Genomic DNA, 230,686 nt, shown 5'->3' with positions numbered 1-230,686 from the left:
ACCTTGCGAACCTCATCAAAACAGAGAAGCAGCAGGAACAACCATAAAAAAATCGGTCTGAAAATTTTCAGACCGATTTTTGTTTTTATTTGATTGCCTTTTTAATTTCTGCACCCAGCTTCTTTCCTGTTACTTCATATGCTGCTGCAATTCTTCCATACTCCCAGGAAAAATCTTTATTCATCTTCTTACCTTGAATTTTGTCAGCATGTAATTTCATAACCACCTTTGAAGGGTTTTCGGTTTCCACGAAAGTAAGATCTGAAGTTAATTTCGCTTCCTGTGATCCGATCATTCCACCGTACCAGCCCGCATAGATCCATTTTGCATCAATAATTAAAGTGTATTTTGCCTTTACATCATTTTTAAAAGTTATTTTTTTTGATTTGCTGTTGATTCCTTTAAAGAAATAACCCAAATACTCCGAAGCTTTAAATTTTCCCCATTGAAAAATCCAGTTTTTCCAAACGGCTTCATTTTTTTTAGCGACAATATCTTTTTCTCTGTTTTCAAGGTACTGTGCTTCGGTAAAATTTTTCTCCTGATACACTGCATTATCGAACTTTAATTGAACATTGACTTCGGTCTGGTCTCTTAAGAAATCGAAGTTTCCTGATTCGACGTTAATTTGATTCTGAGCAAAAGCTGTTGTTGTAATAGCTACAAATAATAGAAATAATAGTTTTTTCATCATTATATTTTCTTAAAAAATTGAAGTTTCAAATATATTATAAAAAGCAATTCTCCTGAACCGCTCTTTCATTTTTCTTTTGTAGTGAGAAGTTATCTCAAATCTATAAATGTAATCGGCTTTCTACTGTTCGGATTAAACACAGTTTTCGACAGAACATCAAAATCTACGATCTCGATTTTAGGACTTACCCTCAGTTTCGCACGGAAGTGGTCACGGACTTCATTTACAAAAGTTTTCTGATCCTGGTCTGTACTTAATCTGATGATAATCTCATCAAGGCCAATTTCATTAGACTGAATCACAATCTGATAGCATAGAATTCTATTGAAATCATTTAAAATATCCGTCATCGCGGGTGGATACAATGTTGTTCCTTTGTATTTGATCATCTGCTGCTTTCTCCCGACAACAGGACCGAGCCTCATCGTCGTTCTTCCGCAGCCGCAGGGCTCGTAATGCGCTTTTACGATATCTCCGGTTTTAAAACGCAGCAAAGGAATAGCCTCAACTCCAAGCGTGGTAATCGTCAGCTCCCCATTCTCTCCTTCCTGCACAGGGTTCTCATTATCATCAAGAATTTCCGCGATAATCAGTTCCGGGTGATGATGCCCTCCAATCTGAAATTCACATTCCGTAAAGGCCGTACTCATTTCTGTAGAGGCATAAGTTGAAAATAACTTAATATCCCATTTTTCTTTGATTTTCTGCGAAAGAATATTATCTGTGAAATCCTGATTTTTGATGCTTTCACCAATGCATACGGCTCCATAAATACTGGAATTTTTGTAATCTACACCGTGTTTTTCTGCATAATCAATCATCTTTAAAAGAAAAGACGGAACAGTAATCAGGTATTTGGGTTTATATCTGAAGATAGAATCCCACTGCAGTTCGGGAATGCCCGGACCCATTCTCACCACACTGGCTCCCATTTTCCTCAAACCTAAAAAATAGGCAAGGCCTGCCATAAATCTTTTATCGATGGTGGTGATCATCTGTACTACATCTCCTTTCTGAATTCCTGCACAGGCAAAAGAAATGGCTTCGTTATAAGCCAGCCTTTCGAGATCACTGTCTGACAATCCGAAGGTTACCGGGTCTCCCAAAGTTCCGGAAGTTGTGCTGTAGTCCACAATTTTGTCCGGTGAAATACAGAAAAAATCATGATTGAACTCCTGCAGGTCATTCTTTGTAGTGGTAGGAATCTTCTGCAGGTCATCCAATGTCTGGATATCCGAGATATTGATCCTGTTCTCTTTGAACAGTTTTTGATAAAAAGGCGAATGGGCTTCAAGATAAGTTAAAAGTTCCTGAAGCTTATGTTCCTGAAACTTTTTGATGTCCTGAAGGTCTGATGTCTCGATAGCCGGATGGAATTCCAATGATTTTAATTTTAAGGAACAAATTTATTTAATTAAAATTAAAAGATTGAATGATTAAAAAATTAAAAAATTCGAGCCCGCAATAATTTTAACGTTGAAAGGTAAAGGTTTGTGTATTGGTATTCCCGGCCGTATTGGTTGTGGTTACCTTTAAAGTATGTAAGCCGGAGCCTTTGGGGCATTTTTCATCAAAGACATAAACAAAGTCATCTTTTATGCGGGCAAAACGAAGCCATTTCCCATCCATTTCTGCACGGAATGATATGATGTCTCCAACTTCAGTTCTTCCTTTCAGTCGTAAAGCAGTGCTTTTTATAAGATCCCCGTCCTTCCAACCTGAAGTGACAGATGGTAAACTTTGATCCAACAGGAGGGTTGCTGTTCCCAATCTGTTAAACTCCGCTTCTACTTTACCGCCGCTCCACTTTCCCTTTACAACATCTGTATCACTTCCATAATCGAACAGAACAACTATTTTTTCTTTTTCTTCATCTGATAATTTTCTGTTGGGCTTTATTTTCAAAGTATAATTATCGTGAACCGGAATGTATGGACTGTGTAGAATAACAGTCTCTGAAACGGCATATGCACGAGCACTTGCTTTTTCAGACATTTGAAAATTCACAGCATCATACAATGCATTTTTACTGAGATTGATTTCAGCATTTTCCGTACTTACTGTTTTTTCTCCATCCGGTTTCACAAATCTATCCGAAGGAGTAACTTGCTGCGAATTTCCCGCATAACGAACTTTTGTGATCAGCTTACTTGTGTTTCCGCTGACGTCCTTTAAAACAATTTCAATATTGTGAACACTGTCATCCTCTAGGTGAATAATTCCCGTTTTACCAGACAAATTGTAATTCTTCAGTTTCATTCCCTGCAATTCAGATAAATGCTGAATGCTCATTTTATCTTTTACAAACTTGGCGTAGTCTATGCAGCCATTCATATAGCGGGTATCATCATAACTTACCTGATCAATGGAAAAACCGTAAACCAACTGGCCATCCATCCGTAGTTCTGCATGATAAATTCCAAGATTAAATCCCTGATTGGCTTTGTCGACCGCTTTAATGGCAAAGCTTATTTCCGGTGAGCTGACCTGTATGACATCGGTTGTATAATTACTTCCATTCTTTTTCACTGTAATTCCGTTCGCTCCGGGCTCATAAGTACTGAACCGTCTGTCGTACCAATAAAGCCCACTGATAATGGGTGAAATACCATCCGGAATCTTAAAACCAAACAGCAAAGGATTGATACATTCTTCTGTTTTTGTATCTCTGATCTCAAAATGTAAATGTGGCCCCGCTGAGCCTCCGGTATTTCCACTTAAAGCAATAAGCTGCCCTTTGGTTACAGGAAACTGTCCTGGAGAAAAAGTGATATCCTGCTCCCACTGTTCATCCTTGTACTGTCTGTCCTTTACATATTCATCCAGTTTATCGAAATACTTGTTTAAATGGGCGTACACAGTTGTAAAACCATTGGGATGCGTAATATACACCGCGTTTCCAAAGCCATATCGTTCCACTTTTATTCTGCTTACATAGCCATCTGCGGCGGCAACAACTGTTAAATTTTCCTGACTGTTAGTCCGGAGATCCAAGCCCATATGAAAATGGTTGGCCCGGATTGCTCCAAAGTTGGCAGCCAGTTGCATGGGAATATTCAGTGGATTCCGGAAATAATTTTGCGGATAATTATTTTGCCCCAATATTGAGATTGCACTGATAAAAAAAGTAATGAGTAGCAGTTTACGGAGAAGATTCATATGTCAATTGTGTTTGAGGTTTATTTAAAATTACGAAATTTTATATAAGGAAAGGGTAAGAATTTAATTAAATTTTGGCTAAAGCCAGAGGATTGAATCTATATTTTTAAGCGGGCTAAAGCCCGCCCCTATTGAATGAAGCAGCTCAATATATGTACAGACTAAATAAATGACTGAAAAGGTTATAAATCAACAGGAAAAATTGCCATATTCACCATTCACCATTCACTTTTTATCCTTTGCCTTATTTATATTTCTGAAATTGAACTTTTTAATAGATACAAGCTAAATAAAACATATCTTATAAACCGACAAAAATCACTAAATTTGCAGACTTAATTAATCAACGATATTGAGATATTTACAATGAGCCAATTTAAAGAATACAAAAACCTCAACCTTATTGACGTAGCCGAGAATGTAGCGGAATTTTGGAAACAGAATAAAACGTTCAGTAAAAGCGTTGAGATTCGTGAGGGTAATCCCGAGTTTGTTTTTTATGAAGGTCCGCCTTCAGCAAACGGTATGCCCGGAATTCACCACGTTATGGCCAGAGCATTAAAGGATATTTTCTGTCGTTTCCAGACTCAGAACGGGAAACAGGTTTTCCGTAAAGCAGGCTGGGATACACACGGACTTCCTGTGGAGCTGGGCGTAGAAAAGGAATTAGGAATTACGAAAGAAGATATTGGCAAAAAAATCTCTATTGAAGACTACAACAAGGCCTGCCGTGAAGCGGTAATGCGATATACAGACGTTTGGAATGACCTTACGGAAAAAATCGGATACTGGGTAGACCTTGATGATCCTTATATCACTTACAAGTCAAAATATATGGAGACGGTTTGGTGGTTGCTGAAGCAGTTGTACAGTAAAGAATTATTGTACAAAGGCTACACGATCCAGCCCTATTCTCCGAAAGCAGGAACAGGACTTTCTTCTGCGGAATTAAATATGCCAGGAACTTATCACGATGTTTCTGATACTACCGTTGTAGCCCAGTTCAAAGTAAAGAAAGAATCTTCTGAATTATTTAGTGATGTGGAAGGAGATGTAAGCATTCTTGCCTGGACAACAACTCCATGGACTTTACCATCCAACACTGCATTGGCTGTAGGAAGAGATATTGAATATGTTTTGATTAAAACGTTCAACCAATATACATTTGAACCGATAACTATTGTTTTATCCAGAGTTCTTTTACCTAAAGTATTCGGTAAAAAATATGCAGAAGGATCCGATGAAGATTTCGCTGGTTATACTGCAGAAAACAAAGTGATTCCTTTCAAAGTAGTAAAAGAATTTACAGGAGAAAGGCTTGCCGGAACTCATTATGAGCAGCTGATCCCTTGGTTTACCCCTAATGATTCTCCTGAAAAAGCTTTCAGAGTAATCACCGGAGATTTTGTAACCACTGAGGACGGAACCGGTATTGTTCACATCGCTCCTACTTTTGGTGCGGATGATGCAAGAGTGGCAAAAGAAGCAGGCATTCCGCCAATGCTGATAAAAGACGAAAATGATAATCTGGTTCCACTGGTAGATTTACAGGGAAGATTTATCAGGGGAAAAAATGTTCCTGAATTATTCTCGGGAAAATATATCAAGAACGAATATTACGACGATGGAACCGCGCCTGAAAAATCATGGGATGTAGAACTGGCGATCGTTTTGAAGACTGAAAACAAAGCTTTCAAAGTAGAGAAATACGTTCACAGCTATCCGCACTGCTGGAGAACTGACAAGCCTGTATTATACTATCCGCTGGATTCATGGTTTGTAAAAATGACCGCCGTGAAAGACAGATTGGTAGATTTAAATAAAGAAATCAACTGGAAACCTAAATCAACGGGAGAAGGACGTTTTGCGAACTGGATTGAAAATGTAAACGACTGGAACCTTTCGCGTTCAAGATATTGGGGAATTCCATTACCGATCTGGAGAACTGAAGATCTTAAAGAAGAAAAGATCATCGGATCTGTAGAAGAACTGTACAATGAAATCGAAAAATCGGTTGAGGCAGGATTGATGAGCGAAAACCCATTCAAAGGTTTTGTGATCGGAAATATGTCTGAGCAGAACTATGAATTGGTGGATCTTCATAAAAATGTGGTAGACAAAATCATTTTGGTTTCAGATTCAGGAAGAGCCATGAAGCGTGAAAGTGACTTAATCGACGTTTGGTTCGATTCAGGTTCGATGCCTTACGCTCAGTTGCATTATCCTTTTGAGAATAAAGAATTAATTGACAATAATAAAGCGTTCCCGGCAGATTTTATCGCGGAAGGAGTTGACCAGACTCGTGGTTGGTTCTATACACTTCACGCGATCGGAACCGCAGTTTTTGATTCAGTTGCCTATAAAAATGTCATGAGTAACGGGCTTGTTCTGGATAAAAATGGACTGAAAATGTCAAAATCCAAAGGAAATGGAGTTGATCCGTTTGAAACATTAGCAGTTTATGGACCAGATGCTACGAGATGGTATATGATCTCGAATGCAAATCCTTGGGAAAACCTGAAGTTTGACATTGAAGGTATTGACGAAGTGAGAAGAAAGTTCTTTGGAACCCTTTATAATACGTATTCATTCTTTGCATTATATGCGAATGTAGACGGCTTTAATTATACGGAGAAAGAAGTGGAAAACCGTCCGGAAATTGACCGATGGATCCTTTCTGAACTGAATCTTTTAATCAAAGAAGTAAAAGCGTTCTACGAAGATTACGAGCCAACGAGAGTAGCAAGGGCAATCAGCACATTTGTGAATGATAACCTGAGCAACTGGTACGTAAGACTGTGCAGAAGACGTTTCTGGAAAGGAGATTATTCTGATGATAAAATCTCTGCTTACCAGACTTTGTATACGTGTCTTGAAACGGTGGCGAAATTATCCGCACCTATTGCTCCGTTCTTTATGGATCAATTGTATCAGGATTTAAATAAAGTAACAGGAAAAGAAAACTGTGAATCTGTACACTTAACGGATTTCCCTGTAGCTGATGAAAGTCTGATCGATCAGGATCTGGTAGAAAAAACGCATCTGGCACAGAATATTACGAGTATGGTTTTCTCTCTGAGAAAGAAAGAGAATGTAAAAGTTCGCCAGCCATTACAGAAAGTATTGGTTCCGGTTCTGGATGCTAAAACGGAAGCACAGATTTTAGCCGTTGCAGACCTTATCAAACAGGAAGTTAACGTAAAAGAATTACAGCTCATCAATGCAGAAGAAGCTTCTCATTTAATTGTAAAGCAAATCAAGCCGAATTTCAAAGCGTTGGGTCCTAAATTAGGGAAAGACATGAAAACGGTAGGCGGAGAAATCGCCAATCTTAACACAGAGCAGATCGCCAGCCTTGAAAAAGAAGGAAAAATAGACATTCAGGGGTATGAAATCACCCTTGATGATGTGGAAATCTCTACCAAAGACATCCCGGGATGGACGGTAACTTCCGACGGGAAAACAACTGTGGCATTAGATTTGACGTTAACAGAAGAATTAAAATCTGAGGGTATCGCAAGAGAGTTCATCAACAGAATTCAGAACCTGCGAAAAGAGAAGGACTTTGAACTGACGGACAGAATTAAAATCTCCATTGAAGAAAACTCACCTTTCATTGAAGATGTTAAGAAAAATGAGGAATATATTTCATCTGAGGTCTTGTCAAATAAAATAGAAATTGTATCTTCACTTTCAAATTTTAACGAAATCGAAATAGATGAGGTTAATTTTAAGATAAATGTCGAAAAAAATTAACATATAGTTATTGTTTTTTAAATTCCATTTCATAATTTTATTAAAAAAGAGAAAAGAACATGTCAGACGAAAGAGTAAGATATAATGATTCTGATTTACAAGAGTTTAAAGCGATCATTAAAGAAAAAATAGAAAAAGCAGAAAGAGATCTTCAGCTGATCAGAGAAAGCTTCATCAACGACCAGAATAATGGTACAGACGATACTTCTCCTACATTCAAAGCTTTTGAAGAAGGAGCAGAAACATTAAGTAAGGAGCAAAACTCTATATTAGCAGGACGTCAGGAAAAATTCGTGCGTGATCTTAAAAATGCTTTAATCCGAATCGAAAATAAAACCTACGGAGTATGCAGAGTGACAGGAAAGCTGATTCCTAAGGAAAGACTTTTAGCCGTTCCTCATGCTACACTGAGCATTGAAGCGAAAAATATGCAGAAATAAACCTTTAAGGTTTGTAAAATATTATTGGGTTTATATCGTATTCGCGGATACTTTATAAACCTAATTTTTAATGTATACCCATGAGCGAAGTATTAATTTTAGCAATTATTGTTGCTGCAGTTTTACTGTTTTTCAATAGAGAATGGATCAGAAGCAGATTCTTTCCCGACCGGCAGAAAAACTACACCATCGATGATCAGTTTAATTCTGATAAACGCGAGAGGGAAAAAGAAATCGACAGAATTTTGAGTAAGATGGGCAAAAACGGGCTTAGTGACCTGTCTGCAAAAGACCGGAAAAGACTCGATGAGCTGTCCAAAATGTAACATTTAAAAAAGAAAAGAAAATGGAATCTATCATAGTACATCCTAAAAATCCTATGGAACTGAGTGCACTGAAAAGTGTTTTAAAAGATATGAACATCAGATACGAGCGTGCCCAGACCAAAAATACGTTCCATACAGAAAAGGTAGCCAAGAAAATTTTTGACAAGAAAAATTCTGAGAAACCTTCTAAACCAAAAGGACAATAATGAAAAAGATCTTAGCTATAACATTTTTAGTATTGTTAATTGATCAGGCTTCAAAAATTTATATCAAAACCCACTTCAATCTGGATGACAGCGTTACTGTCCTTCCAGGCTTTAAACTGACTTTCGTAGAAAATCCGGGAATGGCTTACGGGCTTCATTTCGGAGGTATTATCGGGAAATATTTCCTGGTAATCCTTAGACTTTTCTTAATTGGTGGAATGGTTTATATGTTCAAAAAATGGCTGAAGCAGGGAGCTTCCAATTACCTTCTGGTTCCTATGGCTATTATTTTTGCCGGTGCTATCGGAAATATCATTGACGGAATGTTCTACGGACTTATATTCGACAGCGGAACGGTTTACGATCCAAGTATCGACCGATGGATAGGATATGGAGGAATTTCAAAGTTTGTTCCTTTCGGACAAGGGTATTCTGCATTTATGAAAGGCTGTGTGGTGGATATGCTTCACTTTCCTCTGGTAGACTGGTATGTTCCTGATAATATCCCTTTGATTGGTGGAAAACACCTTGAGTTTTTCAAATATATTTTCAATGTGGCCGACTCTGCCATTACGGTAGGAGCCGCTCTGCTACTAATATTCAGAAAAAAAGCTTTTCCTAACGGACTTGAGTTTTAAAACAGTATTCCGGATGAAAAAAGTAATTAAAAATATTTTTAAATTTTTCCTGCTGCTTGTTGTAGCGGGAATTATTTTTATAGCCTGGGCCAACTACAGCATTAGAAAAGAAAGCAGCGCATTTGTTTCTTACAATATCTCTGATGTTCCTGAAACCAAAGTGGCCTTACTGCTCGGAACCGGGAAGAATCTGAACAATGGTATGCCCAACGCTTATTTCTACAACAGAATACAGGCCGCCATAGATCTGTATAAAAGCGGAAAAATCAAATACATTATTGTAAGCGGTGACAACGGTACCAAAGATTACAATGAACCGGAAGACATGCAGCTTACTTTAATGAAATACGGCATTCCAAAGGACAGGATTGTGATGGATCACGCCGGGTTTAGAACCCTGGATTCCGTTGTCAGGGCTAAGGAGATATTTGGTCAAAATAAACTGGTGATCATTTCGCAGAAATTCCACAATGAGAGGGCTGTTTTCCTGGCAAAAAAGAACGGAATGGAAGCTTTCGGATACAATGCCAATGATGTGAATAAGTATGCAGGGCTAAAAACGAACCTGAGAGAATATCTTGCGAAAACAAAAGTTTACTGGGACCTGCTTTTCGGAGTTCAGCCGAAATTCGGAGGACAAAAGATTATCATTCCTTAATTTTTCCTCTTACTGATTTTTTTAACGCAAAGTTTTAATCTAATAATAATTAATCTCAAGTAAGCAAAGAAGAATCAACAAGTTGATTTGAAAAAGCTCTGTTTTCAAGCTTAGCGCAGCCAATTTATTTACCTCTGTTTTCCTTAAATAATAGGTTTGAAATAAAATCTTTGCGTTTAGACTAATTTTAAAAAAGGATAAAACACAATCATCTGTGAAAATCCGTGCAATCAGTGGGAAAATAATTAAATTTGCAATTCATTAATTTTATAAACAATTTAAACAAATGTCAAGAATTCTTACCGGCATTCAAGCCACCGGAACACCCCATCTTGGAAATCTCCTTGGGGCGATTATTCCTGCTATTGAACTTTCCAAGCAGGAAGGAAATGAATCATTTTTATTCATTGCGAATCTTCATTCTCTTACCCAGATTAAAGATGCGCAGGTTCTAAAACAGAATACCTACGAGATTGCTGCGGCTTGGCTTGCTTGTGGGCTGGATACAGAAAAAACATATTTTTACAGGCAGAGTGACATCCCTGAGACCTGTGAACTTTCTTGGCATTTATCATGTTTTTTTCCTTACCAGAGACTAACGCTTGCGCATTCATTTAAGGATAAAGCAGACAGGCTCCAGGACGTTAATGCCGGACTGTTTACCTATCCTATTCTGATGGCTGCAGATATTTTACTGTATGATGCAGAAATCGTTCCTGTAGGGAAAGATCAGCTTCAGCATCTTGAAATTGCCCGTGATGTAGCATCAAGGTTCAATAATCAGATGGGTGAAGTTTTGGTTTTACCTCAAGCTGAACTTCAGGAAGATACAAAATATGTTCCCGGAACAGATGGCCGTAAAATGTCTAAATCCATGGGAAACATCATTAATATTTTCTTACCTGAAAAGGAACTGAAAAAACAGGTAATGAGTATAGAAACCGATTCTAAAGCTCTGGAAGAACCAAAAGACCCGGAAACAGATAAGGTTTTTGCAATTTATGAACTGATTGCCACTCCTGAGCAGACGGAAGAATTAAGAGCTAAGTACTTAGCCGGAAATTTCGGTTACGGACATGCTAAATTAGAGCTGTTAAATCTGATCTTAACCCGTTTTGCAAAAGAAAGAGAAATGTTCGCTTATTATATGAACAATCTGGATGAGCTGGAAGCAAAACTTCAGGAAGGTGCAGCAAAAACAAGAGTTGTTGCTACCGAAACCATTAAAAGAGTAAGAGCAAGCTTAGGAATTTAAGCATTAAAATACCAAAGCATTGTTTTTAGAAAGAATAAAGCAATGCATTCCATCTTCAAACTCATAGACAATATCCCAACCGGGATATTGTTTTGTTATAGTCCTGATGATAGACAGTCCCAAACCGGTAGAACTTTGATCTGAACTTTGTTTATAAAAGCGGTTGAAGATCTGCTCTTTGTCTAGTGGTACCCCACTGCTACTATTTTGGAAAATCAGTCTGTTGCCTTCTATAATAATATTGACAACCCCTTCTTGCTCATTGTACTTAACTGCATTTTTCAGCAGATTGGAGAGCAGGATATCCGCCAGATCAGGATTAAAATCTGCCCCAAAGAATCCTTTTTCAACAATGCTGACATGAACTTTTTTAAATTCAATAAAATCCTGATAGTTTTTAACCAGTTCAGCAATCATTTCATTAAAATCCACTTTTGACGTTTTACTAAATTGGCTGTTTTCTATTTTCGAAAGCATGAGCAGGGATTTATTCAGACCTGCCATTCTTCTCAGGTCTCCCTTTACTTCGGTAAGGAAATTCATATTCTTCTTGTCAAGATCATCATTCTGGATCGCCAGGTCGATTTTATTGATCACAATAGCCAGTGGTGTCTGAAGTTCGTGAGATGCATTTTCAATGAACTGTTTCTGCTGGTGGAAAACAAGTTCATTACGTTCAATCATTTCCTCTATTTCCACATGAAGCTCTTCAAATTCTTTAATAGAATAATTCTGAGGTTCCTGTGGTGAAGAAGCTCCAAACTGATATTTCTTAAGCCTCTCCAGAATGATATAAAAAGGACGCATCGCTTTGTTCAGCATATAACCGTTGACAGCAATAATACTGATCACAAGCAGAATATACAGCACAATTAAAGCTGTGGTGAGGTCATACACCAATTCATCCTGCTCCACCGTAGAGGTCCGTATTTCAAGTCTCTGACGTTTCCCGAACTGATCTATAAAATCTGTCTCAAGCACACGGTAAGGTTGGTCCTTATCGTCATATTCCATATAGAACATCTTATTATAGAGCCGGTTTTTATCTTTATATTCAGATTCTGAAATAGGCTTGATTTTAAATTCGTTAAATCCGAAATCTTTACTGTCCAACAGTTCAGGGTCGTGATACACCGCTTTAATGATCTGTATCTTCCTGTCCTTCAGTCCGTCATCTACATTATCATAAACTTCGTCCAGGATATAGGCATAAAATAATGCCGCCCAGACTGCAATGATAAGCAGCAGAATGCCGATCATGTATTTGATGGTGTAATATTTTAACGAAACTTTCATCTAAACAAATTTATAACCTATTCCGTAAACGGCCTGGAAATCAGCATCTGCATTGAGGCTTTTCAATTTTTTGCGGAGATTTTTAATTTGGGAGTAAATAAAATCTAGACTGTCTGCCTGATCAATATAATCGCCCCAGATTGCTTCGGCTAAAGTCGTTTTCTGCAGCGTTTTTTCCGGATGGATCACAAAATAGTACAGAAGATCATATTCCTTACGGTTGAGGATCAGATCTTCACTGCCCACTTTAACCGTTCTGTTTTCCGGATCAATGCTGATATTTTTATACGTAATTGTATTTTCCCCATCCTGATTCTTTCTTCTGATCACAGACCGGATTCTCGCCATCAGCTCAGCAAGATGGAAAGGTTTTGCCAGATAATCGTCGGCGCCTATTTCCAACCCTGCGACCTTATCATCAACAGAATCTTTAGCTGATAGAATGATCACGGGATCTTTTTTATGAAGTTTTTTAATCTCTTTCAGCAACTCGATGCCATTTCCGTCCGGCAGCATAATATCAAGAAGGATACAGTCATATTCATACGAAATGATCTTTTCCAGCCCTGCATTGTACGTAAGGGCAAATTCTACAATAAAATGCTCTGCCTCCAGGAAAGTCTGTACGGTGTCTTTCAGCTCCGGCTCATCTTCTATGATTAATATCTTCATTCTGCAGTATTGGCTTATCAAATATATGAAATAGAATGAAGATGGAAGCTCGAAGCTGTTTTCAAGCGGCAGACATCTGACTGCCATTTTAACAATAGTAATTGAATACTCTCAATTGATACTGTTGCTTAAAAACTTCCATCTTCTAGCTTCCATCTTCCTTCAGCTATATTTTTTCGATTGAATTAATCATCAATTCTTTTGAAATTTCCTTTTCTGTCAAATTCAAGATCCAGCCCATTGGAAAGTTCTGCTTTATAAGACCATCTTTCTTTTTCTAGCTTAACAATATGGGTGTTTGGGAAGTTTTTAGCTGCGTAGTTCCTGATGGATACCGGAATAAATCCGTAAGGCAGTTTCTGGTGTTTCCCGTCTACTTCTTTCCAGTTTCCGCTGCTGTCAAATTCTACTTTCATACCGTTTGCCAGATACACCTGGTATTCATCCACGCCATAGATTTCTCTGTCTTCAATAGCCGATCCTACAGCAACTCCTTTAAAATGGGAAGCCAGGAAATTTTTAGCTGTTTTAGGCAGCTGATTGGCATTGATTGCTTTGTCCTGCGCAAATATAAATCCGCCTGCAAGTAAGAAAATTAAAACAAATGCTCCGGTGATTTTTCTAAAACTTTTCATAATGCTAAATTTTTTCTGTTTTTATTATGAAGCAAAGTTCAGAATCAATTTAGGAAAGAATTAGGAAAAACGAAAAGTGGAGAATGAATAATGAAAAATATTTGAACCATTAAGATCAGATAAGTGTTTAAGAAAATTAAGAAAGCTACTGCTTAAAAAAGCAAATGATTTTTTCTTAATTAAATTTAAAACCTTCAATCATCTTAATGGTTAAAGAAATGAATTTTACAGCTATTGAAACTGTATATTTTATAAGTATTCCTTGATCTGCAACAGATGCGTAATGGCTTTCAGTCCTTCTTCCTGCTTATTTTCTTTATAAACATCAAAGAAAATCACATCGATCCCATAATTCCGGGAACCTACAACATCTGCGATCCAGTCGTCACCAATCAGGATGCTTTCCTCTTTACCGGCTTCTGCAAGTCCGAGAGAATATTCAAAGATCTTGGGATTGGGCTTTCTCACGCCTACAGAATCTGCACTGGTAATGGTCTTGAAAAATTTATCTATCCCTGATAAAATGCATTTCCTTTCCGTCACTTCCTGGAATCCATTGGAAATAACATGCATCGTATAATGTCTGGACTTTAGATATTCCAGAATATAGGCCGCTCCTTCTACCAGCTCGTTGTGGTTAAGGATCTTATCCAGGAAATGTTCTTCAAAATATTGAGCAAGCACTTCATCATCCACTCCGAAATGCCTGAAGGTATCATAAAAACGGTGTTTTCTCAGATATTCTTTACCGATGATCCCATCCCGGATCTTTTCCCAAAGACTTTCATTGATCTCGTGATAGACAGAATGAAAGCTTTCAAAGTCGATATTATAATGTAATGTGATTTCCTGTTTTTCAAAAAGGTCTTTGATGGTAAGGTAAGCGTTCTTACGGTGATCCCAGAGCGTATTGTCCAGGTCAAAAAAAATGTGCTGAATTTTCATACAGCACAAAATTACTCATTTTAATTTTTGGAAATCGGGAAATTCTTGCTTTTGGTTTGTACCAATTCAAGACTTTTTGAGTAACTCAGTAAAAAATCAATTGTTTGTTTCTTAGGTTTCAAAGTTTTCACTTTTAAGGAATCATTTTTTTTCATAGGCGAAAGTATGTTTTCCTTTAAACGTGAATTTTCTGAAATTATTATCCTAACGTGTCAATACGATATTATTTTCGTCCATGATTTTTCTCAGGTTAATGAGTGCATATCGTACTCTTCCCAACGTGGTATTGATGCTCATATTGGTATGATCTGCAATTTCTTTGAAGCTTAAGCCATCGAAAAATCTTAATTTAATGACTTCCTGCTGGTTTTGTGGCAGAAACTGAAGCATCCTCAAGAGGTCCTCCTGGATCTGCAGCGATACAAGCTGCTCTTCAATATTTTCTGAAGGCTCCCGGATCAGATCGAAAATAGAATACTCGTCTGTTTCAAAAGTAGTTTCCGAAACTTTAACATTTTTCGCTTTCAGTCTGAAATGATCAATAATAAGGTTGTGTGCAATTCTTTTTGCCCAAAGAATAAATTTTCCTTCTTCGTTATACCGTCCTTCTTTCAACATCAGGATGACCTTCATGAATGTATCCTGAAAAACATCATTAGCCAGGTCTTCATCATTAATTTTGTAAAAAATGAATGTAAACAGTTCTCTCTGATGACGATGAATAAGGGCTGATAGGGCTTCTTCGTCTCCTTTCTGGTAAAGGGAAATTAGTAGGCTGTCCGTTTTTGATTTCATAACTCTTCTCAATAATAAAAAATTTGCAGACCAGCAATTCTCCAGATATTTTATCTGGCCCTAGCTGTAAATACAAAACAGTTTTTTAGAGTAAAGTAAAATCAATAGGCAGTACAATTATTATATGGTGTAAATATAATAATTTTTTAATAACTGTTAACCTATTATTAAATTTTTACGGGAAAATTTAAAAAAAATCACTTAAACATATCATGAATAAAGACTGTAGGAATATTTAATGTTAAATTAACATTTAAACCTTTCAGCTCTTTTCCGTTCAAACGGGCCTCTCCAATCGGGAAAGCATAGCCTCCGGCAAGGTCCAACAGGCCGAAAAGAGTAACGCCTATTTTCGGTGCGATATATTTATTGGTTCCTTCCGCCCCGATTAAAAGATAATATGAGTGGTAGAAATCCACATTTTTCTCAAAATTAAGAAGAACATCGGCCTGCAGTTTCGGCATGATCGCAAATTTAGAACCTGCGGAGCCCATCAGAGCAGACGCGCCCAGCCTGTATATCACATCATCATTCTTAAGAAAGAGCAGCTTCCCTCCCAATTCCCCAAAACTTTGATTCTGGTAGGTATATCCCACCGTGACCATTTTATGCATGGTATACTGTGCCTTTGTCACTATGCCCAGGAAAAATATAAAAAGTACGGTAACTGCTGATCTAAAATTCATCATCTCTAATTATTTAAGGTGTAAAATTAAAAAAAACTGCCTTACCCAAAGATAAAGCAGTCCTATTTATTATTTCTGAAGATAAATTAAATACCGAAAGCGGCTTTAATCTCGTCTACTTTGTCAAGTTTTTCCCAGGTAAAGAACTCAAGACCTGTAAGGGTAATTTCATTTTTCTGACCTTTATTGAATGTTTTGTCAGCTATATAATGTTCTTTCCCCATGTGCCCGTAAGAAGCCGTTTCCTGATAGATAGGGTTTCTTAATTTTAAGTTCTGTTCAATCGCGTAAGGTCTTAAATCAAAAATCGAAGACACTTTTTTAGCAATATCACCATCGTGAAGATCTACTTTTGCAGTTCCGTAAGTGTTGATGTATAAACCGCAAGGCTCAGCAACACCGATTGCATAGGAAACCTGTACCAAAACTTCGTCAGCTACTCCTGCAGCCACTAAGTTTTTAGCAATATGTCTTGTAGCGTACGCAGCACTTCTGTCTACTTTTGAAGGGTCTTTTCCAGAGAAAGCACCACCACCGTGAGCTCCTTTTCCTCCGTAGGTATCCACAATAATCTTTCTTCCTGTAAGACCTGTATCTCCGTGAGGACCTCCGATCACAAATTTCCCTGTAGGGTTGATGTGATATTTGATCTGATCGTTGAACAATGCTTTGATCTCTTCAGTCTGTTGAGCAACTACTCTTGGAACCAGGATGCTTTTGATGTCTTCACGGATCTTGTTAAGCATCTCTTCTTCAGTTCCGAAGTCATCATGCTGTGTGGAAACCACAATAGAATCAATTCTTACCGGCTTGTGATCGTCAGAATACTCAATAGTTACCTGGCTTTTTGCATCCGGACGAAGGTAAGCGATTTCGTTTCCTTCTCTTCTCAATACAGAAAGCTCTTTAAGAATAGTATGGGCAAGATCCAGAGCAAGCGGCATATAATTAGCCGTTTCGTTGGTTGCATAACCAAACATCATCCCCTGGTCACCAGCTCCCTGTGCGTTAGCTTTAGCTTCAAAAGATTCATCGTTTACCGCTCTGTCTACTCCCTGGTTGATATCCGGAGACTGTTCGTGAATCGCTGAAATTACTCCGCACGAATCTCCGTTGAACATATATTCCCCTTTAGTGTATCCAATTCCGTTAATAACATCTCTTGCAATAGTTTGAACATCAAGATATGCATCGGACTTCACTTCTCCGGCCAGCACAACCTGTCCTGTTGTTACAAGGGTTTCACATGCTACCTTAGAGCTTTTATCATATGCTAAAAAGTGATCGATTAATGCATCGGAGATCTGATCGGCAATTTTATCCGGATGTCCTTCTGAAACTGATTCAGATGTAAATAGATAAGACATATTATTCTTTGTTTTTTAGATTAAAATATATGAAGAAAAATAAGAATAAATTGCCTAGAAAGAATACTGTTTTAGCATATTTTTAGAGAGGTTGCAATCAGGTCAAATTTTTCCTCGTTTATAAACGTTCGCAAATTTAAGTACTATTTTTTTAATACTAAAGGTTTTTGCTGATTAATTATAATTTTCTTAAAATTAATGATTTATATCATTTTGCGGTCTTCTTAGTTCATTGCGGCTTGATGCTCACAAATTCCTTCGGGTTTATATGATAATTCAGTTTAAGCTCAAGAGAATTTTTGATAGACAGCGACAGCTCATCAATAATTTTCTGTTTAAAAGTCGGCTTATAGTAAATAATGCTGATTTCTCTGTAAGGAAAAGGTTTTTTGAACCTGAAAACATTCTCTTTCTGATCATCAGAAAGCTGACTCAACGCCAACTCCGGCAAAATACTGATCCCTCCTACTTTATCCACCATATGAACCAAAGTCTGAATATTGGACGCCAGGAAATCTAAATTCTTAGGCTTCAGCGTATTTTCTTTTAAATGGCAGATATTCTCGAACTGGTTTCTCAGGCAGTTTCCTTCTTCCAGAAGCCAAACTTTTTCTACATTCAGCTCTTCAGGTATGATATAAGAGTTCTTTTTATTCGCTTCCGTATTGGAGCTATAGATCATCAGCTCTTCATTGAAAAGGAAATCCTGATAAAATTCATCGGCAGAATCATAAGGCGTGGAAATAATTCCGGCATCCAGCTCACCTGCTTTTAAAGCTTTGACAATATTATCAGTGGTCATTTCTTTTACATTCATCTGGATTTTCGGGTTATCTTCCAAAAATTTAAAGATCTCTGTCGGCAAAATGAAGGAAGAAACAGTAGGAATAATTCCTAAATTGATCGTTCCGCCCAAAATATTATTCAAAAGATTGGCTTTATTTTTCAGCTCATTGACAGATTCTATAATTACCTTAGCCTGATCAATGATCTGGAGCCCTACATCTGTAGTACGAATGGGGTGTGTTGTTCTGTCGAATACCTTCACATCCAGTTCATCCTCAAATTTTTGTATCATCGCACTTAGTGTAGGCTGTGTAATAAAGCATGCCTGGGCTGCCTTACCAAAATGTTTGTACTTATCTACAGCGATAAGATACTCCAGTTGCTGAATGTTCATCTGATTAATATTATCTATGACAAAGATAAAATGTTTTTGCCATTTGTAATCAAAAATTCAAGTAAATTTGATATTTAATACGTCTGCATAAGACAGTTTACAAGGGAAATCAACCATACAAATCATAACTATATGGATTCTAAAAAATTAACGCTAAGCAATGGCGCACCTTATTTTGAACATCAGGACTCACAGACCGTAGGTCCCAGAGGGCCTGTCCTGCTGCAGGATTTCATTCTTCAGGAAAACCTTGCACACTTTGTAAGGGAAAGAATCCCTGAGAGAATTGTGCATGCTAAAGGAACCGGAGCCTACGGAACATTTACTGTAACACACGACATCAGTCAGTATACAAAAGCTAAATTATTTTCAAAAATCGGCAACTCATGCAGAATGTTTGCCCGATTTTCTACCGTAGGGGGTGAAAAAGGGAGTGCAGATACAGCAAGGGACCCGAGAGGTTTTGCTTTAAAATTTTATACGGAAGACGGAAACTGGGATCTGGTAGGAAATAATACACCGGTATTCTTTATTAAGGATGCCAAAAAATTCCCGGATTTTATCCATACCCAGAAAAGAGTTCCTAAAACCAATTTAAAGAGTGCCACAATGATGTGGGATTTCTGGAGTCATAATCCTGAATCGCTTCACCAGGTTCTTATTTTAATGTCAGACAGGGGAACACCTTATGGCTACAGACATATGCATGGGTTCGGATCCCATACTTTTTCGATGATCAATGCTCAAAATGAAAGAGTCTGGGTAAAATTCCATTTTATAACAAAGCAGGGAATCAAAAACTTCACTGATGCAGAGGCCGTAAAGATGGCTGGAGAAAACCCTGATTTTGCACAGGAGGATCTTTGCAACGCCATTGAGAACGGAGACTTTCCGAAGTGGACCATGTATATCCAGGTGATGACGGAAGAGCAGGCAAAAGATTTCAGATGGAACCCTTTTGATATTACCAAAGTATGGTTCCACGATGATTTCCCAATGATTGAAGTAGGTGAAATGGAACTGAATGAAGTTCCGGTTAATTATTTTGCTCATGTGGAACAGTCGGCGTTTTCACCGAGCAGCCTTATTAACGGAATCAGTTTTTCTCCAGACAAAATGCTTCAGGGAAGGCTATTCTCTTATCCTGATGCCCACAGATACAGGGTTGGAGTAAATGCCCACCAGCTGGAAGTAAACCGATGCCCTTTTGCAGGCAACAACTATCAGAGAGACGGTTTTATGGCAGATTCCAGTCAATATCAGGACAAACCCAATTATTTCCCGAACAGCTTTGATGAGATTAAACCGGATCCGGCCTATAAGAATTATGAATACGAGCTGGACAGCGCCCATGTTGCCAATTATAACAGGAATGAAAATGATGATGATCATTACACTCAACCCGGATTATTGTATACAAAAGCTATGACTGCTGAAGATAGAGAGCACCTAATCAGCAACATCGTAGGAAGTATGAGAGGAATTACCGGACCGAAAAAAGATGAGATCATCAACCGTCAATTATGTCACTTTTTCAGGACTAATATAGAACTTGGCATGAAAGTGGCATCTCAGCTAAATATCAATATTGATGCGAATATGATGAATCACTCGAAATAGTATTTTGAAGGATTCATCAAGTAAAAGGAAAAAAAACTAATATTTTTTCCTTTTTTTTGTAAAAAATTCATAATTTGCAAAAAATAATATTTTATAGTGGAAAAATGAGTTACGAAAATATATTATTAGAAAAGGAAGACAGATTAGCTGTTGTCACCATAAACAGACCTCAAAGCTTAAATGCTTTAAACGCAAAAACGATTCAAGAGATAAGCTCAGCAATGGATGAACTTAACGCTGACCAGTCCTGTAGGGTAATCATCATCACAGGAAGCGGTGAAAAGTCATTTGTAGCGGGAGCCGATATAAAAGAATTCAGTGATTTTGGACAGGAAAAAGCCGAAGAACTGGCCAGAAACGGGCATAATACCCTGTTCAACAAAATTGAAAATACGTCTAAACCTGTTATTGCAGCCGTGAACGGTTTCGCATTAGGAGGAGGTTTAGAGCTAGCTATGGCGTGCCACATCAGATATGCATCAGAGAATGCAAGACTGGGGCTTCCGGAAGTAACTCTCGGATTAATTCCGGGGTACGGAGGAACTCAAAGACTTCCTAAACTGGTAGGAAAAGGTATCGCCAACGAAATGATCTTCTCTGCTAAAATGATTCCGGCTCAAAAAGCCAAGGAAATCGGATTGGTGAATGAAGTATACCCTATTGAAGAATTATTAACCAAAACAAAAGAGTTAGCGAGTATTATAGCCAATAATTCACCAATGGCTATATCAAAGGCCATCCAAGCCGTTAACTTGTCTGATACGGATAAAGGTTTTGAATCTGAAATCAAGTATTTCGGGGAACTTTTTGAAATGAACGACAAGAAAGAAGGGGTTACTGCTTTTTTAGAGAAAAGAAAGCCTAACTTCTAAGATTTTTAATCCAAATTATTTCGAAAAAACTAATGCTGCGGTATGAATAAGTTTGATAAAGCTTATCTAAAAATGGCCCAGGAGTGGGCAAAACTATCCTACTGTAAGAGAAAACAGGTAGGAGCTCTTATCGTAAAAGATAGGATGATTATTTCAGACGGTTACAACGGAACTCCTTCGGGATTTGAAAACTGCTGTGAAGATGGAGAGGGAAAAACACACTGGTATGTACTTCATGCGGAAGCCAATGCTATCTTAAAGCTGGCCGCTTCCACTCAGTCTGCAAAAGGTGCAACGTTATATCTAACGCTTTCGCCATGCAAAGAATGCAGTAAGCTGATTCTGCAGGCTGGAATTACAAGACTTGTGTATATTAATGAGTATTCAGACGACGATGGGATTGCATTCCTGAGGAACCATAACATTGAAATAGAACAAATATCGGACTGTGAACTAAAAAAATAAGCACAAATGACCTGGGATGAAAAGATCAAAGATTTTGAAATATTTCTTCGTTTCGAAAGAAATTTTTCAGAAAACACTCTCGATGCCTATATTCGAGACATCAAAAAATTAAAAGATTATGCCGAAGTGGATCTGGAAAACGTCGGTCCAGACTCTATCGGTTACGAAAACTTACAGGAATATATCTTCAATCTTTCCAAACAGAAGTTCAGCGAAAGATCACAAGCAAGATGGATTTCTTCTATAAAAGCTTTCTTCAAGTTTCTGCTTGAGGACGAGTGCAGAGAAGACAATCCCGCATCACTGCTTGAAGGTCCAAAACTGGGATTGTATCTTCCTGACACCTTAAGCCTGCCTGATATCAATAAGATTATTGCAGCCATTGAGTCCAATTCTGATCTCGGAAAGAGAAATCATTGTATCATTGAAGTTCTTTACGGATGCGGATTACGTGTCTCGGAACTTATTGACCTTAAAATTTCGAACATCAATTTTAAAGAACAGTACATTAAAGTAAACGGAAAGGGTAACAAAACACGTTTTGTTCCTTTGGCGGATTATACTGCTGAACTTTTGGAAACTTACATTAAAGAAGTACGTTCGAAAAGTAAGATCAATAAAAAATATGAGGATACGCTGTTTCTTAACAGCCGTGGAACATCTATGTCCAGAGTAATCGTATTTCTGATCATTAAAGAACTTACAGACAAAGCCGGAGTAAGCAAAAAAATATCTCCACATACTTTCAGACATTCTTTTGCGACACACCTTTTACAGAATGGGGCAGACCTTCGTTATATTCAGGAAATGCTGGGACACTCCAGTATTACCACTACGGAGATCTATACTCATCTGAAAACAGAAGAGCTTCGTGATGTGATTTTAACTTATCACCCGAGAAATATTAATATTGCTCAATAAACGAAGTTCCATCTGACTTTTGAAAAAATATTGTTAACAGATGAAATTATTGAAATACTGCCCAAGCTGTGGCAAAGAAACCCTGCATTGGGACGGCGAAAAGAAATGGAGCTGTCCCGAATGCGGTTTTACCCTCTACAATAACGTTGCCGGTGCGGTAGCTGTTGTTATCCGATGTGGTGATGAAATCTACCTTACCAGAAGAAACAGGGACCCTAAAAAAGGAAAACTCGATCTGGCCGGAGGTTTCGTGGATCCAAAGGAAAGCGCAGAAGAAACGTGCAAAAGAGAACTTTTTGAAGAGCTTCAGCTTGATGTGGATATTTCAATCCTTAAATATCTTACCAGTCTTCCGAATATCTATCAGTATAAAGAAATTGATTACAATACAATCGATCTTTTTTACGAGTACCGTGTTCAGGAAAAATTTGAAGTAAGTCTTGAGCTTTCTGAAATATCAGAAGCGATATGGATTCCTTTGAATGCTCTGAACCTTGATGATATTGCTTTTGAGTCTCAGCAGAGATTTTTTAAGGAATACCTGAAAACTAACCGGTAAGTTATTATAAAAAGAAATTTACTCCCGCAGATTACAATGTGTGGGAGTTATTTTATTGGATATCAGTAAGATTTTGATTTCAGCATGTTTTCAAAATACTGAACCAGTAATGTTCTCTCAGCATCTGTAAGATTAGCTTCTTTGTGATAGACAATATAGCCCGGCATAGGCATCGCTTTGCTTTGAATCGTCTGAACGGATTTGCTCAGCATGCTTTCCTTCAGTTCCTTGTTATATGTACCCCAAACAGAAAAATTGAGATGCTCCCGGCCTTCATTAACATGGCTTTTTACAGACCATGAAATAGGTGCCACATAAGCATATTTGGGATATACCGTTTCATTGGAGTGACAATCGTAGCAGGCTCCTTTTATCAGACTTCTAATCTTTTCCGGAGTCTTTTTAGTATCGACGAAGTTCACCGCTTTATTGACCGGCTTATTTACTTTATCGATGGAAATAAACTGCATCAATGCAAAAATTACCAGCGTCCAGAATAACACTTTCTTTAATGTATTCATAGCTTTATTTTACCGGTGTCAAAACTGCATTTCCGGATTCGGATTTCATTTCTTTATTCAATTCCTTCTGTACGGTGTCTTTCGGTGTTTCCGCAGGAACATCTGCAGGCTTAGTGGTATTTCCTTTAGGATTATCCAGCGTTCTGGTATCTTTCAGGTCCCAGTCTTCCTTGGTTTCCCATAATGGCCGTACAATAGCTTTTTTGTAGAAGACATAGGAATCTTCGGCAAAAGTTTCATTTTCAAAATCTGCTTCGTCCCAGAACTTATTTCCGTTATTATCAACCAATATCCTTACAATATATTCATTAGGTTTCAGTATATCAAATTTCACACTGTTTCCTTTGGTATATCTTGAATAAATAACTTTGTCCGAAGCATCCAAAAGCTGAATCCAATAGCTGGCTTCCGGTGCATTCTGAATGTTAAATGCAAGACTTCCGAATTGATCTACCTTTTCTACTTCAAAGTCAAAACGTTTGGACTGTACATTTTTAGTGTAATAGGACGATACTGTTTCTTTTGGAATTGTAAGCTGATATTTTTTGCCGTTCACAAAATCTGAGTGAATCTGAATCTGGTAAGGATCTGTTTCAGAGATTTTTGCAGTAAATTCCTGATTTGTTAAGCTGTCACTTTTCAGAGTCCATTTTTCAGGACTGATTTTATCGATGATATAGCCGGATCTTATATTAAAGTCAGAATTCGGAGCCAGTAAAGGTCCTCCGTTGTCGTTTTCGAGATCCATCGCATTTTTCTTGTTGTATTTATAGAATACGGAAACAGTATCCTGCTTGCTGCCGGTATCATAGCTGAATTTAAGATTTTCAGTAACCGTCTGCCCTACATCACTTTTTACAGCATCAAACCAGATCTTTACGGTATCTGATTTCGGACGATGGGTAACTTTAATATCCTGAAGCTTTTCATTTACAGAAGCTACTTTCACATTCTCCGGATTTCCTTCAAAAGTCATGATAACCCCTCCCGGACTTTCTTTCATTTCAAGATATTTCAAAGGCTTTTTGGAAGGATATATTTTCAAATTTAATCCTGAAACAGATTTTTCAACATTTACAGCTTCTTTCTGAAATCCTATTTTTTCTTTTCCCGGATCGTAAATAGAATTGCTGTTTTCATCCTCAAAAGCGATGATCTTATATTTTCCCGGGGTAAGATAGTTAAGCTCATAATACCCGTCTTCATCCACTTTGGTGATGTAGTAGGGTTTCTGTCTGTAATTCATGGTATCTTTCACCTGATAAAGCCCTACAACAAGCTTATTTTCGCCTTCTTTCTTTTTAAGTGCTACCGCATCCGAAATTTCACCACTGATATAAAGATCATCCAACTTATCTCCCGTGGAAAAAGCAAAATTGAAATAACGAAGAATATTAGCCTCATTATTATCAGCAATTGAGTTTCCAAAGTTGAAGTTATAAGTCGTATTGGCCTGAAGAGTATCTTCCCACTGGATCATCACGAACTTATTGGCAATATTGGAAGGAAGAATCCGCTTTATATTTTTGATAGGCGGAGAAATGATCAGGTTTTTGTTGATATCTTTTAAGGTTATATATTCGTCGAAATCCAGCCTGAGCTCATGGATGTCTCTTTTTACATTAACTCTTGTAGTGTCGATATTTGAGCTTAAAAATTTTGGAGCCAGGGTATCCTTCGGACCTCCCACGGGAGAACCTACTCTTGCACATGAGTGTACAAGAAAACAGATAACGAATAATAGAAGAAGTCTTTTCATATATGTTTAAGCAAAATTAAACATTATTCTCCAAAAACTTCATGTCCGGCATTCAAAGTATCTTTATTGTCGTTCATTACACTGTGCAGCTTATCTTTCTGAGCTGGAAAATCCTCAAATAATCCCGATAAAGCCAATGCTGTATATACTTTCCCTGAATATTTGTTCCCAATAGCTACGATCGTCACTTTTGACTTCAGCAGATGGGCAAATACGGAATTGGTTCCATGCCACCATCCGTTATGATAGGTAAGTTTCTCGCCGTTATCGAAAATCTTCATCCTGAACCCGAGACCGTAATTATTCATTCCTGCTTTCTCGTTGCTGTAAGGTGTGAAAACCATCTGCATCAGATCAGGCTTTAAGAAATCTTTTGAAAACATGGCTTTTGAGAAGTTATAAAGATCTCTTGGTGTTGTATACACATTTTTATCACCATAAATAAGATCAAGCCTGTCTAACGGATACAGCCTGTTTCCGCCATAATAAAATGACTGTGCGGCTGTAGGAATATCTTTTTCCTGGAAAATATAAGTATGTTCCATTTTCAACGGCTGAAAAACCATTTCTTTCATAGCCTGCGGAAAAGGAGTTTTGGTGATCTTCTCGATCAGTAAAGCCAACATCGCAAAATTGGTATTGCAGTACATAAAACCTGTGTCCGTATCTCTTGCCAGTTCAGGTTTATATTTGATGATCATATTCAGAATATCCTGGTTGGTAATAAAAGCCTTTGAAAGCTCTGCTGGGGCCGGCTGTATTTTGGCGATAAAATATTCGTATTTCGGAAGACCGCTTCTCTGATCCAGCAAGGTCTGTACAGTGACATTCGGATATGGAAACCCTGGAAAATATTGAGTAAGATGATCGGTAAGTTTAATTTTCCCCGCTTCTACCAATTTCAGCATGGCCATCGCAGTCAAAGTCTTTGAAACAGAAGCTACGTGCAGCGGCGTATTTTTATCGATTGGCATCTGATTTCCTTCTCTGCCGAAACCCCTGTAGTTTTCGTATAGAATTTCGTCTCCTTTTGCGACGAGTATCCCTCCGCTCAAGTCTCCACCTTCCCAGATCTTTTTGTAATACTGGTCGATGTATCCTGTGAGTATCCCCTTATCTCCAAGCTGGCTGTCTTCTTTGGTAAAGACATTACCCAGATCTACATTTCCGTAGTTTGGAAGATTGGTCGTGTTTTCAGCTGAAGTCTGCTTAGATTCAGAATTTTTTTTACAGGAAATAAAGGTTAAAAAAACAGCTACAATAAGTAAAAAATTACGCTTCGTCATGAGTATCAAAAAATGAGCAGCAATTTAATAAAACTCAAAATAAATTCTCAGTCCGGAACATACATTATGAATTATTTAACATAAAAGGCGAAACTTGCGAAAGGGGTAAAGCCGAAAGCAATAAGTAAATTTTGTTTTTTTACAGTACATTTCCTAACAATAGGAAGCGATGATCTTATCCACGATCACCTGTGCCAGCTTTTCTTTACTTTGATGAGTCCATCCGGCGATATGAGGTGTTACAATTGTTTTTTCAGACTCCAGGAGATATTTAAGATTTTCATTTTCTGTTTCCAGATTTTCAAAGGATGCTTTTTCATATTCAAGGACATCAAGGCAGGCTCCTTTTACTTTCCCTGATTTCAAAGCATCAACTAAATATTTAGTTTCTACATTTTTCCCCCTTGCTGTATTGATGAAATAGAAGTTTTTTTTCATTTCCGAAATAAACTTTTCATCAATAAGATAGTGGGTTTCAGAAGTCAGAGGAATGTGCAGGCTTAGGATATCTGCAGACTGTTTCAGTTCTTCTAAGCTTACCTGTGAAGCAAATTCATCGGAAAGCCCGGGAAGAATATCATGAAAAATAACTTTACACCCGAATCCTGAGAATCTTTTTGCGGTAGCTTTTCCCATGTTTCCGTATCCTATAAGACCTACAGTTTTTCCGAGAAGTTCATCTCCCCTGTTTTCCTCACGAAGCCAGATTCCGTTTTTCACTTCCTGTGAAGCAATAAAAAGATGGTTCATCAAAATCAACAGCATTCCTACAACATGCTCTGCTACAGAATCTCTGTTGCCTTCCGGAGAATTAATCAACTGAATTCCCAGTTTCTCTGCAACAGGAATATCTATATTTTCCATTCCGGCTCCTACCCTGGCAATAAATTTCAGGTTTTTCCCCTTTTCCAAAAAGTTTTTGTCCAGAGGAATTCTGCTCCTGATGATAATACCGTCATAGTTTTCAATTTTATGACAAACTTCATCGTAGGAGGAGGTAAAGTCCTCTTCAAGCACAAAATTTCTTGCTAAAAGCTGTTCTGTGATAAGAGGATGGTTTTTATCTAAAAGGAGAATTTTCATTTTTTAAACACGAATAATTTAAACACTAATGACACTAATTATTTCACAAATGACACAAATGTGAATTTCATAGCGTACCATTGATTACTCTTTTTACCCCATTTTTAAATTGAAGGGTATTAAAATTGATCAGCATTCCAAGCTTACAGTTGCTTAAACGGAGATAAGTCAGAATTTGAGCCAGATGTACGTCATTCAGGGACTCTACCGACTTAATTTCTAAGACAAATTTACTTTCGATCAGGAAATCCAGCCTGTAGCCTACATCCAACTTTACTTCATCATAAACCAAAGGCATTGGCTTTTGCTTTTCTACCAAAAGTTCATGCTTATTAAGTTCATAGAACATACATTCTTCATAAGCACTTTCCAAAAGTCCTGGACCTAAGGTTTTATGAACACGATATCCTGCTTCATACACCATTCTTGATATATCGTTTTCTGAAATATCTGATGCTATCATTTTTTTCCATTTACTCTGCACAATTCATTTGTGAAAATCTGTGCAGATATTTGTGTTATTTGTGTTTAAGTCTTATAAAGGCAGAATTTACTTCTTATCCTTCTTTGATTCTTTTACTTCCTCCGGTTCCTGGAACAATTTCTTAAGTTCAACAGATTCCAGCGGTTTCATTCTTCCGGAAAGGATTAGTGACAGCTCTTTTCTTCTGAAAGCAGCAGCATGTCTCAGCTTTTCCACTTCTGTTTCGGGAATCATATCCGGGATAGGAATAGGACGGTTGAATTCATCTACTGCAACGAAAGTATAAATTCCTTCATTGGTATGCACTTTCTTCTGATTGATCGGATCATCCAACCAAACATCCACATATACCTCCATTGAAGTGGAAAAAGCTCTTGAAACTTTAGATTCCAGAACCACGACCCCACCTTCAGGGATAGGATGATTGAAAGAAACGTGATTTACGGATGCCGTTACCACTCTTCTTTCACAATGCCGGGCTGCAGAAATAGAAGCACAACGGTCCATTTTTGCAAGAAGCTCCCCTCCGAAAAGGTTTCTTAAAGAGTTGGTTTCGTTCGGAAGAACAATATTGGTCATGATCGTCAGAGATTCTGACGCTTTTTTTACTTTTGCCATTGAGTCTTAGTGTTGTTTTGAACTGCCGGCGCTAGTTTTATACCTTTTCCGGCTGGTTTTGCTAATGAATCTTTTTTCAGGGAATCTGAAACAGCTGCTTCCGGACCTTGTGCCGTTACTTTTACGGTGTCTTTTACAATTCTGTGTGTAGAAGTCTGGAGAGAAACTTTATCAAAAGATTTTTTTCCGAAAAGAAGCTCTCTTTGGGCGAATGCCAGATACAGAATTGCTAAAACAGGGATTACAAGCAGAAAAATCCAAAGGATAGATTTTTTAAATGCATAATCTTTCTCTCTGTTTTCTTGAGTACTTATTTTTTCACCGTTATTGATATCCGAAAGCCTGATTTCTTCAAGCCCGTAAAAGTCCGGATGTCCCGATTCTATTCTTTTGCCCTTGAAACGGGTTTTATCATCTTCAATATGGATAACTCCGAGATTCTGAATTTCCAGAAACTGATCTGCCTGAAGTTTTTTCTTCCAGAAGTCAGTCTGAATTTTCAGGTCACTTCTCGAAGCTTCTAAAGACATCTGTTTTTCTCCGGCTATAAAGGCAGCCAGCTCGTCAGACTGTATTTCATAGTCCACCGCAAAAACGATCTCGCTTGCAGGCGGAAGAATGCTTCCGTTCTCAGAATTAATAATTGCCTTGGAGTTTTTAAGCGAAAACGTACCGAATCCCGGAACCATCACAGTCCCAAATTGTTTCAGATATTCTAAAATGTAAGCTGAAATATTCATTTGACAGCAAATTTATAATTTTTTCGTGACTTTCTGAAGAGATTTATAGGATATAAAAAAAGACTGCCGAAACAATCTTTTGATAAATATGTATAAAATTGAATGTATTAAACCCTCTTCGGTAAATTATCATCCGTATTATTGAATTTTCCAGCTGATCCCGAACATAAAATTAGTTCCTGCCTGTGAAAAATAATATGGATCTCCACCATAAACTGCTCCGTTGTTGACATACTTTCTATTAAAGAGATTATTCACCAATAATTTTAAAGCAATATCATTATGGGCTATCGTAAACTGGTACTGAGCATTGAAATCTGTCAGGAAATAATCTTTGAGTTCCAGGTTTTTGTCTCCGGTATTATCCAGATACTGTTTTCCTACATATTGGTTCGTTAAAGCAAACAGAAAGCTCCTGGAAGGATTGAACTTCAGGCCAAGATTGGCTATCACATTCGGGGAAAATGAGATGTCGGTATCTCCCAGATTCTGAAGAGCTCCATTGTTTTTAATCTTAAAATCAAGGTTTCTGTTCTGACTCAAACTGACATTTCCGGTTACTTCCCATTGCTTTGAAAGTTTAGCCAATGCTCCGATCTCAATACCTCTTCTGTAGCTTTTTCCTGAATTGGTTCTGATAAATGCTCCTACATTATTCAATTGTCCGTTCAGCACTAACTGATTGACATAGTACATATAATATAAGTTGGCCGTTAATGATAAGATTCCAAACTGTTTTTCAATACCTGCTTCAAAATCGTGAAGTTTTTCAGCCTTCACTTCATTATCACTCATCAGGTCATCCCTGTTTGGTTCGCGGTGGGCATGCGCGTATGAAAGGAAAACTTTTCCGTTTCCTATTTTATAATTTAACCCTGCCTTTGGGTTAAAGAAAAGCCAGTTCTTATCAAGATTTCCGCCTTCTCCGTCTCCGGCAGCCAGGATTTTGGTGTCATAGTCAATATTTCTGATCTGGAGGTCTCCGAAGAATTCAAAGTGATCTCCGGCTCTCCATAAAGCTTTTGCAAAGCCCGCCAGCTCAGTTTTTACCGAACGGTTTCTATAGTATTCATATTCATTGATCTGTGGAAAATAAACGCCCGTAACGTTTCCAAAATGTCTTCCGTAGTACTGGTTCGCTACCACACCGAAGTTAAGGTCTACACGATCCAACTTTCCGTAAAGTGTGGATACAGCCCCGTAAAAATCATTATCCAGCCATTTTTTCCTGATAAAATCTGTTATTTCCACCGGAGATCCATTTACTATAGGTACAGGCAGATTGTAATTAGAATAATGCGTAGCCTCTGCGTCTGTTTCATCAACCCTCTTATAGTTTTCATAATAGCCTCTCCCTTTGGTATAATGAAGTGTTGTTTCCAGGTTCCAGTTATCATTGAATTTCTGTTCCCACAAAAGCTGATAATGGTTCTGTCTGTAATTATCCGTCTCGTTATCATAGAATTTCTCTTCTCCGGTGAAAAGATCCGTATATTGTCCTGAATAATTGAATTTCGGATTGGTTTCCCAAGTTGGCCGGTCGATTCCGTTCCAGGCCTGGTAGGTCTTTTCTTTTCCTCCAAAAGCCATCAGGCGAATTCTTGTGTTTCCCTCTTCAAACAATGCTGTGAAGTTATAAGAATCCAGCTTTGAAGATGCCCTGTCAATATATCCGTCGGAATGAATACGCGTATACCTTCCCATCACCGAAAGCCTGTTTTTCCAGAACTTTCCGGAACCCGCTTCCGCTGAATATTTATAGGTATTAAATGAGCCGTAGCTATCATCAGTCTTAAAATACATTTTCTCATCCGGATCTTTAGAGATCACATTGATGCTTGCTCCAAAAGCTGAAACTCCGTTATTAGAAGTCCCTACTCCTCTCTGGATCACGATCTGCGAGGCAGAACTGGTAAGATCCGGAACATTGACAAAAAATGTTCCCTGGCTTTCAGAATCGTTATACGGAACGCCGTTCATCATCACGTTAATCCCTTTTCCTTCTACTCCACGAATTCTGAATCCTGTATATCCAATCCCGTTTCCGGCATCAGAAGTTGAGATAATAGACGTTTGATTTTTTAAGAGAATCGGAAGATCCTGACCCAGGTTCCTGCTGTCCACATCTTTCTGTACATTGATGATTTCCTTGGCAACAGGCAGCCTTTTGGTAAAGTTGACAGCTTCAATTTCCCTGACCTTCAGGGAATCCTTATTTTGCGCCTGGATAAAGGCTACAGAGCCTGCAGTAAGCCCTAAAAAAAATAATCCTTTCATTCTATAAATTTTTAAAATTTAATGAATAAAAGGGGTAGATTATGATGAGTTATCAGTAATTGGTAATAAGTAATATTTTGAGAATTACTCATCTCTCATTACCTATTGCTCATTTTTAATTTCCCTAAACAGCATTATCTGTTCCAGGTTCATTGGGTATAATCTCAGCTTGTTAAAGCACCCCTTTATTTCAGCCGCAAAATTACGAAAAAAATGTGACATGGGGATTTTAGGTTTAGAGGTACGCGGTACTTAGTTGCGGGTTGTTAAAAATTTTTATAACGATTAATCTAAATAGACCTTTCTTAATGTAGTTACAGCAGTTTTAAAAACCTCACCATTAAGTTTCAAGCTTACTGCTTATAGCCTACAGCCTTTAATAAGTTTTATTTCTGGCGTCAATATAATAATAGTTCTTTCCGTCTTTCGTCACATCAAACATCTTCCCCATTTTCCAGCTGAAATTCCTTTTTATATTGGAATATTCGAAAGGAATGATCACCTTGTTGTTTACATCAATTACCCCAAATCTGTCGTTGTGGGAAGCCACGATCATTGGATCTGAGGTATCATCACCTTCCAGTATGTATAAATACTGATACTGGGGATAGATCTGGTAATCCCTGTAATCTGCCGCGTTCACAAATCTGGCTTTTTCAATGATTCCGTAAAAACCGTTTAAAACGTATGCCTGATAAAGCTGCTGCTTATAATCCTCTAACTTACATTTTCCAAGATCTGAATCTTTGAACTGATAGACCCTTTTTCCTGCTTTATTCACACGGTAAGAAATCATATCTTTTTCTACGGTAGCATATTCATTGGTCCCGAATTTTCTTATTTTTTGGTTGGGAGAATTCAAAAGATTGCAATCTTCATAAAAAAATACAGCAATATGATATTCAGGCTTGATAATAAATTTCCCGTTCTGATTAATATAACCGAATTTTCCATCCTCTTTTTTAGGAATCAAAACCGGAAGATCCGGATTAATGATCACCAGATCAGGTTTTGGCTTAGCCACTGCAGAGGCTTTCTTTACTACAGTTTTCGTTACATTTTTAACCGGTAGTTTCTTCACTGATTTCGTCTGTGAAAAAACGAAAACCGAAATAAATACACACCAAAAATTGAGGATATTCTTCATATTCATCATTTGCCTGCAAAATTACGGCCAAAAATAGAAATTATCAAATTCATATTTATAAAGAATCTAAATAATTTCATTCTGATAAAATACTAAAAAATTCGTAAATTTGGAAGCACTTTTTAAGTGTTTGATAATCTAAAAACGTTTTGGAGATATAATTTTGATAGGAATGCTATCAAAAAAGTGTATAAATCTTACCCAAAGAGAGTTTTTCAGCAAGACAAATCGCAGGTAAATTACTTACATTCTGTTAAGATCAAATATTTCACTTTGAAACGGAACATTATTTTACATTTTTAAAGGCGTAGATTGAGTTGTTAATCAACTACTATACTTATTTTTACAGGGCCTTGAATAGAATTTATCTCATTGTAACCTGTTAATGAAGAATAATAGTACTGATAACTATTGTAAATCTACTTTTAAAATTTAAAGACTTCTATTATTATGAATATGTATCAGGATTACATCCAAGAGATTGAAGAAAGAAAAAACCAGGGGCTAAATCCGAAACCAATTGACGGTGCCGGATTATTAAGCGAAATCATTGCACAAATTAAAGACCCAGGTAACGAATATCGATCGGATTCTCTTAAATTTTTCATTTACAACACCTTACCAGGAACAACAAGTGCTGCGGGCGTAAAAGCTAAGTTTTTAAAAGAAATCATTTTGGGCGAATCCATAGTAGAAGAAATATCTCCGGCCTTTGCCTTTGAATTATTATCTCACATGAAGGGAGGCCCTTCTATCGAGGTATTGCTTGATCTGGCTCTGGGTAATGATATCTCTGTTGCCAAGGAAGCAGCCAACATTCTTAAAACACAGGTTTTCCTTTATGAGGCGGATACCAACCGTCTGAAGGAAGCATTCAACAGCGGTAACGAAATCGCTAAAGAAATTATTGAAAGCTATGCAAAAGCAGAGTTCTTCACTAAACTTCCGGAAGTTGCCGAAGAAATTAAGGTTGTTACATTCATCGCCGGTGAAGGTGACATCTCAACGGACTTACTCTCTCCGGGTAACCAGGCTCACTCAAGATCAGACCGCGAACTTCATGGTAAATGTATGATCACTCCCCAGGCACAGGAGGAAATTAAAGCTTTACAGGCGCAACACCCTGACAAAAGCGTAATGCTGATCGCTGAAAAAGGCACAATGGGTGTAGGTTCATCCAGAATGTCCGGAGTGAACAACGTGGCCTTATGGACGGGTAAACAGGCCAGCCCGTACATCCCATTCGTGAATATTGCTCCAATCGTTGGAGGAACAAACGGTATTTCTCCGATTTTCCTTACCACTGTTGACGTTACAGGAGGTATTGGTATTGACCTTAAAAACTGGGTGAAAAAATTGGATGAGAATGGAGAGCCGATTCGTAACGAAGCAGGAGAACCAATTCTTGAGGAAGCTTATTCTGTAGCAACAGGAACCGTTCTTACCATCAATACAAAAACAAAAAAATTATATAACGGCGACCAGGAACTGATTGACATTTCTAAGGCATTCACTCCTCAGAAAATGGAATTCATCAAGGCTGGCGGATCATATGCAATTGTTTTCGGTAAAAAGCTGCAGACATTTGCTGCAAAACTTTTAGGAATAGAAACTCCTCTTGTTTTTGCCCCGTCAAAAGAAATCTCTCATGAAGGACAGGGTTTGACTGCAGTTGAAAAAATCTTCAACAGAAACGCAGTGGGAACAACTCCGGGAAAAGTTTTACATGCCGGTTCAGACGTTCGTGTACAGGTTAATATTGTTGGTTCTCAGGATACAACAGGTCTGATGACTGCACAGGAACTTGAATCGATGGCCGCAACAGTGATTTCTCCCATTGTTGACGGTGCTTACCAATCCGGATGTCATACCGCTTCTGTATGGGATAAAAAAGCGCAGGCCAACATTCCGAAACTAATGAAATTCATGAACGAATTCGGATTGATCACAGCACGTGACCCGAAAGGTGAATACCACGCCATGACTGATGTAATTCACAAGGTTCTTAATGATATAACGATAGACGAGTGGGCGATCATCATTGGTGGTGACTCTCACACAAGAATGTCTAAAGGAGTCGCTTTTGGTGCAGACTCAGGAACAGTTGCCCTTGCTTTGGCTACAGGTGAAGCGTCTATGCCAATCCCTGAATCCGTGAAGGTAACATTTAAAGGGAATATGAAAGAGCACATGGATTTCCGTGATGTCGTTCATGCAACACAGGCTCAGATGCTTAAGCAGTTTGGCGGGGAAAACGTATTCCAAGGCAGAATCATTGAGGTTCACATCGGAACACTTCCTGCAGACCAGGCATTTACATTTACAGACTGGACCGCAGAGATGAAGGCAAAAGCTTCCATCAATATTTCTGAGGACGAAACCCTCATTGAATCACTGGAAATTGCAAAAGGCAGAATCCAGATCATGATTGATAAGGGTATGGACAATCATAACCACGTTCTTCAGGGACTAATTAACAAAGCTGATAAGAGAATCGCTGAAATCAGATCTGGTGAGAAACCAGCTCTGACACCGGATGCGAATGCTAAATATTATGCTGAAGTTGTTGTTGACCTTGACGTGATCGTAGAACCTATGATTGCAGATCCTGACGTAAACAACGATGATGTTTCTAAACGATATACCCACGATACGATCAGAGCACTTTCTTTTTATGGAGGCGAGAAAAAAGTAGACCTTGGTTTTGTAGGATCTTGTATGGTTCACAAAGGCGATTTGAAAATCGTTTCTCAAATGCTTAAAAACATTGAAAAACAACAAGGTAAAGTTGAGTTTAACGCACCGCTTGTTGTAGCTGCTCCAACGTATAACATTATTGATGAGTTAAAAGCAGAAGGAGACTGGGAATTTTTAGAAAAATATTCAGGGTTCGAATTTGATGATAATGCTCCTAAAGGTGAAGCACGTGTTGAATACAAAAACATGATGTACCTTGAGCGTCCCGGCTGTAACCTTTGTATGGGTAACCAGGAAAAAGCCGCTAAAGGAGATACAGTACTGGCAACTTCCACCCGTCTTTTCCAGGGAAGAGTAGTTGAGGATTCCGAGCGTAAAAAAGGAGAATCTTTATTGGCTTCAACTCCGGTAGTTGTCCTTTCTGCTATCATTGGAAGAATTCCTAATATTGATGAATATAAAGCAGCAGTTGAAGGTATCGACCTGACTAAATTTGCTCCGCCTATTAAAGAGTTGGTCCAGGTTGGTCATAGTATAGCTTAACGTTAAGTCGTAGGACTGTTTTAAAAATTATATAATTGAAAGATTTGGTCCTTTGGGATTTAAAATCTTTCAATTTTTGTTTAGAACCTTTCTATTTAAGACTGCTTTAGAATTATTTAAAATAAAAATATAGAAAGAAATTCCATTTTTTTCTTAACTTGATAGAAATATAACATCCTCATTATTTATCATAATTATCCGTTTTATCATTGGAAGGAACAGATTTTGATGAACTGAATAACAAAAGATCTTTCCCGTTTCTAAATATAATTAATGAACGGAAAAGCTTATTAATAGAAAGAAAAATTAAAATTAAGATATGACTTTTGATATTGATATGATCAAAAAAGTATATGAGCGTTATCCTGAGAGAATTGCTGCGGCAAGACAAATCGTGGGAAAACCTCTTACACTTTCAGAAAAAATCCTTTACACCCATCTTTGGGAAGGTAATTCTACATCAGCACATGAAAGAGGAAACTCGTATGTAGACTTTGCACCGGACAGAGTAGCCATGCAGGATGCAACTGCGCAGATGGCGCTTTTACAATTTATGCAGGCAGGAAAAGCTAAAGTAGCAGTTCCCTCAACAGCTCATGCGGATCACCTGATCCAGGCAAGAGTAGGTGCTGAATCAGATTTACAGGAAGGAATCAACAAAAACTCTGAAGTTTTCAACTTCCTGAGCTCTGTATGTGATAAATATGGAATCGGTTTCTGGAAACCCGGCGCGGGTATCATTCACCAGGTTGTACTGGAGAACTATGCATTCCCGGGAGGTATGATGATCGGTACAGATTCTCACACGGTAAATGCAGGAGGTCTGGGAATGGTGGCCATTGGTGTAGGAGGTGCTGACGCAGTAGACGTAATGGCCGGAATGGCCTGGGAACTGAAAATGCCAAAACTTATCGGGGTAAAATTAACCGGTAAAATGAGCGGATGGACTTCTGCAAAAGACGTCATCCTTAAAGTGGCAGGAATCCTTACCGTAAAAGGCGGAACAGGATGTATCGTGGAATATTTCGGTGAAGGAGCGGAATCTCTTTCAGCGACAGGTAAAGGAACCATCTGTAACATGGGTGCTGAAATCGGAGCAACAACCTCTACTTTCGGATATGATGATTCTATGAGAAGATATCTGTCAGCAACAGGAAGACAGGACGTAGTAGATGCCGCTGATAAAATAGCAGAACACCTGACAGGGGATGCTGAAGTGTATGCCAACCCTGAGCAATATTTTGATCAATTAATAGAAATCAACCTTTCTGAACTGACCCCTCACTTAAACGGACCTTTCACTCCGGATTTGGCTACTCCTGTAGCAGAATTCAGAGCTAAAGCTGAAGCTAACGGATGGCCGATAGAAGTGGAATGGGCTCTTATTGGCTCTTGTACCAACTCTTCTTATGAAGATCTTTCAAGAGCAGCTTCTATCGTGGAAGACGCTGTAGCAAAAGGAGTTAAGCCTAAAGCAATCCTGGGAATTAACCCTGGTTCCGAGCAGGTAAAATTCACAGCAGAAAGAGACGGTTTCCTGAATTCTTTCAGAAAATTTGAAAACGCAAGGATTTTCACCAATGCCTGTGGACCTTGTATCGGACAATGGGACAGAGAAGGAGCTGATAAAGGAGAGAAAAACTCTATCATTCACTCTTTCAACAGAAACTTTGCCAAGAGAGCTGACGGTAACCCGAACACACACGCATTCGTAGCATCTCCGGAAATGGTAGCTGCAGTAGCAATTTCAGGACGATTAGATTTCAATCCGATTACAGATACTTTAACTGCCGAAAACGGCGAGCAGGTAAAACTTGATGAGCCTAAAGGTTCGGAATTACCGGCCAGAGGATTCGCAGTTGATGATAATGGATACCAGGCACCATCTGAGGACGGTTCTTCTGTTGTTGTGAAGGTAAGCCCTACTTCGGACAGACTTCAGTTACTGGAAGAATTCCCTGCCTGGGACGGTAAAAACATTGAAGCCGCCAGAGTATTGATCAAAGCTTTCGGAAAATGTACTACCGACCATATTTCTATGGCTGGACCATGGCTGAAATACAGAGGTCATCTTGACAACATTTCAAACAACATGCTGATTGGAGCTGTCAATGCCTACAACATGGAAACCAACCGTGTTAAAAATGAATTAACGGGTGAATATGGAGAAGTTCCGGCTGTACAGAGAGCTTACAAAGCTGCAGGAATCCCTACTATCGTTGTTGGAGACCAGAACTACGGTGAAGGTTCTTCAAGAGAGCATGCAGCCATGGAGCCAAGACATTTAGGTGTAAAAGCTGTATTGGTAAAATCATTTGCGAGAATCCATGAAACAAACCTTAAAAAACAAGGAATGCTTGGAATCACTTTCGCTAATGAAGCTGATTATGATAAAATCCAGGAAGATGATGTAGTTAACTTCTTAGATCTTGATCAGTTTGCTCCAGGAAAGCAGCTGACTTTAGAATTCATTCATACTGACGGAACTAAAGACATCATCATGGCTAACCATACTTACAACGATCAGCAGATCGATTGGTTTAAGGCTGGTTCTGCCCTTAACCTGATTAAGAAACAAGAAAATTAATTGTTAGAATAATTAATCATAGAAAAGCGGCTTCCTTCGGAAGCCGCTTTTATTTTAACCTGTTTTTAAAATTTAAATTCTACTCTTGCGAAAACGAAGCGTCCACCAATACCATATTGAGAAACCTGTCTTGAGTACACAAACTGGTTATCAGCCGTTAATGAACTGATATTGGGGCTTTTCGAAGGGAGAATATTGAAGATATTATTACTTCCTATTGTTACTGAGATATTTTTATTAAAATCATAACCTACGGAAAGATCGGTTACAAAACGTTCATTCAGAACGAAATGTTCTCTGCTTTCGGTAATTCCGTCAAAATTAGCATCCAAAACATCCGCATCCGTCACTTTTCCAAAGTAAGAATTTCTAAGCGCAACAGTAAGTGCAGAGAATTTCAGTGTATTGGCAAGAGTTGCCTTGATATGCGGTACGGCTTCTTCAAAATACACCCTGTTAGGTTCAGAAAAATAGTTATTGATCTGGCTTACCAGTTTCGGCGAGGCATGAATATCACCAATTCTCCTGGTCTGATTAAAATTAAGCCCCAGGTTATTTTCCAGAGATATCCCTTCTGAGATTCTTGTATTCTGGGAAACTGTAATATCCAGTCCTTTTGTCTGGGAGTCTACCGCATTGGCAAAGAAATTCGCGGCACTGGCTCTTGCCAGATCGAACGCTCCCTGCAGCACAGCCTGGTCCGAACCCGATGCAAAACTTCCTTCCGGACGGTAGAATAAATCGGTAAGCACTACTCTATCTTTAATTTTTATAAGATAGGCATCTGCTGTAAATACAAGACTTAGCGCCGGAATCTTCCAAGTAATTCCTGTGCTGTACGATTGTGAGGTTTCCTGTTTCAGTTTTGGAATTCCTAATGCCTGGGCTGCTTCAGAATTATTCCTGAAAGTTCCGACCTGCGTTGTCTGTCCCTGCTGAATCAGTGTAGAGGTTGAGCTATAGTAGATCTGCGCTAAAGAAGGTGCCCTGAATCCGGTGGAAACCGCTCCTCTCCAGTTGAAATTCTTAGCCAGTTTTACATTGGTCGCCAATTTATAATTGAACGTGGAACCGAAGTCTGAATAATTTTCAAAACGGACAGCACCTTCCAATAGCCACCAATCCGTTGGTTCAATTTCAACATCGGCGTATGCTGCTACACTGTTTCGGCTTCCTGAAATGGCATTATCCGGGCTGAATCCCGGAAAAACCTGGGAACCGGCAGGTCTTGTAACTCCAAAAAAATCGGTTACCTTTTCATTATCCGGGGTAGCAGCAATCACTACACGTCCATATATATCATAGGAAACATAAGAATTTTCATTTCCTGCATTCACTTTATAATTTTCATAGCGATACTCTCCTCCGAAGGCTACATTTAAGCCGTGAAGGACATCATATTTTTTGGAAAAATCCAGATTCAGGGTATTTTGTAAGAATTCTGATCCTCCTGCCTCAAAAGTTCTTGGTGATCTGTCTCCAAGAGAGGCATTAAATGTATTAACTACACCGAAATTAAAAGCATTTTTACCGAAAGTATTACTCAGATCTACATTCCAGCCATTCCATTTTCCTTTGATCCCTCCGGCTAAAGAATAGTCATTGACACTTGCTTCAATCTGTGGCAGATATCCATTCGGGGTAACGGCATTTATATTTCTTTCGGTGTTCGGCAGACGATAAAATCCGCCGGCATTTCCTAAACGGTAGCTGTACCCACCAAAGGAATACACTTTCCAGTCTTCACTGACCGGAATTTCAGAATTGAAAAAGAGCTGTGCCGACTGTAGTTTAGACTGTCCCGCTCTCAGACTGAAATCTTTTCTTTCCAGACCTCTGTAACTCAGTTCCTGATCGGTAAAATCTTTCCCTAGCAGTCCTTGTAATGCTGCAATGCTGTTGGCTCCCGATATCTGATTTTTAAAATCCTGTGAAAAGTAATCAACCTGTGCTGCATATTGCTTAACCGTATTGATGATCTGCTGAGTGTTGGAAGTATTGGTAATGTTTTTATATAATCCATCGATATTCACTCCGTTCTGCAATGCCCTGTAATTAATTGCATTATAGGCATTAAAAATATTCCCCTGACGTACGCCCGCTCTTGAATACGGATCACGATACTGTACGGAACCTGTTACATTAATAAATCCTTTTTCACCAATTTTTGCTCCGTAGTTCAGATCCGCTGAGATGGTCTGCCCATCTATTCCTCCGGAAAAATTATTGGCAACGGGTGAAGCATATCCTCCCAGGAAAACCTGTCCCGATAATCCCAACCGTCTTTTAAGCCCTAAATTCACGACTCCCGCAATGGCATCAGAACCGTATTGAGCAGAAGCCCCGTCTCTCAGCACTTCAATCTTATCCAGGGCAAAAGCAGGAATAGCATTAAGGTCTGTTCCCACAGAACCTCTTCCCGGTGTTAGCGTAACATTGATAAGAGAAGATTGGTATCTTCTTTTTCCGTTAAGCAAAACCAAAACCTGATCAGGGCCAAGTCCTCTGAGGAGAGCAGGGTCTACGAAATCTGTTCCATCATTTACAGTATGGGAAGTGGAAGAAAATGAAGGCACCACATAGTTGAGAGCCTGGCTTATATTGTTAACAGGACTCTGTCTTAAGATCTTTGAGATATTGATGATGTCTACCGGTACCGGGGTTTCTGTAAGGGATCTTCCGGATCCTCTTGATCCCAGGATCACTACATCATCGATCTTTTTGGATGATGCAGAATCCGTCTGTCCGAAGTAAAATGCTGAAATAAGAGCAGCTGAAGCCGTGATTATTTTTTTATCGAAATTACGCATGTGTTTTCTATATTTTTTATTACTGATTGTGGGTTAATTTTTGGCAATAGAATTCCTGCAACCTTTATTTTAAGGTTACGGTCAAAAGCCTGAATGATTGAATTATTTTTTAAAGAAGTCTAGAAACAACAACACATGCACATGTGAGAATGGCATGAAAACAGGTCAGAATAATGAAGGGATACTTCATGATCTGAGAAACGAAAATTTAAATTGGTCTTGTGGTTTCCCTTGTCTTTAAACATTGATTTTATTTTTAAAACAAAAATGTCAAGATGGGAGAAAATAGAGAATAAACATTTTTTCCGGGCATACCGGCTTATCTATTTCAGCACCTTGCTTGTTTTTGCAGGTTGCTATCCCATCTATGAGATTCTTGATAATTACGTGGCAAAGATATAATTATTTCGGAAATAAAAAAATAATTGCCCAAAAATTTAACTTTTCGGAAATTTCACCGTAACAAATTGCTCTTTTTTACGTCTAACTGAACAGTAGTAAAAAAAGCATTATGAGAAAAACTATACTTACGCTATCTCTGTTAGGGTCTGTTTTTGTCTTTTCACAGGAGAAGAACAGCAACAGTACAGAGAAAGAAAAGCAAATTGAAGGCGTAGTTATCACCAAAACTAAAAAAGCCGTTGAACAGAAAGCAGACCGTACTATTTTTGATTTTTCTGAACAGCCGCAGCTGAATAACGGGAATGTGCTGGAAGGTATCAAAAAACTTCCGGGATTGGTTTCTACCGATATCGCAGGAATGATGTACCAGGGAAAAATCCTGGATGTTTACCTGAACGGAAGGCCTTTAAATATCACTTCAAATGAACTGAATTCTTTTCTTGAAGGGATGCCTGCCAACTCGGTAGACAGAATAGAAGTGATCACCCAGCCGGGAGCAGAGTACCCGGCTACCTCAGGAGGTGCCATCATGAATATCATTACAAATAAGAATGCCAATAAGTATTTAACAGCAACCTATTCTGGAAATTACTCGTTTACCAATTACGATAAATTCAGAAGCAGAACCACTAATTCTTTAAATCTGAATGCAAGAAATAAACTTTTCGGATGGCAGCTGAATGTAGGCCAGAATTACCGTGAAAGTATGTTAAATGGCGATCAGGATGTACTTCTGCATAACAATACAGACAGAATAGGACGCGGATATTTTGCAAAATCAGGATTGACTTTTGATCTTGGACAGGACAGATTATTGCTGAACTACGATATTTACCACAACAATAATGACAACTATACTGCCAGTAGAGGACTTGCCGATATTCCCATAAGCTTTGATCCTGTCAAATACAGAGAAGCTGATTATGAAGCATCCGATGTCGCTCATACCAATAACCTGAGGCAGGAAGCTGTTGTAACGTATCAGAAGCGTTTCAGCGACAAGTCTCAAAAACTGGATTTCCAGTTCGGATATACCAAAGCTACTTCTAAATTCTCCCAAGACAATTTCTTCCAGAGAGGCTTTTATACGGATCCCTGGGAGCCTTTCCTGAATGTAGGCGGAGAAAATGTACTTGACAATAAGTCGGATATGCGGGTAGCCAACTTCAAGATAGATTATTCACAGCCGATCAAGCTTCTGGACGGTGGAAAAGTAAGTTTAGGCGGTTTGTATGAAAGACAGGATTATGATACGGAAAGTAAAGGCCTTACCAATCTGGAATATCAGAGACAGACGGCTTCTACCTACCTTGAATTTCAGGCAAAACTGAAAAAGTTTGACTTTACCTTAGGAGCAAGAGCAGAAAACTATGATATTTCCGGAATTACAAGAACCATAAAGGATAATGCTGTTCTGGAAAGAGATTTAACTCCTTTCAATAAATTCAAGCTTTTTCCGAATGCAAGTGTTCAGTATAGCGTAATGAATCAGGTGTACATTGCTGCGAACTACAACAAAAAGATTACTCTGCCAAGCATTTCTGCCCTGAACCCGAACAACGTTATCTTTGCCAGCCCGAATACGGAAGTTACCGGTAATCCGGATCTTCAGCCTACGATTTTTGATAATTATGAATTGAAAGTTTCAGCCTTTGATTATGCCTTCATTGGATACAGTGTAAGTTCTGCCAAGGATCAGGTAGCGCAGATCATCATGAAAAACGGCAAGAACCTTTACAATAAGCAGGTGAATATCTCAAATATGAAAATTCACAACTTTAATGTAGGTCTTCCTATACCGTTTATGATTTTCAGCAAACCGATGAGCGAGATCATGAAGTTTAATTTTAATCCTGACAAGATTAATTTCATGTATCTGTATGCAGGTTACCAGAAACATGATATTGACAATTTAAATAATAAAGGCTTCTGGATCTTTAATATCATGACCCAGTTGCTTCTACCGAAAGATATCAAACTGACAGCCAATTACAGCTATTTAACACCAAAGGCCGGATATTTCTATTTTACAGCAGATAAACCATTTAATAACAATCTGGATATTACACTGACGAAAAAATTCATGAATAATCGTTTGACCGTTTCTGTTTTTGCGAATGATATTTTCAACGGACAGGTGATGCAGGTGTATTCCAATCCGCCTGAAGGACAGCCTGTAATGATCAGAAGTAAGTATGACACGAGAAATTTCGGAATTTCAATCAACTACAAAATTCCTACGAAGAATAAACTGGCCAAGGAAGATCCAAACATCCTGAACCAGACTAAGAAAGAAGACACCGGCGTTATGCAGCAGGCACAGTAATTTTTTAGAATCAAAAATCATAAAATAAGGCAGTAAAGAAATTTTACTGCCTTATTTATTTAAAAACAATATAATCTAAAAATCTATAATCTGGAATCTCCAGTCCAGGGTATCAATAAGAGTAAGCTGATTTGCCTGTACAGGAAGTTTTGTGATGATCTTTAAAACCTGTAGAGCCATCATGCTTCCTACGATACCCGGCAGTGCTCCCAAAACTCCGAGACTGTCACAGTCCGGGATATCTTCATCAAAAGGTGGTTCCGCAAAGAGGTCTCTGAGATTTTTACTGCCTTTATAATTGAATACAGCAGTTTGTCCCGAAAAACCCAGGATACTTCCGTAAACCAAAGGCTTTCCAAGCTTCACACAGCTATCATTGATTAAATATCTGGAGGTGAAATTATCAGACCCGTCTACTATAATGTCATACTGTGAAAGGATTTCTTCTGCATTTAAGCTGTCGATTTTTATATCAATTCCAATAAACTTTACCTGATGATTAAGCTTATCGGAAAATGCTTCCGCACTTTTAACCTTTGAAACCCCAATTGTATTTTCGTTGTGAATGACCTGGCGGTTCAGGTTGTGAAGTTCCACCTCATCAAAATCTGCAACGCCTAAAGTTCCCACTCCGGCGGCCGCGAGGTATTGAATAACCGGACTTCCCAAACCTCCTGCTCCTATGACAAGCACTTTGGATGACATTATTTTTTTCTGACCCTCCAACCCTATTTCTTCTATAAATATCTGCCGGCTGTATCTTGCAAAAATATCTTCACTCATTTCTAATTATTTTGAACCATTAAGGTTTTTTTAAGATGTTAAGAGGATTAAGGCAAGTTTTGCTTTAAGATTTAAAATCTATTGATTTTTCTTAACCAACCTTAATAACTTCAATATTCTTAATGGCTTTAATTTTTAAATTCCTCCGTATGCAGAGTCCCAATCTTTCATAACCGGGTCGTAGCCTGCTTTTCTGATGCTGGCTTTCACTTCTTCCATACTGCGTTCATCGCTGGTTTCAAACTGTTCCAGGGATTCTACATCAACGGCATACCCTCCGGGATTTGTTTTTGATGCAGCGCTCATGGATGTTGCTCCGAGTGAGATGATATTGTCCCTGAATTTTTCGTTTTCTCTGGTCGATATGGATATTTCCAGGTCCTCGTTCCATATTCTGTAGGCACAGATCAGTTGCAGCAGATCTTTATCTTCCATAATAAAATTAGGTTCAATGATTCCTTCTGCAGGTCTTAATCTTGGAAATGAAACTGAAAAACGACTTTTCCAGTATTGCTTCTGCAAATAATCAATATGAAGAGCATTGAAAAAACTGTCTACACGCCAGTCTTCAAGCCCGAGCAAAACACCCAGCCCAATCTTATGTATTCCTGCTCTTCCTATTCTGTCCGGCGTATCCAGCCTGAAATGGAAGTTTGATTTTTTTCCTTTGGGATGATATTCTTTATAAACCTCCTGATGATAAGTCTCCTGGTAAACCAACACCGAATAAACCCCTTCCTGATGCAACTGCAGATATTCTTCTTCGGATAAAGGCTGTACTTCGATCGAGATATTGGCAAAATGAGGTCTCAGCAGACGGACCGCATTCAGAAAGTAAGAAACCCCAACTGTCTTATTGGCTTCCCCACTTACCAAAAGGACATGGCTGACTCCCATGGATTTCAGAACGGAAGCTTCTATCATCAACTCTGTATCGGAAAGGGTTTTTCTTTTTACGTCATTATCCAGACTGAAACCACAATACGTGCAGATATTCTGACATTCATTGCTGAGATACATGGGAGCATACAGCTGAATTGTCTTTCCAAACCGTTTCTGGGTAAGCTGGCGGGTCATTTTGGCCATCAGCTCCAATTCCTGTGCGGCGGCGGGAGAAAGCAGATTCAGAAAATCTTCTAAGGTTTTATGTTTCTTGTGAAGGCTGTTCAAAACATCGGAATGGGTTGTTTTTCCGAGCCTGGTTTTTACCTCATCCCAATGATAATGTGCAAAAACATCTTTAAAGCTGTTCATTTTGCTGTATTATTCAAATAAAAAAGAGGTCAAAGGGCTTGATGCTTCAGCATGATCAGCAATTGCCCCTAAACCGGATTCAAAGGCTCTTCTTCCTGCAATAACTCCTTCTTTAAAGGCCAAAGCCATATTCACAGGATTTCTTGCCACAGCAATTGCGGTATTGACAAGAACGGCATCAGCTCCCATTTCCATTGCTTTTGCTGCATCGGAAGGCGCTCCTATTCCTGCATCTACCACAACGGGAACATTGCTCTGGCTGATGATGATCTCCAGAAAATCCAATGTTCTCAATCCTTTATTGGTTCCGATTGGAGCTCCTAAAGGCATTACCACAGCGGTTCCGGCATCTTCCAGGCGTTTACACAAAACAGGGTCGGCATGAATGTAGGGCATTACGATAAATCCTAGCTTAGCCAGCTCTTCTGTTGCATACAGGGTTTCGATAGGATCCGGAAGAAGGTATTTCGGATCAGGATGGATTTCCAATTTCACCCAGTTCGTTTCCAGGGCTTCTCTTGCCAGCTGAGCGGCCAACACGGCTTCTTTTGCCGTTCTGGCGCCTGAGGTATTGGGAAGGAGATGAACATTGGTCTCTTTTAATGAGTCCAATAATCCGTCTTCTGCTGCGCCGGAATCTATTCTTTTCAGAGCCATGGTGACCATGTCTGTTCCTGAAGCGATTACAGAGGCCGCCATTTCCTGAAGGTTTCCGAATTTTCCGGTTCCCAGAAACAGCCTTGAATCAAATATTCTGTCTGCTATTATTAATTTCTGATTATTCATATCATTGCTTTTTTAAATTCACTGATCACAGATGGGCGGCTGGTAATCTGCCCCGAAACTGCGGCACCATATATTCCCACATGCTGAAGGAGTTCTATATCCTGAAGCGTAACTCCTCCAATGGCGTAGATCTTTGGAATGCTTATCGATTTGTCTCTTAAATTTTTAATAATATCCTGATAGCCTTCAAATCCGAGGATCGGACTTAATTTTTCTTTTGTAGCCGTAAATCTCAGAGGTCCTAAACCGATATAATCACATGGCTCATTGATCCTCTGGAGGACATCTGAAAAGGTATTGGCTGTTCCCCCGATCATTTTATTTTCCCCCAGAATGTGTCTCGCTATTTCAATGGACATATCTTTTAAACCCAAATGGACACCGTCTGCATCAATATCTTTTGCCAATTGAACATGGTCATTAATGATACAAACTGAATGGTATTCTGAGCAAAGCTTTTTTGACATTTCACAAAGCTGAAAAAAATCATTTTCATCAGCATTTTTCCAACGGACCTGTACCCACTGTATGCCATGGTCCAAAGCTTTACGAATGTTATTTTCCTGTTCTTCTTTGGTGTGTCCCTGTGATATGTATTGTAATTTTTCCATGATTAAACTGAATGAAAACCCAATAAAGAAGGGTTAGTCTTTAAAAATTTTTCAATATATAATTTTCCTTTCCTGCAGGCATTTTCCAGGCTTTCTCCTTTTGCCAGCCAACCTGCAATTGCTGAAGACATCACACAGCCTGAGCCATGTTTCGGATAATAATCAGCCGGATCACCTATACCAGGCTCCAATGAAATTTCTTTTCCGTTCCGGATCAGAATATCAGTTCCTGTTTTATCATTTCTGTGACCGCCTTTGACCAGTACAGCACATGAGTTCAGGTTTTGATTTAAAAGACTGTGCTCCTGTAAAATCCTGTATTCATTATAATTGGGTGTGATAAGATCTATTTTTTTTAAAACACTGGTCAAATGAGGTAAGGTTTCCAGGTCAAAAAAAGAAAACTCTGAGGTACTTTTTAATACAGGATCCCAGATGATCTTTACTCTGTCATTATGGGACCGTACAGTTTCTGTAATCTTTTCCAGAAATACGGCATCTTTTACCACCCCGATTTTTATAACCGGAATATTATATTCTTGCATTAAAACATTTATTGACGAAGCTATCTGCCCCAAAGACCGCCAGTCAATACTTAAGCATTGAGATTCAGTTTGGACAGTCATTGCCGTACACACTCCCAATCCCATGACTTCAAGCTGCTCAAATGTCTTTATGTCTGCTAAAAGACCGGCGCCACCTGAGGGATCAAATCCCGCAATACTCATCACAAAAGGACGTTCTGTCTGCATCTTTTGAATGTATTTAATGGCTGATCACTTTCCCAAACTGCACCTAATAATGCTGCTCCATCTGCTCCGTTTTCAAATACTGTACAGATGTTGTTTTCGTCAATCCCTCCTAATGCAATTAATCTTACGTTAGGATTTTTTCTATGTTTAATATCCTTCATAACATTTGAATGCTCACCATATCCTTTCTTAGAAATACTCGGAAAAACAGGACTTATAAATGCATATTCCCACTCTCTTCCCAGTACATTATAGGTTTCAATATCATGAACAGAAGTAGAAAGAGTACTTTGCCCTGTATAAGATTTATAAACTTCACCGCTCCGGTCAGCTTCTCTGAAATGAAACCGGGAAATATGATGATCCTTCCCCAAATCATAATATCCGTGCAGTACCAATTGAGGATAAAATTCTTCATCGATACCATACAGGAAACTGGTTATTTCTTCCCGGCTCATCAGAGGCTTTCTTATATGCAGCAGATCCAGTCCCTCCTGAAACATCTGGTTGATGATCTCCGTCTCATTTTTAACTATTATTTCGGGAGTGATAACCAGGATCATATATAAATCTCTTTTCCTTTTTCAATAAATTCCTGAGATTTATCCAGCATCCCTTTTTCTGCAGAATCCCGGATCTCCTGAGTAATTTTCATAGAACAGAATTTCGGGCCACACATGGAACAGAAATGGGCTATTTTAGCTCCTTCTGCCGGCAGCGTTTCATCGTGGTAAGCTCTTGCCGTATCGGGATCCAGTGAAAGATTGAACTGGTCTTCCCATCTGAATTCAAATCTTGCCTTGCTTAACGCATTATCTCTGTATTGTGCTCCGGGATGACCTTTCGCCAGATCTGCAGCATGGGCAGCTAATTTGTAAGTGATGACTCCCACTTTTACATCTTCTTTATTTGGAAGACCTAAATGTTCTTTCGGGGTTACATAGCACAGCATCGCACAGCCGAACCAGCCGATCATAGCCGCTCCGATTCCCGAAGTGATATGGTCGTAACCCGGTGCAATATCTGTCGTTAAAGGTCCTAAAGTATAAAATGGAGCTTCATGGCATTCTTTCAATTGCTTCTCCATATTTTCTTTGATCATGTGCATGGGTACATGTCCCGGCCCTTCCACCATCACTTGTACGTTGTGTTTCCATGCGATCTTGGTCAGTTCACCTAAAGTTTCAAGTTCTGCAAACTGGGCAGCATCATTAGCATCCGCAATGGACCCCGGACGGAGGCCATCTCCTAGGGAAAAAGCCACATCGTATTTCTTCATGATCTCACAGATCTCTTCGAAATGGGTGTACAGAAAGTTTTCTTTATGATGGTACAGACACCATTTTGCCATGATGGAACCACCTCTTGAAACTATTCCGGTTACTCTTTTTGCTGTAAGATGGATGTATCTTAATAAAACTCCGGCATGAATGGTAAAATAAGATACACCTTGTTCTGCCTGTTCAATTAAAGTGTCTTTAAAAACTTCCCACGTAAGATCTTCCGGAACACCTTTTACCTTTTCCAGCGCCTGATATATAGGAACAGTACCAATAGGAACCGGGCTGTTTCTGATAATCCATTCTCTTGTTTCATGGATATTTTTTCCTGTTGAAAGATCCATAATGGTGTCTGCTCCCCAACGGCATGCCCAGACCGCTTTCTCTACTTCTTCTTCAATGGTCGAGGAAACGGCACTGTTGCCGATGTTAGCATTAATTTTCACTAAAAAATTACGTCCAATGATCATGGGCTCACTCTCCGGATGATTGATATTATTCGGAATGATTGCTCTTCCTGCAGCAATTTCATCTCTTACAAATTCGGGAGTTATTTTGCCTTTCGGAGTATGGGCTCCAAAACTGTTTCCTGGATGCTGAAATGCCATGTCTTGGGAAACCGTATCCAGCTGCTCAATCCGTTGATTTTCCCTGATGGCTACATATTCCATTTCGGGGGTAATAATCCCCTGTTTTGCATAGTAAAGCTGCGTGAGTTCCTGTCCTTCTTTAGCTACTTTCGGCTTGTGATCGTAAGCAAAACGCAACTCATCAAGGCGTGGGTCTGCCAGACGGGCTTTTCCATATTCTGAAGTGATACCGTTCAGGATGTCCACATCTTTTCTGTCCAGTATCCATTGTTCCCTGATTCGCGGAAGCCCTTTCGTGATATCAATAGATGCATTTTCATCGGTATAGGGACCCGAGGTATCATAAATAGTAACCGGGGAATTATTTTCCAAAGTTCCGTTGCTAAGCTTGGTGGGACTTAGGTGAATTTCACGCATTGCTACGCTAATAGGATGTATTTTTCCTTCAATGTAAATTTTTCTGGCGTTCGGAAATGGCGAACAGGTGATTGAATGAGCCATAAGTTTTCTGTATTATTAGGTGAGTTAACCGCCCTGAGTGGCAGTAATGATTAAAACTGAATCTTTATCTTTAAGGATTGTTTCTGCCCAGTCGGACAATGGAATAATACGGTTGTTGAGAGCCACGGCTATACCCTTTTTCTTTCCGGGGATTTCCATAGCCATCAATGCTTCCAGATTATCCGGAAGTACTTCAAATGTTTTCGTTGTGTGGTTGATTGTAAGTTCCATTCCTAATTATTTTATTTATACTTTAGGAATGGCCGCTATTGTACATTAGAATGTACAGTAAAAGTCATTTACTTTTCCCTACGCTGGTATAATCCAGATCAGGTTCAAAGGGTAAAGTCTCAGTCTGTATGTCTACAGACACCCCTAAAGTTGTGACGAAGGTAGTTATTTTTTCAGAACGGGCAAAATTGAATTTGCTTAAAAATGAAATGACCATCTCAATATTGAAATGGCCTTGATTTTAGCTTTTTGCTTAATGCTTACCTGAAAAAATGAAAGATTACAAATATTTTATTCCTCACAGGCTCTCCAAATAGCATCATTCTGGGGAACAGGAGCTGTAATTTCTATTTCTTCTTTGGTAACAGGATGAATAAATTCCAGTTTTCTTGCATGAAGATTAATACCGCCGTCAGGATTCGATCGGGGCGCCCCGTATTTCAGGTCTCCTTTTATAGGGATCCCGGTTTTCGACAGCTGAGCACGGATCTGGTGATGCCTTCCGGTTTCAAGATCAATTTCAAGAAGCATATAATTATCAAGTGTTTTAATCACATGGTAAGTCAGGATGGCTTCTTTTGCCCCTTCTGTTGCTTTTTGAAAAACAATGGCTTTATTGTTCTTTTCATTCTTCTTCAGGTAGTGAACAAGCCTCTGGCTCTGAGGAATCATTTCTTTTCCTACGACAGCCCAGTATGTTTTTTTAACCTCCCTGTTCTTGACCATCTGGGTGAGACGGGAAAGTGCTTTGGAAGTTTTGGCATAGATAACTAAGCCTGAAGTTGGACGGTCTATACGGTGAACTAAGCCGAGAAAAACATTTCCCGGCTTAGCATCCCTTTTCTTTATAAAATTCTTGATGGATTCCAGCAACGATTCATCGCCGGTTTTATCACCCTGAACAAGCTGTCCTACTTTTTTGTTAACTACCAGAAGGTGGTTATCTTCATATACAATCTGCTCTTCCATACATTACGAACGCCTTGGTCTGTTAGTAAAAGAAATAATAATGCCTGCAAGAAGGCCTATTGTTTTAAGCATTGAAAGTTTAGAGTCTGCCGGCAAAAACGCTCCGATCACACAAATCGCCGCTGCCGCATACATACCATACATAAAATTTTTATTGGGCAGTGTAGGCGCCTGAACGAAGAAACTCGCTCCTATCAATACATAAAAGACTTTTCTGGAAAGAAGTTCATTGATTTCCGGTGAGAATAAATTAAACCAGCCTACCGCCATACATATGATTGCTGCAATTGATAAAATTCCCTGAAGAGATTGTTGTTGGTTCATCATCAATTAGTAGCTTTCATTTTCATTAGGAAATTCAACACTTTTCACATCTTTCACGTACTGGGCAACCGCACCTGTTATTTCTGTATACAGATCAAGGTATCTTCTCAAGAACTTCGGGCTGAAACCTTTGTTCATCCCAACCATATCGTGGTATACAAGAACCTGCCCGTCACAGTCTGCTCCAGCTCCAATCCCGATGGTAGGAATAGAAATACTTTCTGATACTTTTTTGGCTAAATCAGCAGGAATTTTCTCCAAAACGATTGAGAAGCACCCCAGTTCTTCCAGAAGCTGTGCGTCACTGATCAGTTTTTCAGCTTCGGCTTCTTCCTTAGCTCTTACTTTATAGGTTCCGAATTTGTAGATAGACTGCGGTGTCAACCCCAAATGCCCCATGACAGGAATTCCGGCATTGATAATTTTTTTTATAGATTTTGAAATTTCTTTCCCACCTTCAATTTTCACAGCATGAGCACCTCCTTCCTTCATCATTCTTACAGCAGATTCCAGTGCTTTCTCAGGATTACTCTGGTAGGTCCCGAATGGAAGGTCCGCCACCACAAGAGCTCTGTCTACTCCACGAACAACGCTTTGGGCATGATAAATCATCTGATCCAGCGTGATCGGTAAAGTCGTTTCGAAACCAGCCATTACATTGGCTGCAGAGTCTCCTATCAAAATAGCATCAACACCTCCGGCATCCACCATTTTTGCAGTGGTAAAGTCGTAAGCGGTAAGCATTGTTATTTTTTCCTTGTCGAATTTCATTTTACGCAAGGTTTCAGTCGTAACTTTTTTAATTTCAGAGTGAACAGACATAATTATCTATTTTTAAAAGTTAAAAAGTCGGCTTTCGCCGACTTAAGTTTTTGTATGATTGTTATAAAACTACGTGACCTAGTTTCATCAGTTTGTCGTGGTTCAGGATTTTGATATTTCTTCCGTCTACTTCTATGAGACTGTCCTGCTTGAATTCAGAGATTAAACGGATGGCACTTTCTGTAGCGGTACCGATGATGTTGGCAATTTCTTCTCTGGTGAGCGAGATTTTGATAAACCCTTCAGGATCTACCCCTAGTTTTTGCTCCAGGAGTATCAGAATTTCTGCCAGTCTTTCTCTTACCGTTTTCTGTGCAAGGAAAGTAATGGTATTGGACGATTCTCCCAGTTCATAAGAGATTTTCTGAAGCATTGCAAAAGAAAGCTGCGGATCTACTTCCAGAAGATACATAAAGACATCTGCCGGAAGGAAAATGCACTCAATGTCTGTCATAGCCTCAGCCTTTGCCTGGAAATTTTCCCCGCAAAGTAATGAACGATAGCCGATGATATCCCCCTCTTTGATAAATCTTAAAATCTGGTCTTTTCCAAAAGCTCCGGACTTGGAAAGCTTAGCGGCCCCTTTTTCTAAAACGTATACGCCTTTTGGTGTTTCTCCGTCCTCGAAAATGGTGTCGTGTTTTTGAAAACTTAATTTTTTCTTGCTGTTAATATATTTTTCAAAATCAGTGCTAGAAAGTCTTTCCTTAAATGATTTATCATTAAAAACTCTGGCGAACCTCTCTTCAATTGCAATCTGTTGTTCCTGCGACATTTTATATGACATTTATCACAAAAATAGAACTTTTTAACGCGATAAACAAAAAAAATTGTTATAATTTTGTAGTTCAATATATTATGGTGGTGAGCGAGAACTGTTTTCATTGTGGTCAAGGTATAGAAAAGGAGCGAATTTTATTTGATGAAAAGACTTTCTGCTGCAATGGCTGCAAGTCTGTTTATGAAATTCTGAATCTCAATGATTTAACCAATTTCTACGAACTTAATAAAAGAGCCGGGATCCGCCCTGATGAGAGCTCTTCCCAATTTGAATATCTTGACACCCCTGAAATCTTCGAAAAAATTACTGATTTCTCGGAAGGAAAGACAAGTCTTGTTACTTTTAAAATCCCTGTAATTCACTGCTCTTCATGCATCTGGCTTTTAGAAAGCCTCCACACCCTGAATGAGCATATCAATTATTCACAGGTCAATTTCACCAGAAAGACCTTACAGATTTCATTCAACCATAACGATCTTAAATTAAGCGAATTAGCTAATTTCTTAACCAATCTGGGGTACAAACCCGTTATCAGCCTTGAAACCGCCGATAAAAATGTAGATCACCTTGACAAATCGCTTCTTATCAAATTTGCCATTGCCGGGTTTGCATTCGGAAACGGGATGTTCCTTGCCTTTCCTGAATATGTAGGGGGTGAAGACTACTGGATGGAACATTATAAAGGGCTGTTCAGAACACTGATGTTCCTTTTGGCCTGTCCTGTTGTATTTTATTCTGCTTCGGATTACTATAAATCTGCCTGGTATGGTTTAAAAAACAAGATCGTGAATATTGACGTTCCGATCGTTTTGGGAATTTTTGTCCTTTTCGGACGAAGCATTTATGAGGTGGTTACAGATTACGGACCCGGATACTTTGACACTCTTTGCGGTTTATTGTTCTTTATGCTGATGGGAAAAATTTTCCAGAAAAGAACTTACAGCGCCTTATCCTACGACAGAGATTATAAATCATTTTATCCTATTGCGGTTACCAAAGTAGATTTTGAAGGAAAACAGGACAATATTCTTCTTTCCGAGATTAAGGTGGGAGACAGGATTCTGGTAAGAAACCAGGAAATTATTCCTGTTGATGCCATCCTGATCAACGGTGAAGGAAATATAGACAACAGCTTTATCACGGGAGAGAGTGAAAGCATCAGCAAACAGCCTGGTGATAAAATTTTTGCAGGAGGAAAGCAGATCGGCTCCTCATTAGAACTGGAGGTCATCAAAGATGTGGACCAGAGTTATCTGACCCAGCTTTGGAATAAGGAAGCTTTTAAGAAGCATGAAACAGGTCTTGATACACTGACCAATAACGTCAGCAAGTATTTCACATTCATTATTTTAGGCATTGCGTTAATCTCAGGAATTTACTGGGCATTTATTGACCTTAACATTATGTTCCAGGTTATTTCAGCCATTCTTATCATCGCCTGCCCTTGTGCATTGGCCTTGTCTGCACCGTTTACGTTCGGACACATTATGAGAATACTGGGCCGTAATAAGTTTTACGTGAAAGATACTTTAACGATTGAGAAGATTGCCAAACTGGATACGATTGTCTTTGACAAAACGGGAACTATTACGCATAGAAAAAAATCTAATATCAGGTATGAAGGCCACGAGATAAATGAATTTGACGAACTGAACATCAAAACATTATTAAAAAACTCCAACCATCCGCTTTCCAAATCGCTATATGAATTTATAGAAGTCAATGATGACTATTTTCCTGTTGAAAATTTCCGGGAGATTTCCGGAAAAGGATATGAAGCCAGTGTAAGAGGAAATATTTATAAAATTGGTTCCGCACGTTATAATGAACAGGAACCTAAAAATCTTGAAACTGCCGTATATATCAGCAAAAACAGTGAGTTTTTAGGTAAATTCATCTTCAAAAATGAATACCGTCCGAAATTAAGAGAACTGTTCACAAAGCTGACCAGCTATAAAATTTTTATCCTGAGCGGCGATAATTCTTCAGAGGAAAGCCAGCTTAAGGAACTTATCCCTAAATATCAGGGAATGGCTTTCAACCAGAGCCCGGAAGACAAGCTTAATTACATCAAAAATCTTCAGGATCAGAATATGAAAGTCGCTATGCTTGGAGATGGCCTGAATGATGCCGGAGCACTGAAGCAAAGCAATGTGGGAATCGCCATTGCAGATGATACAAACAGCTTCACCCCTTCTTCCGACGTAATCATGAACGGCGATAAAGTAGTCATACTGGACAAATACCTGAATGTCTGCAAAGGATCAATTACTATTGTAAAAATGACATTCATAATTAGTTTTCTTTACAACATCGTTGGTTTAAGTTACGCAGTTACAGGTCAAATGCATCCGCTCTTTGCAGCAATCATCATGCCAATCAGTTCCATCACTGTGGTTACATTCACTACTCTTTCCACCTGGATTTTGGGCCGCAAATATTTCAAAAAACAGGCGTAGAAGCCCTTATTTAGACTGATTTTAAATTAGCTGAAATCCGCATTTCGTGATGAATGTCATTATTTTTCACTAAATTTGAACCCCGAAAATAGGTTAATTTTGTTGTCCAATGGATATTCTATATTTAATGATCCTCTACAGTGTTTCTTTGGCTGCGATTTTCTTGGTCGTATTTATAGTGTATGCCCGAAAAGGACAGTTTGAAGATGATGAATCTCCGGCTGTCAGAATCCTTTTTGATAATGGAGAAATCAAGGAAAAGGATGAAAAAGGCGACAAAGATAAAGACGAGAAAAAAATAGGAGAGAATAATAAAATTGAAGAAAAAAGTGAATAGTTGATATGGAAACACAAAAGTTTAGTTATGACAACAGTATTGTCCGTGCGTTCCTCTATGCGACCTTAGTTTTCGGTCTTATAGGATTTACGTTCGGGCTTACGGCGGCATTAATGCTTTTCTACCCGGAATTGCCGGAATTTTTATTCGGTACAGATGATACAACCATCAAAAGTCTTGCATCAGGCAATATTCAAGGGTTAATAAACACTCATGGTGCATTTGGTTTTGGTAGAATCAGAATGCTTCATACCAATACTGTAATTTGGGCATTTGTATGTAATATCGTTTATACCGGTATTTATTACTCATTACAGAGATTATTAAAAACAAGAATGTACAGTGATACATTATCCTGGTTACATTTCTGGACCTGGCAGTTTATGATTGTTGCTACGTTCATTACATTCTTTATGGGGATCAATACTTCAAAAGAATATGCTGAACATGAATGGCCGATCGACATATTGATTGCATTCTCCTGGATTGTTTTCGGGATCAACATGTTCCTTACCATTTCAAAAAGAAGAGTAAGACACCTTTATGTAGCTATCTGGTTCTATATCGGTACATGGATTGCCGTTGCCATGCTTCACATTTTCAACAACCTTGAAGTTCCATTATCTTTCTCCGGCTGGAAATCTTACTCAGCATATGCAGGGGTAAAAGATGCTATTGTACAGTGGTGGTACGGTCACAATGCCGTAGCATTCGTACTGACAACTCCGGTTCTTGGTTTAATGTATTACTTCCTTCCGAAGGCAGCAGACAGACCGGTTTTCTCTTACAAACTGTCTATTATTCACTTCTGGTCATTAATTTTCGTATATATCTGGGCTGGTCCTCACCACCTTCAGTATACCGCTCTTCCTGCATGGGCACAGGCTGTGGGAACAGGTTTCTCTATCATGCTTATCGCACCGTCATGGGGAGGGATGCTAAATGGACTTCTTACCTTAAGAGGTGCTTGGGATAAAGTAAGGGAAAACCCTATCCTTAAGTTCTTCGTGGTAGCTGTTACATGCTACGGTATGGCAACATTTGAAGGTCCGCTTTTGGCAACTAAAAATATCAACAAAATTGGTCACTTTACAGACTGGGTTATCGGTCACGTACACTTAGGAGCTCTTGGATGGAATGGTTTCATGGCATTCGGGGTTATCTATTACCTGGTACCCATTATGTGGAGAACAAAAATTTGGTCTGTAAAATTAGCTAACTGGCACTTCTGGTTAGGGACATTAGGAATCATCTTCTATGCAGTACCAATGTATATTTCAGGATTCACACAGGGATTAATGTGGAAACAGTTCAACCCGGATGGTACTTTGATGTACAAAAACTGGCTGGATACGGTAACTGCAATCATTCCTTATTTCAAAATGAGATTCTTAGGAGGAGCATTCTATATTTCAGGAGCTATTTTAATGATTGTTAACGTAATCGCTACTGTAAGAAAAGGTTCATTCCAGAAAGAAGTTCCTGCTGAAGCACCTGCGCTGGCAAACATCGGAAACAAACGTAAAGAAGGTGAAGGAACTCACTTATGGCTTGAAAGAATGCCCGTATTACTAGGTATTTTATCTTTCTTCACGATTTCCATCGGTAGTTCAATTGAAATTATCCCTACACTATCTCTTAAGAAAAGTGTACCTACAATATCAGCAGTAAAACCATATTCACCACTTGAATTGGAAGGTAGAGATATTTATATCCGTGAAGGATGTAATGCCTGTCACTCTCAGATGATCAGACCTTTCAGGGATGAGATCACAAGATTCAACGGTAAAAACGGACAGTATTCTAAAGCAGGGGAATTTGTATACGACAGACCATTCCTTTGGGGTTCTAAGAGAACAGGACCAGATTTACACAGAGAAGGAGGTAAAAACCCAAGTTCTTGGCATTACAAGCACATGTATAACCCAAGATCTACTTCTGCGGGCTCTATCATGCCTCGTTACCCTTGGCTGATTGCTACCAACCTGGACCGATCTAAGATGGTAGACAAAATGAAGCTGATGAAGAATACTTTTGAAGTTCCTTATACGAAAGCTGAAATAGATTCTGCAAACAAATGGGCAGACAACCAGGCAACAAAAATCGTAAAAGACATCTTCTCTGAAGCGAATGACCTTAAGGTAGCTTATGCCAAGAGACCTCAGGGAGAATTGGAGAAAAAAGAAATCGTAGCTCTTATTTCTTATCTTCAGAGATTAGGAACAGATATTAAGACTACAGAAATAAAAACAGCAAGTACTAACTAACATTAAAAGGTTCACATGATTCCTCAGAACTTTAAAGATATATTATCCAATACAGAAAACGCTGGTCTCTACCAGACGCTGGCTCTGATTTTCTTTATGCTGTTCTTCGTAGCTCTGGTAATCTATGTTTTTAGCAGGCCTAAAAAATATTACAAAGAGGAAGAAGAAGCTCCACTTGGGGATGATGAGGATGACGATTTTAATTTAAAAAATTAAACTATTTATTATGAAACAAAGAACACCTGTTGTTGTAAACATTTTAATAATAACTGGACTTTTAATAGTTTTTTATTATTTGTTTGTACAGAGCTACTCGTTCCTAGCTTCACCTTACTTTTGGGGAACTGTTGTGATCAGTGCTATTTTGGCATACATCCACAGTGCTATCGGAGATTTGATTGAAAATAATAAGTTCAAAAAACTATCTCCGGAAGAAAAAGCAGCATATCTGGCAGAAAAGAAAGTGCCTTTCTTAAGAAGGATGTACGACAGTGCATTCAAAAAACAGTCTGCTACAGAAGAGAAAGATATCCTTATCGACCATGGTTTCGATGGGATCATGGAATTAGATAACCAGCTACCTAAATGGTGGGTAGGATTATTCTATTTTGGGACTGCTTTTTGTATTGTATATATTGCAGCATATTCTTTCACAGATTTCGCACACCCGCTAAGCGAATACGAACAGGAATATAAGGAGCAGATGGCAAGTATTGCAAAATACGAAGCTGAACAGCCTCCTGTAACGATAGAAACAGCGAAATACTCTGCCGACAATATTGCAGAAGGTAAAGAACTATTCAAAACCAACTGTGCATCTTGTCACAAAGAAGACGGTAGTGGTGGTATCGGTCCAAACCTTACGGATAACTACTGGATCAACCAGCCGGAGAAAACTTTATTTAAAAATGTTTTCCATATGGACTGGAATGGTTCTCCTACCAACCCTGCGATGAGAGCGTTCGGTAAGAACGGAGAAGTTTCAGGTGCAGAGATTGAAAAGATTGCAGCTTATGTATATCACATTAATCAGGAACAACCGCCAGTGACGCAGGCTCAGGGAGGAGCAGCTCCTCAGGGAACCGAAGCGCATTGGGAAAAAGAATAATTTTAAAAAATTAGAAACATATGAAAAAACATAATTTGTTATTAGATTAAAATAGTAACGAATTATGTTTTTTCTTTTTTAAAACAATATTACAAATGTCAGACATAGAAGAAATAGAAGTACGAGGTGGACAGGGCCAGGTTCTGGATCCTGAAACTTACAGAGATTCTATCGGGACAATGGAGCAATCCGGTAAGAGAAAATGGGTATTTCCAAGAAAACCAAAAGGAAAATATACCAATTATAGAAATATTGTAAGTTATGCTTTATTAATTATTTATTTTACAGTACCATTTCTCAAAATCAATGGTAATCCATTCTTTTTGTTTAATGTTATCGATAGGGAGTTTTTCATTTTCGGACAGCCTTTCTATCCACAGGACTTTTTTATCCTTACTTTAGGTGCTATCGCATCCTTAATATTTATCATCATTTTTACGATTGCGTTCGGAAGAATTTTCTGCGGGTGGATATGTCCTCAGACAATTTTTATGGAATCTATCTTCCGTAAAATTGAATATCTTATTGAAGGGGACCGAAACAAGCAGATGAAGCTGGACAGACAGGAGTGGAACAGTGAAAAGATATGGAAACGAAGCCTGAAATGGTCGGTTTATGTGATCATCTCCCTGATTATTACCCATTTTATGCTGATGTATATCGTTGGGTATAAAGAAATCTTCAGAATTATATCAGAAGGTCCGTTTGCTCACCCTACCAATTTTATTGTAATGGTTCTGTTTTCAGCAGCATTTTACTTTGTATTTGCATGGTTCAGGGAACAGGTTTGTACTTTGGTTTGCCCGTACGGCAGACTTCAGGGTGTTTTAATTGATAAAGACACCATTAATGTTTTCTACGATTTTAAAAGAGGAGAAAACAGATCGAAATGGAGAAAAGGCGAAGACCGTAAGGCTGCAGGAAAAGGAGACTGTATAGACTGCCATCAGTGTGTGGTGGTTTGCCCTACAGGAATCGACATCAGGGACGGACAACAGCTGGAATGTGTAAATTGTACCGCATGTATCGACGCATGTGATGAAGTAATGGAAAAGGTAGGTCTTCCGAAAGGGCTTATCCGATATGCATCGGAAAATGAAATTGAAAACCAGACTGAATTCAAATTCACGGGAAGAATGAAAGGTTTTGCGGTGGTTCTTGTTTTATTGGTTGGATTCTTAGGATTTCTTCTTTACAACAGAGGAGAAATGGAGGCGAAATTCATTAAACCGGCGGGAAGTACATTCTTTGTAAGAGACGGTAAGATCACCAATACGTACAATTATACATTCCTTAACAAAACCAATGATAAGAAAATCGTAACAATAAAAGTTCTTGAACCGGCTCACGGCGAGATCATCTACAGTGCATCCAGCAAGATCCAGGTGGATAGGGATAAAATTTCGAAAGGAACGATCAATATCAGCTTCCCGGAAAATGACATGAAACTTTCCAAACAAAATATAACCATCGGTGTATATGATATGAAAGGAAAGCTTATAGATTCTTATCAGACATATTTCGAGGGGCCATTCAAATTACAATTTTAATCAAAAAAGCCTCAATCATGAGGATCCAAAACAGATAAAAAACCGGAAGAAATGAAAAACTTTAGTTGGGGACACGGTGTAGTTATTGCATTATTTGCATTCATTGTTTTTATATTATCCATGCTGTTTCTTTTCCCGAACGGGCAGAAGAACTCTGAAATGGTAACCGATAATTATTACGAAGAGGAACTTAAGTATCAGGACGTAATCGATGCTAAGAAAAGAGCTGACGACCTGCAGGAAAAGCCTGTATACAGCCAGGAAAAGAATGGAATTAAAATTACTTTTCCAAAAGAATACGACAATACCAATACTACGGTAAAATTTGTTTTAAACAGAACCGACGACCAGAATTTAGACATAAAAAAATCTGTACAGCTTGATGCCGCTCATTCTATTTTTATACCGGGACAGGTATTAAAAGTGGGAAACTATACTTTGAGACTGATGTGGACAAAAGACAAAGCAGACTATAGAATGGATTATGATGTGATATGGAAATAGGACTTATTTTATCGGCAATTGCTTTGGGATTTGCTTCCGGTTTTCACTGTATCGGAATGTGCGGACCTATTGCCTTATCGATGGGATTGACTAAAAAACAGGCCACCAATTTCTATCTTCAGAATTTAACCTATCAGTTCGGCAGGATTTTCACGTACTCTTTATTAGGTGCCATACTGGGAATTGTAGGGGAAGGTTTTGAAATGGCAGGCTTCCAGCAGTATCTTACGATCGTTGCAGGGATCCTCCTGATTATTATGGCTTTGTTTTCGTTTGGCGGAAAAGATTTTGCCTCTAAAATTCCTTTTCTTTCTAAATTTCTCTTTTCAGTAAAGTCAAATTTAGGAAGACTTCTGCAGAAAGCAGATTACCGCTCACGCTTTACAACCGGACTTCTTAATGGCTTTCTTCCGTGTGGAATGGTTTACATGGCTCTTACAGCCAGCCTGGCAGCCGGAGGAATATGGCAGGGAGCCTCATATATGGCTTTATTCGGACTTGGTACACTTCCATTCATGTTTGCAGTAGTTCTCGCCGGGAATCTCATGAATCAGGCTTTTAGAATTAAAATTTTGAAAGCAGTCCCTGTGATTATGATTATTTTAGGGGGATTATTCATCCTGAGAGGCCTTGAACTGGGAATTCCTTATATTTCACCGAGAGCTGAGGCCATGACAATTTCTAAAGATCATAACGGTAACTGCCACATTGAAGGACACGATCACAGCTCGACCAACTGTCATTAATACAATTTACTGAAAATTTCAAATCTTAAAAACATTTGAGAATCCCCGAAAGGTAAAATTTCAAAAGACAAAATTGAATAGGTAGGGAATAATTACAATATTTTTCAAAAGTATAGCCTCAAGACTGTGTACAACAAGAAAGCCGGACTAATAAATTCAGGCAAAATTTCACCAACGGGATTATCCTAGAACTATTTTATAGAAAGATTTAGTTATACTGAATAGTATTTAAATAGATTATTCATATATTTTTTGATAACACTCTTTTATGAGGAAGGTAGCTTAGATTATAAAAAGGTTAAAATACTGCTATTAAAAGTCAGTTTCCAATAACAGCCTATGTTGATAATAGTCTTACTTTTATAATAAACATTTTTATGAAATAGCAGGAATAAAATTGAAAAAAATATGATAAGTCTGGACCTTCCACCACGATCAGCCATCATTTAAAACTATTAAAAAGCTTTTTGTTTAAAATTCGTTTTACTATTTACACTAATTACCTCATGTCTTTATTATCCCATGCCCAAAGTATTGATTCGGCCACACGCCAGACAACCATGAATACCCTTGGGCTTATTGGCGGTACTTCATGGCATTCAACAGTTGAATATTATAGTTACATCAATCAGACGGTAAATACCCGTTTTGACAACAATACCAATCCACCTCTGGTATTGATTAACCTTGATCAGCATCATATCCATCAGTTGCAACAATTGGGCAGATGGGATTCAATAGCAAACATTCTAACCGATGCATGCAGACGTTTGGAGAAAGCCGGTTCCAAAGCAGTACTTTTTTGTGCCAATACGCCTCATAAAGTATATGATGAAGTACAAATGCACAGTGCAATTCCCATACTGCATATTGCTGATGCCACTGGAGTTGCCGTTAAACAAAAGAATTTACATAAAGTTGGGCTGATTGGAACAATATTTACCATGGAAGAGCCTTTTATTGCTAAGATTCTTAAAGACAAATACCATATAGAGGTTATTGTACCGGATAAGAAAGAAGATAGAACTCAACTTCATGCCATGATACAAAATGAATTATCGCTAGGCATCTTAAACTCTGAAACAAAGAGATATATTCTAAATCAGATAGCCCTATTGAAAGCCAGAGGATCCGAAGGCATAATATTGGGCTGCACTGAGTTCCCTCTCATCATAGGAGAAAAAGATTTAGATATCCCCGTATTTAATACCACTTTACTTCATGCTCAAATGGGAGTAGATTTTATTTTGCCACTACCTCAATAAATACATCCTTGTCTCCAAACATATAATTATATACAATTTTAGAATACATCGCTAAAAAATACGGTAAACTCAAATTTCATATAAATAATTAACAATCAATGATTTATGAATTTTTGAATAAATTCATATTTGATTGATTATCAGCATATTAAAAAAACATTAACAAACACATTAAAATACTCATGAAAAAGAATACCCAATTCCTCTCCATCTTTTACGTCATGCTATTTGTTGTCATCACCTCATGTATGGCCAAGAAATCAACGCCCCAAAATATGAAGCAGGCTAATTTATTAGTCAGTTATAAGACATTAAGAATAAAACCTAGCGAAGCCGACCCACGAGTACATGCTTGGGATAGCGTGCATGTGGTGTATTATGATTCGAAAATAAAAAACAACAAAATATTATTGTGGCTCACCGGCACGAATGGTTCGACAAAAAATGTTCCAGCTAAATTTTTTAAAACCGCGCTTGACCAGGGCTATAGGGTTGTTGCACTTTCTTTTATGAGTACTCCTGGCGTATCACAATTATGCGTAGGCAACAGATTAAAAGATGATGCAGACTGCACAGCTCAGTTTCGTAGAAAACGCACTTATGGAGATAACAACTTCTCGGGCATTCCAGATCAGCCACAAGATGCCATTATCCCACGCTTGGTAAAGCTATTGCAGTATTTATCAAAAAATGATAAAGAAGGCCATTGGTCACAATATTTGGACGATCAGGCAGGTAAACCTGCTTGGAATAGAATCGCCATAGCAGGTCAATCACAGGGTGGTGGAATGGCTGAATATATTGCGCAAAATGAGAAGGTATCACGAATAATCAGTTTTTCCGGAGGCTGGGATTACAGTGATTCGAAAAATAAAAAGATTGCCGGTTGGTATGCTCAGAAATTCACTACTCCATTAGAAAATCTATATGCAACGTATCATACCAAGGAAGCTGCAGCTAAAGAATTAGCAGAAATATGCCAAACAATTCATATCCCCAAAGATCATTCATTCGCGTTAGATCAACCCCTTTTAACAGAAAAGAACAATGGTTCAAATCCTTATCATGTAGAAGGAATTAAAAATCCTGTCTATAAGCCTGTATGGATTAAAATGCTCGGCTCTGGGCTTTAAATAAAATTTAAAATTACAATAAAAATATTATGAAGAAAATCATAAGTGTATTGTTTGTTTTATCTATTGCTCTTTCAAGTTATGGACAACAGGTTACCTGGCAAAAGACACTACAAGTAACTAAAACAGATACAACGAACACAGAAATAACACTGGACGATATTTTTGTAAATAAGAAGTATGTACCAGCCTCGTATAAAACACCTGAATGGATTGGGAAAGGACATAACTATCTTGAGATCAGAACTTCGTCTAAATATCCTGGCCATCCGGGTGTAAAGGAGCTATGGCTTATTGATCCTATCAAAGGTAAAGAACAATTGCTTGTTCCGGCTGATAAACTTATTCCCAAAGGCGAAAGCTTACCCTTAGTTTTTAAAACTGCTAAATTAACCGACGATATGAAAGCCGTAGTGCTTAATGGAGCAGCCGTTGGTAAAGATGCACAAAGAAGTGAATCCTGGTTTTTAGATCTTAGCAGCTGGCATTTAGCCAAGATAACATTTGGCGGAAAGGCCAATGGAGTACGAAATATTTTGGTTTCACCCGATCTGAAGAAAATTGCCTTTTGCAGGGATAACAATATCTATGTTGAAGATATGGGAACCGGCCTTTGTAAGCAACTTACAACAGATGGATCAAAAACTGTCATTAATGCAAATTCATCGACAGATTTTGCACCCGTACTTAATGTCCAAGGTTTTAAATGGAGTGAAGACAGTAAGTTTATTGCGTATACTCAATTTAATGTTGAAGGTGTAAAAGATCTCATCATCATCAATAATACCGATTCGCTATATCCTTCTATAACAAAACAACAGTATGTGAAACCAGGAGAAGAACTTCCGGCGTGTAAGGTTGGCGTTTTAGAGATTGAAAGCAGCCACACAAATTGGTTTGAAATTCCCGGAGATACAAGAAACAATTACATTACCTATTTTGATTGGAAGCCATCTTCGAACAAGCTTTTTATCCAACAATTAAACCGGAAACAAAATACCGTAAAGCTATATGCGGGAGAGATAAGCGGAAAAACTGAGCTGATTTATCAAGATGCTGATAGCGCCTTTTTAACGCCTGGTGAAATGTATTGGATCGATGAGGGAAAGAGTTTTTTGTGGACCAGCGAGAAAAGTGGCTGGCGACATATTTACAAAATAAGCGCTGATGGCAAGAATGAAGTTGATTTAACCAAACAGCCTTTTGATGTTGATGAAATAACCGGACTGGACTTAAAAGATAAAATCGTTTATTTCCTTGCCTCACCTACCAATGCAATTTACAGGTACTTATATAGTATGAATACAGATGGAAAGGGTAATCCTAAAAAGCTTAGCCCCGATCAGTCTGTGGGTGTGAACAACTACCAGATTTCAAATGATGGAAAGTATGCTTTTCACAATTTTTCCAATATTAATACACCTTCGGTAATCAGCTTAGTCAGTCTGCCTGATCATCGTCAGCTAAAAATACTAGAAGATAATAGTAAGCTAAAAACAGCATTAGCCAATGTTCACTGCAGTCAGGCTAAGTTCCTAAAGATTGATATTGGCAACGGAGTTATACTGGATGCCTGGCAGATTTTGCCTCCTAATTTTGATCCGACAAAAAAATATCCTTTGATTTTCCACGAGTATAGTATGCCGGGCAACCAGACAGTACAAGACAAATGGTTAAATGCAAATAATTACATGTGGTATCAAATGATGGCCCAGAAGGGCTTTATCGTTATGAATATAGATGCCAGAGGTACACCATCATTGTATGGCAGGGAGTGGCGGAAAGTTATTTATGGTAAGCATGGTATTCTTCCGTCAGATGATTTGGCCAAAGCGACAAAGAAGCTTATTGCCGATTTTGGTTATATCGACAAAGACAATATAGGCATTTTTGGTTGGAGCGGAGGAGGAATGATCAGTTTGCTTCAAATACTGAGATATCCTGATATTTATAAGGTTGCTATTCCGGGAGCCTATTTAAGCAGCAGCCGGCTGTATAATGCCGGATTTACGGAACGCTTTTTAGGTTTGCCACAGGATAATCCAAAAGCTTATGATACCACGGCTGCCCTCAGCTATGTAGATGGTCTTAAAGGCGATCTGCTCTTAATGCATGGAACTGGTGATGATAATGTAAACTATCAGAGTACCGAAGTATTGATAAATAAATTGATCGCAGCCGGCAAAAAATTCTATGTTATACCTTATCCGAACAGAAATCATGGTATGACAGAGGGCGTAAATACCAAATATCATCAATATAGTATGTACACCTGGTTTTTTACGGATCACTTAAAGCATAAAAATTAACAATCTGTCTTAAATTTAAATAAAAAGCCGGCATCAGACCGTTGAAAATTCTGATGTCGGTTATGATCGTGATATAGTAAATTTCAGTTTCTTTTTGGTTGGTATCTGTTTTGTAATATATAAGAAACACTAAAAAATTTCAGCAATGATTAAACAGATAAATTTTTTATGGGCCGCCATTCTTTTTATGGTTCTGCAGTCCTGCTCTATCAATACAGAAACCACTTATTATAAAGACGCTGCAACCAGTATGAAGTCTAATATCCTGATGGATAAAAATGTAATGGGAATGATGAGCATGATGGGGTCAGATCCAAAGAAACTGAGCGACCTCGATAAGCTGCCTACTGACTGGACAAGTCTTTATAATGTTCAGAAACATGGAAAAGTAACTCTTAATGAAGATTCGGCAAAAGTGTTGAAAAAAGTTTACATGAAAGTGGATAAAGACAAGAACGAAATTATTGGCCTTTCCCTTAAATATGATAAACTTATGCCTTCAGAAATCACCCAGCTTTTAGCCAGCGACAAGCGTCTGAAGAAAATACCTTTACAGGACATTGCAGTCTGGGATGGTAAATCTCTGACTATTAATACTGATAAATTTAATTCTGATGGCATTCTCAAAATGCTGGAAGAAAAAGAATCAGAAGAAAAAACAGTTCCTAAAACCAAAAGCGATTCTATAGAAGCCTACGGAAAACAGATGGCTTCAGGAATGGCGGGAATGCTCAGAATGTTCAACCTTACCTTTACCAATACCCTGAAATTCCAGAAACCGATCAAAAGTATTGAGGGAAAGCATGATTTTGTAAAGCAGGTTGATAATAAGACAGTAGAGATTATGGTAAGATCCAATGATCTTGTAGACGGCAAAAATCTGGTGAATAAAGATAAAAAAGTGATTATCACTACTGAATAATTCAAGTTTTTTAATAATCAAGAATAATCCCCTTCCAAGACTGAAAGGGGATTATTTATTGTATAGAAATTTATTCTAGTTAATCAGATCGAATCTTGCATATTCTGCAATTTTCTTAGGAATTCTGATTCCTTCTTCTGTCTGGTTATTCTCCAGCAATGCAGCCATAATTCTTGGAAGAGCCATTGCAGAACCATTCAGAGTATGCACCAGCTGAGACTTCCCGTCTGTTTTGAATCTGCATTTCAGTCGGTTCGCCTGGAAAGTTTCAAAATTAGAAACAGAGCTTACTTCCAGCCACATTTCCTGGGCCGCGCTCCATACTTCAAAATCATAGGTCATCGCAGAAGTGAAGCCCATATCTCCACCGCAAAGTCTCAATACTCTAAACGGAAGCTCAAGATCTGTAAGGATCTCCTTGATATGCTCTACCATTTCTTCCAGTGCAGCATAAGAGTTTTCAGGCTTTTCAAGTCTTACAATCTCTACTTTTTCGAATTGGTGAAGACGGTTCAGACCTCTTACATGAGCTCCGTAGCTTCCCGCTTCTCTTCTGTAACACTGAGAGAAAGCCGTATTCTTGATAGGCAGATCTTTTTCCTCCAGCAATACATCACGATAAAGATTGGTTACAGGAACTTCTGCCGTTGGAATCAGGTACAGATCATCCAGGCCAATGTGATACATCTGCCCTTCTTTATCAGGAAGCTGCCCTGTTCCATATCCTGAAGCTTCGTTTACAACGTGAGGGGGATTGACCTCCATGTAGCCTTTTTCAACGTTTTTATCCAAGAAATACTGAACAAGAGCTCTCTGAAGTCTTGCTCCTTTTCCTAAATAAACAGGGAATCCGGCACCGGCAATCTTCACCCCAAGCTCAAAATCTATCAGGTTATATTTTTTGGCAAGTTCCCAGTGAGGGATTGCTCCTTCTCCAAGTCCTTCTACATCATGAGATTGAAAAATATTCTCATTGTCTTCTGCAGACGCTCCGCTTTTCACTAATTCAAACGGAACATTAGGAATCTGATATAAAATATCCAGTAAAGCTTTTTCTGTTGCATCTAATTGGGACTGCAGTTCTTTACTCGACTCTTTGAATTGTGCTGTTTTAGATTTTGCAGATTCCGCTTCTTCTCTCTTTCCTTCTTTCATCAAAAGTCCAATTTCTTTGGAAATTTTGTTGACCTCGGAAAGCTGGGAATCTAATTCAAACTGGATTCTTTTTCTTTCGTCGTCAGCAGCGACAGCATCGTCTACCAACCCAAGATTCTTGAATTGTCTTTTTTTAAGACCTTCTAAAACGCGTTCTCTATTATCGCGCAAAAAATTGACTTGTAACATTTTATTGAGATGTTAAATATTAGATGTTAAACTTAAAAGCTAAGCTAACAGTTTTGCAAATTTAAATTATTTTATGATAGTAATGGTATTTATAGCATTGGGTGCATCTGCAGCTTTGGTAAATACAGTCTGATTATTGTAACGCACCTCCGAAACCTGGAATACCGAAGGTGTCCAGCGGTATTTGATCTCCATAGAATCAATGGTTGTTATCACCACATTATTCTCAGTTCTTCTTAAGGCAAATGCAAGTTTGGAGTGATAAGTTCTGTTATCGGGACTTATTGAATCCAATGTTCTTCTTTTTGCTCCCCTCAAATATTCAAAGTAATATAGGGAATCTGTGGTCACTTTAAGGGGCACGGATACCGGAGCCACATCCGCAACACCAAAAACATCATTCACGGCATAAGAAGAATAGGATCCGGTCTTTTTAGCATTCAACAGATCCTGTCCTGCACTGTTTTTTATATAGATGTTCAGGACCTGATCAATTCTCTGTAAAGAATCGTCATCGCTTCCGCAGCTAACGAATGCAAAAAGCACAAATAATAATCGAAAAACCGAATTCTTCATAAGACAAAGGTAATAAAGATTTGTAATTAAGGAAGTTTCTTCAGATACAAAAAGAAAAAAATAAGGTAAAATAATCCTGATATCAGTATTGTTGATGTCATGGCAATACCCATTCCTAAAGTGCCATATACTGGTATCAATACATACGCAGCAACTGCAAGGAAAATAAGAGAAGCTATACCCACCCAGGTATTAATCTCCACTTTCCCGACTGCCGGAAGAAGATTTCCATAAAGATTTCTGGTTAACATTCCTAAATTGAATCCTATTAACAAAACCATCAGTAACTCCGAATTATCAACATATGCAGTTCCGAAAAAATATTTTAAAATATAGCGATCAAAAAGCATAAAGAAAATAAATATACCGATACAAACAGGTATAAATACTTTGTGAAAATTAATTACATAAGATTTTAAAAATGCTTTATTCTGATAGTTTTTAGAGAGCAACGGTAAATCACTTTGTAAAAAACTGATGGCTAAAAAGGTGATATTGGATGGTATCAGAATGGCAACACGGTAATTGGCAACAGCGCTTTCATTCATTAAAAACCCGAGCAAAAGAATGTCTAGGGAGAACAATGTGTCAGAAATAAGGGATGTTGCGGCTGTAAATGCACCATATTTCCACATTTCCCTGTAATTCTTAGGAATAAATTGATGAAATGAGTATATTTCTTTGTTAAGCCAAAATAATGAAAGATAGGGTGTGATGGCAATGGCGACCAGGTAGCCGTAAAACTTAAAGAAATAGGTGAGAATAAGAATTAAAATTAATCCTCCGATGTTAACCACATTATTAACTTTTGCAAATATCCTGTTCTTACCCGTAATCCGGTAAAAAACCTGAATATGGCTCACAAAATAAAATCCCCCCAATCTTACCACACAAAAACAAAAAATGATAAAGATATTTTCATATTTTTCGTAATAAAAAAGAGAAACACATAAAAATAAAATGATCAACAAGATTTCAAAGAACAGCCCTTTGAAAAAAAAGTAGGAAGAGATTTTCCGCTTTTCAGTTTCGTCAGGTGAAATTGATCCGAACCGCATTAAACTCTGTCCGCTTCCAAAGCCTGTAAACGGCATAAAAATAGTAAGTACCGAGAGGGCAATACTTAATACTCCGAATTCATTTTCAGAAAGCAGTCTGATCACCAATAAATTTCCAGCAAATCCACAAATTTTAGCAATCAGGAAGGATAAAAAAACGTAATGCCCGTGATTATTAAAAAAGCTTCTCAAAAAATCTTTCAAGCTTTTCATGAAACTAATTTTTTACAAATATTTTCATAAACTTCAGAAAACTTCTGTCCAATAATTTCTTCTGAAAAAGTATCTTTTGCATATTGAGCCAGTAAAGAAACATTTTCATTTTCAGCTTCTTCTAAAATTGTACTCATTGCAGAAAACAACTGCTCTTCATCTACTTTTGGAAGCAAAATACCTGCATTTTCAGGAAAAAATTCGCTGATTCCACCCACATTTGTTGATATCACTTTGAGACCGCAGGCAAATGCCTCTGCAATGACACAAGGCTGATTTTCGTCATCACTAAAAAGAATGAAACAATCGGATTTTTGCATTCGTTCAGCGACCTGGGCTATGGTTTGCATTCCAAAAATTTCTATGCTGTCTTCAGCTTTTGCACTTCTTACTTCCTCTTTTAATTGATCAATATTCCCATCTCCTCCCAACTGCAGCTTAAACTGATATCCTTTAGACAAGAGCTTTAATGCAACTTTTACTATTTTATCTGAGTTCTTTCTGGGGATCAAATTGGATACATGGATAAATGTAAACCCCAAACCGGATTTCACGATCGGCTTAAAAAGATTAGTATCAACCACATTGGGAATAACTTTCATTTCAGTGGTTATACCAATTTTCTTTAGTCCTTTTTCTAAATCACTGCTCACAGGCAGAATCTTCTCTGCCGAGTTCCCAATGATTTTTGCAATACATTTTGTAATAAAAGGAGTACGATGACGATTGACTTCTCTCAACGCTGTCCAGTGTTCAGTAATAACAAACGGAATTTTAAACTTTTTCTTCAGATAAACAGCAAAAAGCATAGAATTGTGCATCACGTTGGCATGTACCAAATCTGGTTTCTGCATTTTATGATAGCCTTTTTTATAGGCCTGCATTCTCCGTAAAAAATTCTGAACAGGATTTCCTGAGTTTTTATAATAAATAATACAGGTTCTGATACCGTTTATTACCTGATCATCCTCCAGAAACTTTTGTTGTTGATTAAAATCGCCAATGGCATGAACTATTTCAACATCATGTATTTTTGCCACAGCCTCAGCGTGGCGCTGAACAAAATTTCCATTCGTAGGCTCTATTTTATTGGGAAACCATGAGGAGATAAACAGTATTTTTTTCCTTTCCAAAATTTTATCTAAATGTATATTCTCATAAAGTCATTAACCGACCTTCAAATAATGCTTAAAATTAGTGAATTCCTATCTTTAATCCGAATAATTCTCAAAAATCTGTATATAATTAAAGAAGTAGCGTACGTCTAAAATACTTTTCGCAGGAGTAAATTCTGTGATTTATTTAGGTTCACAAACTGAGGATAATGTGATAATAGCAGCCGGTCCTATTGTTGCCAGAGATATTCCGTCCAATCTCAATTGTAATGGGAAATCCTCTAAAGTCATCAAACAAAAAAGAACCTTAGATTGAAGACTTTACAAAGACTGTTTTCAAAAGAAAACTCCCTGAAACTTCAATCTAAAATTCTGATCGATTGATATTTATATTCGTTTAAGCGATACCTGCCGCCCAGCTTTTTTCCAATGGCAGTAAAAAGTGGCTTAAAAAGTCCAGGTATGTATTTTTAGAAAAGTCAAAAACCCGGATGTCTTTTGGCAGTTCTCCGCTTCTCAGCTGGGATTTAAAATCCTGAAGTTTCAGCGTCTTTACTTCTCCGTCCTGTACAAAGCTGGCTTTCATTCTGTCGAAAAGTCCAAGCTGATATTCTTCATCAATTTCGCGCATGATCTTCCCTAAGGCATCAATACTGCAACCTGAAGCCATTTCTTTCTCTTCATCCACACACACCACGATAAATTGATTTTTTTCAATTTTAAAGGACGAGGAAAGCGGTTTTCCGTGTGCTGCCCAGGACGCCAGGAAATCAAAAAGTTTTTCAGTGATGGCTTTAGCTTCTTTGGTTTCAAAAGGCCTTGATGCCGGGTATATAATAACTCTGTAGTCGCTGGTTTCTACTATGCTGGATTCTTCAATTTTCATATCCTGTCAATTTTAAAGTATAAAATTAAGAAATATTCCTGATTTTATGATAAAGAAAAACCCAGACATGAGCCTGAGTTTTTACCTATCTTTTATGTAGTCTTACAGATCTTCAGCTTCTGCAAGAAGTTCTACAATATCTTTTACGGCTACTTCTGTATTTTTGTTAAAATGTTTTACACCGTCTGTCATCATTGTATTACAGAAAGGACATCCTGTAGCAATAACTTTCGGCTCGAAAGACAATGCTTCTTCCGTTCTTTCGATATTGATGTCTTTATTCCCTTTTTCAGGCTCTTTGAACATCTGTGCGCCTCCTGCTCCACAACATAGACCGTTGGTTTTGCAGCGCTTCATTTCTACAAGTTCTGCATCCAGCTTCTCAAGAAGGATTCTTGGTGCCTCATATTCGTTATTAGCTCTTCCAAGATAGCAAGGATCATGGAAAGTGATCTTTTTTCCTTTAAAAGCACCTCCTTCTATCTTCAGCCTTCCTTCTTCCATTAATGTCTTAAGGAACTGGGTATGATGTACTACGTCAAAATGACCTCCTAAGCTCGGATATTCATTTTTAAGGGTATTGAAGCAATGAGGGCATGCTGTAACGATCTTTTTTACTTCATAAGCATTCAGGACCTCAATATTAGTAAGGGCCATCATCTGAAAAACAAATTCATTCCCTGCTCTTTTTGCGGGATCTCCGGTACAGCTTTCTTCCTGTCCCAGAACTGCAAATTCAACTCCTATTTTGTTTAAGATTTTGCAAAATGCTTTTGTGATTTTTTTGGCGCGGTCGTCAAAACTTCCGGCGCATCCCACCCAAAATAAAACTTCCGGGGATTTTCCTTCGGCAGCATATTCTGCCATTGTTTTTATATTGAAATCCATTCTTTTCAATTTGAAAATGTGAGAATTTGGAAATTTGAAAATGAATTAAAAGTATAAATTTTCAAATTCTCAAATTGATTAATTAACTAATTTTCATTGGCCCAGTTCAGACGGTCTGCCTGGTTATACTGCCAAGGAGCGGCATTGTTTTCTACATTCGTCATCATCAGATTCAGTTCCTGGGGTGCAGCAGACTGCTCCATGACAAGGAATCTTCTCATTTCGAAAATAATAGAAAGCGGATCCAGCAGTACCGGACATGCTTCTGTACAGGCGTTACATGTGGTACACGCCCAAAGCTCTTCTTTTGTTATATAATCATTCAGAAGCTTCTTACCGTCGTCTTCGAATTTTCCGTTCTTGTCTATATTTCTTCCTACTTCTTCGAGTCTGTCTCTTGTTTTCATTAGGATCAGTCTCGGAGAAAGTTTTTTACCCGTGATATTAGCCGGACATACGGAAGTACATCTTCCACATTCTGTACATGAATAGGCGTTGAGCAGCTGGACCTGATTAAGGTCAAATACATCTTCCGCTCCAAACTTAGAAGGAACATCTGCAGCTTCTCCTTCAGCAGGAGCTGCATAAGGGTCAGCATTAGGATCCATCATCAGTTTGATCTCTTTGGTGACAGATTCAAGATTATTGAATTTTCCTTTTTTATCAAGATTCGCATACCAGGTACTTGGAAATGCCAGAATGATATGAAGGTGTTTTGAGTAATAAAGATAGTTCATGAAGAAAAGGATCCCCACAAAGTGAAACCACCATGCACTTCTTTCAACAAAAACCAAAAAGCCATTGTCAAAACTAAATACTTCCAAGAATGGAACAAACAGCATTTGACTAATCGGGAAAGAGCCTATATGATGAAAACCTTCTGCATTTCTTGCCTGTAAAACAGATTCCGAAGCATTCATGCTGAAGAAGGCTACCATTAGAGCAAACTCTATAATTAGGATCCAGTTGGCGTCGTTTTTAGGCCAGCCAAAAAGTTCTTTCATATTAAGCCTTTTAACTCCATAGAAATTCCTTCTGATAAAGAAAATAACGACTCCAATGATTACTAAAAGAGCCAACACTTCCAATGTCGCTGTAAAGAAGCTGTAGAAACTATTTCCGAAAACGGATGCCAAAAACCGGTGGGTCCCAAAGATCCCGTCAACAATAATTTCTATCAATTCAATATTGATGATCACAAAACCAACATATACAAAAAGGTGGAGAATACCGGCTACAGGACGTTTAACCATTTTACTCTGGCCCATTGCCACTCTGGCCATGGTTTCCCAGCGTTCAGCCTTTCTGTCGCTTCTATTGATTTCTCTTCCTAACCTGATATTTCTGTAAATCTTTTGCAGGCTTTTTGCAAACAGCCCGAATCCCGCAATTAATAAGATCAGAAAAATAATGTTATCAATGTACTGCATAAGGTGATTAGTCTTTATTATTCTTACCGAAAACCGAGAAATTGATGTATCTCTTAGGGTTTGCTTTCATGTCTTCAATCAATGAATTCAGGTTAGTGGAAGCAGAGTTCAGATTATTGTACAGCTGTTCATCCTTCATGAGTTTTCCTAAGCTTCCCTGTCCGTTGTCAACTCCTGCTATTACCTGATTAAGTTTTCCCACAGTAGCATCTAAACTGGCAATGGTTGCATTCAGTTTTTTAGTATCAATGCTTTCCGCAAGGTTCCCATATTTATCTAACGTTACCTTCCCGCTCTGCATGGTAAGGCTTGCATCATCAAGTACTTTCTGAAGTTTAGGATCGTTATGTCCTACAAGAGTATTCACACTGCCTGCTGTAGTTTGTAAAGCACCTACCGTCTTGTTAAGATTGGCAAGCAGGGCTCTGATCTCTTCTCTGTTTTGAGCATTAACCACCTGGTTTGCATTCGCCATTAAAGAGTCCACTCTGTACAGAACAGTCTGTAACTGGTCTTTAACAGGACCTACCTGAGAAGTAAGGCTTCCCAAAGTACCCAGTTTGAATGTCCCCTGTAGTGTATCTCCGTCTTTTGCAGTCTGACCGCCATACATAAGATTCACTCTCATTTCTTTTCCTGACATCAGACCGGGCTCAAAGATTTCAAGGGTTGAATTTTTGGAGAACTCGAATTTGTCATCCACCGTAATTTTCACTACAAAACTGATCTTTCCATCTTTTGCTGTCCTAGGAATAATCTTATCAACCTGACCTACTTTCAGACCATTGATGGAAACTGCGGATGACTGTGCCAGCCCTTCCACATTATCGTATTTTGCGTAAAATATATTATCGGTAGTAAAAAGACTTCTGCCTTTCATGAATTGAAACAATAACACAAAGCCTACAATAGCTATAAGTGCAATCACACCAGCTTTTAATTCTTTACTGAACTTCACTTGCTAAATTTTTTCTAATGAGCAAATATAACACATTTTAAATTAATCTTTTTCTTTATTGTTCTGCGTTAAATACAAAAAGCGGCAGAAAATTCTGCCGCTTTTATATCTGTAAAATTAATTTCTTATTGCTGCTGGTTTCCCAGTTTGTTCCAGATTTCAATTCTGTAATCTTTGATATCTGCATTATCCTGAAGGCTCTTCATCCAGGCCTGTCCGAACATACTTGCACTTCTCTGGGTAATAGATTCTGTAAACTGCTTAAGGTCACCCGGCTGCTTATTCACTGTTTCTGATTTTTTGATCAATACATAAACTCCTGTTCCTCCTTCAATAGGGTTGGAAAGTTTACCTTTTGCAACACCGAAAGCAGCACCTGCAACTTTAGGTTCCATAGCGCCGGCTACAGAAGGGTTAAGCATATTCACCTGAGCAGATTGTTTTGTTGAAGCAAACAGTTTTGCGATCTGGTCTAAGCCTGAAGCTTTAGCTCCGGCAATTTTATCAGAGATCTGTTTAGCTGCCAATTTATTTTTAACAATCACCTCGATCTGATCTCTCACAGATTCAGGATCTGCAAGACCTGCTTCCTGTTTACCGTTAAGGTAAGCTACAATTTTATCTCCTGTACCTTCTACAGTAAAGAATTCCGTATCTCCTTTAGCTCTTTTCTTATCGAATGCCCAAGCCAGGATTTCTCCGTCTTTATCTGTACCAAGTCCCTGAAGCTGTCCGTCAAATCTTTTAGCTGATTTTGGATTGAAGAACTGATAGTTCCCTTTTTTAGCAATATTCACGAAATCGTTGAAAGATTTCCCCTGAACCTGTTGAATAAATCTTCTTGCTTTCTTATCAGATTCAGCTTCCGTAGCATCTGAAGCCTTCACTTCTTTGACAAGGTTGGCTACTTTATAGCTCATTGCCCCTGCTTTTTTATCTTCAATATTGATGATGTGGTATCCGAACTGTGTTTCTACAACACCTGTAGCTCCTTTAGGATTATTAGCCAAATAAGTAAGGAATTCCGGAACAAAAGGAGTTTCCGGGGTAGTCCATCCTAAGCTTCCCCCCTGTGCTGCAGAGTTTGGATCGTTAGACATCTTGATAAATTCTGTAAATCTCGCAGGCGTTGCTTTCACAATAGCTCCGATAGAGTCTGCCAATTTCTTAGCCTGCTCTTTAGATCTTGTTACGCCTTGTCCTGCAGGGCTTCCTTTAAATGCGATAAGGATGTGTCTGGACAATGTAGAATCTGAAGTCTTTTTATCCAAAAGTTTCGACACTACATAGAAATTCTGCTCTTTGTAAGGACCAAAAGTCTGCCCGATAGCTGCAGTTGCAATCTGACCCTGGATTGCCTGAGGCAATTGGGCAGGTGCTGAATACTGATTATTGAAAGGCATATCAGAATTAGCCATCACGAACATAGAGTCGTTCTTTGTGTTCTGGAAATTCTCTGTTCCTCCGCTTGCATCCGTACCTCCTGAGAAAAGCTTATTGATTTCCTTCTGGGCCGCTGCATCATCTGCCGGGCTAGGTTTAGAAGGGAAATAAACGATTCCGATGTTTCTGCTAGGCTCTGCTTTAAACATTACAGGATGTTGCTTGATATAGTTTTCAAGGTCTGCCGTAGTAACGTTAATTTTTGTTTTCTGAAGGTAAGCAGCATAGTCGATCTTTACAAAATCGATGTCAGCCAGCTGATCTCTCTGCTTCATAAGCTCTTCAGCTTCTTTTTTACCAGTAGTGATTCCTGCAGAAATATTAGTAAACACCTGTCTTGCCATCAATCTGTATTCCACAGTTTTTCTGGTTTTCAGCCATTGGTTGTAGCCTTCAGGGTTGGTGTTTTTTAATGTTTCAATCTCTTTTTTAAGCTCTTGAGTTTTAAAATTACCTTTCTCATCAAAGAACTGTTGGTTTTGGGCAAACATCTGATCGTACTGGATCTGATTCCAGAAATAATCATCAGTCATTTCAAAGCCCAATTTCTCAAACTGCTGCTTGATAAGTTTGGATTGTACAAGTAACTGCCAAGCCTGCTCATCAAGACCCGTTTTTGGACGGCCCTGTTGCTCAGCCTGCTGCTGCAGTACGAAAAGCTGGTCATTGAACTCTTCGCGGGTGATTTTCTCACCGTTTACTTTTCCTAAAACATCAGGATTTTTTCCAAAAACCTTGTCGATACTGTCGGGATTTACCAGAAACGCTAAAAGCGCCAATGCGATCACTCCCATCAAAAGCCAAGGCTTACTCCTAATCTGTCCTAAAATTGCCATTTTATATATTATAGTTTTTTATCAGTTTGCGAAAATACACATTTTTAAGAAATTAGAGAAGCAGAACTCCTTTATTTTAATTTTTAAAATGAAAGATTATTAAAAAAAGGAAATTTTGACCATATTTTTTAGCAAAAAACAAATGGCATAGGTATTGTGCAATTTAGAGAACTATAATACGCTGCACGTTTTCAGCGCATATTGTAAAATATCATTTTAACGATTTAAAACGAAGATGACAATTTGTCATTTGATTAACTATGACAGAATTTGAAGATATTAGTTTAGAGGAAATGATCAGCGATGGGTTTGACATTGTAGCCGAAGAGATCAATCTTTCAGACTTTTCGGAAACTGATAAAAATTCCGAACAGAGAATATTCCCTATACTTCCCGTAAGAAATATGGTCATGTTTCCGAATGTGGTAATTCCTATTACTGCAGGAAGAAAAACATCGATACAGCTTCTTGAAGAAGCACAGAAAAATGGTGAGTTCATTGGAATCGTGAGCCAGAAAAACTCAGATTTGGAGCAGCCAGCCGAGAAAGATATGTACCAGACCGGCACATTGGCAAAGATCATCAAGATCATCAAACTTCCTGAAGGCAATATTACAGCTATTACCAAAGGTTTCCACAGATTTAAAATAAAAAAAATCGTAGAAAGCCAGCCTTATTTCAAAGCTGAAATTACAAAGCTGAAGGATTCCCGGCCAAAAAATAAGGAAGAATATGAAGCTTTGCTTGAGAATATCAAAGATTTGGCCTTGAAAATAATCGAGCTGGATCCTAATATTCCGAATGCGGCCAATTTTGCCATCAAAAACATCAATAACAATGATGATCTTCTGAATTTCATCTGCACCAATGCAAGCTTTCCTTCTGCGGAAAAACAAAAGCTTCTTGAGGAGAAAAGCCTCATGGAAAGGGCTAACAAGTGCTATGAAATGATGCATGAGGATTACAGAAAACTGGAACTGAGAAACCAGATTCATCAGAAAACATCAAAGGATCTTGACAAACAGCAGAGGGAATATTTTCTGAATCAGCAGATCAGAACTATTCAGGATGAGCTGGGAGGCGGCCCTGAAAGTGATGTCGAGGATCTCATCAATAAGGCAAGAAGAAAAAAGTGGAATCAGGAAGTGGAAGATCATTTCCAGAAGGAGATCAACAGGCTGCAGCGCCAGAACCCTAATTCTCCGGATTATAACGTTCAGAGAAATTATCTTGATTTCTTCACGGATCTTCCGTGGGAAACTTATACAAAGGATGTTTTTGATATTGCCAAAGCTGAAAAAACTTTGGATAAAGCTCACTTCGGACTGGAAGACATTAAGAAAAGAATTCTGGAGCACATGGCTGTTTTAAAGCTAAAAAACAATATGAAATCCCCTATTCTATTACTTGTAGGGCCTCCGGGAGTAGGTAAAACGTCTTTAGGAAAATCTGTTGCTGACGCTTTGGGAAGAAAATATGTAAGGTTATCTCTGGGCGGGCTTCATGACGAAAGCGAGATCCGTGGACACAGAAAAACATATATTGGAGCTATGGCAGGGAGAATCCTGCAATCTATCAAAAAAGCAGGCACTTCCAACCCGGTAATTGTTCTTGATGAGATTGATAAAATAGCGCAGGGCCTTCACGGTGATCCAAGCTCTGCCCTTTTGGAAGTCCTTGATCCTGAACAGAATAAATCTTTCTATGATAATTTTCTGGAAATGGGTTACGATTTGTCTAAAGTGATGTTTATTGCTACGGCAAATTCACTTTCTACGATCCAGACACCATTATTAGACAGAACGGAGATCATTCAGATCGCTGGTTATACGATGGAGGAAAAAACAGAGATAGCGAAGAGACATTTGATCAAAAAACAGCAGGAAGAAAACGGTCTGGATGCAAAATCATTCAAACTTGGAAATCCTGAGCTTAAACATATCATTGAAGCACATACATCAGAAAGTGGTGTAAGAACGCTGGAAAAAAGGATTGCCTCTATTGCGAGATGGGTTGCCCTTCAGACTGCTTTAATGAAAGAATACGATCCAAAGATCACTGTCGAAAAAATAGATGAGATCCTTGGTGTTCCAAGACCGAAAAGCCTGTCTGAAATCACTGGTGTACCGGGGGTTGTAACAGGTTTAGCATGGACCAGTGTGGGTGGAGATATTTTATACATTGAAAGTATTTTAAGCAACGGAAAAGGAAGTCTTACCATGACCGGAAACCTGGGTACTGTCATGAAAGAATCTGCAACCATCGCTTTGGAGTACATTAAAGCCAGACATGATGACCTGGGAATCGCGCAGGAAGATCTGGATAAGAAGAACATCCATGTTCACGTTCCGGAAGGGGCAACTCCGAAAGACGGACCATCTGCAGGTATCGCGATGCTAACTTCCATGGTTTCTTCATTTAAGAACAAGAAAGTAAAACCTCATCTTGCTATGACGGGAGAAATAACATTAAGAGGAAAAGTACTTCCTGTAGGCGGAATCAAAGAAAAGCTTCTGGCTGCAACAAGAGCAGGCATTAAAGAGGTGATCCTTTGTGAAGCCAACAGAAAAGATGTGGAAGAGATCAAAAAAGATTATCTGAAAAACCTGACTGTACATTATGTGAACAGAATGGAAGAAGTAGTTGATTTTGCGATCGAAAAATAATTAATAACATATCAACTCTCATAAGGAAACGCATTTCAGATTATTCTGGGGTGCGTTTTTTGTTATTAAGTCTGGCTACAAAAGTACAAAATAAGTAGGGATCAACTTTAAAGAAAACGCATACCACACGGCGCTATCATATGCCCTCTCTTTTAAAAAGAATTATGTTAATTAAACCAAAACCCACCTTTAATTAGACGGGTTTTCTTATTTTTATGCAACAGATTTGAAAAATTATGAATTTTCTTAGACTCCCTTTTCTTGTTAATCTTACACTTGTAGTTATTTCCATCATTGGCCTGGGTTACCTGTTGGCACTCGGACAGAGCATATTAGCCCCTTTCTTCTTAGCTTTTTTAATGGCTATGCTTTTTCTTCCTGCTGCCACTTTTATGGAAAGAAGATTAAGATTTCCAAGATCCATATCAACAATGACGTCGGTTTTTGTGATGCTGGCTATTTTATCCGGACTTATTTATTTTTTCGGATCCCAGCTTTCCGATTTCAGTAAAGATCTTCCTCATCTAAGGGAACAGGTGACGACCGTTTTCAGCAATCTGCAGCACTGGATTTCAAAAACATTCAATGTAAAGATAGATGAGCAGCTGGATTACATTAACCAGGGCTTGAATAAACTGCTTTCTTCCTCTGGAGTGATTCTTGGTTTTACATTTGGGATATTTTCAAGCGGTTTTGGCTTTATTGTATTTTTCACTCTGTTCTTTATTTTTATTTTGAATTACAGAAGGGTTCTTAATACGTTCATCGTAACCGTTTTTAACGAAAAACATAAAGCAAGCGTTCAGGAAGTAGTTAATGAGATCAGAATCATGACGAAGAAATATATTTTTGGGCTTTGTCTGCAGGTTCTGATTGTATCAGTTCTTTGCTCCATCCTCCTTACCATTCTTGGGGTAAAATATGCTATACTACTGGCTGTTCTTACAGGTTTGCTCAATGTAATTCCTTATCTGGGAATCTGTATTTCTCTTCTGATATCATGTTTCATTGCCTTTGCAACCGGTACGCCTTCCACCTGCATATATGTAGCTATCGGCTATATTGCCATACATATCATTGATGGAAATATTGTACTTCCGTTCGTTGTAGGTTCAAAAGTAAAGATCAATGCTCTGTTTTCTTTCATCGGAATTATTTTAGGCGAACATCTGTGGGGGATCGCAGGAATGTTCCTCTGCATTCCGGCTATTGCGATCATTAAAATTATTTTTGAAAGAGTAGACGGCTTAAAGCCATGGGGCAAACTGCTCGGGGAAGAAGAAAAGCCTAATAAAAAGAAAAAGAGTTATAAGATTTCTAAGAATATCACACTGAAGGAAATGGACTGATTATTGACAATGAGCAATTGGTAATGAGTAATGAATGATAATGTTTTAGTCATCATTTATTACTTACTGGCCTAATAAAAAAGCTGCCTCAAGTGAGACAGCTCCTATAGTTGATTTTATAGTGCGCACAATGGGCTCATTCCGCTTGGACACGTCTGGTTACACGGAATATATGCATGGCTATCAGGGCAATATCCCACATCTTCGCCACCACCACCTCCGCCTCCTAAGCAAGGATCTCCCGGTGGAATGATACACGGACAGCCTTCCGGTCCTATATCACAGACAGGAGGTTTTCCTCCGCCATGAACTTTCTTTAGACTCTCACGATTTAATTTTTGAAGTTTTTTCAGCATAATACGATTGTTTAGTTTTGATTTGTATAACAAATATATTAAATGAAATTACAAATTATTCCAAACATGGAGATAAATATGAAACATTAACAAATTTTAATAAAAATAGACTTACGAATAGCATTTTTGTTTTACATTTGATATAAAATCAACAATTATGAAAATCGTAAAATTTATCTTTGCCCTTCTTTTCGGGCTTATGTTTATCAATGCCGGATTAAACAAATTCTTTAATTATATGCCAATGGAAAAGCCAACGCCTGAGCAAATGAAACTTTTTGCAGCATTTGGAGAAATTCATTGGCTGATGCCTCTGGTGGGAATTGTAGAAGTTGTCGGCGGGCTATTATTTATTTTCCCAAAAACAAGAGCATTAGGAGCCATTGTCATTTTACCCGTAATGGTGGGAATTGTAGTTCACGTGTTTACAATGGACAAATCCACCATGGGAATGTCCATCGCAGGAGCTCTGTTCCTGATTAATCTTTGGATGATTATTGATAACAGGGAGAAATATAAGGCTTTGATTAGTTAGGAAGTTATTTATGAATGGTGAATAGTCAATTAGCTTCGGTGTCAATTTATATCCTGCGATATTCACCACTGACGATTCACCATTCACATTGAAGGATTATACAAATGCACTGAATCCTGTAATGGATCTTCCTACAATCAGTGAATTGATCTCTTTCGTTCCTTCATAGGAGTAGATGGCTTCGGCATCTGCCACGAACCTTGCTACATCGTATTCAAGAAGAATTCCGTTGCCTCCCATTACTTCTCTCGCTCTGGAAACAATATCCCTTGTTCTCAAAGTACAGAAAACTTTGGCCAGTGATGCATGCTCATCCTTTAAAATTCCCTCATCCTGCATCTCCGAAAGCCGGAAGACCATCGTCTGCATGGCAGTAAGATTGGAAAGCATTTCTACCAAATGCCCCTGGATCATCTGAAATGAAGCAATAGGCTTCCCGAACTGTTCCCTGGTTCTGGTATATTGCAATGCACTCTCGTAGGCTCCTCTTGCACAGCCTGTAGCCATCCATGCCACTCCTGCTCTGGTCATACGCAGAACTTTCCCGGTATCTTTAAATGAATTTGCATTCTGGAGACGGTTTTCTTCGGTCACCAGACAGTCTTTTAAAGTAATCAGTCCGTTCTGAACAATTCTTAATGCCATTTTCCCCTTAATCTTCTCTACGGAATAGCCCGGATTGTCTTTTTCCACAATGAAGCCTTTCACTTCACCACTGTCCAGGTCTCTTGCCCAGATAATGACCAGATCAGCAAATGTTGCATTTCCTATCCATTTTTTCTGCCCATTAAGAATCCAGCCTTCCTCTGTTTTTTTACAGGTAACGGTAAGACCGCCGGCCGCTCCTGAACCTACCTCAGGTTCTGTAAGGCCGAAAGCACCTATTTTCTCGAATTTCTGCATCTGCGGAAGCCACTTTTGCTTCTGCTCTTCTGATCCGCAGATATAAATAGATCCCATCGCCAGACCGGACTGCACGCCGAAGAATGTAGCAATAGAAGCATCAATTCTCGCCATTTCCATAGCAATAACACCTTCCATCAGAAAAGGCATTCCCGGACAGCCATATCCTTCATAGGTGACCCCACAGATATCCAGTTTCTGAAACTTTGGGATCAGTTCAAAAGGAAATTCGTCTCTAAGCCAGTAGTGATTTACGAGAGGCTTCACTTCTTTTTCCATGAACGCTCTTACTTTAAGCTGAATTTCGCGCTGTTCTGGGGTAAGTGTATGGTAAATATCATAAAAGTCACCATCAACAGGAGGAAGTTCTCGTTTTTCCTTATCAGGATCGAGCATTTTCATCATTCCGTTCAGCTGCTTATCATCCAATTTGGAAAAATTCTGCATCAGCCTGGGCAGATCAACTTTTTGAGAAATATCACTCAGCTGGTCAAAATCTATGGATCTGAATAATTCTATCGCGTTTCTTATTTTGGAAAAGGTATTTGACATAGTAATGTTTTGTGGGATTGATTTGTAAAAGTTAAGCAAAAACTGCTCCGAAAACAAGTCATTACAAGATGCTGTATTTTACAAAACATTCATTTACAATAAATTAAACAGAAATATTTATTTACAAACTTTTTGCAGCTGATTTTCAAATATTACAAAAGATCCTGACAGAACTTTGATCTGAGAAAACCCACAAAAATCAACGCTATGAAAACGACTTACATTAAATTATCATTATCCGCAGTACTTTTATTAGGTGTTTATTCATGTAAAAAAGGAGAAGCAACGGTGTCTTCTAACGAACTGGCAGACTATGCTGTGGCAGATTCGGCAGCAGCCACGTCAGACAGTATTTCATCCGCTGCAACCATGACTGTAAAAGATAAACAGTTCATCAAAACGGCAGACGTGAATATGGAAGTGAAAGATGTATATGAAGCAACAATTTTTATTGAAAAATCCGTTCAGGATCTTGGAGGATTTGTCACCCACAGCAATCTTCACAGTAATGTAATATCCGAGGACTCGTACAATACTTCCGCCAATGATGCCATGCTGGTCAAGAAATATCAAACGGAAAATGCCATGCAGGTACGTGTACCTACAGAAAAACTGAGCGAGCTTCTTGTGATGATCAATGATAAAAAGCTGTTCCTGAACTCCAGAATTATCAATGCTGAAGATGTAACATCCAACATCAGGTATGCAGAGATGGAAGGAAAAAGAATTAAAAAGACAGGTGAAAACATTGAACAATTAAAAACCAATAAAGACAAAGTAAAGCTGGACAACGACAATATGGCGGAAGGAAACTTGCAACAGCTTGCTAACATGGATACTACCGACAACATTAAATACAGCACGATAGACATTTTCATCAAGGAACCTAAACTCCGCATTGCAGAAATTGCCGTAACCAATACCAGGAATATTGATAATAAATATAAGTTCAACTTCATATACGACGCTAAAAATGCTTTTGTAGAAGGATTTTACCTGATTCAAAAGATTGCGGTGGGACTTATCACCATATGGCCGCTTTTATTGATCTTAACCACAGCTGTATACTTTTTGAGAAAAAGAAAACCGGCAAAACCGGAACATGCAAAAATTTCAGAATAGCAAAAATTCCTAACCAATTGGTTATCATCATAATTTTAGATTTTACAGACCTCCTTTTCCGGGAGGTTTTTATTTTTTCCAAAAAACTGTAACGATCTTGATGGGAACAGTAGTCATTGTAATCAGTACTGTTCTATGGACTAAATATCTTTATGGATGCCATGCAAAACGTCTGGAAATATACTTAATGAAACGGACGAATAATTTCCTGACCTGTTTTCTGCAAGCAATAACGATGAAACCTCAGAGCTGTTCCGGGGTTTCATTTTTAAAAAATTGTTATTTATCGCGTTCAAATTTATCTGAGGTTTTATTTTTCCTTAAATTTGCAGATCAGAAATAAAATGATATGGATTTTAAATATTTGATCCTCCCTTTTACTTTCTGAATCTATATAATTTCTAAAATATGCTATCAAAAATAAATCCTATACAAACCACCAGCTGGAAAGCCCTTGATGAACATTTTGCAGGAAATGACTTTGATCTGAGAAGCCTTTTCCAGTACAATCCTGACCGTTTTAAAGAATTCTCTCTACAGCAAGATAATTTCCTTTTTGATTATTCTAAAAACCTGATCGATGCTAGAACGAAAGAACTTTTACTGCAACTGGCCAATGAATGTCAGCTGAAAGATGCCATTTCTAAAATGTTTGCAGGTGACAAAATCAATGAAACAGAAGGAAGAGCAGTTCTGCATACAGCATTAAGGGATTTCTCGGATAAAGAGATTATTGTTGACGGTGAAAATATCAAACCTCAGATCAGAAGAGTTCTTGACCATATGAAAGCGTTCTCTGAGAAGATTATTTCAGGGGAACACAAAGGCTTCAGCGGAAAAGAAATTACCGATGTTGTGAATATCGGAATCGGAGGTTCAGACCTTGGCCCGGTGATGGTTTGTTCAGCTTTAAAGCATTTTAAAACAAGATTAAACGTTCATTTCGTTTCTAACGTAGACGGTAATCACATTGCTGAAACCGTTAAAACCCTGAACCCTGAAACCACATTGTTCATTATTGCTTCCAAGACTTTCACCACTCAGGAAACAATGACGAATGCCAATTCTGCAAAAGACTGGTTCCTGAAAGCAGGAAAAGAAGAAGATGTTGCTAAACACTTTGTGGCATTATCCACTAATGTTGAAGCAGTCAAAAAGTTCGGAATTGCAGAAGAAAATATTTTCGAATTCTGGGACTGGGTAGGCGGAAGATATTCTCTCTGGAGCGCTATCGGCCTGAGCATTGTTCTGGCAGTTGGCTATGACAATTTTGAGCAGCTTTTAAAAGGCGCAAACAATACAGATCAGCATTTCCAGACTGCAGATTTCTCTGAAAACATTCCGGTTTTAATGGGACTTTTAGGGATCTGGTACCGTAATTTCTATGCAGCGACAAGCTATGCAATCCTTCCCTATTCACAATATCTGGACAGGTTTGCAGCTTATCTTCAGCAGGGAGATATGGAAAGTAACGGAAAATGTGTAGACAGAAACGGAGAATTTGTAGAATATGAAACCGGACCTATCATCTGGGGTGAGCCCGGAACAAATGGCCAGCATGCCTTCTACCAGCTTATTCACCAGGGAACTGAGCTTATTCCCGCAGATTTTATCGCTTATGTGAAAAGCAGCAATGCAGTTTCCGATCATCAGCCAAAACTTTTAGCTAACTTTTTTGCACAGACTGAAGCACTTGCTTTCGGGAAATCTGAAGAGGAAGTAGAAGAAGAATTAAGAAGCGCAGGAAAATCCGATGAAGAAATTGATAAATTGTTAAACTACAAGGTCTTCCACGGAAACACACCAACTAACTCTATATTATTCAACGAATTAACTCCTTTTTCACTAGGCCAATTAATTGCCATGTACGAGCACAAAATCTTCGTTCAGGGTGTGATCTGGAATATTTTCAGCTTCGATCAGTTCGGGGTGGAATTAGGAAAAGTTCTGGCCAACAAGATCCTTCCTGAGCTTGAAAACAATGAGGCGATCAGCTCTCACGACAGCTCTACGAATGGATTGATCAATTATTATAAAGGAAATAAATAGCAGATGTCTGCATTAAGGTCATATTATTATAAACTTCCTCCCGGTCTCAGGCTTTTGGGACGGAAAATTTATTATTTCCCCATAGATCTCTATGAAGGGCTTACCGGAAAGAGATCGAAAAATGAACCCAAGAAAGGAGATATTTATGTAGGTGGCAGTGACTTTATCCCTCACGGGATCCGTCAGGTGAATGCGCTTAAAAAATATATCGGCTTACAAAATACAGATCATGTACTGGATGTGGGATGCGGGATCGGAAGGACTGCAGTAGCTCTTACAGAGACTATCACGGAAGGAACATATGACGGATTTGATGCCGTTGAAAAGGGAATCAGCTGGTGTAACAAGCATATCGGAAAAAAACATCCGAATTTTACATTCAAGTTTACACCGATTTATAACGACCTGTATAATACTTTTAGCCAGAAAGCGGAGAATTTTACATTTCCTTATCATGATGCCCGATTTGACAAAGTATTCCTGTTCTCGGTTTTCACACATATGCAGATACCGGAGATCAAAAGGTATCTTAATGAAATCAGCAGAGTGCTGAAGAGTGACGGGCAATGTCTGGCCACATTTTTCCTGTATGATGAGTCTAAAACGGAATTCGGCACTATGCCGTTCCCTCATCAGTATGAAGGCTACAGGCTTATGGATGATAAAGTGACCGCAGCCAATATTGCAGTAAGCATTCCCTTGCTGAATGAGATGGCTTCAGAAGCAGGATTAAAAGTAACCACCATAAAAGGAGGATTCTGGAGAACCGATGTAGAAAAGGAAGGAGCCGATGAATTCCAGGATATTGTTGTATTCAATAAAATCTAAATAAAAGTAAAAAAAGTAAAAATGGCAGAAATTCTTGACGGACTTAAAGTGTCCAAAGAAATAAAGGCAGAAATCAAGGTTGAAGTGGAAAAGATCCTTGAAGGCAAGAAGAGAGCACCCCATTTGGTAGCTATTCTTGTAGGAAACAACGGGGCAAGCAAGGCCTATGTAAACAGTAAAGTAAAAGACTGTGAGGAAGTAGGATTCCGCTCTTCGCTCTTAAAGTTCCCGAGCACCGTTTCCGAATCTGAATTGCTGGAGAAAATTGATGAATTAAATAAATCTAAGGAGGTAGACGGCTTTATTGTACAGCTCCCTTTACCGGACCAGATTGATCAGGAAAAGATTATTCTTGCGATTGATCCAAGAAAAGATGTAGATGGCTTCCACCCTGAAAATTTCGGGAAAATGGCATTGGAAATGGACACTTTCCTTCCTGCTACCCCTTTTGGGATCCTGACACTATTGGAAAGATATAATATTGAAACCAAAGGAAAAGACTGTGTAATTATCGGGAGAAGCAAGATCGTAGGAAGACCTATGAGCATCCTGATGGGAAGAAAAGACTTCCCGGGTAACTCTACCGTAACTTTAACACACTCTTACACAAAAGATATCGAAGAATATACAAAAAAGGCAGACATCGTTATTACCGCACTGGGTGATCCTCATTTCTTAAAAGGAGATATGATCAAGGATGGTGCAGTAATCGTGGATGTGGGTATTACAAGAGTTGACGATGACTCTCCAAAAGGATACTATCTTGCGGGTGACGTAGATTTTGACAGCTGTGCAGCCAAAGCAAGCTGGATCACACCGGTACCGGGAGGAGTAGGTCCTATGACCAGAGCCATGTTGATGAAAAATACCATCATCGCTTACAAAACGTCGGTCTATAACGACTAATTTTAAAATGAACAAAGAAGAAGATATTTTATTAAAAGAAGGTAAAATGCTCCCTGTAATGGAGCATTTTTACACTTTACAGGGAGAAGGGGCACACACCGGAAAGGCATCCTATTTTATCAGATTGGGAGGCTGCGACGTCGGGTGCCATTGGTGTGACGTAAAGGAAAGCTGGGATCCTAAACTCCATCCATTAATGAATGCAGAAGAAATTGCAGAAACTGCTGCAAAGCATTGTAAAACAATTGTTTTAACCGGCGGTGAACCGTTGATGTGGAATTTAGATATCTTAACTTCCAAATTAAAAGAATTGGGATGTACCATCCATATTGAGACCTCAGGAGCCTATCCGTTGAGCGGACAGATCGACTGGATTACCCTTTCGCCTAAGAAAACAGGACTTCCGAAAGAAGAAATCTATGAAAAAGCCAGTGAGCTTAAAGTGATTATCTTCAATCAGCATGATTTTACATTTGCCCAGGAACAGGCCGCAAAGGTTTCTGAAAGCTGCAGATTGTATATGCAGAGCGAATGGAGCAAACGTGATGAGATGTATCCAAAGATCACCGATTTTATTTTGGCCCACCCGGAATGGCAGGCCTCGGTTCAGACCCATAAATACCTGAATATCCCGTAAAAAATATGTACATTAGCTCTTCGTATCCGCTATAAATACCGATAGATGCAGAGAATTCGATACTCTAGATACCTGAAATCGATCATTATTTTGCTTGACCTTTTGGTTATTGCATCTATCTTCATATTCTTTTTCATAAGCAGGAACGAAAGTTTAAGATATCATAAAGAAACCTGGTATCAGAATATTTTTTCCCTGGTATTGCTTTTTTTGTTCTGGATGCTTTTAAGCGGCAGGACAAAAATTTATAATATTCAGAGAAATCTTACCTATACCCTGTTTCTGGAACGCCTCCTTATCCATTTTCTGTTTTTTATACTCGGCGTTCTGCTCATTGGAAAAGTAAGCAAAAATGTATTTTTCAATTCAGATATTTACTGGCTTTCCTTCTATCTTTTTTTCTTTATTTTTCTTGCGAAATCGATTATTTATTTTATTATAAAATACTTCCGCTCGCTAGGGATCAATTATAGAAATGTGATGTTTTTAGGGGAAACGAGTTCTACAGAAATTCTGAAGAATATATTTCAGGACAGAAAAGATTACGGATATAAAATATTTGAGTACGGAACTTCTGATATAAAACCAAGTGAGCTCGTTGAGTTTTGGAAAAAAAACGGGATCCATACCCTGTTTTTATCTACAGAAAACCATTTCACCGAAAGTCTTGAAACTGAAATCTTCAAACTGGCGGAAGACCATAAAGTTCACGTCTCATTAATCCCGAGCATTACACAGAGCGATTTTTTCCTGTATGATCTTGGATATATTCAGACGCAGCCTATTCTCAGCCAGGCAAAATATCCTTTGGATTATTACTCGAACTTCCTGGTTAAAAGAGTTTTTGACATTTCTTTTTCCATCCTTATATTGGTTTTATTAGGTTCCTGGTTATTTCCGGTTATTGCAATTCTCATCAAAATAACATCTAAAGGACCTGTCTTTTTTATTCAGCAAAGATATGGTTTCCATGAAGAAGTATTCTCCTGTCTCAAATTCAGAACCATGATCGTTAATGATGAATCAGCAACGAAAACTACCGAAGAAAATGATGTCAGGATCACAAAAATAGGTCGTTTTCTCAGGAAGACCAGCCTTGACGAGCTTCCGCAGTTTATCAATGTACTGAAAGGGGAAATGTCTATTGTGGGACCACGTCCGCATATGCTTGCTGTTGATAATTTTTACAAACCCAAGATAGGAAGATACAGTTTAAGAAGCATGGTATCGCCTGGTATCACTGGCCTTGCCCAGGTAAGCGGGCTGCGCGGAGATTATGGAGATGTGGAGGTGGAAATGAAAAAAAGGATTCTTGCAGACACGTTCTATGTAAGAAACTGGAGCTTTGTTTTGGATCTGATCATTATTTTGAAGACCGTTTTACTGGTGATTGGTGGCGACAAAAACGCAAAATAAGTTAAACAAAAGGTTAAGACTGAAATTGAGGAATCATATTTGCTTCTAAGGTTTAATAAAGCTCTGTTGAGCATCTGAGGTCTAACCTTAATTAAATAAAAAAAGTCTAATTTAGCAGCATGTTAAAAAAGTTTTTTACAGCAGTAGGAGAATACATTATCCTTCTAGGTAAATCCTTGCAGAAGCCCCAGAAAATGAGGGTTTTCTGGAAGCTGTTCATGAGAGAAATCAATGATCTCGGCGTCAATTCCTTTGGGCTTGTGATCTTCACTTCTATATTTGTGGGGGCCGTAGTGGCTATCCAGATGTTCAATAATTTTGATTCGTCTTCTTTTCCTATTCCGCCTTCATTCGTGGGATATGCCACAAAGGCTGTTTTGGTATTGGAATTTTCACCGACCATCATCAGTCTTATCCTGGCAGGTAAAGTAGGATCATATATTGCATCAAGTATAGGAACCATGAGGGTTTCCGAACAGATCGACGCACTGGACATCATGGGGGTAAACTCTCCGAATTTCCTGATATTGCCCAAAATTTTTGCCTGTGTCATTTTCAATCCCCTGCTTATTGCCATCAGTATCGTATTTGGTATCGGCGGCGGTTATCTGGCAGGTATCCTTACCGGAAACTGGACAGAAAATGATTATATAGTGGGGATCCAGATGTATATGCCCACTTTATTTGTGTACTATGCTTTTGTAAAAACCACAGTATTTGCTTTTATTATTGCTACGGTGCCTTCTTACTTCGGATATAATGTTAAAGGAGGATCGCTGGAAGTAGGTAGAGCCAGTACACAGGCTGTAGTATGGACCATGGTATTCATTATCATTTCGGAATTAATTTTAACCCAATTAATATTAAGCTGATGATTGAGGTAAAAGATCTTAAGAAGAGTTTTGACGAGGTTGAAGTACTTAAGGGAATTTCAACTTCTTTTGACAAAGGAAAGGTGAACCTGATCATCGGGCAGAGTGGTTCCGGAAAGACCGTTTTCCTGAAAAGCTTACTGAATGTTTATCAGCCATCATCAGGAGAAATCCTTTTTGACGGCAGGGATATCAATGTCATGACACGTGAGGAAAAACAACATCTGCGTTCAGAGATCGGAACGGTATTCCAGGGCAGTGCACTTTTTGACTCTCTGACGGTGGAAGAGAATATTATGTTTCCACTGGACATGTTTACCAACCTTACTTTCAGAGAAAAAAAGAAAAGAGTATTTGAAGTAATCGGCAGAGTGCATCTTGATAAGGCAGGGAGAAAATTTCCTTCTGAGATTTCCGGGGGAATGCAGAAACGTGTTGCTATCGCAAGAGCAATCGTTAACAATCCGAAATATCTTTTCTGTGATGAGCCGAACTCCGGCCTTGACCCTTATACTTCCAATGTTATTGATGATCTTCTTCTTGAAATCACCAAGGAATATAATACAACGACCATCATCAATACGCACGATATGAATTCCGTGATGACGATTGGGGAGAAAATTGTGTACCTGAGACTGGGGATCAAAGAATGGGAAGGAAACAAAGATATTCTTATTACTGCAGGCAATAAAAATCTTATTGACTTCGTTTATTCTTCAGAACTGTTTAAAGAGCTGAGAGAATATTTACTTGAAAATAATAAAACGATTGAAAATACAATCTCTAAAATAGATGATAATGAAAAAGGTACTTAGTATAGCGTTAATCGGGTTTTCAATGTTAGCTTCTGCACAGATTTCCCTGGCAGGAAAAGCCAACTTAATATTCCCGACAGGCTCTCCATCCTGGAAAAACATTAAAGGAACGGTGAATGAAGCCATTGAAGGAACAGGAAAGAACAATGCAGGTTTCAACGTAGGACTTTCTTTAAAAATAGGGCTTCCGACTGCACTTTATGTAATGCCGGAATTATACTACACTCATTTTAAAAATGAATTCACAGCAGAGAATACTACTTTTGATGTAAAAAGCAACCGTATCGATATGCCTGTTCTTTTAGGGTATAATCTTTTAGGAAATATGCTTGGGGTTTTTGTAGGGCCGGTAGCAAGCTATAATTTAAGCAAGGATAATACCTACAATGATTTTAAAGAAAATGTTAAAAACAATTTCACGGTAGGGTACCAGTTTGGTGCACAGCTTGAAATTAAAAAGCTGATCATCAATGCACGATATGAAGGAGCATTCAGCAAAGATGAAAGAAATTTCATCAATAAAGTCTCCGGATCGGAAATCAGGTATGACAACAGACCGAACCTGTTCTTAGTAGGCGTAGGTTATAAGTTTAAGTAATTTGAAAATAACACTATATAAAACCCTCAAATATTAAACTTGAGGGTTTTTATTTTGCTGAAGTTCCGCTTCTCGTCTGGCAATATCTGCCGCCTGTTTTTCCAGATCTTCTTTTTCTTGCTGCAGTCTCTTGAATTCTCTTTTTTTCTCTTCAGCCTTTATGGCGCTACCTTTACTTACATATCCTACCATTCCGCCAATAATAAGGCCAATTCCTACTCCAGCCATTACACCCATCATGTGGGAGATGGTAATTCCACCTACGGTAAAATCAGTGGTCAGATAAAAAAGCAGAGCCGATACGGCAAGCAGTATAAGCCCGGTAATTGATAAACTTTTCATAAATATTGTGTTTAGTGGTTTATATTGAAAAAGCCTTACCCAATTTAGTGAAAAATTCAATAAGGCTTTATACAAGATTAAATTCTGAATAATTATATTTTCCCTCCGGCTGCTTTATAGTATTCCAAAGCTTTTGGAAGGTTTTTATTGATATCTGAAATCCTTGTCTCAGGATTCGGGTGGGTAGATAAGAATTCCGGCTGTCTTGAACCCGATGCTGCCGCTTCCATTCTGTTCCAGAAAGGAATTGCCTCTCTCGGGTCATATCCTGCCATAGACATCAGATACAGTCCCATCTGATCTGCTTCTGATTCCTGATTTCTACCGTATTTCAAGAGGGCTACCTGAGATCCGATAGGATATACTTTTTCAAAAATTCCTGCCCATTGTGAATTGGAAATTGTTCCACCCAGAATAGAGCCTCCATACTGTGCAACCATAGCTTGGGAAATTCTTTCATTACCATGGCCTGCTAATGCATGTGAAACTTCGTGTCCCATTACTACTGCCAGTCCATTGTCATTTTTTGTAACAGGAAGAATTCCTGTATAAACGGCAACTTTTCCACCAGGCATACACCAGGCATTCAGCTCATTGCTTTGTATAAGATTGAACTCCCAGTTATAATTAGCAAGATCGGCAGATCTTCCTATGCTCTGGTAATATCTTTCTGCTGCACTTTTTATTCTGCTTCCTACACTCGTTATTCTTTTTGCATCTGCAGTTCCTGTGATAATCTTAGATTTAGACAATGTCGTTTTATATTCCTGAGCAGACATTGTTAATATTTCCGAATTATTTGCAATCTGTAATGAAGACCTGCCCGTAATTGGATTAGTTGTACATGCTACAGTTGACAAGGCAACTGCTCCTATTCCTAATAGATGTGTAAATTTCATAGTTGTTTGAGTGTTAATAATTCAACATTTACAATTTTTATTCCAAAATGATTCAGAAGGAATATATTTGCATACAATTTGCTATCTAAATTTACAATTAATACGGTTATGAAAAAGTATATTTCATTTATATTTATTTTTGGATTCCTTTTTTTCTTTCAAAGTTGCTCCTCACAGGCTTCATTGGATTCCAAAACAGTTGATGCGCTTGTAGATTCCCAGGAATTTACTTTTCATGCACAGAGGGCCAATCCTATGAATTATGATGTTATCAACGTTATGAATTCAATGCCAAATTCTACTTCAATGAGGATCTTAGAACTTAATGGAGATAACTACAGCATTATAATCAATAAAAACAATTTGGAGGTGGTACTTCCTTATTTTGGAAGAGTATTTAATCCTGCTTTCGGAGATAGAGATAAAAACAGCTACCGTTTTACATCCAAGGACTTCACTGTCAATAAGTCTCAGAATAAAAAAGGAAACTGGACCTTAAAGATTAAGCCTAATGATACAAGAAATGTTGATGAGATTAATATAGAAATTTTTAAAAGCGGTAAGGCATTTGTTTCTATGAGAAGTAATGACAGACAGCCGATAACCTATGACGGTTATGTTTCCAAGAATGAGGAAACGCCAAAAGAAAAGGAAAAGCTTTAGTCTTTTGATAAAAATTTTTCAACAAATATTTTTGCTTCAGTGCTGGGATTAGAAACCATTTCTGAAGCATTTTTTTTGTGCTGTACATAAGCAGCCTCTACAGAATCGCTTCTTTTCATCATAGCCAGGATATATTCCTGAACCCAATATTCAAAACGCTTTTCAGCCTGCCTGGTACGGACTTCCTTAAAGCGTCCGGTTTTCTTTTTCAAATCTATAAATTCACCTATACTACCATATACTTCCTCTAAACCTTCATTGTAAAGAGCAGACCCTAATAATACCGGGATTTTCCAGCCTTTTTCTTTGGGAGGGATAAAGTCCAGCGCACGTTTGAGTTCCAGCCTTGTATTTTTTGCTTTCTGCAGATTATCCTGGTCCACTTTATTGATAAAGATAAGATCTACCATTTCCATGATACCTCTTTTGATCCCCTGAAGCTCATCTCCCCCGCCAATGATTTTCAGAAATAAGAATACGTCTGTGATATCGGCTACAAGAACTTCGGACTGCCCCACTCCAACTGTTTCGATCAAAATATAATCATATCCTGCCGCTTCGCAGATCATCATAGTCTCAAAGGTGGTATTGGCAACACCGCCAAGAAATCCGGAACTCGGGGAAGGGCGGATAAAGGCATTTTCTTCTTTCGCCAATTCTTCCATTCGGGTTTTATCTCCCAAAATACTTCCTTTATTAATGGAAGAGCTGGGATCGATGGCAAGAACAGCAACTTTTTTACCGTTAGCAATAGCAAGCCTTCCGAAATTTTCAATAAATGTGGACTTTCCTGCACCGGGAACTCCGGTGATTCCCACTCTCACTGAATTACCCGTGAAGGGCATTATTTTCTTCAGAAGCTCTTCTGCCTGGGTCCTGTGCTCGGCTTTTTTGCTTTCGACCAATGTAATAGCTTTTGCGATCAGGCGTTTATTTCCTGACTGTATTCCTTCCATTAGTTCTTCTGTAGAAAATTTCATTGATTCAAAAATATAAAAATAACCTTCAAACTCCCATACAAACGGGCATTAATTTTATTTCTTCTAAATTAAAACTAGATACTGCCTTACCAACAGGAAGTGGAAATTCCTACATTTGTTACTCATCAAAATCAAGAAAAATGAAAAAAATATCCGCTGCTGCATTATTTACCGCCTTATTAATGGCTTCCTGTACACCAAAAGCTTCTACAGCCGGACCTATAGGACCTGCCGTTTCTACTGCGGAACAAATAGCGCAGGGAAAAACAATCTTCGAAAATTCCTGCGGAAGATGCCATAAGCTCCCGGATCCTGCAGCACACACCTCTGTACAGTGGGTGGGAATCATGAATTCAATGGCTCCAAAAGCGAAGCTGACTGACGAACAGCATCAATGGGTATACGACTATATTGTTTCTGTGAAAAAATAATCACCAAATCAGAATATGGATATGAAAAAAGTAATCTTAAGTATGACCGCAGGTGCTGCATTTATGGTATCCTGCGGACCTAAAAGCGTTGCCGTAACAGGGCCAAAGTACACCGCATCTGAGCAGCTGGTTCAGGGAAAAACTATTTTTGAAAATTCATGCTCCAAATGCCACAAACTTCCGGATCCTGCTAAGCATGATGACCAGGGATGGATCAAAACATTAAGCAGAATGGCTCCTAAAGCGAAACTGAGTGATGAGCAGCACCAAATGGTGTATGACTATCTGATCTCTGTAAATAAAAAGTAGGAGTTTCAGTATTGCAAATAGGAGAGTTTCAGGGTATAAGCGTACAAAAAGCTTATACTCCTAAATTTCTCTGGTTTATTTTAGGACAATCCCCAATCCTGGTTTCCCGGACAGGATTATTTTTCCGTTTTCTACAAAATTTCCAGAGGCATAGTCATTGGAAATGAGATTTGCGCCATCAAGATCGGCAAAATCAGTAAGACCTGCCAGTACGCAGCCAGCGGAGATTCCAACCGTAGATTCCGTCATGCAGCCGATCATAATTTTATACCCCAGATCTTTTGCTGTTCTAATCATTTCTAATGCCGGAGTGAGTCCTCCGCATTTCATCAGTTTGATATTGACACTTTTATAATAAGGCAGAAGCTCTTCCAGGGAATTAAGATCCTGGGAATCTTCGTCTGCCATCCAGTTGGCAAAACCATCTTTTCTTAAAACTTGATACTGGTCAACCTGTCTTGGCTGTTCCAGGTAAGAAAACCGGCTGACCTTTTCATTTTCCTGAAGCCACAGACAGTCCTGATCTGTAAAACTGGCATTGGAATCTAAAGCAATGTTGCGGTTCAGCCTCAGCAGCTTTTCGATATTGTCTTTATGCAGCCCTTTACATTTTACTTTGAATCTGTTCCAGCTGCTTTTTTCTATTTTCCGGATCTGATCTTCAATATCCGCTACTGAAATGGTAATTGAACTTTCTGCCAAGTTCCCGGTAGGAATATGATTTAATTCTGTAAAACTTTTGTTTTCAAGTTTTCCGAAAAGGTCCCAATAAGCACAATCTAAAGCCGACATTAAAAACGGATGCAGATCCAGCGTTGAAAGAAAGTGAAAAAAATCTTTGGGATGAACAACAGTCTGCTTTTCAAGTAAAGACCGTATCTCTTTTAATCTGATGATAAAGTTTTTCAGATCAATATGATAATAATCTATGGCAACACATTCTCCGTATCCTTTACAGTTTAAATAAGATAATTCTACCAGCAAGGCTTCTCTTGTGTGATAATTCCCATAGGCGATTGAGAAAGTTTCTTTTAGCTGAAGTGTTTTAAGTTCAAAATTAAGTTCCATCTATTAAAGCTACAAAAAAAGGACCTTAAAAAGATCCTTCTGTAATAAGTGAGACATCATTTAAGAAAGTAATTACTTTTTCTTTTTAGTTTTTGTCATTTTGCTTTTGATCAGTTTTGTCCTGCCAGTCAAAAAATCAATCATAGCCTGGTTATAACTGTATTTTCTTGCTTCTTTTAAAGGTTCCAATGCTTTTTTATATTCCAGCCTGATTTCAAATAGCAGCGATTTCTGTATCAATATTCTTGCTTTGTCTATTCCTTTGATTCTTAAAGCATAATGAATCAGTTTTTCAGCTTCATCGAAGTCCTCATTATCCAGAAGACATTTGATATAATGCTGTGGCGTGTTGAGATTGGCCACATTGCACTGCATGGCTTCCTCAAAATACATTTTTGCTTTTTCGTAATCAGTCAGCATTTCGCTGTATATTCTTCCCATCAGGCAGAGGCTGTCTGCATCTTCCGGATCGTAGGACAGGGCATAATTCAGTGCTTCCAGGCAGTCCGGAAGACTATATGGATAATTATCCAGAGCTTCAAAATAATATTTACTTTTAGTTGAGATCATTTCTATCGTTTTTTAATTCTTTTTTCAGGATATTCCTCTGTTTCTTAAATGATTTATCCTGATAATTCTTTTTAAAGTCCGTTCCGGAAAATGTACGGACCGGATTCCCTCTCTGCACCTGCAGATGATTGCTCCATGTATCCTGCATTCTTTTTTCCAGCTGTTTGATATACAATCCGGTTACTTTTTCTTTCAGCCGCATAATGGCCAGCTTTTTATTCTCCAGCTGAGACCGGGAATCCTGTGCAAAGACACTTTCTCCGGTGGGTATGTGAACGGCACGGACAGCCGTGTTGACTTTATTTACATTTTGTCCGCCGCTTCCCTGGCTTCTGGTAGTCTGGAACTGAATATCTTTTTCACTGAAATTGATTTTCTCCAATCCTTCCAACTCGAAGACACCGATAAACCAGTTGCTCCTTTTATGAAGTTTCCTGAACGTACTTTTTCCGGTCCAGCATATGCTTCCCAACCATGTTTTTAAAAATCCATCTAATTCTTTTCCTTTTAAAAGGAGCGTTACTGATTTCAAAGTCAGGTTTTCATCTCCATTTTCGCGGTGAATGATTTCGTAATCTATTGTATTGTTTTTAATTTCTTCAAGGAAGACCTTCAGGATTTTAGCGATAACCCACTGGCATTCCAGAGGTCCTCTTCCCGAGGTTATTTGAATAAGTTTTTCCATTTTAATGTACTTTAGGGATTTCACTTAATTTTGGATGACCAACGGGGTCAATTCCTTTCTGCAGTAAATCTTTAGCAGCCATTACAGCCCAGCATTTATCACTGGAATGGATATTTCTGTAAAACGTAATTAAAAGTTCAGGCTTAACCACTGTAAAGCCACTGATTTCAATAGTTTCCAGATCATCTCTTTCGAAGAAATCTATAGTAATTCTGTGAGATTTTCCATTTTCCAATTCTGCTGTTTTTTCATACCTGCGGAAGTTTTCTTCACTCTGCAGATGATCATAGCGGGTCCATACTTTTTCAAAACCTTCCTGCTGAAGAATTATTACCGCTTCTGCTGTATTCTCTTTCTTTACAAAAACATCAATGTCCTTGTGGTCATGAGCATGTTTGTATTCCGTATGTCCTGTTTCTGACATGAAATGCCATGCCCAGCCTCCTGATATAATAACTTTATCTTTTAATTTATTTAAAATTTCAAGTCCTTGCAGGATTCTAAATTCCGACCAGACTTCTCCGTATCTTTTTATGTTATGAGGTGCTCCCATTTTATATTTTTTTTGTTTTTTTGTTGCGTGTTCCTGATTACCGGTTAGAATTTCCAAATGACAACCAGAAACCTGCAACTAAAATTTATTTATCCATTCTCACAATTCGGGGTTGAAATGTTCCGAGAATGTCTACCAATTCGCTCTGTGCATTCATTACTTCATGAATGTCCTTATAAGCCATCGGTGCTTCTTCTGTATTACCGCCCATCAAAGTGACCTTCTTCAGCTTAAGCTCTTTGTTGATATCATTCTGAGTAAAAAGGCTTCTGCATTCTCCTCTGGAATGAGCTCTTCCCGCTCCGTGTGATGCTGAATTCAAAGCATCGGGATTACCTTTCCCACGGACGATAAAGCCTTTTGCCGTCATGGATCCTGGAATCATGCCCAATTCATTTACGTTGGCAGGAGTTGCTCCTTTTCTGTGGACAATGACTTCTTTTCCGTTGTGAATTTCTTTCCACGCAAAATTGTGATGGTTTTCAATTTTTGCTTTCACTCTTCCGCCGACAGCTTTTACCAGTCTTCTATGGATGTCATCATGGCAGGCAGAAGCGTAATCTCCGGCAAGGTTCATTGCCGTCCAGTATTCCAGGCCGAGATGAGTATTCAGATCCAGCCACGCAAACTGCTGCGCTTCTTTTGGCAGCGGACACTGATCTGCAGCTGCTCTTGAATAATATTGCGCGATCTCGGCTCCTAAACCTCTTGAACCGCTGTGAGAAAGTATTCCCAGATATTTTCCTTTCGGAAGGCCAATCTGTTCATCTTCTTCCGTGATCTCCACTTCTCCGAATTCCACAAAATGATTTCCTCCGCCGGAAGAGCCCATCTGTTTGATGGCTTTTCCTTTTAATCTCCTCAAAACCGGGATCATATCGAAGGTATCTCTTTCAAAGATTTCATGATCAATATGAGATTTATGCGTTTCGTACATCCCGAATTTGGTGTGTTCGGCAAGAGCTTTTTCATATTTATCTCTTGCTCCGTCAAGATATGAAACGGGTGTATCCAAAATACTGAGGCTCATCCTGCAGCCAATATCCATTCCTACACCGTAGGGTATAACCGCGTTTTCGACAGCCAAAACACCACCTATCGGAAGTCCATACCCGCTGTGTGCATCCGGCATTAAGGCGCCCTGGGTTGAAACGGGCAGTTTTAGTGCTGTATACAACTGGTTTTTTGCTTCTTCAGAGATATTGTTTCCAAAAATCTGAAAAGAGGCACGCTGCGTATTGAGCATTCTTTTTTCTGTTTTTCTGGATGAAAGCAGTGATTCTGCAATTTGCCCGAACGTCAGGTCTTTTTCAAAGCTTTCCGGATTGAGAAGGATGTCTTTCAAAATAGATTTTACATGATGGATATTCTTCGTTGCAAAATTTCTTTTCATCACTTCCAAAGCCACATTGACACTTTGATTATTCGGATACCCGAGTTTTAATATATCTTTTCCTTTTAGTTTTAAATTTCCCATTGTTTTATTTTTAAGACATAAGATGTCAGACACAAGATCCAAGATTTTGATCTGTGCATGTTATTTTTTATCAACTAAAATATTAGTTGATCTATTTGTAATGAGGAACAATACATTGGAATCTTAAAAAGGTTCAATGATTCTGTTCTTCCTTGATATTAAAAAATTTCGGGGAAACTGGAGTTTAAATATTGCGCAATAAAAAACCCGAAATCTTTACGACTTCGGGTTTTGATATTTCGTTGTACTATTATTCTAAGAGTATACCAAACCACGAAGCCTTACCACCATAAGCGGTACTCCAGCTGAAGAATTTTGATTCGTTTTGAACATTGCTTCGTTGTTTTTTAATGGGTTAAACTTGATTTTCAGGTGCAAATATAGTATTTTTTCTGAATATTCAAATTTTTTAAATAAAAAAAGCCTGAATAATTTTATATCCAGGCTTTGCTTTATTGGGAAGATTAATCTTTTGATCCTAAGCTATCCATCTCGTCGTCCATCCCTTTAACTTCATGGGAATGGTAGACTCTTTCTGATCCCAGAAAATAAATATTATGTCTTGCTTTGGCAATGATCCCGTTATATTCCTGCTCCGACATACCTTCAGGAATGCTGTCCCGTGCTTCTGACGGTTTGCGGTACACTTCAAGTGCACCGTGTTCATTTAAAACAGTCTTGGCCACTTTAGCCTGCTGCAGGTCATCCGCATACACAATAACATTGCTTCTGCCAATACTGTGCTTGCGGTAAGCCTCGAGCATTTCTGCATCGTGAGCAAAAACGTATTCAAAAAATTCTTTTGTCTGCTTGTCCTCCTGATAATGATCAGCTGACAATCCGCTTTCTACCTTAGATTTTGAAATGATAATATTGGCTTCATCAAAACCTTTCTCTTTTAAATTCTTTTTAATTTCCTCTGTATCTACAGTCACCGGAAATACTGAAACTACTGTATAAGCCATAATGAAATTTTTCACTTAAACTATACAAAAGCTATGCAGTTATTCTATAAAAAATGTTAATTTAAAAATTTTTCTAAAATTTCCACTGCGCATTTGGGAAGATTGGTTCCCGGACCGAAAATAAAATCGGCTCCGTTGGCATACAGGAATTCGTAGTCCTGCTGTGGAATAACACCTCCTACAACAATGGTAACATCATCTGCTCCCAGTTTTTTGAGCTCTTCCACCACCTGGGGAACCAGCGTTTTGTGTCCTGCTGCGAGAGAGGATACTCCAAGGATGTGGATATCGTTTTCTACGGCCTGTTTGGCTACTTCTTCCGGCGTCTGGAACAATGGGGCCACATCAACGTCAAATCCCATATCTGCAAATGCGGTAGCTACTACTTTGGCTCCCCTGTCGTGCCCGTCCTGGCCCATTTTGGCAACCATTAATCTTGGGCGGCGTCCTTCTGCCTCTTCAAATTTTTGAGTCAGATGAAGGGCTTTTTCAAAATATTCGTTTTTCCCGGCATTCATAGCATATACTCCAGAGATTGTTCTAATATTGGCCTTATATCTTCCGAAAGTTTCTTCCATGGCGTCACTCATCTCTCCAAGGGTCACTCTTCTTCTTGCTGCTTCTATACACAATGCCAGAAGATTTCCTTTTCCTGACTTTGCACTTTCACGGATATCGTTCAGGATTTCTGTAACAGCCTGGGAATTTCTTTCTGCTTTTATTTTTTCGAGTCTTTCAATCTGCTTTCTGCGGACTTCAGTGTTATCGATATCCAGAATTTCTATTCCGTCCTGTTTTAAGGCTGTCCTGAATGAATTTACTCCAATGATGAATTCTTCACCACTGTCGATTTTAGCCTGTTTTTTAGCAGCTGCCTCTTCAATCCTCATTTTTGGGATTCCGGCTTCAATGGCTTTTGTCATTCCTCCTTCCTGCTCTACCTCATCGATGTATTTCATCGCCTCCTCAATCATCTGCTGGGTAAGGCTTTCTACAAGATTACTTCCGCCCATAGGATCTACAACATCACAGATTCCGCTTTCCTGCTGGAGGATAATCTGGGTATTTCTTGCAATTTTTGCTGAATAGTCTGTCGGAAGTGCAATGGCTTCGTCCAGTGCGTTGGTATGGAGTGACTGGGTTCCTCCTAACGCTGAAGAAAGAGCCTCAATAGCTGTTCTTGTAATATTATTAAAGGGCTCCTGCTCTGTAAGGGACCAACCAGAGGTCTGAGAATGGGTCCTTAATGCCAAGGATTTTGCATTCTGCGGGTTGAACTGTTTTAAAAGAGTTGCCCAAATGTATCTTGCGGCACGCATTTTTGCAATTTCCATGAAATGATTCATCCCGATTGCCCAGAAAAATGAAAGTCTTGGGGCAAAATCATCGACGTTCATTCCTGCTTTAATTCCTGTTCTTACATATTCAAGGCCGTCTGCCAAGGTGTAGGCCATTTCCAGTACCGGAGTGGCACCTGCCTCCTGCATGTGATATCCGGAGATGGAAATAGAATTGAATTTCGGAATATTTTGGGCTGTATATTCAAAAATATCAGCGATAATCTTCATGGAAGGAGCCGGCGGGTAAATATAGGTGTTCCTTACCATGAACTCTTTCAAAATATCATTTTGAATGGTTCCTGAAAGCAATTCCTGCTTCACGCCCTGTTCTTCGGCAGCTACGATATAGAAAGACAAAATAGGGAGTACGGCTCCGTTCATCGTCATGGACACTGAAATCTGATCTAATGGAATTTCGTTAAAGAGAATCTTCATATCTTCCACAGAATCGATCGCCACACCTGCCTTTCCTACATCTCCAACTACTCTTGAGTGATCGGAATCATATCCTCTGTGGGTTGCCAGGTCAAAAGCAACTGATAATCCTTTCTGTCCTGCTGCCAGATTTCTTCTGTAAAATGCATTGGATTCTTCTGCTGTAGAGAAACCGGCATACTGTCTTACAGTCCAAGGTTTCTGTACGTACATGGTGGAATACGGGCCTCTGAGATAGGGTGCAATTCCCGGAGAAGTCTGTGTTAAAGATTCATTTTTAACATCTTTTGGGGTGTAAGATGATTTTAATTCTAACCCGTCTTTTTCAAAATTATAGATCTCTCTTTGCTGAGGCTCTATAGTAAAATCCGGAGTTTTCACAGAAATTGTCTTTCGCATTCCAATAATTTTTGTCTGCGTAAAGTTAATTTTTTTGAGCGAAACATGAAACTTATGTTAACGTACAGTTTTCCCGAGCTTTAAGCCATAAAAAAGACCGGACAAATGCCCGGTCTCTGTTATACCTAGTTATTATTATATTATTTCAATTTCGTTATTCCCATCTCATAAAGGGCAAAAGAGATAAGATCTGCATGTTCACTGATCACCTGATCGGTAGCTCTTCCGGCTCCGTGGCCTGCATTTTTCTCAATTCTTAATGAAATTGGATTCTCCTGCGGTAGGGAAACCTGCCGGAAAAGTTTGTGCTAAAGATCATTTTGGATATCTTCCGAAATATTGGATAACTTCAATTGCAAGCATCTTTGAATTTTAGAATGGAATTATAGAAAGATTTTGAAAATCAGGATTTTGTTCTTTACATTTATATCATAATTTAAACAGTAAAACATATACATAAATTATAACCTGGAATTTGAGATGTTTAAGTATTGATTATTTACAGCTTATTTTTTTAATACTTTTGTAAGAAAGCAGGTATTTAATGAAAAACTTTTTATTTTTTCCCTTCCTATTCTTTTCTACCTTAATTTTCTCACAAAATTCCGTTGACGATTCAAAAAAAATATCACAAACGGAACTCGTAGAGGCTATGAGGAGAATTCAGCAGGCGCAAGATAAAAACCCAGACTCTGCTTTGGCAATCGCTAATTCTTATCTGCCCAGATTTAAAGATCAAAATTCTTTGGCAGAACTTTACCTGGAAATAAGCACCTGTTATTATTTTTTAGGAAAAAACAATGAAGCACTTTCATTTGCCCAAAAAGCTAAAGACGTTTCATATCTTGGTGAAAATTATAATCAAAGGGTGCGAATTTGCGGGCTTTTAGCGAACAGATACAGAGATATTGGTCTTATTCTGAAAGCAAAATCTTCCTTGAAAGAAGGATTGAACGATGCTGAAAAAATTCATGATCCACAGGAAAGCAACTGGGTGAAGTCCCTTCTTCTCACAGAATATTCAAAAGCTCTTACCGAAGAAAAAAAATACGATTCCGCAAATATTTACATCACAAAGTCATTAGATGCACTTTCCCGGATGAAGACGTCCGACAGGGTAAAATTTCAGTATACGGTTACATATTTGGGGGCTGGAGTGAATAATGTTTTTGCAAAACAATGGGAGAAAGCGGAAGCTATGCTGGAAAAAGCAATTATTTCTGCGAAAGGTACAGAGTGGGAGAAGTATCAGATTTCTTCTGCCCAAATATACCTTTCTGTTGTTTACACCAACCGGAAAGAGTATCAAAAAGCGATCGATACATTAATAAGCGCGGAAAAACTTACCGAACCTAAGGATCCCAAAAGAGTAGAATTATATCACTATTTAGCCCAAAACTATTTGGCTGAAAATAATTTGGAAGAGTATAAAAAGTATAATGAACTATACCAAACCACTAGAAACAATCTTTCCGCAGAAAACCAAAAAGCGGTCAACAAATCTGTGCAGATTTTGGATAATATTATAAAAGAAGAAGCAGACAAAAGAAAACATATGCATAGCTTTTTGATGGCACTTGGTATTTTTACAGTTCTTAGCTTTGCGGGAATTATTTTTTATTATCAGCGTAAAAAAGCCAAACAAAAGCAACTCTTCCAAAACATAATTTCTAGGCTTGAACAAAAGTTAAAAGAAAGCAATGACACTACTTTTACTCCTAAGGAGAATCCTCTGGAAGCGGTTATAGATACTACAGAATCACAAAAAGACCGTACTATTCCGGAAACTGTAGAAAAAAAAATATTGCAGAAATTGAAAAAATTTGAGCAGTCTGAAAAATTTATTAATCAAAATCTAAGTTTATCTTCCCTGGCATCTGACCTTAAGACCAATCCGCGTTATCTTTCAGAAATCATCAGCCAGCATTACAGCAAAAACTTCAATACTTATATCAATGAACTTCGTATAGAATATATATGTAAAAATATATTGGAAGATTCCAGGTTTAGGAAGTATAAGGTAGGTGCCCTTGCTGAAATCTCCGGCTTCTCTTCCGCAGAAAATTTCTCAAAAATTTTTAAAAAAACCACGGGGATTTCACCCTCTGTTTTTATTGAAAATGCGACTAATGAAAGTAAAATATAAGCAGAAAATAATTTATTTATAAAAATAAAACTCTTTATGCCTATGCCAAGCTTACAAAAATGTACCTGGAAGAGATTAGTATACAGGAAGAAGAAAACACAAAACAAATAATTAACTATCAAATAGTTACAATAAAAAACCTACCTGTCAAATTCAGAATTTTACAGATAAAAAGCTTTCTTTCCGTTCAAGAGACTACTACTTTTGTCCAAAATCAGAAACAGATGAAAAGAATTTTTTTGCCCTGCCTTGTTTTATTCATGGCTAATATATCAGCACAAGTAGGCACAGGAAATGTAGGAATCAATACTGCAACTCCTGAAAAAACATTGGACGTAAATGGAGATTTCAGATCTTCAAAAACGGATTCTTCCACCAACACTCAATATTTACTGGAGACCAACAGTACATTATATCCGGGATACAATCTTGCGGGAAATCTCAATTCTACAGATGGAACAGGGAGCTTATTTATACAGAATAAAAATATTTCCTCTTTTAGTACGGCTACCTCAGACGGTTCATCAGGTTTTGGCTCAATGAGTATGCCAGGATTTAACATAGCCATGCTTACAAGTTCAAGTGGAAATGCGAATTCAAGTATATTAGCAGATCCGAGTGGCTTTAGCATGAGCTCACAGGATACCTCAACAGGAACGTCTACCTCTTTTACTGTTCCCAATACTACCTCTATGGGGCCTTATTTTATATACAGTGATACTACAGGAACAATTACCGGTAATTATTTTCTTCCAAGGAATTACGGATTAAGAGGGCAGGTGCTAGTAACTCATGGAGAGCCAAGTGCGCCTGGAAATGGAAATTACGTCAATGATTTGGTTTGGAGGGATGTTGCAGATCTTATTGTTCTGAAATCTCCCGGAGGAAATTGTTTTAAGATAACCGTAACCGATGCCGGAGTTCTGGGAACAACCCCTGATTCTGACTGCATGGTAGACCCATATAATCCTACAACTTATTCTACTACTTCAAGAATGGCTGCCGGAAATACAAATACATTAGCAGATTCCGACAAAATAATTGCAGAGCAGAAAAAGCAGATTGGAGAATTACAAAAGCAAATGAATGAGATCAGAAATCAGCTGATACAAAAGAAGAAGGCTAAAAGCACAAATTAAAATATAGAAAAGTTTCGGCCGCTCTTCGAGCGGCCGAAACCTGTTATTTAATATTCAATTATTTCAATTTCGTTATTCCCATTTCATAAAGGGCAAAAGAGATAAGATCTGCATTTTCACTGATCACCTGATCGGTTGCTCTTCCGGCACCATGACCTGCATTTTTCTCAATTCTCAATAAAATCGGGTTTTTACAGCTTTGCTTATCCTGAAGTTCTGCACCGAACTTAAAAGAATGCGCAGGAACCACCCTGTCATCATGATCACTGGTAATGATCATTGTGGAAGGATAGCAAGTTCCTTTTTTCACATTGTGTACCGGAGAATAGGATTTAAGATATTCAAACATCTCTTTGCTGTCTTCTGCTGTTCCGTAGTCATAGGACCAACCGGCTCCCGCTGTGAATTTATTGTATCTCAGCATATCCAGAACGCCTACACCCGGGAAAGCTACTCTTGCAAGGTCAGGACGCATGGTCATTGTTGCTCCTACAAGCAGTCCTCCATTTGATCTTCCGGATAATGCCATATATTCTTTTGAAGTATAACCTTTGTTCTGCAGATATTCTCCTGCTGCAATGAAGTCTTCAAAAACGTTTTTCTTCTGCGTTTTCGTTCCAGCATCATGCCATTTTTTACCATATTCGCCGCCACCGCGGATATTGGGTACTGCATAGATTCCTCCGTTTTCCATCCAGATGGCATTAACTACTGAGAATGAAGGCTGCAGACTGATATTGAAACCACCGTAAGAATATAGGATTGTAGGATTTTTACCGTCAAGTTTTGTTCCTTTTTTATAATTGATCATCATTGGAATCTTAGTTCCGTCTTTTGAGGTATAGAATACCTGTTCTGAAACGTAATCTTCCGGATTGAACTTCACTTTAGGCTTCTGATAAATTTCCGATTTCCCGGAATCTGCGTTAAATTTGTATGTTGTTCCTGGCGTAATATAATTGCTGAAAGAAAAATAAAGCTCTTTTTCCTCTTCTTTACCTCCGAAGCCGCTTATATTTCCTTTTCCCGGAAGTTGAATTTCTCTTATCAGCTTTCCTGTTTTATCAAACTGTTTTACCTGATCAATAGCATCGATCATATAGGTTGCAAAGAAGTATCCGCCTCCTGTAGATATCCCTAAAACATTTTCTGTCTGCGGAATAACGTCTTTCCAGGTTTCCGGTGAAGGATTGGTGATGCTTGTTTTCACAAGACGCATATTCGGGGCGTCCTTATCGGTAAAGATAAAAAGATCATCACCTTGGGTATTTACAATGCTTGCATTAATATCAAATCCGTTATTGATCTGTACAAAATCTCCACCTTTCTTCAGGTCTTTGATGTACAATTCGTTTCCGTTGGTTGCATTGGCAGCAGAAATAATCAGGTATCTCTGGTCTTCGGAAACCCCGGCTCCAAGATATCTTCTGGGAGTTTTATCTCCTCCGAAAATGAGTTTGTCTTCGGACTGCTTTGTTCCCAATTTATGGAAATACACTTTATGTTTATCTGTCATTCCGGAAAGTACCGTTCCTTCTTTCGGCTTATCATAGCTTGAGTAGTAGAAACCGTCATCTCCCTGCCAGGAAATTCCGCTGAATTTTACATCTACCAATGTTTCATCAATCTGTTTTTTGGTAATGGCGTCTATGATAATGATCTTATTCCAGTCGCTCCCGCCTTCAGAAATGGAGTATGCTGCCAGGTTTCCTTTTTTGTTGAATGACAGATTGGATAACGAAGTGGTTCCTTTTTCTGAAAATTTATTAGGATCTAAGAATATTTCCGTTGCTTTGGTCTTATTGTTTGTTCTGTACAGAATGGACTGCGCCTGAAGACCGTCATTTTTATAATAGTAAGTATAGTCTCCCTCTTTGAAAGGTGCTGAAATTTTCTCATAATTCCAGATCTCTGTGAGTTGCTCCTTGATTTTATTTCTGAATGGGATCTTTGAAAGATAATTCTGGCTGTAGGCTACTTCATCATCTACCCATTTCTTTGTAGCGTCAGAATCATTTTCCAGATCTCTGAAAGGGTCTGCGACAGCGCTACCAAAATAAGTATCTGTCTGATTTCCTTTTACTGCTTTAGGATAATTCATTTTTTGAGAATAAAAAGTTGCTGAAAACAGGACTCCAGCGGTTAATAATACAGGTTTAAAATTCATAATCAAGGGTTTTCTCAAAAATACATAAAGTATGTGAAATAAAAAAAGCCCTGAAACCAGAGCTTATAATAAATATTTTTCAAGAATCATTATTTAGACCCGAAACTATCAAAATAGAAATCTGTCAATCCTGCAACAATTTCATCAGGGCCACCGTTCCAGTAGTATGTTTTTCCTCCTTCGTTTAGCTGGTACAAACTGAACTTTTGCTCTGTTACCACTATTTTATCCGCATTTTTAAAAGCCTGTACACTTTGAACAAGGTATTTTTTAAGGTCTTCAGGCTTAACGTTTTTCATATTCCCCGTTGGAATATCAGAAAATTTAGCCGGAACCTTGAAACTGACTGAATAATTAACCTCAGCAATTTTCTGATCTTCTATATATTCATTCTGGACAATTTTTACGTTTTTAACGGAAAGCTTTCCATTTTTAAAATTTTCCATCATAGCGGTGAAATAATCTTCGGCTTCTTTTCTGCAGGCATCTGCCGTGGTTTTTGAAAAAGCAGATAAAAAGTTGTCGGTGGTTTCTTTCATCATATCCCTGGAAACGGCTTTAAAATCTACCTGATAAGCATTTTCTCCTTCTACGGTAGGCTTTAAATAATCATTCAGCTTAGAAAGTGCAGCATCATCGTTTTTAACGAAGGTTCCGAAATACATTTCAAAGACTTCAGAAGGTTTCTTCACTTCTGTCTGAGCCAGCAGATTCTGACTTAATAATGCCAGCATCATGAATATAATGACCTTAAAATTGTTCATATTATTTTGATTTTTTTAATGAATATACAGCAAAAAAAAGCTCCTGAATTTCAGGAGCCTGATTTATAATTTATTTTTAATAATTTTCTTCTTCTCCTTTCATCTTCTCCGCATTTTCCGCCATGATGACTGCGTCTATCATTTCAGAAATATCTCCGTTCATATAAGCATCGAGGTTATACATAGATTTATTGATTCTATGATCTGTCACTCTCCCCTGAGGATAGTTGTAAGTTTTAATCTTTGCTGAACGGTCTCCCGTAGACACCATTGTTTTTCTCTGTGCAGCAATATCTCCCTGAACTTCCTGAAGCTTAATATCATATAGTTTCGCACGAAGCATTTCCATTGCCAGCTCACGGTTAGCCAGCTGAGAACGGGCCTGCTGACATACGACCACCAAACCTGAAGGCTTGTGAGTCAGCTGTACTTTAGTTTCTACTTTGTTAACGTTCTGTCCACCGGCACCTCCTGAACGGGAAGTCTGCATTTCGATGTCTGCAGGATTGATCTCTACATCCACTTCTTCAGCTTCCGGAAGTACTGCAATGGTGATTGCAGAAGTATGAACTCTTCCCTGAGATTCTGTTTCAGGAACACGCTGTACACGGTGAACTCCGGATTCGAATTTCATGATTCCGTAAACACCCTCACCTTCCACTTTCATGATCAGTTCTTTGTACCCTTTCGCTGCTTCATTGGAATCCGTTACTTCATGTCTCCATCCCTTTGTTTTGAAGTACATGCTATACATTCTGTAGATATCTTCCACAAAAATAGCGGCTTCATCACCTCCTGTTCCGGCACGTAATTCTACAATGATATTTTTGTCGTCTGCAGGGTCTTTAGGAATCAAAAGAACTTTTAATTCTTCTTCCAGGCCTGGAATTTTAGCCTGAGCTTCCATCTTTTCTTCTTTCGCAAGGTCCACAAGATCTCTGTCTGAACCGTCAGCAATGATCTCATCAGATTCTTCAATTGAATCCAGTGCACCTTTATACTGATCATACACTTTTACAATCTTTCCTAAATCACTGTATTCTTTATTCAGAGAAGAATATTTTTTTTGATCTGAAATGATATCAGGCTGTATAATAAGGTCGGCAACCTCATTATATCTTTGTTTAATAGCTTCCAGTTTTGGAATTAATGATTTAGACATTCTGCAATTTTTGAGAGTGCAAAGATAAGAATTTATTAATTCAAATTAAAATTCCTTTACTGCGTAGGATTCACATAATTTTTTGAACTATTATGATTTAAGACTTTTCAGGAGCCTCAGAAGTATTTTATTTTAAATTTTAATGTTCTGCCGGTTTTTTAAAAAATTTTCTGTCAATTACATATAAAATTAATCCAAAGGCTACAATTCCAAGTCCTATAATGCTTTCTTTAGGATTATGGATGAGTGTAAAGTAGAGGATGTACATACTGAACAGCAGAAAAACCGCAGGAAAAATGTAAAATATGTTGGATTTAAATATTTTCCGCTGGTCTTTTTTAAGAAAGAAAACCGTGGAAATAGAAAGGCTGGCAAATAGCTGAAGGATAAAAGCAGTATAGACAAAGATTTCTTTAAAACTTCCTGTCAGAATGATCACTGAAGCAATCACTGCATGGGCAAAAATAGCCCTTACGGGGATTCCTTTTTTATTATTGACAGCAAGTGATCTCCACAAATGGTTTTCTTTCGCAAAAGCCTGTGTAAGTCTTGAACCTACCCATAAATAGCCACTGATGGTCGCAATCAGCTGTAAGGCAATAAAAATGTTGACGATTTTTCCAAAACCGCTTCCCAGCATATTCCCTGCAGCTTCACCCATCACATCTTCTTTTCCCGCCAATTGGCTTACAGGTGCGTGTTTCAGCATGATGAAATTAACAAGCAGATAACTGACCGTCACAAAAACGGTTCCCACAATTAAAGCTCTGGGAAGATTTTTCTGAACGTCTTTTATTTCTCCTGCAATGTAAGAAGCTGAATTCCAGCCGGTATAGGAATAGGTAACAAAAACCAGGGATGTTGCAAAAGCCGGGAGCATGATCTCATGCTGCCAGCTGTCAGTAAATTTCAGGCTGTTTCCTGCCTCAGATCCTGAAAGCATGACACCCAGAACCACCAGAACAATGATGAAAGCTATTTTGATAAAGGTGAAAAAATTATGAAACCGGCTTGATGTTTTAAGGCTGAACGATAAGCTTGCTGCCACCAGAAAAATGAATCCTATGGCAAAGCCAGTCCCAAAGGTATAATTAAACACCGAAAGGTATTTGGACATTGCCAGTGCCGCCAGTGCCACAGGTGCAGAAAATCCAATAATCAGAGAGATCCAGCTTACCAGGTAACCAAATACCGGATGATAGGTTTCTTTAAGATAAATATAATCTCCGCCGTTTCCTTTAAAGTAGGAACCCAGCTCGGCATAGCAAAACGCTCCGAACAGGGCGAGAATCCCGCCGATGATCCACAACAGGAAAATGCTGTAGGTATTGGTAATATCAGACAGCTGGAATCCTAAAGTAGTAAATATTCCTGTCCCGATCATATTGGAGACAACGATAGCGGCAGCCGTTTTCCAGCCGATCTGGTGTGTAGCAGTACTCATTTAGCAGTTAAAAATTAAAATTAAGCCTTCCGAAGAAATAATTTCCCAGCGTTCCCATCTGAACCGGCGCATATTTAAATACTCCATAATATGAATTTTCATAGATCTGAAGGTCCGGAAACACATCAAAGGCATTATTGGCTCCTATGGTCAGATTAATATTTTTCGTTATATCATAGCCTACACTCATGTCTGTGACCACTTTGGGAGAGAATTTCTGAACCTTTCCAAACGGATAACCATCTCTTATGACCTGACCAAAATACGTATTTCTAACCATGAAATTGAATTTTCCGATGGCATAGTTCAATCCTAATGAAGCTTTTGTTTTAGGAGAAAGGGTTTCGATGATATTGATCTGGTCCGGCCCGAAGAATTCATCCTGGGAAGGCACCAGGTTTTCAGGAAAATGGAAATCTGTGATTTTAGTTTCTGTATAATTTCCTGCCAGACTGATATTTAAATTTCCTCCGCCCAGCTTCCAATCGTAAGAGACCACAACATCTACTCCTTTTGTTTCCGTATCTACCGCATTAGCAAAAAACCTTCCGCTTTCTACATCATACTGAGCCAGTCTTGGATCTTCAATATTGCTGGTGATTACTATTCTGTCTTTTACCCTGATCCAATACCCATCAACTGTTATAAACAGCCTGTTGGCCGGCTTCAGAGTAAGACCGGCACTGGCATTGACCGAGGTTTCCTGCTTTAACTGATCAAATCCGAGCGCTCTGGCTGCGTCACTGTCATTCCTGAAAATCCCTTTGGTGACAATTCCCGATCCTGAAGTGGAGATATCGGCATATGAATTATTAAAATACTGCTGCTGAAGGGATGGAGCCCTGAAACCGGTTCCCACAGATGCCCGTACTGCATAATCTTTTACAAATTCATATCTCACGGCCAGTTTTCCATTCAGCGTATTTCCAAAATCTGAATAATTTTCGAATCTTCCTGCCAGATCTATATTTAATTTTTTAGCGATATCATAAGAGACATCCGCGTATACTGCTGTTGAATGTCTGGACTTCTTTAAAGCATTGTCCGGAGAAAAACCGATAAATGATTGTGAGCCGCCGTTTCCTTCCACTGTAGATCCCGGAGTTGCCGGATTTCCATTGATATCATATCGGGTGTAAGAAGCTTCATCTCCCGGTTTGATCTCATACTGTTCAAAACGGAATTCTCCCCCAAATGCTATATTAAACTGATTCAGATTTTTAGAAACATCAAGGTTTACCGTGTTCTGAAGAAAACTGTGTGCTCCTGCATAAAAGCTCGTCGGAGATTTCGCCCCTAAAGATGCGTTATTGGTATGGTCTACATTATAATTGAACGTATTACTTCCCAATGTATTGCTTATATCAAACAACCAGCTATTGATATTATATTTTGCTCCTACTGCATAAGAAAAATCATAAACCTGCGAGTTCAAAGAGGCCTGAAATCCGTTGGGATAGATAGAAGAAACCACATTGGATGTTTCTCCCGGTAGTCTTCTGAAGCCGAAGCCTTTTCCTTCTTTAATACTGAAACCGCCAAAAGAATACAGCTTAAAGCTTTCACTTAAAGGATATTCAGAATTAAAAAACAACTGGGCCTGCCTGATCTGGGCATCTCCGATCTGAAAATTAAAGTCATCCCGGGTGAGACCTCTTTCTCTTAGTTTTTGATCATCCAGTGCCCTTGCTCCTTCCGGGTCATCTGCGAATTCATAGGCAAAATTTTCCCCGAAGATATCCAGGTCATGGTTTTGGGTTCTTGTGGTCTTCCCTCTGTGACTCAATTGCAGCGAAAGATTCACATAACTGTCTTTTTTCCCAAGTGAAGATCCGTAATTGATTCCGGCCTGATAGGTTTCGCCGTCATTTCTTCCGCTGATCCCGTAAGACGCTGTTGCTGTTGCTCCAATATCTTTTTTAAGGATAACATTTACAACTCCTGCAATGGCATCGGAACCATATTGTGCAGCGGCACCGTCTCTCAGAACCTCTATCCTGTCAATAGCAATTACCGGAATAGTGCTGAGGTCTGTCCCGACAGATCCATTTCCAACGGTATTCTGATAGTTGACCAATGAAGTGGTGTGCCTTCTTTTCCCATTGATGAGCACCAATACCTGATCCGGCCCCATTCCTCGTAAGGTTACAGGATCAATATGTTCTGTCCCGTCAGATGCTGACTGTCTTACAGAATTGAATGAAGGGATGACATAATTCAGCAAGTCCTGAACTGTTGTCTGTGGCGCAGATTTCTGCAGCTTTTCTATATTGATAACATCTACAGGAACCGGTGTTTCCAGTTTTGTTCTTTTGGCGTTCCTGTTTCCTACTATAATTACATCTTCGATCTGATTTCCTTTTTCCTGTTCCTGTGCGTTCACCAAAACAGCTCCCAGGAGGATGACAGACAGGCTTAATTTTTTCATCTTTGTCCTCGTAAATTAATGATACAATAGTTCCACGGACCTCATCCGCAGCCATAAAAGATTTCAAGAGTGGAATTGTTGTCAGAATATTGACTTTTCTCATCTTCCCCAAACCGGGTTGGAATTAGCACCTTTACACTTTTTAGAGTCGTGCAGGTTGCTAAGGTTTCATAGGGCCAAATCCCTCCACCTTTCTTGATAAATCTACTGCAAAAGTAGACTAATATTTTTAATTGGCAAAAAAGTAGATTTATATATTCTGTGCTGTCAATAAAAAAGAGGGACAATAAACATTGTCCCTCTTTTCTTATTTAATAATCATCTTCTGAATGGCAGTGCCTGTTTCAGACTGCAGGTGAACCAAATAGGCTCCCGGCGGATAATTCGTTTTCAGTTCATAAGTCCCGTTTTCGGTATTTAATTTAATGGAATCCAATTTTTTACCGTTCATATCAAAAATAATAATCTCTCCATTTTTAGCTTTGTGATATATTAATTTTGCCAGGCCGTTTTTCACGGGATTATCTGCAATCTGAAGTGAAAGTTTATTGGCTGCATTCACATCAGATGTTGACAATGCTCCTGCATAATTTCCAAAAATTCTGAACTCTCCCGGCTGTAAGGTAATAGGAGCTGTTGTAGAAGTGATGTTTGAAACAGAATTATCCATAAGGTTCTGCCACTGTCCTGTATAAGGGAAGTAAGGAACAACATTCTGAGCAGCAGTGGTATAATTCGCCAAAACCACCACATTCTTCATTCCGGCTATTGTATTGTCGTATACATAAATTCTTGTGATCAAACCTTCAGGATCGTTGGTAAGGTTGTTAGATTCTACAGTATATGTTTTTGATTTGAAAACCGGATAAGTATTTCTGATATTGATAATTTTAGCCCAGGTATCATACACTGCTTTTCTGTTCGCATTGGTATCATATCCTAAAGTAAAGGCTACAGGCTTTTCATCGGTTCTGCATCCGCTGCTGATTGTACCGTCTGCACATCGGTTGATACTGAATTCATAGCCAAGCTCTCCAAACTGCCAGATCATTTTCGGACCGGGAATCGTAAAGAATGTAGCTCCGAAAGCTTTCATTCTTTCAAGAGCAGTATTCAGATTGGTAACGTTGTAACCTCCGTTAACCGCACCATAAGCAAGATTTTTAAACATTAATCTTTCTTCATCATGGCTTTCTCCAAACCCTACAGCATGCATATTCGTAAAGCCGTGAAGGCTGTGATTCATTCTGTCATAATTACTGTTTTCCTTGTAACCCATTGTGTTTTGGTTATAAGGCTCAGTCTGCTTATTCCAAAGCATTACGCCTTTTCCTTCAGCAACTCTATAGTTCGCCCACTGCTGCTCTTCAGCATCAGTTCCCAAATGTTCGAATATCATATAGGAATTCGGATCAATTGCCCACTGTTTGTCGGCATAATTTTTCATAATATCTACTCTGTCCTGCTGGTAAGCATTGGTACAGGCTTCATCATTTTCAGAGCAATTCTGGGTAAATCCTTTCGTAAGATCCCAACGGAATCCATCAATATGGTACTCAGTCAGCCATTGCTGAAGGCTCCTTTCAACATAATACTGCGTTGAAGGACTTGAGTGATTAAAATCATTAAACACATTATAAGAATGCTTCGGAACCTGGTTGAAATAAGGATTATTGGCAGCAATATCTCCAAAACCGTCTCCATCCGGGTCAATATTCCACAGTCTTGCCAAAGGTGAGCGCCCTGTTGCATGATTAAATGCAATATCTAAAATAACGGCAATTCCATTCTGGTGGCACAGATCAACAAATTCTTTGAATTTTTCAGGAGTTCCGTAAGCTTTATCCAACGCATAATGGAAAGAGGTATTGTATCCCCATGAAAGGTTCCCTTCAAATTCCATAATAGGCAGTAGCTCTATAGCATTAATATTTAAGTTCTTTAAATAAGTTATCTTATTGATCAATGACTGCCAGTTTTTTTCCTGTGTGAAATCTCTCAGCAATAATTCATATACCACCAGATTTTCCTTTGCAGGTCTTTGAAAATTGGTCATTTGCCAGTTGTAAGGCGCCTGCCCGGTTTTAAACATAGAGACTTCAAAGTTCTGTCCTGCAGGAAACGGAGGTAAATTCGGATAAGTGGAGCTTGAAATCCACTGATCATCATAGGAAGACAAGATCTGCGGTGAATAAGGATCTGCTACTTTTCTCAGATCATTGGTTCTGTACTGGAAAGTATATAGCTGTTGTGGAGTCAATCCGGTCAGTTCAATCCAGTAAAGATCAGGATTTGTAGTATCCCGCTTCATTAAATAAGTGTCATTCACAGTCCAGTTATTAAAACTTCCGATGACATGAACAAAGTTTTTATAAGGTGCATAAAGAGCAAGGCCTACTTTTGTGTTATCTGTAGAGCTATAATTAATTCCCTGCTTTATCCAGCTTGGAATTGCCTCAGAAACAACATTTCTTGGAATCTGCAATATGAATGTGGCATTCTTAGAGTTTAAGTTGGCATCTGTTGCAATCAGCTCCATATTGGCATCCTGAGTCACCGTATAGCTGTAACTGTACGACTGTGAAGAAGTCGAAGTAGAATTTATCACGGCTCCGTTTGCTTTGAGCTGAAATGTTGAGGCAACATTGGTGGACGCCGTAATATTGATTGAATTTCCTGCCGGAACAGTAGTTAAACTGTTGGCCGCCGGGTTCGTCAGGTTTAAATTTAAAACCCCAACATTCACAAAAGTATCCGAAGTTTGGTGAGACCCGGTTTTATCCTTCAATAAAAATCCGAATCTCCCGATTCCTGTTCTTCCATAAAAAGCAGTAGGAGTAAAGGTTAGAGAATATGTGTCTGTCCCTGAATTGTAAGTGAGCTTATTCAGGTCATTAGAGTTATTCCAGCTGCCGTTAGTCGGGCAATCCTGGCTGTTCTGATAATTGGTATCTAAGGACCAGGACCAGATATAAATGGCATTATTTGAAACACCCCAGGCTGATTCATCAATCTGGTCTCCGGGAACGGTTAACGTAATAGCATCCGTTTCATTAAATGGATTTGGGGCAATCGTGTAGTTGACTTGCCCAAAAACAAAGGCTGCAACAAACAGATAAATAAGGGAATAAAATTTCTTCATTTTTTTATTTTTTTTCCGAATATATGATTTATTTTCTTTTAGGCCCCTCATTTTTTGCTGAAAATGCAAAACAAGAAAAACTTATGAAGGAATTTCATAAGCCTTTATATCATAAAACTGTCCTCAATCAATCGATCTGTCCCTGATATTATTTAAAACTCAAAAAGATCAAATCGTTATTAATAAATGTGTCTGGAATTTCACGGATAACGGATAATAAAAAAACCGCCTTCAAATTGAAGGCGGTTTATATATGTTGTTTTGCTTTGATATTACTTTTTCAGAATTAAGGTGAAAAAGCAATGACAATCAATTAATGATGATGTCCGTGATCGTGGATGAAAGGTCCGTTCCCTTTAGGGTTGCTGAAGATTACTTCTACACCTTCCTGCTCATTAACCTCTTTTCTTCTGATATCTTCAGGATCGAAAGGTTTTACTTTTCCGAAATATTCTTTCAGACCTTCAGTTAACCACATTGGGATTACCAATCCGAAGAACATGAAGATACACCAGAATCCTACTAAGAACATTGTAATGAAGAAACAAGTCCAAAGGAACTGGTAGAACGGCCAAAATGCTGATAAAATCGTTATCATTCTCTTAAAGATTTTAGGCAAAAATAGGACTTTTTTGTTTTGTACACAAAAGATACAAGCCCTATTTTATAATTTATTTTGATTTTAAACTAATCAGTGGGCAAGATTTGCGAAGAAATCATTGCCTTTATCATCTGTAATGATGAATGCAGGGAAGTCTTTTACTTCAATCTTTCTCACAGCTTCCATCCCCAATTCAGGGAAATCCACGATATCTACAGATACAATATTGTCTTTGGCAAGAATGGCTGCAGGTCCTCCGATGGATCCCAGATAAAAACCTCCATATTTACCACATGCATTGGTAACATCCTGACTTCTGTTTCCTTTGGCCAGCATGATCATACTTCCGCCGTGGCTTTGGAACTCATCTACATACACATCCATTCTTCCTGCCGTGGTAGGTCCGAAGCTTCCTGAAGCCATTCCTTCCGGTGTTTTTGCAGGTCCTGCATAATAGATCGGATGATTTTTGAAATATTCCGGCATCGGTTTTCCGCTGTCGATGATCTCTTTGATCTTTGCATGAGCAATATCCCTCGCTACGATCAGTGTTCCGTTTAATTTTAATCTGGTCTTGATAGGATATTTAGACAGCTCTGCTAATATTTCCGGCATCGGCTTATTCAAATTGATCTCAACGGCTTCTTCCAGGTGTGGAGGAGTATCCGGTAAAAATCTTTTGGGATCCTGCTCAAGCTGCTCAAGAAATATACCTTCTTTTGTAATTTTCCCTTTGATATTTCTGTCCGCAGAACAAGAAACGCCCATTCCGACAGGGCAGGAAGCAGCATGACGCGGAAGTCTGATTACTCTTACATCGTGAGTAAGGTATTTTCCTCCGAACTGTGCTCCGATAGCACTTTCCTGGCAGATTTTCTGAACTTTAGCTTCCCACTCAAGATCTCTGAAGGCCTGTCCTGCTTCGTTTCCTTCTGTCGGAAGATGGTCATAATATTTTGCAGATGCTTTTTTCACGGCAGCCAGATTCGCTTCAGCAGAAGTTCCCCCGATGACAAGGGCCAGGTGATATGGCGGACATGCAGCCGTTCCAAGATCTGAAATTCTTTCTTTTACAAATGCTTCAAGAGACTTTTCGTTCAGTAATGATTTTGTCTTTTGGTACAAGAATGTCTTATTGGCAGAACCTCCTCCTTTTGTTAAAAACAAGAATTCGTAATAATCCCCTTTTTTAGCATAAATATCAATCTGTGCCGGAAGGTTTGATCCTGAATTTTTCTCTTCAAACATCGTCAAAGGAACCACCTGGGAATATCTCAGGTTTCTCTTTTGGTAAGTATTGTAAATTCCTTTGCTCAGGTATTCTCCGTCTTCAACTCCGGTATAAACGTTTTCTCCTTTTTTACCCATTACAATAGCTGTCCCGGTATCCTGGCACGAAGGTAGAGCACCTTCAATAGCAACTGCAGCATTCTGCAACAGGTTATAAGCCACGAATCTGTCGTTATCAGTCGCTTCCGGATCGTCGATGATTCTTCTGAGACTTTCAAGGTGTGAAGAACGCAGCATGAATGACACATCAGCCATAGCTTCTTCTGCCAGAAGCTCAAGCCCTTTTGGGTCAATTGTCAAAATTTCCCTTTCTCCCAGTTTTTCAACCTTTACATAATCTGATGTAAGCTTTTTATACACCGTATCATCTTTCTGGATCGGATACGGATCCTGATATCTAAAATCCATTCAATTTTTGTTTGTGCAAAAATACGGCATCCTCAAAAAAGCATGAGTAAAATCAGTCATCTGTATTGATATTTATAATGATTATAAATTGCAGGGTTTTTCATTTATAATTAACTTTATAGAAAGTTATCTTGATAGTAAAATCTAAAAATTGCAAACCCAATCAATGAAAAATATTTTGATTCTAGTTCTCTGTTTTATGGTGTACAACAACAGCTTTGCTCAATGTGAAAGTACAACCCAGCTTTCAGGAACTTGGACCGGAAAAGTTGAAGGACATCCTATTAAGTTTGAGATTTCGGAGAAAACACCCGATTCTTCTACTTTTTCATTCATCAATTTTCAAAATGAAAGGTTTACAATTTTTAAATCTGATGTAACAACTAATGAAAAAAATGAATTTGTTATCCATATTAAAGAAGCCAAATTCTCTTCACAACGTTATGAAAATTGCATCTTTTCTACAGGAGTCATAACACTTTCCGATGTATCACAAAACAACATGAGACTAAGTTTAAAATCAGTTGGCCCAACATGTTTTATAAGCTATGATGTGTTAATGAATATGGATGATATAAAAGATGTGATTTTAATAAAAGAAAAATCAAATAAATAATATGAATTACAGAATTGAAAAAGACACCATGGGAGAAGTGCAGGTACCTGCAGATAAGTTTTGGGGAGCACAGACTGAACGTTCAAGAAATAATTTTAAGATCGGGCCGGAAGGTTCTATGCCCCACGAAATCATTGAAGCCTTTGCCTATTTAAAGAAAGCAGCAGCCTATACCAATACTGATCTTGGAGTTCTTTCTGCAGAGAAAAGGGATATGATTGCCAAAGTATGTGACGAAATCTTAGAAGAGAAACTCAATGATCAGTTCCCACTGGTAATTTGGCAGACGGGTTCAGGAACCCAATCCAATATGAACGTTAATGAAGTGGTTTCAAACAGGGCTCATGTTAACAATGGAGGAACTTTAGGTGAAAAATCTGAAATTCATCCGAATGATGATGTGAACAAATCACAGTCTTCCAATGACACTTATCCTACAGCCATGCATATTGCCGCCTATAAAAAAGTGGTGGAGGTAACTATTCCTGCTGTTGAAAAATTAAAGAATACCCTTGCTGCCAAAGCAGAAGCTTTTAAAGATATTGTAAAGATCGGGAGAACGCATCTTATGGATGCTACTCCGCTTACGCTTGGACAGGAATTTTCAGGATACAGAGCTCAGCTTGAATTTGGATTAAAAGCTTTAAAAAATACCCTCCCCCATCTTTCAGAGCTTGCTTTGGGCGGTACCGCAGTAGGTACAGGACTTAACACGCCAAACGGTTATGATGTAAAAGTAGCTGAATATATTGCTAAGTTTACGAACCATCCTTTTGTTACGGCTGAGAATAAATTCGAAGCTCTGGCCGCTCACGATGCAATTGTGGAATCTCACGGCGCATTAAAACAACTGGCTGTTTCTTTATTCAAGATTGCTCAGGATATCAGATTGCTGGCTTCAGGACCACGTTCGGGGATCGGGGAAATACATATTCCGGAAAATGAGCCGGGATCTTCTATCATGCCGGGGAAAGTAAATCCTACACAGAATGAAGCCATGACTATGGTCTGTGCACAGGTTCTTGGAAATGATACCACGATTTCTTTTGCAGGAACCCAGGGAAATTATGAACTTAATGTTTTCAAACCTGTGATGGCGTACAATTTCCTTCAGTCTGCCCAATTGATTGCAGATGCATGCGTTTCATTTAATGATCATTGTGCGGAAGGCATTGAACCCAATCATGAGAGAATTAAAGAACTGGTAGACAAATCGTTGATGCTTGTTACTGCCTTAAATACCCACATCGGTTATGAAAATGCAGCAAAAATTGCAAAAACAGCCCATAAAAATGGTACCACTTTAAAAGAGGAAGCCGTGAATCTCGGTTTTTTAACTGCTGAACAGTTTGACGAATGGGTGAAGCCTGAAGATATGGTGGGAAGCCTGAAATAAATTTATATACAGAGATTAAATTTAGAAAAGCCTCAGGAATCCTGAGGCTTTCAATTTTGATAAAATTCTGATATTCAAAATTTTAAATCTATTTAAATTATATAATTTCATATCTTAGTGATATAATCAAAACTAATCTTATGAAAAATTTAAAAAAATTCAACAGAGAAAACCTGAAAAAGGTCTTTGGAGGTATAGTTATTCCGCGCTGTCCTACGAATTGGTATCTTGTCCTGTACAACGGTTATTATGCATGCTGCAGTGTTCCTACAGACAATCCCTGCCAGGGAATGTGCATGGTACATGTTGACATGTGTGCGACAGCTATAGAGGAAGGTCCTATTTAAAATAATTGATGGAAAGGCCGGGAAGATTTCCCGGCCTTTTTTTATCCTGAAAATTCATCCAGCATATTTCTGGTGGGAACAAAAAAAAGTGTTCCTGTAACTGCTGTACTGAAATCTAAAATTCTGTCGTAATTTCCGGGCGGATCTCCTATAAACATACTTGTCAGCATTTTCTTTGTCGTGCTGAATGTACCCGAATAAGCGATGAAGTAAGTGCCAAATTCATTGGTAGAAGGATTACCAAAAGGCATGTTGTCTCTTACAATTTTAAGCTCCTCACCGTTTTCACCTTCAATATTAGCCAAAGCAATATGGGAATTGGACGGTTTTACGGAATCCGGCATTTCTATGTCATTTTCTTTTGACCTTCCGATCACTTTTTCCTGTTCTTCTGTGGAAAGACCTTTCCACGCATCCATATTGTGAAGGTATTTCTGGACAAACAAATAGCTTCCACCTTTATATTGAAGATCTTCCTCTCCGATTTTTGCAAAGTAATCGCGGTCTTCTCCATGAGGGTTTTCTGTTCCGTCTACAAAACCAAGAATAGAACGGGCATCCCAATACTTGAATCCGTGGATCTCAAGAATACTCTCTGCAACAGGAGCTAAAAGTTTCGAGATCTCTATAGCCATATCGAAAATAATGCTTTTATTATCAGCTCTCAGATGAAAATGAAGGTCGCCGGGCGTAGAAACTGCCGTATGCTTTATTCCTCTGATCTCTTCAAAATTGATTAACTCTTTAGGCAATGGAGTTGGAAGATTCAGTTTTTTCCAGCCTTCACAGCCTATTCCCATAACACAGCTTGCCCGGCTATCCGGAAACCTGTTGAAAACAGAATTATTAAGATTGAGGACCAATGCACAAAGCCGCCTGAAAACATCTTTCAGCTGCGGACTGTCATTAAGTTTCCACACCAGAAAAATAGTATTGCTGTTAGGATAATCCGTAACGTTCTGTGATTCTATACTCATTATTTGTCTAAATTAAACAGCAGAAGGTGCAGAAACCTGGTCTGCGAAATATTGTTCAAGATCTCTCAGTGTTTCCGGATTCGTCTTAATGTCTTTTACAAGCTGTCCTTTATTCACAACAACAATTCTGTTGCAGACTTCTGTCGTATGCGAAAGATCATGGCTTGAGATCAGGAAAGTAACTCCGTCCTGCTTTGAAAGTTCTTTAATCAGGTTTTTCAACTTGATCTGGGTAGAAGGATCCAGATTTGCAAAAGGTTCATCAAGGATAATGATCTCAGGATTTCCAATGACCGCTCCTACGATTCCAACTTTTTTCTGGTTTCCTTTTGACAGATCACGGACGTATTTTCCAGAATTAAGAATTTCCCCGTTAAAAAAGTCATGAAACGGTTTTAGAAATTCATCAATGGAAGCTTTATTCTGCCCTCTCAGTTCTCCGATGAAATAGAAATATTCTTCCGGCGTAAGATAACCGATCAGGAAAGTATCATCTACAAAAGCAGAGACTTTGTTTTTCCATGCCTCAGACTCATTCACCCTGATGTCATCGATGCTTACGAAGCCTGTCGTAGGCTGGATCAGATCAAGCATAAGACTGAAAAGTGTCGTTTTTCCGGCCCCGTTGTTTCCTACGAGCCCAAATGTTTCCCCGTTAGGAATTTCAAGATGCTCAATATTAAGAACTGTGGCAGTTCCGTAGGTCTTGGATAAGTTATTGATAGTAATCATAGTTTAGCCTTTATTTTTAAATGCGTCCAGTGTACTGTATTTTTCGCGTTTATATTGTTTGACAATGATATCAAATATTTTTTCTCTGAACAGAAATCCTATAAGCCCTAAAATGGCTATACTCACAACACCACCTGCCATTCCAAAGAAGTATTTTGCCAGAGCAAAAACTCCCATTGGAAGTAACATCTTTGGGATCAGAAGGAGCATGGTTTTCAGGTTAAAGCTGTTTCTCTGTCCTATTCTCTTTTCTTTTGCATTAAGATCAATCTGGGTTTTATTAAATGCCCCGGACCAAAGGGTCAACTGAGAATTCACTCCGATATTGTAAAGCCCGGCTGCAAAAAATGTGATATACACTTCCCAGCCGAAGTAAGCATAAAATAATGCGACAATGATTGAAGCAGCCGTCACAATATTGATCAGCCACCATTTTGCCTTGAGATATTCCTTGTAGGGAACATTCAGCGTCATCATCAATGGATAGTAAGAACTGTCGAATGCAGGAACCCGCTGCCCGAAAAGAAACTGAAAGCCTCCTGTTACAAAAAGTCCCATAAACATCATCATGGCAGGCGTTTTATAAATCACAGATGTATACATCAGCAATCCGTAAAAAAGAAAGAAAAAACTTCCGATCAGGATGCCTTTTGTTACTTTATTCCGTCTCAACATTTTGATGTCATTATTGATAAAGGTTCCGGTAACGCCATATTTGTTCAGGAAGGCAATATTCTCCGTTTTTCCGAACTGCTTTTTAGCTTCAAGTCCTTCATCAAGGTAAAATTCTTTACGGACGTAATTAAAGCATATCTTCCAAAGACCGAAAAACAGCATAATCGGAATTACGATCATATAAGGATTCTTGTAGAAGCCGTAAACAAATCTTTCTGAGTAAGAAAGTACAGGCACGATATTATAATATGCAAGTCCGGCCACCGCAGCAAACAGAAGCCCTATGATAATTGCGACCGTTTCTTTGTTGTTAAACAGAATATTGATGAAATTATTAAGGTAAAATAAAAAAGAAATCCCGATCAGCCAGGCCAAAATACCCGTCACATTATATCCATTGAAGAGTGCAATACCGGAAAATGTAATAAAGAATAAAGAGTTCAGCCAGCTTAATGCCGAAAGAAAGGTTTTCACGAGCATATAATTGACCAGCGTATTCTTGGGAATATTCTGGGTAAGAAACGGTTTGATATTCTGGGTCGACATTTCCTGCCAGATGTATTTCAGAATAAGGTCCAGTGCCCAGGCAGCCACTAAAAATTTTGAAACCATTTTTAAAGGATCCTGATGTATTTCATCCCGTACATAGAAAAATACCGCAAAAGCACCTCCTGCCAGGCATGCCATAAAATAGAGGATTCCTATAAAACGAAGGATCTTCATGGCAAGATTCACGCCTACAGAAGTACCACGGAAAAAGCTCTTGATTTCGAGCCTGAGGAACTTTAGAAACATATTTAGTTTTTTTACATTAGTCTGTATAATGTAAAATATGTTACAGTTTTTTAGCCAATAAGTTCCTTCGCCTGTGCCAGTGCAGCCTCAGTAATTTTGCTTCCGGAAAGAAGCTGGGCGATCTCGTTCAGTTTTTCCTCATCATTCAGAGGAATGATGGTGGACTGTGTTTTACCGGAAACATCACGTTTCACCACTTTGTAGTTGTCATTTCCTTTGGCTGCAACCTGTGCCAGATGGGAAATAACAATAAGCTGCATATCCGTGGCCATTTCCCGCATCAGGTTCCCGATCTCTTCTGCTACTTTTCCGGAAACTCCGGTATCTATTTCATCCAGTATAAGGGTTGGAAGCTCATCACTTTCGGCAATGATCTTTTTCACCGCAAGCATTACCCTGGACCTTTCACCACCGGAAATAGCCGTCTGGATTGGCTTTAAAGGAAAGCCTGAGTTAGCCTGAAACAGCAACTGTATATTTTCTTTCCCGAATGCGTTAAAGTCTGATGTATCCTGAAGTTCAATATCCACTCTGGCTTTTTCGAGACCTAGTTTTTTAAGAAGGCCTTCCGCTTTTTTGATAAAGACAGGAATAGATTTCTTTCTGTTTTTTGAAAGTTTTTCTGCCAGAGACTGAAGCGTTTTTTCTTTTTTGGAAATACCTTCTTCGATTTCCGCAATATGATCTTCGAGTTCTGAAGCTCCTTTCTGTTCCCCCGCCAGCTGATCTCTGAGTTCTTTCAATTCATTGATGTCAGAAACGTTATGCTTTAGAAACTGGGCATTGATTTTATTATTAAGCTCAACAAGGATCGCAAGATTGGCCGGATTGATTTCTATTCTCTCCGATTCATTTTCAAGCTCGGAAATGATATCTTTCAGCTCCACAAAAGAAGTTTCCAGTCTTTCATCCAGTTCTGAAAAGCTGTTTGAGACTTCAGAAATTCTTGACAGCTTGCTTTTAGCTTCGTTGAAAAAAGAAAGGATCCCGACTTCTTCCTGGTGAAACCTTGAAAGGATCTGTATCAAATTTTCAGAGATCATCTCGGCATTTTCCTGGATGGAAAGCTGGTTCTGCAGGTCTTCATAGTCTACATCATCCAGTTTCAGTTCTTCCAGCTCGTTTAAGAGAAATTCTTTATAATCGCTGTCTTTTCTGTTTTCAGAAAGCTGGGCCTGAAATTTTTTAAGCTGTATTTTTAAACTCTGAAAGTCTGAAAATTCATTCTGATAATCTTCAATAGTCTTTTTATTTTCAGAAAGTCCGTCAATAATTTTAAACTGATATTCTGAGGTAAAAAGGTTTGAGGTTTCAAACTGTGAGTGGATATCAATCAGTTGGGAAGATAGTTCTTTAAGGACATCAAGGGTTACCGGTACATCGTTGATGAATGCCCTGGATTTTCCGGAAGGAAGAATTTCCCTTCGGATGATGGTCTGATGCTCATAATCGAGATCATTTTCAATAAAGAATTTTTTGAACTGGTTATTTAAATCAAATTCAGTTTCTACAATACTTTTTTCTTCTGATTTAGAAATTGATTTAGCTTCAGCTCTTTCGCCGAGGATCAGCCTTAAAGCTCCTAAAATAATAGATTTTCCGGCTCCGGTTTCTCCGGTGATTACCTGCAGACCGTTATTCAATGATACTTCAAGGGTATCAATCAAGGCAAAATTTTTAATATAAATTCTCGAAAGCATGGATAATAGCTGATTACTTTAGGTAATGCAAATATAGAATATAGAATTAAGTATTCAATAACTTAAAGTAAGGGATCTTATTTCCACTTATTCCATTTGTTCTCCGAATTTTTTGGAGAAAGGGTCATCATCAGCTGTTTAAGATCATTCATAACAAGTCCTCCATTATTTCCGGAATTGAAAATATTGAAGATCTCATCACTTTTATTATCGAGAAACAGATTGAAGTAATAGGATTGCTGGAAAGAGTTTTCATACCTTTTCAACTGCAGCAGAGCATCAAAAATGACTTTTTTCGCAGCTGTCTGATCCTGGTTGAATAAATTATCCAAACCTGCTCTATGATAGGTATACATCGTAGAACGCAGCTGGCTCCAGTTAGGGTTAATAATTTCATTGATCAGAATGGTGCGGCTTCTTGGTTCATTGATGACATTCCAGCCTTCATAGTTCCTGTTCTGGGAATTCTGGGCAATCTGCTGGGCTTTTGCAAACCATGGTGTTCCGCCCATAGACTGGAAACTGTCTGCATCATAACCTAAGATGACGTACACATAAAAGCTGACCACATCAATCAGGTTTTTGCCGGAGAACTGTCTTTCATTGAACACAAGATTTTCATTTTCAATATATTCAAAAGCAAATCTCTGGTCCTGAAGGTTGATCAGCGGTGACTCATAGCTGGTACTGAATACGGGACGCACAGCCTGGATCACAATACTCCCCTTGAACCTGTTTCCGTCTCTTTCGGCAATAACAACTGCAAAATTACATTTGATTTTTTCGAAATTCTGTAGTTTCTTTCCTGTCCAGCTGGTATTATTGATAAAGTCTCTAAGACTTTTTTCCAGGGCTTTATACGCCTGCTGGTTACTTCCTCCCAGCTGCTGGGAGTTGATCTGTACAGTGGCAAGCAGTTCCTGGGAAAAACTCAGGTTGTATATAAAAAGCAGCAAGAATACGCTTATGATTTTTTTCATTATCTATTAAAAATTGAGAACGGAAATTTATTAAAATTATTTTAAAAGTTGAGCCTCAACAAAATCCAGAATATCCACAGCTACATCATCTTTAGATTTCAGGTCAAATTCTTTTTTTCCTGCTTTGGTAAATATCTTGATTTTATTCGTATCGTTTTTAAAGCCTGCCCCTTCATCACGGAGTGAGTTCAGCACAATCATATCGAGGTTTTTCTTTTCCAGCTTTCCTTTGGCATTTTCTTCTTCATTCTGGGTTTCAAGCGCAAAACCTACGAGAAACTGATGGGTTTTCTTTTCGCCCATTGTTTTAAGAATATCTGGGTTCTTAACCAATTCGATGGTTAAATGATCATCATTCTTTTTAATTTTCTCTTTTGCGACCTCTTTTGGAGCATAATCTGCTACGGCAGCACTCGCAATACCAATATCCACACGGTCGTAGAATTCAAACACTTTATTCAGCATTTCTTTGGCAGAGGTTACTTTATGAAGCTGAATATTTTTATCATCTGTCTTTTGTGAACTGGGTCCTGATATCAAAATAACCTTTGCTCCCCTTTTTGAGGCCTCCTCAGCAAGGGAAAAGCCCATTTTGCCTGAGGAATGATTACCGATAAATCTCACGGGATCGATAGCTTCGTAGGTAGGTCCGGCCGTGATGAGCACTGTTTTTCCTTCTAAGCTTTTGGCTCGGCTTCCGGAAGTAAGGAAATTTTCAACCGTTTTAAAGATGGTGTCCGGTTCCGCCATTCTTCCCTGCCCTACCAATCCGCTGGCCAGCTCACCGGTTTCTGCAGGAATAATAAAATGCCCATAATCTTCCGCCAGCTCAATATTCTGCTTTGTGGAAGGGTGCGCATACATATCAAGATCCATTGCCGGGGCGATGAATATTGGACATTTTGCCGACATATAAGTCGCAATCACCAGGTTGTCACACATCCCGTGGATCATCTTGGACAATGTATTGGCCGTGCATGGGGCAACGATCATTACATCTGCCCATAAGGCCATTTCTACATGGCTGTTCCAGGTACCGTTATCCCCATAAAAATCTGAATACACAGGTTTTCTGGAAAGGGTTGAAAGACTTAACTTCGTTACAAACTGCTCTGCATCGGGCGTCATAATCACCTGAACTTCGGCTCCTTTTTTCACAAAATCCCTGATCAGGAAATGAATTTTATAGGCCGCAATTCCCCCAGAAACAGCGATAAGTATCTTTTTACCGGAAACACTCATTTAGTTTTAATTTTTGAGATACTAAATTACTTATTTTTTCGCACAAAGACGGGTATAAACAGACAAAGGTCATAAAAGAACTGAATTCCTTTATGACCTTCATATATAAAAAACACAAATAATTATTTTCTGTCTTCTGTCTTTCTGAAATAGATATCTTCATTCAGCCATTCTTCGATAGCAATAGAAGTAGGCTTAGGAAGTTTTTCGTAATGCTTAGAGATTTCAATCTGCTCTCTGTTTTCGAAAACTTCTTCCAATGTAGAATTGTGCACCGCAAATTCGTCCAGTTTATTGTGAAGTTCTGTACGGATCTCTGCGTTGATCTGCTCTGCTCTCTTTCCCATGATAACAATAGCTTCATAGATTGAACCTACTTTATCTTCAATCTTGTCTTTATCGTAAGTAATAGTATTTACTTCTGCTTTTGTATCTTTTACGCTCATTTTGAGAAATTTATTTTATTAATAAGATGGCAAATTTACGAATTATCTTTGGATTTTGAAAGTGGCTGCCGGAGGAGGGGTCTGAAGTGCTGCACTGTCCCTCTGAATCTGCATTGCCTTCTTTTCATTGCTGATCTGATCTTTAATCTGCTGCTCAGCTTTAGTTTTTTCTGCCATTTTATCAGCCTCCTTTTTCTGTCTTGCTGTTAATGCTGCAATTCTTGCTTCTGTTTGTTTTTTAACGACAGCAAAGTTTTCTTTTTCTTTTATCAGTTTTGCTCTAAGATCTGTTGCTGTTTTAGAATATTCCGTGTTCGGAAGTTCCTTTTCTACCAGTTTGGTATAAGCAAGAGCACTTTCTATACGCTCATCTTTAAGATCATAAATAGACTTTAAAGCCAGCTCATAGCGCGATTTCATGATATAATCATAAATTTTCGCACGAAGTTTAGTACTTGGAAAATCTTCCAATACGTTTTCAAAAGCTACGTTAGCAGCTTTGTACTCACCCATTTTGAAGTACTGTCTGGCATTTTCATATGCTTTGAATTCTAATTTATAAGACAGCTCGTCAATCAGCTGGCTGATATTTTTAGATCTTTCAGAGTTTGGATAATTGGTCAGGAAATCCTGAAGCTCATTGATTGCAGTTTCTGTAGTGGACTGGTCCAGGTTATAATCCATAGAACCTTCGTAGTAGCATAATGCAGACATATACGCTGCTTCTTCTGCTCTTGGATCTTTAGGGAAGTTTACCGCAAAGTTTTTAAACTGATGCCCTGCCAGTTTATAGCTTTTATCATAATAATTTGCATAAGCCGTATTAAAACCTACATTAGGAAAATCATCTGTTCCTGCTACGAGGTTAGTAAGCCTGTCATATAGAGCCAATGCATTTTTCCACTTCTTTTTGGCAAAATTATCATTAGCTGCCTTTAAGATAAAATTCTTGTCAGCACTCTTCATTGCTTTTTCCTGCTGGCTTACGCATGAGGAAATAACTGCCACTGCAAAAAGACCTAAAATATATTTTTTCATATAAAAAATTCAACAGTTTTCGGATGATACAGCCGATTTACTAATTTGCAAAAATATAACTTTTTTGTCAATAGATTTTTTTTTATGAATATTTAACGTATTTTAGTTTACAATACATGTTGAATTATCAACTGCAATAAAAATATCCAAATACATTTTGGGCTATTTTACCGGTTCTCTTAAAATTGTCCTCAACTTTTCAGGGGCGGTTTTCCTAAAATCAGAGAGATAAATTTCATGGTGTAAACCATTTCTGGAAAGACTATTATTATCCATAAAAACACTGATTTTCTTCAACGATTCAGGTTCCGTGGAAAACGGTCCCAAATGCATTATTTGAACTGCCCGTCCTTCCTCTAAGGTAAACCATTCAACAGCTGTGGCTTTTTCTATTTTCTTTTCACGGGATACTTTGGCTATTGCAGAGGTGAAATCTTCGGCATTAACAAATTCAGGCATACGAATCATTAAACGGTACTCCCACTCACTTCTGGGAACTTCAACCGGACTATTGTCAATAGTTTTTCCAGCGTATTTTTTTTCATCGAACCACCAAAGTCCTTCTAATTTTGACACCACAAAATCTTCATTTCTTTCTTTATGCGTAAACTTTAAGGTATAAGCAATAGAATACAGTGCTTCAATGTTTTTTTTAAAAGGTTCCCCGGAAGGATCTCCTTTGCCGCAAATTGAAATAAAAGATGCTTTTTCAATCTGTACTAACTGTGGTTGAGCTTTAGCTGTAAAATAGGTTTTGTATTTTTTAGCAAGATCCAATTTTTCCATATCAATTATTTTAACGGGTTTAAAATATTCGGTATATTCTCCGATCTAATTAATATGCAAAGTATATTTTTTTCGCTAACGGGTTTTTATATTTATAATCATTTAACGCATTTTAAGGGTGCACCCCTTTAATCTGCAGCGTATCCTAAAATTGCGAAAACGCTGACTAAAAGGTTCATTCTTACTTTTTTCTCTGCTTCTTTGGTATAAGCTTCTTCATTTTTACTCGGTACATACAGCTCATAGAAATTTTTATTTCTGATGACAAATAATGTAGAGCCAATGATCATGGTAAGAATATCTTCAGGTTTCGGTGTGAAAGTAAATACGCCTGAGGCAACTCCTTTCTTGATAACGTCATCCAGCTTTTTCACAAACAGCTGATAGAAATCCAACAGCTCATCTTTTAGATTTTCAGTATGCCTGAGCTCCTGTGTCACAAACCCGTGGAAATAATTGTATTTGAATAGTTGGGAAACAATGTACTTGATGATCTCCCTGAGCTGCATTTCCGGTTTGCCATCCTTAATGGTATCTGCAAATTCGGAAAAATTCTCTCTGGTCTTCAGTACACGGTACTGATAGAGATAGGACATCATTTTTTCTTTGGAACCGAAGTAATAGGAAATCATGGCCACATTAATGTTGGCCTTGGAACAGATATCCCTTACCGAGGTTCCTTCATATCCCTTTTTGGCGATAAGCTCTTCAGCAATGTCCAAAATATGGATCTGTTTTTCTGTAAATTTTTTTCTCATGAAGTGCACTTTGAGTAAAGTTAAGAAATTTTTAACAAAATTATAAACGTTCGTTTAATAATTTTAAATTAATTCTGGATAATCGTACTTTTGTAAATGGATTTTTTTGATTTTCACCACCATAGGAAGAATAACCTGTCTGGGATTTATAATATAGATTTTGGTGCAGTGCCTCCGGATTCTCCATATTCTATAGGCATACATCCTAAAGATATTGTTATGGATTCTATGGATGAACAGTTCAGGTGGCTGCAGTCCAATATTTCAGAGAACTGTCTGGCCATTGGTGAATGCGGGCTGGATTCCATTGTTCCGATACCTCAGAATATTCAGGAACAGGTTTTCCAGAGACAAATCACGATTTCCAATGAGGTGAGAAAACCTCTGATTATTCACTGTGTAAGAAAGTTTTATGAGGTCATTTCGTTTAAGAAAAAGGCTGAACAGGCGGTTATCATTCATGGTTTTAATAAAAAGCAACGGATAGCGGAAGACCTCCTGAAAAATAATTTTTATTTGAGTTTTGGAAAAGCTGTTTTGTATCATCTATCTTTGCAGGAGATTGTAAGGAATACACCTTTAAACAGAATCTTTCTAGAAACTGATAATGAATGCTTTAACATAGAGGAATTATATTCAAAAGTTTCGGAATTAAAGGGTATTTCTCTGGAAAAACTGAACGAACAGATTTTAGAAAATTTAGATACGATAAAGAATGGATAAGAATTGGCTGGAGAGAACGGAGCTCCTGATCAAAGAAGAAGGACTTAAGAAACTTAATAAGGCAAATGTACTGGTAATAGGTTTAGGAGGCGTAGGTTCTTTTGCTGCAGAATTTTTAGCGAGAGCAGGTGTAGGGAATATGACCATTGTAGACGGTGACACAGTGGATATCACCAATATCAACAGACAGCTTCCTGCTCTGCATTCCACAGTGGGCCAACATAAGGTGGAGGTTGTTGCTGAAAGACTTCTTGATATCAATCCGAAGATTAATTTAATCAAGATCAACGAATTTCTGAATCCGGAAAGAATGGATGAAGTTATTGATTCCAGTAAGTTTGATTATATCCTGGACTGCATCGATAGTGTAACTCCAAAGCTATGCTTAATTAAGGCCGCCAAAAGAAGAAAAATAAAGCTGATCAGCTCTATGGGGGCCGGCGGCAAAACAGACCCGAGCAAAGTAATGGTAAGGGATATCAGCAAAACGCAGAATTGCTTTCTTGCCAGACAGATCAGGAAAAGGCTTAAAAAGGAAAAAATCAATAAGGGTTTCAGATGTGTATTCTCGAATGAGCTTCAGCAGGAAGAAAGTTTGAAAATGACCGACGGCGCCAATTATAAAAGGTCTTTCTACGGCACTATCAGCTACATTCCTGCTATCTTCGGATTGTATGCAGCGGCTGAAGTGATTAATTATCTAGTGAAACAAGATTAATGCAGAACTTTAAATACTCCGGAGAAGAAAAACTCAAAAAAAATACTGAGATTGCTTTACTTTTTGAAAAAGGTAAATGGAGGAGCTGTGGAAATCTGAGGATCATCATTCTGAAGGACAAGCCCAATCTGGAGGTGGAAAGCCATAAGTTCGGGGTATCTGTTTCCAAAAGATATTTCAAGAAGGCCGTATACAGGAACCGGGTAAAAAGACTTTTGCGGGAGTGCTATCGTCTGAATAAGAATCTGTTTAAAGAGGCTTTCGGAGAAAAAACATTGGCTATGATGTTTTGGGTTTCCCCTGAAATGCCTGCCAAGTTTCAGGAAGTAGAAGAGCAGTTTATTAAGCTTTGCCAAATGCAGAAAAGACCCTGATAACGTAACAACAGAACAGCGTAGTAATTTCTCAATGAAACCATTTTGTGTAAAGTGTTGATGTGTTTAACCACAGATAGCACAGATTTTCACAGATGATTCCGGAAAGTTGTTGTTATAAAATCTACAAGTATTTATTTTTCACAAAACCTTGCATAGTTTTTGTAATTTTAGGGGAAACAATAAATCTGAAAATTAAAATGTTAGATCACGTTCCCTATTTCCCTTACATACTCAGTGCCTTCATTGGTATAGGATTGGCAGCCGCTACAGGCTTTAGAGTTTTTCTGCCGATGTTTGCGGTAAGTCTTGCTTCTTATTTTCACTGGATCCCGATGAATGAGCATTTTGAGTGGCTTTCGGGACTTCCGGCCCTCATTACTACCGGAATTGCGACAATCGCTGAAATTTTAACCTATTACATTCCGTTTGTAGATCATCTGCTGGATACCATTTCGGTTCCTTTAGCCACGGTGGCAGGCTCTGTTTTATTTGCCAGCCAGTTTGCTGATCTTGGAACTTTTCCGCAGTGGGCACTTGCCTTAATTGCCGGGGGCGGAACAGCTGCTACGATCAGTTCCGGTTTTGCAGGAATCCGGGCAGCTTCTACCGCGACAACAGGAGGCCTGGGAAATTCCGTAGTGGGAACCACTGAAACCGCGGGAGCCGGAATCATGTCTATACTGGCAATGGCAGCACCGATTATCGCAGCCATTTTTGCGCTTATCATGATTATTCTCGTTATTATCTTCGGACGGAAAGCATGGCGGAAGCTGCGTGGCAGTAAAAAGACTGCTGATACTATATAAAAAAATAAGGCTGGACACTTTTTCTGTGACCAGCCTCTTTTATATCTTCTCAGGCCTATTTAGCCTTTACTTCTGAAATCTTTTATTTCCTTGATTTTAGACTGGAAATAGTCCTTTTTTTCAGGGTTTTTCTTGATTAGGATTTCAAATGCCTTGATGGCTTTAGTGTACAGTTTCTGCTCGAAATAAAGGTTGGCAAGTGTTTCTGTCATCAAATGGGAAATATCATCATTCTTTTCTTTGACAACATATGTACTTTCGTCTCTTAACTGACTTATTTTAGGGTTATTTTCGATGAAAGCTTCAATAACCTTTTCCTGAACGGGGGCTTTTTCCTTTTCAGGGACCTCTTCTGCTGTTCTGCCAATCTTAAGCCAGCTTTGCCAGGTATTGATAAATCCGGGCACATTGCTGTCAGCTGGTGTTTGTCCGGTTTTTTCTTCTTTGATTTCCTGAATGGGCTCTTCTTTCGCTGTTTTTTCTACTGCCAGACTCGAAATATCGGTCCCAAAGAAAGATACATTCATAACTGGTGCTTCTTCTTTTGGCATTTTTGTTTCGATCGTTTCTTTTCCATTTTCAACTTCTTCATTCTTTTCTTCTGCAATTTCAGGTATTTCTTTTTCAGCAACAGGAAGTTTTTCCTCCAAGACTGTTTCAGGATTTTTCTGAGGCTCCTCGACAGTTTTTGAAACAACTTCTTCTATCACCGGAATTTTTTCCTCTTTTGGAGCTTCTGGCTTAGGTACGGAAACTGCGCCGGCATGGCTGATCAAAGAATCAGGCAGGTTGGAATCCAGACTCATAGGTTTCCAAGCAGAAGCTTCTTCTGCAATGATTTCAGTCTCTTCTTCTTTTTCCGGGATTTCTACAGCCTCTTCATGCTGAACTGGCTGTTCTACAGTATCTTCTACTGTTTCCATAACAGGTTCTTCAGCTTTTGGCTCTTCTTTCTCTGTGGACCAGAAGTGAAAGCTCTGTGTTTCAGCAAAACTGATCTCATGATCGGTAGTTTCAGGCTCTTCATTTTCAACCTTTGTCGTCGCCTGTGCTTCTTTCATCTTTTTCTCCACCTCTTCAATGAGACGTCGCATTTCTTCCTCATGCTTATTTACATTCGGCTTAGGAATTTCGGAAGATACAGCTTCGTTGTCTGTGTTTCCCTGGATTTTAACATCCGGCAGGAACTCATCCATCCCGTGAAAGCTGATTTCAGCATGAGGCTCATTTACATGGGTATCTTCATTAATAATTTCTGAAGCCTCATCTGTTTCAGTAAGTGAAGGTTCTTCAACAGTTTCATCTTCTGTGTTTTGAACAACCTCTGTTTCCGGGTTCAGAGCTTCTACTTCATGGAAGCTTACCTCATCATCCTTATTGATTTTCTGCTCTTCTGCAGGACTTTCAATTTTATTTTCTTCAACAATCAATTCAGGTGTGAATTCTACTCCTGCTTCTGAATCTTCAGACTGTTCTTTTGTATCTGTTTCCGGCTCCTGTACAGCTTCTTCAGGAAGACTTTCTGTAACGGTATCGCTTTTTTGTGTCACCAATACACCTGACTCCAGTGTGGATTCAAGATCAATTACTTCCTGGTTTGTTTCATCGAGGAAGTTTTCTTCTCCTTCAAAAAGAATCCTGTTTCTTTCTCCATTGACATGAATATGCCTGATTTCCTGTGCAGGCTGTATCATGCCTGCTGCCTCTTCATATTTGTTTTCCTTCTTTTCGGGAGACTCATCTCTTTTTATCGGGAATGTTTTCTCTTTATAAGAATATTTTACCGGTTTTTCCAGTGTTTTAGAAGCTTGTTTATCTTCTGCAATTTCCGTTTTAGGTTCACGTTGGATTTTACCGTTGATCAGCTGATAAAGAAGCTTTTTATCCGTGGTATAGGCGGCTGTTGTGGAAAGTTCTTTCTGATAGTTTTCTTTATCATAAAGATGTACCCCAAACAAATGAAGCGCCCTGATGTTCTGTACATAGGGAAAAGCATGAATTTCTTCTTTCAAAAGACCGAGATCTTCTGACTGTATATTTCTGGGGCTCTTTAATAATTCTAAAACTCTGGGATTCATCTTACCAATTGGCTACAATATCGTTAAATATCTTATTAATAATTCTGTCTGTTACAAGCTTCACCTGAGAAGTTTCTATCTGGCTCTGGCTCAGGTCACTGTTGTAAACCACTTCATCCGAATAGGTTCTGTCGAAACTGGAATCCGGATGTATTTTATTTTCATAATGTACCTTTACACTGATCGTCAGCTTGCTCTGTGCCTGCTGTACGACACCTCCTGAAGGATTTGTCAGTGTATTGGAACTGATCGTAGTAGGCGAAAAATTATAGTCTGAAATTTCACCTTCTATCAGGATGTCAGGGTTTGATTTTGTACCTTTTAATGTCGTTCTCTGCAGGAATCTGTTCTGGATATCTGTAGAAAACTGCTGGGAAAGGGTAGGATTCACAAGCGCTGCATTATTCGGAAATTCATTGATCTGGACGGTTTTTTCATCCGTCAATGATGATCCTGTAAAAGAGTAACACTGCTGGAACAGCGAAAGAATTACAAACCCAAAAATTATTTTTAATTTACTCATACCATTTTTCATTTACTGACTCTATACATCTTTATAGTAGGCTGCATACTTATAATTCCAAACTGGAAAATGCTTTCTACGCAGGTAAGGAGCGCCAAATTCTTCATCTCTGTTTTCAGTCTTCTAAGTTATACTGTTTTATTTTTCTGTATAAAGTTCTCTGTGAAATTCCAAGCTCGTCCGCAGCCCTGTTCCTGCGTCCTTTATGCTTCTCTAATGCTTTAATAATCAAATCTTTTTCATTATTCTGAAGAGATAAGGATTCCGGTCTGTTTTCCTCTATTTCTATATCTTCAATATCTTCATAGCTGTCATCAGCATTTGAAATGATGGTGGGTGCGGATTGAACTCCCGGTGATTTGTCCTCGAAATAGAGTAATGAATTCTGGCTGACCGGCTGCGCCTGCTCTGCGGAATAGATCCTGTTGATCAGGTTTTTTTCCTGATTGCTGAGATCGGCGGTTCCTCTGTTTTTGATCAGTTCTGAGGTGAGTGATTTCAAGTCGTTGATATCACTTCTCATATCAAAGAGAATTTTATACATAATTTCTCTTTCGCTTCCGAAATCATTCTGCTTTTGGGCATTCTGATTATTCACAACCATCGGAAGATGGGTTTCCATCGGAATATATTCAGCAAGTTTCTCTACGGTTACCTGTCTGTTTCTCTCCACCACGGTCATCTGCTCTACCAGATTTCTCAGCTGCCGGATGTTTCCCGGAAAACTGTAGTTTTCAATATAATGAACAGCACTTGGCTCGAGCTCCAGCTCCGGCATTCTGTACTTTTCTGCAAAATCTATAGAGAATTTCCTGAACAGTAAGTGAATATCCCCTTTTCTTTCCCGTAAAGGTGGCATGTCGATCTGCACGGTATTCAGACGGTAAAATAAGTCTTCCCGAAACCTTCCGTCGTGAATGGCCTTCATCATATTGACGTTGGTCGCTGCCACAATTCTCACATTGGTCTTCTGAACCTGAGAAGAACCCACTTTCATGAATTCACCGCTTTCCAGCACCCTTAAAAGACGGACCTGAGTCTGCAAAGGAAGTTCTCCTACCTCATCGAGGAAGATGGTTCCACCGTCTGCCACTTCAAAATATCCTTTTCTGGTGGCCGTAGCTCCGGTAAATGCTCCTTTTTCATGCCCAAATAGCTCAGAATCAATGGTTCCTTCGGGAATTGCTCCACAATTGACCACGATATAGGGCTGATGCTTTCTTTTGGATTCTGAATGGATAATTTTTGGGATAAATTCTTTTCCAACACCACTTTCTCCGATGACCAGAACGGAAATATCCGTAGGGGCCACCTGGATTGCTTTTTCTAAAGCGCGGTTCAGTGCCGGGAAATTCCCAATAATTCCAAAGCGGTTTTTTATGTTTTGTAAGTCGTTGCTCATAAGTAAATTTTTGATTATTGATTTAATAATCTACAGCTCCTCGCTCTGTTTTCTGTAGATTTTGTTGAAGTGATGAGTGTAGACGTCTTTCATGGTCTTTCCTTCATCATAAGTCATTAATGCTAACTTTTTTAAATCTAAATAATCTTTGTTCCTGATTTTAGAAACTTTACTTTTAAAGTATATATTCCCGGCAAAGTTGTTTTCTTTGCTTTGTTTTTCGAAATTTTCTAAGGCTTTGTCATATCTGCCCTGCTCAAAATAGGTTACTCCAAGCTGGTGGTGATCATACATCCCTTTAAAATAACCTCCGGATGCCAGAAGGTTTTCAATGATGCCAATCGCTTTTTCTTTCTGCCCTAATACACTGTAAGAGACTGCTTTAACCACCTCTAAATGGTAGTCCCCGTTTAAAGATCCTCCCAGATCATCAGGATAGTATTTTTTTAGTTCTTCTAAATCCCGGATTGCTCCTTTATAATCTCTCAGGAACTGGAATCTGTACCACCCCCTGTATCCCAATTGCATTTTAGGATCTGCAGCAACAGATTTATCTATAAGTATTTTCCAGGTTACAAAATCTCCGTTTTTAAGATATGGAACTGCTTTCTCCATATAGGAACTGGAGAAATCAGGACAAAGCCCAATCGCTTTATCAAAGGCTTCCTGGGATTCCCGGCTGCCCTGTCCGTCTGAAGCCCAGTTGTATAGCTCACTAGCTTTTTTGCAGTTCTCACCCTCTACTGCATTACAGTTGACCTGCGCAATAGTATTGGTGTAAACGATAAGCAACAAAAAGCTAAGGTAATACCTCTGAAACTTTTCCATTTTCAATTTAATAGGTTAAATACTGATAATAGCCTGCTTTAAAACCTTTTATCTCTTTTGGCATCCAGCCGTGCAGCGATTTTCAAACCGCAGCAGCCTGTCTTCCAGCTCTTTATCCGGAACTGTTTCTTTAAGATCTGCATTCATCTGCTGAACCCTGAACAGTCCTGTTTTTCCTTCACAATTTACTAAAAATCTTACGGTAATATGGCCGGTCATTTCAGTTTCGGAAGATATTTTTTCTTTTTTGCAGTTTTTGGTCAGTTCTCTCCTTTATAGTCAACCCCCTTTGTCCCCTGGTCATATTGAAGACTGCCAGTTTTTCAGGAAAACTTTACATTATTCAGCTGTTCTCCCTAAAAGCGTGCCCTGTGTATTGCCATAGACAAAAACGTCCACAATGTCACCAATTTTCTGTCCTCCCAGCATATCAAAAACACAGACTGCATTCTGTGAGTTTCTTCCCTTCCACTGGTTTTTATTTTTTCTGGAGATCCCTTCGATGAGGACCTGGTGATGTCTTCCCACATAAGATTCCATCCTTTTTCTGGATAGTTCACCCTGCAGCGCAATAACCTCAGCCAGACGCTTCTGCTTTACATCAGCAGGGATATTGTCTTCCATTTTTTTATGGGCAGGCGTTCCCGGTCTTTCTGAATAGGCAAACATATAACCGTAGTCATATTCCACTTCTTTCATCAGGCTTAAGGTATCCTGGTGATCCTGTTCTGTTTCATTACAGAAACCGATGATCATATCTTGTGAAAAAGCAATATCCGGAACAATTTCCTTTGCTTTTTTAATTAAATCCAAATATTCTTCACGGGTATGCTGCCTGTTCATCGCCAGAAGCATATTGTTGCTTCCACTTTGTACCGGAAGGTGAACATACTTACAGATATTGTCATGTTTTGCAATCATTCTGAATACTTCAAGGCTCATATCCTGAGGATTTGAAGTAGAGAACCTGATTCTCATTTCAGGAACGGCTTTAGCTACCAAATCAAGCAGCTGCGCAAAGTTGACTGCCGTAGCTTTCTGCATTTCGGAAGCTTTAACGAAATCTTTTTTCGGGCCTCCTCCGTACCATAAGTAAGAGTCTACATTTTGTCCTAAAAGGGTAATTTCTTTATATCCGTTATTTAAAAGGTCTTTACATTCTTCAATAATGGAGTGCGGGTCCCGGCTTCTTTCTCTTCCCCTGGTAAAGGGAACCACACAGAAAGTACACATATTGTCGCAGCCTCTGGTGATGGTTACAAAAGCCGTAACCCCGTTTCCGCCTAAGCGTACAGGGTTGATATCTGCATAGGTCTCTTCTTTTGAGAGGATTACGTTGATGGCATCTCTTCCGTCCTCTGTTTCTTTCAGAAGGTTAGGAAGGTCTCTGTAAGCATCAGGGCCTACCACAAGGTCTACCAGTTGTTCTTCTTCCAGGAATTTGGTCTTTAATCTTTCTGCCATACATCCCAAAACACCTACCGTCATACCCGGTTTTTCTTTTTTCAGATTCTTGAACTGTGAAAGACGCATTCTTACGGTCTGCTCCGCTTTTTCACGGATGGAACATGTATTCAGAAGAATAAGGTCTGCTTCTTCTACTTTCAGGGTTGTATTGTATCCCTGCTCATTAAGAATAGATGCAACAATTTCAGAATCAGAAAAGTTCATCTGACAGCCATAGCTTTCTAAAAAGAGTTTTTTAGAATTCTCAGGCCTTTCAGCGATAGCAAAAGCTTCTCCCTGTTTTGTTTCGTCTATATATTTTTCCTGCACAATATTCGTTTTAAAAGTTCAATGCTCAGCATTTAAATTTCAAAGCATCAAGATGAATTTTAAATCCCAAACAGATTAGTCTGCAAAGATACAAAATATTGTGACAGAATGGCAGGAGATTATTTTAACGTGAACCCAACGTATTTTTTTATCAAGCTATGGAACGCAAAGAGTCTTTTTACACTTTTGTCCTGTCTATTTTTAAATTCGCAAGGGCGTTCTACTCGGCAAAATCTATGAAGATTCAATTTATTTGAGAAAACTATTATACATTATTGGTTATCTTTTATTTACCATCAGGCAAACAAAATCATAAACCTACCGGTATCCTAAAACTGGATGCTATCGGAACATTCCGGAAAGATTCAGGCTGCCATTTTTCAGTGATTTGCCCTACGGCTTTTGTGATTTTATTCTTGATATCTTCCTGTAAGTCATACGGCCTTATTCTAATATCATTTAAAATCCCGTTCTCACTTATTTTAAACTGTATTTCAGCTGTTATCCCATCTGCATTCTTAATGTTCTGCTTTTTCAGGTTAGAGATCAGCCTGTTTCTGAACTCCCCCATTCCTCCCGGAAATTCAGCATATTTTTTCAGCCCCTGTGTGGTATAATTTTCTTTGAAGTTCTCAAAATAGTCGACCGGATAGAACATAATGGAAACATATTTCTGCACATCTGAGCCTTTTTTCCACTTTTTTAACTTATTTATCTCATCGAGAGCCTTTATAAAAACCTGGACAGGACAATCATCAGAAAGATTCTTATTAATAATTTTTGCCTGCCCGTTTTCTATTTCAAGTTCAGCAAGAAACATCTCAGACATTTTGTTATTGCAATGTTGTGAATGACTATCTATAAGAATTTTATTCAAATCTTTATAAAACTGCACAGGACCTCCTTTATAAGGATTCCTATCTCCCTTAAGAAGATCAAATGTCTGTGCTTTACACACAACTAAAACCAAAATCAAAGCAATTACCTGTAGAACTTTTTTAATCATGATCGTAAGCATTAGTATCAAACCTGATTTTCATTATTGTTTTATAATCAACAGCCACTCCATTTTTAGTGGCTGGTTTCCATTTTCCTTTTACTTTTTTAGCAGCATACTTTCATAAATCTGTAGCGATTGAAGAGCAATGCATTTTTATTTTGATCTGTGAAGCAACAGGCTGACCGTTGCATGAAGCGGGAATCCAGTTTTTTTTGATTCTTCTTACTACATATTTCATGTCATCGAAAAAATAAGTGCTGTTGGCTACTTTAGGAGTTCCTTCAATATGGGTCACTTTTCCGGTCTCATCGACGGTAAGGGTAAATGTAAAATCTCCGTTCAGGACATAGAAATCTGAGTTCAGGTAATCATACATGAAATTTTGCAGGGTTTCTTTATAAACCGTTACACCACCTTCAAATCTAGCCGGTTTAAAATCATTACAGTTTTTCACTGCAATCTGTAAGAAAGGCTCCTTGATATCTATTTTTAAAAGATTTTTATTGACCTCTGTAATCGGGTTATCATCTCTGTCTTCAACATCCTGCTGGGCAAATGTAAAATTTGTGATAAGAAATGCTATCAGTAATGTAAAAGTTTTCATAGACTATTCATGAATATTAAAATGCTTCAACAAAGTTAATTATTTAAATACTTTAAAAAGAAAAACTTCAGGCTGTACCTGAAGTTTTCCATAAACTTTTACAAATTAATTTAAGCCTCTAAAGTCTGCATTTGTACTTTACTCCCGGTTTCTTTTAACATGAGCGAAATAAGAATGGCAAGAACAATTCCTGCAATCCAGAATAACAGGGAAGACTGAAAATGCATTTCTCCCGAGGCAGCTTCTAAACTTTTCCCAAACCATCTGCTGAATACCGGACTCACCAGGGTAGTGACTCCAAACGTGATGAAATTAATAGCCCCGGTTGCACTGCCTTTTACATAATCAGGATTTGCTTCTTTAATGATGGAATATGGGATCATGGCCGCTCCGGAACCAAGCCCGAAAATAAACATGCTTATTTTGGCCGGATACAAGTCCGGAAGATACAGCAGCTGCAGAAAGCTTAAGATCATCAGTATTGCACCTCCGACCAGGACAGGTTTTCTTCTTCCGATTTTATCTGTAATAAAGCCTAAAAGCGGACATCCGAATACCCAGCCGAAAGCAACCATTGCACTGGTAATGGCAGCATCATGAAACATAAAGCCTTTGTCTTTTTCAAAGAATGCAACACCCCATGTCATCGCAAATATAGTGGTAGGCGCAAACAGCAATCCGGAAATAATGCCGCAGAACCAGGATTGGGGATTTTTAAACACGATCTTATACGGCTCTAAATATCCCACTTTTTTAACAGCATCAGACTGCACTTCAGATTGTTTTTCTCCAGGAATTACTAAGAACAGGCAGAATGCCGTAATAACTGTAATAATACCCGACCAAAGCCAGAAAGTATCTATATTCACCCCTTCTTCTACCCATGGCCCAACGACAAACTGTCCTGAGGTACCACCCAGCATTCCGATACATTGTGTAAATCCAACAGCTGTCGCTAAAGATTTGGAAGAAAATCCTTTACTTGCCAGATAAACACAGCCAGGAAATGCAAAAGCACACCCCGCGCCCTGCAATAGCCGCCCGGCCATGCCACCAGAATAGGCAGATGCCAAAAACAGTAAACAACCTACCCCTAAAATTAAAGCTCCTGCAAAAAGCGACTTTTTACCGCCAAATTTATCCAAAGCCATACCTGCGATGAGACTGCATGTAGAGTATGTATAATAATACGTTCCGATCAGGCTGACAAGTTTCAGTTCTGTTGTACTGAAATTATTGACCAGTTCCGGGATCATGACCGCTGGTGCCGAACGGACCACATAATCCAGAAAGTAAAATACCAGCCCGAATAACCATGCGATTACATAAAACTTTTTTAAGGAAGCATTCATTACAGCAATCCTTTAATATGTTTGTAGTTGGTTTTTACTGTATCCAGCACTTCTTCCATCTTCCCGCCAAGCATCAGCTGGGCCATAGATTTTGTCATTCCCAGGACCTGGTCAAAGTCTATTTTCGGGGGAAGAGCAAGAGCATTGGGATTGGTAAATATATTAAGAAGGTAAGGACCGTTATAAGCGAGACATTCTTTAATAGCGTCTTCTACTTCTTCAGGCTTGTGAACATTTTTTCCGGGATATCCCATGGCCTGTGCGATCATGGCAAAATCCGGGTTAATCATATCGGTTTCATTATCCGGCATACCGCCTACTTCCATTTCCAGCTTTACCATTCCTAAGGTTCTGTTATTGAAAACGATGAGCTTTACCGGAAGCTTATACTGAAATATGGTTGCCATATCTCCCAATAGCATTGAAATCCCACCGTCTCCACACATAGCAATCACTTCTCTGTCCGGATGAGCCAAAGATGCACCTATGGCCATTGGCATAGCATTCGCCATAGACCCATGATTGAAGGAGCCCAGCATTTTTCTTTCTCCTGTACCTGTAATAAACCTTGCTCCCCACACGCAGCACATGCCTGTGTCGACTGTGAAAATGGCGTCTTTTTTAGCCAGCCGGTCTAAAGTATGGGCAACATATTCAGGCTGTATGGCATTCTCTTTTCCGAAGTCTTTCACGTAAGCAAACTGAGTTTCTTTTACTTTTTCATAAAATGCCAACTGTTCATTAAGAAAATGAGCATCTGTTTTTTCTTGCAATAACGGCAGCAGAGCTTTAATCGTTTCTTTCACGTCTCCTGCCAGACCCAGCTCCAGTTTTGCTCTTCTTCCCAATCTTTCAGGACTTTCATCGATCTGGACAATTTTGTTTTTTACCGGCATGAATTTTTGGTACGGAAAATCGGTTCCCAAAAGAATAACAAGATCGGCTTCGTGCATCGCATGGTAAGCGGATGGAAATCCCAACAGTCCTGTAAGACCTACTTCATTGGGATTATTGGGCTGAATGGCCATTTTTCCACGGAAAGAATAGCCTACGGGAGCTTTTAGAAACTTCGACAGTTCTACGACCTCAGCATTCGCTTCTCCTGCTCCAATTCCACAATAAAGGGTAACTTTTTTGCTTTCATTAACCAAAGCAGCCAGCTGTTTTAATTCTTCATCGGAAGGTCTTATTACGGGATGGGTCCTGAATATCTGGGCAGATGTAGATCCTTCCTCAGCATCAAGTTCTGACACGTCTCCCGGGAGCCCTATTACTGCCACTCCTTTTTTTGAGATGGCATGCTGAATAGCCGTCTGCAGCGTTCTCTGTACCTGTTCCGGTCTTGTAATCATCTGGTTATAGTGACTGCAGTCATCAAACAGTTTTATGGTATTGGTTTCCTGGAAATAATCCATTCCCATTTCGTCACTGGGAATTGTGGAAGCAATGACAAGCATTGGAACGTGTGATTTATGTGCTTCATAAACTCCATTAATGAGGTGGACGTGTCCCGGCCCGCAGCTCCCTGCGCACACCGCAAACCCGTCAAGCTCTGCTTCTGCCGCCGCCGCATAGGCTCCTACTTCTTCATGCCTTACATGAATCCATTCGATGCTGCTTTTTTTAACCGCAATATTAAGATGGTTAAGGCTGTCGCCGGTTACTGCATAAATTCTTTTCACATTGGCATTTTCGAGCATTTCAACAATCTGCTCTGCTATGTTTTTAGCCATAATTAGTATTTTTTGGTGTTTATTTTAGTTACGGAATACCGAAAGGATCGTGAATAGGCAAGTGTTTAAAATTCTTACCTCTCTCAAATTTAGCTAATAAATTATAATTTATATTCCTAAAAAGTATTAAAATTTCAACACATTAAAGCTCTTTTGATAACAGTGAAAAGCTTTAAAACATTAAGAAGAATAAATAATTAAGATAAAAAATCAACCAATTTTTAGCATGCACTTTTGATAAGCACCTCAACTTAATGTTTTTAAACTTAATGAGAAGCCAATGACTTAAAATATATGTTAGGGGTTTTTAAACAAAAAAGCTCCGCAGTCATCTGCAGAGCTTCTATACATTTATATTTGATTTTAAAGTACTTCTATCTGATTTCTTAAAAGATCTTCGAATTCATCTCTTTTACGGATCAGGTGTGCTTTTCCGTCTAAGAATAAGACTTCTGCCGGCTTTAATCTTGAATTGAAGTTTGAGCTCATTTCAAAACCGTATGCTCCGGCATTATGGAAAACCATGATATCGCCTTCTCTTACTTCATTCAGTTTTCTGTCCCAGGCAAATGTATCGGTCTCACATATATTTCCTACTACCGTATAGATTCTTTCCGCTCCTTTTGGATTCGAAAGGTTTTCGATTTTATGGTAAGAGTCATAGAACATGGGACGGATCAGGTGATTAAACCCTGAATTCACCCCTACAAATACAGTAGCAGTCGTTTGCTTGATCACATTAGCTTTTACTAAAAGATATCCGCTTTTTCCTACCAAGAATTTTCCGGGCTCAAACCATAATTCGAACTTTCTTCCTGTAGATTTTGTGAACTCAGACAATACTTTTTCCACTTTTTTACCTAAGGTTTTCACATCTGTTTCCTCTTCGCTGTCCTGGTAAGGAATTTTGAATCCGCTTCCCATATCCAGGTATTTAAGATTTGGGAAATGCTCGGAAAGTTCCAGCATAATATCTAATGCCTGCAGGAAAACATCCGGATCTTTAATCTCGCTTCCTGTGTGCATGTGAAGACCTTCGACATTAAGGTTGGTACTCTTCATCACTCTTTCGATATGGCGAACCTGGTGAATAGAGATCCCGAACTTGCTGTCGATATGTCCTGTTGAAATTTTATAGTTTCCTCCTGCAAAAATATGCGGGTTGATTCTTACAAGGATCGGATAAGAGTTCCCGAATTTATTTCCGAACTGCTCAAGAATAGAGATATTATCAATATTAATGTGAACGCCCAGCTTCACGGCGTCTTCAATTTCAGCAAGGTCTACACAGTTTGGTGTGAAAAGGATCTTTTCTTTAGTAAATCCGGCCTTCAGCCCAAGTTTTACTTCATTTATTGATACACAATCCAAAGATGCGCCCAGATTCTTGACATACTTTAAGATGTTGATATTGGTCAACGCCTTGGCAGCATAAAAGAACTTCGTGTGTTTTAAGAAGGAAGATGTAAGTTTCTCGTATTGAGCTTTAATAGATTCAGCATCGTAAACATACACTGGTGTGCCAAATTCATTGGCAATCTGTAGCAAATCTTTTGAATTCATAATTTGATTTTAACATAAAAAAAGGCAGATTCTTTCGAAAAGAGCCTGCCACATTAATTATTTTTATGCAAGACAACTCTTTTAAATATTCCAAACCTTAGAGAACTTTACAGCTCCCTTTTTTCCAGTTTTAATTTGTTTAAAATTTTGCATTGCTTCTTTTTTGTTTTTGCAAAAGTACTATTTATTTTTTATTTCAAGAAAATTCGTTTGAGAAGCATTTTTCCTGACAAAAACTGTAAAGTTTGAATTTTTCTATTATTTTGGTAATGGCAACGTCTCAAAATCACCACGAAGCAGGGCAAGCTGGAGGTCATTATGGAGATCTGCAGAAGATAGGGGCAGATCAATTTTCAGCTTTGAAAGCTTACTGAGAGTCTGTATCTGCGTAAACAGTTCATAAAAGCCATACGAAACCACCTTTCCGTTTTCAATAATCAGAAACAGTTTTTCACCCAATTTTCTTCCCTGACCGAGCCACAGCTCATTTCTTTTTCTGAAGTCTATCTTTTTGAGGAAAACACTGACATCGTTAAATTCTTCCTGCAAACCAATAAACTGAACCGCTTTTGTTCCCTGGGTAAATGATCTGAATTTCAGGATGGGCCTTTCTGTTTTATTCAGCTTGTTTTTTTCAACAATGTACTTATTATTCCTAAAGTAAAGTCCGAACGGACATACTTCTCTTTTTTTGATATTTTTGGAATTAAGGATCAGCTTTGCAATAATATCTGTTCCTGTAAGCTCATAATTGATCTGTTCAACATCTTTCTGAACCTGTTCCCACTTTTTAGACTTGGAATTGAAAACTTTTTTAGAAAACTTATTGATATCCTGGACGTAATCTGATAAAATGATTTTTCCGGCTTCGTTCTGGAAATAGACAAAGCCTTTTTCATTAGGCAGATCCTGGGTCAGAACTTTGATCTTATTAATATACGTTTTTGCATTGGTCTCGTCATGCTGCTTCTGGATGATCTCATTTTCAGTATCTTTTGATATTAAAAGCTTGAACAGCTCCAGTGTTGCCCTTGCATCTCCTTCAGCCCTGTGGTGGTTTGTCAGTGGAATCCCAAGCGATTTCACGAGCTTACCCAATGAGTAACTGACTTCATCCGGGATCATTTTTTTCGCCAAAGGAATGGTGTCTAAAGTATTGGTCTGAAAATCATAACCAAGTCTTTTGAAAGACTGGCGCAGCATTCTGTAATCAAAATCAATATTATGGCCTACCAAGGTTGTATTTTGAGTAATCTCAATGATTCTTTTAGCTATTTCATGGAACTTTGGAGCCGTTTTCACCATTTTAGGTGTAATATTTGTCAGTTTCTGTACGAAAGGGGTAATATCGCTTTCGGGATTGACAAGAGATATAAACTGGTCAGTAATCTTCTGGCCATCATACCTGTAGATGGCTATATCTATAATGCATTCATGTCTATAACCTGCACCATTACTTTCTATATCTATAATCGAATACATTGAATTGTAGTTATACTGCTATTTTTAAATTAAAAAATTTACCTGTAAAGGTAATCCTGCTAAAATAACAAAAAATATGTCAAAAAAGCACACCGTGCCCTGATACTGCATAAGCTGATGTGCTTTTCATAGCAGATTAGTTTATAAAATTAATTACTATCTTCTTCTCCCGCCAAGTCCGAACATCCCCAGAAGAGCTTTTGCTCCTTCCCTCATTAAAGTGCTGGTAAAAGTCCTTCCGGCCTTACTTTGCAGCACCTGTTCAAACATTCCCGGCTCTTCTTTCACCGGTTTTGTCTTTTGGGCCAGCGTGGGGTTTTGTGCTGCCTGCTCCATTCTGCTGGTTAAAATTTCATAAGCAGATTCTTTATCCACAGGCTGTTCATATTTAGCGACCAAAGAAGAATTTCCGGTCAGCTCTGAAATTTCAGCGTCATTCAGAACATCCATTCTTGATTCCGGAGAAATCAGGTAGGTATGAACAAGCGGTGTCGGGATTCCTTTTTCATCCAAAGCGGTTACAAAAGCCTCTCCGATTCCAAGATTCTGAATCAGATTTGAGGCATTGTAAAATTCTGTGGTCGGGTAATTTTCGACAGCTTTGGTAATTTCTTTTTTATCTTTTGCGGTAAACCCTCTCAGGGCATGCTGGATTTTAAGCCCAAGCTGTGACAGAATATTTTCCGGAACATCGCCTGGAATCTGCGTAATAAAATAGATACCAACCCCTTTTGAACGGATCAGTTTTACCATCGTTTCGATCTGTGAAAGCAAAGTTTTTGAAGATTCGTCAAAAATCAGGTGAGCTTCATCTATGAAAAGAACAAGTTTAGGTTTTCCGCTGTCTCCTTCCTCAGGAAAAGTCATATAAATTTCGGCAAAAAGTGAAAGCATAAAGGTGGAAAACAACTGTGGCTTATTCTGAATTTCCGCCACCCTTAAAATATTCACTACACCTTTTCCATCTCTGGTTTCAAGAAGGTCATGAACATCAAAGCTTAATTCGCCGAAAAAATCAGCTGCGCCCTGCTGCTCCAGTGCAACAATAGATCTCAGGATAGTTCCCAAAGAAGCCGGGGCAATGGATCCGTAATTTGCAGCCAGTTCAGCTTTTCCCTGGGCATTATCCGTAACATACTGCAGAACTTTTTTTAAGTCATTCAGATCGATTAGCGGAAGACCTTTATCATCGCAGTATTTGAATACAATTGACATAATACTCTGCTGAGTATCATTAAGTTCAAGGATCTTACTTAATAAAATTGGGCCAAATTCTGTAACAGTAGCTCTTAATTTAACTCCTTTTCCTCCTGAGATGCTCATCAGCTCTACCGGAAAGGCCTGCGGATTATAAGGAAGCTGTGTTTTGGCATATCTCTCCTCAATCACAGGATTCATTTGGCCGGCTTCGGCTATTCCTGAAAAATCCCCTTTAATATCCAAAACCAGGGAAGGAATCCCTGCATGGGAAAGCTGTTCTGCAAATACCTGCAGCGTTTTCGTTTTACCTGTTCCTGTTGCTCCCGCAATAAGACCGTGGCGGTTGATGGTTTTCAAAGGAATTGTAACATTCACTTCCGGTATTACTTCTCCGTTCAGCATTCCTTTTCCCAATATAATGTGTTCTCCTTTCGGAGTATATTTTGCATTTAGTTCTTCAATAAATTGTGTTTTATCTGCCATCTGATCTTTTTTTAACTTATAAATATAAAATTTTTTATAAAATATCCGGTCATTAAAATAATTAATACAAATAATATTAACGATATATATGGTAGTTTCTTTTTAGCCCTCGTTTATAAACTTCATCAATTTGATCAAAAAAATAGCTGTAGATAATAGCATTACATAAATATTTCCATTTTTTAAACATGATAAAAAACAGCCCGTCAAATAGCGATTCTTCACTTCGGGCTTTTCATTTGAAAACAAAGGGTTTTATATCTGCCAGCCTATGAATATTGAAAGAAACTATCGCCTGGATTTAACAATTCATTCACATTTCATCTAATACTTCGTATCTTTATCTAAAATTTAAAAAAGATCCCAATGAAAATTGAACAAATATATACGGGCTGTCTGGCTCAGGGTGCCTATTATATTGTATCAGAAAATGAAGCTGTGATTATTGATCCGCTGAGAGAGGTTAAACCTTATCTGGATCGCCTTGATAAAGATAATGTAACCTTAAAATATATTTTCGAGACCCATTTCCACGCTGATTTTGTTTCAGGACATTTGGATCTAAGTAAAAAAACAGGAGCTCCTATTGTATATGGACCTACTGCCCAACCGGCATTTGAGGCTATTATTGCGGAAGACAACCAAATCTTTGAGATCGGGAAAATAAAAATAAAAGCACTGCATACCCCCGGTCATACAATGGAGAGTACAACCTATCTTCTAATTGACGAAAACGGAACCGAAACTGCTATTTTTACTGGAGATACTTTGTTTTTAGGCGATGTCGGGAGACCCGACCTGGCGCAAAAAGCTACTAATCTTACCCAGGAAGATCTTGCAGGAATTCTTTATGACAGCCTTCAGACTAAAATTTTACCATTGGACGACAGCATTACGGTCTATCCCGCACACGGAGCAGGCTCAGCATGTGGAAAGAATATGCAGAAGGAAACGGTAGATATTTTAGGAAATCAGAAAAAGACCAATTACGCATTGAATCAGCCGGATAAGGAATCTTTTATCAGAGAAGTTCTTGATGGTCTTACCGCTCCTCCGAAGTACTTCGGTATGAATGTCGCCATGAATAAAGGCGGCTATGAAAGCCTTGATATTGTAATGAACAAAGGCCTGAGTCCTCTTACTGCAGAAGATTTTGAAGCACTGGCAGAAGAGAGCGGAGCTTTGATTTTAGACACGAGAAGCCCGGCGGAATTCCATAAGGGATTTATTCCGAATTCCATCAACATAGGTCTAAAAGGAGATTTTGCTCCTTGGGTAGGAAATATGATTGTTGATGTAAAACATCCAATTCTGCTTGTAAGCGATGAAGGAACTGAAGAGGAAGTCATCACAAGGTTAAGCAGGGTAGGTTTTGATAATGTTTTAGGATACCTGGAAGGAAGCTTCAATACCTGGAAAAATGCAGGTAAAGAAACTGATGAGGTTAAAAGAATTTCTCCTGCAGAATTTGCAGAACAGTTCACTGAAAACGCCAAAGTTATTGACGTAAGAAAATTAAGTGAGTATTCTGCTGAACATGTTGATAATGCATTTAATAAGCCGTTGGATACGATCAGTGACTGGGTAACTACGATTGATGATTCTGAACATTTCTTCCTTCACTGTGCCGGCGGATACAGAAGCATGATTGCAGCCAGCGTACTTAACTCACACGGAATCAGGAATTTTACTGAAATAGAAGGCGGCTTTAACGGCATCAAAAAAACAGAAAAATTGCCTACAACAGATTTTGTGTGTCAATCAAAAACATTGTAAGATGATCAAAGGAAAGATTGCCGGATACTTCATTGCTATTATTTTAACGTTAACAGCCTGCAAAACAACAAGTACAAGCCTCATCCAAAAGGCTGACATCAAAGAAGTGGTCAACAGCTCAGATGTCACTTTGGTTGATGTAAGAATTCCTGAGCAGTATGAAGCAGGAACTGCAAAAGGCGCGGTCAATATTCCATTAGCTGAAATACAAAATAACATTGGTTCGCTTAAAGGCAAGAAAGTTGTTGTTTTCTGCAATAAAGGAATTCAGGCTGACCAGGCTATGGAAATATTAAAGAAAAATGGTGTGGAAGCTTACGACGGCACCAGCCTGCAAAATATAAAAGCAATCCAGGACCAGAAACAGCACGGAAAATAAAATATTGTACCATTAAGATTTATTTCCAGAATCCTAATGGCTTTAAATAAAAAACCAAAACTATGTCACAAAAGTTTCAAGAAATCATTAATTCGGAAAGGCCTGTACTTATTGACTTTTTTGCCACATGGTGCCAGCCATGCAAGGTACAGTCATCAGTGTTGAATACCGTAAAGGAAAATATAGGTGAAGGAGCAAGAATCATCAAAGTAGATGTAGACCAATATCCTGCTTTAGCCGCTCAATATGGTGTACGTGGGGTCCCGACTCTGGCAGTCTTCAAGAACGGAGAACTTTTATGGAAAGAAAGCGGTGTACACGATGTAAATACACTCACCGAACTGCTTAAACAATATTCTTAAACTGTTTAGGCTGAGGCTAAGATTAAGGTGGTAGAACATTTTCTGATCTCAGTCTTAATCTTAGCCTTATTCTCATACCTATAAATCTATTGAAAAACGATCTCTGTCATTCAAAAACTGAAAATGCTGTCTGAAATCTTTTAGCTCATCCATATCCAGTTCTGCGGAGACTATATTTCCTGTTTTTTGTGAAATCTCTTTTCCATCTGCAAAAAAGCAATGGGAGCTTTCCTGATAAAAAAGATTATTCCCATCTGTTCCAATTCTATTTAAGCCAAAAACAAAAGCCAGGTTTTCGATCGCTCTGGCCTTTAACAGATGCTCCCATGCTCCTACCCTCTTTTCAGGCCAATTGGCAACATACAAAATGACATCATAATCATCATTATTCCTTGCAAAAACAGGAAAACGAAGATCATAGCAGACCTGCAGCAAGATCCGGAATCCCTTATAATTTACAATAGCTCTTTTATTTCCAGGTGTATACACTTTATCTTCTCCCGAAAAAGAAAACAGGTGTCTTTTATCATAAAAAACTGTCTCTGAGCCGGGCTGAACGAAATACATTCTGTTATAAAACTTCCCGTCCTGCTCTACCGGAGCACTCCCGCAAACAGCTGCATTTTTTTCTTTTGAGAGCTTTTTCAGAAACTCCAGAGACTCTTCATTTTTATCCGAAACTTCGGCAGCATCCATACAGAAGCCGGTAGAGAACATTTCAGGAAGCAGGAAAATATCTGCTTCAATGCTTTTAAGCTGTTCTTCGATGGATTGGAAATTCTTTTCTTTGTTTTTCCAGACAATATCTAAATTAAGTCCTGCAATTTTCATAAACTTTGTTAAAAAACTTCAATAAAAATACGATTTTCCGTTGATTTCGGTTCTATTTTTGATGAGGATATTTCCATTATCAATTTAAAAAGTAAAATTATGAAGAAATTGTTTTTGGTGCTGATGATCGCTTTTTTCGGAACGATAGCCAATGCACAGGCATACACGGGTAAGGGCGACCAAAAAGTTCAGGCTGGATTAAGTGCCTGGGGATACGGAACCGGAATTACAGGAACCTATGATTATGGATTGAATAAGCTTATATCTGTAGGTGCCGGACTGAATGTTTATTTTGATAATTATAAAGATCATGATAAAGACAACCGTGTTTTTGCCTTCGGAAGATTGAATTTCCATCTTAATGAAGCCCTTGATTTACCTGCAAAATGGGACATTTATCCCGGTGTTGACATTGGTGTTCTTGGGAAGGATTTCGGGATCGGTGCCCATATTGGAGCCCGCTACTTCTTTACCGAGAAAGTGGGCGTTTTTGCAGAAGTAGGCAACAACGGCAGCATCGGTGTTTCTTTCAACCTGTAGAATTCACGAAATATATGACAAAGCTTCTCATTTAGAGGGGCTTTTTTATTTGGCATAGTTTTGATAATTGTTACCTTTGCAAATTAAAATCTAAAATTTATTAATGGAATTAGCAATCAAGATTTTCCAGTTCATACTAAGTATTTCTATTTTAGTGGTTCTTCATGAGCTTGGACACTTTTTACCGGCAAAATGGTTTAAGACCAGAGCTGAGAAATTCTTCCTGTTTTTCGATCCATGGTTTTCTATCTTTTCAATGAAGAAGATCAACGGAAAATGGCAGTATAAATTTCTTTCTAAAAACCTTCCGGACACAGAAACTATCGTAGTAGACGGAAAAGAGACAGAAGTTCCTATCGATATATCAAAACTTTCAGACAACGACTGGAGAAAGCATCCTGAGCAGACGAAATATGGAATCGGATGGCTTCCTTTCGGTGGCTATGTGAAAATTGCAGGGATGATTGATGAAAGCATGGATAAGGAGCAGATGAAAAAGCCTGCACAACCATGGGAATTCAGATCCAAACCGGCATGGCAGAGACTGATCATCATGCTGGGTGGGGTTACTGTTAACTTTTTCCTTGCCTGGATCATTTTTGGGAGTCTTTCATACTTCAATGGAGAAACTTCTTTTGATACCACGAAAGTAGGAACCCCAATGCATTATACCAATATTGCAAAAGCAATGGGCTTTGAAGATGGCGACAAAATCTTAAAGGTAGACGGAAAGGTTCAGAATAACCTGGATAAGCTGTCTTTGGATATTTTATTAAGTGATCAGATAACGGTTTTAAGAAGAGGAAAAGAGGTTACCTTCAACACCAACGATGACGGGAAAGCACTTGCTTTTAAAGATGAAAACCCAAAAGCATTCCTGACTCCAAGATATGCACCTGTAATTGACACGATTGTGAATCCTAAAACTGCTGAAGCAGGATTAAAAGTAGGTGACCAGGTAGTTTCAGTAAATGGCCAGAAGATCAATTATTATGATGAACTTCAGGGTGTTGTTATAAAAAATGCCGGAAAGGCAATTCATATGGAAGTATTAAGAGCCGGTGCAGTACAGCCATTAAATCTTGAAGTTTCCAAGGAAGGAACTTTAGGAATAGCTTCTTACAAGCAGCTTGAAAAATTCGCCAACACACAGCATTTCACTGTTGTACAGTCTATCGGAAGAGGATTTACAAGAAGTATTGAAAGTTTAACGTATCAGGTGAAGCAGTTTAAACTGGTCTTCAACAAAAAAGTTCAGGGTTATAAGAAAGTAGGCGGTCCATTGGCGATCATCAAAAATATGCCGGTACAGAAATCTAAAGACGGAGGTGTCTCTATTAACTGGAGCTTATTCTGGAGTTTTACAGCTATGTTTTCTGTTTGGCTGGCATTCCTGAACCTGATTCCTATTCCGGGACTTGATGGAGGACACGTTTTATTTACTTTGTGGGAGATGATTACGGGGAAACCTGTGCCTCAGAAAGTATTGGAAAATGCACAGATGATCGGGGTTATCTTCCTGTTAGGATTGATGTTACTGATCTTCGGAAGTGATATCTTTAAAGCACTTACGGGCAGTTTATAATTTTTTTGAATTTTTTCATAAAAAATATTTGTACGGTATAAATATTCGTCCTATATTTGCACCACTTAAAACAAAGGATATTCCTCCTTAGCTCAGTTGGTTAGAGCATCTGACTGTTAATCAGAGGGTCGCTGGTTCGAGCCCAGCAGGAGGAGCCAATAAGGACAAACACTTACATTAATTTGTAGGTGTTTTTTTTTGCTTTAAACTTTTCGGATCTGACAAATCAATTATATATTAGCAATAAATTAATAAGGCATAATATCAAATTTATTCATGAAGAAAATCTTTATTTCATTATTAACAGCTTTTTCTCTCATTCAGATCTCAGCACAGGAAAAGTCTTATTTCCTATCAAGCCCTTCACTGAGTCCCGATGGAAAAACGGCCTATTTTGCTTATGGCGGAGATATCTGGAAAGTAGACTCCAATGGTGGAAATGCATCGAGAATCACAGCTTTAGACGGAGAAGAAATTAATCCGCGTATTTCTCCTGATGGAAAATGGCTGGCATTCAGCTCCAATCAGTATGGCAATTATGATGTCTACGTAATGCCTGTTGAAGGTGGAACGATTAAACAGCTTACCTTCCACACCGGAAAAGATGAAATAGAAAGCTGGGGATGGGACAGCAAAACTCTTTATTTTACCTCAAACAGGAATAATAATTTTGGAAGTTTTAAAACGACCATTGAAGGGAAAACCCCACAAAAGCTTTTTAACAATTACTTTAATAACACCAGCGGGATCGCCGAAACTCCGGCAGGAGAATATCTTTTCACCAGCTCTTCAGAGGCCGTGAACCAGACACACCGTAAACGCTATAAAGGAGAAAACAATCCTGATATTTTAGGATACAGTCCACAGAACAATTCTTTCAGACAATACACGAATTATGAAGGAAAAGATTTTAACCCAAGCGTAGACAAAAATGGCAGTGTTTATTTTATTTCCGATGAGAATAATAATGAATACAACCTTTACCAAATTGAAAATGGTAAAAAAATACCGCTGACCCAGTTTGATACCTCTATTAAAAAACCTTTTGTTTCAGCAAACGGAGCCAAAGTCATATTTGAAAAAGACTACCAGCTCTATATTTACGACACAGCTGCAAAAAGTACAAAAGCTCTGGATATCAGCCTCAATACGAATAAGATATTGGAAAAAGAGCAAAATTTCAGTGTAGAAAACAACATTTCTTATTACGATGTTTCCCCGGATGGTAAAAAGATAGCTTTTGTAAGCCGTGGTGTTCTGTTTGTTTCGGATATCGAAGGGAAATTCACACAGCAGATTTCCGATGGAAAAGAGCGTGTAATGGAAGTAAAATGGCTGAAAGACAATCGTACGTTACTTTTTAACCAAACCGACAAAGGCTACCAAAACTGGTTCAGCATTGCTGCAGACGGAAAAGACCAGGCTAAACAGCTAACTCATGATTTGCGTAACAACCGCAACATAACCCTTAATAATGACCTTTCAAAAGCGGTTTATTTAAGCGGTCGTGATGAGGTAAGAATAATGGATCTCAAAAGCTTCAGCTCTACAAGTATTGTAAAAGATGAGATCTGGGCTTTCCAAAATTCAAAACCTTCTTTTTCGCCTAATAACGAATATGTATTATTCTCAGCAAAAAGAAATTTCGAACTGGATATTTTCATTTACAACATCAAAAAAAACCAAACCATAAACCTCACCAATACCGGTGTTTCGGAGGAAGATCCTTTCTGGTCTCCCAATGGTAAATATATTTATTTCAGCAGCGACAGAACCAATCCGTCTTACCCTTTAGGTATGCAAAAATCCAATATTTACAGGATGGCCCTGGACTGGTTTGATGAACCTTATAAGTCTGAAAAATTCGACAAGCTTTTTATTGAAGAAAAAAAATCTCCTGAAACACCAAAAAAGACGAAAGAGAAGAAAGACGAAAGCAAAGAGAAAAAGGAAGAGAAAGAACCTGTTATCAAGGAACTAAAAGTGAATCCGGAAGACACCCTGGAAAGAATCGAATTGGTTACCGACAGATATGGATATCAGGATGATCCTACAGTTTTTGCAGATGACAAGAAAGAGATTTTATTATTTAATTCCAATCAGGATAACGGAAAAAAGCAGTTATTCAAAAAGGTTTTTACTGATTTCGAACCTGCAAAATCTGAGAAAGTATTCGATAAGGAGGCGTCACAAATCACCAAAATTGAAAAAAATATTTTTGCATTAATAGAAGGCAATATTTATAAAATGACACTGGATGCATTGAAGCCAGAAAAAATTAACATTCAGTATGCTTTTGACAAAGATCTGGCATCCGAATTCACTCAAATGTACAATGAAGCCTGGACAGGTGTTGAAGAAAACTTCTATGATGAGAATTTTCACGGAATTAACTGGAAAGCAAAAAAGGAACAGTATGCAAAATATCTTCCGTATGTAAATAACAGAAATGATCTGCGCATTTTATTAAATGATCTTTTGGGCGAGCTTAATTCTTCCCACACCGGATTTTCTTCAACCGGTAAGGAAGAAACCAGATACCTGAACTACTTTACAAACGAAACCGGAATTGTATTTAAAGCAGACCAGCCTTATATTGTAGAAAGCGTTGTACGGAAGTCTCCTGCATTCCGTTCTGGTGTTGATGTACAACCCGGAGATCAGCTGGTTGCCGTAAACGGAAAAAAAACAGACCCTCTTGAAAACCGTGAAGCCTATTTCACAAGTCCTAAAAAGCAGGATGAGCTTATTCTCACTTTCAGCCGTAGCGGAAAAAATGTAACAACAAAAGTACACCCTATTTCAAATACCGATTTAAAAGGATTGCTTTATGATGATTGGATATTCAACAACCGCCAGCGCGTCAATAAGCTCAGCAATAATCGCATTGCTTATTCATACATGAAAAACATGTCAACTGATGAACTGGACCGCTTTCTTCTGGATATGGTAGAACAGGAAAACAAAAAAGATGCTGTTATTCTCGACCTCCGATATAACACCGGCGGAAATGTTCATGATAAAGTCCTGAATTTCCTTGCTCAAAAACCTTATCTGCAATGGAAATACCGTGAAGGAAAAATGACTACGCAGCCCAACTTTGCCCCTGCCGGAAAACCTATCGTTCTGCTGATTAACGAAGCCTCCCTAAGCGATGCTGAAATGACCGCAGCCGGCTTTAAAGCCCTGAAACTAGGGAAAATCATTGGTCAGGATACCTATCGCTGGATTATCTTCACTTCAGGAAAAAGCCTTGTGGACGGTTCTTTTTACAGGCTCCCTTCATGGGGTACCTATACCCTTGACGGGCAGAATCTTGAAAAAACAGGCGTGAAGCCAGATATTTACGTTAAAAATTCCTTTATGGACCGACAGCAGGATAATGATCCCCAACTGGAACGGGCTGTTCAGGAAATATTAAAAGACTTAAAGAAATAACGCCACAATACTGCCTTTCGGGCTTAGCAAGACATTTAACCGTCCAAGATCACTGATACGAGCAGAGAAGCAAAAGACCCATATTGCTATGGGTCTTTTTTATTTTGCATACCTTTGGACGGAAGTCACAATATGTAATATAACAACCCTAATGCCTTACCTATCCCGGATTTACTTAAAAGACAATCATCCGGAAGATTTTCCTTTCAATCTTCCTTTTCTGAGCAATGGTTTAGATTTAAAGCTCAAAAGCAATGTTACTTTTTTCGTTGGAGAAAATGGCATCGGTAAGTCTACATTACTGGAAGCCATTGCAGAAAAGTGCGATTTCAATGTATCCGGAGGCAGCAGAAATCACAATTATAATTTTCACAAAACCGAGTCCGAACTGTCCGAATACCTCACACTGTCATGGAAAACCAAAACCGGGCAGGGATTTTTCATGAGGGCTGAGAGCTTTTTCAACTTTGCCACCTACATAGATGAAGTTGCTGAAGAAGACAGAAGCGTCCTGAATGCCTATGGAGGAAAATCCTTACATCAGCAATCCCACGGCGAAGCTTTTCTCTCCTTGTTTCACAATCATTTCCAGAATGGCCTTTATATTCTCGATGAGCCGGAATCCGCACTTTCTCCACAAAGACAATTGTCATTATTGTCCGTTATTCACAAATTGGAAAAAGCAGGAAAGGCCCAGTTCATTATTTCCAGCCATTCTCCGATCCTGATGAGCTATCCCGGTGCAGAAATTTATTTATTGGATGATAAAATTCAACAGGTCAGTTATAGAGAAACAGAGCATTATCAGCTGACAAAGAATTTTTTAGAATCTCCCGAACTCTATTTCCGGCATTTATTTGAGGATGATTAAAGTTAATCTTAAAATCTTCTGAAATATTTCTTACTGAAATTCAACATTTTTAGTCAAAAATAGCCGTTAATCGGGGATAAAATTTGCCTGATATTAATATTCCTTTTATATTTGCAGCACCTTAAACAAGGAAAATTCCTCCTTAGCTCAGTTGGTTAGAGCATCTGACTGTTAATCAGAGGGTCGCTGGTTCGAGCCCAGCAGGAGGAGCTAACAAAGACTTACAAAAATGTAGGTCTTTTTTTATGCCCTGATTTATACTCTTAATTCATCAGAAAATTCCAACCTCTCCACAAATACTATAATCAGGTATTTATTAACAATTTTCACAGAATAATAAAAATGTTAGTTATACCTTCTGTTTCTAAACATTAACCGAAAAATATACTATTATTACATTTTGCAGAAAAGTATACTAATTATTAATAAACCATTGAATATCAGACAAATAAAACTGTTAGTAATTTGTGGAAAAAATACCAATAAACTATTAGCATATTATGGAGAATACTTTGTAAGCCTATTAAAAATATGTGAATAACTTATTGAGAACGCATTGATAACTTATTAAACCAGATTAATAAGTTGATAAATTGTGGAAAAAATGTTAATTGAGAATGTCAGAATATTCATTTTATCAATATTTGCTTTTAGATATAGCATTTTAACAGCTTTTGCTTCAGATTAAATTCAATATTACCAGACCATTAATTATTATAATCTTTTACTGTTATTTTCATTACATTTGTAGTTTTGTGAATTTTCGTAGAAAACGTTAAAAAAATGATCTTTTTTAAATAAACAGCACGCTTTTTGTTTGTGCAAATTGCTTGAAGAAACAAATGATGTTAAATAACAACTCTAAATATTATAATCTATTCTTTCTGTTTTTTATATCCTGCCTGGCATATGCCCAAAACACAGCAAACGGAAGAATTGTAGATGCAAAGACTAATAAAGAAATTTCCGGTGTCGACGTCTTTATTAATGACAATACTGAGCCTTTTCTAAAAACTTCAGCGGGAAGCTTTAGCATTCAATCTGACAGTATTATTTATAAACTAAAATTTTCGAAAAAAAGTTATTCTACTGAAAATGTTACCGTTACTCCTGAAAATGCTGCCAATATTTTTGTACAGCTTTCACAGGAAAAAGTAAGCAGCATCGGTGAAATTGTCATTCACAACGAAAAACCCAAATACAAGAACAAGAAAGAAAACCCGGCCTACGCCATCATGCAGGAAGTCTGGAAAAGAAAACGCAATAATGGCCTGGAGAAATTCGATACCTATACTTATAAAGAGTACGAGAAAATCCAGTTTGACGCGAATAACCTGGACAGCGCTTTCATGAGCAAGAAGATCTTCAATAAGCTTGATTTCATTTTTGATTATGCCGATTCTACAGCCAGCGGAAAGATTGGTCTTCCCATCTTCCTTAATGAATCCATTTATGAAAATTTTGGAGAAAACAAACCTGGAAAAAAGACAAAAAGATTACTGGTTGCCCAAAAAACATCAGGCTTTCAGGATAATCAGGTAATTACCATTACTGCAAAAAATCTTTACCGTGATATTAATATTTACGACAACACATTAAATTATTTTGACATAGGGTTCCCAAGTCCGGTCGGATCAAATGGATTCAGCACCTATGACTATAATTTAACAGATACCATTTCTATTCACGGTGAGAATGCTTATAAAATAAGATACCAACCCAAAAGGAAAGACGTTTTAGCCTTCCAGGGCTACCTTTATATTGACACCGATAATTATGCTGTATTAGGAGCCACTTTAAAATCTACACAGAAGATCAATGTTAACTTCATCAACAGCATTTCCACAGAGCTGGAGTATGACAATCCTGATGAGAATACATTTCTTCCTAAAAAGTTCATTACAGAAATAGAACTTACACCTTTTGCAAAAAAGAGAACCTCTAAAAGTATTATAGCCAAACGCTCGGTCGATTATTCTCAATATGAATTCAATAAACCTCTCGATGATAAAGTATTTACACGGAAGCAGGAAGAGTATGACGATAAATTTGTTGACAAAGATGATGCCTACTGGGTAAAAGCAAGACCGGACTCACTGTCAAAATCAGAACAGGGCGTCTATGAAATGCTTGATAAGCTTCAGCAGACACCAAAATTCAACCGTATCGTTAAAATCTATGAAACACTGGCATCAGGATATTATAATGCCTTTAAAGGTATTGATATAGGCCCTATTTTCTCCATTTACGGTAAAAATGAAGTGGAAGGCGACAGGATAAGGTTAGGCGCAAGAACCTATTTTGGGCAAAATGACCCATGGAGAGTTCAGTTTTATACAGCATACGGATTTAAAGACCAAAAGGTTAAATACGGGGCAGAAGCCCGCTATATGTTCAACCGCGTGAACAGATTTATGATCGGGGCAGGAACAAAAAGAGATATCGAGCAACTTGGTGTACAGCTTACTACCGACGACGGAATTATGGCACGTACCTTTGCTTCTTCTACCCTTTTCGCAAGAGGAGAAAACGCTTCTTTGAGCTCCATAAACAAAACTAATATTTTTGCCTCCATTGAACCCTGGAAAAACTTTCAGGTAAGGGTAGACGGAACATTACAGAGTATAAAATCTGCCAACCCGGATAAATTCAGCCTGATGTATTACCGCAACGGAGATCTGAGGAAAACCCTTAATGACTCTCACGTTACCTTAAGCTTAATTGCAAGACCGGGTGCTAAGTTTTCCCAAACAGGGGTGGACCGTTATGAACACGGAACACTGGCTCCTACTATTATCCTGAAATATACAAGAGGTATCGAAGGGCTTTTTAACGGCGACTTCAACTATAACAGACTTCAGTTCATGTTCTATAAGCCAATATTGATCGGGAGCTGGGGTAAAACCATCGTTAACTTTGAAGCAGGAAAAACATTTGATACAGTTCCTCTGGCCCTTCAGAATGTAATCCCCGGAAACCAGTCTTACAGTCTGGCGCAGAATACATTTTCACAGCTTAATTACTATGAATTTGTAGCAGATACCTACTCAACGCTTCACCTTGAACACCATTTCAACGGAAAAATACTTTCTTTTATCCCTCTGATCAAGAAGCTTAAGCTTAGGGAAATCGCATTTATCAGAACCGCTTACGGAACTTTAAGTGATGCTTCTAAATCTATTAATGTGGAAGGGTTCAAATATTCAGCACCAAGCGAGCAGATCTATTTTGAATATGGATTCGGAATTGAAAATATCGGAATAGGAAACCTCAGAATATTCAGGGTAGACTTCAACTGGAGAGGAAACTATCTCGACAGACCGGATATTTCAACATTCGGAATAAAAGCAGGATTCCAGGTAGGATTTTAAAATACAGCTCTTTGCCCAATCGGTAAAGAGCTTTTTTATAATAATAAAGAATAAATTGTATTGCTGCAAAAAAGCAGATTTTAAGCTTTTTAAATACTATTCTTTTAAATACAAAAAACCTCAGCACTGCCGAGGTTTACATTTTTCAATAACTTATTTATTCTAGCATCCGCATGGTTCCGGATCTATAATCATATTACGGCACATTAATCTCTGTTGTGCTGTCCACGAGCACCATTGTACACAAGTAGTTGCAGGAGGAGGACATGCCAAAGCGCCACCATCTAGTGTTCTCAATTGTTTTTTTGTTAGTTTTCTTAGATTTTTCATAGTATTTTGTTTTAGTTTGTTGCCTACTCTATCTGCTTTTCGGCATCCGCAAATGATTTGTTATTTGATAGTTAACAAATATAGAAATATTTCACTAAAATTAGAATATTAGCGAAAATATTTTTCATTTTACAGAATTAAGCAAAAAAAACCTCAGCCATTGGCTGAGGTTTAGATTTTATAAAACGCTTAAATAATTATGCGTTCGGCTCTACAGATACAAAAGATCTGTTGTTTGCTTTCTTTCTGAAAACTACTTTACCGTCTACTAATGCAAACAAAGTATGGTCTTTACCCATTCCCACGTTTTCACCCGGGTGGTGTTGCGTACCTCTCTGTCTGATAATAATATTTCCGGCAATAGCTTCTTGTCCACCGAAAATCTTCACACCTAATCTCTTAGAGTGAGACTCTCTACCGTTCTTGGAACTACCGACTCCTTTCTTGTGTGCCATTTTATTACTGGATTATTTGTTAAGTGCTTTAAATTGATCAATATTCTTAACGATAGCAGCATCCACTTCTTCGTGAGTAAGAACATTCTTTTCTAATTCAACTTTAACTGCTTTACCTAAAGTAATTAAAGTTTCTCTGTTTTCTTTAGACTGAGACAGGTTGTTTTTCTTTAAGTGATAGTTCAGTTCGTGATCTTCACCAAAGTTAACCGTTGCGTTGTCTGAAAGAACTTCAGCTTTTACAGTTTCTTTTTTAGCAGCTTTCTTAGTACTTCCGTCAAAACCAGTGATACCAGTGATTTTAATTTGAGTTAAAGATTGTCTATGACCATTTTTCACCTGATAACCTTTTCTTCTTTTCTTTTTGAAAACGATTACTTTATCAGCTTTTACGTGGTCTAGGATCTCTGCATCTACAGTGATTCCGTTTACAGCTGGGGCGCCAACAGTGATTGAACCGTTTACAGTAAGAAGAATTTTGTCAAAAGAAACCTTGTCTCCTTTTTCTCCTTTTAAACGGTTTACAAACAACTTCTGGTCTTGCTCAACTTTATATTGAAGCCCTGCTATTTCTACAATTGCAAACATTGTTTATAAATTTTTAGTTATTTCGAGGTGCAAATATATGAATAAATTTCTAAATAGCTTACAACCAGTCCTGTATTTTTTATCAAAAATATAATAATTATCATTTCACTATATTTTGAATAATTTTTAACATTAATATGCTCATACTTAAGAGATAATTTTATACCTTCGTTATCACCAAAAAATATTTTATATGAAAAGAAACTTTAAATTCTGCTTATTAGCAGGAGCCATTGCCGCTTTTTCATTATCAGCGTGCCGTGATGACAAAATGGAAGAATCTGTTCTTCCTGAATCTCAATCTGAAAGCGCAAAGATCGAGCAACCCGGAGAACTTCAAAAAAGCTGCTCTTATGTAGATCAATACTGGAGCTCTACCGCAGTACTTAAAACCGGTCTTCAGAACACTACAGACACCAACTTTATGAATTCCCAGATGACTAAAATCGCCAGTCTTTGGGGAAGAAGCAACCCGACTCTTCGTTTTGTAGACGATCCTTCCAATTTCAATTCCACTTACAATGCAATCTCTTATTCCACAGGGAAAATTTATTATGGCTATGCAATCTATGCGGATGCAAAAAATAAAGGAGGAGATATTGTGAATGCCATGATCCTTGCTCACGAATACGGGCACCAGCTGCAGTACATTTTCGGTCTTCCTACTGTAAACGAATCTACAGCAAGACCTAACGAACTGGAAGCTGATGGTTTTGCAGGGTATTACTTAAGAAGGCCAAACGGATACAACAAAACCAGTTTCGCTGAAATTGCTGCAGCCTATGAATTTGCACAGAGCATCGGTGATTATCAGACTACAAGCGCTAACCATCACGGAACTCCTCCTCAAAGAAGATCTGCTGTACGTTTAGGCTTCCTTCTTGGACAGTACGATCTTAACGCAGCCAATTTTGACTACAATTTCTTCTACTATTACCAAGGTGTGCTAAACGGCACGTACAAAATGGGTAAAAACTCTGTAAACCCGGAGATCGATGCCTATATGAGCCAATATATCGATGAACTTAGAAAAATCCAGACCGGAGAAATTTCGGAAGAAGAATTTAAGCACCTTAAATAACATTCATTTTTAGCATATTTAACAAAGGAGACAGACAGCAATGTTCTGTCTCTTTTTAGTTTATTTGATTAATATCCCAAAGTTTATTTACTTTTGAACCATACTACAACAAATGAACAGAGATCTCTACATCGATTTTGCTAAAGGAATGGCAACCCTTTCCATTATATTCATCCATACCGCTTTTTGGTCGGGACAGTTTTATATTCCCGCAGAAGTAAGGGTATTTTCACTGGTTTTTGATGTCGCTCTCTTTTATGCCTTAAGCGGAATTACATCAGGATCGAATATTGAAAAAACATTCTACAGGCTTTTAAAACTTCAGATCACCTATATGATCTTTGTAACGTTTCTGTTCTTCCTGGATTATTTTTTCAAGGTATTCGGATTAACGTTCTTTTCTATGGAATGGCTTCAGAGTTTCTATTCAACCTTTGGTTCAAAATATGCAGCGACCAGTGTGTCGGATATCCCCCAATGGCAGAATCTCGGAAACTGGTATCTTCATCAATACACCAATGCCGATACATTTCCTGTAGTTATGGGAAGTTTCTGGTATCTGAAAGTATATTTCATTCTGGCTGTTTTTGGAGTACTGATCTTAAGATTCTTCCCAAAACATGTCGGCTGGTTTATAGGGTTATGCCTGGCCCTGACTTTAATATTTAATATTTTCCCGGAATATTATCCCGGCGGGCAGGTAGGCTATGTTGCTTTTTACCTTGCTGTCTTTTTAATTGCCAACAGAATGCGTGGTAAAAAGATTCCTGCAAAAGTAATCCCTTTCTTATATGCGATAGTCGCAGCAGCCTTGATCTGGATGTTCTGGTATTACGGAAATGAGATTTTCTACAAAATCAATAAAAATAAATTCCCGCCAAAAATTCCTTATATCATTTGGTCACTGTTTTCGTTAACAACACTATTTGTGCTCTATAACAGGTTAAAAATTACAAAAGAAAATTTCGTTACCCACATTGGTAAGAATGCTATTTTCTTTTATTTCGCACAGGGAATAAGCTCATCACTCGTATATTTCATTGTGGTTGCTTTGCAGGAAAATCTGCCGTGGTGGCTGCTAATGATCTTCATTTATATCATCAATGTCATCCTTGCTTTCATTATTGCCGCCGGATTGAAAAAGGTGGATGATACCGGTTGGAAAATTCTGGAATTTTTAAGAAAAAAAACAGCTTCTTAACGCTTTAGCAATCAATTTGAAATAAAATAATTTTTCTTATCGCAATTTATTTTATTTTTACAGAAAATTCAAGGCATGTTTAAGTTGAAACTTCCTACCGACCCAAGGTGGGCAAATATTGCAGAGGAAAACATTGAAGAAATTTTAACGGATCATGCGTGGTGCGAGCAGAAAGCAGCAACTAATGCTATCGGCTTAATCACTATGCTTCCTGAATATCCTGAAATTGTTACTGAGCTTCTCGCCATTGCGCAGGAAGAGCTGGATCATTTCAATCAGGTTCATGAGATCATTAAAAAACGAGGGTATACTTTTGGGCGTACTAGAAAAGATGACTATGTAAATGAACTTGTGAATTTCATTCAGAAAGGAGGCAACAGAGATGATCTCATTGTTGACAAAATGCTTTTCGCAGCGATGATAGAAGCTAGGAGCTGCGAAAGATTTAAAGTTCTTACTGAAAATATTAAAGATGAAGAGCTTAAGACATTTTATAAAGAGCTGATGATCTCTGAAGCTAACCATTATACTACATTTATAGGATTTGCAAGACAGCTTGGAGACCCTGAAAAAGTAAACAAGCGCTGGGACATGTGGCTGGAATATGAAGCCAATATCATTAAATCTTACGGAAACAAAGAAACAATTCACGGTTAAAATAAAAAAGTAAAGAATCCACGTTGAAAAAACTGACCTTCGAAAATATTGCCAATTTTTTTCTGAAAAATTTCTTTCAGGGATTGGTTATTATTGGCCCAATCGGGCTTACTCTCTTTGTGATCTGGTATGTTGTAAGTGCTGTTGACAACATTATTCCTTCTGTCGCAAAAGAGATTCCGGGTCTGGTTTTTGTTTCAACGATACTTATCACAGCAGTTCTGGGGTATCTCGGAAATAAATTTGTAGTCGGTAAATTCTTTTTTGATACCATGGACAGTCTTCTGGAAAAAATTCCGGGAGTAAAGCATATTTATACTCCTACAAAAGACGTCATGTCATCATTTGTGGGAGACAAAAAGAAATTCAACGATCCTGTATGGGTAAAGACGAATGAAAATCCGGAAATCTGGAGAATAGGCTTTCTGACCCAAAAAGAAATGTCAGACGTTGAAAAGCACAATTACGTGGCAGTATACCTACCCCATTCCTACGCCATTTCAGGCTGGGTAATTGTTACGGAAGAAAAAAACATCAAACCTGTAGTGGGAATGACTGCAGCTTCTGCCATGAAGTTTGCAGTAAGTGGTGGTGTCGCAGGGTTCCATTCTGACGACAATATCTTTAAAGCTCCGGAATAATTCTATTTCTTTACTCTTCCAGTAATGGCCGGTCTGGCTATTATTTCTTTATCACACCCCAATATTATGTTAACCAAAAAAAATCATTTTGGACATTTTTACCTATCTGTTTTTATTCTTTAATATACTTAACTCAAACAACAATAATATGAACAAGAACCCTCTTCTCAATTGCGATCCGGAAAAAGGGATATGCGAAATCCTGGAAACACAAGACTCAGAATATTCAGCAGAACAGCTTCAGGGCGCCAAAGATAAAATCACCGTTATTTATTATACAGATCCTATCTGCTCTTCCTGCTGGGGAATTGAAGCCCAGCTGAGAAAAATGAAATTAGAATACGGTAATGCAGTAGAAATAGATTACAGGATGGGCGGACTTTTACCATCATGGGACATTTACAATTCCGGAGGGATCAGTAAACCAAGTGATGTTGCCGGCCATTGGGAAGAGGTAAGCCCATATTATAAAATGCCTATTGATGGAGGAGTCTGGCTGACAGACCCCTTAAATTCTTCCTATCCGCCATCCATTGCTTTTAAAGCAGCACAAATGCAGGATAAAAAGAAAGCTGTAAACTATATGAGAATTATCCGTGAAATGGTCTTTCTTGATAAATTAAACATCACAAAATCGGAGCATCTTGAAAAAGCAGCGGAAATGGCAGGATTAGATGTGGCACAGTGGAAAGAGGATTATGAATCCACAGCTCAGATTGAATTCAAAAAAGATCTTGACCTTGGAAGACAGCTTGGCGTAAGAGGCTTTCCTACCTTAATCTTTACCAAAGATGATGAAATCTTAGACATTCTCTACGGCTTCAAACCTTATTTAGATTTTGAACGCAGAATAACAAAAATAAGCCCGGATGTAACAAAACAGGAATACTCTACAGAACCTGACCAGCTATTTGCAGTTTACCCTACTTTAACCACTCAGGAATTCGCTGTTCTTTCAAATATCTCTTTCGAAAAAGCATTAGATACGCTTCAGAAACTTACTGAAGAAAACAAAATCTCCCGCAAAAAATATAAAAACGGAGATCTTTGGATTTTTAATAAAAACTAATAACACTATTTAAAAACTAATAAGGATGTACAAAGTTGCAATCATAGGAGCAGGAGTTTCCGGATTGAGTATGGCAAATTATTTGGAAAAAAATAATATTGACTACCATATCTATGAAAGAAGAACTCAAAATGACCTGAAAGGACACGGATTTATCCTTCCCAAAGAAGGCATTGAATACCTTTCCAATATCATTCATATTGATGATCTCTACAGAAAAGGCCAGTTCTTAAAAAAGTATCTTCACTACCATCAGAATGGAGAAATCCTTTCTGAAAAAGATCTTGAAGATGTTTTTGTAGTTTCAAGAAGTGCCCTGATAGAGATTTTGGCCGAAGGTATTCCCTCCGATAAAATATCTTATGACACAACAGTCACCCTGAATGGTTTTTCTGGCGGGAAAGCCAGCATAACACTCAATGACGGTACATCCCTGGAGGCTGATGTTGTTATAGCTTCAGACGGTTCAAGAAGCAGAATCAGAAGAAAAATTTTTGAGGATGAAAAAATGAAAGCCGTTTTAGAAAATGAAGTAGTGAACATTATTGAAAATGAAGAAATTGCCGGTAAGCTTGAAAGCAATTTTCTGAAATTCCATCATGAAAATGGCGGACTTACTTTCGGGGTATTAAAGCTTTCTTCTACAAAGGTTCTTTGGTACTGTCAGTTTGATATTACGCGATTTTTCATCAATGAAGACTATACTCCGGACTGTATCAAACAGTTCATTGTGGATCATTTCGGAGACTGGAATCCCCTTATCTCCTCTATCATCAATGATTCCAGCTATGAAAACGCTCACATATGGAGGGTGTATGAATTGGAAAAGCTCAACCCTTTTTATCACGAAAACATTGTATTCATAGGCGATGCAGCTCATCCTCTGATTCCTTTTACAAGCCAGGGTGTAACTTCGGCTCTAAAAGACTCTTACGTCTTAACAAACCTCTTACTGGAAGGCAATAATCTTACTGAAACTTTTCAAAAATATGAGGAAGAGAGAAAAGCAGAAATTGAGATCCATATCAAAAACGGAAGAACATTACTCAATCAGTTTCTCTTACCATTAAACGAGCAGCAAAAAAACACCTTACCAATTTCATACAAATAAAATGTTTACAAATAAAGATATCAATTTCGAAGCCCTGAAAAGAAAAGCATATAACGGAAGATGGGCAACTCTGGAAAACGGGATTATTCCTTTAACAGCAGCAGATCCGGATTTCAGGATGTCTCCCGAGATTGAGCAGGGAATTATTGAATATATTAAAGACGGCTACCTCAGCTATGGTCCGTTTTCGGGAATTCCGGAATTCAAAAAAAGCGTTGCAAAACACTTCAATACGGAAAAGAACGGAAGCTTTACCCCGGAGAATATTTTAGCAGTAAACAGTGCTGCCCAAGGAATGTTTCTGGTTGCCAAATATGTTTTAGGGCCCGGAGATGAGGCCATCATTTTCGATCCGGTTGATTTCCTGTTCAAAAAGACGGTGGAAGCGGCAGGCGGACGTATCAAATTATGCGCTGTTGATTCCAAAACAGGAGAAATTGATTTTGAAATGCTGACTTCTTTAATTTCATCAAAAACAAAACTGATTAGCATCTGTAATCCCCACAATCCGGTGGGAAGGGTTTACTCAAAAGAGGTTTTAATAAAAATATCCGAAATAGTTGAAGCGCATGATCTGTGGGTAATGAGTGATGAGATATGGAGTGATATTGTTTATGACAAAAGAGAATTCAACACCTATTCTTCAGTGTCAGAAGCTGCAAAAAAGAAGAGCTTTACCGTTTTTGGATTTTCAAAATCATTCGGGATTGCCGGTTTGAGAATTGGAGCTGTTTTGTGTAATGATCAGGAACTACTGGATGATTTTACCGAAAAATCCCAGTTCAACTCTACCATTGAAGGCGTTTCCACATTATCTCAGATTGCAGCAAGTGTGGCTATTGAAAAGGCTAAGCCCTGGTTTAATGATTTCCTTGATCACCTGCAACATAACAGGGATCTTGCTTATAGCATGCTGAATAATTCCGGTATTTTAACCCCGAATTTACCAGAGGCAACGTTTGTTATTTTCCCCAAAATTGAAAACGGATTTTCAAGCGAAGCCTTTACACAGCATGTTTTAAAGGAAGGTAAAGTAGCTGTTGTTCCCGGCTCCGAAAGATGGTTTGGCAAAGGCGCCGAAGGCCATATCAGGATCTGTTTTTCTACTTCCCGGGAAATTCTGGAGGAGGGACTTAACCGCATTATTAAAAGTTTTTAGGTTAAAAATTTTCATTATTATCAATTTATTTGTTAATAATTTTCCGAATTAGACAAAAAATAAACTTAATTTAAATAATTCTTACACAATAACATATTTTCATGTTGATTTGAGATTAAAATTCAATATTTTTGATACAATCCCTAACTTAAATATGAAATATGAAAATAAAGTACACAAGTGTTCTTTTTTTGGGAACAGTATCCATGTTGTATTCTCAAAATACAAATGATACAATTTCCAAGGAATCGAAAATAGAGGAGGTTTCCATTACCGGAAGCCGGAATAAAAAAAGAACTGTTACCAACACTCCTGTTCCCGTTGATGTAATTGATATAAAGCAGGTTAGCCAGTCAACGGGACAGATAGAAGTGAACCAGCTACTTCAGTTCAGCGCACCTTCTTTTAATTCCAATAAGCAGTCCGGATCAGACGGTGCTGATGCAACAGATCCTGCAACTCTTCGTGGACTTGGGCCGGATCAGACACTTCTTTTACTTAACGGAAAAAGATATCACCAATCCTCACTGATCAATCTTTTCGGGACAAAAGGAAGAGGAAATACAGGATCTGATATGAACACTATTCCCATTGGTGCCATTAAAAGAATTGAAGTTCTCCGCGACGGAGCTTCAGCCCAATATGGATCTGATGCAATAGCCGGGGTTATCAATGTTATTCTTAATGACCGCAGCCAAGGTTTTGAAGGGAATGCTTTTTATGGAATGAATCTTTTTAAAAGCCCGGGAAACCAGGATGTGGTATCGGATCATAAAGTAGACGGAACTACCTTCGATTTCAGCGGAAATCTGGGAACCAAAATAGGCAACAAGGGAGGATTTGGTAATTTCACTGTTGAATTTGTCAATAAAGACCGTACTATACGGAATGCCAATCCGGAAAAATACTCGTCTCCGAGAGAAAAATTCGGGGATGCAAAATCTCAGAATATTTATTTCTTTGGAAATGTGGAACTTCCTCTGTCTGACGGGTTAAAATTCTACTCCCGCCAGGGCTTTTCCTACCGTAAAACAAATGCTTATGCATGGACAAGAACACCGGATGCCGACGGAAATATTCCTGAAGTATATCCTAATGGCTTTAACCCTATAGAAGACACCAGTATCACAGACTTTACTTTTGACAACGGGTTGAAATTTAAGGTTGCTAACTGGGATGTTGATTTTTACAATGCATTCGGAAGTAACAGATTTACTTATCAGATAGACAATACAATTAATGCCACTCTGGGAATAAAATCTCCTACGAGTTTTAATGCCGGCGGACATTCTCTTTTGCAGAATACAACAGGTTTTAATGCTTCAAAACAGTTTAAGGTATTGGAAGGTTTAAACATTGCTCTCGGATCCGAATTCAGATATGAGGAGTTTGAGATCATCAAAGGAGAAGAAGCATCGTATGCGATGTATGACATCAACGGAAACATTGTAACGCCTGATACCCCTGCAGGCCTGCTTGTTACCAATCCATTATCAGGTGATGTGCGGCCCGGTGGTTCTCAGGGCTTTCCGGGGTATTCACAGGAGTTTAATAAAAACAGGAATAATTTTGCCGCCTATGTAGACACTGAACTGGATATTACGAAAAAATGGATGATCAGTGTGGCCGGAAGGTTTGAAAACTACAACGACTTCGGAAGCACTTTGAATGGTAAATTTGCCACACGATATGCATTTACCCCACAGTTTGCCTTCAGAGGCTCGGTGTCTACAGGATTCAGAGCGCCTTCTTTGGCACAGAAATATTACAGCCTTCAGTTTACAAATTTCCAGGGAGGAAATCTTGTCACTATACAGCTTGCGGCTAATGATAGTAACCTTGCACAAACAGTTGGAATTCCACAATTAAAGCAGGAAACTTCCTTGAATGGTAGTGCCGGATTTACTTTTAACACTGGAAAATTCACTGCTACAATTGATGGATATTACATTAAAGTAAAAGATCGTATAGTTTTGACAGGAAATTTCACCCAGGAGGATGATGCAATAGGTCAAATCCTAGCTGATAATCATATCGATCAGGCCCAGTTTTTTACTAATGCAATAGATACCAGAACTAAAGGGGTTGATGTTATATTAAGTTACACAGAAAATATCGGTTCGGGAAAGCTTTCCGCAACTTTAGCAGGAAACTATAATGAGATGGAAATCACCAGGATAAACACCTCAGAAAAGTTAAAAGGAAAAGAAGATGTCTACCTGAGCGCAAGAGAAAGAGCATTTATCTTAGCATCTGCTCCCAAAACAAAATTCAATCTGAATTTAAATTACAAAATTGATAAGTTCAATGCCAATCTTCAGCTGGTGAGATTTGACAAAGTAAAATTGATAGGCTACAACGGGACAGATGACTACCAGCTTTATGGTGCCAAAGTAACCACCGACTTATCTTTTGGATATGAGTTTTCCAGAAGCCTCAACCTTACGATCGGAAGCAAAAACCTTTTTAACCGCTATCCTACTCTGCAGACGGCACATGTAGATGGCAACACAGAATCAGGAGGTATTTTCGATCCTGTGCAGATGGGTTTTGCGGGAAGACAGGCTTTTGCAAGACTTAATTTTAAGTTTTAAAATATATATAAAGAGACTGTATCAACGTAAATGATAATCAACAATTGATTTTGAAAATCTGCTGATACAGTCTCTTCTATTTTTTAGAAATTTTATAAAGTTTTCCACTGTCTGTAACGGCATATAAGTTGCCATCCATTCCGTTGAGAACATCTCTGAAGCGTTCTTTCTGGTCAGCAAGAAGACGTTCTTCTCCCACTACTTTATTATCTTTCATAACAATCCTGTTAATGTGCTCGCCACTCAGACATCCGATGATAAGATTTCCTTTCCATTCCTCAATATTTCCGGTATAGAAGGTTATTCCGCTCGGAGAGATCACAGGATCCCAGTAATAAACGGGCTGTTCAGTTCCTTCTTTTTGGGTGATACCATCTCCTACCTTCGCTCCGGAGTATTCAATTCCATATGTCACATCTCCCCATCCATAGTTTTTTCCGGGCAGTATCAGATTAATTTCATCACCACCTCTGGGTCCCATCTCAACATCCCAAAGTGTTCCGTTTGGATCTATTGCCATTCCCTGCGGATTTCTTACACCATAGGCATAGATTTCCGGCTTATATCCCTGTTTTCCAATAAACGGGTTTCCGGGAGCCGGCTTTCCGTCCTTGGTAATTTTTAGTATTTTTCCTAAATAATTATCTGTTTTCTGAGCATACACCCTTGTTTGTTTATCAGATCTTTCCCCGGTACTTACAAACAAATTTCCGTCCTTGTCAAAAGCCAGCCTGCTTCCGTAATGCTTATCGCCGTCATAGGAAGGTTCTGCACGGAAAATAACTTTAACCTCCGAGATATTTTTAAGATCTGCCGAAAGTTTTCCTTTCGCAACCGAGGTCAGGTTTCCTTCACCAAACGGCTCTGAAAAGCTGAAATAAATAATATTATTCGTTTTAAAATCGGGATCAAGGGCTACATCCAGCATTCCTCCCTGCCCTTTTGCATCTACTTTTGGGAATCCCGAAATCTTGGAAATCTGTTTTCCATCTGTTGAAACCACATTCATATGACCGTTTTTGTCAGTAATAAGAAATCTTCCGTCTGGAAGATTAATAATTCCCCAAGGTCTTCCCAGATCTTTATTAAGGATTTCAACTTTATAAGCTATAGTGGTTTTTACAGCTTTTATTCTGGTTTGTCCTTTAAAGGCTGGCTTATAATCTGTATTCGGTTTTTCGGTTTCTACACTGCCGTCGGTTCCCTTTTGCTGTGCATTTGCAGTGTTTTTATTGCATGAACATAAAAGCAAAAAAACACTGAGTATCGGTACGTAAAGATGGTTGAATTTCATAGTATTGTAATTAGTGTAAAAAAAATAATGGAAAAATAATGCCACAAAAATTTGCAGATATAAATTTTAATTCTACATTTGTAGAACAAATTACAAACTTGTAGAATGAAAGACATCAAACTTACCGATTCTGAAAAAAGTCTTATGGAAATCCTTTGGGAAAAGAAACGGGTTTTCATGAAAGATATTCTTGATGCGTACCCGGAACCAAAACCTGCTGCTACGACCATTGCTACCTTGCTGAAAAGAATGCAGAACAAAGACCTGGTAGGCTATACATTGTATGGAAATTCCCGTGAATACTATCCAAAAGTAGAAAAAGGGGAATATTTCAACGAGGAAATGACCTCTATGATTGACCGTTTTTTCAACAGCTCAGTGACACAGTTTGCATCATTCTTTACCTCCAATGCAAAATTCAGTCAGAAGCAACTGAAAGAACTCCGTGATATAATAGATCAACAGATAAAAGAATAAACATGTTCATCATTGCTCTAAAAATACTTCTGTGTTCTTCAGTATGTATTGCTGTATACTATTTGTTTCTGGAAAAAGAAAAAATGTATAGGTTTAACCGGTTTTATCTACTTTTTTCTTTGATTTTTTCTCTTGTGATCCCGTTTATTTCCATCACAGTACAACCTTCAAAGACAGAGACTAAGCCTGCGATCATATTTGAAGATACCGCACAACAGATCATCCAGATACAGCCTGCTCAGGAAAGTTTTAATTGGATAAATATAGTATGGCTCATGTATGGAACGGTTGCTCTTTTCCTTTTAATAAAAAGCATCCTGTCTATTGCAGCCATCAAAAAAATATCTGGTAAAAAAATAATCTACCAGAATTACACTATTAAGGTAACTCATGAAAACCTTCCTCCTTTTAGCTTTTGGAATACTATCTATTTAGGAGACGCCTATATAAAAAATAATGTGATTGATCCAATGATATTCCTGCATGAAAAAAGCCATATTGACCAGAAACACAGCATAGACCTTATTTTTATAGATATCCTGAAGATCTTCATGTGGTTCAATCCCGTTTTTCTTATCTATAAAAAAGCGATCATCACAAATCATGAATTTCTTGCAGATGCAGCTGTTTTAAACAGATATGATATTAAAGAATACCAGAATCTGATTCTTGACGAGATTATCAATATTCAGAATCTGCCTCTTACCCATTCATTTAATTTTAACAACACCAAAAAACGATTTATTATGATGACAAAGAAAAAATCCAGATTCACTGTCCTGAAAAAAATGGCAGGAATCACAACTCTCATTGCAGCAACAGCTCTATTCGCAGAAAGGACATACGCAGTCAATCCTGTTGCTCCTTACACCCCCCAAAAAGCGGGCGTAGGGACTGTAAAAAATGTGGAGTCTTCTCAAGTCACTTCAACTAACTCTGGTTTTTTTGAAAAAATAAAAGAGAAGCCCAGTAAAGCATTGGAATTCAAGAAAGAAAGCACAAAAACCGTTGCAGATACCATCTCTCCAAAGAAAACAGCACAGCCATCCAGCAATGAAGGTAACAACACAAATGCCAACATAAACTCTGACAAAAATCTTATCCAAGCGGAATACCCCGGAGGTGCCGCTGCTTTGCGAAAAAAAATTGGTCTTACATTCGATACAAGTATGCTTGATTTTAAAAAAGGTACTATCAGCTCAGTTGTATATATCCATATAGATGATACGGGAAAAGCGACAAAAGTAACGACTGAAGGAGATAATGAAGTCTTCAACAATGAGCTTCTAAAAACAGCTACAGCAATAAGCACCGAAACAACATGGAAACCAGCCACCAGAGATGGAAAACCAATCGCAACCATCTACAAGTTTCCGGCCACGATGACTTTTCAGTAAGATCCTTTATAAGAGCGCTATAAGTTTAGCGCTTTTTTTATCTTGTATACATTACGGACAGAGAAAAAAATTACGATTAAAATATTCATCTTCAAATACTTTATGAAGGCTAAAATTTCTTTCGTATTTTTGTTGTATACATCATTTCCTATGAATTTTAATCTTCAATCAGAATATAAACCTACAGGCGACCAGCCACAAGCCATCGAGAAGCTTACTGAAGGCATTGAGATCGGTGAGAAATACCAGACTCTTCTTGGAGTGACGGGTTCCGGGAAGACCTTTACCGTTGCAAACGTTGTACAGAATGTACAGAAGCCTACTTTGGTTCTTGCCCATAACAAAACCCTGGCAGCACAGCTCTTCATGGAATTTAAGGAATTCTTTCCCGATAACGCTGTTGAGTATTTTGTCAGCTACTATGATTATTACCAACCGGAAGCCTATATTGCAACAACCGGAACTTATATTGAAAAAGACCTGAGCATTAATGAAGAAGTAGAGAAACTGCGACTTTCTGCAACAGCCAGCCTGCTTTCGGGAAGAAGAGATGTACTGATCGTAGCTTCTGTGTCATGTATTTATGGTATAGGGAACCCTTCAGAATTCCATAAGTCACTTATTACATTAGCTATTGGAGAAAAAGTAACGAGGACCGCTCTTCTTCACTCTTTAGTTAATGCATTATATGCCAGAACATTGGGCGACTTCCAGAGGGGCACATTTCGGGTAAAAGGAGATGTTATTGATGTTTTTCCTGCATATGCCGACAATGCCGTTCGAATTCAGTTTTTTGGAGATGAAATAGAAAAAATCCAGAGTTTTGATCCTGTAAGTGGCAATGTGGAATCTAATTTTGACCAAATTCAGATTTATCCCGCCAACCTGTTCGTAACATCAAAAGAAACGTTAAATGGAGCCATCAGAAGCATCCAGGATGATATGGTAAAGCAGGTAGACTTCTTCAATTCCATTGAAAAACCCCTGGAAGCTAAAAGACTTCAGGAAAGAACAGAACTGGATCTTGAAATGATCAAGGAGCTGGGCTACTGCTCAGGAATTGAGAACTATTCAAGGTATCTTGACGGAAGACTTCCAGGCTCAAGACCATTCTGCCTGATTGATTATTTCCCGAAAGACTTTTTAATGGTTATTGATGAAAGCCACGTTACCATTCCGCAGGTTCATGCCATGTACGGAGGCGACCGAAGCAGAAAGGAAGCCTTAGTGGAATATGGTTTCAGGCTCCCTGCCGCCATGGACAACAGACCTCTTAAATTTGAGGAATTTGAAGCTATGCAAAACCAGGTGATCTATGTTTCTGCAACACCGGCCGATTATGAACTGGAGAAAACCGGAGGAGCTTATATTGAGCAGATCATCCGCCCGACAGGCCTTCTGGATCCTGTTATTGAAGTAAGGCCAAGCCTGAACCAGATTGATGATCTCATGGAGGAAATTCAAAAAAGAGCGGACGCTGACGAAAGGGTTTTGGTTACTACTCTTACGAAGAAAATGGCCGAAGAACTGACCAAATATTTTATGAAATTCGGGATCAGGACAAGATATATCCACTCTGATGTTGAAACCCTGGAACGTATTCAGATTATGCAGGATCTCCGATTGGGAATTTTTGATGTACTGATTGGGGTCAACCTGTTAAGAGAGGGCCTTGACCTTCCGGAAGTGTCTCTGGTAGCTATTCTTGATGCTGATAAGGAGGGAATGCTCAGAAGCAGGAGATCAATGATCCAAACGGTAGGACGTGCGGCAAGAAACGTTAACGGAAAAGCAATCATGTATGCCGATAAGATCACAAAATCCATGCAGGCTGCCCTGGATGAAACAGAATACCGCCGTAATAAACAGATACAGCATAATGAAGCCAATGGACTTGTTCCTCAGGCTTTAAATAAAAAGATTTCAGAAAATCTTGTAGGCAGGAGTAAAGATTTCCCGGATCCAAAATACACCCAGAAGGAAATTCTTCAGAAAGCTGCAGAAACAAAAGCCAGCTATGGAGATAAAGACATTGAAAAAATCATCGGGCAGAAGCAGAAAGAAATGGAAGCTGCCGCCAAAAATCTTGACTTTATAAAAGCTGCCAAGCTTAGGGACGAGATCGCAGCTTTAAGAGAATAATTCACTGTATTATAATAATTTAGGGGCGGGCATCTTCGATGCCGCCCCTAAATTATATTTATTTGTCAGAAAGACTCTTCCTTATCTTAAAGAAGCCCTGATCGGTATCAGAAGGTCCATCAGGCCATTGAGTTTAATTTCATAAACGGTTGAAAGTTGCATTCCCAACTTTCCTTTAGGCATACCCTTCCTGTTGAACCATTCCAGGTAGCTTACCGGAAGATCAGCAAGCACTGTTCCTTCGTATTTTCCGAAAGGCATCTTTACGATGCAGATCTCTTTTAATATTTCTGAATTTACGCCTTCCACTTTTATACAATTAAATTAACCTTTTCTTCCTCATCACTATCCGGCAGTTTAAGATCTGGTGGTGTATCTTCATCTGAAAACTCATTCCTGTAAACCTGAATCAGAAGCAAGGTAAATGAAATCAGGATTGGGCCGAAAATAAGCCCCATAAAACCGAATAAATTCATTCCCATGATAATTCCGAACACAGTATTCAACGGATGGATATTTTCCAGTTTCTTTAAAAGGGTAAACCGAAGCAGATTATCCGTAAGCCCGACTACGATCAAACAATAGGCAGCCAAACCAAGTCCCGGACCTGTATTGCCTTCAGCAATCATAAAAATACATACCGGAATATATACAATAGCCGCACCTACAACAGGGACCATTGAAGCAGCGGCCGTTAAAGCAAAAAGAAGAACCGGGCTGGGGGCACCAAAGATAAAGTATCCTATCAGCGCTACAATTCCCTGCCCTAAAGCTACAACGGGAATTCCAATTGCATTGGCCATGATCAGCTTTCTAAGCTTATCGCCGATCAAAGAAATATTTGCTCTTTTTAATGGAGCGGAAGAGCTAAGGATCTTCTCAAACAGTCTTGGCCTATCCAGCATAAAATAAAGGATAAAATACATGGACATTACCACAGTCAGGGTATTAAATGTGCCACTGAGTGCTGATGTGGAAAACTTTCCTGCAGAATTCTTTACTTTATCCATATTCTCTTTGCTGAGAATATCAAAACTTGTTTTTGAGTAGATATATGAATGTATTTTATCCAGAAACACATTGAATTTTGTCATATAAACCTGAGCATTCCCCAGCTTATCAATCAGAAGATCGGCAATAAAATAGATCGGAAGAATAAGAATAATAAGACTGGCCAGCATCAGAACAAGAGATGCCTGCCAGGATTTCCATTTTTTCTCTTCCTGCAGATAGAAATTGTATTTTCTGCAGACCACATAAATAGTAATTGCCCCAAGCACTGACGGTATGAACAGTGAAAGATTAAAACAGATTAATCCTGTAAGCACCAGAATTATGGCCAGCAGGGCAACTTGTTTTATCGCAACATTGCTTATCTGTTTATCTTTATCCATTGGGTTTCTATCTGTTATTTATTTCTTAAATTCAATTTGTCTGGGTTTACCTAAAAAAGCACAGTAAGCAGAATACATGACGATCATCATGAAAGGTGCTGTTAAAATAATACCAATTCCGCATAAAACAATTCCGGCAATAGAGATCAGCCCTCCCAATACAGTCGTACCAAGAAACGTTCCGTAATTTTCTTTGGCAATGTTGAAAGACTTTCCTAATGCTTCAGTAGCCGATGCATTTTCGAATAACAGAATAGGATATCCCAATAAAAGGAAAGGATAAACAAAAATAAACGGGAAGAAGCATAATGCCATAGCAACACTTGAAATAATCCCTGAAAGAATACTGTAGATCAGGATATTCACAAAATTCTGTTTGTACCCGATGAAAAGATCTGCAAAATCGATCTGATTTTTAGTGTTGTACTTATTCACAATGTAAATCAGTCCTACGTATAATGGAGCCAATAAAATTCCCAAAAGACCGGACAGTGAAAGATAAAGTGAGAACCCCGGAGCATTCCAGTAACTAAAGCTTGAGTAATCTCCACCTGCGTCTTTCATTTCTTCCATCATAGCCGCAGAATTGAACCCGCTGACAGACTGAATGATGAACCCTCCTATAAGGTAAATTATCATTGCGACGATTCCGTAAAGAAATACGCCTTTATACATTTCAAAGGAATGCGAAATGATGGATCCTGTATCCCTGTTTGGAACAGATCCCTGTTGATCAAATTCGTTAAATTCTGACATAGTTTAATATTTAATGGTTTCACCAAATTTAACTTTTTTTGGCATAAAAACATATTAAACCTTTTTAAAATTTAACTTTTTTCCGAGAAAACCGTTTTATAGAGTGAGTAAATCATTGCATTCCAAAACGGAAACGTAAAGAGCCCGCCTATAAAAAATAATGCAAACCCGATAAACTTAAAGAAAACCGCAACAATAACGCATACCAGTATTTCCAAAAAATATCTTCTTAATACCTGAAGATTCAGTGAAATAGCTTCGAAGATTCTCTTATTGGTAAAAAACATCAGTGGAGCTACGAAAATGGTGACAAACACCCATATAACAGCAAGGATAATAGTCTGAACTGTATAAACATAGACAAATGACCAGAAAATATAATATCCTATATATTTGAAAAAATTAAATCCGTTGTATCCTACAAGCAGATCTCCAAGTTCCAGTTTTTCGTTAAGGTCGATTTTCCTGTAAATCTGATAAAACCCGATATTCAGGGGATAAAGAAAAATAGAGGTTCCGATAACTGCCCAGGAAAAATATTGGAATCCCGGATTGGACTGCATTTTTAGGACCTGTGCAGAATAGGCTTCCACGCCATCTTTTGCATATTTCGCCGCTTCTGCATATTGGGCTAAAATACCATACTTCCCATCAAAGAAGAAAAGCACTGTAAAAAAGATCCCAAAATAAAAGATTGAAAATATTAATTGGAAGAAAAGAGTCTTATTCCAATAGAAAAAAGCCTGTTTCAGTATAAAATCTATTCCCGGTTTCTGAGGATATCTGCTCTGCATTAAAAAAATTTTACACAAAAATAGTCATCATTAATTATTTTTGCAGGATGTTTTCAATGAATCATCAAAAATTTATGGAAATGGACGAACTTTCCCTCCAGAAGGTTCCCTACTTTTTCATGATCGATTTCCTTTCGGAAAATATAGAAATCTATAGAGAAAATGAAATCAATAATTCAGGCTTATTAATTGATTTTCAACAATTTTCGAACTCTAAACAGAAACACACCCTCAATAAAAAAATTGAATGGGAATCATTTCCGGAAACGCTGGAAAGCTTTAAAAAAGGATTTGATAAGGTCCAGAAAAATATTCGTCTGGGAAATTCTTACCTTGTTAATTATACCAGAAAGACCGAAATTCAGACTAATTTAAGCCTTAAAGAAATTTTTTATCACTCAAATGCGAAGTATAAAGTGTTTTATAAAGATTTTTTTGTATTTTTTTCTCCTGAAACTTTTGTAAAGATTATTAACGGCAAAATTTTGACTTATCCAATGAAAGGCACTATCGATGCATCATTGGAAAATGCAGCTGAAGTTTTGAAAAATGATAAAAAAGAAAAAGCGGAGCATTATACTGTCGTAGATCTTCTCCGGAATGATCTCAGCATGGTTGCAGATGATGTGAAAGTTGACCAGTTCCAGCATATAGACCTCATCAGGACACAGCAAAAAGACCTGTATGCCATGAGTTCTGAAATTTCAGGGAGTATCAAGCCTGAGTTTGCAGGGAAAATAGGCAGCATGATGAAAAAACTGCTTCCCGCCGGATCAATCCTGGGAGCTCCAAAGCCGAGAACGCTTGAAATAATCTTAGATGCGGAAGGGTATGACAGGGGTTATTATACCGGAGTATGCGGCTGGTTTGACGGTGAAAACCTTGACAGCTGTGTGATGATACGCTTTATTGAAAAAGAGGGAGACCGGCTTTATTTCAAAAGTGGTGGCGGTATAACGCATATGAGCAAGTTAGAAGACGAATATCAGGAAATGAAAAATAAAATCTATGTCCCAATTCATTGAAAGCATAAAAGTAGAAGATCAGGAGATTTTTCTTTTGGAACTACATCAAAAACGTATCAACCAGACATTCGCCCATTTTGGGAAAGAAGGTTCTATTGACCTGGCCAAGGTCTTCAAAAATCTCGAACATGATGAAGACGGTCTTTTCAAGCTGAGACTCTCCTATGACCTTGATAAAAGGGTACGGACAATGATGATCCCATACGCTATTCCTGAGATACAGAGCTTCCAGCTGGTTGAAAACAACAGCTTCGACTATTCTTTCAAATTTGAGGACCGCAAGGAACTAGACAAAATGAAAATGAAGTCAAAAGCTGAAGAGATTATCATTGTTAAAAACAACCATATCACCGATACTTCTTTTTCTAACATTCTTTTCCTAAAAGGCAAGGACTGGTTTACGCCGGGCACCTATCTACTGAACGGTGTACAGAGACAGAACCTTCTTAAACATAAAAAGATAAAAGAAACGGAAATCACTCTTCAGAACATTAAGCAGTTTTCTCATTTCCAACTGATTAATGCCCTGAACGACTTTGATGATATGTTTATTTATCCTATTGACAGGATTACGAATCTGCCGGGGAACGAAGAATATCTTGACCTTTAATTAGCCTTTCATGAATTCGAAATAAGCCTTCTGAACATCTGCGCTGTTTTTCCCGTATGTATTTACCTCAAGGATTTTCGGCTGCAGATCAGGTTTGAAGAAATTCTCCAGCACACGGTCCAGCGTAGGCTCATCTTCAACTTTGATGTAGGAGAAACCGAAGTGTTTTGCCAGATGCTCTGCATGTTTACGATGTTTTGTTGCTATAAATTCATCCAGTGTATTAGGGTTCGCGTTACCGGGTCCCGGAATTATTTTAAAGATATTTCCTTCCCCGTTATTGAAAATAATAATCCTTACAAATGGTGGGATATACTGGTTCCAAAGACCGTTGATATCATAGAAAAATCCTAAATCTCCTGTAATAAGCAGCGTCGGATTTGCATTTTTTATCGCAAAGCCCATTGCTGTAGAAGTAGAGCCGTCTATGCCGCTCGTCCCTCTGTTGCAATACATTTTTCTTTTCCCAAAATCAAAAAGCTGTGCATACCTGATCGCTGAGGAATTACTGAAGTGGATATTATAGTTTTCCGGAATAGTCTGTGAAGCCTTATTAAAGAAATAGAAATCCGAAAATTCAGCCTTATTCAGGAACTGCTCATGCCTGGCATCTTTTTTATCCCTTAAAACATCCCAAAGATTAAAATAAGGTCTCGGCTCAAGGTTGATGAATTTCAGAAGCTTGGAAAAGAAAACCTCAGGTTTTACCTCAATTTTTTCAGTGAGAGAGAAATAGGTATCCGGCTGCCATACTTCATCCAAATGCCAGTGCTGCTTCGGACGGGCACTTCTCAGGAATTGTTTTACTTTTTTGGAAACTACATTCTGCCCTACCGTAATCAGAAGATCCGGAGCGTAGGTTTTATAATCTTCTTCAGTAAAATTAAAGATATAGCGGTCAATATGCCTGAAAAACTTCTCATGATAGAGGTTGGAATTGGCTTCACTCAATACAACAACAGAATGGTTTTTCACCAGCTGTGTCAATTGGTTTTCCAGTTCCGGGCTGTAATCTTTAGTTCCCACCAGAATCATGATCCTTTGAGACGTATGCCAGTCTGCGATTAAATTAGATGGCACCTCATATTCCTTGTGCCTGATCGTTTTTTCAACGGTAGGAAAAGAAGGAAGCTCTGAAACCAATTCATATAATGGCTCTTCTAAAGGAATATTGATATGTACCGGTCCCTGCTTTTCAAAGCAGAGCTCGATCGCTTTTTTAATAATGTCAAAATTAACATCTTCTGCATTTTCTTTACTGTCTTCCAAAAGCTGAAAGTCGCCGTAAGAATGCTGGTGAAAAATATCCTTCTGCCTGATGGTCTGCCCGTCAAAAATATCCACAAAATCCGTAGGTCGGTCAGCAGTCAGGATCAAAAGCGGAACATTCTGGTAAAAAGCTTCAGTAACTGCAGGATAATAATTGGCCACTGCAGAACCGCTCGTGCAGGTTATTGCCACAGGCTTTTTCTCACTTTTAGCCATTCCTATTCCTACAAAAGCTGCGCTTCTTTCATCTACAATACTGTAACAGTTAAAGGCATCAATTTCCGAAAAATGAATCGCCAGGGGTGCATTTCTGGATCCCGGGGAAATGATGACATCTGAAATTCCGTACTGCTGAAGAAGATGGGCAAGTATCTGAATACTTCTTTTAGAAGAATATTTTTTCATACAGCAAATTTAACTGATTAATACTTATTTTAGAATTATTTCATTTAAAAAATATGTAATTTTGTGATTCGTAAATTTCTAAAAATGGATAAAATACCTAGTGTAGACCTGCGTGATTTCCTTTCGGACAACCCGGAACGCAAACAGAAATTTGTAAATGAAATCGGAAAAGCTTATGAAGAAATTGGTTTTGTTGCCTTAAAAGGCCATTTTCTTGATGACAAACTAGTAGATGAACTCTATGGAGAAGTTAAAAACTTTTTTGAACTCCCTGTAGAAACGAAGCAGAAGTATGAAATTCCAGGAATCGGTGGCCAGAGAGGTTACGTAGGATTCGGTAAAGAAACCGCTAAAGGTTTCAAAAAAGGTGATTTAAAAGAATTTTGGCATTTCGGACAGTATGTTTCTGATGATTCAAAATACAAATCCGAATACCCTGACAACGTAATCGTTGATGAGCTTCCAAAATTCAATGAAGTAGGTAAAGAAGCCTATCAGATGCTTGAAAAAACAGGCCAGTATGTATTAAGAGCTTTGGCCCTGTATCTTGGTCTGGACGAGTTTTATTTTGATGATAAGATCGCTGAAGGAAACTCTATCTTAAGGCCTATCCACTATCCGCCAATTACCCAGGAGCCGGATGATGCGGTAAGAGCCGCTGCTCATGGAGACATCAACCTGATTACTCTTTTGATGGGATCTCAGGGGAAAGGCCTTCAGGTGCAGAATCACAACGGAGAATGGATCGACGCTATTGCGGAACCGGATGAACTGATGATCAATGTTGGAGATATGCTGTCAAGACATACCAACAACAAATTGAAGTCTACTATTCACAGAGTGGTTAATCCTCCAAGAGAATTATGGGGAACTTCAAGATACTCTATTCCTTTCTTTATGCATCCGGTGAGCGAAATGTCACTGAATGCTCTTGAAAACTGTATTGACGAAAACAATCCGAAGTTGTATGAAGATACGACTGCAGGAGAGTTTTTACATGAAAGACTTATTGAATTAGGACTTATCAAAAAGTAATATAAAAAGTCAATAATTGATCTGTATTTGGGATATCTATAGATAACCTTCAGATTAATTATTGACTTTATTTTTGTGGGTACCTGGCCAGAGGCCAAGCCCCAATGCATCCCCACAGGACAGATTACAGCTTTTAAACCGGTAACATATCACGGGATAGCTATTCCTATTTCCTATAACGTATGTCCTCTTCTTCTTCTAATTTCTGCTTTATTAAATTAACCTGTTATACAATAAAATTCCGGACAAGGAGTGGTCTGTGTAAAAGTTCCCCATGGGCAAATACAGGTATACATATCACCACCAGTTCCTGGACCTCCTCCGCCAGGTCCCGGATCTACATACGGCACACATTTTCCGCCTGAACATATCTGTCCCGCAGAGCATCCTCCCGTTCCCGGCCCTTCACCTTCAAAACAGAAAGAAGGGGTGAGATCTCCTGCAGAAATCCTCTTCTGGTCTTCCCTCGATAGCCTTTTTAAATTTTTCATAGTTATTTGTTTTTAATATTCCTACTCTGTCAGCTTTTCGGATACCGCTTTACCTAAAATTAAATATTTTTTGTTAGCAATCAAAGATTTAAATAATCTTATTCACTGTATGATGAATTTAAAGATACTTTATTTTTGTGCTCCTTTTCTCATCACAAAATTTAATATTAAAATCTGCCACATTTTATTTTAGTTAAAAATATTTTAATTATATTTACTTTACTATCAAATTTTTAATTAAAACAGTATGAAAAATTTAAAAAAACTAAACAAAGGCCAGTTAAAAAGCATCTCAGGAGCAGGAGGAATTAAACTTCCGGAACCGGAATTCTGCATGTATTATTGCAATGGAACTGTAATCTGTGCAGCTTGCAGTGATAATTTCCAATGTCCTGATGACACTATGTGATTTTGAAATCAAAACGAATAAGAAAACCGTTCCTTTTGGGAACGGTTTTTATTTTTCAGGTTAGCTAAAAAACTTATTTAAGCTTAATCAAAAAGTCTCAATTGCTGATCTTTAGCTCCGGTAAAATTAGCTGTAGAAAGCTTGGGAAATTCGCGTCCGTCAAAGAATTTCTTTCTCCCGATTTTGAATGTATTGTGAATCATTTCAGCGATATTCCCCTCACCTCTCTGTCTTTCAAAATATCTTTTATCACCCAGTTTTCCACCGCGCATAGAGCGGATAAGGTTTAAAACTTTTTGTGCCCTGTCCGGAAAATGAGTCTCTATCCAATTGACAAAAACAGGCTCTACCGTATCATTCAGCCTTACCAGCGTATACCCGAAACTTAAAGCTCCTGCATCGGAAATGGCTTTTAAAATGTTTAACGGTTCATCACTGTTCAAGCCCGGAATAATTGGTGCCACCATGACATGCACCGGAATTTTGTTTTCCGTCAGAATTTCTACGGCTTTTAACTTATTTGGAGCTGAGCTTGTCCGGGGCTCCATTTTCCGCCTAAGATCTTCATTAATAGTAGGAATACTAAGTGACACAGAAACCAGATTCTGCTCTGCCATGGGCTTTAAAATATCCAGGTCTCTCAGAACAAGTGCATTTTTTGTCAGAATATTAACAGGATGCCTGTACTCCAGGCAGACCTGAAGCAGCTTCCTTGTAATTTCAAACTGCCTTTCTGCAGGCTGATAGCAGTCGGTATTTCCGGAAAGAAGAATAGGCGCCGGCCTGTAACCTCTTTTCTGAAAAAATTTCTCTAACAGTTCCGGAGCATTTTTCTTTACCATGATCTTTCTTTCAAAATCAATTCCGGCACTGTACCCCCAGTATTCATGGGTAGGCCTTGCAAAACAATAGGAACATCCGTGTTCGCAGCCCTGATACGGATTCATGGAATATTCCATGGGGAGGTCTTCGCTTTTCACCTGATTCACAATGGTTTTCGGAAAAACTTCAGTGAAAGAGGTTTTTACAGCTTCGAAATCTTCATCATCCGGCTCATAGGTATACCTGTCGAAACGGTTGATCACGTTTCGCTGCGCTCCCTGTCCTTTTATGAATTTTTCGTTCTGCATTGTGATGTAAAATTAGAATGGATTTCTTATAAAATAATAAGTTTTAACATTAAAGTTATCCACAAAAAATCCGGCCCCTTTGACAGAGCCGGATTTAACATAATTAAATATATTCTTTTACTACTTCAGTGCATAAAATTCCACTCCGTGATATTCATCTTCGTGGTTTTTTTCATCAAAATGCCTGTGATAATCCGAATAGGTATCACTATATTTTTTATCTTTTTTAGTCAATATCTTTTTTAGTCCAATAAAACCTAATACTGCCAAAAGACCAACTCCCCCTGCCAGTAAAACGCCAACTTCTTTTTTCATATTTTGTCCGATTTATTAAACTAGTTATTGCAAAAAGTATACCTATTTTATTTTTTTGAATTATAAATTTTGTTAACATTAAGCATTATTTTAATCAAAGATGTAATTGCCTTTTTATTTAAATTTGGCAAATCAATGGTTTAATTATTGTAGTAGTTTTAAGAAAAATAATATTATGGATAATTCAGAAAATAAAGACAGGATGACAACTTTAAGCCAGGTCATGAATACGCTTGCGGGAAGAGGAATACACAGAGAATTCAGAATGAATGATGCTTGCGAGATGAAATTTGAAAACTCAGAAAAAGTGTACCAGCCTTCCGAGCTTACTATTTTAAAAACTTACCGTTTTGAAGGGGACAGCAATCCGGATGACAGCGCAGTATTGTACGTTGTAAAGGATAACGCAGGAAACCACGGAATGATCATAGATTCTTACGGAGCAGACAGCAATTATCCTGGTGAAGAATTTGATGCATTTTTAAGAAATATTCCTGTTCAGGAAAGCGACGAATTTAGTTTTTAATATTTTTTATTCAAGATTTCAAAATCAGGCTTTAGTCTTTAAAATATAAACCCGGAATTACTCAGTTTCGGGCTTTTCTTTTTTCCTGAAGACATTCTTTAGAAAACCTTTCTTTTCCTTTTTCTCTTTCTGTGGTTCAAGCTCTTCTTTCTTTGTCTTTATCTCCTGTTTAATCTCTTTTACCGTCTTTTTCACCTCTTTTACTGAAGAAACTGCACTCTTTACAGTTTTTTCGGTTTTATCAATATTTACTCCTATTAAAGTTTTCTTGAGACCCTGCTCAATTCCTTTCCAGAAAAGATTGAAGAAGGATTTTGTAGGATCCCTTTCAACATTTTCCACTGCAACAGCTTCCGGAAATTTGTCAGAGTCGGATTTTATGAACAGATTGGCAACAGCGGTCAGCACTCCTTTTTTCTCATGATTATCCTTATTCAGAACAGCAATTTTAAGGTCTTTATGTTTCAGGTTGAATGTTCCGTTTATTCCTGCGGGATTTCCCTTGAAATTAAACAGCAATTGCTGAATTGTTCCCGAGGTGGCCGTGACATGGAGGTAAGGCCTGATAAACGGATTAATACCTCCTGCAGGAAGATTGGATATTTTCCCGGAAATTGAAAAGGCATCGCTGTGATCTGCCACATCAAAGCCCCAGTTCACATCAAGCGGCGCAAGGTTCATGAACGAGCAGTTGATCCTGATGTCTACTTTTGTAGGTTTTCCTTTTGTTTTGGCAGAATTAAGGTTTTTAACGTTCATATTAAAACTGCTGAACGTCAGTTTTCCCGGTCCTGCACTTTCCGGAGTGTCTTCTTCGTAGACCAGAACTGAATTTTTAAGGTCAAGGTTATTAACGGTCACCGGAATTTTGATAGACCTTAGTAACCTGGAATACAAAGGTTTTATTTTAGGATCATCTTTGGGGATCTTGCTTCTGAAAATATTGGCATCTGCAGAAAGAACAGTCACATTGGAAGCATTGATCGATTTATTATCCGAAAACAGATCCCAGCTTCCGTCTGCTGTTACCTGTGTCGCCTTGAGGTCGTAAAGATCCCGTTCAACAGGTATCATTCTGATAAACTGTGCTCTTGAAACGAGAGGCTTCATCGCAAAGTTATTGATCTGAATTTTATTTTTATTCAATTTTAAAAGACCTGCACTTAAATTATAGAATTGTGTTTTATAAAAAAAGTTTCTGGTTGTGAGAAAATAGTCTTTAATTTTAAAAGAGAGTCCCTGATTATTAGGTTTTGGAGCTATTTCAATAGCATTAACAGTCGCATTAAGATCATGAAATGCGAGTGGCTGCTTTCCTTTATCGTAAACAATATCTGAGTTTTTAAGAGTCATTTTCCGGACTATTACGGATTGTATTATTCCCGGACCCGGGTTCTTTCTCACTTTGTTTTCAGCGGCCTTAATTGTTCCGCTTATATTCTCAACAAGAACATCTTTAAGATCCAGATTAAGTTTTCTGTTAATAAATTCAAACTTATTGATGTTGAATGCAATATGATGAGTTCTTAAATCCATAGAACCCCTCTCTGCTGCCATTGTTCCCGGAGACAGGATGAGATTCCTGATTTCGCCGCTTTTAGGGTTCAATGCAAAGCTCTCAACGGCAAAGTTCCGGTGATTGGAATACTGAATATCTTTTCCTGAAAAATGAAAGTCTTTATATCCAATAGGAATTATTTCTGCTGCAGTGACTTTATCAAATTTCAGCTGATTGACTTTTACATTCAGTGTTTTTGCAAAAAGCAGCCTGCTTCCGTCGGGTTTATTGATCAGTACGGAGAGGTTGTTAAGCTTTACATCTTCCAGATTGACCTCAAAATTCAACTTTTTTTCAGCCTTTTGGGGCGTTACCCCGGTATTATGTACTGTAAGAACCGGATTTTGAAAATCAGCATTGGCCAGCGTAATTTTGTTCTTCTTTAAAACAACATCTTTAAAATCCATTTTTGGAATGGAAAACTCAAACAGTTTTGGTTTCTTAGGGTAGAATCTTTTAAACTGTTCAAAAGAAAGCAGAGGAATCAGACGGAAATTTCCGACCGCCATCTGTCCGTTTGATGTTGCAATATTGCTGATGGTAATGGCATAAACATTATCCGGACGGAAGAAAAAATTCTTCCCTTTGATATCATAACGGTCAAAAACTACCGGGAGCTTATCTTCTACAGACTCTTCGGTCATCTGAAGGTTTTCTACAAAAAGATCGAGATCCTGAACGGACAGAAATTTCTGTTTGGTATGCCTGAAAATATTGATGGTTCCTTTATTGATCCTTATATTTTCAAACAAAACCGGATTCCGTTTTTTTCCTGTTTTACGGTCTACAGGTTTGGCAAGGCTGATATTTAAATTAGGTTTGGCCAGCAGAAGATCCGATGAGCTGATTTTTTTATTGAAAACAGCGTCATATATTCCGAAACGGCTGATCTTTATGGTATCGATTGTTCCCTGGAGCCCAATGACGTTGGTATTTTGGGGATCTTTGCTGTTTACCGTTATTCCTGCCACAAAAATATTTCCTGAACCGAGATCTACATCCAGTTTTTTATAAGAAACCTTATAGTCGGTATTATTCTTTATATATTCAGGAAGCTGGGTTTTAAGCCAGATATTTAACCCGAAATTTGCAGCCAGAAGAATGAGCAACAAAATTCCAAGGCCTATCAATAACTTTTTAACCCATTTTTTCATATTTGTGATTGGTTTTCGTTATTTTAAATATACGGATTAATTTTTTATTTCCAATTCAATAACATAACCCTCGTGTCCTCTTACATTTATAAAGTCTCCGCCACTAAAGCTTAGATACTGCCCTTTGATACCGATAAGCTTTCCGGTAAACTCAGGTTTTTTATCCAGCGTGAAAGAAGTTATTTTGGCTGGTTTTTCAAAAGGATAATCGAATTTCCACAGGTTTTCCCCTTCACTGTAAAATTTCTGAAAATCTTCAGGGAAATATTGTTTGATTTTCTGCTGAAAATCGGCAAGATCCATTTCTCCCTCAAAATCATCCTGAAGCATTTTTTTCCAGTTTGTTTTGTCGGGAAGATGCTCCTTTAGGGCAACTTCTATCATTCCCGCTTCGTAACGGTTCTCTGTTCTGGCGATCGGAAGTGCAAAAGTGGCCCCCTGATCAATCCATCTTGTCGGGATCTGGTTATTTCTCGTCACACCTACTTTTACATCACCGGTATAAGCAAGATATACGGTATGAGGCTGCAGCTGGATTTGTTTTTCCACTTCCAGGTCACGTTCGGCGACTCCCAAATGAGCCGTAGAAAGCTCAGGACGGATAATTGTATCGCTGGCGTAAGGGCTTTCAAAGAAGCAGTTCTTACAGAACCCCATTCTATACACAGGTTTGTTTTCTCCGCAGTTAACACACTGAAATCCGGTATGTTTTATCCTCAGTTCTTTCCCGAACAGCTCATTCATATGGATAAGATCTCCAGAAAGATTCAGATAATATTGAATTGGCTGTGCATCGAAACTCGTCATTTTTAAAATTTGCCCTTGAAACTGCATAATTGTTCTGTTTATCGTAAATATATTAAAATTAAATTTATTTGATTTTATTCTGTGATTTGATCCTGTCTATTTCTTCTTTCAGTGCTGTTATCTGACTCTGAAGTTTTTGCATTTCCGGATTTTCAGAACTTCTCACTCCTGGTGAATATTGCCAGATCAGGTGAATATCTTTTACCAGCTCATTGTGGGCATCCAGTCTTTTTTTACTGATCGTTACACTGTCATTCAAAAGTGTTATCTTCAAAAAATCCTGATCATTTTCTTTAAATGCCTCATAGCTGATGATAGCCAGCTCCGAATGGTTTTCTTTAATGTTTTTAATATAATTTTCCGCCCGCTCCTTTAGCTTTTCCTTTTCCCATTTCTTTTTTGTAAGCAGAATACTCGGAAATAATATAACGATTGAAATCAAACTGATGAAACCGGAAATTTTACGGTTGTGAGATCTGTCCTTTATTCTGTAATATCTTTGATACCCTAAAAATATACTTAATATCCAGGTTCCCACTCCTATAAAAAAGCAATTGATAAGATAAAAATAAAAGCCTCCCCAAAAATACTCCCAATTTCCATTTGCTATTCCAAAACCAGCTGTACACAGGGGCGGAATACAGGCCGTGGAAACCGCAACCCCGGCAATTACTTTCACAGCTTCTTTCCTTACAATTCCCAGAAACCAGGCCAGGCCGCCCAATAAAGCCAGGAAACAATCAAAAATCGTAGCAGTCTTAAAACTTTCCAATTGTGAAGTCTCTGAATGAAAAGGGGAAACAAAAAAATACAGCGCGGAGGAACAAAGCGCAACAACAATCATCAAAACCCAATTAATAATTCCAAGTCTTATAAGCCTTCTGTTCCCTATAGAAAGACCAAAGGCCATTCCTACAATCGGGCCCATTAACGGAGAAATAAGCATCGCGCCAATAACAGCTGCTGAACTGTTGATATTCAGCCCTACACATGCAATTCCCATAGAAATTACCAGAAGCCATAAATTGTGCCCCCGAAAATAAATTCCTTCTTCTATTTCCTGGAATGTAAATTCTTCATCTTCTTCCTTGGGTAATACAAATAGTTTTCGGAAATTGATCATTGATTATTTTTCTGACAAAAGTATGAAAACAGCATTCAAGTATTATTAATAAATTTGTCCATTAAAAATCCACAAATGATTTATCTTGTAACTGGAGGAAGCGGCTTTATAGGTTCACATTTAATAGAACGATTATTAAAGAATGGACATTCTGTCATAAACGTTGACAATTTTGATGATTTCTATAATTATCAGACAAAAATTAAAAATACATTAGAGTCTATTGATAAAATTTCGGATTTTGAGTTTTCTGACAAAGAGACCGACATCAGACATTTGACGGCTATATCCCGGTCGGACAGGTATCAGATGTATTATCAGGATATCCGTGACAAAAAAGGGCTCGAAACTATTTTTAAAAATCACAAAATCGACCTTATTATTCATCTTGCAGCTCTTGCAGGTGTACGTCCTTCTATTGAAAGGCCACTGGAATATGAGGAAGTGAATATACGTGGAACGATGAATCTTTGGGAACTCTGCAAAGAATTCAATATCAAAAAATTTATATGTGCTTCTTCATCAAGTGTTTATGGCAACAATGAAAAGATTCCGTTTTCAGAAACAGATAATGTAGACCATCCTATCTCACCTTATGCAGCCACCAAAAAAAGCGGCGAAATTTTGGGACATGTTTACCATAATCTGTATCATATAGACATGATCCAGCTCAGGTTCTTTACCGTATACGGCCCCAGACAGAGGCCGGATCTTGCTATCCATAAATTTACAAAACTGATCTCGGAAGAACAGGCAATTCCGTTCTATGGTGATGGAAATACCGCAAGAGACTACACTTATATTGATGATATTATTGACGGAATCACGAAATCCATCCTTTATCTGGAAGCTAATTCCGGAGTTTATGAAATTATTAACCTTGGCGAAAGTGAGGTGGTCACTTTATCCGAAATGCTGCATACAATAGAAACCGCTCTGGGAATTTCTGCCATGAAGAAAAATCTGCCAATGCAGCCGGGAGATGTCCAGAAAACCTGTGCAGACATTACAAAAGCAAAGACATTAATTGGCTACAAACCAGACACAGACTTCCAAAATGGCATAAAAAAATTTGTGGAATGGTTTTTGAGAAAATGACATCATGTAAGTTGCTGACATAGCTGTAATGCAGTCTGTGAAGGCGAATGAACAAAAATTAATCAAAAAGAATTGAAAATCAAGTATAAAAAAGCGTATAATATAAGCTAATTTTATACTTTTGCAAAAAATCAGAAAATTATGTACTGGACATTAGAATTAGCCTCATACCTAAGTGACGCACCTTGGCCAATGACAAAAGCAGAACTTATTGACTATGCAATCAGAACTGGTGCACCAATGGAAGTAGTTGAAAACCTTCAGGCAATTGAAGACGAAGGAGAGATCTATGAATCTATCGAAGAGGTTTGGAGTGATTATCCTACCGACGAGGATTTCCTTTGGAACGAAGACGAATATTAATGAAAGCAATAAGCTTTGAGCGTCATGCTTAGAGCTTTTTTGCCCTTTTTTATATATAACATTCACACGATAAGCGTGTCAGTAAAACGCTTAAAGCATATTGCTTTAAGCATAAAGCAAAAAATTTATGAGTTTTTTAAACAAAGTTCTTAAAGGGTTTTTGGGAGACAAAAAAGCGCAGGACCTAAAAGAAGTAAAAAAAGTTGTAACAAAAATCAAAGCTGTAGAACCAGCCATTCAACAGTTAACTGATGACGGGCTGAGAGAAAAAACTGCTGAATTTAAAGAGAACATAAAATCTTCAACCAGCAAAATAACAGCGCAGATAGAACAGATAAAAGAGCAGGTAAAAAATTCAACTAATGTAGATGAAAAAGAAGCTCTTTTCTCAAAGATTGAATCTCTGAAGAAAGAATCTTACGAAATTGAAGAGAAAGTTCTTGCTCAGATCCTTCCTGAAGCTTTTGCCCTGGTAAAAGAAACAGCAAGAAGATGGGCTCAGAACGGAGGTATCCGTGTTAAAGCAACTGATTGGGACAGACAATTGGCTGCTGCGGGTAAAGATTTCGTAGAGATCCAGGGAGATACTGCAATCTGGAAAAGCTCATGGGACGCAGCCGGAACGCCTGTAGTTTGGGATATGGTCCATTATGATGTTCAGTTTATCGGAGGGGTTATTCTTCACAGCGGTAAAATTGCCGAAATGGCAACCGGTGAAGGTAAAACTTTGGTAGGAACATTGCCTATTTACTTAAATGCACTTCCTGAAAGAGGAGTTCACGTAGTAACCGTAAACGACTATCTTGCAAAAAGAGACTCCGCATGGATGGGTCCTCTTTATCAGTTCCACGGGATGTCGATCGACTGTATCGATAACCACCAGCCGAACTCAGACGGAAGAAGAAAAGCATACAATTCAGATATTACGTACGGAACGAATAACGAATTCGGATTCGATTATCTGAGAGATAACATGGTAACTTCACCTACAGAACTTGTACAGAGAGAACTCAATTTTGCAATTGTGGATGAGGTAGACTCCGTATTGGTTGATGATGCCAGAACACCTTTGATTATTTCTGGTCCGGTTCCTCAGGGAGACAGACAGGAATTTGATGTTCTTAAGCCTTCTATCGACAGGATTGTTGAAGTTCAGAAAAAAACAGTTTCCGCCATCTTTAATGAGGCGAAAAAATTAATCGCTGCAGGAAACACAAAAGAAGGAGGATTCAAATTGCTTCAGGCCTACAGAGGCCTTCCTAAAAACAGACAGTTAATCAAGTTCTTATCGGAAAGCGGAAACAGAGCATTGCTTCAGAAAACTGAGGCTCAGTATATGCAGGACAACAACCGTGATATGCCGATTGTAGATAAAGACCTTTACTTTGTAATAGAAGAAAAGAACAACCAGGTAGATCTTACGGATAAAGGTGTTGAATACATGTCTCAGGGAAATGAAGATAACAATTTCTTCGTTCTTCCGGATATTGGGACAGAAATCGCAGAAGTTGAGGCTAAAAATTTATCTAAAGAAGAAGAATTTGAAGCCAAAGAAAAACTTTTCTCTGAATTCGCCGAAAAATCTGAGCGTGTACACACGATGAGCCAGCTGTTAAAAGCCTATACATTATTTGAAAAAGATGATGAATATGTAGTTATTGACGGTGAAGTAAAGATCGTTGACGAACAGACAGGACGTATCATGGAGGGAAGACGTTATTCAGACGGTCTTCACCAGGCGATTGAAGCTAAAGAAAATGTAAAGATTGAAGCAGCCACACAGACCTTTGCAACGGTAACGCTTCAGAACTATTTCCGTATGTACAACAAACTTGCGGGGATGACAGGTACTGCTGAAACAGAGGCGGGAGAGCTTTGGGAGATCTACAAATTAGATGTTGTGGTAATTCCTACGAACCGTCCTATTTTAAGACATGACAGACAGGATTTAGTTTTCAAAACTAATCGTGAAAAATATAACGCTGTAATTGAGGAAATTGAAAAATTGACAGCAGCAAGAAGACCTGTACTTGTAGGTACCACTTCTGTTGAAATCTCTCAATTGCTTTCTAAGGCACTTCAGTTAAGAAAAATCCCTCACCAGGTACTGAATGCAAAGCTTCACAAAAAAGAAGCTGAGATCGTTGCCGGAGCAGGACAGCCGGGAGTTGTAACGATTGCAACGAACATGGCAGGTCGTGGTACGGATATCAAGCTTACCAAAGAAGTAAAAGAAGCTGGTGGTTTAGCTATTATCGGAACAGAAAGACACGACTCAAGACGTGTAGACAGACAGCTTAGAGGTAGAGCGGGACGTCAGGGAGATCCTGGAAGTTCTCAGTTCTATGTATCTCTTGAAGATAACCTGATGCGTTTATTCGGTTCTGAGAGAATTGCAAAAATGATGGACAGAATGGGTCACAAAGAAGGTGAAGTTATTCAGCATTCTATGATCAGCAAGTCTATTGAAAGAGCTCAGAAGAAAGTTGAAGAAAACAACTTCGGAATCAGAAAGAGACTCCTTGAATATGATGACGTAATGAACAAGCAGCGTGACGTGATCTATAAGAGAAGAAAGAATGCTCTGTTCGGGGATCACCTGAAATATGACATTACGAATATGATCTTCGATGTTTCCAATTCAATTGTTGCCAAAGGAAAAGCTACCGGAAACTATAAAGATTTCGAATTCGATATCATTAAGTTCTTTACCATGGAATCTCCTGTTTCTGAAAATGATTTCAAGAGCAAGCAGGTTGCAGAATTAACTGAACTTGTTTTCAAAGCAGCTCAGGAGGATTATAAAATGAAACTGAACTTACTGAAAGAGAAATCATTCCCTATCATTGAGAATGTATATCAGAATCAGGGCTCCATGTTCAAAATGATTCAGGTTCCTTTCACAGACGGACACAAGACAATGACAATTGTAGCTGATCTTAAAGAAGCTTACGAAACTCAGTGTGAAAGCCTTATCAATGATTTTGAAAAGAATATCACTTTATCGATCATCGATGAAAACTGGAAGCTTCACCTTCGTGAAATGGATGACCTGAGAAAATCTTCACAGGGTGCCGTTTACGAACAGAAAGACCCATTGGTAATCTACAAGCAGGAATCATTCCACCTATTCAGTGAAATGGTAGACAAAATGAACAAAGAAATTATTTCGTTCTTATACAAAGGAGAAATTCCGGCTTAAGAATTCAATAATAAAATTTTATAAAAACCCCGCTTCAGCAGTGCTGAAGCGGGGTTTTGCTATTCATCAACTAATAATTTATGACAAATATCAATTTTATTATTTATTTAGAACAATTAAAAACAATATATTTGCAGAAAATTAGACTTATTCATGAAAAATGTACTGATCTGTGCCTCACTGTTAGCTTCTATTCTGGTTTTTTCTCAGGAAAAGGATACGATTAAATCTAATGATATCGAGGAAGTTGTTGTCAATGGAAGATATTATCAAAAATATAAACTCAACGAAGTCTCCGGATCATTAAGACTGCAGACCCCTCTTATAGAATTGCCGCAGAATGTACAGTCAATAAGCGGACAGGTTCTGGCCGACCAGATCACATTAAATATGTCCGAAGGAATTGTCCGTAACGTAAGTGGTGCCAGAAAAGTAGAACACTGGGACAATGTTTATTCAAATGTTTTCATGAGAGGGGCAAGTATTGCAACTTATATGAACGGAATGAATGTTTCTTCAACATGGGGACCTATTAATCCGGATGCATCTATCATCGACAGAATAGAATTTGTAAAAGGACCTGCGGGCTTCATGGGATCTATGGGTGATCCTGCCGGTTTTTACAATGTAGTAACCAAAAAACCTACCGGAAAATTTGCCAACAGCGTGAGATTCACAACGGGAAGCTACAATCTTTTCAGAGGTGAAGCCGATCTTGACGGGGTTATTGTAAAAAACGGGGTTTTGGATTACCGTTTAAACTTAATGGGAAGTTCTAACAAATCCTGGTCAGAGAATGATAAAACAAGCAAAATAATCATCGCTCCGTCCCTTACCTTCAGACCAACAAAAACAACAACATTCACAGCTCAGTATAATTATCAATATTTAAAATTCAACCAGCCGGGAGCATACTTAATGTCTAACGACGGCTATGCTTCGTTGAATGTTCATACCAATTTTAATGATCCGAACTTCAAAAAAACAGAAGTGAAAGATCAGAGCTTATTCTTAAGCCTGGATCAGAAGTTATTCAAAGACTGGGTTTGGAGTACACAGTATGCCTATATGGATATGAATTATGATGGTGGCTCATGGTGGGGAACTTTTGATCCTGCTGATAAAAACATCTTTAACAGGACTTTAAGCAACTGGCAGGCTGTTGGAAAAAACCACATCTTCCAGACTTATTTAAGAGGAACTCTGAATACAGGAAATATTGTTCACAAAATTATTGCAGGATTTGACTACGGAGACAGAAAATATAATGCGGATTTCTCAGGATATGGACCTGGCGTTTACCCTATCAATATTCAAAATCCTCAATATGGAGTAGATCCTTCTATATTGCCTCCTGACAGCTTTTATACTTTAAATTCTTCTGCTCCTTTCTATAATGATCAGGGCGTAAAATACACCTCTTATTATGCACAGGATCAGATAGAAATGTTCAATAATAAACTACGCCTTACGTTAGCAGGAAGATACACAAGCGGAACTACTTTCGCAGGATATCCTTACTACTCGGAAGGAAATATAGTTCCTAAAGATAAAGCTGGCGAATTTACACCAAGAATAGGATTAAGTTATTCTTTCAGTGATGATTTCTCTGCATATGGAGTTTTTGATAAGACTTTTGTACCGCAGTCGGCCATTCAATACTCAGAAACGAACCCTAAAGGCGTCCCTCTTACCACACCTTTCAGAGGCCAGAACCTTGAAATCGGTATTAAAAAAGACTGGTTTGGCGGAAAATGGAATTCAACATTTGCCGTGTATGATATAAGAAGACAAAATATATTTACATCAGATCCTGCCCGTCCAGGGAGTGGTCTTTCAGTAGCTACCGGCGAGCAAAGAGCAAGAGGTTTTGAAACTGACATTAAAGGAGAAATTATCAAAGGATTAAATGTCGTTATTAATTATGCCTATACAGATGCAAAAACAATTAAAGACAGTGATGCTGCAAAAATAGGTCAGCAGTCTCCCGGAAATGCTAAAAATGTACAGAATACCTGGCTGAGCTATAGATTTGAACATGGAAATTTAAAAGGATTCGGTATTTCTGCAGGTTATCAATATCAGGGAGGAAGACAGTCCTGGTTTGGAACAACAGCAAAGTATGATCAAAGCCTTGAAGATTACTTTGACACCAACTTCGGGATTTCTTATGTAGCAAAAAAATTCGATGTCAATCTATTGCTGAATAACGTTCTGAACAGAAAGCTTTACAGCGGTTACAGATCAGATGACGGCTCATATGCATGGATTTACAATGCTCCGCGTAACTGGAGATTATCAATAGGATATAAATTTTAAATAATTAAAAGTTAGCCTCTTTGGAGGTTAACTTTTTTCTATGAAGAAAAAGCACCGCCATAAAAAGAAAGTTTCTTTTGCAAAGAAATGTTCTGCCAAACTGCATTTGTGGTTTGGTTTGTCCGTTGGTATCATTGTTTTCATTGTTTCGCTTACAGGGACTTTGTATGTTTTTAAAGATGAAATACAGAACAGTCTGCGGAAAGAAGCCATTTACGTACAGAAAACTACGCCAACTCCCCTTTCTATACATATTCTGAAAGAAAAAGTAAGCCTGGAGCTTAATGAAAAGTATCCGATGAATGCTGTGGAAATTTCTTTAGATAAGAATAAATCCTACCGTTTTTCTTATTACGAAAAGAATAAAAAAGGCTGGAATTATTTTGACGAGGTTAAGATCAATAAGCTGGTGTATGTAGATCAGTACAGTGGAAAAATTTTAGCTGTTTATAATGAAAAATATGACATTTTCCCAATTTTAAAAGCCATTCACTGGAGTTTATTATTAAAATCAGATTGGGGAAAATATATGGTAGGAATTCCTACCGTGCTCTTTATCTTCATGCTGATCACCGGGATTATTTTATGGTGGCCCAAGAACAAAAGAGCAAGAAAAGGACGCTTCTGGTTCAGCTGGGAAAACGTGAAGACCTGGAAACGCAGAAACTACGACCTTCATAATATATTAGGATTTTATGCTTCATTTTTAGCATTACTGATCAGCATTTCTGGAATTTACTTTGCCTATCCGTATGTAAAAAACACCTTCAATCTTACACTTTCGGGCTCTTTGGAACTGCCTAAAGAAAAAGAAATCAAATCTCCGGACTCTCTGATGATCAAAAACACGTCCGTTTTTGATCTTACCGCTCAGGAAGCCAGAAAGCTTTATCCTGCTTCTTCCAGTTTCAGAATTCCATTGAACGGAAAAAATAAAAAGGGAAAAGAACTCAGGAACATACCGGTTACCATCTACGGACAGGAAGGGCGGTACAGTGAAAGAAATACATTGGTTTTCGACAAATATTCAGGGAAACTTCTTGCCGATAAACCTCATCAGAAACTGAGCAATGCGGAAAAATACGCCAATGCCAATTATGATATCCATACAGGATCGTATTTTGGGCTGTTCGGAAAAATTCTATGGTTTATTACGGGGCTCATCTGCACCTCACTTCCTGTCACCGGCTTTTTAGTATGGTGGGGAAAACAAAAGAAACAAGGAAAGAAAATATAATGAAAAAAGCGCTTTTATCAGCCGCATGTCTAGGGTCGGCAACAGTTTTTGCACAGGTTAAAGACAGCCTGCAGACCAACACTGTGGATGAAGTTGTGATGACTGCTTCCAGGAAAAAAGAAAACATTAAAGAAATACCAAGCTCAGTAACGATTGTTGCAGAAAAGCAGATCCAGTCTCAGCTTACCGTCAATTCAGATATTACCAGTATTCTTCAGTATACAGTTCCCAGCTTAGGGACGAACTCCGGACAGACTTCCAACACGGGTCAGACCTTAAGAGGCCGTCAGGTTCTTGTCCTTATCGATGGGATCCCACAATCTACACCTCTAAGAAACGGAGCAAGAGACATCAGAAGCATCGATCCTTCTGTTATTGAAAGAATTGAAGTGATCAAAGGAGCCTCTTCTATCTACGGAAACGGCGCAGACGGCGGAATCATCAACTATATCACCAGAAGAAGCCAATCTGATAAAACTATTTCCGGGCTTACCCAGGTTGGTTTTACAGGCCAGACCTATGGGGGTACTTTAGGAGTAAGAGCCAGCCAGCTCCTATCCGGAAAGGTGAATAAATTTGATTATGTTTTCTCTCTTGCTTACGAAAGAACCGGCTATATGAAAGATGCCGACGGAGTAAACCTTACCCCTACCTACAGCACCGCAAAAATGGATAACTACAACGGAATGCTTAAAGTAGGTTACAATATCAATAATGACCAGAGAATTGAAGCTTCTTATATTGGGTATGCCTCAAGATCAAATCTCAACTTAGGTTTAAAAACCGGGAAATACGGAATAACCCCAACCATTGGAGAAGGCGTTGGAAAAAATCTTGAAACCACTCCTCAGGGAACACCAAGAAACCACAATTTCAGGATCAACTATGATAACCAGAATCTTTTCGGAGGAACCACTTCATTGAATTTCAATGCATACATGCAGGATTTCAGAACGGTATACGGATACAGCGATACCTTCTTCGGAGGAGGACAGTCCAATGTGATTTCCAAAAAATACGGTGCCCGGTTCAACTTTGATACAAAGCTTTGGAACGCACAAAATTCACAGGCCGAAGTGATGTACGGAATGGATATTCTTAATGACCAGACCGTTCAGAAGCTTGAAGACGGGCGCTACTGGACACCAGATATGGATATGACCAACCTGGCTCCTTTCGTATTGGTTAAAATTGATTTACTGAAAAAATTAACCATTAAAGGAGGTCTTCGCTATGAAAACATGAGTGTTAAAGTGGGAGATTTTAATACCCTTTCTTCCATTAAAAGTGACGGAACGTTTACAACAAGTATCTTCGTGACCGGTGGAAAACTAAAATATAATGCATTAGTGGCCAATTTAGGAGTACGCTATAATATCGAGCCCTTCGTTAACCTGTTTGGAAGCTTTTCACAGTCCTACTCTATCAACGAGCTGGGAAGAATTCTCAGAACATCTACCCAGGGTACCATTCAAAACCTTGAAACCAAACCGATCATCGTTAACAATTATGAATTGGGTGCCACAGGACAGATATCAAAATGGGTCAACTACGAAATCACCTCTTATGTAAGTACATCAAAATTGGGGGCTTCGTTTGTACAGAGCGCAGACCGGGCATTAACCATACAGAGATCCCCGGAAATTGTTTACGGTGTGGAAGGATTTCTGCATTTTACCCCTGCAAAATGGATCAATTTCGGGGGAAGCTACAGCTGGATGGAAGGAATTACTTCTATTAAAGACGATGGGGATTATTCTGCAAAAATCAACAACAGCCGTATTTCTGCACCCAAAGTGCTTGCTTATGTTCAGGCAAGACCCATACAGGCTTTATCTATCGGGTTTGATATGCTGCATGCCTTTGAGCAGGACAGATTTCAGCCTAATGCAAAAACCGGATTATTTGTGTACGGAGAAGGCTATGTTCCCGAATACACTGTTTTTAATTTTAAATCAAGCTACGAAATCAATACAAACTGGAGAGTTTCTTTAGGTATTGAAAACCTGTTCAACAAAATGTATCAGCCAGCTATTGCCTGGTGGTCCGCACGTGACAGCGAATTCGTGAATTCGCTGGGGAGAAGGGGTACCCTGATGTTTGAATATAAATTTTAATTAAACTAAATAAAAAGATAAACTTATCTTTGATACTTTGAACTGCGATATGAAAAGAAAACATCATCATAAGAAAAAACCGGGCTTTTTCAAAAAATGGTCAGCCAAGCTGCACCTTTGGTTTGGTCTGGGAATTGGCTTTCTTATCTTTATTATATCCATTACAGGAGCACTGTATGTTTTCAAAGATGAAATAGAAAACATCACCAGAAAGGACGTAATCTACCACAACGAGCAGAATATAGCACAAAAGCAGGTTCTCCCAATCAGAGTAATGGAAAGATCTGTTGCCGATCAGGTAAAAGAAAAATATCCTGTTCATTGGGTAAACGTTCCAATCGATAAAAAAATGTCGTACATATTTTATTGGTACGAACATAATACGGATGCCTGGAATTATTTTGATGAATTCCCGATTTACAAAGCAGCTTATGTGAATCCTTACACGGGAAAAGTTCTCAGAACATATGATGAAAAGAACGGCTTCTTCAATATTGTAAAAATGATCCACTGGAGCTTTTTACTGAAGCAGGACTGGGGAACCTATGTAGTGGGAATCCCCGTTATCATATTTGTCATTATGCTTATCACCGGAATTGTTCTCTGGTGGCCTAAAAATAAAGCAGCCAGAAAGCAGCGCTTTTCTTTTAAATGGAAGAACATCAAAAGCTGGAAAAGAAAAAACTATGACCTTCACAATGTACTGGGTTTCTATTCTTCCATTTTCGCCCTGATCTTCGCAATTACAGGACTGTTTTATGCCTTTTTTGTTGTACAGGCTATGATCTATATGATATTCTCCGGGGGAGAAACAAAATATCCGGATTTTTCCCACATTAAAACCAAAGCCCCGATAGAATTACGAACTGAAGGAACGCTCGACAAAGTCATCAATACTGTACAGCAGAAATATCCTGATGCATTCGGTTTTGCTATTGACCTTGGCCATGAACATATGGATGATCATGAACATCCTAATTTTGAAGTATATGTAAAGCACCTTTCTTACTCTTATCATAAAAGCAGCAGCCTGATCTTTGACGAAAACTCAGGAGAGCTTCTTCATACCCACGATCCTGAGGACAAAAACTTCGGAGAAAAAACAGTAGCCGCCAACTATGATATTCATGTAGGGGCCATTTTAGGACTTCCCACAAAGATCATTGCATTTATTGTCAGCCTTCTATGTGCTTCTTTGCCTGTCACCGGATTTATGATCTGGTGGGGAAGAAGAAAAAAGAAACCGGCAAAAGCGGCTTAAAAGTTTTTCAAATAAAAGTTTGTTAATAATTCATTAATACAATCTTTTTTATAATTTTAACCCTTTAGAATTTATAAAACAGGAAATGTCATTAATAGATTTATCAAAACAAGTTGCTCTAGGAATTGATATCGGCGGAACGAATACAAAGTTCGGAGTAGTAAACCATCGCGGTGAAGTTCTGGAAAAAGGAAGTCTGAGAACTGATGAATACGAAAAAGTAGAAGACTTTATCGATGCTTTGTATGAGCAGGTTCAGCCCCTGATCGAGAAATACGGTACAGAAAAAAACTTTGACGGAATTGGAGTAGGCGCTCCTAACGCCAACTATTATAAAGGAACCATCGAACAGGCTCCCAACTTACCGTGGAAGGGACTGATCCCTTTCAGTGAGCTGATGAAAGCCAAATTCAGCCTGCCATGCACCATTACCAATGATGCTAATGCAGCAGCCCTTGGGGAAATGCTTTTCGGAGCAGCCCGCGGCATGAAGGATTTCATTATGATCACCCTGGGAACAGGAGTGGGCAGCGGAATCATTTCCAATGGAAGCCTGATTTACGGACATGACGGCTTTGCAGGAGAGCTTGGCCACACCATTGTAAAACCCGGCGGAAGAAAACACTGGAGTACAGGATCTGAAGGAAGTCTGGAAGCTTATGCATCAGCTACCGGAATTGCCATCACGGCCAAAAAGATGAGAGCTGAGTTTCCTGAATCTATGCTGAGCCAGTATCCTGAAGAATCTATCAACTCAAAAACGGTACATGAATGTGCTTTAAAAGGTGACCCCATCTCTATTGAGGTTTTCAGATATACGGGACAGAAACTGGGTGAAGCCTTGGCGAATTTCGTTATGTTTTCTTCACCGGAAGCCATTCTTTTATTCGGCGGCGTGATCAAGGCGGGTGATTTTATTTTGAAGCCTGCAAAACTTCATATGGAAAGAAACCTTCTTCCGATCTTCAGAAATAAGGTGAAACTGGTTTTCAGTGAACTTGATGAAGCAGATGCTGCCATTCTTGGAGCAAGTGCCTTGGTTTGGGAAAAATAGCTGAAACAACATTAAAAATAACAGAAGCATCCTTTTCGGGATGCTTTTTTGTTTTGGAAATATCTTTTATCATAAAATCATTTCCCACAGATCATACAGATAACACTGAGATTGTGTTTTATTTTTTTTTTTATATTCTTTAATAAAAATGTAGCTATTTAGCTTATTATCTGTATCATCCGTGAAATCTGTGGGACAAAACCAACTTCTTCCTAATTATATTATACTCTCATCCGAAGTTTAAAAAATCCTAATCAATTCTGCTTTAAATCATCAGATTTCCCTCATAAAATGAAAAAGTTTTTCTTACTTTTGATTGGTTTTTTAGTCATTTCAAAGAAAAACCAATGAACCAAAAAACAACTACAATGGACAACAATAATTTAGAACAGATCACTTTCGGCGGCGGATGCTTTTGGTGTGTCGAAAGCTGCTTCAATATGCTTAAAGGAGTACAGTCTGCCATATCAGGCTATTCGGGCGGCCACAAAGACAATCCGACCTATGAAGAAGTATGTACAGGAGAAACAGGGCATGCGGAAGTGGTACAGATCACTTTTGACCCAAAAATCATTTCTTATGCACAGCTGATGGATGTATTCTTCTTCCTGCATGATCCTACCCAACTGAACAGACAGGGTAATGATATCGGAACACAATACCGTTCCGTTATTTACTATAAGGATGAAACAGAAAAAGCTAAAGCTGAGGAAGCCCTTAAAAAATCCGAAGAATCAGGTAAATGGCCAGGAAAATACGTAACAGAAATAACTCAGTTCGAAAAGTTCTGGCCTGCTGAACAGTATCACCAGGGCTATTATAATGAAAACCCAACGCAGCCATACTGCAGCACAGTAGTAGGCCCAAAAATCCAGAAGTTTAAAAAACATTTCGGAGAATTGGGAATGCTGAATGAGGCTTAAAAATATAAAGCGAATATCTATTTGATGTTCGCTTTTTTTTGTGTGAAAATTTATTCTTCTGTTTCTATAGAATCTTTTTGTTTCCCGGCGTATTTATAAATAATAAGAGACGTTGACTTTCGCAATTCTCTTCCGTTATCTGGATCTATCCCGTCATCTGTAAAAAACTCAACTTCATTATAATATTTTGAATACCACGTTCTGCCAAGAGCATTCTGTTCGGTCAGAGTATCTTTTCTTGTAATCTTTTTAAAATGTTGGAACAGGTGCTCGTTCATGGCTACAATATCAAGTCCCGGCCTAATATAACTGCTGTCAGTCGCAACATATCTTTCGCCATTCCAGTACATATATTTTTTTTCACCAGCAGGCCCCCCCCCTGATATCAAGCCTAAGGTAAAAGGTCCGTCATTTATTTTCTTGTTATTAGAAAATACAACATTTCCTGTGACAAGGAATAAGAGCAGCGCAATCTCCATAATACCCAAGCCATTCTGTTTTACAAATTCCGGCACACTGAAATTTTGCGTAGTTTCTACTGTATTTGTTAGGCTGATGACAATACCAGAATTTACCCCTGGGATAACTTCTTCATCATCAACACTTATTTTCACCGTAGTTGATTTTGCTTCATCATTCTTTTTGACAAAGGTTCTGGAAAAATCTGTGAAGTCTGTATAACCTAAGTATTCACTGAGCTTATTCAGAATTTTTATGTCTTTTATATTGGGTTCTGTATTATCCCGTAAACAAGCATCATAGTACCTAACGAAGGTCTTTTCGTTAATTATAAACTTTAGCTTTTTCTCAAAATGGTCAACAAGTTCTTTACACCAACCATTCTTAGTGCTTTCAGCAGGGAAATCTTTTCTTGCCCTCTCAAATACCTCATGAATTAGTAGTTTTTTCTTGGACATATATAGTTTTTTCTGTCTTTACAAAATAGGCGATTATCTATCATACCACATTACGGATTCCCATAAGGCCTCCGTTGTCCAGAACGTGTCCACAGATGTCCAAAACGTGTCTAACATCTGCGTCATCATTTGCCGCATCTTTGCTTCAGAAATCAGTGACAAACAAAACATTACAAAAACAAATGTACAAAACTGATTTCAAAATCACCAGATAAAACGGAGGAAAACTCCGGGTTGGGAAGCAGATGTTTCTCCTCCGTTTTTGAAGGTTCACTTCCCAAAAATTTAGAAGCGCTTCAAATTTTTTATTCGTGTAGCTCTACCCGTGATCGGTTTCACTGGCAACTACAGAAATGCTCAAATTTTAAATTTTTAAACCAATGTTAGAATTAATATTGATGCTACTGGGATTAGCATTTTCAAATAACAACGCAAACACGACATCAGATAATAGTAATAATCAGGAACAGACAACAGTTCAGCTGACAGATCCGGGAGAAGGAGTGGATCCGGGAGACACCGGAGGAGAAACGGGGCAGCTTCCTCCTCCTCCAAAAAAATAACCAATTAGGCGAAAGAGAATTTCTTTCGCTTTTTTTATTATTTTTGATAAAAAACTAATTGAAAAAACTCATCTTCTTATTACCTGTAATTCTATTTTCCTGTAATAAAAACAACAGAACTGCAAAAAGTGATAGAACAGACTATGACAAAGCATATAATTATTTAAAAACTTCAGAAAAAGATAGTGCTTTTAAATATTTCAACAGAGCAAAAGATTTTTTCATTCAGGAGAACAACTCTTCATTCGCTGGTAGCTGCCTAGTAAATATGGGTATTATACAATGTGAAAATGGAGATTATTATGGCAGCCAAGAAACAGCTTTATCTGCGATTAAATATTTAAACCCCCAAAAAGATACTCTGGAAATAGTAGGGAATTATAATAACTTAGGTATTACCTGCCAAAATCTAAAAGAATATAATAAAGCCGCACAGTTTTACAATAAAGCTGCCGGGTTTTCAAAAGACCCGATTGATCAGTTAACCTTACTAAATAATAAAGCAATCTCATACACATACTTAAAAAAACATGATTCTGCCATTCATATTTTTAATAAAATATTAGCTTTTCCAAATATAAAAGTCCATGCTAAGATTTTCTCAAAGGTCTATGATAATTTAGCTTATACAAAATTTAGCCAAAATCCTGCATATAATGCAGAGCCAGAGCTAAATGAAGCTCTTCAAATCAGAAAGGAAACAAATGACAACAATGGCTTAAATGCCAGTTTTTATCATCTAACAGAATATTTTGAAAATAAAGACCCTAAAAAAGCATTGTATTATGCCAATGAAAACTGGCAGATAGCTAAAAAAAATAATAGTCCGGATGATCAGTTAAGAGCACTTCAGAAGATAATTACATTGGAAAGTTCTAATAATTCAAAACATTCTTTTTTGAAGTATCAAAATCTCAATGATAGTCTTCAAACCGCTAGAAATAAAGCAAAAAATCAATTCGCTCTGATTAGATTTGATGCAGAAAAAATGAAGAATGAAATAGCGGAAAATGAAGCTGAGCTTTTAAAAAGAAATATTGGTTTATTATCCTTATCTATTCTATTAGTTAGTGGAGGGTTTTGGTATAAAAAAAGAAAGAAAAGGCTCCAGCAGGAAAAAGAACTTGAGGTAAAAAATACACAGCTTAAACTCTCTAAAAAAGTCCACGACGTAGTAGCCAACGGCATTTATCAGGTCATGACGAAAATAGAGAATCAGGAACACTTTGATAAAGAAAAGGCTCTGGACGAGTTGGAATTTGTTTATGAGAAGTCAAGGGATATTTCCTACGAAAAGGAAGATACTAAAGATGAACAGGATTTTAGCGAAAAAATTTCAAATAGTATTGGCTCTTTTAATAATGATACCGTAAAAACATACATCGCCGGAAATGAAAAAAATATTTGGGAAAATGTAAGCCACCCCAACCAGGAGGAAATCTATCAAATCATTCGGGAGCTGCTTGTGAACATGAAAAAACACAGCAAGGCAAGTCTCGTTTCTTTCCGCTTTGAAAGAATTAATAATGAGATTATCATCCATTATAAAGACAATGGAATTGGAATGTCCGGAGCGGTAATGTATAAAAATGGATTATCAAATGCGGTTTCCCGTATAGAAATTTTAAAAGGACAAATTATTTTTGACACCGAAACCGAAAAGGGACTGAAAGTCGACATTTCATTTCCTGTTTACTAAAAACTAAAAAATGTTCAAAAAAATTTTAATAGCCGAAGACCATGAAATGGGTAGTTTATCTGTCCAGAGAACATTGGAAGAGCTCAATATTCCGAATGTTGATTATGTATATTATTGTGATGATGCCTTGGCAAAAGTTAAAAAATCTATTCGGGAAAACGATCCTTACGATTTGTTGATCACTGATCTTTCTTATGAAGAAGACCATCATCTTCAGAATATTAAAGATGGAAAAGAACTGATTGAAGAGGTCAGGAAATTACAGCCTTTATTAAAAATCATTGTCTTTTCCGGAGAGCGTAAATCAGGAATTATTGATTCTCTTTTTACCGAATTCAGGATTAATGGGTACGTCCGCAAAGCCAGAAACGATTCTAAAGAACTGAAAAAAGCAATCGCATCCGTTTACGTCAATGAAAACTATCTGTCTCTTGACCTTAAGCAGGAAGTTAAAAAACTCAACAGTTATGAGTTTACAAAATATGACACCACACTTGTTTCTCTTCTTTCTCAGGGGGTGCAGCAAAAAAATATTCCGACTTATCTGCAGAATAACAATATCACACCCAATAGCCTGAGCAGTGTGGAAAAAAAATTAAACAGTTTAAAAGAAGCACTGGGAGTTACAAGCAATGAACAATTAATAGCTTTCTGTAAAGATCTGGGAATTATTTAATCTTGTTTTTAAATATTGTATAAAAACCTTTCAAAAATTTGAAAGGTTTTCTGTTTTACGGTTAACCGTAAGGTTTGGTTTTTTAATCGTTCTACTTTTGGAGTGTTAAACATTTAAAATAAATAATATGAAAAAGTATTACGTAAACAAAAGAGCACAAAGCAACGGAGACCATGAAGTTCATCATGAAGATTGCAGATACCTGCCGGATCCTGCTAACAGAAAATATCTGGGAGAATATTCTTCTTGTAAGGACGCTGTAAAAGAAGCTAAGAAAACGTACTCTCAATCAAATGGGTGTAAAACATGTTCAAACGAATGTCACACTAGTTAAGCAATTGTTATGGAAAAATTTGTAATCACAAAAAGAGTCAACAGTGAGTATCAGTTTAATTTAAAAGCTGGAAATGGCGAAATCATTCTAACCAGAGAAGGTTATGTCCAGAAAGCATCTTGTCTAAAAGGCATTGAATCTGTGAAAGTCAATTCCCAGGAGGATTCAAGATACGACAGAAGAGTTACGAAAAACGATAAAGACTACTTTGTACTCAAAGCAAAAAACGGAGAAATTATTGGTAAAAGTCAATATTACAGCTCCAAATCTTCAATGGAAGTCGGGATTTCATCTGTAAAAAAAAATGCACCTGCCGCCGAAATCATTGACGAAACCCTTTAAAAACAATATTATGGATCTCAAAATTAAACTTGAACAGTTGCATCAGAAAGTAGTCGGCCTGAAAGACCAGATCACGACGGAAGAAGCGACAAAAAATGCTTTTGTAATGCCTTTTATACAGATTTTAGGGTACGATATCTTTAATCCGACGGAAGTTCTTCCGGAACATATTTGCGACATCGGAACGAAAAAGGGAGAGAAAGTAGATTATGTAATCAAACACCATGATGAGCCTATTTTTATTATAGAATGTAAGCACTGGAAAGAAAATGCTGATGCGCACAATTCTCAGCTTCACCGGTATTATCATGTTTCAAAAACACGGTTTGGCGTGTTGACCAACGGGATCGTCTATAATTTCTATACAGACCTGGAAAAGCCTAATATTATGGATGAGAAGCCCTTTTTTACCATCAATATTGAAGATTTAAAGGACAGTTCCATCAAAATCCTTGAAAGTTTTACCAAAAAAGATTACAATCTTGAAAGTATTTTAGATTCTGCCGAAGCTTTAAAATACATCAAAGCGATAAGAAAAGAGTTTGAGAAAGAAATTGAAACCCCATCCGATGAACTCGTAAAATTATTGGTCAGCAGATTTTTTGAAAAACACCTGACAGCTAACAGAATGGTTTCTTTTAAGGAATATACCAAAAAGGCTTTAACAACCTCTATCAACGAATCCATCAGTTTCAGGCTTAAATCTGCATTAAGCATCAATGAGCAAATTGAGAAACAGGAAGAAGACGTGAGAACCGCCCAGCCTATTGATGAAAATAATGATTCTAAAATTGTAACCACCGAAGAAGAGCTGGAAGCGTTCCAGATTGTAAAAGCGATTTTAAGAGAAAAAGTTTCTTCCCAGAGAATTGCCCACAGGGATACCCTATCTTATTTTGGTGTTTTATTGGATGATAACAACAGAAAACCTCTTTGTCGTTTTCACTTTAATACTGCAAATAAGTATCTGGAAACTTTTCATAACGGCAAAGAAGCCGGAGAAAAAGTTCTATTGAAAAATCTGGATGAAATATATAATTTCAAAGAAGCACTCCATAAAACCTTAGAAAACTATAATTAACAAAAACTAATATCCATGAAAACATTCATCTCTATACTCATCCTAAGCATCGGTATATTTACTGCCGACTCTTTCAGTTTTTCTAGCTCTGAAAGCTCACATCATGGCAGAAGATGTACCGGTTCTGCATCCTGCAGCGCCTGCACCAATTGTACAGGCTGTGCTCATTGCTCTTCCGGAGGAAGCTGCGGTGTGTGCAGCGGTGGTTCTTATGGAAAGAAATCATCCTCAAGCAAAAAGAAATCTAAAGCATCATCAGATTCACATTACACCAAAAAAAACAAGTCTTACAACTCTCCTAGAATTCGTATTGATGAAATCAACATCAATACTAACAACCGGTATTTTGCAGGGGCTGCGGTTACTAATATCTATGCAAAGCCTTTTCTAAACTCTAAAGTAATAGAGACTGTGCCAAAAAATACAGAATTAAAACAGTTATCTAAACAGGATTCCTGGTATAAAGTGCAGGTGAAAAAAAGCGGAAAAGTCGGGTATGTCTATTACAAAGATGTAAAATAATTTGAAAAACAAAACATCATGAATTTAAAGAAATTTTTAAACGAAGAACAAGATCCAAAAGCCGTTGAAAAGCTTTTAGAAAGAATTAATGACCTTATAACAGCTCAGGAGTTTGTAGAATATATTGCCGTTCAAAAAAAGCCTGCTATCAATTTTTCTCCGGACTGTATAGCACTTACCAACAGAAGAATTATTTTCTGCAGACCTAAAAACTTTGGATTATCCATGGATTTTCAGGACTATAATTGGGTAGATATTGCAGATTGCCATATTAAGGAAGGAATTTTGGGGGCTACTTTTACAATGAAGACCGTAAGCAACTACAGCAATATGATGGATTACCTTCCAAAAGCCCAAGCCAGAAAACTTTACCAGTTTGCCCAGGAAATTGAAGAAAAAATGAGAGGAGTAAGGAGAGAAAAAGACCTTGAGGTTAGAAGAGCATCAGCAGGTGGAGTCACCGTAAATAATGCCACCCCGATAATAGCACATCCTTTTCAGGCTCCACAACCTGTTACACAGCTTATAGAAGCTGAGGATCCTTTTGCTGTTTTACAAAAACTGAAAGGATTAATGGATAGCGGAATCATTTCTGTTGAAGAATTTGAAAGTAAAAAAAATGAAATATTATCAAGAGTTTAAGCATATGAAATCAAAATTTACTGCAGCATTGCTTGCCTTCTTTTTAGGCGGACTAGGCATTCATAGATTTTACTTAGGACAAAATAAACTGGGATTATTTTATTTACTGTTTTGTTGGACATTCATTCCCGCATTCATTGCACTGATTGATTTTTTCATTTTTATTTTTATGTCTGAAGATCATTTTAATTACAAATTTAATCTCAAAACCGGATTTTAAAACTTTAACTCATGAAACCTTTTCTTACCCTATGTGCGATCTGTTGTTTCGTAGCCATTTTCAGACTTCCTATAGAATATTATACTATTTTGAGAATTCTTATTTCCATGGGAGCTTTACTTGTTTTGTATAATGCAATACGTTTTAAGCAATATTATTTCAGTCTGATTTTTCTCTTTATTCTTATCCTTTTCAACCCTGTTTTTCCTATTTATCTCTATAGAAAAAGCATATGGATCCCTATGGATATTATAACCGGAATCCTTTTTCTTCTCATTGCTTTTGTTGAAAAACCGGAAGAAAAAAAAGAAGAAATCATAGAAACTCAGGAAGAAACTACAGGGTACTCTGCACAACCGAAACTGCATTCCCGGGATATTATTATTAACCCTAAAAAAACAAGAGAAAACTAATCCAACCATGGAAAATATTAAAATTACTGAAAATCTTAAAGCACACTTTTTAAGATTGTATCAAATGGCCATCTGCGACGATGATTTTAGTGCTCTGGAACTAAAAATGCTTTATAAATGTGCGGAAGAAAGAGGTATTTCACCTAAAAATCTGGATGAAATCCTTTTAAACCCTATCAATTTTAGATCGCTTGTTCCCCAGACAATTGAAGAAAAAGTAGATTATCTCTATGACCTCACAGTAATGATCTGGGCAGACGGAGTAGTTTCTCCAAACGAATATTCTGCCATGGAAAAATATGTTCTGATGTTTGGGTTCCTTCAAGAAAACGTAAAAGCGATTGTCGATTATCTGATAACCTCTGTAAAAACCGGAAAAGATAAAACAGATATTTTATACGAACTAAAAAACTAACTGATCATGACCACCAATATTAAAAATTTATTCAAATTAAAATCAATTCCCATTGAAGCGTCAAAAGAAGAATCTCCCAGACCGGAAATTGATCCCCATACAGAATCTCCAGAGGAAAGCAGAAAGCGAACCTACCATGAATCCGGCTATAGAGACAGCTCCAGAAATAATGGGAACCATACGACGCTCTTCATTTGCCTGGACGCCGTTTACTCCAAATTCCAGAATGAGGAAAAAGAAATGGTGGAAAAACAGCAAAAGCTCAAAGAATCTTATATTAATGAACAAAAAAACCGGGAAACAGAGATTAAAGCACTGACCGTTTCACTGGAAACCAAAGAAGAACAGCTTAACAATAAAAATAATGAAATTGAGGGTCATCAAAATAAAATTGAAAGTTTAAAAGCAGAGATCAACGATTTACCCAGAAATCCTGAAAAGCACAATGTAAAAGCGACAAAAGGGGCTTCCACAAAATTCTGGATTGGTACCATTCTTCTTGTTCCCATCAGTTTGTACCTGCTTACATTTTATATTTCAACTTCCTACTCAGCGTTTTTTAAAAGTTTTGATGCAAAAAGCACGGTAATTCAAAGTGTATTAGATGCACAGGCGTTTAGCAAAGCCTGGAATGAAGGGGCAATAGAAGGGGCTTTTGTCACCCTTATTCCATCGGTTTTCTTAGGGCTTGGTTTTTTAATTCATATGTTTGGAGAAAACAAAACCAAGCTCAATTATCTCAAGCTGGGCTTGTTATTTATCATCACCTTCATCTTCGATGCTATTTTGGCATACGAAATTGAGTCTAAATTATATGAACTAAACAAAACCTTCGACTCTCCACCCTTCGATCTTAAAATCGCTTTTACCAAAAACCAGTTTTGGGGAATTATTTTCGCGGGGTTCATTGTTTACATTATCTGGGGACTGGTTTTCGATTTTGTGATGAAGGAACATCGAGAGAAAGATAAAATTAAAAACGAACAGGAGATCAGACAGAAAAACGTGCTCTTCCTGATGGAAAAAATTAATGTTCTTAAAAAAGAAATTGAAGAAGTCCTTGCCAATATAGGAACGACCAAAGAACTCATCATAAAAACACGAGGAAGAATTGAAGAGCTTCAGAACATCATTGACGGAGTGATTATTCCCACCAAAGATTACAAACTCTATGCTTCGGAATATGTTCAGGGTTGGATTACCTATATCGGTGAAAAAATAGCTGTTTCAAAAACGGAAAAGCAAACCATGATCGACAGCTGTATCGATACGTACAACACTAATCTGAAAGAGGTAGGAGCTAACTCTGATAATCAAAATTTAGTCTATTTATCCGCATTATAAATCACTTATTATGAAAAAAATATTGTATTTATTAGTACTCCTTTCTTTGGTTTGCTGTTGTAAAAAAGAGCCCGAAGATCCTCCAACTGATACAACTTCCCTTAAACTTGACTCCAACAATATCAATGTCAGCATTCTGATTGATTTATCCGATCGGATAGATCCTAAAACAAATTCGAATCCGACAATGGAGTATTTCCAAAGGGATATAGAATACATTAAAGCGATCGAAAAAGGATTTCTGAACCATATCAAAACAAAAAGGATCATCACGTATAATGATCAGATGCAGGTCTTCTTCAATCCCGAACCATCTGATACCAAAATCAATGACTTTACGAAAGATCTTAAGGTTTCTTTCGACCAAAATACCAATAAAGCCTATTTCAATACCGTTGAAAAAAAATATGCTGCATTACCTGCCAACATTTATCAGTCTGCAATGAAAGACGGAAAATATGTAGGTTCTGATATCTGGGAATTTTTTAAAAATAAAATCAATGATTACTGTGTAAAAGAAGATCACAAGAATATCTTGTTTATTCTGACAGACGGATATATGTACCATGAAAATTCCAAGTTTTCAGAAAAAACAAAAACCTCATATTTAACCTCAAAGCTTATTAAATCAAACAATTTAACAACATCTGATTTTAAAACAACTTTTGAGAAAAATAATTTGGGTTTTGTAAAAGCCAATGATAACTTAAGCAACCTGGAAGTTATTGTTCTCGGAATTAATCCTGAAAAAGGAAATCCATTTGAAGAAGCCGTTATCAAGGAATACTGGGAAAATTGGTTTAAAGAAATGAAAATTAAAAAATATCAGATAAAATCAGCTGATTTACCTTCCAATTTAGAACCTATTATTATAAAAGTTATTACAGGTAAATAATAAAAAAACACCCACCATATATCAAAAAAAGCGAAGATTTCCCCTTCGCTTTTTTATTTTCTGATCATTTCCGTATGCGGAATATCGTCTTCCAGGTATTTTTTTCCGGTATCTACAAATCCGAATTCGGAATAAAATCTTAACAAGTAATCCTGCGCCGAAATCTTGATCTCTGAAGTATGGAAACGGTTTTCTATAGTCTCTACGGCATATTTAATCAGCTGGCGTCCCAGGTTTTTGCCCCTAGCCCGCTCCGTTGTAAGGACCCTTCCTAAAGAAGTTTCATCATACTTGATCCCTTTATCGAAAACACGGCAGTACGCAAGAATCTGTCCGTCTTCTTCTGCCCAGATATGAATTCCCTTCTGGTCATAATTATCCAGGTCTGGGTAAGGACAGTTCTGCTCGATCACAAAAACATCAATACGGGCTTTTAAGATTGAGTACAGTTCAGGAACTGTAAACTCATCGAAGGTTTTAATTTTCCAGATTATATTACTCATCAAAACTCACATTATTATTTTTCAGGAATTCATTCGTTTTCTGAATGAAATCAAGGATCTCATCACCACCCGTTTTCTTTTCCGCAGAAGTTATGTACAGTTCTGGGAGATCATCCCAGGTTTTATGCAGCTCGTTTTTATAATTTTCTACATTTTGTATCGCAACATTCGGCTTCAGTTTATCTGCTTTCGTGAAAACAATCGAAAAAGGAATCCCGCTTTCCCCGCACCACTGGATAAATTCCAGATCTATCTTTTGCGGACTATGTCGTGAATCTACCAACACGAAAAGATTCACCAGGTTTCTTCTGTTTAAAATATAATTGGTGATCAGCTTTTCAAAATCCTTTCTTATAGATTTTGAAACTTTCGCATATCCATAGCCCGGTAAATCCGTCAGATACCAGTCTTCATTCACTAAAAAATGATTGATAAGCTGAGTTTTTCCCGGCGTTCCGGAAGTTTTTGCGAGATCCTTATGATTCATCATTGCATTGATCAGTGATGATTTTCCCACATTAGACCTTCCGATAAAAGCATATTCAGGCATAGTAGGTTCCGGGCATTCCTGCCATTTCCCGCTACTCTTTACAAAATTTGCTGTTTTAATAACCATCTTTCGAATATTTTTTAGAAAAACAAACCATTAAGAAAAGCTCTTAATGGTTTATTATTATTTATTTAAACTTTGTCTTTTAACCAGCTGTAGAGAATTTCATTGAATTCGTCCGGTTTCTCCATCATCGCAGCATGTCCGCATTTCTCGATCCAGAAAAGATCTGAATTTGGAATAAACTTGTGCATATCTTCTGCCACTTCAGGAGGCGTTACATTATCCTGTCTTCCCCATATCAGACACGTTGGTGTAATAATCTTGGGAAGGTCGTTCAGCATATTATGTTTGATAGCGCTTCTTGCCAGCATTACCGTTTTTATTCCCTTCATTCTGTCATTTACTACAGAAAAAACCTCGTCTACAAGATCTTCTGTAGCGATAGCAGGGTCATAAAAAACCTCTTCCGTTTTCTTCCTTATATAAGAACGGTCGTTTTTTCTTGGAAAGCTATCACCGAACGTTCTTTCATACAATCCGGAGCTTCCTGTTAATACAAGATTTTTCACCAGATCCGGTCTTGCCAGAGTCAGAATAAGACCCACATGTCCTCCCATAGAATTCCCTACGATAGTGACAGGTCCTGAAATATGACTTTCTATAAATTTGATAATATATTTGGCAATAGTAGTAAGATTAGTATTGAGTACCGGCAGATCATAGATAGGTAACTGGGGAACATATACCTTAAATCCCTTTTCCGAAAAAAAATCTACCATCTTATCGAAATTACTCAAACCACCCATTAAACCGTGCAACAGCACCAATGGATGTCCTTCTCCCGCCTCTACAAAAGTATATTTCTTTTCTTTTTTTGTACTAAATATCATAAAATGCCTTAATAAAGCTCTGCAAAAATACAAATTAAACCTCAAAAAAATTTTGATTACCCTAATTTAAAGTAAAAATAATATAATATCATCCTTTTTCTTTACTTTTTTCAAAACCTCTTTATTATGGCCCAAATAACAACTTTTACAACAGGCAACATATCAACCACTTATCTATTTTAAATTGAATCTTTAATAAAACTTATTAACATTAAGTCAAAAAGTGGGAAAAAGTGGGAAATTTTGGAAATTATTATATAAATTTGTCCCAAATGAAAAGTTTCATTGGAACATATGAGTGTAAAATTGACGACAAAGGCCGTTTAAAAGTTCCCTCCTCCCTGATCAAACAGATGGAAAACTTCGACGATAAGGCATTTGTAGTCAAGAGATCTGTGTTCCAGCCTTGCCTCGAAGTCTATCCTATGAATGCATGGGACAAACTGATGGGCAAAATTAATAAGCTAAACAGATTCATTAAAAAGAATGCTGATTTCATTCGAATGTTTACGGCAGGGGTAAAAACAGTAGAACTGGACAATGCAGGAAGGCTTCAGATCTCAAAAGATCTGGTTCATTTTGCAAACCTTCAGAAAGATACGGTAATTACCAGCGCAGGAGAGCTTTTTGAAATTTGGGATAAAGATGCCTATGAAAAGGTGATTTCTACCAACGAAGCTGATTTTGCAAGCCTGGCCGAAGATGTAATGGGCTCTTTCGATGAAGAATAAACCACACTTGTTGTAAAAGGCAAGGTAAAAACACAATTAAGTATGTACCACAACCCCGTTTTATTGAAGCAGAGCGTTGATGATTTGGTGACGAATCCTGACGGAATATACGTGGACTGCACTTTTGGAGGAGGAGGCCACTCAAGAGAGATTTTGAGCAGACTTTCAGATAAGGGAAAGCTTTTCAGTTTCGATCAGGACCTGGATGCTCTTAAAAATACAATTGATGATCCAAGGTTTACTCTGGTGAATCAGAATTTCAGATTTTTGGAAAACTCCATGCTGATGTATGGTATTTCCCAGATAGACGGAGTATTGGCAGATCTTGGCGTTTCATCCCACCAGTTTGATGAGGCAGAAAGAGGTTTTTCTACAAGGAACAACGCTCCTCTGGATATGAGAATGAACGTGATGCAGAATCTCGATGCCAAAAAGGTGATCAATGAGTATGAGGAAACAGAGCTTGCCGATATTTTTTATCACTATGGTGAATTGAGAGAGGCAAGAAAGCTGGCAAGAGATATTGTTCATCACAGAAAAACGAAAACCATTACGACGACAGAAGACCTGAAAAAGCTTTTCAGCTATCTTCCGCCTCATAAGGTTAATAAGTTCTATGCACAGCTCTTTCAGGCAATAAGAATAGAAGTTAACCAGGAGCTTGAAGCGCTGAAGGAAATGCTTGTTCAGTCTCTGAATATTTTAAAACCGGGAGGAAGACTTGTTGTTATTTCTTACCATTCGTTAGAAGACCGTCTGGTAAAAAGATTCCTGAAAAACGGCATGTTTGAAGGAGAGCAGCAGAGAGATATTTACGGGAATTACAAAAAGGTTTTTGAATTGTTAAAAACTAAAGCGATCATCCCGGATGATAAAGAAATTGAAGAAAACTCAAGAGCAAGAAGTGCAAAAATGAGAACCGGAATAAAAGTGTAAAAGTGAATGATGAATGGGCGATTATTTGAAATTTATAAAATTGACCATTGACAAAACAAAGTGAATTCACGGCAAAGCAAATTGAGATAAAAAGATTTTGGCAAAAAGAACAACAAACCGCCCTCAGAAGAAGCTCACCTTTATAGATATTATAAAAGGAAATTTTCTGAACCGTGATGAGATCAAAACTCATTACAAGTATTTTTTACTGTTGTTCATCCTCATGATGGCGATGATTTATAGCAATCACCTCGTCAACAAGAAGATTAAAATTGTCAATGCATTAAAAGAAGAAACAGAAGAATATAAATCGAGAAACGCTTACGCCCAGAGTAAGCTGATCAAAGTAAAAATGGAATCGCAACTGGGGAAGGAGGTCGCAAAAGACTCATTGATGACTTTGGAAAACCATCCTCATAAACTGCTAATAAAACTGGACAGTACAGATGCAAAAACAAAATGAATACGATAACAAACGTAAAAAAACGTTAAGGTGGGGCTACCTCTTCGCTGTAGGAGTTCTGTGCGTATTTGTCATGTTTCTTGCAAGAATTGTAATCCTGCAAAATACTAACGTTCAGGAAATTAAAGACGATTACATTAATAAAAACTACCGTGAAGCCACTCTCAAGGCTGCCCGCGGAAACCTGTTCGCCTCAGACGGGTCTATTCTTGCCACTACCGTGATGCGCTATGATATCTATCTTGATTTCAAAACAATGAAAGATACGATCTACAGCAACAATATCGGCGCACTGACAGATTCTTTGAGCAAAATGTTCGGAAAACCCAGAGGAGAATTCAGAAAGAAATTTGACGAGCAGAAAAAGAAGAAAAACCAATACTATACTTTGGTGAAAGGTCTCGACTTTGACGAGTACGACAGGATCAGAAACTTCCCGATCTTTAAAAAAGGAAAAAACAAAGGCGGTTTTATCGTCGATAGAAATTATAAAAGAGAACTGGCTACATCAGAAATTGGAGCGGGAACCATCGGTATGGATAACGGCGAAGTGAAAGCCGGTCTTGAAGGCGCTTTTTCCAAATACCTTACAGGAACAGACGGAAAAAGACTGGAGCAAAGAATCAATTCATCCCAATGGAAGCCCATCGACTACTGGAAAGTAAAAGAACCAGTGGATGGTGAAGATGTTTACACAACCTTAGACCTTAGAATTCAGGACATTGCCCACTCCGCTTTGGAGAAACAGCTGATCACTTTTGAAGCCAAACACGGAACAGTGATCGTTATGGAAACCGAAACCGGAAAAGTACGTGCTCTTGTCAATCTGAGAAGAACGGAGTCCGGGGAATATGAAGATTCTTATAATTATGCCTTAAAAGATAATATCGAACCCGGTTCTACCTTCAAAACCATTTCACTTTTAGCAGCAATGGACGATGGCTTCATCGATGAAAATACTACCGTAAATGTAGGAGGCGGAGTCTGGACCTATGCCAAGCAGAGAATTTCAGACGGCCACGGCGGGGGAACTTACGATATAAGTGATGTTTTAGCCAAATCAAGTAACGTGGGAACGGCAAAACTGATTACAAAATATTATGCAGAAAAACCGCAGATCTTTCTTGATCACCTGAGAAGATGGAAATTATTTGACAAAATGGATATCGAGCTTCCGGGAATCACAAAACCAAAGATCGTAACACCACAAAACAAGAGATGGAATGCTGCAACGCTCGCTTCTATTTCTTACGGATATTCTTCAAATATCAACCTGTTACAGCTAACAACCTTCTATAATGGGGTTGCTAATGGCGGTAAAATGCTTAAACCTCTGTTCATTGACAAGATCATGAAAGAAGGAAAAGTAGTCTACAGTGCAAAACCTGAAGTAATGGTGAATAAAATGGCATCAGAAAAAGCAATTAAAATGATGACCAGCGCACTTACCAAAGCCGTAGAAAAAGGAACGGGACGAAGCATCTTTACACCCAACCTGAAAATGGCAGGAAAAACAGGTACCGCAAGATTTGAATACTGGTTACCGGGCCCTATGAAATACCGTGCATCATTTGCCGGCTTCTACCCTGCAGATCAACCGAAATACACCTGTTATGTGATGATCAGTGAACCCAATACTGCAAAAGGGTTTTATGGCGGATCCGTTTCAGCGCCGGTATTTAAAGAAATTGCAGGAAAAACATTCCTGAAAACTCCTCAGAATATTGAAAAAGAAATGCTGGTTGACAGAAAGGTAAACCTCAGTAAAATGGTTGAGCCCAATGTAAAAATAGCAGTAAATAACAAGCAGATGCCAAGCGTAGTTGGACTGATAGGCAAAAACATCATCCCCCAACTTGAAAATTTAGGATATAGGGTTGATTATAAAGGAGTTGGACGAATTAAAGAACAATTTCCGCTGGAAGGCACAATAATCAGCAAGAACCAGAGAATCTATTTGTCTCTGCAGAATTAAAGTAAGAGAAACAAGTCTCAAAAGGACTATTAATAAAAGGATAGGAAAAATTCCTGTCAGATATAAAATGATAATAGCAGAATTATTAAAAAGAATTCCAGTTTTAGAAATTTACGGTGATGACAGCCGTGAGATTACGGAATTGGCCTTCGACAGCAGAAAGATTACGGAAGGCTCGCTCTATGTAGCAGTGAGAGGAACCGTTGCGGATGGACATTCATACATTGCATCATCTGTTGAAAAAGGTGCAAAAGCTGTTGTGTGCGAAGAATTCCCTGAAGCAATAGATAAAAACGTAACCTACGTTAAGGTGAAAGATTCGTCTAAAGCATTGGGACATCTGGCATCTAACTTTTACGGAAACCCATCGCAGAAGCTTAAGCTGATTGGAGTGACAGGAACCAACGGAAAAACATCCGTGTCTACCCTTCTTTTTGATGTATTCAAAAATCTGGGGTACGATTCTGCATTACTTTCTACAGTGGAAATCAGAGTCGGCGAAAAAATTATTCCGGCAACACATACCACTCCGGATGTGATTACCATCAATAAAATTTTAGCACAGGCAGTTGAAGAAGGTTGCGAATTTGCTTTCATGGAAGTAAGTTCTCACGGAATTGCCCAAAACAGAATTGAAGGCTTACATTTTAAAGCCGCTGGTTTCACGAACCTTACCCACGATCATTTGGATTATCATAAAACGTTCGACGAATATCTGAAAACAAAGAAAAGATTTTTTGACGGGCTAGAAGATACTGCTGTTGCCATTACAAATGTAGATGACAAAAACGGCATGGTAATGCTTCAGAACACAAAAGCAAAGAAGAAGTCTTATGCCCTTAAAACAATGGCTGATTACCATGGTAAATCTTTAGAAATTGATTTCAATGGCATGCTGCTGAACTTCAATGGAAAAGAGTTCTGGACTACGCTGACGGGAAAATTTAATATTTATAATCTGCTGCTGGTTTTCGGAATTGCTTCCGAACTTGGTTTTGAGCAGGATGAAATTTTGCAGGCAATCAGCAAGCTGAAAAGAGTTTCAGGAAGGTTTGAAACATTCAAGTCAGACGGAGGGATTTTCTTCATCGTAGATTATGCCCACACTCCGGATGCTTTAGAAAACATTCTGGACAGCATCAATGATATCAGAACAAAGAATGAAAGGCTGATCACCGTTTTCGGATGCGGAGGCGACAGAGATCATTCCAAGAGGCCTGAAATGGGAAATATAGCCTCCAAAAAATCAACGCTGGCAATCATTACCTCAGATAATCCGAGAACAGAAGATCCCGCGCAGATCATCAAAGAAATTGAAGCAGGGGTTGAGCCTCAAAACTTCGGCAAATACACTTCAATTCCGGACAGAAGAGAGGCCATAAAAATGGCAATCAGATTTGCAGAGCCAAGAGATATTGTTTTAGTAGCCGGAAAAGGCCACGAAACCTATCAGGACATTAATGGTTTGAAACATCATTTTGACGACAAGGAAACGATAAATGAGCTTTGGAAGTTAATGAGTAAATAAAAATAAGATTAAAAGATTCAATTTATTTAAAGATTAAAAAATTTGATGATGACTAAAAATTTTGAAAATTTCCCGGTTTACATCAAGAGCTTAGATTTAATTGAAAAAGTTTATTTATTTCTCAAAAGTGAAAATTTAGAAAGAGAATTTGAATTTAGTAACCAAATAAAAAGAGCCGGAATTTCAATATCCAACAATATTGCAGAAGGCTCAGAATATAATAATAACAGACAATTTATTAAATATTTAAAAATTGCAAAAGGCAGTTGTGCCGAAGTTAGAAGTATGATAATTGTGAGTAAAAGATTAAAATTAGGAGATGAAAATAAAGCAGAAGAAATTATTAATCTTTCACGGGAAGTTTCTTCTAATATTTCAAACTTTATTAAGTATTTAAGTGAAAATATGGAGAGACCTCTTCCTTAAATCTTTAAATAAATTAAATTTTTAAATTAAAGAAAAGACATGCTATACTATCTATACGAATATCTAACCAGTCAGGGAATCCACATACCGGGACTGGGAATGCTTAAATACATTTCCTTTCGGGCAGGTATCGCTGTGCTGTTTTCTCTCATCATTGCCCTGGTTTATGGAAAGAGAATCATCAATTATCTGAGGTCAAAACAGATGGGTGAATTGGTACGTGACCTTGGATTGGACGGACAAAAGCAGAAAGAAGGGACTCCTACCATGGGAGGCCTGATCATTATTATCGCAACAATTATTCCGGTTCTCCTTTTTACGAGGATTACCAATGTGTACATTGTTCTGCTTTTGGTTTCCATGTTATGGATGGGTGCTATAGGTTTTGTAGATGATTATTTAAAGAAAATAAAGAAAAACAAAGACGGCCTGAGCGGTAAATTTAAAATTGTAGGCCAGGTCGGATTAGGGCTGATTGTCGGGATTACAATGTATTTCCATCCGGATATTACCGTTAAAAGAAAATATGCGGATGCAAAAGTGGTGAACCGAAACAATGTAGAGCAGAACTTTATGCCAACAGAAAAGATCACCGTTTCTACTGTTCCGTTTGCTAAAAACAATGAGTTCGATTACAGCGGAATCCTGTTCTGGATGAATGATAAAGATGCCCATGAGTGGGCATGGATTGTCTTTATCCCAATCGTTATTTTCATTGTAACCGCCGTATCAAACGGAGCCAATATTACAGACGGAATAGACGGGCTTGCAGCAGGGACCAGCGCCATCATACTGCTCACCCTCGCCTTATTCGCCTACCTTTCCGGGAACATTATTTTTGCAGACTACCTCAATATCATGTTCCTCCCGAATATGGGTGAAACCACCATT

210 protein-coding genes, 2 tRNA genes and 3 riboswitches (2 of these 215 only partly in view) are annotated in these 230,686 nt (G+C 38.2%); of the genes, 107 read left to right on the top strand and 105 right to left on the bottom strand.

Features of this window, described 5'->3' with window-relative positions:
* Positions 1 to 47, top strand: the 3' portion of a protein-coding gene (locus tag AC4IFE_RS07010) for an NAD(P)/FAD-dependent oxidoreductase (protein WP_490755868.1). 1,204 nt of this gene lie to the left of the window's left edge; the window shows 47 of its 1,251 coding nt (coding positions 1,205-1,251); the start codon falls outside the window, past its left edge; the stop codon is at positions 45 to 47.
* 38 nt (positions 48 to 85) lie between these two features.
* Here the strand turns inward: AC4IFE_RS07010 and AC4IFE_RS07005 are convergent, their stop codons facing one another.
* From AC4IFE_RS07005 to AC4IFE_RS06995, 3 genes are all read right to left on the bottom strand, one after another.
* Positions 86 to 691 carry a hypothetical protein gene (locus tag AC4IFE_RS07005; RefSeq protein ID WP_490755867.1) on the bottom strand — a complete coding sequence of 202 codons (606 nt, stop codon included), beginning with the start codon at positions 689 to 691 and terminating at the stop codon, positions 86 to 88.
* Between the two features lie 92 nt (positions 692 to 783).
* On the bottom strand, positions 784 to 2,076 hold the full coding sequence (gene flxY, locus AC4IFE_RS07000; RefSeq protein WP_490755866.1) for a flexirubin biosynthesis putative acyl-CoA ligase FlxY: 1,293 nt from the start codon (positions 2,074 to 2,076) through the stop codon (positions 784 to 786).
* Between the two features lie 88 nt (positions 2,077 to 2,164).
* The gene (locus tag AC4IFE_RS06995) at positions 2,165 to 3,853 is read right to left on the bottom strand and encodes a M23 family metallopeptidase (RefSeq protein WP_490755865.1); all 1,689 of its coding nucleotides are present in this window, start codon (positions 3,851 to 3,853) and stop codon (positions 2,165 to 2,167) included.
* A gap of 366 nt (positions 3,854 to 4,219) precedes the next feature.
* Here AC4IFE_RS06995 and ileS point away from each other — a divergent pair, with 366 nt between their 5' ends.
* The 7 genes from ileS to trpS all read left to right on the top strand — a co-directional run bounded on the left by ileS (position 4,220) and on the right by trpS (position 11,132).
* Entirely contained in the window at positions 4,220 to 7,609 is a 3,390-nt protein-coding gene (gene ileS / locus AC4IFE_RS06990; protein WP_490755864.1) for an isoleucine--tRNA ligase, read from the top strand.
* A 59-nt stretch (positions 7,610 to 7,668) separates the two neighbouring features.
* Positions 7,669 to 8,049 (top strand): TraR/DksA family transcriptional regulator, encoded by a 381-nt coding sequence (locus AC4IFE_RS06985; RefSeq protein ID WP_066754506.1) that lies wholly within the window; start codon positions 7,669 to 7,671, stop codon positions 8,047 to 8,049.
* Between the two features lie 80 nt (positions 8,050 to 8,129).
* Positions 8,130 to 8,375, top strand: coding sequence for a DUF6576 domain-containing protein (locus AC4IFE_RS06980; protein WP_490755863.1), 246 nt, complete (start codon positions 8,130 to 8,132; stop codon positions 8,373 to 8,375).
* 20 nt (positions 8,376 to 8,395) lie between these two features.
* Positions 8,396 to 8,581: a DUF2683 family protein gene (locus AC4IFE_RS06975; RefSeq protein ID WP_111958618.1), complete on the top strand. Its 186-nt coding sequence runs from the start codon at positions 8,396 to 8,398 to the stop codon at positions 8,579 to 8,581.
* Complete coding sequence (locus AC4IFE_RS06970; protein ID WP_490755862.1) at positions 8,581 to 9,219, top strand: lipoprotein signal peptidase; 639 nt, start codon at positions 8,581 to 8,583, stop codon at positions 9,217 to 9,219. Before AC4IFE_RS06975 ends, AC4IFE_RS06970 begins: the two co-directional genes overlap by 1 nt.
* 13 nt (positions 9,220 to 9,232) lie before the next feature.
* The gene (locus tag AC4IFE_RS06965; protein WP_490755861.1) at positions 9,233 to 9,877 is read left to right on the top strand and encodes a SanA/YdcF family protein; all 645 of its coding nucleotides are present in this window, start codon (positions 9,233 to 9,235) and stop codon (positions 9,875 to 9,877) included.
* Positions 9,878 to 10,163: 286 nt separating this feature from the next.
* Complete coding sequence (gene trpS, locus AC4IFE_RS06960) at positions 10,164 to 11,132, top strand: tryptophan--tRNA ligase (RefSeq protein WP_490755860.1); 969 nt, start codon at positions 10,164 to 10,166, stop codon at positions 11,130 to 11,132.
* 3 nt (positions 11,133 to 11,135) lie between these two features.
* Here trpS and AC4IFE_RS06955 read toward each other — a convergent pair whose 3' ends face one another.
* From AC4IFE_RS06955 to AC4IFE_RS06920, 8 genes are all read right to left on the bottom strand, one after another.
* Complete coding sequence (locus AC4IFE_RS06955) at positions 11,136 to 12,428, bottom strand: sensor histidine kinase (RefSeq protein ID WP_490755858.1); 1,293 nt, start codon at positions 12,426 to 12,428, stop codon at positions 11,136 to 11,138.
* Positions 12,429 to 13,100, bottom strand: a complete 672-nt coding sequence (locus AC4IFE_RS06950) for a response regulator transcription factor (protein ID WP_490755857.1) — start codon at positions 13,098 to 13,100, stop codon at positions 12,429 to 12,431.
* Between the two features lie 185 nt (positions 13,101 to 13,285).
* A complete protein-coding gene (locus AC4IFE_RS06945) occupies positions 13,286 to 13,735 on the bottom strand; it encodes a PepSY-like domain-containing protein (RefSeq protein WP_490755855.1) in 450 nt (149 codons plus the stop codon).
* Positions 13,736 to 13,984: 249 nt separating this feature from the next.
* Positions 13,985 to 14,680: a YjjG family noncanonical pyrimidine nucleotidase gene (locus AC4IFE_RS06940; protein WP_490755854.1), complete on the bottom strand. Its 696-nt coding sequence runs from the start codon at positions 14,678 to 14,680 to the stop codon at positions 13,985 to 13,987.
* Between the two features lie 204 nt (positions 14,681 to 14,884).
* On the bottom strand, positions 14,885 to 15,475 hold the full coding sequence (locus tag AC4IFE_RS06935) for an RNA polymerase sigma factor (protein WP_490755853.1): 591 nt from the start codon (positions 15,473 to 15,475) through the stop codon (positions 14,885 to 14,887).
* Positions 15,476 to 15,672: 197 nt separating this feature from the next.
* Positions 15,673 to 16,164: a hypothetical protein gene (locus AC4IFE_RS06930; protein ID WP_490755851.1), complete on the bottom strand. Its 492-nt coding sequence runs from the start codon at positions 16,162 to 16,164 to the stop codon at positions 15,673 to 15,675.
* Positions 16,165 to 16,247: 83 nt separating this feature from the next.
* The gene (gene metK / locus AC4IFE_RS06925; protein ID WP_490755849.1) at positions 16,248 to 17,528 is read right to left on the bottom strand and encodes a methionine adenosyltransferase; all 1,281 of its coding nucleotides are present in this window, start codon (positions 17,526 to 17,528) and stop codon (positions 16,248 to 16,250) included.
* Between the two features lie 229 nt (positions 17,529 to 17,757).
* Positions 17,758 to 18,708, bottom strand: a complete 951-nt coding sequence (locus AC4IFE_RS06920) for a LysR substrate-binding domain-containing protein (protein WP_490755847.1) — start codon at positions 18,706 to 18,708, stop codon at positions 17,758 to 17,760.
* A gap of 132 nt (positions 18,709 to 18,840) precedes the next feature.
* On the opposite strand from AC4IFE_RS06920, the gene AC4IFE_RS06915 reads away from it, so the two are divergent.
* The 5 genes from AC4IFE_RS06915 to AC4IFE_RS06895 all read left to right on the top strand — a co-directional run bounded on the left by AC4IFE_RS06915 (position 18,841) and on the right by AC4IFE_RS06895 (position 23,145).
* Positions 18,841 to 20,328 carry a catalase gene (locus AC4IFE_RS06915; RefSeq protein WP_490755846.1) on the top strand — a complete coding sequence of 496 codons (1,488 nt, stop codon included), beginning with the start codon at positions 18,841 to 18,843 and terminating at the stop codon, positions 20,326 to 20,328.
* A 104-nt stretch (positions 20,329 to 20,432) separates the two neighbouring features.
* A complete protein-coding gene (locus AC4IFE_RS06910; protein ID WP_490755845.1) occupies positions 20,433 to 21,200 on the top strand; it encodes an enoyl-CoA hydratase-related protein in 768 nt (255 codons plus the stop codon).
* Positions 21,201 to 21,242: 42 nt separating this feature from the next.
* Complete coding sequence (locus AC4IFE_RS06905; protein WP_111958590.1) at positions 21,243 to 21,665, top strand: deoxycytidylate deaminase; 423 nt, start codon at positions 21,243 to 21,245, stop codon at positions 21,663 to 21,665.
* Positions 21,666 to 21,671: 6 nt separating this feature from the next.
* A complete protein-coding gene (gene xerD, locus AC4IFE_RS06900) occupies positions 21,672 to 22,586 on the top strand; it encodes a site-specific tyrosine recombinase XerD (protein ID WP_490755843.1) in 915 nt (304 codons plus the stop codon).
* Between the two features lie 40 nt (positions 22,587 to 22,626).
* Positions 22,627 to 23,145, top strand: coding sequence for an NUDIX hydrolase (locus tag AC4IFE_RS06895; protein WP_490755842.1), 519 nt, complete (start codon positions 22,627 to 22,629; stop codon positions 23,143 to 23,145).
* A gap of 62 nt (positions 23,146 to 23,207) precedes the next feature.
* On the opposite strand, the gene AC4IFE_RS06890 is transcribed toward AC4IFE_RS06895, so the two are convergent.
* From AC4IFE_RS06890 to AC4IFE_RS06850, 9 genes are all read right to left on the bottom strand, one after another.
* On the bottom strand, positions 23,208 to 23,666 hold the full coding sequence (locus AC4IFE_RS06890) for a heme-binding domain-containing protein (protein WP_490755841.1): 459 nt from the start codon (positions 23,664 to 23,666) through the stop codon (positions 23,208 to 23,210).
* A 4-nt stretch (positions 23,667 to 23,670) separates the two neighbouring features.
* A complete protein-coding gene (locus AC4IFE_RS06885) occupies positions 23,671 to 25,425 on the bottom strand; it encodes an Ig-like domain-containing domain (RefSeq protein WP_490755840.1) in 1,755 nt (584 codons plus the stop codon).
* Positions 25,426 to 25,448: 23 nt separating this feature from the next.
* On the bottom strand, positions 25,449 to 26,711 hold the full coding sequence (locus tag AC4IFE_RS06880; RefSeq protein ID WP_490755839.1) for a serine hydrolase domain-containing protein: 1,263 nt from the start codon (positions 26,709 to 26,711) through the stop codon (positions 25,449 to 25,451).
* Positions 26,712 to 26,864: 153 nt separating this feature from the next.
* Positions 26,865 to 27,794 carry a 2-hydroxyacid dehydrogenase gene (locus AC4IFE_RS06875; protein ID WP_490755838.1) on the bottom strand — a complete coding sequence of 310 codons (930 nt, stop codon included), beginning with the start codon at positions 27,792 to 27,794 and terminating at the stop codon, positions 26,865 to 26,867.
* 67 nt (positions 27,795 to 27,861) lie between these two features.
* Positions 27,862 to 28,257, bottom strand: a complete 396-nt coding sequence (locus AC4IFE_RS06870) for a GxxExxY protein (RefSeq protein WP_276727504.1) — start codon at positions 28,255 to 28,257, stop codon at positions 27,862 to 27,864.
* A gap of 87 nt (positions 28,258 to 28,344) precedes the next feature.
* On the bottom strand, positions 28,345 to 28,896 hold the full coding sequence (locus AC4IFE_RS06865) for an acyl-CoA thioesterase (protein WP_490755837.1): 552 nt from the start codon (positions 28,894 to 28,896) through the stop codon (positions 28,345 to 28,347).
* Positions 28,884 to 29,636, bottom strand: coding sequence for an HU domain-containing protein (locus tag AC4IFE_RS06860; RefSeq protein ID WP_490755836.1), 753 nt, complete (start codon positions 29,634 to 29,636; stop codon positions 28,884 to 28,886). The genes AC4IFE_RS06865 and AC4IFE_RS06860 overlap by 13 nt, the downstream gene beginning before the upstream one ends.
* A 138-nt stretch (positions 29,637 to 29,774) precedes the next feature.
* Complete coding sequence (locus AC4IFE_RS06855) at positions 29,775 to 31,913, bottom strand: TonB-dependent receptor (RefSeq protein ID WP_490755835.1); 2,139 nt, start codon at positions 31,911 to 31,913, stop codon at positions 29,775 to 29,777.
* Between the two features lie 376 nt (positions 31,914 to 32,289).
* Positions 32,290 to 33,060, bottom strand: a complete 771-nt coding sequence (locus AC4IFE_RS06850; protein ID WP_490755834.1) for a WG repeat-containing protein — start codon at positions 33,058 to 33,060, stop codon at positions 32,290 to 32,292.
* A gap of 450 nt (positions 33,061 to 33,510) precedes the next feature.
* Here AC4IFE_RS06850 and AC4IFE_RS06845 point away from each other — a divergent pair, with 450 nt between their 5' ends.
* Together AC4IFE_RS06845 and AC4IFE_RS06840 are read left to right on the top strand one after the other, a co-directional pair.
* Complete coding sequence (locus AC4IFE_RS06845) at positions 33,511 to 36,300, top strand: bifunctional aconitate hydratase 2/2-methylisocitrate dehydratase (protein WP_490755833.1); 2,790 nt, start codon at positions 33,511 to 33,513, stop codon at positions 36,298 to 36,300.
* A gap of 319 nt (positions 36,301 to 36,619) precedes the next feature.
* The gene (locus tag AC4IFE_RS06840) at positions 36,620 to 38,887 is read left to right on the top strand and encodes an aconitate hydratase (protein WP_490755832.1); all 2,268 of its coding nucleotides are present in this window, start codon (positions 36,620 to 36,622) and stop codon (positions 38,885 to 38,887) included.
* 65 nt (positions 38,888 to 38,952) lie between these two features.
* On the opposite strand, the gene AC4IFE_RS06835 is transcribed toward AC4IFE_RS06840, so the two are convergent.
* On the bottom strand, positions 38,953 to 41,697 hold the full coding sequence (locus AC4IFE_RS06835; RefSeq protein WP_490755831.1) for a TonB-dependent receptor plug domain-containing protein: 2,745 nt from the start codon (positions 41,695 to 41,697) through the stop codon (positions 38,953 to 38,955).
* A gap of 289 nt (positions 41,698 to 41,986) precedes the next feature.
* Positions 41,987 to 42,085: riboswitch (SAM-I-IV-variant riboswitch) on the bottom strand.
* Between the two features lie 123 nt (positions 42,086 to 42,208).
* On the opposite strand from AC4IFE_RS06835, the gene AC4IFE_RS06830 reads away from it, so the two are divergent.
* Positions 42,209 to 44,425, top strand: a complete 2,217-nt coding sequence (locus AC4IFE_RS06830; protein ID WP_490755830.1) for an outer membrane beta-barrel protein — start codon at positions 42,209 to 42,211, stop codon at positions 44,423 to 44,425.
* Between the two features lie 75 nt (positions 44,426 to 44,500).
* On the opposite strand, the gene AC4IFE_RS06825 is transcribed toward AC4IFE_RS06830, so the two are convergent.
* The 12 genes from AC4IFE_RS06825 to AC4IFE_RS06770 form a co-directional block, all read right to left on the bottom strand.
* Positions 44,501 to 45,208, bottom strand: coding sequence for a HesA/MoeB/ThiF family protein (locus tag AC4IFE_RS06825; protein WP_490755829.1), 708 nt, complete (start codon positions 45,206 to 45,208; stop codon positions 44,501 to 44,503).
* Positions 45,209 to 45,343: 135 nt separating this feature from the next.
* A complete protein-coding gene (gene thiH, locus AC4IFE_RS06820; protein ID WP_490755828.1) occupies positions 45,344 to 46,462 on the bottom strand; it encodes a 2-iminoacetate synthase ThiH in 1,119 nt (372 codons plus the stop codon).
* Positions 46,463 to 46,471: 9 nt separating this feature from the next.
* Entirely contained in the window at positions 46,472 to 47,248 is a 777-nt protein-coding gene (locus AC4IFE_RS06815) for a thiazole synthase (RefSeq protein WP_490755827.1), read from the bottom strand.
* Positions 47,245 to 47,859, bottom strand: a complete 615-nt coding sequence (locus AC4IFE_RS06810; protein ID WP_490755826.1) for a thiamine phosphate synthase — start codon at positions 47,857 to 47,859, stop codon at positions 47,245 to 47,247. The genes AC4IFE_RS06815 and AC4IFE_RS06810 overlap by 4 nt, the downstream gene beginning before the upstream one ends.
* A 2-nt stretch (positions 47,860 to 47,861) precedes the next feature.
* Entirely contained in the window at positions 47,862 to 48,611 is a 750-nt protein-coding gene (locus AC4IFE_RS06805; protein ID WP_490755825.1) for a hydroxymethylpyrimidine/phosphomethylpyrimidine kinase, read from the bottom strand.
* The gene (locus AC4IFE_RS06800; protein ID WP_490755824.1) at positions 48,587 to 49,174 is read right to left on the bottom strand and encodes a thiamine phosphate synthase; all 588 of its coding nucleotides are present in this window, start codon (positions 49,172 to 49,174) and stop codon (positions 48,587 to 48,589) included. Before AC4IFE_RS06800 ends, AC4IFE_RS06805 begins: the two co-directional genes overlap by 25 nt.
* Positions 49,171 to 50,982 carry a phosphomethylpyrimidine synthase ThiC gene (thiC, locus tag AC4IFE_RS06795; RefSeq protein WP_490755823.1) on the bottom strand — a complete coding sequence of 604 codons (1,812 nt, stop codon included), beginning with the start codon at positions 50,980 to 50,982 and terminating at the stop codon, positions 49,171 to 49,173. Before thiC ends, AC4IFE_RS06800 begins: the two co-directional genes overlap by 4 nt.
* Before the next feature lie 24 nt (positions 50,983 to 51,006).
* The gene (gene thiS / locus AC4IFE_RS06790) at positions 51,007 to 51,213 is read right to left on the bottom strand and encodes a sulfur carrier protein ThiS (RefSeq protein ID WP_223557727.1); all 207 of its coding nucleotides are present in this window, start codon (positions 51,211 to 51,213) and stop codon (positions 51,007 to 51,009) included.
* 58 nt (positions 51,214 to 51,271) lie between these two features.
* Positions 51,272 to 51,369, bottom strand: a riboswitch (TPP riboswitch).
* Positions 51,370 to 51,504: 135 nt separating this feature from the next.
* Positions 51,505 to 52,182: an RluA family pseudouridine synthase gene (locus AC4IFE_RS06785; protein ID WP_490755822.1), complete on the bottom strand. Its 678-nt coding sequence runs from the start codon at positions 52,180 to 52,182 to the stop codon at positions 51,505 to 51,507.
* 3 nt (positions 52,183 to 52,185) lie between these two features.
* Entirely contained in the window at positions 52,186 to 52,509 is a 324-nt protein-coding gene (locus AC4IFE_RS06780; protein ID WP_490755820.1) for a hypothetical protein, read from the bottom strand.
* A gap of 3 nt (positions 52,510 to 52,512) precedes the next feature.
* On the bottom strand, positions 52,513 to 53,328 hold the full coding sequence (gene panB / locus AC4IFE_RS06775) for a 3-methyl-2-oxobutanoate hydroxymethyltransferase (RefSeq protein ID WP_111958535.1): 816 nt from the start codon (positions 53,326 to 53,328) through the stop codon (positions 52,513 to 52,515).
* Between the two features lie 61 nt (positions 53,329 to 53,389).
* The gene (locus AC4IFE_RS06770; RefSeq protein ID WP_062652074.1) at positions 53,390 to 54,103 is read right to left on the bottom strand and encodes a Crp/Fnr family transcriptional regulator; all 714 of its coding nucleotides are present in this window, start codon (positions 54,101 to 54,103) and stop codon (positions 53,390 to 53,392) included.
* A gap of 89 nt (positions 54,104 to 54,192) precedes the next feature.
* Here AC4IFE_RS06770 and AC4IFE_RS06765 point away from each other — a divergent pair, with 89 nt between their 5' ends.
* From AC4IFE_RS06765 to AC4IFE_RS06710, 12 genes are all read left to right on the top strand, one after another.
* Complete coding sequence (locus AC4IFE_RS06765; RefSeq protein WP_490755818.1) at positions 54,193 to 56,568, top strand: heavy metal translocating P-type ATPase; 2,376 nt, start codon at positions 54,193 to 54,195, stop codon at positions 56,566 to 56,568.
* A gap of 109 nt (positions 56,569 to 56,677) precedes the next feature.
* Positions 56,678 to 56,905, top strand: a complete 228-nt coding sequence (ccoS, locus tag AC4IFE_RS06760) for a cbb3-type cytochrome oxidase assembly protein CcoS (protein ID WP_490755816.1) — start codon at positions 56,678 to 56,680, stop codon at positions 56,903 to 56,905.
* Positions 56,906 to 56,910: 5 nt separating this feature from the next.
* Positions 56,911 to 59,172, top strand: coding sequence for a cytochrome-c oxidase, cbb3-type subunit I (gene ccoN / locus AC4IFE_RS06755; protein ID WP_490755815.1), 2,262 nt, complete (start codon positions 56,911 to 56,913; stop codon positions 59,170 to 59,172).
* A 15-nt stretch (positions 59,173 to 59,187) separates the two neighbouring features.
* Positions 59,188 to 59,388: a cbb3-type cytochrome oxidase subunit 3 gene (locus AC4IFE_RS06750; RefSeq protein ID WP_062652071.1), complete on the top strand. Its 201-nt coding sequence runs from the start codon at positions 59,188 to 59,190 to the stop codon at positions 59,386 to 59,388.
* Between the two features lie 10 nt (positions 59,389 to 59,398).
* Positions 59,399 to 60,280: a cbb3-type cytochrome c oxidase N-terminal domain-containing protein gene (locus tag AC4IFE_RS06745; protein ID WP_490755814.1), complete on the top strand. Its 882-nt coding sequence runs from the start codon at positions 59,399 to 59,401 to the stop codon at positions 60,278 to 60,280.
* Positions 60,281 to 60,375: 95 nt separating this feature from the next.
* On the top strand, positions 60,376 to 61,830 hold the full coding sequence (ccoG, locus tag AC4IFE_RS06740; protein ID WP_490755812.1) for a cytochrome c oxidase accessory protein CcoG: 1,455 nt from the start codon (positions 60,376 to 60,378) through the stop codon (positions 61,828 to 61,830).
* Between the two features lie 51 nt (positions 61,831 to 61,881).
* Positions 61,882 to 62,334: a FixH family protein gene (locus tag AC4IFE_RS06735; protein ID WP_490755810.1), complete on the top strand. Its 453-nt coding sequence runs from the start codon at positions 61,882 to 61,884 to the stop codon at positions 62,332 to 62,334.
* Entirely contained in the window at positions 62,325 to 63,080 is a 756-nt protein-coding gene (locus AC4IFE_RS06730) for a sulfite exporter TauE/SafE family protein (RefSeq protein ID WP_490755809.1), read from the top strand. The genes AC4IFE_RS06735 and AC4IFE_RS06730 overlap by 10 nt, the downstream gene beginning before the upstream one ends.
* 506 nt (positions 63,081 to 63,586) lie before the next feature.
* A complete protein-coding gene (locus AC4IFE_RS06725; RefSeq protein WP_490755808.1) occupies positions 63,587 to 64,345 on the top strand; it encodes an aspartate/glutamate racemase family protein in 759 nt (252 codons plus the stop codon).
* Between the two features lie 182 nt (positions 64,346 to 64,527).
* Positions 64,528 to 65,478 (top strand): BPSS1187 family protein, encoded by a 951-nt coding sequence (locus AC4IFE_RS06720; protein ID WP_490755807.1) that lies wholly within the window; start codon positions 64,528 to 64,530, stop codon positions 65,476 to 65,478.
* Positions 65,479 to 65,507: 29 nt separating this feature from the next.
* Positions 65,508 to 67,787, top strand: coding sequence for a S9 family peptidase (locus tag AC4IFE_RS06715; RefSeq protein ID WP_490755805.1), 2,280 nt, complete (start codon positions 65,508 to 65,510; stop codon positions 67,785 to 67,787).
* Between the two features lie 145 nt (positions 67,788 to 67,932).
* On the top strand, positions 67,933 to 68,709 hold the full coding sequence (locus AC4IFE_RS06710; protein WP_490755803.1) for a hypothetical protein: 777 nt from the start codon (positions 67,933 to 67,935) through the stop codon (positions 68,707 to 68,709).
* Between the two features lie 75 nt (positions 68,710 to 68,784).
* On the opposite strand, the gene serS is transcribed toward AC4IFE_RS06710, so the two are convergent.
* From serS to AC4IFE_RS06665, 9 genes are all read right to left on the bottom strand, one after another.
* Complete coding sequence (gene serS / locus AC4IFE_RS06705; protein ID WP_490755801.1) at positions 68,785 to 70,053, bottom strand: serine--tRNA ligase; 1,269 nt, start codon at positions 70,051 to 70,053, stop codon at positions 68,785 to 68,787.
* 66 nt (positions 70,054 to 70,119) lie between these two features.
* Positions 70,120 to 70,629 (bottom strand): hypothetical protein, encoded by a 510-nt coding sequence (locus tag AC4IFE_RS06700; RefSeq protein ID WP_490755799.1) that lies wholly within the window; start codon positions 70,627 to 70,629, stop codon positions 70,120 to 70,122.
* 26 nt (positions 70,630 to 70,655) lie between these two features.
* Positions 70,656 to 71,900 carry an oligosaccharide flippase family protein gene (locus AC4IFE_RS06695; RefSeq protein WP_490755798.1) on the bottom strand — a complete coding sequence of 415 codons (1,245 nt, stop codon included), beginning with the start codon at positions 71,898 to 71,900 and terminating at the stop codon, positions 70,656 to 70,658.
* Positions 71,897 to 73,033 (bottom strand): glycosyltransferase family 4 protein, encoded by a 1,137-nt coding sequence (locus tag AC4IFE_RS06690; protein ID WP_490755797.1) that lies wholly within the window; start codon positions 73,031 to 73,033, stop codon positions 71,897 to 71,899. The genes AC4IFE_RS06695 and AC4IFE_RS06690 overlap by 4 nt, the downstream gene beginning before the upstream one ends.
* Before the next feature lie 379 nt (positions 73,034 to 73,412).
* Positions 73,413 to 73,901, bottom strand: a complete 489-nt coding sequence (locus tag AC4IFE_RS06685; protein ID WP_490755796.1) for a hypothetical protein — start codon at positions 73,899 to 73,901, stop codon at positions 73,413 to 73,415.
* 102 nt (positions 73,902 to 74,003) lie between these two features.
* Positions 74,004 to 74,789: a (Fe-S)-binding protein gene (locus tag AC4IFE_RS06680; RefSeq protein ID WP_490755795.1), complete on the bottom strand. Its 786-nt coding sequence runs from the start codon at positions 74,787 to 74,789 to the stop codon at positions 74,004 to 74,006.
* A gap of 86 nt (positions 74,790 to 74,875) precedes the next feature.
* Positions 74,876 to 76,219 carry a 4Fe-4S dicluster domain-containing protein gene (locus AC4IFE_RS06675; protein WP_490755793.1) on the bottom strand — a complete coding sequence of 448 codons (1,344 nt, stop codon included), beginning with the start codon at positions 76,217 to 76,219 and terminating at the stop codon, positions 74,876 to 74,878.
* A 7-nt stretch (positions 76,220 to 76,226) separates the two neighbouring features.
* Positions 76,227 to 77,177 carry an MlaD family protein gene (locus AC4IFE_RS06670; protein WP_490755791.1) on the bottom strand — a complete coding sequence of 317 codons (951 nt, stop codon included), beginning with the start codon at positions 77,175 to 77,177 and terminating at the stop codon, positions 76,227 to 76,229.
* A 125-nt stretch (positions 77,178 to 77,302) separates the two neighbouring features.
* The gene (locus tag AC4IFE_RS06665; RefSeq protein ID WP_490755790.1) at positions 77,303 to 79,456 is read right to left on the bottom strand and encodes a peptidylprolyl isomerase; all 2,154 of its coding nucleotides are present in this window, start codon (positions 79,454 to 79,456) and stop codon (positions 77,303 to 77,305) included.
* Positions 79,457 to 79,716: 260 nt separating this feature from the next.
* On the opposite strand from AC4IFE_RS06665, the gene lon reads away from it, so the two are divergent.
* The gene (gene lon, locus AC4IFE_RS06660) at positions 79,717 to 82,122 is read left to right on the top strand and encodes an endopeptidase La (RefSeq protein ID WP_490755789.1); all 2,406 of its coding nucleotides are present in this window, start codon (positions 79,717 to 79,719) and stop codon (positions 82,120 to 82,122) included.
* Between the two features lie 236 nt (positions 82,123 to 82,358).
* A complete protein-coding gene (locus AC4IFE_RS06655) occupies positions 82,359 to 83,471 on the top strand; it encodes an AI-2E family transporter (protein ID WP_490755787.1) in 1,113 nt (370 codons plus the stop codon).
* A 116-nt stretch (positions 83,472 to 83,587) separates the two neighbouring features.
* On the opposite strand, the gene AC4IFE_RS06650 is transcribed toward AC4IFE_RS06655, so the two are convergent.
* Positions 83,588 to 83,827: a hypothetical protein gene (locus AC4IFE_RS06650; protein WP_490755786.1), complete on the bottom strand. Its 240-nt coding sequence runs from the start codon at positions 83,825 to 83,827 to the stop codon at positions 83,588 to 83,590.
* A gap of 157 nt (positions 83,828 to 83,984) precedes the next feature.
* Between AC4IFE_RS06650 and AC4IFE_RS06645 the strand changes: the two genes are divergently transcribed.
* Positions 83,985 to 84,362: a DoxX family protein gene (locus AC4IFE_RS06645; protein ID WP_474924223.1), complete on the top strand. Its 378-nt coding sequence runs from the start codon at positions 83,985 to 83,987 to the stop codon at positions 84,360 to 84,362.
* A gap of 96 nt (positions 84,363 to 84,458) precedes the next feature.
* On the opposite strand, the gene AC4IFE_RS06640 is transcribed toward AC4IFE_RS06645, so the two are convergent.
* Positions 84,459 to 85,817: an acyl-CoA dehydrogenase family protein gene (locus AC4IFE_RS06640; protein WP_490755785.1), complete on the bottom strand. Its 1,359-nt coding sequence runs from the start codon at positions 85,815 to 85,817 to the stop codon at positions 84,459 to 84,461.
* Positions 85,818 to 86,024: 207 nt separating this feature from the next.
* On the opposite strand from AC4IFE_RS06640, the gene AC4IFE_RS06635 reads away from it, so the two are divergent.
* From AC4IFE_RS06635 to AC4IFE_RS06595, 9 genes are all read left to right on the top strand, one after another.
* Complete coding sequence (locus AC4IFE_RS06635; RefSeq protein WP_490755783.1) at positions 86,025 to 86,939, top strand: DUF4349 domain-containing protein; 915 nt, start codon at positions 86,025 to 86,027, stop codon at positions 86,937 to 86,939.
* Between the two features lie 408 nt (positions 86,940 to 87,347).
* On the top strand, positions 87,348 to 88,988 hold the full coding sequence (pgi, locus tag AC4IFE_RS06630; protein ID WP_490755781.1) for a glucose-6-phosphate isomerase: 1,641 nt from the start codon (positions 87,348 to 87,350) through the stop codon (positions 88,986 to 88,988).
* A 3-nt stretch (positions 88,989 to 88,991) separates the two neighbouring features.
* Entirely contained in the window at positions 88,992 to 89,816 is an 825-nt protein-coding gene (locus AC4IFE_RS06625) for a class I SAM-dependent methyltransferase (RefSeq protein WP_490755780.1), read from the top strand.
* Positions 89,817 to 89,837: 21 nt separating this feature from the next.
* Positions 89,838 to 90,722 (top strand): bifunctional 5,10-methylenetetrahydrofolate dehydrogenase/5,10-methenyltetrahydrofolate cyclohydrolase, encoded by an 885-nt coding sequence (locus AC4IFE_RS06620; protein WP_111958477.1) that lies wholly within the window; start codon positions 89,838 to 89,840, stop codon positions 90,720 to 90,722.
* 7 nt (positions 90,723 to 90,729) lie between these two features.
* Positions 90,730 to 91,359 carry a 7-carboxy-7-deazaguanine synthase QueE gene (locus AC4IFE_RS06615; protein WP_490755779.1) on the top strand — a complete coding sequence of 210 codons (630 nt, stop codon included), beginning with the start codon at positions 90,730 to 90,732 and terminating at the stop codon, positions 91,357 to 91,359.
* Between the two features lie 45 nt (positions 91,360 to 91,404).
* Complete coding sequence (locus tag AC4IFE_RS06610; RefSeq protein WP_490755778.1) at positions 91,405 to 92,775, top strand: exopolysaccharide biosynthesis polyprenyl glycosylphosphotransferase; 1,371 nt, start codon at positions 91,405 to 91,407, stop codon at positions 92,773 to 92,775.
* Positions 92,776 to 92,894: 119 nt separating this feature from the next.
* The gene (locus AC4IFE_RS06605) at positions 92,895 to 93,647 is read left to right on the top strand and encodes an MlaE family ABC transporter permease (RefSeq protein WP_490755776.1); all 753 of its coding nucleotides are present in this window, start codon (positions 92,895 to 92,897) and stop codon (positions 93,645 to 93,647) included.
* Positions 93,647 to 94,462 carry an ABC transporter ATP-binding protein gene (locus AC4IFE_RS06600; RefSeq protein ID WP_111958469.1) on the top strand — a complete coding sequence of 272 codons (816 nt, stop codon included), beginning with the start codon at positions 93,647 to 93,649 and terminating at the stop codon, positions 94,460 to 94,462. The genes AC4IFE_RS06605 and AC4IFE_RS06600 overlap by 1 nt, the downstream gene beginning before the upstream one ends.
* A complete protein-coding gene (locus tag AC4IFE_RS06595; RefSeq protein WP_490755775.1) occupies positions 94,446 to 95,060 on the top strand; it encodes an outer membrane beta-barrel protein in 615 nt (204 codons plus the stop codon). The genes AC4IFE_RS06600 and AC4IFE_RS06595 overlap by 17 nt, the downstream gene beginning before the upstream one ends.
* A 33-nt stretch (positions 95,061 to 95,093) precedes the next feature.
* Here the strand turns inward: AC4IFE_RS06595 and AC4IFE_RS06590 are convergent, their stop codons facing one another.
* On the bottom strand, positions 95,094 to 95,402 hold the full coding sequence (locus tag AC4IFE_RS06590) for a hypothetical protein (protein WP_490755773.1): 309 nt from the start codon (positions 95,400 to 95,402) through the stop codon (positions 95,094 to 95,096).
* A 92-nt stretch (positions 95,403 to 95,494) separates the two neighbouring features.
* Positions 95,495 to 96,301 carry a M48 family metallopeptidase gene (locus AC4IFE_RS06585; RefSeq protein WP_490755771.1) on the bottom strand — a complete coding sequence of 269 codons (807 nt, stop codon included), beginning with the start codon at positions 96,299 to 96,301 and terminating at the stop codon, positions 95,495 to 95,497.
* Positions 96,302 to 96,409: 108 nt separating this feature from the next.
* Between AC4IFE_RS06585 and AC4IFE_RS06580 the strand changes: the two genes are divergently transcribed.
* Positions 96,410 to 96,964, top strand: coding sequence for a DUF4251 domain-containing protein (locus AC4IFE_RS06580; RefSeq protein WP_490755769.1), 555 nt, complete (start codon positions 96,410 to 96,412; stop codon positions 96,962 to 96,964).
* Here AC4IFE_RS06580 and meaB read toward each other — a convergent pair.
* On the bottom strand, positions 96,961 to 97,944 hold the full coding sequence (meaB, locus tag AC4IFE_RS06575) for a methylmalonyl Co-A mutase-associated GTPase MeaB (protein ID WP_490755768.1): 984 nt from the start codon (positions 97,942 to 97,944) through the stop codon (positions 96,961 to 96,963). The genes AC4IFE_RS06580 and meaB overlap by 4 nt on opposite strands.
* A gap of 140 nt (positions 97,945 to 98,084) precedes the next feature.
* Here meaB and AC4IFE_RS06570 point away from each other — a divergent pair, with 140 nt between their 5' ends.
* Both AC4IFE_RS06570 and AC4IFE_RS06565 read left to right on the top strand, forming a co-directional pair.
* Positions 98,085 to 98,375, top strand: a complete 291-nt coding sequence (locus tag AC4IFE_RS06570) for a c-type cytochrome (protein WP_490755766.1) — start codon at positions 98,085 to 98,087, stop codon at positions 98,373 to 98,375.
* Between the two features lie 21 nt (positions 98,376 to 98,396).
* Positions 98,397 to 98,684 (top strand): cytochrome C, encoded by a 288-nt coding sequence (locus AC4IFE_RS06565; protein WP_111958717.1) that lies wholly within the window; start codon positions 98,397 to 98,399, stop codon positions 98,682 to 98,684.
* 75 nt (positions 98,685 to 98,759) lie between these two features.
* Here the strand turns inward: AC4IFE_RS06565 and AC4IFE_RS06560 are convergent, their stop codons facing one another.
* From AC4IFE_RS06560 to scpA, 7 genes are all read right to left on the bottom strand, one after another.
* Positions 98,760 to 99,752 (bottom strand): enolase C-terminal domain-like protein, encoded by a 993-nt coding sequence (locus AC4IFE_RS06560; protein WP_490755763.1) that lies wholly within the window; start codon positions 99,750 to 99,752, stop codon positions 98,760 to 98,762.
* A gap of 72 nt (positions 99,753 to 99,824) precedes the next feature.
* Entirely contained in the window at positions 99,825 to 100,322 is a 498-nt protein-coding gene (locus AC4IFE_RS06555) for a tetratricopeptide repeat protein (protein WP_490755762.1), read from the bottom strand.
* Positions 100,309 to 101,007, bottom strand: a complete 699-nt coding sequence (gene prfH, locus AC4IFE_RS06550) for a peptide chain release factor H (protein ID WP_490755761.1) — start codon at positions 101,005 to 101,007, stop codon at positions 100,309 to 100,311. Before prfH ends, AC4IFE_RS06555 begins: the two co-directional genes overlap by 14 nt.
* Position 101,008: 1 nt before the next feature.
* The gene (locus tag AC4IFE_RS06545; protein WP_490755759.1) at positions 101,009 to 101,560 is read right to left on the bottom strand and encodes a nucleotidyltransferase family protein; all 552 of its coding nucleotides are present in this window, start codon (positions 101,558 to 101,560) and stop codon (positions 101,009 to 101,011) included.
* Between the two features lie 85 nt (positions 101,561 to 101,645).
* Positions 101,646 to 103,037, bottom strand: coding sequence for an RtcB family protein (locus tag AC4IFE_RS06540; RefSeq protein ID WP_490755757.1), 1,392 nt, complete (start codon positions 103,035 to 103,037; stop codon positions 101,646 to 101,648).
* Positions 103,038 to 103,501: 464 nt separating this feature from the next.
* Positions 103,502 to 104,002 carry a hypothetical protein gene (locus tag AC4IFE_RS06535; RefSeq protein ID WP_490755755.1) on the bottom strand — a complete coding sequence of 167 codons (501 nt, stop codon included), beginning with the start codon at positions 104,000 to 104,002 and terminating at the stop codon, positions 103,502 to 103,504.
* A 56-nt stretch (positions 104,003 to 104,058) separates the two neighbouring features.
* The gene (gene scpA / locus AC4IFE_RS06530; RefSeq protein ID WP_490755753.1) at positions 104,059 to 106,176 is read right to left on the bottom strand and encodes a methylmalonyl-CoA mutase; all 2,118 of its coding nucleotides are present in this window, start codon (positions 106,174 to 106,176) and stop codon (positions 104,059 to 104,061) included.
* Positions 106,177 to 106,828: 652 nt separating this feature from the next.
* Between scpA and AC4IFE_RS06525 the strand changes: the two genes are divergently transcribed.
* Both AC4IFE_RS06525 and AC4IFE_RS06520 read left to right on the top strand, forming a co-directional pair.
* A complete protein-coding gene (locus AC4IFE_RS06525; RefSeq protein ID WP_490755751.1) occupies positions 106,829 to 108,322 on the top strand; it encodes a helix-turn-helix domain-containing protein in 1,494 nt (497 codons plus the stop codon).
* A 224-nt stretch (positions 108,323 to 108,546) separates the two neighbouring features.
* Complete coding sequence (locus tag AC4IFE_RS06520) at positions 108,547 to 109,461, top strand: hypothetical protein (RefSeq protein ID WP_490755750.1); 915 nt, start codon at positions 108,547 to 108,549, stop codon at positions 109,459 to 109,461.
* A 58-nt stretch (positions 109,462 to 109,519) separates the two neighbouring features.
* Here AC4IFE_RS06520 and AC4IFE_RS06515 read toward each other — a convergent pair whose 3' ends face one another.
* From AC4IFE_RS06515 to AC4IFE_RS06480, 8 genes are all read right to left on the bottom strand, one after another.
* A complete protein-coding gene (locus AC4IFE_RS06515; RefSeq protein ID WP_490755749.1) occupies positions 109,520 to 111,628 on the bottom strand; it encodes a prolyl oligopeptidase family serine peptidase in 2,109 nt (702 codons plus the stop codon).
* 89 nt (positions 111,629 to 111,717) lie between these two features.
* The gene (locus tag AC4IFE_RS06510; protein ID WP_490755748.1) at positions 111,718 to 112,392 is read right to left on the bottom strand and encodes a hypothetical protein; all 675 of its coding nucleotides are present in this window, start codon (positions 112,390 to 112,392) and stop codon (positions 111,718 to 111,720) included.
* Positions 112,393 to 112,468: 76 nt separating this feature from the next.
* Positions 112,469 to 113,554, bottom strand: a complete 1,086-nt coding sequence (gene prfA, locus AC4IFE_RS06505) for a peptide chain release factor 1 (RefSeq protein WP_490755746.1) — start codon at positions 113,552 to 113,554, stop codon at positions 112,469 to 112,471.
* 139 nt (positions 113,555 to 113,693) lie between these two features.
* Positions 113,694 to 114,998 carry an APC family permease gene (locus AC4IFE_RS06500; RefSeq protein ID WP_490755745.1) on the bottom strand — a complete coding sequence of 435 codons (1,305 nt, stop codon included), beginning with the start codon at positions 114,996 to 114,998 and terminating at the stop codon, positions 113,694 to 113,696.
* 7 nt (positions 114,999 to 115,005) lie between these two features.
* On the bottom strand, positions 115,006 to 117,426 hold the full coding sequence (locus AC4IFE_RS06495; RefSeq protein WP_490755744.1) for a TonB-dependent receptor plug domain-containing protein: 2,421 nt from the start codon (positions 117,424 to 117,426) through the stop codon (positions 115,006 to 115,008).
* A 96-nt stretch (positions 117,427 to 117,522) separates the two neighbouring features.
* Positions 117,523 to 117,631, bottom strand: a riboswitch (SAM riboswitch).
* A gap of 102 nt (positions 117,632 to 117,733) precedes the next feature.
* A complete protein-coding gene (locus tag AC4IFE_RS06490) occupies positions 117,734 to 120,568 on the bottom strand; it encodes an alpha-amylase family glycosyl hydrolase (protein ID WP_490755743.1) in 2,835 nt (944 codons plus the stop codon).
* Positions 120,569 to 120,881: 313 nt separating this feature from the next.
* Complete coding sequence (locus tag AC4IFE_RS06485; RefSeq protein ID WP_490755741.1) at positions 120,882 to 121,166, bottom strand: hypothetical protein; 285 nt, start codon at positions 121,164 to 121,166, stop codon at positions 120,882 to 120,884.
* A gap of 93 nt (positions 121,167 to 121,259) precedes the next feature.
* Positions 121,260 to 122,867 (bottom strand): fumarate hydratase, encoded by a 1,608-nt coding sequence (locus tag AC4IFE_RS06480; protein WP_490755740.1) that lies wholly within the window; start codon positions 122,865 to 122,867, stop codon positions 121,260 to 121,262.
* A 166-nt stretch (positions 122,868 to 123,033) separates the two neighbouring features.
* Between AC4IFE_RS06480 and AC4IFE_RS06475 the strand changes: the two genes are divergently transcribed.
* From AC4IFE_RS06475 to AC4IFE_RS06465, 3 genes are all read left to right on the top strand, one after another.
* Entirely contained in the window at positions 123,034 to 123,483 is a 450-nt protein-coding gene (locus tag AC4IFE_RS06475; RefSeq protein ID WP_490755738.1) for a hypothetical protein, read from the top strand.
* A gap of 1 nt (position 123,484) precedes the next feature.
* Complete coding sequence (gene fumC, locus AC4IFE_RS06470; protein ID WP_490755736.1) at positions 123,485 to 124,879, top strand: class II fumarate hydratase; 1,395 nt, start codon at positions 123,485 to 123,487, stop codon at positions 124,877 to 124,879.
* A gap of 140 nt (positions 124,880 to 125,019) precedes the next feature.
* Positions 125,020 to 125,226, top strand: a complete 207-nt coding sequence (locus AC4IFE_RS06465; protein ID WP_490755735.1) for a bacteriocin-like protein — start codon at positions 125,020 to 125,022, stop codon at positions 125,224 to 125,226.
* A gap of 41 nt (positions 125,227 to 125,267) precedes the next feature.
* Here AC4IFE_RS06465 and AC4IFE_RS06460 read toward each other — a convergent pair whose 3' ends face one another.
* From AC4IFE_RS06460 to AC4IFE_RS06415, 10 genes are all read right to left on the bottom strand, one after another.
* Positions 125,268 to 126,203, bottom strand: a complete 936-nt coding sequence (locus tag AC4IFE_RS06460) for a Dyp-type peroxidase (protein WP_490755733.1) — start codon at positions 126,201 to 126,203, stop codon at positions 125,268 to 125,270.
* Positions 126,204 to 126,215: 12 nt separating this feature from the next.
* Positions 126,216 to 126,935: an ABC transporter ATP-binding protein gene (locus AC4IFE_RS06455; RefSeq protein ID WP_490755731.1), complete on the bottom strand. Its 720-nt coding sequence runs from the start codon at positions 126,933 to 126,935 to the stop codon at positions 126,216 to 126,218.
* 3 nt (positions 126,936 to 126,938) lie between these two features.
* Entirely contained in the window at positions 126,939 to 128,405 is a 1,467-nt protein-coding gene (locus tag AC4IFE_RS06450) for a DUF5687 family protein (protein ID WP_490755729.1), read from the bottom strand.
* Between the two features lie 50 nt (positions 128,406 to 128,455).
* The gene (locus AC4IFE_RS06445) at positions 128,456 to 130,105 is read right to left on the bottom strand and encodes a DNA repair protein RecN (protein ID WP_490755727.1); all 1,650 of its coding nucleotides are present in this window, start codon (positions 130,103 to 130,105) and stop codon (positions 128,456 to 128,458) included.
* 77 nt (positions 130,106 to 130,182) lie between these two features.
* A complete protein-coding gene (porD, locus tag AC4IFE_RS06440) occupies positions 130,183 to 131,085 on the bottom strand; it encodes a type IX secretion system protein PorD (protein WP_490755726.1) in 903 nt (300 codons plus the stop codon).
* A 36-nt stretch (positions 131,086 to 131,121) separates the two neighbouring features.
* Positions 131,122 to 132,327: a bifunctional phosphopantothenoylcysteine decarboxylase/phosphopantothenate--cysteine ligase CoaBC gene (gene coaBC, locus AC4IFE_RS06435; RefSeq protein ID WP_490755725.1), complete on the bottom strand. Its 1,206-nt coding sequence runs from the start codon at positions 132,325 to 132,327 to the stop codon at positions 131,122 to 131,124.
* Between the two features lie 122 nt (positions 132,328 to 132,449).
* Positions 132,450 to 132,773, bottom strand: a complete 324-nt coding sequence (locus AC4IFE_RS06430; protein ID WP_027372958.1) for a DNA-directed RNA polymerase subunit omega — start codon at positions 132,771 to 132,773, stop codon at positions 132,450 to 132,452.
* Between the two features lie 42 nt (positions 132,774 to 132,815).
* On the bottom strand, positions 132,816 to 133,811 hold the full coding sequence (locus AC4IFE_RS06425) for an outer membrane protein assembly factor BamD (protein ID WP_490755723.1): 996 nt from the start codon (positions 133,809 to 133,811) through the stop codon (positions 132,816 to 132,818).
* Positions 133,812 to 133,973: 162 nt separating this feature from the next.
* Entirely contained in the window at positions 133,974 to 134,597 is a 624-nt protein-coding gene (locus AC4IFE_RS06420; RefSeq protein ID WP_490755722.1) for a GyrI-like domain-containing protein, read from the bottom strand.
* A gap of 128 nt (positions 134,598 to 134,725) precedes the next feature.
* Positions 134,726 to 135,355, bottom strand: coding sequence for a TetR/AcrR family transcriptional regulator (locus tag AC4IFE_RS06415; protein ID WP_073328854.1), 630 nt, complete (start codon positions 135,353 to 135,355; stop codon positions 134,726 to 134,728).
* A gap of 96 nt (positions 135,356 to 135,451) precedes the next feature.
* Here AC4IFE_RS06415 and AC4IFE_RS06410 point away from each other — a divergent pair, with 96 nt between their 5' ends.
* From AC4IFE_RS06410 to AC4IFE_RS06395, 4 genes are all read left to right on the top strand, one after another.
* Entirely contained in the window at positions 135,452 to 136,078 is a 627-nt protein-coding gene (locus AC4IFE_RS06410; protein WP_490755721.1) for a TatD family hydrolase, read from the top strand.
* Positions 136,071 to 136,796, top strand: coding sequence for a tRNA threonylcarbamoyladenosine dehydratase (locus AC4IFE_RS06405; protein ID WP_490755719.1), 726 nt, complete (start codon positions 136,071 to 136,073; stop codon positions 136,794 to 136,796). The genes AC4IFE_RS06410 and AC4IFE_RS06405 overlap by 8 nt, the downstream gene beginning before the upstream one ends.
* On the top strand, positions 136,796 to 137,170 hold the full coding sequence (gene rnpA / locus AC4IFE_RS06400) for a ribonuclease P protein component (protein WP_490755718.1): 375 nt from the start codon (positions 136,796 to 136,798) through the stop codon (positions 137,168 to 137,170). Before AC4IFE_RS06405 ends, rnpA begins: the two co-directional genes overlap by 1 nt.
* Positions 137,171 to 137,370: 200 nt before the next feature.
* Positions 137,371 to 137,979 carry a DUF4126 domain-containing protein gene (locus AC4IFE_RS06395; protein WP_490755716.1) on the top strand — a complete coding sequence of 203 codons (609 nt, stop codon included), beginning with the start codon at positions 137,371 to 137,373 and terminating at the stop codon, positions 137,977 to 137,979.
* Positions 137,980 to 138,038: 59 nt separating this feature from the next.
* On the opposite strand, the gene AC4IFE_RS06390 is transcribed toward AC4IFE_RS06395, so the two are convergent.
* From AC4IFE_RS06390 to AC4IFE_RS06330, 13 genes are all read right to left on the bottom strand, one after another.
* Positions 138,039 to 140,057: a tetratricopeptide repeat protein gene (locus AC4IFE_RS06390; RefSeq protein WP_490755714.1), complete on the bottom strand. Its 2,019-nt coding sequence runs from the start codon at positions 140,055 to 140,057 to the stop codon at positions 138,039 to 138,041.
* Between the two features lies 1 nt (position 140,058).
* Entirely contained in the window at positions 140,059 to 140,580 is a 522-nt protein-coding gene (gene lptE, locus AC4IFE_RS06385; protein WP_306841437.1) for an LPS assembly lipoprotein LptE, read from the bottom strand.
* Between the two features lie 115 nt (positions 140,581 to 140,695).
* Positions 140,696 to 141,982 (bottom strand): sigma-54 interaction domain-containing protein, encoded by a 1,287-nt coding sequence (locus AC4IFE_RS06380; protein ID WP_490755712.1) that lies wholly within the window; start codon positions 141,980 to 141,982, stop codon positions 140,696 to 140,698.
* A gap of 30 nt (positions 141,983 to 142,012) precedes the next feature.
* Positions 142,013 to 142,810 carry a tetratricopeptide repeat protein gene (locus tag AC4IFE_RS06375; RefSeq protein WP_490755710.1) on the bottom strand — a complete coding sequence of 266 codons (798 nt, stop codon included), beginning with the start codon at positions 142,808 to 142,810 and terminating at the stop codon, positions 142,013 to 142,015.
* Positions 142,811 to 142,858: 48 nt separating this feature from the next.
* Entirely contained in the window at positions 142,859 to 143,029 is a 171-nt protein-coding gene (locus AC4IFE_RS06370) for a hypothetical protein (protein ID WP_490755709.1), read from the bottom strand.
* A gap of 120 nt (positions 143,030 to 143,149) precedes the next feature.
* Positions 143,150 to 144,586: a tRNA (N6-isopentenyl adenosine(37)-C2)-methylthiotransferase MiaB gene (gene miaB, locus AC4IFE_RS06365; RefSeq protein WP_490755708.1), complete on the bottom strand. Its 1,437-nt coding sequence runs from the start codon at positions 144,584 to 144,586 to the stop codon at positions 143,150 to 143,152.
* A 310-nt stretch (positions 144,587 to 144,896) separates the two neighbouring features.
* On the bottom strand, positions 144,897 to 145,406 hold the full coding sequence (locus AC4IFE_RS06360; protein ID WP_490755706.1) for a hypothetical protein: 510 nt from the start codon (positions 145,404 to 145,406) through the stop codon (positions 144,897 to 144,899).
* Positions 145,407 to 145,704: 298 nt separating this feature from the next.
* A complete protein-coding gene (locus tag AC4IFE_RS06355; RefSeq protein ID WP_490755705.1) occupies positions 145,705 to 146,190 on the bottom strand; it encodes an energy transducer TonB in 486 nt (161 codons plus the stop codon).
* Between the two features lie 110 nt (positions 146,191 to 146,300).
* A complete protein-coding gene (locus AC4IFE_RS06350) occupies positions 146,301 to 147,542 on the bottom strand; it encodes an MFS transporter (protein ID WP_490755703.1) in 1,242 nt (413 codons plus the stop codon).
* Positions 147,542 to 149,275: a thiamine pyrophosphate-dependent enzyme gene (locus tag AC4IFE_RS06345; protein ID WP_490755701.1), complete on the bottom strand. Its 1,734-nt coding sequence runs from the start codon at positions 149,273 to 149,275 to the stop codon at positions 147,542 to 147,544. The genes AC4IFE_RS06350 and AC4IFE_RS06345 overlap by 1 nt, the downstream gene beginning before the upstream one ends.
* Before the next feature lie 363 nt (positions 149,276 to 149,638).
* The gene (lysA, locus tag AC4IFE_RS06340; protein WP_490755700.1) at positions 149,639 to 150,838 is read right to left on the bottom strand and encodes a diaminopimelate decarboxylase; all 1,200 of its coding nucleotides are present in this window, start codon (positions 150,836 to 150,838) and stop codon (positions 149,639 to 149,641) included.
* Positions 150,839 to 151,096: 258 nt separating this feature from the next.
* Positions 151,097 to 152,320, bottom strand: coding sequence for a 3'-5' exonuclease (locus AC4IFE_RS06335; RefSeq protein ID WP_490755698.1), 1,224 nt, complete (start codon positions 152,318 to 152,320; stop codon positions 151,097 to 151,099).
* A gap of 156 nt (positions 152,321 to 152,476) precedes the next feature.
* Complete coding sequence (locus AC4IFE_RS06330) at positions 152,477 to 154,003, bottom strand: helicase HerA-like domain-containing protein (RefSeq protein WP_490755697.1); 1,527 nt, start codon at positions 154,001 to 154,003, stop codon at positions 152,477 to 152,479.
* Between the two features lie 366 nt (positions 154,004 to 154,369).
* Here AC4IFE_RS06330 and AC4IFE_RS06325 point away from each other — a divergent pair, with 366 nt between their 5' ends.
* The 3 genes from AC4IFE_RS06325 to AC4IFE_RS06315 all read left to right on the top strand — a co-directional run bounded on the left by AC4IFE_RS06325 (position 154,370) and on the right by AC4IFE_RS06315 (position 156,520).
* Positions 154,370 to 155,779: an MBL fold metallo-hydrolase gene (locus AC4IFE_RS06325; protein ID WP_490755695.1), complete on the top strand. Its 1,410-nt coding sequence runs from the start codon at positions 154,370 to 154,372 to the stop codon at positions 155,777 to 155,779.
* A gap of 1 nt (position 155,780) precedes the next feature.
* The gene (locus AC4IFE_RS06320) at positions 155,781 to 156,158 is read left to right on the top strand and encodes a rhodanese-like domain-containing protein (RefSeq protein ID WP_490755693.1); all 378 of its coding nucleotides are present in this window, start codon (positions 155,781 to 155,783) and stop codon (positions 156,156 to 156,158) included.
* Between the two features lie 62 nt (positions 156,159 to 156,220).
* Positions 156,221 to 156,520 (top strand): thioredoxin family protein, encoded by a 300-nt coding sequence (locus AC4IFE_RS06315; RefSeq protein ID WP_034701246.1) that lies wholly within the window; start codon positions 156,221 to 156,223, stop codon positions 156,518 to 156,520.
* A gap of 78 nt (positions 156,521 to 156,598) precedes the next feature.
* Here AC4IFE_RS06315 and AC4IFE_RS06310 read toward each other — a convergent pair whose 3' ends face one another.
* Positions 156,599 to 157,351: a nitrilase family protein gene (locus AC4IFE_RS06310; protein WP_490755692.1), complete on the bottom strand. Its 753-nt coding sequence runs from the start codon at positions 157,349 to 157,351 to the stop codon at positions 156,599 to 156,601.
* A 99-nt stretch (positions 157,352 to 157,450) separates the two neighbouring features.
* Between AC4IFE_RS06310 and AC4IFE_RS06305 the strand changes: the two genes are divergently transcribed.
* The 7 genes from AC4IFE_RS06305 (at position 157,451) to AC4IFE_RS06275 (ending at position 167,156) form a co-directional block, all read left to right on the top strand.
* Positions 157,451 to 157,891, top strand: coding sequence for a DUF6646 family protein (locus AC4IFE_RS06305; RefSeq protein ID WP_490755690.1), 441 nt, complete (start codon positions 157,451 to 157,453; stop codon positions 157,889 to 157,891).
* A 103-nt stretch (positions 157,892 to 157,994) separates the two neighbouring features.
* Positions 157,995 to 159,476 (top strand): RIP metalloprotease RseP, encoded by a 1,482-nt coding sequence (gene rseP / locus AC4IFE_RS06300; RefSeq protein ID WP_490755688.1) that lies wholly within the window; start codon positions 157,995 to 157,997, stop codon positions 159,474 to 159,476.
* A gap of 81 nt (positions 159,477 to 159,557) precedes the next feature.
* A tRNA-Asn gene (locus AC4IFE_RS06295) sits at positions 159,558 to 159,634 on the top strand.
* 118 nt (positions 159,635 to 159,752) lie between these two features.
* A complete protein-coding gene (locus tag AC4IFE_RS06290) occupies positions 159,753 to 162,914 on the top strand; it encodes a S41 family peptidase (protein WP_490755687.1) in 3,162 nt (1,053 codons plus the stop codon).
* A gap of 151 nt (positions 162,915 to 163,065) precedes the next feature.
* Positions 163,066 to 163,785 (top strand): AAA family ATPase, encoded by a 720-nt coding sequence (locus AC4IFE_RS06285; protein WP_490755685.1) that lies wholly within the window; start codon positions 163,066 to 163,068, stop codon positions 163,783 to 163,785.
* 136 nt (positions 163,786 to 163,921) lie between these two features.
* Positions 163,922 to 163,995 (top strand) — tRNA-Asn (locus AC4IFE_RS06280).
* Positions 163,996 to 165,020: 1,025 nt separating this feature from the next.
* On the top strand, positions 165,021 to 167,156 hold the full coding sequence (locus AC4IFE_RS06275; RefSeq protein ID WP_490755952.1) for a DUF5686 family protein: 2,136 nt from the start codon (positions 165,021 to 165,023) through the stop codon (positions 167,154 to 167,156).
* Between the two features lie 162 nt (positions 167,157 to 167,318).
* Here AC4IFE_RS06275 and AC4IFE_RS06270 read toward each other — a convergent pair whose 3' ends face one another.
* From AC4IFE_RS06270 to rplU, 3 genes are all read right to left on the bottom strand, one after another.
* Complete coding sequence (locus tag AC4IFE_RS06270) at positions 167,319 to 167,486, bottom strand: bacteriocin-like protein (protein WP_490755683.1); 168 nt, start codon at positions 167,484 to 167,486, stop codon at positions 167,319 to 167,321.
* 197 nt (positions 167,487 to 167,683) lie between these two features.
* The gene (gene rpmA, locus AC4IFE_RS06265; protein WP_007842221.1) at positions 167,684 to 167,941 is read right to left on the bottom strand and encodes a 50S ribosomal protein L27; all 258 of its coding nucleotides are present in this window, start codon (positions 167,939 to 167,941) and stop codon (positions 167,684 to 167,686) included.
* A gap of 12 nt (positions 167,942 to 167,953) precedes the next feature.
* Positions 167,954 to 168,529 (bottom strand): 50S ribosomal protein L21, encoded by a 576-nt coding sequence (gene rplU, locus AC4IFE_RS06260; RefSeq protein WP_111953705.1) that lies wholly within the window; start codon positions 168,527 to 168,529, stop codon positions 167,954 to 167,956.
* Between the two features lie 193 nt (positions 168,530 to 168,722).
* Between rplU and AC4IFE_RS06255 the strand changes: the two genes are divergently transcribed.
* The 8 genes from AC4IFE_RS06255 (at position 168,723) to AC4IFE_RS06220 (ending at position 178,042) form a co-directional block, all read left to right on the top strand.
* On the top strand, positions 168,723 to 169,610 hold the full coding sequence (locus tag AC4IFE_RS06255; protein WP_490755681.1) for a neutral zinc metallopeptidase: 888 nt from the start codon (positions 168,723 to 168,725) through the stop codon (positions 169,608 to 169,610).
* A 112-nt stretch (positions 169,611 to 169,722) separates the two neighbouring features.
* Positions 169,723 to 170,811, top strand: a complete 1,089-nt coding sequence (locus AC4IFE_RS06250) for an acyltransferase family protein (protein ID WP_490755679.1) — start codon at positions 169,723 to 169,725, stop codon at positions 170,809 to 170,811.
* Positions 170,812 to 170,886: 75 nt separating this feature from the next.
* Entirely contained in the window at positions 170,887 to 171,468 is a 582-nt protein-coding gene (locus AC4IFE_RS06245; protein WP_490755678.1) for a MiaE family protein, read from the top strand.
* Between the two features lie 23 nt (positions 171,469 to 171,491).
* On the top strand, positions 171,492 to 172,109 hold the full coding sequence (locus AC4IFE_RS06240) for a DUF502 domain-containing protein (RefSeq protein ID WP_490755676.1): 618 nt from the start codon (positions 171,492 to 171,494) through the stop codon (positions 172,107 to 172,109).
* Between the two features lie 148 nt (positions 172,110 to 172,257).
* On the top strand, positions 172,258 to 173,178 hold the full coding sequence (locus AC4IFE_RS06235; protein ID WP_490755674.1) for a DsbA family protein: 921 nt from the start codon (positions 172,258 to 172,260) through the stop codon (positions 173,176 to 173,178).
* Positions 173,179 to 173,203: 25 nt separating this feature from the next.
* A complete protein-coding gene (locus AC4IFE_RS06230; RefSeq protein WP_490755673.1) occupies positions 173,204 to 174,289 on the top strand; it encodes an FAD-dependent oxidoreductase in 1,086 nt (361 codons plus the stop codon).
* A 1-nt stretch (position 174,290) separates the two neighbouring features.
* On the top strand, positions 174,291 to 175,448 hold the full coding sequence (locus tag AC4IFE_RS06225; protein ID WP_490755671.1) for a pyridoxal phosphate-dependent aminotransferase: 1,158 nt from the start codon (positions 174,291 to 174,293) through the stop codon (positions 175,446 to 175,448).
* A gap of 161 nt (positions 175,449 to 175,609) precedes the next feature.
* Positions 175,610 to 178,042: a TonB-dependent receptor plug domain-containing protein gene (locus tag AC4IFE_RS06220; RefSeq protein ID WP_490755669.1), complete on the top strand. Its 2,433-nt coding sequence runs from the start codon at positions 175,610 to 175,612 to the stop codon at positions 178,040 to 178,042.
* A 76-nt stretch (positions 178,043 to 178,118) separates the two neighbouring features.
* Here the strand turns inward: AC4IFE_RS06220 and AC4IFE_RS06215 are convergent, their stop codons facing one another.
* The gene (locus AC4IFE_RS06215) at positions 178,119 to 179,336 is read right to left on the bottom strand and encodes a PQQ-dependent sugar dehydrogenase (RefSeq protein ID WP_490755667.1); all 1,218 of its coding nucleotides are present in this window, start codon (positions 179,334 to 179,336) and stop codon (positions 178,119 to 178,121) included.
* A 105-nt stretch (positions 179,337 to 179,441) separates the two neighbouring features.
* On the opposite strand from AC4IFE_RS06215, the gene AC4IFE_RS06210 reads away from it, so the two are divergent.
* From AC4IFE_RS06210 to uvrB, 3 genes are all read left to right on the top strand, one after another.
* Positions 179,442 to 179,813: a BlaI/MecI/CopY family transcriptional regulator gene (locus AC4IFE_RS06210; RefSeq protein ID WP_490755665.1), complete on the top strand. Its 372-nt coding sequence runs from the start codon at positions 179,442 to 179,444 to the stop codon at positions 179,811 to 179,813.
* Positions 179,814 to 179,815: 2 nt separating this feature from the next.
* Positions 179,816 to 181,210, top strand: coding sequence for a M56 family metallopeptidase (locus AC4IFE_RS06205; protein ID WP_490755663.1), 1,395 nt, complete (start codon positions 179,816 to 179,818; stop codon positions 181,208 to 181,210).
* Between the two features lie 150 nt (positions 181,211 to 181,360).
* The gene (gene uvrB, locus AC4IFE_RS06200; RefSeq protein ID WP_490755661.1) at positions 181,361 to 183,352 is read left to right on the top strand and encodes an excinuclease ABC subunit UvrB; all 1,992 of its coding nucleotides are present in this window, start codon (positions 181,361 to 181,363) and stop codon (positions 183,350 to 183,352) included.
* 81 nt (positions 183,353 to 183,433) lie between these two features.
* Here the strand turns inward: uvrB and AC4IFE_RS06195 are convergent, their stop codons facing one another.
* The 4 genes from AC4IFE_RS06195 to AC4IFE_RS06180 form a co-directional block, all read right to left on the bottom strand.
* Positions 183,434 to 183,661 (bottom strand): DUF3820 family protein, encoded by a 228-nt coding sequence (locus AC4IFE_RS06195; RefSeq protein ID WP_034701224.1) that lies wholly within the window; start codon positions 183,659 to 183,661, stop codon positions 183,434 to 183,436.
* A 2-nt stretch (positions 183,662 to 183,663) separates the two neighbouring features.
* On the bottom strand, positions 183,664 to 184,746 hold the full coding sequence (locus tag AC4IFE_RS06190; protein WP_490755659.1) for an AI-2E family transporter: 1,083 nt from the start codon (positions 184,744 to 184,746) through the stop codon (positions 183,664 to 183,666).
* Positions 184,747 to 184,764: 18 nt separating this feature from the next.
* Positions 184,765 to 185,502 carry a beta-carotene 15,15'-monooxygenase gene (locus AC4IFE_RS06185; RefSeq protein WP_490755657.1) on the bottom strand — a complete coding sequence of 246 codons (738 nt, stop codon included), beginning with the start codon at positions 185,500 to 185,502 and terminating at the stop codon, positions 184,765 to 184,767.
* A gap of 71 nt (positions 185,503 to 185,573) precedes the next feature.
* A complete protein-coding gene (locus AC4IFE_RS06180) occupies positions 185,574 to 186,296 on the bottom strand; it encodes a hypothetical protein (protein ID WP_490755655.1) in 723 nt (240 codons plus the stop codon).
* 47 nt (positions 186,297 to 186,343) lie between these two features.
* Between AC4IFE_RS06180 and AC4IFE_RS06175 the strand changes: the two genes are divergently transcribed.
* Both AC4IFE_RS06175 and AC4IFE_RS06170 read left to right on the top strand, forming a co-directional pair.
* The gene (locus tag AC4IFE_RS06175) at positions 186,344 to 187,321 is read left to right on the top strand and encodes an aminodeoxychorismate synthase component I (RefSeq protein ID WP_490755654.1); all 978 of its coding nucleotides are present in this window, start codon (positions 186,344 to 186,346) and stop codon (positions 187,319 to 187,321) included.
* Positions 187,305 to 187,931, top strand: coding sequence for an aminotransferase class IV (locus tag AC4IFE_RS06170; protein WP_490755653.1), 627 nt, complete (start codon positions 187,305 to 187,307; stop codon positions 187,929 to 187,931). Before AC4IFE_RS06175 ends, AC4IFE_RS06170 begins: the two co-directional genes overlap by 17 nt.
* On the opposite strand, the gene menD is transcribed toward AC4IFE_RS06170, so the two are convergent.
* Positions 187,932 to 189,605 carry a 2-succinyl-5-enolpyruvyl-6-hydroxy-3-cyclohexene-1-carboxylic-acid synthase gene (gene menD, locus AC4IFE_RS06165; protein WP_490755651.1) on the bottom strand — a complete coding sequence of 558 codons (1,674 nt, stop codon included), beginning with the start codon at positions 189,603 to 189,605 and terminating at the stop codon, positions 187,932 to 187,934.
* Between the two features lie 84 nt (positions 189,606 to 189,689).
* Between menD and AC4IFE_RS06160 the strand changes: the two genes are divergently transcribed.
* On the top strand, positions 189,690 to 190,640 hold the full coding sequence (locus tag AC4IFE_RS06160) for an isopenicillin N synthase family dioxygenase (protein ID WP_111953745.1): 951 nt from the start codon (positions 189,690 to 189,692) through the stop codon (positions 190,638 to 190,640).
* A gap of 218 nt (positions 190,641 to 190,858) precedes the next feature.
* Here AC4IFE_RS06160 and AC4IFE_RS06155 read toward each other — a convergent pair whose 3' ends face one another.
* Positions 190,859 to 191,131 (bottom strand): bacteriocin-like protein, encoded by a 273-nt coding sequence (locus tag AC4IFE_RS06155; protein WP_490755649.1) that lies wholly within the window; start codon positions 191,129 to 191,131, stop codon positions 190,859 to 190,861.
* A gap of 247 nt (positions 191,132 to 191,378) precedes the next feature.
* Here AC4IFE_RS06155 and AC4IFE_RS06150 point away from each other — a divergent pair, with 247 nt between their 5' ends.
* Entirely contained in the window at positions 191,379 to 191,540 is a 162-nt protein-coding gene (locus AC4IFE_RS06150; protein ID WP_490755647.1) for a bacteriocin-like protein, read from the top strand.
* Between the two features lie 83 nt (positions 191,541 to 191,623).
* Here AC4IFE_RS06150 and AC4IFE_RS06145 read toward each other — a convergent pair whose 3' ends face one another.
* Both AC4IFE_RS06145 and AC4IFE_RS06140 read right to left on the bottom strand, forming a co-directional pair.
* A complete protein-coding gene (locus AC4IFE_RS06145; RefSeq protein WP_490755645.1) occupies positions 191,624 to 192,670 on the bottom strand; it encodes a PA0069 family radical SAM protein in 1,047 nt (348 codons plus the stop codon).
* 120 nt (positions 192,671 to 192,790) lie between these two features.
* Positions 192,791 to 192,985: a hypothetical protein gene (locus tag AC4IFE_RS06140; protein WP_034739952.1), complete on the bottom strand. Its 195-nt coding sequence runs from the start codon at positions 192,983 to 192,985 to the stop codon at positions 192,791 to 192,793.
* 175 nt (positions 192,986 to 193,160) lie between these two features.
* Between AC4IFE_RS06140 and AC4IFE_RS06135 the strand changes: the two genes are divergently transcribed.
* Positions 193,161 to 193,511: a hypothetical protein gene (locus AC4IFE_RS06135; protein WP_490755643.1), complete on the top strand. Its 351-nt coding sequence runs from the start codon at positions 193,161 to 193,163 to the stop codon at positions 193,509 to 193,511.
* A gap of 57 nt (positions 193,512 to 193,568) precedes the next feature.
* On the opposite strand, the gene AC4IFE_RS06130 is transcribed toward AC4IFE_RS06135, so the two are convergent.
* The 3 genes from AC4IFE_RS06130 to AC4IFE_RS06120 are packed head-to-tail and all read right to left on the bottom strand — an operon-like array spanning position 193,569 to position 198,153.
* On the bottom strand, positions 193,569 to 196,223 hold the full coding sequence (locus tag AC4IFE_RS06130) for a hypothetical protein (RefSeq protein WP_490755641.1): 2,655 nt from the start codon (positions 196,221 to 196,223) through the stop codon (positions 193,569 to 193,571).
* 36 nt (positions 196,224 to 196,259) lie between these two features.
* Positions 196,260 to 197,057: a DUF2797 domain-containing protein gene (locus tag AC4IFE_RS06125; RefSeq protein ID WP_490755640.1), complete on the bottom strand. Its 798-nt coding sequence runs from the start codon at positions 197,055 to 197,057 to the stop codon at positions 196,260 to 196,262.
* A 37-nt stretch (positions 197,058 to 197,094) separates the two neighbouring features.
* A complete protein-coding gene (locus AC4IFE_RS06120; RefSeq protein ID WP_490755639.1) occupies positions 197,095 to 198,153 on the bottom strand; it encodes a DUF389 domain-containing protein in 1,059 nt (352 codons plus the stop codon).
* Between the two features lie 75 nt (positions 198,154 to 198,228).
* Between AC4IFE_RS06120 and AC4IFE_RS06115 the strand changes: the two genes are divergently transcribed.
* The 9 genes from AC4IFE_RS06115 to msrA all read left to right on the top strand — a co-directional run bounded on the left by AC4IFE_RS06115 (position 198,229) and on the right by msrA (position 211,727).
* The gene (locus AC4IFE_RS06115) at positions 198,229 to 199,251 is read left to right on the top strand and encodes a GDP-mannose 4,6-dehydratase (RefSeq protein WP_490755638.1); all 1,023 of its coding nucleotides are present in this window, start codon (positions 198,229 to 198,231) and stop codon (positions 199,249 to 199,251) included.
* A gap of 141 nt (positions 199,252 to 199,392) precedes the next feature.
* Positions 199,393 to 199,614 carry a DUF2795 domain-containing protein gene (locus AC4IFE_RS06110; RefSeq protein WP_002662059.1) on the top strand — a complete coding sequence of 74 codons (222 nt, stop codon included), beginning with the start codon at positions 199,393 to 199,395 and terminating at the stop codon, positions 199,612 to 199,614.
* 127 nt (positions 199,615 to 199,741) lie between these two features.
* A complete protein-coding gene (secA, locus tag AC4IFE_RS06105) occupies positions 199,742 to 202,816 on the top strand; it encodes a preprotein translocase subunit SecA (protein ID WP_490755636.1) in 3,075 nt (1,024 codons plus the stop codon).
* A gap of 153 nt (positions 202,817 to 202,969) precedes the next feature.
* Positions 202,970 to 205,135: a TonB-dependent siderophore receptor gene (locus AC4IFE_RS06100; protein ID WP_490755635.1), complete on the top strand. Its 2,166-nt coding sequence runs from the start codon at positions 202,970 to 202,972 to the stop codon at positions 205,133 to 205,135.
* Positions 205,136 to 205,175: 40 nt separating this feature from the next.
* Positions 205,176 to 206,372 carry a PepSY-associated TM helix domain-containing protein gene (locus AC4IFE_RS06095; protein WP_490755634.1) on the top strand — a complete coding sequence of 399 codons (1,197 nt, stop codon included), beginning with the start codon at positions 205,176 to 205,178 and terminating at the stop codon, positions 206,370 to 206,372.
* Positions 206,372 to 208,489, top strand: a complete 2,118-nt coding sequence (locus AC4IFE_RS06090; protein WP_490755633.1) for a TonB-dependent receptor — start codon at positions 206,372 to 206,374, stop codon at positions 208,487 to 208,489. The genes AC4IFE_RS06095 and AC4IFE_RS06090 overlap by 1 nt, the downstream gene beginning before the upstream one ends.
* Before the next feature lie 49 nt (positions 208,490 to 208,538).
* On the top strand, positions 208,539 to 209,750 hold the full coding sequence (locus AC4IFE_RS06085) for a PepSY-associated TM helix domain-containing protein (protein WP_490755631.1): 1,212 nt from the start codon (positions 208,539 to 208,541) through the stop codon (positions 209,748 to 209,750).
* A gap of 85 nt (positions 209,751 to 209,835) precedes the next feature.
* Positions 209,836 to 210,804 carry an ROK family protein gene (locus tag AC4IFE_RS06080; protein WP_490755629.1) on the top strand — a complete coding sequence of 323 codons (969 nt, stop codon included), beginning with the start codon at positions 209,836 to 209,838 and terminating at the stop codon, positions 210,802 to 210,804.
* Between the two features lie 347 nt (positions 210,805 to 211,151).
* The gene (gene msrA / locus AC4IFE_RS06075) at positions 211,152 to 211,727 is read left to right on the top strand and encodes a peptide-methionine (S)-S-oxide reductase MsrA (RefSeq protein ID WP_490755627.1); all 576 of its coding nucleotides are present in this window, start codon (positions 211,152 to 211,154) and stop codon (positions 211,725 to 211,727) included.
* A 50-nt stretch (positions 211,728 to 211,777) separates the two neighbouring features.
* Here msrA and AC4IFE_RS06070 read toward each other — a convergent pair whose 3' ends face one another.
* Positions 211,778 to 212,644, bottom strand: a complete 867-nt coding sequence (locus AC4IFE_RS06070) for a hypothetical protein (protein WP_490755625.1) — start codon at positions 212,642 to 212,644, stop codon at positions 211,778 to 211,780.
* A gap of 380 nt (positions 212,645 to 213,024) precedes the next feature.
* Here AC4IFE_RS06070 and AC4IFE_RS06065 point away from each other — a divergent pair, with 380 nt between their 5' ends.
* From AC4IFE_RS06065 to AC4IFE_RS06005, 13 genes are all read left to right on the top strand, one after another.
* A complete protein-coding gene (locus AC4IFE_RS06065; protein WP_306841225.1) occupies positions 213,025 to 213,207 on the top strand; it encodes a hypothetical protein in 183 nt (60 codons plus the stop codon).
* A 58-nt stretch (positions 213,208 to 213,265) separates the two neighbouring features.
* Positions 213,266 to 214,906 carry a tetratricopeptide repeat-containing sensor histidine kinase gene (locus tag AC4IFE_RS06060; RefSeq protein ID WP_490755623.1) on the top strand — a complete coding sequence of 547 codons (1,641 nt, stop codon included), beginning with the start codon at positions 213,266 to 213,268 and terminating at the stop codon, positions 214,904 to 214,906.
* A 10-nt stretch (positions 214,907 to 214,916) separates the two neighbouring features.
* Complete coding sequence (locus AC4IFE_RS06055) at positions 214,917 to 215,582, top strand: response regulator (RefSeq protein WP_490755621.1); 666 nt, start codon at positions 214,917 to 214,919, stop codon at positions 215,580 to 215,582.
* Between the two features lie 127 nt (positions 215,583 to 215,709).
* On the top strand, positions 215,710 to 215,916 hold the full coding sequence (locus AC4IFE_RS06050; RefSeq protein ID WP_490755619.1) for a hypothetical protein: 207 nt from the start codon (positions 215,710 to 215,712) through the stop codon (positions 215,914 to 215,916).
* A gap of 9 nt (positions 215,917 to 215,925) precedes the next feature.
* On the top strand, positions 215,926 to 216,258 hold the full coding sequence (locus AC4IFE_RS06045) for a YegP family protein (RefSeq protein ID WP_490755617.1): 333 nt from the start codon (positions 215,926 to 215,928) through the stop codon (positions 216,256 to 216,258).
* 10 nt (positions 216,259 to 216,268) lie between these two features.
* Positions 216,269 to 217,339 carry a type I restriction endonuclease gene (locus tag AC4IFE_RS06040; RefSeq protein ID WP_490755615.1) on the top strand — a complete coding sequence of 357 codons (1,071 nt, stop codon included), beginning with the start codon at positions 216,269 to 216,271 and terminating at the stop codon, positions 217,337 to 217,339.
* A 15-nt stretch (positions 217,340 to 217,354) separates the two neighbouring features.
* A complete protein-coding gene (locus AC4IFE_RS06035; protein WP_490755613.1) occupies positions 217,355 to 217,861 on the top strand; it encodes an SH3 domain-containing protein in 507 nt (168 codons plus the stop codon).
* 18 nt (positions 217,862 to 217,879) lie between these two features.
* Positions 217,880 to 218,503: a PH domain-containing protein gene (locus AC4IFE_RS06030; protein ID WP_490755611.1), complete on the top strand. Its 624-nt coding sequence runs from the start codon at positions 217,880 to 217,882 to the stop codon at positions 218,501 to 218,503.
* Positions 218,481 to 218,723 carry a TM2 domain-containing protein gene (locus AC4IFE_RS06025; protein WP_490755609.1) on the top strand — a complete coding sequence of 81 codons (243 nt, stop codon included), beginning with the start codon at positions 218,481 to 218,483 and terminating at the stop codon, positions 218,721 to 218,723. Before AC4IFE_RS06030 ends, AC4IFE_RS06025 begins: the two co-directional genes overlap by 23 nt.
* Before the next feature lie 11 nt (positions 218,724 to 218,734).
* On the top strand, positions 218,735 to 219,136 hold the full coding sequence (locus AC4IFE_RS06020) for a DUF6804 family protein (RefSeq protein WP_490755607.1): 402 nt from the start codon (positions 218,735 to 218,737) through the stop codon (positions 219,134 to 219,136).
* Positions 219,137 to 219,143: 7 nt separating this feature from the next.
* Positions 219,144 to 219,551, top strand: coding sequence for a hypothetical protein (locus AC4IFE_RS06015; RefSeq protein WP_490755605.1), 408 nt, complete (start codon positions 219,144 to 219,146; stop codon positions 219,549 to 219,551).
* Between the two features lie 6 nt (positions 219,552 to 219,557).
* Positions 219,558 to 220,895 (top strand): coiled-coil domain-containing protein, encoded by a 1,338-nt coding sequence (locus AC4IFE_RS06010; protein WP_490755604.1) that lies wholly within the window; start codon positions 219,558 to 219,560, stop codon positions 220,893 to 220,895.
* 10 nt (positions 220,896 to 220,905) lie between these two features.
* Complete coding sequence (locus AC4IFE_RS06005; RefSeq protein WP_490755603.1) at positions 220,906 to 221,790, top strand: hypothetical protein; 885 nt, start codon at positions 220,906 to 220,908, stop codon at positions 221,788 to 221,790.
* 53 nt (positions 221,791 to 221,843) lie between these two features.
* Here AC4IFE_RS06005 and AC4IFE_RS06000 read toward each other — a convergent pair whose 3' ends face one another.
* From AC4IFE_RS06000 to AC4IFE_RS05990, 3 genes are all read right to left on the bottom strand, one after another.
* On the bottom strand, positions 221,844 to 222,293 hold the full coding sequence (locus AC4IFE_RS06000) for a GNAT family N-acetyltransferase (protein ID WP_490755602.1): 450 nt from the start codon (positions 222,291 to 222,293) through the stop codon (positions 221,844 to 221,846).
* Positions 222,286 to 222,909, bottom strand: a complete 624-nt coding sequence (gene yihA / locus AC4IFE_RS05995; RefSeq protein WP_490755601.1) for a ribosome biogenesis GTP-binding protein YihA/YsxC — start codon at positions 222,907 to 222,909, stop codon at positions 222,286 to 222,288. The genes AC4IFE_RS06000 and yihA overlap by 8 nt, the downstream gene beginning before the upstream one ends.
* 65 nt (positions 222,910 to 222,974) lie before the next feature.
* Positions 222,975 to 223,736 carry an alpha/beta fold hydrolase gene (locus AC4IFE_RS05990; RefSeq protein ID WP_490755600.1) on the bottom strand — a complete coding sequence of 254 codons (762 nt, stop codon included), beginning with the start codon at positions 223,734 to 223,736 and terminating at the stop codon, positions 222,975 to 222,977.
* 272 nt (positions 223,737 to 224,008) lie between these two features.
* Here AC4IFE_RS05990 and mraZ point away from each other — a divergent pair, with 272 nt between their 5' ends.
* From mraZ to mraY, 7 genes are all read left to right on the top strand, one after another.
* Entirely contained in the window at positions 224,009 to 224,467 is a 459-nt protein-coding gene (gene mraZ / locus AC4IFE_RS05985; protein WP_490755598.1) for a division/cell wall cluster transcriptional repressor MraZ, read from the top strand.
* A gap of 42 nt (positions 224,468 to 224,509) precedes the next feature.
* Entirely contained in the window at positions 224,510 to 225,403 is an 894-nt protein-coding gene (rsmH, locus tag AC4IFE_RS05980; protein WP_490755596.1) for a 16S rRNA (cytosine(1402)-N(4))-methyltransferase RsmH, read from the top strand.
* Positions 225,404 to 225,500: 97 nt separating this feature from the next.
* Positions 225,501 to 225,866 carry an FtsL-like putative cell division protein gene (locus tag AC4IFE_RS05975; RefSeq protein ID WP_034701184.1) on the top strand — a complete coding sequence of 122 codons (366 nt, stop codon included), beginning with the start codon at positions 225,501 to 225,503 and terminating at the stop codon, positions 225,864 to 225,866.
* Positions 225,850 to 227,841 carry a penicillin-binding transpeptidase domain-containing protein gene (locus tag AC4IFE_RS05970; RefSeq protein ID WP_490755594.1) on the top strand — a complete coding sequence of 664 codons (1,992 nt, stop codon included), beginning with the start codon at positions 225,850 to 225,852 and terminating at the stop codon, positions 227,839 to 227,841. Before AC4IFE_RS05975 ends, AC4IFE_RS05970 begins: the two co-directional genes overlap by 17 nt.
* Positions 227,842 to 227,908: 67 nt before the next feature.
* The gene (locus AC4IFE_RS05965) at positions 227,909 to 229,369 is read left to right on the top strand and encodes a UDP-N-acetylmuramoyl-L-alanyl-D-glutamate--2,6-diaminopimelate ligase (RefSeq protein ID WP_490755593.1); all 1,461 of its coding nucleotides are present in this window, start codon (positions 227,909 to 227,911) and stop codon (positions 229,367 to 229,369) included.
* Between the two features lie 45 nt (positions 229,370 to 229,414).
* Positions 229,415 to 229,795 (top strand): four helix bundle protein, encoded by a 381-nt coding sequence (locus AC4IFE_RS05960; protein WP_490755591.1) that lies wholly within the window; start codon positions 229,415 to 229,417, stop codon positions 229,793 to 229,795.
* A 39-nt stretch (positions 229,796 to 229,834) separates the two neighbouring features.
* Positions 229,835 to 230,686 carry the 5' portion of a phospho-N-acetylmuramoyl-pentapeptide-transferase gene (mraY, locus tag AC4IFE_RS05955; RefSeq protein WP_490755589.1) on the top strand. The gene runs 390 nt beyond the window's last position, so only the first 852 of its 1,242 coding nucleotides appear in the window; it begins with the start codon at positions 229,835 to 229,837; its stop codon lies off the right edge, out of view.

The sequence above is a fragment of the Chryseobacterium sp. UF-81 genome (genome assembly GCF_058245105.1).
Note: the sequence above shows the minus strand (reverse complement) of the source record. Positions and strands in the feature narration are given on the sequence as shown.

Excerpts from the sequence above, each read along its gene's own strand:
- AC4IFE_RS07005 (WP_490755867.1), bottom strand. The coding sequence starts at position 691 with ATGAAAAAACTATTATTTCTATTATTTGTAGCTATTACAACAACAGCT.
- AC4IFE_RS06995 (WP_490755865.1), bottom strand. The coding sequence starts at position 3,853 with ATGAATCTTCTCCGTAAACTGCTACTCATTACTTTTTTTATCAGTGCA.
- ileS (WP_490755864.1), top strand. The coding sequence starts at position 4,220 with ATGAGCCAATTTAAAGAATACAAAAACCTCAACCTTATTGACGTAGCC.
- AC4IFE_RS06985 (WP_066754506.1), top strand. The coding sequence starts at position 7,669 with ATGTCAGACGAAAGAGTAAGATATAATGATTCTGATTTACAAGAGTTT.
- AC4IFE_RS06980 (WP_490755863.1), top strand. The coding sequence starts at position 8,130 with ATGAGCGAAGTATTAATTTTAGCAATTATTGTTGCTGCAGTTTTACTG.
- AC4IFE_RS06975 (WP_111958618.1), top strand. The coding sequence starts at position 8,396 with ATGGAATCTATCATAGTACATCCTAAAAATCCTATGGAACTGAGTGCA.
- AC4IFE_RS06970 (WP_490755862.1), top strand. The coding sequence starts at position 8,581 with ATGAAAAAGATCTTAGCTATAACATTTTTAGTATTGTTAATTGATCAG.
- AC4IFE_RS06965 (WP_490755861.1), top strand. The coding sequence starts at position 9,233 with ATGAAAAAAGTAATTAAAAATATTTTTAAATTTTTCCTGCTGCTTGTT.
- trpS (WP_490755860.1), top strand. The coding sequence starts at position 10,164 with ATGTCAAGAATTCTTACCGGCATTCAAGCCACCGGAACACCCCATCTT.
- AC4IFE_RS06955 (WP_490755858.1), bottom strand. The coding sequence starts at position 12,428 with ATGAAAGTTTCGTTAAAATATTACACCATCAAATACATGATCGGCATT.
- AC4IFE_RS06950 (WP_490755857.1), bottom strand. The coding sequence starts at position 13,100 with ATGAAGATATTAATCATAGAAGATGAGCCGGAGCTGAAAGACACCGTA.
- AC4IFE_RS06945 (WP_490755855.1), bottom strand. The coding sequence starts at position 13,735 with ATGAAAAGTTTTAGAAAAATCACCGGAGCATTTGTTTTAATTTTCTTA.
- AC4IFE_RS06940 (WP_490755854.1), bottom strand. The coding sequence starts at position 14,680 with ATGAAAATTCAGCACATTTTTTTTGACCTGGACAATACGCTCTGGGAT.
- AC4IFE_RS06935 (WP_490755853.1), bottom strand. The coding sequence starts at position 15,475 with ATGAAATCAAAAACGGACAGCCTACTAATTTCCCTTTACCAGAAAGGA.
- AC4IFE_RS06930 (WP_490755851.1), bottom strand. The coding sequence starts at position 16,164 with ATGATGAATTTTAGATCAGCAGTTACCGTACTTTTTATATTTTTCCTG.
- metK (WP_490755849.1), bottom strand. The coding sequence starts at position 17,528 with ATGTCTTATCTATTTACATCTGAATCAGTTTCAGAAGGACATCCGGAT.
- AC4IFE_RS06920 (WP_490755847.1), bottom strand. The coding sequence starts at position 18,708 with ATGAACATTCAGCAACTGGAGTATCTTATCGCTGTAGATAAGTACAAA.
- AC4IFE_RS06915 (WP_490755846.1), top strand. The coding sequence starts at position 18,841 with ATGGATTCTAAAAAATTAACGCTAAGCAATGGCGCACCTTATTTTGAA.
- AC4IFE_RS06910 (WP_490755845.1), top strand. The coding sequence starts at position 20,433 with ATGAGTTACGAAAATATATTATTAGAAAAGGAAGACAGATTAGCTGTT.
- AC4IFE_RS06905 (WP_111958590.1), top strand. The coding sequence starts at position 21,243 with ATGAATAAGTTTGATAAAGCTTATCTAAAAATGGCCCAGGAGTGGGCA.
- xerD (WP_490755843.1), top strand. The coding sequence starts at position 21,672 with ATGACCTGGGATGAAAAGATCAAAGATTTTGAAATATTTCTTCGTTTC.
- AC4IFE_RS06895 (WP_490755842.1), top strand. The coding sequence starts at position 22,627 with ATGAAATTATTGAAATACTGCCCAAGCTGTGGCAAAGAAACCCTGCAT.
- AC4IFE_RS06890 (WP_490755841.1), bottom strand. The coding sequence starts at position 23,666 with ATGAATACATTAAAGAAAGTGTTATTCTGGACGCTGGTAATTTTTGCA.
- AC4IFE_RS06885 (WP_490755840.1), bottom strand. The coding sequence starts at position 25,425 with ATGAAAAGACTTCTTCTATTATTCGTTATCTGTTTTCTTGTACACTCA.
- AC4IFE_RS06880 (WP_490755839.1), bottom strand. The coding sequence starts at position 26,711 with ATGACGAAGCGTAATTTTTTACTTATTGTAGCTGTTTTTTTAACCTTT.
- AC4IFE_RS06875 (WP_490755838.1), bottom strand. The coding sequence starts at position 27,794 with ATGAAAATTCTCCTTTTAGATAAAAACCATCCTCTTATCACAGAACAG.
- AC4IFE_RS06870 (WP_276727504.1), bottom strand. The coding sequence starts at position 28,257 with ATGATAGCATCAGATATTTCAGAAAACGATATATCAAGAATGGTGTAT.
- AC4IFE_RS06865 (WP_490755837.1), bottom strand. The coding sequence starts at position 28,896 with ATGGCAAAAGTAAAAAAAGCGTCAGAATCTCTGACGATCATGACCAAT.
- AC4IFE_RS06860 (WP_490755836.1), bottom strand. The coding sequence starts at position 29,636 with ATGAATATTTCAGCTTACATTTTAGAATATCTGAAACAATTTGGGACT.
- AC4IFE_RS06855 (WP_490755835.1), bottom strand. The coding sequence starts at position 31,913 with ATGAAAGGATTATTTTTTTTAGGGCTTACTGCAGGCTCTGTAGCCTTT.
- AC4IFE_RS06850 (WP_490755834.1), bottom strand. The coding sequence starts at position 33,060 with ATGAAGAATATCCTCAATTTTTGGTGTGTATTTATTTCGGTTTTCGTT.
- AC4IFE_RS06845 (WP_490755833.1), top strand. The coding sequence starts at position 33,511 with ATGAATATGTATCAGGATTACATCCAAGAGATTGAAGAAAGAAAAAAC.
- AC4IFE_RS06840 (WP_490755832.1), top strand. The coding sequence starts at position 36,620 with ATGACTTTTGATATTGATATGATCAAAAAAGTATATGAGCGTTATCCT.
- AC4IFE_RS06835 (WP_490755831.1), bottom strand. The coding sequence starts at position 41,697 with ATGCGTAATTTCGATAAAAAAATAATCACGGCTTCAGCTGCTCTTATT.
- AC4IFE_RS06830 (WP_490755830.1), top strand. The coding sequence starts at position 42,209 with ATGAGAAAAACTATACTTACGCTATCTCTGTTAGGGTCTGTTTTTGTC.
- AC4IFE_RS06825 (WP_490755829.1), bottom strand. The coding sequence starts at position 45,208 with ATGAGTGAAGATATTTTTGCAAGATACAGCCGGCAGATATTTATAGAA.
- thiH (WP_490755828.1), bottom strand. The coding sequence starts at position 46,462 with ATGAACAGCTTTAAAGATGTTTTTGCACATTATCATTGGGATGAGGTA.
- AC4IFE_RS06815 (WP_490755827.1), bottom strand. The coding sequence starts at position 47,248 with ATGAATAATCAGAAATTAATAATAGCAGACAGAATATTTGATTCAAGG.
- AC4IFE_RS06810 (WP_490755826.1), bottom strand. The coding sequence starts at position 47,859 with ATGGAAAAATTACAATACATATCACAGGGACACACCAAAGAAGAACAG.
- AC4IFE_RS06805 (WP_490755825.1), bottom strand. The coding sequence starts at position 48,611 with ATGCAGACAGAACGTCCTTTTGTGATGAGTATTGCGGGATTTGATCCC.
- AC4IFE_RS06800 (WP_490755824.1), bottom strand. The coding sequence starts at position 49,174 with ATGATCCTGGTTATCACTCCCGAAATAATAGTTAAAAATGAGACGGAG.
- thiC (WP_490755823.1), bottom strand. The coding sequence starts at position 50,982 with ATGGCTCATTCAATCACCTGTTCGCCATTTCCGAACGCCAGAAAAATT.
- thiS (WP_223557727.1), bottom strand. The coding sequence starts at position 51,213 with ATGGAACTTACAATCAACCACACAACGAAAACATTTGAAGTACTTCCG.
- AC4IFE_RS06785 (WP_490755822.1), bottom strand. The coding sequence starts at position 52,182 with ATGGAAGAGCAGATTGTATATGAAGATAACCACCTTCTGGTAGTTAAC.
- AC4IFE_RS06780 (WP_490755820.1), bottom strand. The coding sequence starts at position 52,509 with ATGATGAACCAACAACAATCTCTTCAGGGAATTTTATCAATTGCAGCA.
- panB (WP_111958535.1), bottom strand. The coding sequence starts at position 53,328 with ATGTCTGTTCACTCTGAAATTAAAAAAGTTACGACTGAAACCTTGCGT.
- AC4IFE_RS06770 (WP_062652074.1), bottom strand. The coding sequence starts at position 54,103 with ATGTCGCAGGAACAACAGATTGCAATTGAAGAGAGGTTCGCCAGAGTT.
- ccoS (WP_490755816.1), top strand. The coding sequence starts at position 56,678 with ATGGATATTCTATATTTAATGATCCTCTACAGTGTTTCTTTGGCTGCG.
- ccoN (WP_490755815.1), top strand. The coding sequence starts at position 56,911 with ATGGAAACACAAAAGTTTAGTTATGACAACAGTATTGTCCGTGCGTTC.
- AC4IFE_RS06750 (WP_062652071.1), top strand. The coding sequence starts at position 59,188 with ATGATTCCTCAGAACTTTAAAGATATATTATCCAATACAGAAAACGCT.
- AC4IFE_RS06745 (WP_490755814.1), top strand. The coding sequence starts at position 59,399 with ATGAAACAAAGAACACCTGTTGTTGTAAACATTTTAATAATAACTGGA.
- ccoG (WP_490755812.1), top strand. The coding sequence starts at position 60,376 with ATGTCAGACATAGAAGAAATAGAAGTACGAGGTGGACAGGGCCAGGTT.
- AC4IFE_RS06735 (WP_490755810.1), top strand. The coding sequence starts at position 61,882 with ATGAAAAACTTTAGTTGGGGACACGGTGTAGTTATTGCATTATTTGCA.
- AC4IFE_RS06730 (WP_490755809.1), top strand. The coding sequence starts at position 62,325 with ATGGAAATAGGACTTATTTTATCGGCAATTGCTTTGGGATTTGCTTCC.
- AC4IFE_RS06725 (WP_490755808.1), top strand. The coding sequence starts at position 63,587 with ATGTCTTTATTATCCCATGCCCAAAGTATTGATTCGGCCACACGCCAG.
- AC4IFE_RS06720 (WP_490755807.1), top strand. The coding sequence starts at position 64,528 with ATGAAAAAGAATACCCAATTCCTCTCCATCTTTTACGTCATGCTATTT.
- AC4IFE_RS06715 (WP_490755805.1), top strand. The coding sequence starts at position 65,508 with ATGAAGAAAATCATAAGTGTATTGTTTGTTTTATCTATTGCTCTTTCA.
- AC4IFE_RS06710 (WP_490755803.1), top strand. The coding sequence starts at position 67,933 with ATGATTAAACAGATAAATTTTTTATGGGCCGCCATTCTTTTTATGGTT.
- serS (WP_490755801.1), bottom strand. The coding sequence starts at position 70,053 with ATGTTACAAGTCAATTTTTTGCGCGATAATAGAGAACGCGTTTTAGAA.
- AC4IFE_RS06700 (WP_490755799.1), bottom strand. The coding sequence starts at position 70,629 with ATGAAGAATTCGGTTTTTCGATTATTATTTGTGCTTTTTGCATTCGTT.
- AC4IFE_RS06695 (WP_490755798.1), bottom strand. The coding sequence starts at position 71,900 with ATGAAAAGCTTGAAAGATTTTTTGAGAAGCTTTTTTAATAATCACGGG.
- AC4IFE_RS06685 (WP_490755796.1), bottom strand. The coding sequence starts at position 73,901 with ATGAAAATTGAAGAATCCAGCATAGTAGAAACCAGCGACTACAGAGTT.
- AC4IFE_RS06680 (WP_490755795.1), bottom strand. The coding sequence starts at position 74,789 with ATGGATTTCAATATAAAAACAATGGCAGAATATGCTGCCGAAGGAAAA.
- AC4IFE_RS06675 (WP_490755793.1), bottom strand. The coding sequence starts at position 76,219 with ATGCAGTACATTGATAACATTATTTTTCTGATCTTATTAATTGCGGGA.
- AC4IFE_RS06665 (WP_490755790.1), bottom strand. The coding sequence starts at position 79,456 with ATGGCAATTTTAGGACAGATTAGGAGTAAGCCTTGGCTTTTGATGGGA.
- lon (WP_490755789.1), top strand. The coding sequence starts at position 79,717 with ATGACAGAATTTGAAGATATTAGTTTAGAGGAAATGATCAGCGATGGG.
- AC4IFE_RS06655 (WP_490755787.1), top strand. The coding sequence starts at position 82,359 with ATGAATTTTCTTAGACTCCCTTTTCTTGTTAATCTTACACTTGTAGTT.
- AC4IFE_RS06650 (WP_490755786.1), bottom strand. The coding sequence starts at position 83,827 with ATGCTGAAAAAACTTCAAAAATTAAATCGTGAGAGTCTAAAGAAAGTT.
- AC4IFE_RS06645 (WP_474924223.1), top strand. The coding sequence starts at position 83,985 with ATGAAAATCGTAAAATTTATCTTTGCCCTTCTTTTCGGGCTTATGTTT.
- AC4IFE_RS06640 (WP_490755785.1), bottom strand. The coding sequence starts at position 85,817 with ATGTCAAATACCTTTTCCAAAATAAGAAACGCGATAGAATTATTCAGA.
- AC4IFE_RS06635 (WP_490755783.1), top strand. The coding sequence starts at position 86,025 with ATGAAAACGACTTACATTAAATTATCATTATCCGCAGTACTTTTATTA.
- pgi (WP_490755781.1), top strand. The coding sequence starts at position 87,348 with ATGCTATCAAAAATAAATCCTATACAAACCACCAGCTGGAAAGCCCTT.
- AC4IFE_RS06625 (WP_490755780.1), top strand. The coding sequence starts at position 88,992 with ATGTCTGCATTAAGGTCATATTATTATAAACTTCCTCCCGGTCTCAGG.
- AC4IFE_RS06620 (WP_111958477.1), top strand. The coding sequence starts at position 89,838 with ATGGCAGAAATTCTTGACGGACTTAAAGTGTCCAAAGAAATAAAGGCA.
- AC4IFE_RS06615 (WP_490755779.1), top strand. The coding sequence starts at position 90,730 with ATGAACAAAGAAGAAGATATTTTATTAAAAGAAGGTAAAATGCTCCCT.
- AC4IFE_RS06610 (WP_490755778.1), top strand. The coding sequence starts at position 91,405 with ATGCAGAGAATTCGATACTCTAGATACCTGAAATCGATCATTATTTTG.
- AC4IFE_RS06605 (WP_490755776.1), top strand. The coding sequence starts at position 92,895 with ATGTTAAAAAAGTTTTTTACAGCAGTAGGAGAATACATTATCCTTCTA.
- AC4IFE_RS06600 (WP_111958469.1), top strand. The coding sequence starts at position 93,647 with ATGATTGAGGTAAAAGATCTTAAGAAGAGTTTTGACGAGGTTGAAGTA.
- AC4IFE_RS06595 (WP_490755775.1), top strand. The coding sequence starts at position 94,446 with ATGAAAAAGGTACTTAGTATAGCGTTAATCGGGTTTTCAATGTTAGCT.
- AC4IFE_RS06590 (WP_490755773.1), bottom strand. The coding sequence starts at position 95,402 with ATGAAAAGTTTATCAATTACCGGGCTTATACTGCTTGCCGTATCGGCT.
- AC4IFE_RS06585 (WP_490755771.1), bottom strand. The coding sequence starts at position 96,301 with ATGAAATTTACACATCTATTAGGAATAGGAGCAGTTGCCTTGTCAACT.
- AC4IFE_RS06580 (WP_490755769.1), top strand. The coding sequence starts at position 96,410 with ATGAAAAAGTATATTTCATTTATATTTATTTTTGGATTCCTTTTTTTC.
- meaB (WP_490755768.1), bottom strand. The coding sequence starts at position 97,944 with ATGAAATTTTCTACAGAAGAACTAATGGAAGGAATACAGTCAGGAAAT.
- AC4IFE_RS06570 (WP_490755766.1), top strand. The coding sequence starts at position 98,085 with ATGAAAAAAATATCCGCTGCTGCATTATTTACCGCCTTATTAATGGCT.
- AC4IFE_RS06565 (WP_111958717.1), top strand. The coding sequence starts at position 98,397 with ATGAAAAAAGTAATCTTAAGTATGACCGCAGGTGCTGCATTTATGGTA.
- AC4IFE_RS06560 (WP_490755763.1), bottom strand. The coding sequence starts at position 99,752 with ATGGAACTTAATTTTGAACTTAAAACACTTCAGCTAAAAGAAACTTTC.
- AC4IFE_RS06555 (WP_490755762.1), bottom strand. The coding sequence starts at position 100,322 with ATGATCTCAACTAAAAGTAAATATTATTTTGAAGCTCTGGATAATTAT.
- prfH (WP_490755761.1), bottom strand. The coding sequence starts at position 101,007 with ATGGAAAAACTTATTCAAATAACCTCGGGAAGAGGACCTCTGGAATGC.
- AC4IFE_RS06545 (WP_490755759.1), bottom strand. The coding sequence starts at position 101,560 with ATGGGAGCACCTCATAACATAAAAAGATACGGAGAAGTCTGGTCGGAA.
- AC4IFE_RS06540 (WP_490755757.1), bottom strand. The coding sequence starts at position 103,037 with ATGGGAAATTTAAAACTAAAAGGAAAAGATATATTAAAACTCGGGTAT.
- AC4IFE_RS06535 (WP_490755755.1), bottom strand. The coding sequence starts at position 104,002 with ATGGCTTATACAGTAGTTTCAGTATTTCCGGTGACTGTAGATACAGAG.
- scpA (WP_490755753.1), bottom strand. The coding sequence starts at position 106,176 with ATGCGAAAGACAATTTCTGTGAAAACTCCGGATTTTACTATAGAGCCT.
- AC4IFE_RS06525 (WP_490755751.1), top strand. The coding sequence starts at position 106,829 with ATGAGGAGAATTCAGCAGGCGCAAGATAAAAACCCAGACTCTGCTTTG.
- AC4IFE_RS06520 (WP_490755750.1), top strand. The coding sequence starts at position 108,547 with ATGAAAAGAATTTTTTTGCCCTGCCTTGTTTTATTCATGGCTAATATA.
- AC4IFE_RS06515 (WP_490755749.1), bottom strand. The coding sequence starts at position 111,628 with ATGAATTTTAAACCTGTATTATTAACCGCTGGAGTCCTGTTTTCAGCA.
- AC4IFE_RS06510 (WP_490755748.1), bottom strand. The coding sequence starts at position 112,392 with ATGAACAATTTTAAGGTCATTATATTCATGATGCTGGCATTATTAAGT.
- prfA (WP_490755746.1), bottom strand. The coding sequence starts at position 113,554 with ATGTCTAAATCATTAATTCCAAAACTGGAAGCTATTAAACAAAGATAT.
- AC4IFE_RS06500 (WP_490755745.1), bottom strand. The coding sequence starts at position 114,998 with ATGAGTACTGCTACACACCAGATCGGCTGGAAAACGGCTGCCGCTATC.
- AC4IFE_RS06495 (WP_490755744.1), bottom strand. The coding sequence starts at position 117,426 with ATGAAAAAATTAAGCCTGTCTGTCATCCTCCTGGGAGCTGTTTTGGTG.
- AC4IFE_RS06490 (WP_490755743.1), bottom strand. The coding sequence starts at position 120,568 with ATGAAGAAATTTTATTCCCTTATTTATCTGTTTGTTGCAGCCTTTGTT.
- AC4IFE_RS06485 (WP_490755741.1), bottom strand. The coding sequence starts at position 121,166 with ATGATAACGATTTTATCAGCATTTTGGCCGTTCTACCAGTTCCTTTGG.
- AC4IFE_RS06480 (WP_490755740.1), bottom strand. The coding sequence starts at position 122,867 with ATGGATTTTAGATATCAGGATCCGTATCCGATCCAGAAAGATGATACG.
- AC4IFE_RS06475 (WP_490755738.1), top strand. The coding sequence starts at position 123,034 with ATGAAAAATATTTTGATTCTAGTTCTCTGTTTTATGGTGTACAACAAC.
- fumC (WP_490755736.1), top strand. The coding sequence starts at position 123,485 with ATGAATTACAGAATTGAAAAAGACACCATGGGAGAAGTGCAGGTACCT.
- AC4IFE_RS06465 (WP_490755735.1), top strand. The coding sequence starts at position 125,020 with ATGAAAAATTTAAAAAAATTCAACAGAGAAAACCTGAAAAAGGTCTTT.
- AC4IFE_RS06460 (WP_490755733.1), bottom strand. The coding sequence starts at position 126,203 with ATGAGTATAGAATCACAGAACGTTACGGATTATCCTAACAGCAATACT.
- AC4IFE_RS06455 (WP_490755731.1), bottom strand. The coding sequence starts at position 126,935 with ATGATTACTATCAATAACTTATCCAAGACCTACGGAACTGCCACAGTT.
- AC4IFE_RS06450 (WP_490755729.1), bottom strand. The coding sequence starts at position 128,405 with ATGTTTCTAAAGTTCCTCAGGCTCGAAATCAAGAGCTTTTTCCGTGGT.
- AC4IFE_RS06445 (WP_490755727.1), bottom strand. The coding sequence starts at position 130,105 with ATGCTTTCGAGAATTTATATTAAAAATTTTGCCTTGATTGATACCCTT.
- porD (WP_490755726.1), bottom strand. The coding sequence starts at position 131,085 with ATGAAAAAAATCATAAGCGTATTCTTGCTGCTTTTTATATACAACCTG.
- coaBC (WP_490755725.1), bottom strand. The coding sequence starts at position 132,327 with ATGAGTGTTTCCGGTAAAAAGATACTTATCGCTGTTTCTGGGGGAATT.
- AC4IFE_RS06430 (WP_027372958.1), bottom strand. The coding sequence starts at position 132,773 with ATGAGCGTAAAAGATACAAAAGCAGAAGTAAATACTATTACTTACGAT.
- AC4IFE_RS06425 (WP_490755723.1), bottom strand. The coding sequence starts at position 133,811 with ATGAAAAAATATATTTTAGGTCTTTTTGCAGTGGCAGTTATTTCCTCA.
- AC4IFE_RS06420 (WP_490755722.1), bottom strand. The coding sequence starts at position 134,597 with ATGGAAAAATTGGATCTTGCTAAAAAATACAAAACCTATTTTACAGCT.
- AC4IFE_RS06415 (WP_073328854.1), bottom strand. The coding sequence starts at position 135,355 with ATGAGAAAAAAATTTACAGAAAAACAGATCCATATTTTGGACATTGCT.
- AC4IFE_RS06410 (WP_490755721.1), top strand. The coding sequence starts at position 135,452 with ATGGATTTTTTTGATTTTCACCACCATAGGAAGAATAACCTGTCTGGG.
- AC4IFE_RS06405 (WP_490755719.1), top strand. The coding sequence starts at position 136,071 with ATGGATAAGAATTGGCTGGAGAGAACGGAGCTCCTGATCAAAGAAGAA.
- rnpA (WP_490755718.1), top strand. The coding sequence starts at position 136,796 with ATGCAGAACTTTAAATACTCCGGAGAAGAAAAACTCAAAAAAAATACT.
- AC4IFE_RS06395 (WP_490755716.1), top strand. The coding sequence starts at position 137,371 with ATGTTAGATCACGTTCCCTATTTCCCTTACATACTCAGTGCCTTCATT.
- AC4IFE_RS06390 (WP_490755714.1), bottom strand. The coding sequence starts at position 140,057 with ATGAATCCCAGAGTTTTAGAATTATTAAAGAGCCCCAGAAATATACAG.
- lptE (WP_306841437.1), bottom strand. The coding sequence starts at position 140,580 with ATGAGTAAATTAAAAATAATTTTTGGGTTTGTAATTCTTTCGCTGTTC.
- AC4IFE_RS06380 (WP_490755712.1), bottom strand. The coding sequence starts at position 141,982 with ATGAGCAACGACTTACAAAACATAAAAAACCGCTTTGGAATTATTGGG.
- AC4IFE_RS06375 (WP_490755710.1), bottom strand. The coding sequence starts at position 142,810 with ATGGAAAAGTTTCAGAGGTATTACCTTAGCTTTTTGTTGCTTATCGTT.
- AC4IFE_RS06370 (WP_490755709.1), bottom strand. The coding sequence starts at position 143,029 with ATGACCGGCCATATTACCGTAAGATTTTTAGTAAATTGTGAAGGAAAA.
- AC4IFE_RS06360 (WP_490755706.1), bottom strand. The coding sequence starts at position 145,406 with ATGTTTCTTGCTGAACTTGAAATAGAAAACGGGCAGGCAAAAATTATT.
- AC4IFE_RS06355 (WP_490755705.1), bottom strand. The coding sequence starts at position 146,190 with ATGAAAACTTTTACATTACTGATAGCATTTCTTATCACAAATTTTACA.
- AC4IFE_RS06350 (WP_490755703.1), bottom strand. The coding sequence starts at position 147,542 with ATGAATGCTTCCTTAAAAAAGTTTTATGTAATCGCATGGTTATTCGGG.
- AC4IFE_RS06345 (WP_490755701.1), bottom strand. The coding sequence starts at position 149,275 with ATGGCTAAAAACATAGCAGAGCAGATTGTTGAAATGCTCGAAAATGCC.
- lysA (WP_490755700.1), bottom strand. The coding sequence starts at position 150,838 with ATGAATTCAAAAGATTTGCTACAGATTGCCAATGAATTTGGCACACCA.
- AC4IFE_RS06335 (WP_490755698.1), bottom strand. The coding sequence starts at position 152,320 with ATGTATTCGATTATAGATATAGAAAGTAATGGTGCAGGTTATAGACAT.
- AC4IFE_RS06330 (WP_490755697.1), bottom strand. The coding sequence starts at position 154,003 with ATGGCAGATAAAACACAATTTATTGAAGAACTAAATGCAAAATATACT.
- AC4IFE_RS06325 (WP_490755695.1), top strand. The coding sequence starts at position 154,370 with ATGAAAATTGAACAAATATATACGGGCTGTCTGGCTCAGGGTGCCTAT.
- AC4IFE_RS06320 (WP_490755693.1), top strand. The coding sequence starts at position 155,781 with ATGATCAAAGGAAAGATTGCCGGATACTTCATTGCTATTATTTTAACG.
- AC4IFE_RS06315 (WP_034701246.1), top strand. The coding sequence starts at position 156,221 with ATGTCACAAAAGTTTCAAGAAATCATTAATTCGGAAAGGCCTGTACTT.
- AC4IFE_RS06310 (WP_490755692.1), bottom strand. The coding sequence starts at position 157,351 with ATGAAAATTGCAGGACTTAATTTAGATATTGTCTGGAAAAACAAAGAA.
- AC4IFE_RS06305 (WP_490755690.1), top strand. The coding sequence starts at position 157,451 with ATGAAGAAATTGTTTTTGGTGCTGATGATCGCTTTTTTCGGAACGATA.
- rseP (WP_490755688.1), top strand. The coding sequence starts at position 157,995 with ATGGAATTAGCAATCAAGATTTTCCAGTTCATACTAAGTATTTCTATT.
- AC4IFE_RS06290 (WP_490755687.1), top strand. The coding sequence starts at position 159,753 with ATGAAGAAAATCTTTATTTCATTATTAACAGCTTTTTCTCTCATTCAG.
- AC4IFE_RS06285 (WP_490755685.1), top strand. The coding sequence starts at position 163,066 with ATGCCTTACCTATCCCGGATTTACTTAAAAGACAATCATCCGGAAGAT.
- AC4IFE_RS06275 (WP_490755952.1), top strand. The coding sequence starts at position 165,021 with ATGCAGGAAGTCTGGAAAAGAAAACGCAATAATGGCCTGGAGAAATTC.
- AC4IFE_RS06270 (WP_490755683.1), bottom strand. The coding sequence starts at position 167,486 with ATGAAAAATCTAAGAAAACTAACAAAAAAACAATTGAGAACACTAGAT.
- rpmA (WP_007842221.1), bottom strand. The coding sequence starts at position 167,941 with ATGGCACACAAGAAAGGAGTCGGTAGTTCCAAGAACGGTAGAGAGTCT.
- rplU (WP_111953705.1), bottom strand. The coding sequence starts at position 168,529 with ATGTTTGCAATTGTAGAAATAGCAGGGCTTCAATATAAAGTTGAGCAA.
- AC4IFE_RS06255 (WP_490755681.1), top strand. The coding sequence starts at position 168,723 with ATGAAAAGAAACTTTAAATTCTGCTTATTAGCAGGAGCCATTGCCGCT.
- AC4IFE_RS06250 (WP_490755679.1), top strand. The coding sequence starts at position 169,723 with ATGAACAGAGATCTCTACATCGATTTTGCTAAAGGAATGGCAACCCTT.
- AC4IFE_RS06245 (WP_490755678.1), top strand. The coding sequence starts at position 170,887 with ATGTTTAAGTTGAAACTTCCTACCGACCCAAGGTGGGCAAATATTGCA.
- AC4IFE_RS06235 (WP_490755674.1), top strand. The coding sequence starts at position 172,258 with ATGAACAAGAACCCTCTTCTCAATTGCGATCCGGAAAAAGGGATATGC.
- AC4IFE_RS06230 (WP_490755673.1), top strand. The coding sequence starts at position 173,204 with ATGTACAAAGTTGCAATCATAGGAGCAGGAGTTTCCGGATTGAGTATG.
- AC4IFE_RS06225 (WP_490755671.1), top strand. The coding sequence starts at position 174,291 with ATGTTTACAAATAAAGATATCAATTTCGAAGCCCTGAAAAGAAAAGCA.
- AC4IFE_RS06220 (WP_490755669.1), top strand. The coding sequence starts at position 175,610 with ATGAAAATAAAGTACACAAGTGTTCTTTTTTTGGGAACAGTATCCATG.
- AC4IFE_RS06215 (WP_490755667.1), bottom strand. The coding sequence starts at position 179,336 with ATGAAATTCAACCATCTTTACGTACCGATACTCAGTGTTTTTTTGCTT.
- AC4IFE_RS06210 (WP_490755665.1), top strand. The coding sequence starts at position 179,442 with ATGAAAGACATCAAACTTACCGATTCTGAAAAAAGTCTTATGGAAATC.
- AC4IFE_RS06205 (WP_490755663.1), top strand. The coding sequence starts at position 179,816 with ATGTTCATCATTGCTCTAAAAATACTTCTGTGTTCTTCAGTATGTATT.
- uvrB (WP_490755661.1), top strand. The coding sequence starts at position 181,361 with ATGAATTTTAATCTTCAATCAGAATATAAACCTACAGGCGACCAGCCA.
- AC4IFE_RS06190 (WP_490755659.1), bottom strand. The coding sequence starts at position 184,746 with ATGGATAAAGATAAACAGATAAGCAATGTTGCGATAAAACAAGTTGCC.
- AC4IFE_RS06185 (WP_490755657.1), bottom strand. The coding sequence starts at position 185,502 with ATGTCAGAATTTAACGAATTTGATCAACAGGGATCTGTTCCAAACAGG.
- AC4IFE_RS06180 (WP_490755655.1), bottom strand. The coding sequence starts at position 186,296 with ATGCAGAGCAGATATCCTCAGAAACCGGGAATAGATTTTATACTGAAA.
- AC4IFE_RS06175 (WP_490755654.1), top strand. The coding sequence starts at position 186,344 with ATGTTTTCAATGAATCATCAAAAATTTATGGAAATGGACGAACTTTCC.
- AC4IFE_RS06170 (WP_490755653.1), top strand. The coding sequence starts at position 187,305 with ATGTCCCAATTCATTGAAAGCATAAAAGTAGAAGATCAGGAGATTTTT.
- menD (WP_490755651.1), bottom strand. The coding sequence starts at position 189,605 with ATGAAAAAATATTCTTCTAAAAGAAGTATTCAGATACTTGCCCATCTT.
- AC4IFE_RS06160 (WP_111953745.1), top strand. The coding sequence starts at position 189,690 with ATGGATAAAATACCTAGTGTAGACCTGCGTGATTTCCTTTCGGACAAC.
- AC4IFE_RS06155 (WP_490755649.1), bottom strand. The coding sequence starts at position 191,131 with ATGAAAAATTTAAAAAGGCTATCGAGGGAAGACCAGAAGAGGATTTCT.
- AC4IFE_RS06150 (WP_490755647.1), top strand. The coding sequence starts at position 191,379 with ATGAAAAATTTAAAAAAACTAAACAAAGGCCAGTTAAAAAGCATCTCA.
- AC4IFE_RS06145 (WP_490755645.1), bottom strand. The coding sequence starts at position 192,670 with ATGCAGAACGAAAAATTCATAAAAGGACAGGGAGCGCAGCGAAACGTG.
- AC4IFE_RS06140 (WP_034739952.1), bottom strand. The coding sequence starts at position 192,985 with ATGAAAAAAGAAGTTGGCGTTTTACTGGCAGGGGGAGTTGGTCTTTTG.
- AC4IFE_RS06135 (WP_490755643.1), top strand. The coding sequence starts at position 193,161 with ATGGATAATTCAGAAAATAAAGACAGGATGACAACTTTAAGCCAGGTC.
- AC4IFE_RS06130 (WP_490755641.1), bottom strand. The coding sequence starts at position 196,223 with ATGAAAAAATGGGTTAAAAAGTTATTGATAGGCCTTGGAATTTTGTTG.
- AC4IFE_RS06125 (WP_490755640.1), bottom strand. The coding sequence starts at position 197,057 with ATGCAGTTTCAAGGGCAAATTTTAAAAATGACGAGTTTCGATGCACAG.
- AC4IFE_RS06120 (WP_490755639.1), bottom strand. The coding sequence starts at position 198,153 with ATGATCAATTTCCGAAAACTATTTGTATTACCCAAGGAAGAAGATGAA.
- AC4IFE_RS06115 (WP_490755638.1), top strand. The coding sequence starts at position 198,229 with ATGATTTATCTTGTAACTGGAGGAAGCGGCTTTATAGGTTCACATTTA.
- AC4IFE_RS06110 (WP_002662059.1), top strand. The coding sequence starts at position 199,393 with ATGTACTGGACATTAGAATTAGCCTCATACCTAAGTGACGCACCTTGG.
- secA (WP_490755636.1), top strand. The coding sequence starts at position 199,742 with ATGAGTTTTTTAAACAAAGTTCTTAAAGGGTTTTTGGGAGACAAAAAA.
- AC4IFE_RS06100 (WP_490755635.1), top strand. The coding sequence starts at position 202,970 with ATGAAAAATGTACTGATCTGTGCCTCACTGTTAGCTTCTATTCTGGTT.
- AC4IFE_RS06095 (WP_490755634.1), top strand. The coding sequence starts at position 205,176 with ATGAAGAAAAAGCACCGCCATAAAAAGAAAGTTTCTTTTGCAAAGAAA.
- AC4IFE_RS06090 (WP_490755633.1), top strand. The coding sequence starts at position 206,372 with ATGAAAAAAGCGCTTTTATCAGCCGCATGTCTAGGGTCGGCAACAGTT.
- AC4IFE_RS06085 (WP_490755631.1), top strand. The coding sequence starts at position 208,539 with ATGAAAAGAAAACATCATCATAAGAAAAAACCGGGCTTTTTCAAAAAA.
- AC4IFE_RS06080 (WP_490755629.1), top strand. The coding sequence starts at position 209,836 with ATGTCATTAATAGATTTATCAAAACAAGTTGCTCTAGGAATTGATATC.
- msrA (WP_490755627.1), top strand. The coding sequence starts at position 211,152 with ATGAACCAAAAAACAACTACAATGGACAACAATAATTTAGAACAGATC.
- AC4IFE_RS06070 (WP_490755625.1), bottom strand. The coding sequence starts at position 212,644 with ATGTCCAAGAAAAAACTACTAATTCATGAGGTATTTGAGAGGGCAAGA.
- AC4IFE_RS06065 (WP_306841225.1), top strand. The coding sequence starts at position 213,025 with ATGTTAGAATTAATATTGATGCTACTGGGATTAGCATTTTCAAATAAC.
- AC4IFE_RS06055 (WP_490755621.1), top strand. The coding sequence starts at position 214,917 with ATGTTCAAAAAAATTTTAATAGCCGAAGACCATGAAATGGGTAGTTTA.
- AC4IFE_RS06050 (WP_490755619.1), top strand. The coding sequence starts at position 215,710 with ATGAAAAAGTATTACGTAAACAAAAGAGCACAAAGCAACGGAGACCAT.
- AC4IFE_RS06045 (WP_490755617.1), top strand. The coding sequence starts at position 215,926 with ATGGAAAAATTTGTAATCACAAAAAGAGTCAACAGTGAGTATCAGTTT.
- AC4IFE_RS06040 (WP_490755615.1), top strand. The coding sequence starts at position 216,269 with ATGGATCTCAAAATTAAACTTGAACAGTTGCATCAGAAAGTAGTCGGC.
- AC4IFE_RS06035 (WP_490755613.1), top strand. The coding sequence starts at position 217,355 with ATGAAAACATTCATCTCTATACTCATCCTAAGCATCGGTATATTTACT.
- AC4IFE_RS06030 (WP_490755611.1), top strand. The coding sequence starts at position 217,880 with ATGAATTTAAAGAAATTTTTAAACGAAGAACAAGATCCAAAAGCCGTT.
- AC4IFE_RS06025 (WP_490755609.1), top strand. The coding sequence starts at position 218,481 with ATGAAATATTATCAAGAGTTTAAGCATATGAAATCAAAATTTACTGCA.
- AC4IFE_RS06020 (WP_490755607.1), top strand. The coding sequence starts at position 218,735 with ATGAAACCTTTTCTTACCCTATGTGCGATCTGTTGTTTCGTAGCCATT.
- AC4IFE_RS06015 (WP_490755605.1), top strand. The coding sequence starts at position 219,144 with ATGGAAAATATTAAAATTACTGAAAATCTTAAAGCACACTTTTTAAGA.
- AC4IFE_RS06010 (WP_490755604.1), top strand. The coding sequence starts at position 219,558 with ATGACCACCAATATTAAAAATTTATTCAAATTAAAATCAATTCCCATT.
- AC4IFE_RS06005 (WP_490755603.1), top strand. The coding sequence starts at position 220,906 with ATGAAAAAAATATTGTATTTATTAGTACTCCTTTCTTTGGTTTGCTGT.
- AC4IFE_RS06000 (WP_490755602.1), bottom strand. The coding sequence starts at position 222,293 with ATGAGTAATATAATCTGGAAAATTAAAACCTTCGATGAGTTTACAGTT.
- yihA (WP_490755601.1), bottom strand. The coding sequence starts at position 222,909 with ATGGTTATTAAAACAGCAAATTTTGTAAAGAGTAGCGGGAAATGGCAG.
- AC4IFE_RS05990 (WP_490755600.1), bottom strand. The coding sequence starts at position 223,736 with ATGATATTTAGTACAAAAAAAGAAAAGAAATATACTTTTGTAGAGGCG.
- mraZ (WP_490755598.1), top strand. The coding sequence starts at position 224,009 with ATGAAAAGTTTCATTGGAACATATGAGTGTAAAATTGACGACAAAGGC.
- rsmH (WP_490755596.1), top strand. The coding sequence starts at position 224,510 with ATGTACCACAACCCCGTTTTATTGAAGCAGAGCGTTGATGATTTGGTG.
- AC4IFE_RS05970 (WP_490755594.1), top strand. The coding sequence starts at position 225,850 with ATGCAAAAACAAAATGAATACGATAACAAACGTAAAAAAACGTTAAGG.
- AC4IFE_RS05965 (WP_490755593.1), top strand. The coding sequence starts at position 227,909 with ATGATAATAGCAGAATTATTAAAAAGAATTCCAGTTTTAGAAATTTAC.
- AC4IFE_RS05960 (WP_490755591.1), top strand. The coding sequence starts at position 229,415 with ATGATGACTAAAAATTTTGAAAATTTCCCGGTTTACATCAAGAGCTTA.